Origin of the sequence: Thiobacillus denitrificans ATCC 25259 (assembly GCF_000012745.1) — a bacterium.
In the GTDB taxonomy this organism is placed as follows: domain Bacteria; phylum Pseudomonadota; class Gammaproteobacteria; order Burkholderiales; family Thiobacillaceae; genus Thiobacillus; species Thiobacillus denitrificans_B.
Map to the genome: position 1 here is coordinate 1,529,225 of NC_007404.1, position 222,911 is coordinate 1,752,135.

A 222,911-nucleotide genomic window follows, 5' to 3' on the forward strand; every position below is an offset into this window, starting at 1 on the left:
GCTGCGGCGGGCACGGTCTGGCGCACCGAGGCACGGCGGGCGAACGAAGCCGAATTGCTGTTCGTCGGCGCGCAGTACCGCCAGGCCATCGAGAGCTACTACACGCTCGACCCGGGCCTGCCGCGGCTGCCGCAAAGCGTCGCCGACCTGCTCGAGGACCGGCGCCGGCCCGAGCCGGTACGCCATCTGCGGCGGGCCTACCGCGATCCGATCACCGGCAGGGAAATGCAGTCCATCGTGGCGGAGGGCGAAGGCATCGTCGGCATGATGAGCGCAGCGCCCGGCCGTCCACTCAAGCAGGCGGGCTTCCCGCCCGAAGAGCAGGACTTCAGCGATGCCGAAAGCTACGCCGAGTGGCGCTTCGTCTTCGTCCCGCCGACCGCGCCGCGTGCCGACGGCGCATTCCCCGACGCGGCGGGCGCGCCCGGCCCGGCGCTGGACGGCTCAGGGCGCATGGACGCCCCCATCGAGCCCGGATACCCGCGATGAAACGCAGCCCCTTCCTGCAGCCGCTTTCCCGCGAACACCATGCCGCGCTCGTGCTGGCGCGCGCCTGCGAGCGGGCAGGCCGTTCGGGAAACGCCGACGACGTCGCCGCGACCTGTGCGCGTGCCATGCGCGAATACGCGGCACAGATCGAAGCCCATTTCGATCTCGAGGAGCGGCACCTGCTGCCGCTGTTGCAGAGCGACGCGGGGCAAGCGCTGGTGCGACGCACGCTCGCCGAGCACCGTGCGCTGCGCACTTTGCTCGACGGCTTGCGGCAGAACGACGCCGCGGCGCTCGCCCGTTTCGGCGACACGCTGGCGGCCCATGTGCGCTTCGAGGAGCGCGAACTCTTCCCGGCCATCGAAGCCGTGATGTAAGGCGTTCAACCGAAGCCGACGGCCGGCTTGGGGCTCGCGCGGCGCTTGCCTATAGTGAGTCTTTTCATCCAGGACCACGGAGACCCACATATGGCCAGAAGGACCAGCACCTCGACCCCCCGCACCCAGCCCTCGGAGGCGGTGCGCGGCTGGGATATGCCCAACGACGAACGTGAACGCATGATCCGCGAGGCGGCCTATTACCGCTATGTGCGCCGCGGCTACAGCGATGGACAGGACCTCGACGACTGGCTCGCCGCCGAGGCCGCGCTCTTCGCCGGCGAATGGGAACTCGCGGTCGACAAGCAGGGCCGCGACCTGCCGGCGGCGGACGAGGAGCCCGAAATCCAGCAACAAAGCGCGCGCAGCGCCGGCAAGGACGACGCGGTCAAGCGCGCGATCAGGAAAAGCCCGCGACGCGCGATTCCGCAGATCGAAGGCATCGATCCGGCGGAAGCGCCGGCGCGCGAATAAACCCGGAAATAAACGCCGCGGCGCCGGCTTGCGCCCGGCAGTGGCTCAGCTGATCGGCACCGAGCGCGCCTGTTCGCCGGGCAGCTTGGGCAGGCGCACGGTCAGAACGCCGTTGCTGTAGCTCGCCTCTGCCTTGTCGCTGTCGACGTTGCGCGGCAGGGGAACGCTGCGGTGAAACACGCCGTAGGCCCGCTCCATGACGTGATAGGTGCTGTCGTGGGCCTCGCGTGCGAAGTGTTTCTCGCCGGACAGCCTCAGCGTGTTGCCCTCGATCGTGATCGTGCACTCTTCCTTCTTCATGCCCGGCACTTCGAGGCGCACGAGCACGTCCTTCTCGGTTTCCTCGACTTCGCCCGCGAGCAGCGCCCAATGCGGAAAATCAAGGGGCCCGCCCTGTTCGGCCTCGTCCTTGTCCTTGTCGCGCGCAAAGTGCGTCAGCGCGTTGCCGCTGCTGCTGAGCAGTTCCCGCCAGCCTTCGGCGAGGCTTTCCCATGCGCGGTTGAGTTCGCGTCCGATGTTCTTTCCGGCTTGTTTCAGCGTGTGCAACATGACAGTGTCCTTTCGTCGTAGAGCTGTTTCAGATTAGTCGAGCCGTCGCCAAAAGGTGCGGCGCTGCTGGGACACCGCGCGTCGGCTCGCGTTCACCCGCGCGGTCCCCGCACCCCGCGCAGCGCCGTGTTCTATACCCATAGGGCGCCCCCTGACGCCGCCTATGCCCACGCACAACGCCGATATCGCCGCGGTCTTTTCCGAAATCGCCGACCGCCTTGAAATCCAGGGCGCCAACCCGTTTCGCATCCGCGCCTACCGCAACGCGGCGTTGACGCTCGGCGAGCTCGCGCAGGACGCGCGCGGCATGCTCGCCAAAGGCGAGGACTTGCGGCACATCCCCGGCATCGGCGACGACCTGGCGAGCAAGATCAGCGAAATCGTCGACACGGGCCGCTGCGATCTGCTCGAACGCCTGCGGCGCGACCTGCCGCCGGCCGTCACCGAGTTGCTGCGCATTCCCGGTCTCGGTCCGCGCCGGGTCCGCGCGCTCTATCACGATCTGCAGGTACAGACCGTCGAGCAGCTCTACCGCGCGGCGCGCGACGGCCGCATCCGCGCGTTGCCCGGTTTCGGCGAAAAAACCGAGCTTCACATCATCGAGGCGATCGAGGCACACGCGAGCAAGACGCAGCGCTTCAAGCTCGCCGTCGCCGCCCAGTATGCCGACGCGCTCAGCGCATTCCTGCAGACCCAGCCCGGGGTAACAAAGGTCGCGGTCGCCGGCAGCTTCCGGCGCATGCGCGAGACCGTCGGCGACCTCGACATCGTCGCGACGGCTGCCGCCGACAGCCCCGTGATCGCGCGGCTGACCGGCTACGACGAGGTCGCGACCGTCCTCGGGGCAGGCAGCACCCGCGCAAGCGTCGTCCTCAAGAGCGGCCTGCAGGTCGATCTGCGCGTCGTCGCCGAGCAGGCGTTCGGCGCGGCGCTGCACTATTTCACCGGATCCAAGGCCCACAACATCGCGCTCCGGCGGATCGCGCAAAGGCGCGGCCTCAAGATCAACGAGTACGGCGTGTTCCGCGACAGCGAGCGCATCGCCGGCGAGGACGAGAGCTCGGTCTACCGCAGCGTCGACCTGCCCTGGATTCCGCCCGAACTGCGCGAGGACCGCGGCGAAATCGAGGCCGCGCGCGCCGGCCATCTGCCGCGGCTGGTCGAGCGCGCCGACCTGCGCGGCGACCTCCACGCGCACACCACGGCGACCGACGGCCACGACAGCCTGCGCGAGATGGCGCGCGCAGCCCAGGCGATCGGCCTCGAGTATCTCGCGATCACCGAACACTCACGCCGTCTCGCGGTGGCACGCGGACTCGACCCGCTCCGACTCGCGCGGCAATGCGACGCGATCGACCGGCTCAACGCCGAACTCGACAGCTTCACCTTGCTGAAGGGCATCGAGGTCGACATCCTCGAAAACGGCGATCTCGACCTCCCCGACGACGTGCTCGGCCGCCTCGACCTGGTCGTCGGCGCGGTGCACAGCCGATTCGACCTCTCGCGCGCACGGCAGACGCGCCGCATCCTGCGCGCGATGGAACACCCGCACTTCACGCTGCTCGCGCATCCCACCGGGCGCCGGCTCGAGCACCGCGAGCCCTACGACGTCGACATGCTGCGCATCATCCGCGAGGCGAAAAGCCGCGGCTGCTTTCTCGAACTCAACGCCCATCCCGAACGCCTCGACCTGCTCGACACCCACTGCCACATGGCGAAGGAGGAAGGCGTGCTCGTGAGCGTCAACTCGGACGCGCACAGCCGCTTCGACTTCGCGAACCTCAGTTACGGGATAGGGCAGGCGCGCCGCGGCTGGCTCGAGAAGGACGACGTCCTCAACACCCGACCGCTCGCGGCGCTGAGACCGCTGCTGAAGCGCACGATGTAAGCCGGCGCCTGCGCGGCTTTTCGGCCGCCACTGACGCAGAGCGGCGTCAGCCGGCTCGCAGCCCCGGCAGCGCGCGTGTCACTCCGCCTCGGGCCCGCCGGGCGGCAGCTGGTGGTGACCGACGCTCACGCGCTTGGCCTGCGGGCCTTCGGCTGCCGACATGTCCTCGATGAACTTGACCGCGTCGCCCTCGCCGAGCTGCTCGAGCCTGACATTCACGAGGTTGGCGGCACTGAAATACCGCTCCTCGCCGTCCGGGCGGCGCACAAAACCGTAGCCCTCGTCGGGATAGAGACGGACGACCTCGCCGATGAACTCCCGGTCGTGGGTCTTGGTCTCACGGCGCAACCGCCGCGAATAGTCGTCGAGCTGGCGCCGCGCGGCGTCGAACGCGTCACGCAGCGCGACATAGACGTCTTCGTGCGCATCGCGGTTGACGACGATCTCGCTTCCCGGCACGCCGATATCGATCCGCAACTTGAATACCTTGCCCTGATGCTTGTGCTGGTGCGGCACTTCGAGCACCACGCGGCAGGACATGATCGGCTGGAAAAACGTCTCGAGCTTGTCGGCCTTCTCGCGGATGTGCGCCTCGAGCGCTTCGGAGGGCTCGATGTCGCGGAATGTGATCTGCAGCGGTGTCTTCATCGTCTCGTCCTTGCTTTGAGATTCGGAGATGGCGCGCGATGGCCCCTCGTCCCGGCCGGGCGGTGCTCAGGCCGGAGGGGTTCGGCTCAATGGAGTTCCTCGTCCTCGTCGTGGTGGAAGACGAGATCCTCGAGCGCGACGGCGGTCGGCTCCCCGACCGGCTGCTCACGGACCGGATGCTCCGCGATCACGACGGCCTGAAACATCCATTGCTCCTTCTCGAGCCAGCAGTAGCCGAACTGCCCGTTGTGCAAGCACTCCCTCGATTGCATGTCGTCTGCCCGCCTTTCGTCTCGAACGCGTGCTTCCAGTCTGGCACAGATTTTTCGCTCTGCCCCGGCGGGCAGCGACGGGGACGGCTGCTATAAAAAAAACGCGTAGCGCGTTTCCATCCTGCTCACCGTTTCTGGAACAGCCATGATTCCCAATTCCATCGATGTCTCGAGCCGCGTCAGCCCCAGGCTGACCGCCCTTCTGCTTAGCCGGATCAACGACCCCGACACCGAACAGCCGGTGACCCTGATCGCGGTGCGGCGCTTCCTGGCCGACCTGCTGCCGCGGGACTTCCGCGAGGCCGAACGGCTGCATCGCTTCGACGTCAGCGAATCGCTGCTCGACGAGCTCGACGCGCTGATCGAGGAATTCGACCAGAATGCGCTCGCCCTCGATTTCGCCCAGGCGTCGGCGAGCGAGGCCTTGTCGCGCGTGATCGAGGCCATGCTCGACGACGAAAACAACGAGAATCCGCCGACGCTGAGCCAGGTGCGCGCCGCCCTGCTCGACGGTCTCGGCGCGCGGCTCATCGGCGAAGGCGTGCTCGACGACGATGAGGACGACACGCTGCTTGCCGAAATCGACGCGCTGATCGAGCAGTTCGGCGAGAACACTTCCGCCGAGGAGTGCCTGCGCTATGAATGAGCACGGCGCGGGGGGACTTCCGTGCTGAGAAACACGCGGACCCGCCGCGCGCTCGCGGTGGCGCTGATCGTCGCCGGCGGGGCGCTGCTCTACCTCGCCCCCGAGGCCTGGGCCGGCGGCGTCGTGGTGCTCGCGCTCGGCGTGCTGCTCGAACTCGCCGGCGTCGTGCTCGAGCGCCGCAGCTGAGGCACGGCAGCCGTGGATTCATCGTCCTAGTATGAAAGCACACCCTTGCGCCGCCTGCGTCAGGGGCAGATTCATGCCCTGCGGCGTGCGCGGCCGCCTGCCCAGCCGGTTCTTCGACCTGAAAGGAGCCCCCCGATGAAAACCTTCAACGGTTTCACCCCTGTCCGCCATGACCGTCTGATCGAGGAAGCCCGAATCGATCCCTACCGCGCGACCCGCAAGCCGCCCGAGCCGACCGTGTGCCCGCAATGCAGCGCGGTATTCCACGAGGGCCGCTGGCAGTGGATCGCCAAGCCGGCGAATGCGCACGAGGAATTGTGCCCCGCGTGCCGGCGCATCGCCGAGGAACTCCCGGCCGGTTTCGTTTCTATCGGCGGGCCCTTCTTCCAGCAGAACCGCGACGAACTGATGAACCTGATCCGCAACGAAGAAGAGCGCGCCAAGGCCGAGCACCCGTTGAAGCGCATCATGAAGATCGAGGACGACGCCGACGGCATCCTCGTGACGACGACCGAGATCCATCTCGCCCGCGGCATCGGCGAGGCGCTTCACCACGCCTACCAGGGCGAACTCGAATTCCATTACAACGAAAACGAAAACCTGCTGCGCGTCGTGTGGGAACGTTAGGGCACCCGACTCTCTCTTCCTTTGGCGGCCCATGCGCGCGATGCCGCCCCGGGCCTGCCGCAGCGCGGCACCCCGCACGGCGCGCTTGCGAGCGCCGCGTCCATTCAACACGAGGCAAGGATCCGTCCGATGCACCCGATCACCTTCCGCCTGCCGATCAAGATCCTGCCGCAGCCGGACGAGACGACCTGCGGGCCGACCTGCCTGCATGCCGTCTACCGTTACTGGGGCGACGACGTCCCGCTTTCGGCGGTGATCGACCGCACGCACCGCCTCGAACACGGCGGCACCTTCGCGATTTTTCTGGCCTGCGACGCGCTGCGCCACGGCTATGAAGCGACGATCTACACCTACAACCTCACGGTCTTCGACCCGAGCTGGTTCAAACCCGGCGTCGACATCGCCGAGCGGCTTGCGCGCCAGCGCGAGCTCAAGCACGACACGCGGCTCCAGCACGTCACCGAGGGCTACCTCGAATTCCTCAGACTGGGCGGCAAGCTGCGCCTGACCGACCTGTCGCGACCGCTGATCAAGGGCCTCCTGCGGCGCAATCTGCCGATCATCACCGGGCTCAGTTCGACCTACCTCTACCGTGCGATGCGCGAACACGGCCCCGACGACCAGCCTGACGATCTGCGCGGCCTGCCGTCCGGCCATTTCGTCGTGATCGCCGGCTACGACCGCGAGCGCCATACCCTGCTCGTCGCCGACCCTTACTCGCGCCACCCCTACACGCCGTCGCACGAGTATTGGGTCAGCATCGACCGCGTCATCGGCGCGGTGCTGCTCGGCATCGTCACCCACGATGCCAACCTGCTGTTCATCTATCCGCCGCGCGCGTTGCCGCGGGCCTGAACGTGCGCGTCCTCATCGTCGTCGACGACCCGCCCGACTGGCCCCTCGACATCCCCGGCATCGGGGTCGTCGCGGCCGAGGCCTATCTGACCGACCCGACCTACGGCGACGACCGCTCGGTCAAGGTCTTCAACCTCTGCCGCTCCTACCGCTACCAGAGCACGGGCTACTACGTCTCGCTGCTCGCCGAAGCGCGCGGGCACCGCCCGCTGCCCCGGGTCGGCACGATCGAGGACCTCGCCTCGCCGAAGCTGTTGCCGCTCCTGGTCGGCGACCTCGACGCGCTGGTGCAGACCGCGCTGGCCCCGATCAAGTCGCAGAGCTTCGAGCTCAGCATCTATTTCGGCCGCAACGTCGCGAGCCGTTACGACGCCTTGAGCCAGCAGCTGTTCGCCCGCCTGCAGGCACCGCTGCTGCGTGCATATTTCGAGCGCCGCAACGGCGACTGGCGGCTCGCGGAGGTGCAGGCCATCGCGGCGAGCGAAATCCCGGTCCCGCACCGCGAGTTCGTCGTCGAGGCGGCGACGGCCCATTTCACCGGCCATCGCCGCATCACGCGCAAGCGCGCGGCGCCGCGCTTCAATCTCGCGATCCTGCACGACCCGGCCAATCCCGAGCCGCCGTCCAACGCGCGGGCGATGCGCCGCTTCGAGAAGGCTGCCGAAGAGCTAGGCCTCCAGGTCGCCTTGATCACACGCAACGACCTCGAGCGCCTGCCCCGCTTCGACGCCCTCTTCATCCGCGACACGACCTATCCCAACCATTACACCTACAGCTTTTCGCGTCGGGCCGCCGCCGAGGGCCTGGTCGTGATCGACGACCCCGACTCGATCCTCAAATGCAACAACAAGGTCTATCTCGCCGAACTGCACGTCCGCCACCACATTCCCGCGCCGCGAACGCTGGTCGTGCACCAGGGCAACATCGGCGCGATCGTCGCGACTCTCGGGCTGCCGTGCGTGCTCAAGCAGCCCGACAGTTCCGGATCGCTCGGCGTCGACCGGGTCGACACCGAGCCCGAGCTGCTCGCCAAGGTGAGGACAATGCTGCGCAAGTCCGAACTCGTCGTCGCCCAGGAATGGCTGCCGACGGCCTTCGACTGGCGGATCGGCGTCCTCGACCACCGCCCGCTCTACGTCTGCAAATACTTCATGGCGCCCGGCCACTGGCAGATCGTCAAGCGCGAGCCCGGCCGCAAGGGCTACCAGGAAGGCCGCGTCAAGGCGGTCGCGGTCGCCGAGGTGCCGGAGGAAGTGATCAAGATCGCGCTGCAGACGGCCGACCTCATCGGGGACGGGCTCTACGGCGTCGACGTCAAGGTCGTCGGCAATCGCTGCTACGTCATCGAGGTCAACGACAACCCCAACATCGACGCCGGCAACGAAGACGGCGTGCTGAAGGACGCGCTCTACCGCGAAATCATGGGCTCCTTCGTGCGTCGCCTCGAGGCCCGCAAGCTGGGTCATCCCCAATGAATCCGCCTGCGCTCGACGCCTTTGCGGGTTACGGCGTCGAGCTCGAATACATGGTCGTCGCGCGCGACACGCTCGCCGTGCTGCCGATCGCCGACCGTCTGCTCGCGAGCGCCGCCGGCCGCGCGGCCAGCGCGGTCGTGCGCGGCGGTTTCGGCTGGTGCAACGAAATCGTCCTGCATCTGGTCGAGATCAAGAATCAGGCGCCCGCCCCGGCGCTCGCGCCGCTCGCCGCCGGCTTTCAGGCCGAGGTCGCCGCGATCGGGCAATTTCTGCAGCCGCTCGGCGCGCGCCTCATGCCGACCGGTATGCATCCGTGGATGGACCCGCGGCGCGAAACCCGCCTCTGGGCGGACGATCCGGCCGGCATCTACCGCGCCTACGACCGCATCTTCGACTGCCACAGCCACGGCCAGGCCAACCTGCAGAGCATGCAGCTCAACCTGCCCTTCGCCGACGACACGCAATTCGCCCGCCTGCACGCCGCGATCCGGCTCGTCCTTCCGATCCTGCCCGCGATCGCCGCGAGCTCGCCCCTGGCCGATGGCCGTCCGGCCGCCCACCTCGACGCGCGCATGGCCGCCTACGCCGGCGCCGTCGCGCGGGTTCCCGCCGTGATCGGCGAACTCGTGCCCGACACGGCCACCGGCCGCGCCGACTATGTCGAACAGGTGCTCGCGCCGATGTACCGCGCGATCGCGCCGCTCGACCCGGACGGTGTGCTGCAGCACGAATGGCTCAACGCGCGCGGCGCAATTCCGCGCTTTGAACGCGACGCGATCGAAATCCGCGTGGTCGACATGCAGGAATGCCCCGCGGCCGACCTCGCGATCGCCGCGGCGACCGCGGCGGCGGTGCGCGCGCTCTACGACGCGACCTGGTCGTCGCTGTCCGAACAACAGGCGATCGCGACCCCCGTCCTCACGCGGCTGATGCACGCCTGCGTGCGGTACGGCGACGCGGCACTGATCGACGACGGGCCCTATCTGCGGCTGCTCGGACTACCTGCCCACCCCGTCGCGGCGGCCGAGGTCTGGCAGCACCTGATCGAAACCACCGGCGTCGGTCGCGCCGCGCCCTGGCGCGAGCCGCTGCAATGCATGCAGCAGCAGGGACCGCTCGCGCGCCGGATCTTGCGCGCCCTCGGGGCCGATGCGACGCGGCAGCGCCAGCATGCGGTCTACGAAGCGCTCTGCGATTGCCTCGATGCCGGGCGGATGTTCACGCCGTGACGATGCCCGGGAGACCCGCGCTCCTGATCAGTTGCGAACATGGCGGCAGGCGCATTCCACCGCCCTACCGCAGCCTGTTTGCCGGCCACGACGCGCTGCTGCGCAGCCATCGCGGCCACGATCCCGGCGCGCTTGCCCTCGCACGTGAGATGGCCGCAGCTTTCGGCGCGCCACTTATCCAGTCGACGGTCAGTCGCCTGCTCGTCGACCTCAACCGCTCGCCCGGCCATCCCCGCCTGTATTCGCCGATGACCCGCGGGCTACCCGCCGCCGCGCGGCGCGAAGTCTTCGCACGCTATTACTTGCCTTATCGCGCGCGTATCGAAGCCTACGTGGCGCGCGTGATCGAAAACGGCGAGCGTCTCGTCCACATCGCGTCGCATAGCTTCACGCCGGTGCTCGACGGCGAGGTGCGCCATGCCGATGTCGGCCTGCTCTACGACCCGTGGCGTCCCGGCGAGGTCGCACTGTGCCGCGGCTGGCAGCGCGCCATCGAGGCCCGCGCGCCAGCTTGGAAGGTGCGCCGCAACTACCCCTATACCGGCAGCTCCGACGGCCTGACCGCTTACCTGCGCAAGCGGTTCGGACCCGCGCAGTACGTGGGCGTCGAACTCGAAGTCAACCAGAAATACGTTTTCGCGCGTGGCCGCGCGTGGCGCGCGCTGCGCGAAACCCTGATCGAGACCCTCGGCGACGCGCTCTGAAGCGGCGCTCGCGTTCGGAGCCGTCCGCCGCCTACAATCAGAAACGTCAACAACCCAGCCCGCGCCCGGTGACGAATCTTCCGATCTCGACTCGACTGCTGTTGAGCTACCTCCTCGTCGCCGTGCTGCCGCTTGCCGGCCTCGCGGCGTTCTATCTCGCCTCGTTCGAGGCCTCGCTGACGCAAACCGTGCTCGCGAACATGGCGAGCGTCGCCGACAAGAAAGCCGCGCAGATCGACAGCTACCTGCGCGAGCGCTCGGAGGACGTCGCCCAGCTCGCCCTGCGCCCCGCGGTCCGCAACGGGTTGCTCGAACTCACGCGCGCGTTTCGCGCGGGCGGCCCCGCTGCGCCGGCCTATCTCGACGCCACGCTTCAACTGCGGCGGGCGCTCGAAGATGGCGGAGCCGCGTCGGGTTTCTACGACCTGCTGCTGGTCGACGCCGAAGGCAACGTGCTGTTCACGCTCAAGCGCGAGCCCGACCTGCTCTCGAATTTGCGCCACGGCCCCTACCGCGACACCGAACTCGCAGCGGGATACGCGCGCGCGATGCGGAGCGGCAAGCCGCTGCTCACGCGCTTTGCGCCCTACGCGCCATCCGACAACCGCCCGACGGCGTTTTACGTGACGCCCCTGCGCATCGACGGCGAGGTCCACGGCGCGCTCGCCTTGCAGCTCGACGTGCAGCGCCTCATGACGGTCACGGTCGACCGCATCGGCCTCGGACGCACTGGCGAAACGGTTCTGGCGCAACGCGACGGGGACGAGGCGTATTACACCGGCCCGCTGCGCCACGTGCGTGACGCCGCCTACCGCTATCGCGTGCCGCTCAAGCAGGGGGCTGCCCCGATGATCGCGGCGCTCGCCGGCAGGAATGGCGACGGGGTCGTGCGCGACTACGCCGGGATCGAGACGGTCGCGGCGTGGCGTCATCTTCCGGCCCTGGACTGGGGCATGGTCGTGAAAATCGACGCCGACGAGGCGCTCGCGCCCGCGCACCATTTGCGCCAGCTGACCTACGTGGCGCTCGCGCTGTTTCTACTGCTCTCGGCTGCAACCGCCTTTTTGCTCGGCCGCCGCTTCGCCCGCCCGATTCGCGCGATGACGCGCGTCGCGGACCAGATCGCCGCCGGCGATCTGCGTCAGCGCGTGCCGCAGGACGGAGGCGACGAACTCGGACGTCTGGCCGCTGCATTCAATCGCATGGCCGACACGCTGGCGGCGTCCTATGACAACCTCGAAGCCGAGGTGGAAAAACGCTCGCGCGAATTGCGCGAACTTTCCGCGCTGCAGGGCGCGATCCTCGAGCACGCGGGGGCGCTGGTCGTGGTCCTCGACCGCGAGGGCCGCATCCGCCGCTTCAACCGTGCGTGCGAGGCTTTGACGCAGTATTCGTTTTCCGAGGTCGAAGGCCGCCAGGTATGGGATTTCATCCCGCCCGAGGAACGACGGATCGTGCAGGACGAGGCGTTTGCGGTCCTCTTCAACGATCCGGAGCAGTCCCGGAGCACGCTCACCAATCACTGGGTCGCGCGCGACGGAGGTCGCCGTCTGATCGAATGGTCCAATTCCGTGTTGCACGACGCGCAGGGCAAAGTCGAATTCGTCGTCGCCGTGGGCAACGACGTCACCGATAAAATGCGGGCCGAAGCCGCGCTCAAGGAAAGCGAGAGCCGGCTCAAAGAGGCGCAGCGTATCGCCCAGGTCGGCAGCTGGGCGCTCGATCTCGTCACGGGTAAATTGATCTGGTCGGACGAGATGTTTCGCATTTTCGAAACCGACGAGGCGGCGTTCGGCCAGTCGTACGAGGCCTTCCTCGATGCACTCCATCCGGAAGACCGGGAGCACGTGAACAAGGCCTACATGCATTCGGTCACCAACCACACGCCCTATGACCTCGTCCACCGGCTTCTTCTGCCGGACGGCCGGGTCAAATGGCTGCATGGGCGCGGCGAGACACGCTACGGCAAGAACGGCGATCCGATCGCTTCCTGCGGTACCGTGCAGGACATCACGGCCCGCAAGAAGCAGGAAGACGCGCTGCGGCTCTACGCGAGCATTTTCGAGCACAGCGGCGAAGCGATCCTGATCGCCGACCAGGCGCGCCACATCATCGCGGTGAACCCTGCGTTCACCAACCTGACGGGCTATGCGCTCGACGACATCCGCGGCGAGGAACCGACCATTCTTGCCGGGGGGCAAGCGTCCGAAGAGAGCTATCGCAGCACCTGGGCGTCGCTCGAGCAAACTGGCTATTGGCAGGGCGAAATCATCGACCGCCGCAAGGACGGGACGCTCTATCCGAAGTGGATGGCGGTATCGGTCGTGCGCGATGCGGACGGCGTCCTCACCCATTACGTCGCGAGTTTCACCGACATCACCGAGCGCAAGCTCGCAGAGGCACAGATCAAACATCTCGCCTATCACGACCCGCTCACCGGGCTCAGCAACCGCTTCAGCCTTCAGACGCAACTCGACCAGACCCTCGCGCTGGCGCGTCGCGAACAGCGCACCCTGGCGGTCGTCTTCCTCGACCTCGACCGCTTCAAGTCGATCAACGATAGCCTCGGTCACGCGCTCGGCGACCAGTTGCTCGTCGAGGTCGCCCGTCGTCTGCGCGACAACGTACGCGACAGCGACATCGTCGCACGCCTCGGCGGCGACGAGTTCGTCGTCGTGCTGACCGAAGTGGGCGACGCAGCAGGCGCGGCGCGCGTGGCCGACAAGCTGCTGGGCGCGCTGGTTCCGCGCTACCGGATCGGCGGGCACGCGCTGCACACCACCGCGAGCATCGGGATCTCGCTCTATCCGCACGACGGCGACGACGCTGACGCTTTGATGAAGAACGCCGATACCGCGATGTATCACGCCAAATCGCAAGGTCGCGACAACGTGCAGTTCTTTACGCCCGAGATGAATCAGTCGGTGCTCAAACGCCTGCAGTTCGACCACGATCTTCGGGTGGCCGTCGAAGCAGGCCAGTTCGAATTGCATTACCAGCCGCAGATCAACAGCACGAGCGGCCGGGTCGTGAAGGTCGAAGCGCTGGTTCGCTGGCAGCACCCGCGCGAGGGCTTGGTGTCGCCGGCAGAATTCATTCCGATCGCCGAGGAGACAGGACTGATTCTGCCGCTTGGTGAGTGGGTGCTCAACGAGGCCTGTCGCCAACTCAGGCTCTGGCGCGACGCGGGTATCACCGACCTGACCGTCGCGGTCAATCTTTCGGCGCATCAGTTGCACTCGCCCGCCCTGATTCCCATGGTCGCGCGCACACTCGGCAACCACGGACTCGAGGGCGCCGACCTCTGTCTCGAAATCACCGAGTCGGTCGCCATGCGCGACACGACGGCAAGCATCGCGCAACTCCAGGCGCTGCGCGACCTCGGCATTCATCTGTCAATCGACGACTTCGGCACAGGCTACTCGTCGTTGAGTTACCTCAAGCTGCTGCCGATAGACACGCTGAAACTCGATCAGTCCTTCGTGTGCGAGATCGAGTTCAACCCCAGCGACGTCGCGATCTGTGCGGCGACGATCGCGCTCGCGCACAGTCTCGGTCTCGAGGTCGTCGCCGAAGGTATCGAGACCGAGACCCAGCGCAGGCTGCTCGCCTCGCATCGCTGCGACTTCATGCAGGGCTATCTGTTCAGCGCGCCGCTGCCGGCAGAGCGCGCGCTTGCCTACATACGCGAGCAGCAGGCCGCGTGAGGGGCGGCATGCCGACACGAAGCGGCGACAGGCGCGGTCGCCATCCGGACCCCCAGTTGCTATCCTCAGTTCAGGAGTGCCCGCCACGCCTCAAGGAGGATCGATGACCGCCCTCACCAAGCCGCAGCTCGACCAGCTCACCGACCAGCTTCGCGCCAACCGGCAGGCGCTGCGCCAGGAAGTGCGCGAGGAACTCGAAAATTCGGGGGAGCAGCACCGTATCGCGATCCTCAACGCCGAACCCGGCGACAAGCAGGCCAACGAGGACGTCTACGTCGCCGTCCGCGACGCCTTCGACGCGGCCAAGCGGCGCCTCGAGGACTACGCGCGCCAGCTGTGAGCGCGCGCTGCGGCAGGGCGCGATGACCGCCGCACTCGATACGCCGGCGCCGGGCACGGCGCTGATTCGCGCCCTCCACGATCCGGCCTGCTACGACCATCCCATCGCGCCGGTCCGCGTGATCGAAACCCACATCTCGTGGGTTTTGCTCACCGGCGACTACGCCTACAAAATCAAGAAACCGCTCGACCTCGGTTTCCTCGACTTCAGCACGGTCTCGGCGCGCCTGCATGCGTGCTGTGACGAAGTGCGCCTCAATCGCCGGCTCACGCCGGACATCTACCTCGACGTCGTCGCGATCAGCGGCACGCCCGCCGATCCGCGCATCAACGGCAGCGGCGAAGCCTTCGAGTTCGCGGTGAAGATGCGGCAGTTCGACGCCGACGCGACGCTCGACCGGCTCGACGCCGCGGGCCGGCTGACCGCCGGGCACGTCGACGCGATCGCGACGACGCTTGCGCGCTTTCATCTCGAAGACGCTGCGCGCGCCGGTGCCGACAGCGCATGGGGCGAGCCTGAGGGGGTCTGGGCGCCGATGGCGCAGAACTTTGCCCAGCTCGCGCCGCGGCTCACCGACGCGGACGAACGGGCGCTGCTCGACCGGCTGCAGGATTGGAGCGAAGCCGAGCATCGGCGTCTCGTGCCACTGCTCGCCGCGCGCAAACGCGAGGGCTTCGTGCGCGAATGCCACGGCGACCTCCATCTCGGCAACCTCGCCTGGGTCGACGACGGCCTGCTGGCCTTCGATTGTCTCGAGTTCGACGCGGAACTGCGCTGGATCGACATCCAGTCCGAGATCGCGTTCTGCTACATGGACCTGCTGCAGCGCGGCCATGCCGAATGGGGGTGGCGCTTCGTCAACCGCTGGCTCGAGGAGACCGGCGACTACGCCGGCCTCGCGCTGCTGCGCTTCTATGCGGTCTATCGCGCACTCGTGCGTGCCAAGGTCGCCGCCGTCGACGGCGCGCAACACGACGACGCGGCAGCACACCCCCGGCGGCAGGTGCGAACCCTGCTCGATCTGGCGCAGACGCTCGTCGAATCGCCTGCGCCGCGACTCGACATCACCCACGGCCCCTCGGGCGCCGGCAAGACGACCGTCACCGACCGCCTGATGCAGGCACCGGGCGCGATCCGTCTGCGCTCCGACGTCGAGCGCAAGCGGCTTGCCGGCCTGCCGGCGCTCGCCCGCAGCGGGGCCGGCGTCGGCGAGGCGCTTTACGCCGAAGACGCGACGCGCGCGACCTATGCGCGGCTCGCCACGCTCGCCGCCGACCTGCTCGATGGCGGCTGGCCCGTGGTCGTCGACGCTACCTTCGGCGCGCGCTGGCAGCGCGACCTTTTGCGCACCGTGGCCGAGTCTCGCGGCGTCGCGTTCCGCATCCTCGACTTCAAGCTCCCGCCTGCCGTCCTGCGCGAGCGCGTCGAAGCGCGTGCACGCGCGCTCACCGACGCATCCGAAGCCGACCTCGGCGTGCTGGCCCGCCAACTCGAAAGCGCCGAACCGCTCGCCGCCGACGAGCAGGCGCTGGCCGTGGACGCGGCGTCCTGAGCCGCCGCGGACCGGGCACCCGCTTCTCCACGATTCGAAAATCGCCGGCGCCGGGGCCGGCCTCACATTGGCGATTCGCGCGGACCGTCTACCATTCGAACAGACATCCGCTTTGCGAGGAACCCATGTCGAGAACGACGGAATTGATGAAGTTTCCCGGCGTGAGCGCCGCCACGCTGTTTTCCCGAAAGGGCTACCCGGATGAATTCGCCGGCCTGAGCGAAGCGGCGGCCACCGAAATGGCGACGCTCTGCGCCGCGATCACGATGACCGTGGAAATGCAGGGCCGGATGCTCGCACGCATGAGCGACCGTCCGGGCTGGGAGAACTGCTGCGGGTGGATGATGTGGGGACCGGAACAATCGGTGTTCGCCGTGCGCGACAGCGCCTGCATCGCACGCGCCGCCGAGGTGCCGTTCAAGCGTCTGATCGATGCCATGGAATCCCTGGCGGCCGAGCAGATCATCCAGCCCTCACTCTAGGAGACACTCATGCCGGTGCTGCAAGAACTCATGGATTTACCGGGCGTCTACGGCGCGATCGAATTCTCGTGCACGGGCGAACTGGGTGAAACCCGGGGCGAGATCGAGCCCGACTTCGCCCGCATCCTCGCGCAGATGTGCGCCGCGAACATGGCGATCTACCGGATGCAGGCGACCGGCTGGACGCAGCTGACCGGCCAGGGCGGCTTCCTCCCCGAACGCGGCTTCGCCTTGATGACGCTCGACCACGTGCTCATGGGCAGGGACGGCCAGGCCGTGCTCGCCCATCGTGCGCAATTCGACTATGACCTCGCCTACCGTCGTTTCAACGCAGCGATCGAAGCAAATCCCTGAGAGGAGGCCGTCCATGATTGAGCTGGAGCGTCTCGTGCTGCTTCCCGGCGTCGTCGCGGCATTGCGCTTCAACGACGACGGAACACCGGCCGAAGCGGTCGGCGACCTCGACCAGATCGACGTCGAGCTGGCCGCCGAACTCTGTTACGCCAACGGCCGTTTCATGCATCACAACAGCGACATGCTGATGACGTTTTCCGGCAAGGACGGATGGGCGCCGCGCGGCTGGGTCATGAACGGCGAGTTGCTGTCGGTCTGTGGCGCCGGCGACCTTGCATGCTTCGTTCGCAACGACGAGGCGGCTGTCAACGACCTGCTCCACCTCATCGCCGAGGTCTAGGCCCCACTCGGCCTGAGCCTCTCTGCTCGCACCGATCCAACGCGCCCTGCGCGCGCCTTCGGATCCGTCGCGTCTTCGCGCACGGCCGGTCGGCTGCGCGCCTCGTCCCGATCTGCCTTCCCCGTCACTCCGTGTTGCGCCTTGCCGCGGCTTCCGTCCGCGGCGTAACGACCTTCGACTCACGCTGGCGCCGACCACGATCCTCGACCAATCTGGCGAGTCCTTTGGCGTTGGCGGACCGATATAGGAAACTGTCGGCCCCGCAGGCCCCTCCGGAGAACTGCCTCGGGCGCCGATTCCACCTCGAATCCACCTGACGGAAAGCACGTAAATGTTTGATCTTCTGGAAAACTTTGGCAAATCATTCATCGCCTCGTCGTGGCTGCCGCAAGTCTTGCTCGTGACCGGCGCCGTCGTCACGGTCAACGTCGTCGCCTACACCGTTCTCCACTACCTCGAAAAAGCCGCGCGCCGGACCGCCGCGGTGTGGGACGACGCCCTGATTCAGGCGGCGCGCCGGCCGGCGACGCTGGCGCTCTGGGTGATCGGCGCGTATTACGCGGCCCGCGTCATCTACGCGCACCAGGAGCGCAGCTTCCCCGACGGCCTCACGCTCGCGCGCGACAGCGTCGTCATCGCCGCCTTCGCCTGGTTCCTGCTGCGCCTGATCGGCAACGCGGCGCGCGGCATGCGGGCACGCGCGCTCGAACCGGGGTGCAAGGTCGATCTGACGACCGTCGACGCGCTGTCGAAGCTCGGACGCATCAGCATCGTCGTTCTTGCCGGTCTCGTCGTCGCGCAAACCCTCGGGTTCAGCGTCTCGGGCGTGCTCGCCTTCGGCGGCATAGGCGGCATCGCGGTCGGTTTCGCTGCCAAGGACATGCTCGCCAACTTCTTCGGCGGGCTGACGATCTACCTCGACCGCCCCTTCGTCGTCGGCGAATGGATCCGCTCGCCGGACAAGGAGATCGAAGGCACCGTCGAATACATCGGCTGGCGTCACACGCGGGTGCGTGCGTTCAACAAGAATCCGATCTATGTGCCGAACGCGCTGTTCACCAACATCGTCGTCGAAAACCCGACCCGCATGACCAATCGGCGCATCAAGGAAACGATCGGCATCCGCTATCAGGATTTCGACAAGATGGCGGCGATCGTCGCCGAGGTGAAAGCCATGCTGCAGGCGCATCCCGAAATCGACAGCGAGACGACGCTGATCGTCAGCTTCAACGCCTTCGCCGCGTCGTCGCTCGATTTCTTCGTCTACACCTTCACGCGCACTGTCGAGTGGATTCACTTCCACGAGGTCAAGCAGGACGTGCTGCTGAAAATCGGCGCGATCATCAGCGCCCACGGCGCCGAGATCGCCTATCCCACGCGCAGCCTGCACATCGAATCGACCCTCGATCCGGCCTCGTCCGAGCCGCGAGCGCCCACAGCCGACGCGGCCTGAGCGCTGGCCGCCTTGCCGAATAACGGCCCGAGGCGGCATAATGGCGGTCTTCAGTCAGTCCCTTCCGTGCCCGCACGGGCATCCGTCGGTTCTCCTCACTGGCTTTCCACCGCGCGTCAGCGCGGCCGCACCACCGGCACCGCGAACTTTCGCACCTGCCCGGGCAGCGTCTCGCGCCGCCCTTCACGAGGAACACGCAATGGCAAAAGAAGAAGTTATCGAAATGGAAGGCGTCGTCAACGAGGTCCTGCCGCAGACCCGCTTCCGCGTCACGCTCGACAATGGCTTCGAGATCACGGCCTATGCCTCCGGCAAGATGCGCAAGCACCGCATCCGCATTCTCGCGGGCGACAAGGTCACGGTCGAGATGTCCCCCTACGACCTGACCAAGGGCAGGATCAACTTCCGCCACAAGGACGCCCATCAGGCGCCGAGACCCACGGTCGCCCGCCGCTACAACTAAGTCCCTTCGGAACCCGCTTCCGGGCTCACCAGCGGAGTTCGAGGCGGCCGTCCGGTCCCGGTTCCACGCGGGTGCCGAGCATCCGCCCCTCGCGATCCAGGCGCCCGCGCAACCACGCCGCGTCGTCGGCCGCAGCGAAGCCAAGCCGGAAGCGCCGGATCTGCATCGGCGTCATTTCCAGTCCCCGCAGACGGCCGCTCGCCCCGTCGATCTCGAGAAAGTACATCAGGCACAGGTCGCTGCGATACGCGGCGTGGTTCGTGATGCCCTCGTAGTCGTTGAGAAAGTCGCCGCACCCATAGAGGATCGGCCGCTCCCGATGGACCTCGATGCCGATCGGGTGGTGCGACGAGTGTCCGTGAACGACGTCGACGCTACAACGCTCGATGAGCCCGCGCGCAAAGGCACGATGCGCGGCCGGTATGCCGTAGCCCCAGTTTCCGCCCCAATGGATCGACGCCACGACGATGTCGCCCGGCTGTTTGACGGCCGCAACGTCCGCCGCGATTCCGCGCAGCGTCGCGGCCGAGAGATCGGGCAGCAGGTTCACGCCCGGCGCGTCCGCCGCGGCAGCCCACGCGGCCGGGACCCCGCTGCTCGAGAGGCCGCAGGAAAACACCAGCAACCGGCCGCCCCCCGGGCAAGGCAGCAGCGCGGGCGCCGCCGCTTCGGCGAGGTCGTGCCCTGCCCCGCAGGTCGCGAGCCCGGCACCATGCAGCGCGTCGAGCGTGTCGACCAGGCCGCTCACGCCCCAATCGAGGACGTGGTTGTTGGCAAGCGCGCAGCCGTCGATGCCGGCGGCCGTGAGACAACCCGCGTTGCCGGGGTGCATGCGGTAATGAATGCCTTTGCCGTGCTGCCAGTCGTCGCTTGCGGTGACAGCGGTCTCGAGGTTGACGAAGCGAAGGTCGGGCGCCACGCGGGCCCATTCGGCGAGCGCGTCGCCCCAGACGTAGTCGAATCCGACCGGCCGCGGAATCGGGCCGTGGGCTCGCTCGGCCAGCCGCACGTAATCCTTTGCCGACGTCGCGTAGCCTTCGTGCAGGGCCGGGTCGCCCGGATGCGGCAGCACCTGGTCGATGCCGCGCGCGGTCATCACGTCGCCGCAGAGAAAAAGGATCATGCGTCGCCTCCCCTGAATGCTACGCCACGGTGAACGCCCGCCGACCAGCCTGCCCCTCTGTCCACCGATGGACATCTCCGAGCCCTGCGCTTTCGGTCCACGACCCCTCCCCTCGCGCGCCCGCTCTCAGCTTGGCATACGATGAAAGTACCGCCAGTCTCCCGTCGGAAAAAGCCATGGGACGCGAAGAACTCTGCCTGTTCAGCCTCAACGCGAGCCGCGGCCTCGGCGAGCGCATTGCCGCCCGGCTCGGCCAGCCGCTGGCCGAGCACGAGGAGCGTGAGTTCGAGGACGGCGAACACAAGGCACGCCCGCTCGAGAGCGTGCGCGGCCGCGACGTCTACGTCGTGCAGTCGCTCCATGGCGAACCGGGTTCTAGCGCCAACGACAAGCTGATTCGGCTGCTGTTCTTCATCGCGACGCTCAAGGACGCCTCGGCCGCACGCGTCACGGCGGTCGTCCCCTACCTCGCCTACGCGCGCAAGGACCGTCGCAGCAAACCGCGTGATCCGGTCGGCAGCCGCTACGTCGCGCAGCTGTTCGAGAGCCTCGGAACCGACCGCATCGTGAGTCTCGACGTCCACAATCTCGCCGCCTACCAGAACGCGTTCCGCATCCCGGTCGAACATCTCGAAGCGCGGCCGCTCTTCGTCGCGCATTTCGCCCCGGCGTTCGCAAACGACGACGTCGTGGTGGTCTCGCCCGACGTCGGCGGCGCCAAGCGCGCCGAGGCCCTGCGCGCCTCCCTTTCACGCCGCATCGGGCGTCCCGCAGGCATGGCGTTCATCGAAAAATACCGCAGCGGCGGCATCGTCTCGGGGGAAGCCGTCGTCGGCGACGTCGACGGCAAGCACGTCCTCATCGTCGACGACCTCGTCAGCAGCGGCACCACGCTCGCCCGCGCGGCCGCCGCCTGCCGTAGCCGCGGCGCCACACGCGTCCTCGCCGTCGCGACGCACGGCGTGTTCGGCGGCGATGCCGTGCGCACCCTCGGTGACAGTGCGCTCGACGCGCTCGTCGTCACCGACAGCATCCCCACCTCGCACCTGCCGCCGCCACTGGGCGAGCGCGTCGAAATCCTCGACATCGCGCCGCTCTTCGCCGAGGCGATCCGGCGGCTGCACGAAGCACGCTCGCTCGGCGATCTGCTCGGCGATTAGCGCAGCGTCGCCCTGGCGATGTGGCGCTCGGCCAGTTCGAGATAGTCGTGCGCGAGGGCCGGCCATCTCGCGGGCGGATGGCGGCCGTCATCGTCCTTGAGATGCCAGACCGCGAGCTTGGCGCGCAGCATCGCACGGCAGCTCTGGTAGAAGTGCAGCAAGGGCGCCGGCCACGTATCGCCGCTCGCTTCGGCGTAGCCGATCAACAGCCACGGGCCGATTTCCGCCATGCCGAGACGCTCGCATTCGAGCGCGAGATAACCGAGTTCGTCGAGCGGGTCGAGAATCCGGAAGTCGCGCTTGAACTCGACGCAATCGATGACGACGGGATCGGCAAGCAGGCACACGTGTTCGGGCCGCAGGTCGCCGTGGCCCTCGACGATGCGGCCGCGCGCGACGCGTTCGTCGAGCAGCGCGGCTTCGCGGCGCACGAATTCGGCCTGCGCGTCGGCCACACCCACCGCACGCGCGTGGGGCACGCCGAAGTCGACGTCACCCAGTTCGTGCAGCGGCTCGGCGATCTGCTGCGCCAGCCGCGCCCGATAGCGCGCTGCGCCCATCGGTTCGGGGACGATGCCGGCATAGAAGGCCGCAAGCAGGCGCGCCAGCTGCCGCATCTGCGCCTCGCTCACCGCCCGCTCGCGTATCAGGCTGTCGAGCATGCGGGAAGCGGGCAGCCGTCGCATCTTGACGAGCCACTCCACAGTCTCTCCCTCGCCGCCGAGGCCGAGCCCGCCCTCGCGGTGCCAGACCAGCGGCAGCACGCCGAGGTAGACCGAAGCCGCGAGCCGCCGGTTGAGCCGCACCTCCTCGTCGCAGTCGCGGCGTCGTGCCTCGAGGGTGCTGAAGTCGAGATAGCTGCAACGCACCGGCTTCTTCAGCTTGTAGGCGAAACTGTCGGTCAGAAAGACCCAGGAAACATGCGTTTCCACCGTGACGACCCGCCGCGTCGGCGCCGGGTAATGCGCGGCGTCGCGCAGGAAGCCGACCTTGTCGGCGAACGATGGCAGCGGCCTGTGCGCGGAAACGAGCATGATCTAGTAGCCGGCCCCGGGCGGCCGCGGGTCCCGCCGGAACCGCCGCCCGCGCCGCGAAAAAAATGCCATGCGTTCAACGGCCTGCGCCGAATGCTTGATTCCGTAGGTGAAGAACATCCTCATCGCCTGCGCCCTCGCGAAAAGAACGAAACTGCCGACGCGCGGCGGCAGTCTACTATTCCATCATTGCAGTTCGCGGGAGAAATGCCATGCGCGGCCAAAGCTATCGCCGAGCGGCCTACCTCATCGTCGCGTCCGGGACTGTGCTCGCCCTGGCCGCGGCACTCGTCCCCTTTTATGACGTCGGTTACCAGCTCAAGGGCCTGCCGCTGGCCGCGGTGCTGACGCCCTTCCTGCTTTACGGCGGACTTGTCGCGGCGCTGCGCGGGCCCTGGCTGCTGGCGTCGGGGCTCGTCATCCTCGGCGTCTCGCTCGTCGTCGTCGGCAGCGAACGCTTCCTCGACTACGACGGCTATCGCAGCGGCCTCGTCTACTGGCTGCCTGCGGCGACGGCCGTGGTCGTGCTGGTCGCGGCCTACCTGTTCGGTCGCGCTCGCCCGGGCGAGGAAACGGGCGCCCGCCCGCAGTTCACCGGCGAGGCCGTGTGACGGGCGCGCCGCACCGGCCCGCACTGCCCCGCTCGCGCTGAACGCCGGCGAGGAACGTTTTTCGACATGGACGCGAGGCGCGCGGCGGCACCCGACCCGGATTTCGTACTACCCGATTACGCCGGCGGGGGTCTGGTCAACCTCATGAGTTCGATCACGACGGCGCTCGCGGATGGCAGCCCCTACCCGACACTCACGGCGCTGCCGCCCGAGACGCTCGCCGCCGCCCGGCACGTGCTGATGCTCGTGGTCGACGGGCTGGGCAGCGCCTTTCTGGCGCGCCAGGGCGGGCCGCTGCGGCGCTGCATGCGCGCCGAGCTCACGTCGGTCTTTCCGTCAACGACGGCGAGCGCGATTCCGACCTTCCTGACCGGGCTCGCGCCGCAGCAACACGGACTGACCGGCTGGCACATGTACTTCCGCGAGATCGGCGCGGTCGTCGCGCCACTTCCGTTCCGTCTGCGCACCGGACGCCAGGCGCTGCGCGATGCGGGCGTCTCGCCGGGTTCGCTGTTCGGACTCACGCCGCTGTTCGCCCGGCTGACGCGCGCGAGCCACGTCGTCAGCCCGGAGAACATCGTGCATTCCGACTTCAACGTGGCGCTCGCGGGGCCGGCGCAGCGCTACGGCTACGACAGCCTCGAGGAGATGTTTGCGGTGCTGGCCGACCTGCTGCGCCGGCCCACGCCGAGCTACATCCACGCCTACTGGCCGCGGCTCGACAGCCTCGCGCACGAACACGGCGTCGACAGCGCCGAAGTCGTCGACGCCTTCAATGCGCTCAATGCGTCGTTCACGCGCCTGATCGAGTCCGCGCGCGACTGCGTCATCGTGGTCACCGCCGACCACGGCTTCATCGATTCACCACCCGGGGAAACGATCGATCTCGACGATCACCCCGCGCTGCGCGCGACGCTGCTCTTGCCGCTATGCGGCGAAGCCCGCGCCGCCTACGCCTACGTGCGCGCCGGGCGCGAGGCCGAATTCGAGGCCTATCTCGCGGCGGAACTCGCCGACCGGGTGCGCGTGTACCGGAGCGCGTCGCTCGTCCACGACGGCTGGTTCGGCCCCGGCGAAGCCCATCCCGCGCTCGGCGACCGCATCGGCGACTACCTCCTGCTGCCGCGCGGGCGCGCGATCCTGCGCGACTGGCTGCTCGGCGAAGTGCGCCATGCCCATCTCGGCGTGCACGGCGGCGCGTCGGCGGCAGAAATGCGGGTCCCGCTCGTGGTTGTGGTGCGCGACTGACTACCAGGGCATTTCGCTGCCGTCGAAACGGAAGAAACGCGCGTTCATCGACGGGTCGAATTTCTCGACCAGACGGCGCATGCCGCGAACGCTCTGTTCGGGCGTATACGGCGCGTCGCGGCCGCCCATGCGCGTTTTGACCCAGCCCGGATGCAGCAGCAGGAGGCCGATGCCGCGCGGCTCGAGTGCCGGCGCGATGCCCTTCATCGCGGCGTTCAAGGCCGCCTTGCTCGAGCGGTAGGCGTAGCTGCCCGGCGCGCTGATGTCGGTGATCGATCCCATGTGGCTCGTGGTCACGACGACGAGCTTCTTCTCGCTGCGCGCGACCTGCGCGGCGAACGCCTCGCTGACGCGAACGGCACCGAGCGTGTTGACGGCGAAGCTGCGCAACCAGACTTCGTAGTCGATGCCGCCGAAGTCGCCAAGGAACTTGTCGAGGTAGACGCCCGCGTTGTTGAGCAGCACGTCGATGCACGCCTCTTCGAGATCGAGTTGCAGCGTGCGCAGTTGCTCGGCATCGGTCACGTCGAGCCGGTGCACGCTGACATCGCGATGCTGCGCCGCGAGCGCCGTCAGTTCGCGCGCCTCTTCCGGGCGGCGGCAGGTCGCGCACACGCCCCAGCCGTCTTCGGCATACTGCCGCGCCCATTCGAGCCCGAGGCCCCGGCTCGCGCCGGTGATCAGGACGGTCTGGCGGGGTCGCATCGTCGTGGTCTCGCTGTCATGGAATCTTTATAGACCGCGGATAGACAACCGCGCGCGAAGCCGCGTCGGGCTTCACTTTGCGCGAGGCATCGTCTTAACTGAGTTCTACGATTGCATCCGAGGACACGCGCATGAAGGAAATCCTGCCCGGCGTCTTCCACTGGAAGACCTTCCACAAGGGCATACAGGCCTACGTCCATTCCTATTACGTCAACGCGACCGAACCGGCCTTCGTGATCGATCCGCGGCTTCCCGCACAGGGGCTCGACTGGTTCGCACTGCACGGCGTACCCGGCCACGCCTACCTGACGAACCGTCACCACTATCGCCACAGCGGGCGCTTCGCCGCACGCCTCGGCACCCGCGTGTGGTGCCACAAGGACGGACTGCACGAATTCACGGCGGGCGAAAAGGTCAGCGGATTCGCCCACGGCAGCGAGCTTCCGGGCGGCGTCATGGCGCTCAAGGTCGGTGCCCTGTGCCCCGAGGAGACCGCGTTCTACCTGCCGCTCCACGGCGGCATGATGAGCGTCGGCGACGCGGTCGTGCGCCAGCGCGGCAAGCTCAGCTTCGTTCCCGATGCCTACATGGGCGACAGCCCGAAAACAGTCAAGCGCGGCCTGCGCAAGGCGTTTCAGGAGCACCTGCGCGAACGCGAATTCGACAACCTGCTGTTCGCCCACGGCGCGCCGTGGATCGGCGGCGCGAAGGCCGCGCTCGGCGCGTTTCTGCGCGATGCGGAACCGTAGCGCCGGCGCGCGGTCGCTAGCGAAGAACCGCGCGCGTCCGGGCGTGGGTGTGCAGAACCGTAGAACGGGAGGAGCATGGGCGAGGCGATCAGCAACCCCGCGGACGACGTAGCCGATTCGGCCACGACCAAGCCCCTCGTCCTGCTGACGGGCGCGACCGGCTTTCTCGGCCGCGCGCTCAGCGCCGCGCTGTCAGCCGCGGGCTATACGCTCGTCTGCCTCGACCGCACGCCCAAGCAACTCGCCCACGCCGAAAGCCTGCGCTGCGATCTGACTTCGGACGAGAGCGTCGACGCCGCGCTGCGCGAGGTGAAGCAACGTCATGGCACGCGCATCGCCGCAGTCGTCCATCTGGCCGGTTATTACGACTTCAGCGGCGAGGCCAACCCGCTCTATCGCGCGGTCAACGTCGACGGCACGCGCCGCCTGCTGAAGGCGCTGCAGGCATTCGAGGTCGAACAATTCGTCTACGCCTCGACGATGCTCGTGCACGCGCCGACCACGCCGGGGGTGCCGATCGACGAATCGTCGCCGCTCGCGCCGCGCTGGGCCTATCCGCAATCGAAGCTCGAGACCGAAGCCGTCGTCGCCGAGGCGCACGGCGCGATTCCCTACGTGCTGCTGCGCATCGCCGGCGTCTACACGTCGGCGGTCCAGCCGCCGACGCTGGCCCACCAGATCCGCTGGATCTACGAGCGCAAGCTCGAGGCCCGCCTCTTCCCCGGCGAGACCTCGCACGGTCAGTCGTTCATCCACATCGATGATCTTTGCGACGCGCTGGTGCGCGTGGTGCAGCGCCGGACCAGCTTGCCGCCCGACCTCGCGCTGCTGGTCGGCGAGCCCGTTCCGCTGAGCTACGACGCGACGCAAAACCGGCTCGGCACGCTGATCCACGGCGAACACTGGGAGACCGAGACCCTGCCCAAGCCTTTGGCCAAGGCCGGCGCCATGCTGCAGCGCACGCTCGAGACCGTCGTTCCCGACTCGGTCGACCGCGGCGAGAAGCCCTTCGTCAAACCCTTCATGGTCGAACTCGCCGACGACCATTACGAACTCGACGTCTCGCGCGCGCACGCGCTGCTCGGGTGGACGCCGCGCCACAGCCTGCGCGACGAGCTGCCCGGCATCGTTGCCGCGCTCAAGGCCGATCCACTCGACTGGTACCGCGCCAACAAGATCCCGCCGCCCGAGTGGCTCGAGACCCTGACCGAGCATCCCGACGACGCGCACGCCTTGCTCGAGAACGCCGAGACGACGGCGCGAGGCCAGCACGCGCAGTATCTCTGGGCGCATTTTCTCAACATCGGCCTCGGCCTGTGGCTGATGTCGAGCCCGCCGATCCTCGGCTATCCGGATCAGGCGATGACGCTGAACGACGTCATCAGCGGCGCGCTCGTCCTCATCTTCGGCACGCTTTCGCTGTCGCGGCACTTCGCCTGGGCACGGGTCGTCACCGCGAGCGTCGGCGTATGGCTCTTGTTCGCGCCGCTCGTGTTCTGGGCGCCGACGGCCGCGGGATATCTCAACGACACGCTCGTCGGCGCGCTCGTGATCGGCTTTTCGATGCTGGTCCCGCCGACGCCGGGCGTCGGCGTCGCGGCGCGGACGACCGGGCCCGATGTGCCGCCCGGATGGGACTACACGCCCTCGGGCTGGACCCAGCGCATTCCGATCATCGCGCTCGCCTTCGTCGGCCTCGCGATCTCGCGCTATCTCGCGGCCTACCAGCTCGGCCATACCGAAAGCGCCTGGGACCCCTTCTTCGGCGAGGGCACCGAGCGCATCATCACCTCCGAGGTGTCGCAGGCCTGGCCGGTGCCCGACGCCGGCCTCGGCGCGACGACCTACATGCTCGAAATCCTCACCGGCATCATCGGCGGGCGCGCACGCTGGCGCACCATGCCCTGGCTCGTCGTCCTGTTCGGCGTCATGATCGTGCCGCTCGGCGCGATCAGCCTGTTCTTCATCATCATCCAGCCCATCGTCATCGGCACCTGGTGCACGCTGTGCCTCGTCGCCGCCGCGGCCATGCTGCTGCAGATTCCGTATTCGCTCGACGAACTCGTCGCCAGCGGCCAGTTTCTGCTCGACCGCCGGCGCCAGGGCAAGTCGCTGATCCTCGCTTTTTTCCGCGGCGACACGATGGAAGGCGGTGCGCGCACGCCCGGCGACGACTTCGAGCGCCCGGCGCGCGAGGTGCTCCGCGACATGCTCGGCGGCGGCGTCAACGCGCCGTGGACCCTGCTCGCGAGCGCAGCGCTCGGCATCTGGATGATGTGTACGCGGCTCGTCTTCGACACCGCGGGCGCGCAGGCCGACAGCGACCACCTGCTCGGCGCACTCGTCATCACGGCATCGATCAGCGCGCTCGCCGAAGCCGCACGCCCGCTTCGCTTCGTCAATGCACTGCTCGGCATCGCGCTGATGTTCGCCCCCTTCATGTTCGACGGCGGCAGTCTCGTCGCCGACGCGGCCGGCATCCTTGCCGGCCTGTTGCTGATCGCGCTCAGCATGCCGCGCGGTCGTATCGACAACCACTACGGGGCGTGGAGCCGCTATCTGCTCTGAGCGGCCACGGCCATCACGGGTAAAGCGGCGCGCAGTGACAGGAGGTGCGATGGGTTCCGAGACCGACCACGACAACTTCGACGCGGTGATCGTCGGCGCCGGACAAGCCGCGGCGCCGCTCGCCGTCGCGCTCGGCGCCGCCGGCTGGAGGACCGCCGTCGTCGAGCGCCGGCACGTCGGCGGCTCGTGCATCAACTTCGGCTGCACGCCGACCAAAGCGATGGCTGCAAGCGCACGCGTCGCCGCCCTCGCGCGCCGGGCGGCCGAATTCGGCCTGCGGGCTGGCACGGTCGAGGTCGATTTTCCGGCCGTAATGCAACGCGCGCGTGCGATCGTCGCGCGTTTCCGTCGTCGCCTCGAGGCCTCGCTCGCAGGCGCCGACAATGTCGAACTGATCTTCGGTGACGCCATCTTCCAGGACGCCCGCACGCTCATCGTGCGGCGCCCGGACGGCGAATCGCGCACGCTCGCGGCAGCGCACGTCTTCATCAACACCGGCACCCGCGCGGCGCTGCCGCCGATACCCGGCCTCGAGCGGCTGCCGCTGCTGCACGACGACGCGCTGCTCGCGCTCGAGACGCTGCCGCCGCATCTGCTCGTCATCGGCGGCGGTTACGTCGGGCTCGAATTCGCGCAGATGTTCCGCCGCTTCGGCAGCGAGGTCAGCCTCATCCAGCGCGACGAACAACTCGCGCCACGTGAAGACCCCGACGTCGCCGAGGCGCTGCGCGAAATGCTCGTGGAAGACGGCGTCAAGGTGTACCTCGAGGCGAAAATCCTCGACGCCGACCGGGGGCGCAGCAGCGACGGCGACAGCATCGCGCTCAACCTCAAGACGCCTACCGGCCCGTTGCGCCTGCTCGGCTCGCACCTTCTCGTCGCCACCGGCCGCAGGCCCAATAGCGACGACCTCGATCTCGCCGCCGCCGGCGTGGAGACCGGTGCCGACGGCTACATCCGCGTGAACGATCGGCTTGAAACCAGTGCCGCCGGCATCTATGCGCTGGGCGACGTCAAGGGCGGACCCGCTTTTACCCACATCGCCTACGACGACGCGCGCGTGCTGAAGACCAATCTGCTCGGCGACGGCGGCGCGAGCGTCGCGGACCGGCCCGTTCCCTACACGGTATTCACCGATCCGCAACTCGGACGCATCGGTCTTAGCGAGCGTGAGGCCCGGCAGAGCGGGCGCCGCGTATTGCGCGCGCACCTGCAGATGGCCCAGGTCGCGCGCGCGATCGAGACGGGCGAGGCCCGCGGCTTCGTCAAGGCGCTCATCGATGCCGACAGCGGAGAGATCCTGGGGGCGGCCGCGCTCGGGGCCGACGGCGGCGAACTGATGGCGATGCTGCAACTCGCGATGATGGGCCGCATTCCCTACTCCCGCCTGCACGACGCGGTGTTCGCCCACCCGACGCTCGCCGAATCGCTCAACGCCCTCTTCGCCGCACCGCAGCCGCTACCGCGTTAGGTTTCACGCTGTGTTTCGCGCACGACCGGTTCGCTCGCGCACCGTTCCGCCTCGCCCCCGCCATCCCCTCTCGCCTGCGCACTCGGGCGGTCGAATGGCTCCGGCATCGCGATCACCGCCCTGAGCGGATAGTGGTCGGACGCCATGCGCGCCGGCTTGCGCCGGTGCGCGCGCAGATCGACCAGCGCGCTGTGCGGCCGCACCCAGACGCGGTCGAGCGCGAACATCGGCAACAAGGTCGGAAACGTGCGTTGCCAGGGCGGCGGCCCGAGCAGGCCGTGCATCCAGCGCAGCGGCCGGCTCAGCGGCAGCCATTCGTTGATGTCGCCGAGCGCGACGACGGGCTGGCCGGGCTCGACCGGATGCAGGAGCTTGAGCAGCAGCTTGACCTGGTAGCGCCGCTCGGCCGGACGCAGGCCGAGGTGGGTGACGATGACGCGCACGCGATGGCCGTGGACGTCGAGGTCGACGTCGAGCGCGCCGCGCGGTTCGCGGCTGCGGAACGAAAGGTCGTGCCGGCGAACCGCGAGGATCGGCCGCCGCGTCAGCAGGGCGTTGCCGTAATCGCCGTCGTGGCGCAGGATCGTCGGCCCGGCGAGCGCCTGCATGCCGGTCGCCTCTGCGAGATATTCGAGTTGTTTCGAGTCGGCGTGCGGCCCGGCCCGTGAATCGACTTCCTGCAGGCCGATCGCGTCGCAGTCGAGGTCGCGGATCACCGTTGCGATGCGTGCGGCATCACGGCGGCGGTCGACGCCGACGCACTGGTGAATGTTGTAGGAAGCCACCGAGAAGCTGTGACCCTTGCGGCTAACCCACATCGGCGTCCGCTTTCCCGTCGGCGGCGAGTTGCCTGCGCAACCACTTGCGCAGGACGAAGAAGGCCACGAGCGCGGCCGCGACGACGATGCCGACCAGCGCGTAGTTGATGCTCGACGGATCGCGCAGCGCACTGTGCAGCTGCCCGCCGAAGATCGTCGCGACGAGCGCACCCGGCAGTATGCCGAGTGCGGTGCCGATGAAGTAATGGTCGACGCGGATGCGCGCCGCGCCCGCCACCATGTTGACGACGATGAACGGGGCGATCGGCACGAGCCGCACCGCGACGACCGAAAGCAGGCCGCGCCGCCGCAGTTCGCGCGACAGGCGGTTGAGCCGCGCGCCGGCGACGCGCCGTACCGTGTCGCGGCTCAGTGCGCGCCCGCCGTAATACGTCACCATCGCCGCGGTCAGCATCCCGGCCATCGCATAGGCGAAGCCCTGCAAGGGGCCATAGGCCAGCACCGCGGCGAGCGTGATCAACGGCCGCGGAAACATCGTGAACGTCGCCAGCGTGTAGGCGCCGATCACGATCAAGGGGCCGGCCGGCTCGGCCGCCAGCAGGTCGGCCCAGCCGGCGACGGCAGTCGGCGTGACGTATTCGGACAGCGGGGTCCAGCGCCAGAGCGCAAACAGGCCGCCGAAAACCACGAGCACCACGAGCACGCCGAGCAGCGGCCGCCCGCGTTTTTCGTCGACCGGGGCGTCAGGAGAGAACTGGCTGATCAGCTCTTCCGGAGCGACCGGTCGCTCGAGATCGGCAAGTTCGGCGAGCGGCGCGAGCGAACTGGACCAGACGTCGGAGCTCAAGGGCAGCAGGCGCCGCTCGCCGTGTGCCAGCGCGTCGACGGCCTTGGCCGCGGTCGCTTCGCGCTCGAACGCGGCGGCGACCTCGCGCGGGCTGACGTCGAGATGTTCGGCGAGCAGCCGGTCGCGGAACGCGGCGATCGCCGCACGCACATTCGCATTGCCCTCGGCCTCGATCGCGAGATCGCATTCGGTGTCGAAACCCATCGAGCGATTGTTGAGATTCGCCGAGCCGACGCGCACGATCTCATCGTCGACGATACACAGCTTGGCATGCACGTTGATGCTGCGCTCGCCGAGGCCCGGCACGTCGGGATAGTAGACGTGCAGCCGGCCATGGTGGTCGGCGCGGCGCAGGCGTTCGAGCAGCTGGCTGCGCAGCGTGCCCATCGTCGGCCCTTCGAGCCAGCCGTCGGACGAGCGCCGCAGCACGATCACGATTTCCGGGCAGTCTTCGCAGCGCAGCCGTTCCTCGAGCCAGGCGCCGACGCGCAGCGACGTGAAATACTGGTTCTCGATGTAGATCAGCTTTTTCGCCGCGTCGAGCATGTCGAGATACAGCGCCTCGACCTCGCGCACCTCGGGCAGGCCGTCGTACTCGGGTTCGGTGCGCGCGATCCCGACGTGCACGTCGACGAGCTCGGGCGCGAGTTCCGCCGGCCACGGATCACCTTCGCCGGGGTGGGCATGAAGCCGCTCGCCGGTTCCGCGCAGCCAGCGCGTGCGAGCGAGATCGCCGAGCGCAGCGGCTGCGTCGCCGTCGACCGCGATCATCACGTCGTGCACCGGGCCGTAGGCGGCGTCGCCGCGCATGCGGCGCGGGTCGTCGGCGCGGTGCTCGGGCGTGTCCCAGCGGTCCGCCGCGAGATCGATGCCGCCGACGAAGGCGACCGCGTCGTCGATCACGACGATCTTCTGATGATGCGATCCGCCGACCGGGAAATGGCTGTCGAAATGAAAATGGATGTGATGACGCGGCTGCCAGCCGAGTCCGAAGAGCGGCGGCGCCTCGCGGTCGACCGCGTAGATCATCGGAAAATCCCAGTCGAGGATGTGGACCTGCAGCGCGTGATTGCGCTTGACGAGAAAATCCAGGAAGTCGCCGAGCACCGGCGGCACGCCGCGTGGCGCGTCGTCGTGCCACAGGCGCGTGCGGCTGTTGAAATCCCAGCCGACGATCAGGATCGAGCGCTGCGCGCGCAACGCAGCACGGCCGAACGCGTCGAAGTAGGCCGCGCCGTCGACGAGGAAGGCGACTCGGTTCGCATGTTCGTAACGCCAGCAGTTTTTTCCTTCGACTAGCCTGCCCATTGCCCGGGTGCGCGCCACGCACGCATCCTCCCCTCCTTATGAACTTTGTCGATTCACTATAGCTAGCGAGAACGTCTTTCTGCGCCAAGGTTCCCGGACGCGCGCGGCCGCGGGCGTCAAAAAAGCGAAAGCTCGCGCAGGTTGACGCCCTGGCGCAGCAGCTCGCGCTGCACCTCGGCCGGGTCGACGCTGCGTGTCGACGTCTTGCCGCGCGCCGCGAGCGCGGCGCAGGCGCCGGCCGCCTGCCCGGTCGCCATGCAGACGACCATCACGCGGTAGGACGAGTGCGCCTCGCTGTCGCCCGAAATGCAGCGCCCGGCGGTCAGCACGTTGTCGAGCCCCTGCGGCAGCAGGCAGCGCAGCGGAATGTCGTAGGCCTCGTTCGGCGGCAGGCGCTTCAACACCGTGCCCGTGCCGGTCGCGTTGTGAATGTCGATCGGATAGGTGCTGCGCGCGATGACGTCGCCGAACTTGCGTGCCGTGAGCACGTCGTCGGCGCTCAGGCGATAGTCGCCGCGTATTCGCCGCGTCTCGCGCACGCCGATCTGGACGCCGCTTTGCACCGCGTACGACTCCTCGAACCCCGGCACGTACTTGCGCAGGAATGCGGCGACCTGTCGCATCTGCCCGCGGCTCACCCATTCCGCGTAGCTGAGGTCGAAGGGGTCGCTGCCGAGCAGCCTTCGGTCATGGGCCGTGACGCGCGTGCTGTTGACGCTGACTTCATGCAGATGCGGGGTCGCGAACAGCAGGATGTCTTCACGCGGCAGGTCGAGGTCGCCCGCCGCGGTCGCACGTGCGACGAGATCCCACAAGCCGTGCACGCCGCGCCATTGATCGGGGTGCGCGGCGACATAGGTCTCGAAGCCGACGCGCTCGAAATCGGCGACGCGAAACATCAGCGTCATCGGCTGCACCATGCCGTCGGCCTCGCGCCCGATCTCGTAAGGCGCGCCGGCCGCCACCGCGATGTCGCCGTCCCCGGTTGCGTCGACGATCATGCGCGCGCGCACGACCTGCGGGCCGCCCTTGGTTTCGAACACGACCCCGCCGCAGCGTCCCTCGCCGAGCACGCCCGACGCGAAGGCGTGGAAGAGGAAGGACACGCCGGCCTCGTCGAGCAGTTCGAGCGCAGTGAGCTTGAACAGCTCGGGGTCGAAGGGCACCGTGTAGCCGGTGCTCAGATCCGGCGGCACCGCGCCGCCGTGGGCGAGCAGGCGCGCGATGAACTGTCGTACCGCGCCGGCGATGACCGGCGTTCCCGGGCCGTGGTCGGTCGGCAGGAGCGTATGCGCGCCGGATTGCTCGATCTGCGGTCGGCTCGTGTGGAAGGACATCAGCGGCATCACGAGCGCCGCGGTCGCGTTGCCGCCGAGAAATCCGTAGCGCTCGACCAGCACGGTGCGCGCGCCGGCCGCCGCCGCGCCGAGCGCGGCGCCGATGCCGGCCGGGCCGCCGCCGACGACGAGCACGTCGCAATCGGCGGCCACCTGCGCGCTGCGCGGCGGCAGGGTCACGGTGAGCGCCTGCTCCGGGCGATGCAACACGGGCATTGCGAGGCTCCTTTCAGTCTTCCCCGCGCAGTACGCGAAGCATGAGTTCGTGGGTCTGGCGCGCCGCGCCCTGCAGCGTGGGCAGCGCGCGGTCGATCTGCCGGATCAGCGCGCGGCGGCGGTCCCACGAGCGGTCGATGTGCGCGATCAGGCGCCCCGCGTTGACGAGTTGCAGCGGCGGCGCGCCGACACCGATGCGGTCGATGAAACCGCCGACCTTGGCGGCATAGGGCAGCGCGACGAAGGGCACCCGCTGCAGCGCCGAGAAAATCATGAAGTGCAGCCGCATGCCGACGGCGAACGAAAAGCGCCCGATCAGCGTCATCAGCTGGCCCGGGGTGTACTCGCCTTTCAGCACCGAGGCGCGCTGCGGGCGCAGCATGCGCGCGACGACCGCGTGGCTGTGCTGCATGTCGAGCACGCCGCGCTCCATCGGCACGAACACGACTTCGGCGCCGTAGCGGTCGACCATGAAGTCGGCCGCGTTGGCGAGGAGCTGGTGGTAGATGTCCTCGCTGAGGTCGGGTGCGGCCGCGCCCGGTTCGCGCACCGACATGCCGACGACCGGCCCCTTCCACTCAACTGCCTCGCGCGGCAACGCGCTGCGCGGCAGCGGCTCGGGCCGCAGCAGCAAGGCCGGGTCGGCCGTGACGATGATTTCGCGGCGCACCCCTGCCGCCTCGAGCACCTGGCGCGCCGATGCCTCGCGCACCGTCACGATCTTCGCGTCCTCGAGACATTCGCGCACGGCCTCGAGCGTCGCCCTGTCCTCGAGCGGACCCGCACCGATCGCGTAGACCATGAACGGCACGCCGACCTCGCGCGCGATCATCGCCTCGCGCAGAAACACGCGCGCCTCGGAATCGAACAGGATGCCGCCGCCCCCGACGAGCAGCAGGTCGAGCGGTTCGATGAAAGGCAGCAACTCGGCGCGCGAGGCGTCCCGCGTCGACACGGTCCTGTCGACGGCGTGACGCGCCCGGGTGTCCGCGGCGTCGCGCGAAAACACGGTGATCTCGGCTTTGACCGAGGCGCGAATCTGCTGAACGATGCTCTGCAGAATCGCCTCGTCGCCGAGGTTCATGCCGCCGTAGGAGCCGACGATGCCGATGCGGAAGACCTGCTTGCGGGCTGTCATGCGCGTCCGGCTCACTTCGGCGCCGGCCTGTCCCACGGCGGACGTTTGATCATCCAGCGTGCGAACAGAAAGGCCGGCACGAAAACGAGCGCGAGAAAAACGCTCGCCCACCCCGCGCTGTCGAGCACGTCGCCGCGGCCGAGTGCGACGAGCAGCCGGGAAAAGCCGAAGAAGAGCGCCGAACTGACGAGAAAGAACAGCAGCACGAACAGCATCGTCGCGGCAAGGGTCTTCGCACGCGGGTGCTTGGCACGCCGCACGTAGGGAACCGCGAGGGCGAGCAGGACGAGCCAGACGATCAAGGCGAGCACATCGGTCATGGAAGCTGGCCGGCCCCGGGCGGGGCCGGCTTCAATTCGCGGCGGCTAGGCCGCCTCGGGTGGAAGCAGCGAGAGAACCGGTGCGGGGCTGACGACGTGGAGCTGGTAGCCGGCGTCGGCAAGGGGCTCAATGAGCTCCGCGAGCGCGTCGAGCCCGGCGAGCGTCGCGAGCATTTCGGCCAGTTCGCGACCGCCCCGCTGATCGACGATCTCCGCCACACCGGTGTCCGGCCCAGGGTGGAGCCGCCTGAACAGGGCGTGATGCAGGCTCTGCGGCAAGGTAATTTCGACCTTGCCGCCCTGCTTCACGGCGTCGAGAACCGGTCCGACGGTCTCGCGCCCCGCCCAGGCCAGCCTCAATGCGTCCGGATGGTGGCCGCCTCTGTCGATCTGCAAAGCACGTCTCCTTTTATTGCCTGTTGGGTGTCGCCCGGCGGGCGTGAGTGGCGGGCGCGGTGCGCCGCCAACTGTTTTATAGAACATCCAGCGCGCCGGCCTGCGCGGCTTTTCAGCTTGTGAAACTACGTACGACCCAGACCGCGCCGGCGATGACGACCAGGCAGAGCAGGCAGGCGAGCAGAATTCTTGCGGACTTCGGCATCGACACGCACCCCGTTTATCACTCTAGGCAGGCCGGGGGGCGGGGCAAGCGTGGCGCACGAAAACGCCTATTTTTAGAAGGTCGTCCAGCGAAGGAGAATCGAGATGGCAGTCGTCAACATCGGCCACTATTACGCGGAATGGATGCCGTCGGGGTCGCCCGAAAAATCCGGCCGCGGCCGCATCATCCTGCGCAGCGCAACCCGCATCAGCGACCTCTTCCGCCTGACCAACCTCGGCTCGGAGGACTACCGCAACCTGCTGCACATGCTGCAGACCGAAAAGCCGGTCTTCTGGGGCAGCGAGGCCGGCTGGCTGCGGACAGCCCATCCGCAGATGCACGACGCCGAGCCGGTCGGCGGCTTCGAGATGGATGAATAGCGGTTCGCAGGTCCCGCGCGCGTCCGCGGCGGGGCCCTACTTCAGCACGCGCTCCCACTGCTCGATCGGAATCGGCTCGCAGAACAGGAAGCCCTGGTAGCCGAGGCATTTTCCGGCGAGGAAGTCCCGCTGCGCGTGGGTCTCGACGCCCTCGGCGATGACGTTCAGGCCGAGCGAACGGCTCATCGCCATGATCGCCTGGACGATCGCGGCGTCGTTCGAATCGTCGACGACGTCGCGGACGAAGGACTGGTCGATCTTGACCTGATCGAGCGGCAGGCGCTTGAGGTAGGACAAGGACGAGTAGCCGGTGCCGAAGTCGTCGAGGCAGAAGCTCACGCCGAGCGCGTTCAGTTCCTCCATGCGACTGACCACGGTCTCGATTTTCTCGAGCACGACGCTCTCGGTCAGCTCGAGCTGGAGCCGGGTCGGGTCTACGCCGCTGCGCGCGAGGCTGTCCTGCACCGTCGCGACGAAATCGGGCTCGTGGAACTGCCGCGCGCTGACGTTCACGGCGATCTTGAGATGCGCCGCGCGCGGGTCGCTCTCCCAGGCCTTGAGCTGCGCGCAGGCCACGTCGAGTACCCACTTGCCGATCGGCAGAATGAGGCCGGTTTCCTCCGCGAGCGGGATGAACTCGAGCGGTGAAATCGCTTCGTTGCCCTGCGGGCGCCAGCGCAACAGGGCTTCGGCGCCGATCACGCGCTCGCGCTGGTCGACCTGGGGCTGGTAGTAGACATGGAATTCATCGCGCTCCAAGGCCTGGCGCAGCGCCGCTTCCATCGCCATGCGCGTATCGATCGCCGCCTGCATCGCCGGGTTGAAGAAGCGCACGAGGTTACGCCCGGCGTCCTTGGCCTGGTAGAGCGCGACGTCGGCCTGCTTCAGCAACATGTCGGCGGTGGCGTCGTGCCCGCAGAAGAGCGTGAGTCCGACGCTCGTCGTGCTGTGGAAGCGCGAGCCGTTGCCGCTGAGCGAATACGGCTGGTTGAGCGCCGCGCGGACCTTCTCGGCGATCGCTTCGGCCTGGGTGACGGCCTGGTCCTCGTCGCTGCCGAAGCCTTCGAGCACGACGACGAACTCGTCGCCGCCGAGCCGGCAGACGGTGTCGTTCTGCCGCACGCTCGCGGTCAGGCGACGGGCCACGTCGATCAGCAGGCGGTCGCCCACGTCGTGGCCTTGCGTGTCGTTGAGCGTCTTGAAGCGGTCGAGGTCGAGGATCATCAGCGCGCCATACTCGCGGGTGCGTTCGCTCGAAAGCCGCGCCTGGTTCAGGCGGTCGAGCAGCAGCCGGCGGTTGGGCAGGCCGGTCAGCGAATCGAAGTAGGCTAGGCTGCGGATCTGCGCTTCGACCTCCTTGCGCTCGGTGACGTCGCGCACGAGGCTCAGCACGTATTCCCGGCCGCCGTAGACGAAATAATTGACGCTGACCTCGACCGGGAAAGTCCTGCCGCTGCGCGTCTTGTAGTGGCCTTCGATTGTCATCGAATTAAGCACCTTGATCTGCTCCCAGAGCGCGCGCCACTGGCCGCGTCCGGTCAGGTCGCGGTCGATGTCGGTGACCTTGAGCCGTAGCAGTTCCTCGGGCGTCCACCCGAGCGAGCGGCAGGCCTCGTCGTTCACATAGTGAAACTGCGCGTTCTCGTCGGCGAGCAGGGCCGCTTCCTTGACGTGGTTGAGCGCGAAATTCACGAGGGCAAGCTGCTCGCTCGCGCGCTGCCGTTCGGTGACGTCGCGCGCGATGCCGAGGATGCCGAGCACCCTGCGGTCGCGGTCGCGCAGCGTGGTCTTCACCGACTCGATCTGGACGTCGCGCCCGTCCACCGCCTGGAGTGCGTGCATGCTCGTGAGCGGGTGGTCCGCCAGCATGGCCTGGGCGTCCTCGTTGCGGAACTTGCGCGCGAGTTCGGGGCCGACGATGTCGAAGTCGGTCTTGCCGCGCATTTCGGCCTCGGTTCTGCCGGTGAAGCGTTCGAAGGCCGGATTGCACATCTGGTAGACGCCGTCGGCGTCCTTGAGCCAGACGAGGTCGGGCAGCGTATGCAGGATCAGGTTCTTCTGCCGCTCGCTTTCCTCGAGGTTGCGGGTGACGATCTTGAGCTGGGCGTGTTCGCGCAGCAGCATGCCCTGCCTGAGCATCGCGAGGACGATGACGGTCAGCGACGCGATGGTGACGGCCGTGCGCGACGTAGCGGAGACGTCGGTGCGGTCGCCCAGCAACACCACCGCCGAGCCCGCAAGGACGACCGTCGCGAGGGGGAGCACGCGCACGATCGCCTGACTCCAGCGCTCCCAGTGCAGGTTCGGCGACGCGCCGACCTGCCAGTAAAGCGTGGCGACGCCCATTCCAAGCGCCGTCAGTGAGAACACGGCGTCGACCCTGATGTTGGCGACGGTTTCGCCGCGCAGCGCCCAGGTATTCCAAATCATCCAGACGGTCGCGCTGCCGACGAGCGACAGCAGGAACAGCCAGTAGCTCCACGAGAAGCGGAGGCGCAGCGTCGGCTCGGCGACCAGTCCGATCGACGCGGCGGCGATCAGGCTCGCGGGATACGCGAGCATCACCGCGACGCTGAGCAGCTTGATCTGGCCGCCGGCCGGCAGATAGAGCACGAGCACCAGCAGCGTGACGCCGATCGCGAGGCCGATCGAATCGAGCAGGAGCGTCTTGCGCTCCGCGGCGTCGCCGACGCGGAAGGCTTCGAACATGAGCCCCGTCGCGACCAGGGGGCCGAGCAGCAGATAGAAGAAATCGGAGGGGGATGGGAAGTCGGCGTAGCCTAGCAAGGCCTGCGCGTCCCAGACGAGCTGGCCGATCGCGTAGGCCGTCAGGCCCGCCGCGATCCAGCGCAGGCCGCGCGCGCTTTCCGGAGAACGCGGCGACCCCGCCGCGAAGCAGGCGAGCACCGCGGCGGTGATGGTGCTCGCGGTCCAGTGCAGATTGTCGAAAAACCGCGCCAGGCCCGTGTCCTGCACCAGGCTCGCACCGGCCATCCCACCTAAAACAGTCGCTACACCAACAAACAGCGCAACGCGCGCCGGCCAACCGAGTCTCGTCCGGCTGTCTTGATTCATCAAATCGAAATCCTCAAATAGCACTTCACTCGCGCAGGAGGCTGTCGCCGCCCGCGTTCACAACTCATTGTGAAGTCAGATTCCGCAATGCTTGTTGATATCGCTGTAGGTCCTGCCGGACTCGCTTCCAGGCGGCCGGCAAGCGCAAGATTAAATGAAAAACCCGTTTTTGCGCATGGGAAAGACCTACCCCCGCGATAAAAATCCGCCTATTTTCAGGTCAGCAGCCATTACGGCCGCGGATCGTGTCTGCCGCGGCCGAGCAGGCAACCGATGCAGCGCGCGCACTGCCGCCCCGCCCGACGCGCTGCCCACCCTGAGGAGGCTCAAATGGCCGAGGCCGACGACGAAACGCCGCCCACCGCGGCCCCCTTCGTGCCGAAGACGCGCTCGATCGACGCGCTGCGTCGCGCCGCGCGCGGCTGCCGGGGCTGTGCCCTCTACAGGAATGCGACGCAGACGGTTTTCGGCGAAGGCGCGAGCCATGCGCGCGTGCTGCTTGTCGGCGAGCAGCCCGGCAACGACGAAGACCTCGAAGGCCGCCCCTTCGTTGGCTCCGCCGGGCGCGTGCTCGACGAAGGCCTTGCGGCAGCCGGGATCGACCGCGCGGCGACCTACGTCACCAACGTCGTCAAGCATTTCAAGTGGGAGCCGAGCGGCAAGCGGCGCATGCACAGCAAACCTAACCTGCGCGAGATCGACGCGTGTTTTCCGTGGCTCGAGCGGGAAATCGCGCTGCTGCGCCCGCACCTCATCGTCTGCCTCGGCGCGACCGCGGCGCAAGCCCTGCTCGGGCGCGACTTCCGCGTCACGCGCCAGCGCGGCCAGCTCGTCGCGTCCCCGCTCGCGCCCCACGTCGTCGCGACGATCCATCCCTCGGCCATCCTGCGCCAGCGCAGCCACGAAGACCGGCAGCGGGAGATGGACGCATTCATCGCCGACCTCAGGATCGCGGCCGGCCTGATCGCGCCGGGCAAATGAATCCAGCCGGCTATAGTGACTGAGCAATCCCGGCTCGAGGGCAAACCATGAAACAAGGCAGGCATTTCTCGATGATCCGCGGCTTCCACCTCGCGGACTGGCTCACGCTCGGCAACGCCGGCTGCGGCGTCGCCGCGGTATTCGCCGTGATGAGCCATCTTCAGGCTAGCGCGCCGCAACAATTGCTGCTCGCCGCCGCGCTCGTAGTGGTCGCCTTCGTGCTCGACGTCTTCGATGGCCGCGTCGCGCGCTGGCGGCAGCGGAGCTCACTGCTCGGCCGCGAACTCGACTCGCTCGCCGACATCATCTCCTTCGGCGTCGCGCCGGCGGCGATCGCCTACGGGATCGGCATGAACGGCTTATGGGACCGCCTCGTGCTGATCTATTTCGTCGCCTGCGGCGTGAGCCGCCTCGCCCGCTTCAACATCACCGCGGACGCCCTGGCGCAGGGCGGCGACAAAGTGAAGTACTTCGAGGGCACGCCGATCCCGACGTCGCTGCTGCTCGTTTTCGTGATGGCCGCCGCGGTCTGGACCGGCGCGACCGGCGAGCGCCTGTGGCTCGGCGTCGTCGGCCTCGGCCCGGGGGACCTTCACCCGCTCGTGCTGATGTTCGCGCTGTCGGGCTCGCTGATGATCAGCCGGACCCTGCACATTCCGAAATTCTGAAGCCGGGCTCGCGCCCAAGGGGCTACCGCGCCGACGGAAACCGTCGCCCCGCGGCCACGGCCAGCAGCGTCAACCCGGCGCCTCGCGCGAAGCGGAGCCGCCGCGGTAGGGCTGGCCGCGGTTAGAGGCTCCTGCCGCTGCGGATCACGCCGACCGCGATACCCTCGATGACGAGCTCCTGGCGCTTGAGGTCGACGACGATCGGTTCGAAGTCGGCGTTCTCGGGCAGGAGCTGCACGGTATGGCCGCGTTTCTGGAAGCGCTTGACCGTGACCTCATCACCGATGCGTGCGACGACGACCTGCCCGGCCCGCGCCTCGGCGCTGCGGTGCACGGCGAGCAGGTCGCCGTCGAGGATGCCGATGTCCTTCATGCTCTGACCGCGCACCTTGAGCAGGTAGTCCGCGCGCGGGCTGAACAGCGCGGTGTCGACCTGGACATGCCGCTCGATGTTTTCCTGCGCGAGGATCGGACTGCCCGCCGCGACCTGGCCGACGACCGCAAGGCCGCCGCCGCCCGGCAGGCGGATGCCGCGCGAGGCCCCCGACACGAGTTCCAGCGCGCCCTTCTTCGCCAGCGTCTTGAGATGCTGCTCGGCCGCGTTCGGCGAACTGAAGCCGAAGTGCTGCGCGATCTCGGCGCGCGTCGGCGGCGAGCCGGTGGTGTCGATCCACTCGCGGATGAGGTTCAGGATTTCTTCCTGGCGCGGGGTCAGGTCTCGCATGGGGCTTCCTCCGGATACTGTATGCATGTACAGTACGTTACTGTATGTCCGTACAGTATAAGTACCCAACCCGAAAAACGCCAAGGCACGGTGGCCCGGCTGCCGTGCATCGCAGGAGACCCGCATGATGAAACTCGGAAAGATCAGCCCCCTCGCCTTCAGCCGCATGAAGCAGCGCGGCATTTCGATCGCTGCCCTGAACGACCTCCTCGCCCACGGTCAGGTCGAAAAGCAGCTCGACGGCGCGCAAGTGGTCTACCTCGACAGCCCCAGCCCCGGGCCTTCTTGCGCCGGCCGCCCGCAGCCCCGGCTGTACGCGGTGGTCGACGCGTCAGGCGACGTGCTGACGGTGGAACGCCGGGTACGGCTCAGGAACTGAAAGCGGCGGCCGGCTTATTGCGCCGGCCGCTCGGAAGCGAGATAGGCGATGACGTCCTGGACCTCGGTCTCGCTCAAGCGGAAACGGTGCACCCGCACCGACTTGCCGGCAAGAAAGGTCGGCAGCTCGGTCAGCGGCGTCTGCATCGCCGCCGCGCCGTCGCGGTGACAACGGCTGCACTGGGTCTGGAATAACGCGCTGCCGCGGGCAGCGTCTTGCGCGAGCGCGGGGAGTGTCAGGCCCGTACCGAGCATCAGGAGCAAAAAGCGTAACTTCATCGTCGTCCTCATCAGCGGGGTGGTTCCGATCGGCGTGGCGACTTCGCGCCGGTGCCCGGGCATGAGCGCTGTTTAACCATGGCGTGAACTCGGGGCTTCGCTACCGGACGCGAGGTGCCCATGCAGCCTCCGGCATGCGGCATCGACGGTTACTATAAGGCCTTTGCTTCGAAGCACGCGCCTCGTGCTGGCCCAACGTCGATGAACATTCCGGCGAACGCATTCTCCGTTCAGTTTCCCGCAGCCATCGCAGCCTCGGGCGAAGCCGCCGCTGCGAACCTGCTCGGCTGCATCGCGCGCCATCAGGACCGGATTCCTGACCTCGCCGATCTCGGCAGGCGATTGTGCGAACGCGTCGCACCGCCCGGCCTTGCCGCCCCGCGTGCGCCGACGGACGAGCGAGGCTCCCCGCTCGACGCGCTCATCGCGCTCCATGAAGAGTGCGCCGCGCTGCTGGAACAGGCGATGTGGTCCGGATCAGGGGATTTCCATGCCCTGCTCACCGACTATCAGGCGCTGTTCCGCGAACAGGAAGCGCTGCGCCGACTGCGCGGCGACGTCCGCCACCACTTCATCCTCGGCATTCCGGTTGCGGATCGCCCGCTGCATCTCAAGGCCTGCCTCGAGAGCATTTACCAGGTCTGCGCCGTGTTCGACTACGGCGGTCATGAATCCGGCAGCTGGGACACGGTCCAGGTCGTCGTCAGCGAAGACAGCCGCGACGAAGCCAACGTGCGCCGGCATATCGAACTGGTCGAGGAATACCGGCAAAAAGGCCTGCGCGTCGTGCACTTCGGGCTGGCGGAACAGTACGAGCTGCTGCACGCGCTGCCTTCGCAGCAGCGCGAGCGCCTGGGCACGCTCCTCACCACCCAGCCGCGGGATCGCTTCTACCTCAAGGGCCAGGCCGCCAACCGCAACCTCAGCTACCTCAAGTTCCTGCAGCTCACCGAAGACACGCGCAATACGCTCTACTACCTGATCGACAGCGACCAGTCGCTGTGCGTGAACCGGCAGACCGCCGCCGGCGAGGAAGCCGTCTACGCGCTGCCTTACTTCCACGCCATCGACAGGATCTTCCACGACACCGACACCGTGATGCTCACCGGCAAGATGGTCGGCGACCCGCCCGTGTCGCCCGCGGTGATGGCGGCGAATTTTCTCGACGACGTGACCGCCTTCTTCGCCCGGCTCGCCACGCTGCATGCCGAGCAGGCCTGCCAGTTCCACGCCCTGCCAAAAGAGCCGGTGGGCGACGCCGCCTATCACGACATGGCGAAGCTTTTCGGATTCGAGAACCAGCCGGCGACCTTTCCCTATGCCTGCCGCCTCGCCGGCGAACACGACCACGTCGCCTGCCTGAACGATTTCGCGCAGCGGCTCAATGCCTTCTTCTTCGGCGAGCACCTCACCCGCAAGACCGGCTTCGCCTACGGCAGCGGCTACACGGCGCTCGCCCCGGCGCGCACGGTCTACCCCGGCAACTACATCGTCAACTACGCCGGGCTCAAATACGTCATCCCCTTCGGCCACCTGCGGCTGCGCATGTCGGGCCCCACCGCCGGGCGGCTCATCGCGGCCGAAATCGGCCACCGCTTCGCCTCGTTCAACATGCCCAACCTGCACCGCCGCACCACCGAGACCGGGCCGGGCGACGACTTCCGCCCCGGCGTCGAAGCGGACGCCGCCCGCGTCGACGTTTCCAACGAATTCGAGCGCCAGTTCTTCGGCGACCTGATGCTGTTTTCCACCGAAGCGCTGGTCAAAGAGACTGACGTGACCCGGCCCTTCGCGCAGGACGCGATCGAAGCCGTCGTCGCACAAAAAGAGGTCGAACTGCTCGCGCTATACCAGCAGAAGCACGACGCGATCGGTGAAAGGAACCGGCAGTTGAGCGCGCTCGTCTTCGACGTCGGCCACTGGTGGCTACGGGCCAGCGAACAGGCGCCCGGCCTCGCCCCTGCGCTGCGGCAGGTACGCGCCTTCATCGACAACATCGACCGCAACTTCGGCGAGGAGGCGCAGGCCTGGCGCCAGATCCAGTCCGCCGAGCATCGCGCGGCACGCAAACGGCAGATCGTCGAAGCCTTGATGAACTACCGCGCCGAGCGGGACGCCTGGGACAGCCTCTTCTAGTTCAGAATCGAATCCGCCGCGCCGGAAACAATCTGTTCCCGACATTCCCGATATGCCGTCTGCGCGGCGCTGAGCGCATCTTCCGGAACCGCGACGTGCGAGTAATCCACCCGGGTGCGGTCGATGCGCCCGCCATGAATCCGCGCCGACGAATCCCCCCTGCCCGCCTTGCCCGTCTGGCTGAAGGTCTGGTAGCGCTCGCTCAGCGGCGAATCGAGTTCGAGCCAGTGTGACAGCCGGGGCAGCAGCCGCTCCGGCGCGGCCTGCAACAGCTCCGCATCGAAGTAGCAATAGCCCCGCTCGGCCGTGCCGCAAAAGTCGGCGAGCGCCTTGAGCCGCGCGACGTAGTAGTTCGCCGCCTCTAAAGGCGATGCATAAAGGTCCGGGTCGGGCTTCTGCCGGAATAGATGCACGATGCTCCCGATCGTACGCGCCGGCTCCGCCAGGGAAACCAGGATCTTGAGTTCGGCCGGAGCCAGCCGCTCGGGCTTCAGCACATAGTCGTTATGCAACAGCTTGTCGAACAGATAGCGGCTGTCTGGCTTGAGCACATCGCCCTGTCGGAACAGCTCGAGTTGCCTGTCCACCGCCAAGGCATCCTCATAGCTGATGTGCATTTCGTAGTAGCCATTGATCTGCGGATGCGAGCCGAGAATGTGCCCCGCCAAACTGGTGAAGGCGCGCATGTGGCTCAGGAGGAAGATGCGGGCGTAGGGATCGGACACAGCGCTCATCGAATAAGACTTTATTGTTCAACCCATCGATCTAGCTTGCCTTGCGGCAAACACACAACTCCTCTTCCCTCCACCTAACCGGGCGACGGGTATTGGAGTGAGAATAGCGCCTTGGGCTTGGAGCAGGTAAATCACTTCCGGCCTAATTTATCTGTTGGTCCAAAGCCTGCAAGGTGGCAAAGACCTCCGGCCAGAACCGATCGAATACCACCCAATTGCGATATTTCTTATTCCACCAACCGCGCCCGCGGCAAGCACCCTCGACAATCCCGCGGACACGCGGGTCAAACGAATGCCAGACCGATACATTTCTAATTGGCAGTTTGCGGGCGACGACGGGGGTGCCACGAATATTGAACTGCCATATCGGTGGCGCTGATGCGATGTCGATTTGCTTCGCTGTAGCGGGTTCTGGAACTGGCAGGTTGATCCAACGCCGGCGATGCAGATCAACCATCACTGCATAACGCAGCGCCGCCCAATCCAAATGCTGCGACATCGCATTGCCAAGATCGATTTCCACCGCAGGCAGGCCAAGGCGTCGGGTTTTCTCGGCCTTGTCCTGATCCACCCGATGGTGCACTGCAATCTCGATGACCATATCTACGAAACCCTGGCCGTAGGCATCGGCAACGATTTCCGTAGCCAGCTCGCCACTTCCAAGCCGGTGTTCCAGGGACACCGACTCGAAACAAACCTCGCTGCCGAGGTGTAAGCCGATTCCCTCAAGCTGAGGCGGCAAGGCCACGCGCTTTTCCTGTTGAATAATTTCCTTGGCGGCCTTGTGTAACGCAGTTTCGGTACACCCCAACCCCTCGATAGCCAAGTAATGAGAAAAATGATGCTGGCGCACATCGCCGTGCCGCCCCAGGAGCTTTCCCCCGCACTTCAGGCAGACGCACCCGCACCCCAGGCCATTCGCTACTTCGTCGATATGCACCGTGCGCCCATCGGCCGCCCGCGCAAAAGTCATGGTTTCGGATTCGTGTGGCATGATCAAAACTCCGTTTTAATAAAAAGACAGAGCCCAATCTGGACCACCGCATGCTCGTAAAACAGCCCGAAACCGTCGACGAACCCGCCTCGACGGTTGCTCATGAAACCAAACCGCTCGATGGGACGCCGAGCGCCCAAGCCGTTGCCCACTGCCTGCGCGACTACGTCGCCGCCCATGACGACGGCAGCAAGGCGTTTCGATTGCTGGCAGCCCTGGCCAAAGAGACGCTGGATCAACTGAAAAAAAACGGGGGTGGGAAGATCGGGACCAAGGCCATCTATCTGGCCGCGCAGATCGACACCGAAACCGACAAGGCCACCCGCTGGGTCAGCGAGGCGTGGAAAGCGTGGGAAGGAAAACGGGATGAACGCTTAAGCGGTCTGCAAGACTTCGCCGCAAACTACGGCCTCAACGTCTATCCCTGGCCGGAAAAGAGAGGGGATGGCAAAGGCGGCGCGGGCCGCTCATCCCTTTACGCAGTCGAAGTCCGGCCGCTGGTCAGGGGGCCAGCCTTGGCTACACCGAACGCCGACATCCACTACATCCGCGAAACGACCCCCAAGCCCGTCTGGTGGGCGCGCCGGTTCTTTTCCGGGGAATTCCACCTGACGGGCTGGCGAAAGGCCCTCTTCGTGACCCCGGCTATCGTTTCCCTGATTTTCGCGGTCGTAGTCATCCTCGCCGTGTGGTTAACCCTGTCCCATCAGCAAGCGATTCCAACCAATCGTATTCTGGTTCTGGTTACCTCCGCCGCCCTGATCGGCGTGGTTGCCTGGCGGATGGTCATGGCCGTAGGCCGGCTGGGTGACAAGCGCATCACCATGGCGCCGGATATCCTGATTGGCTTTCATGAATACGGTGTTCAACTTGAACTCACCAGACTCGACACCGCTCCCTGCTCTGCCAGCCGGCTAGGCCTAGTGCGCTATGCCGCAACCTGCCCTGTCTGCAATGCAAAGGTTCAAGTGGAAAGTGGCGGGCGGGAATTCCATGGGCGGCTTGTGGGACGGTGCCAGGAAAGCCCGGACGAACATGTATTCAGCTTTGACCGGGTTACGCGGACAGGTACAAACCTACGATTTGAGTATCGCGTCTGACCTTTCCACGACTCCTAGAGTTAAGCTTATAGCCACCCTTGAGCGTCTAGCCGACTCCATGCAGCCCGCACATGCGCAGGCTGCATGATCCTTGCCTTGCGCTCATTCCAGGCATGTACGGCGCTGACTACCTGATCGAATGAATGCGCGGTCGGTTCATGGGTTGCAACCCAATGAACCGTAGCCAGTAATTCCATTCCGTATGGCGTCTGAAAACCCTCGATCAGATTCGCGACACGCTCAACGTGCCGGGCCAAAGCAGCGTGCCCGCTTGCACTGACGTACTGCTCTGCCTCGGCAAGTGCGTCTTCCAGCGGTTCGATTTCAGCATCCACAACGCCATCGCCAAGGCCACGTATGAAGTGGCCCTCCATCCGGTTCAGCGCGTGGCGCAGTTGATCGGAATAGGGTCCATATTGATTCTTGACGAATGACAGACTGAGGCTCTCGCCAGCCTCTTGCAGGAAGTAAGCAAGCTTCTGCACTTCGATACGAGACAAACCGTATTCCAGAGAACGATAGGTATCGAGTACCTTGAGGATAGCTGCGCGACCCGCCGTCATCTTTGGACGTGAGGTTTTCACTTCCATGCTCTTCGGATCAGGCGCGCCAGCAGGCGCGAATAGTCGCACTTCCACGTCTGGCAGAACGGCAAATGCCTGTTCGATAAGCGGGCGCACTTCATCCCATTCCAGCCCGCCGTTGCCGCAACCAAGCGGTGGAATGGCAATGGAGCGAATGCCAAGCCGTTTGACTTGTGCAACCAGATCAACCAGCCCATCACGAATGAACTCAACTCGTGACTTGCCGCGCCAATGGTCCTTGGTTGGGAAGTTGATGATGTAGTTGGGTTTGACCAAGCCGCCGGAGTCGAAGACAAACATGGTTCCCGGACGAACTTGTTTGGCTTTGCACGCCGCTTCGTAGGCGCTGTAATTCGCCGGCCACTTGTTCTTGAACTGGAGCGCAATGCCTTTGCCCATCACGCCAACACAATTCACCGTGTTGACGATGGCATCCACATCGTCCTGCCGTAACAAATCGCCCTGTTTAATCGTGATTGTCACGTCTATTGCCCCAGAAAATACCACTCGGGTTTAACCACCACCGGCAATTTTACGCCTGCCTGATCCAGAATCGCACGTACCACGTCGGCGTGGCCTCGATCGATCGCGCCGATGCGCGTAAATCTGACCAAGGGCACCATGCCTTTGACCAGAAACTCGGCCTGCCGCCGCTCCATTCGGTCGCTATAACGTGCATGGTCCAGTTTGCTCTGCCAATACTTGCAGTAGCCATCCAGGGCGGGCGACTCGCAGATCAAATCCCAAGCCACTTTGTCGAGGTTGGCCAAGCCCGTATACGGTGTGCTCCAGGCCAGCGTTGCATTGAGGTCATAGAACACAAAGTCTTCCCCCGCTGCCGTCACATGTTCCACCGTCGTTTCAAAATGGGCAATATCCGCCTGCCGCCAGTCACATCCAGCGACACGCCCGCCGTTGATGGCTAAAAGCATGGGCGAACGCGGCGCGAAATAGAACGGCACAAAGTCGTGAACCAGCCCGCCCGGCGGGTTAGGCACTGACTTGATGGAGCGGGCACCCTGCGCACCTTGATGGGCGATATTCTGGTAAGCAATGCCATTCGTTGCGCCCTGATTCTTGGACAGCAACGCGCCTGCCGCACAAATTGCCGGCAAATTGGCAATTGCCGTGATGTGAAACAGGCGGACAGGATTTGGCACCGCCATGGCGCTTAGCCCACGCTCACCGGCACCAGCACCATGGTGTCGTTGCCGAAGATATCAATCACCTTTACGGCCACGGTATAGCGGCCAGCCTGGGTGTAGGTGTGCGGCGCGGAAATCATTTCCAGGTCGCGACTCTTGCGGGTGCGGAAGCTCTGCCACTCGTTTTCAAAGATGTAGCCGCCGGTCCAGCGTTCCTCGAACTCCGGCAGGGTCAACTCGCCCTGCGGCGGCTCGAAGCCGGGAAGGCTGCCGTCAATGCCTGCGCCCTTGGCGACCTTGATGATTTCCTTGCGGCTCATGTAGTCGAAGTCCACCGCCCAGTAGTCCACCCAGTCGGTCCAGTTCTTGGTAAGAATCTCGCGGGTGACGACGCCGTCCTTGTCCTTGCTCAACTTGATAAGCTGGCCTTGTTCGCAAACAACCTGGCTCTTGCCATTTTTCAGGCTAGCGGCAGCGGCCTCGGCCGCGCCCTGGGTGTAGTAGACGGAAAAATCCGTCAGCTCGATCTGCAGCGTGAACTTGTCTTTCTTGGCGTAGCGCGGCGTGGCCTCGACGAAGCTGATATCGAAGAACACCACCTGGCCTTTTTCGACCGCGCGCTTGTCGAACACTTCGGGCGGAATCTGCTTTGGCACCAGGTCGATACCCTTCTGCTTGGCCTCCTCCAGCACTGCCGGGAACAGGCCCATCTCGAACTCGAAGGCGAGCATGTCCACGCGCGAGGCGCCGCGCTTGCGACACTCGGTGATGACTTCCTCCACGAACAGCCGGCCCACGGGCAGGTTGATGGGGCCGATCACGACCAGCCGCCCCGCGTTCTTGCCATGGAAGAAGCTTTCGCCCTCCAGCGGCTGGGCCTTGTAGGCGCGCAGGATGAGATCACGGAACTCGCGCTCTTTTTGTGCCAGTAGCTGTTCCTTCTGATGGCCGTTCAAGCGCCCACCAACATTGAGATAAGCCTGGCGCTCATACCGACCCAGGTTCAACACCTCGAAGGCGCGGAACGGCTTGCCGGAGTCCTTCAGTTGCCGCTGCACCCCAATCATGCGCTTGCGCGTGGTGTGAACACCAAACTTGCCGAGATCGGTTGCTATCCACTTGCGGCCTAGCTTTTCTGCCACTGCAGCGGTCGTACCACTGCCACAAAAAAAGTCCGCCACCAAATCACCTTCGTTGCTACTGGCTTTGATAATACGTTCGAGCAGAGCTTCTGGTTTTTGGGTGGGGTAGTCTAGTCTCTCCGACGAAGTTGGACTGATGCGGTTCACTTCGTCCCATAAATCGACTACCGGCGTGCCTTCCGCATCTTTGAGGAATTTCTTACGACTAAGACTCTTCCCGGTTGAAGAAAGTACGATCTCACCCTGCTCATAAAGCTTGGTCATTGTTTCAAATGAATACCGCCAATAGCCCTTAACGCCCAGAAAATCGTAATAAGGGTTACCTTTTGCCGCCCCGCCAGGGCCATCGACTGGCATCAGACGATACCGCTCGCCAGTCTTTTCTTCCGTGTATTTGTAATCCCTAGCGAGCACGTCATCCGTGTAGGGTTTGTGTTGTGGATTCCATATCCCTTTTTCGCTCTTCCGGAAAAGAAGAATTGTCTCGGTAGTCCTTCCAAAATGGGACGCCCCCTGGCCAGTATCTCCGTGTGCATGAGAGCGCTTCCACGTAATCTCATTGACGATGTTCGCTGATCCAAACACCTCCTCACAAGCAAGCCTGACATAGTGAGCAACAGTCTTTCCCATGTGTACATATATTGAGCCATCGTCCGCCAGCAAATCCCGCATCAAAATCAAGCGCTCATAGACCATCGAGATAAAGGAATCCGCCCCGCGCCCCCAAGTGTCGCGGTAGGCTATCTGTTCCAGCAGGTTGGGCTCCTTGTGGAAGGTCTCGCCGCCGATCTCGATGTCCATAGAGAAATCGGCTCCCACATCGAAGGGCGGGTCGATGTAAATCAGCTTCAAGCCACCTGCATCCTCGATCTGCTGGCGTAGCGCGCCGCTCTTAAGCGATGAAAGAATTAGTTTGTTATCACCCCAGATGAGCTTGTTGGTCCAGCCCTTAAGCTGGCGGCCGCGGGTGTCGAACAGGTCCATGGTACCGAGTTCCGGTTTTTCCAGACGCGGCTCGTCCACATGCTCCAGCGACTGAAATGGCAGCACGGTGGTGCAGACCTCGCGGCTCTTGCCGTTCCACACCAGTTCCACTTCGCGCTTGTCCTCGAACAGGATGAAGCGGTATTTCTCGGGCAAGGCTTTGCCTTCCTGAATCAACTGTATGAGATCGCGCTTTTCGGCGTCCGTCAGGTCGTAGGCTTCCTTGGGCTGGCGGGCCATGTTCAGATCTCCTGAAATTCGGTAAAGCTCGCGGCGAGCGCGGCGAAGGTCTTAGGCGGGTTGCGCTCATAGCCTTGTTGGTCCACGTATACGAAGCGGTAGGCCGCCCCCCCCTCGGCCTGGCTGGCCTGGGTTGCATCCGCACACCACTGGCGCAGGCGGGCCATCTTTTGCGGCAGGTCAAGTTCGGCGCGCCCCTTGGTTTCGATGATCCAGACCGTGCCGTCGGCGGTTTTCAGCAGGAAGTCCGGCACGTAATTCGATAAATCGCCGTCGGCCTTGACGTAATCGATCTTGAACCCGACGGCGAGGTAGTTCTTGGCGAAGGCGACAACATCCGGTGCGTCGTCGAGAAAGCTGGCGAAGGCCATTTCGAATCCGCCCGCATGCGGCTCGCCGACGATCTTGCTGAATACCGATTTCTTCGGGGCGAAATAGGGGCGGTTTTCGGTACGGAAGGGGCGCGTGTCGCGCAGGCGGATGCGATCTTCAATACGGCAGGTGCCGGTGTCCTGGACCGTAAGCGTGTTGATGGCTTTTTTGAATGCGTCGAACAACACTTTCCCGGCATCGGGCTCGGAGAGATTGCGCAGCACCACCGGATCATCGAGGCTTACCGGAGAGTCGGCGAACAGGTGCTCGGCCATGAAGGTCTTGACCTTGGGATAGAGCACGTCGTAACCGCCGACGAGGCGCAGTTCCTTGAGTAGTTGGCGGGCAAAGAAACCGACCACTGATCGGTAATCGGCCGGCCCGGCACCGTCGAGCAGGATGGTGTGGTGGATTTCGGCATCCAGCATGGTTTTGAAGACGATCTCGCGGGTTTCCTCGGGGGTGAAATCCTTGAGCTTCAGCTTGGCGTTGCCCAGCCTGGCCGGATCGAGCGCGTCGATATCCTGGTATTCGCGGTTGAAGCGACGGGTCAGCCGAGGGAGTTCGATATCCAGCGCGTCCAGATCCTTGTCGGCGTTTTGCGCCTCCACCTCGACGACCAGCGAATCCTGCCGCTTGGTTCCGCCGCCCATGGGGCGATATTCGAGCTGGACGCCTTCGCTCTGGATGGATTCGACGAATTCCATGAAGGTGGGCGTGCCCATGACCGAAACGGTTTCGGGCGTGTCGGAGCCGAAATACATGCGGCGCAAGCCGCGGCCCAGAGTTTGCTCGGGCAGGATGTTGCTTTGCGCCGCGTAGGCGCGCAGGCCGACGATGGTGGTGACGTTGCGCACGTCCCAGCCTTCCTTGAGCATCAGCACGGAAACAATGGCTTTATAGGGGCTGGCCCAGGAGTCGATTTCGTTGGACTGCTTGCGTAGGCGCTCCAGTTCTTCCTTGTTCTTGCCCGTGGCGGATTCGGAAATCTCGCCGTTGTTCTTGGTGTGGATGACGAGCACAGCGCCTTGCAGTTCGGGGCAGGTTTTTTCCAGCCAGGCGCCGACTTCGTCGCAGTTCTTGGTGTCGTCCACCATGACGAACATCACCGCCTTCTTGCCCAGCGCCTCGTGTTCGGCATAGCTCTTGCGCCATTCCTCGATGCCGAGGTTCAGGTAATCGGCGTAGTGCTCGGTGAAGATCGCGCTTTTGTGCTCCTGCAGGCGGGCACGGCTTGCCGGATCGGGCAGCACCGGGTGCTTCACCACATTCTGGTGGATGGCCTCGACCAGCGGATAGTCCGAAACGGTCTGCACGAAAATCGCACCGTTATTGTGCTTGGGCGTGGCCGTTACGTCCACTTGCAGCGCCAGACGGCCGTCCTTCTGCAGCATCCTGTGATGAATGTCCTGGATGCTTTTGAACCAGGCAAGGCGATCATCGTGGATGTGATGCGCCTCATCGTTGAACACGGCCAATTCATCCAGTTCGCGAACGATTTCACCCAGGTCAGCCCTGCTATCCGTGGTCTTTCCGGAGGGCTTGGAGCCAAAGGGCGACAGGAAATAATCGCGCAGGTCATCGTCTTCCAGCGTTGGTTCGCGAATGTCGCTGAGATAGACCCGATGAATGTTGGTCAGGAACAGATTGCCCGTATCGCGTTGGACGCGTACGTCATCCTGAATATGCAGCGTCATCTGGAAATCGTCGCGCCAGTTTTGGCCCTCGAAACCATTGTCCGGAAGAATGGGATCGTTGAAGAAGATGCGCAGCCCATCGAAATCCGCACGCAAACGATCCAGCACAATGATGTTGGGTGCGATCAGCAGAAAATTTCGTGAAAGCGGCGAATCTGCTTCGTAGAGCTTGTGGAAGTAGCTCCAGGCCATGAGCAGGGAGAGCACCTTGGTCTTGCCTGCGCCGGTGGCCATTTTGACGACATACCGGGGCCAGTCCTCCGGGAACATTCCGGAGGATGCAGCACCCGACGCATCGAAGCGCAACAAATCGAACTTGTCCCGCACCTTCCGCACGTCGTGCAGCCAGATCACGGTTTCCACGGCTTCGCGCTGTGCGAAGTAATAGCGGTACGGCGATAGGCTACCGTCTGCCTGTTCGAGCAAGTGCCCGGTTCCAAACCACCAGTTCAGTAACGCGCGGGAAGTGCCAGATGCGCCAGCATAGTTTGCGTCTCTCCACGCCTTGATTTCTTCACGAATCTTGGCAACCAAGGGAGGCAATAGCTTTTCGTAAGCTGTGCTGCGCAACTCTTCGGCGGCAGGAAACCACCGCTGGTCGGGCAGCAACTCGTCATAGGGCGACTCAGGCAATTCAGGATGGAGGGCCATATATCAATAGAACGAGAATGTTCCTTGTGCTTGTTATCAGGCGAATCTTCGCACATCGGCGCACCTCTCGGCCGCAGCGTGTGTGGCTCTACCGGCTGGTACGACTCACCCATACAACTCATCGGGCTGCCGATATCGAGCAGCATGGATTTCGTTCTCGGTGATTTGTAGGTGAGTGATGCGGTAGCTGTAGATCAAGCGATGGCCCGCTGGCCCTGGAGCTTCGCGGCCGCCGCTGCCCTGCCCAGCCTGCATATGCAGCTGCTCCTATGCAACCGCTTCATAGACCAATGGCTTTCAGGAACTGCTCGGCTGTAACGACGAGGCATTTCAACTCCGCGGCCAGGCTCAGCGGATCCTGGTCGCCGCTGAGGAGGGAGTCGGCCTTGCCGGAGATAGTGAGTTGCAGGAACGGCTGGTCGAAGGGATCGCGGCAGTCGGGCGTAATGGTCGTTGGATTGCGTCACCGCGAGTACCCCGAATGCTTGAGCCGTTGTCGCGCGCCCACCGGCGCCTTCACAACACCCGATTCACCTCGAACACCGCATCGATGCCCTCCCCGTTCCAGTTGTATTCCAGATACGCCGCGTGCAGGCAGTTTTTGACGATGCCGGTGCGCAGCGCCGCGAGGCATCCGCCGCCGGAGTGGCGGACCGATGGGTAGACGATGCCGAGCGCGCCTGCTGCGCGCAGGCTGCGGCCGATGGCTTGGGGGTAGCTGTAGTCGTCGGGGGCGACGATGCGCGGGTCGCTCTTACTGGCGACGCGCAGGTCGGCCGCTTCGCCGCGGGCTTGCACGCTGTAGAGCCGCATCTGCAATCGCATCGGCGGCTCGCGCGTGGCCTGCATGAAGCGAGCCGAATGGTAGCGTGTCTCGGCGATCGCGGTGTCGCGCTTGCGGGCGCAGTAGAAGACGCCGTAGCTGCCGTCGCTGAAGCGGCTGCCCTGCGGGTTGAGGTGGGTGAACGCGGCCATGATGCAGGTGCTGCCGGGGCCGAAGAGGCGTTCTTCGGGCGGGACGAGGCTGATGTCGCCGACCTCGTCGCGCAGGCGGTCGTTGGTCATGGCTTCGAGCGCGTAGAGCGCGTCGAAATCGTCGGGGCTGGCGACGCGCTCGAACAGGCCGACGGCGGGAAAGCGGCTCGGGATAACGCGCCAGGCCCGCGGCCAGTTGAGCCGCGTGGTCGGGTAGTTCAAGCCCAGCCGCCGCGTTGCGCGTCGAGGTACTGGCGCACCGCGACGAGATCGGCGACGTTGCCGCCGAGCATGCGGTCGAGCGCGCTCTTGCCGCCGAAGAGCGGCGCGCTGTTGGGTTTTTTGACCCAGGCGTCGGCGGCGGCGGTGTCGGGCAGCAGGATCTGCAGCGCCTTGTAGATACCGAGCAGATACGACAGGCGCTCGAGCGTGTCGCGCCTGAGGTCGGCCGACTCGGGGGCGGATTTCCACTTGAAGAAGGTCGAGCGGCCCGGCGATCCGAGGAGCACCATCTGTGCCTCGGTGTTGAGCGCCCAGTCGCGCGCGATGTTGAAGAAGGCGCGCAGGCCGGCGGCCGAAAGGTCACGCCCGACAGGCTTGTGCGCAGGTTTGACGGCGTTGGCGGCGTGCTGCATCGCGGCCCCTCCAGGATCAGAATGAACTTCGATTGAAATATAGTCCATTTGTGGACTTGCGGCAAATTCGGGGCGGGGTTGTGGGAGGCGTACGGTCCCGGCCGTTTTACAGTGCTTTCGGGCGGTGGGAGCCGCTGAGCCGGAGGCCACAGCAGCTTCAGCCCGCCCAGAGCGCGTCGAGGTCCTTGATCCCCCACTTGGCCGGGTCTTCGTGGCCGAGGATTTTTTCGTTCGCGCCGGGTCGCGAGAGGTCGACGACTTCGGGAACGATGTAAGTCTGCGATCGGGTCGAGAAGAAGGCCTTGACCCGCGGCACCAGCAGCGACTTGTCGGTCTGCTCGATCACCACGCCGAGCCGTCCGGAATCGAGCTTCACGAGCGAGCCGATCGGATAGATGCCGACGCATTTGATGAAGGCCTGGAACACGCGCGCGTCGAAGTGGCCGCGGCTCCACTCGGTCATCTTGCGTACCGACTCGGCGGGGCACCAGCCGGCCTTGTATGGGCGGTTGGAAGTGATCGCGTCGTAGACGTCGCAGACCGCACCCATTTTGGCGAAGAGGCTGATCGCGTCGGCGCCGAGGCCGTCGGGATAGCCGCTGCCGTCGACCTTTTCGTGGTGGTGGAGGCAGACGTCGAGCACGATGTCGCTGGCCTGCTGGCATTCGCCCAACATGCGGTGACCTTCGACCGGATGCCGCTGGATGATCCGGAATTCGTCGTCGGAAAGTCTGCCCGGCTTGTTCAGGACCTCGCCCGGCATACGCGCCTTGCCGAGGTCGTGCAGCAGGCCGGCCATCCCCGCCTCGCGCACGTCGCGGGCGTCGAGGCCGAGTCGCCGCGCGAGCGAGACCATCAGCGCGCACACGGCGACGCAATGCATGTAGGTGTAGTCGTCCGCGCGCTTGAGCCGCGCGAGGCTGATGAGCGCCCCGGGGTTGCGCATCACCGACAGCGAAATCTCCTCGACCAGCTCGCCGGCGTTCTCGGTGCTGACGGCCTTGCCCATACGCGCTTCCTGGAACATGGAAAACATGGCGTTTCTGGCCTTGGCGCAAAGCGTCGCGGCACGTCGCAGCTCTTCGCTCATCGACGCGCGTGTGGACGGCTCGGTGTGCTGCGCGGCCCCGGCCGCCATCAGCGTTTCGGTGACCGAGGGATCGACCGCTTCCCGAATCGCGCCCGGAACGTCGAGGCCCTTGGCGGTGTCGATCCAGACCTCGGCGATGCCGCAGTCGAGTATGCGTCGGATGTCCTCGGGGTCGGTCAGGGTGAAGCGGGCTCGCCAGAACGGGTGTGCCATCCACGCGCCGCACAATTCATGCAGGTGCATGCCGGGGCGCAGCTCGGCGGCCTTGATTTTTTTTAGCATTGTCACGACGGATCTTATTGGTATCGTCGCGGCATTTTACGGCAGGCCGCGGCGCCGTCTACCCCTACTTTTCCGCCTCGTCGTCGAGCTCTCGCAGATGCGCGAGCTTCTCGGCGATCTTGCCTTCGAGCCCGCGCGGGGTCGGTTCGTAGAACTGCTGTTCCGCGATGTCGTCGGGGAAGTAGCGCTCGCCGGCGGCGTAGGCTTCGGGCTCGTCGTGAGCGTAGCGATAGGCGCGCCCGTAGCCGAGTTCCTTCATGAGCTTGGTCGGCGCGTTGCGCAGGTGGATCGGCACGTCGTTCGACGGGTTGGCCTCCACGAACGCGCGCGCGGCGTTGTAGGCGACGTAGGCGGCGTTGCTCTTGGGTGCGCAGGCCAGATAGAGGCAGGCCTCGGCGAGCGCGAGTTCGCCTTCGGGCGAGCCGAGGCGTTCGTAGGTTTCGACCGCGTCGAGCGCCAGTCTCAAGGCGCGCGGATCGGCCAGCCCGATGTCCTCGCTCGCCATGCGCACGAGTCGCCGGCCGAGGTAGCGCGGGTCGGCGCCGCCGTCGAGCATGCGCACGAGCCAGTAGAGCGACGCGTCGGGGTCAGAGCCGCGCACGCTCTTGTGCAGCGCCGAAATCTGGTCGTAGAAGGCTTCGCCGCCTTTGTCGAAGCGGCGCAGCGACTGCGCGAGCGCGTTCTCGACGAAGGCCGCGTCGGCTTCTTCGACCTGCGCGGTGCGCGCGGCGGTGTCGAGTTGCTCGAGCAGGTTGAGCAATTTGCGCGCGTCGCCGTCGGCGTAGGCGGCCAGCAGCTTGTCGACGCCGTCGGCGAGCTTGAGCGACGGCAGTTCCTGCAGCGCGCGCTGCATGAGGCGGCCGAGCTCGTCGGGCGTGAGCGATTTCAGCACGTAGACCTGGGCGCGCGACAAGAGCGCGCCGACGACCTCGAACGAGGGGTTCTCGGTGGTCGCGCCGATGAAGGTGAAAAGGCCCGATTCGACGTGCGGCAGGAAGGCGTCCTGCTGCGACTTGTTGAAGCGGTGGACCTCGTCGACGAAGAGTATCGTCGCACGGCCGAGCTTCTGGTTCATGCGCGCGCGTTCGACCGCCTCGCGGATGTCCTTCACGCCGGAGAGCACGGCCGAGATCGCGATGAAATCGGCGCCGAAGGCCTGCGCAGTGAGCCGGGCGAGCGTGGTCTTGCCGACGCCGGGCGGCCCCCAGAGGATCATCGAATGCAGCTTGCCCGAGTCGAACGCGAGCCTGAGCGGCTTGCCGGGGCCGAGCAGGTGACTCTGCCCGACGACGTCGTCGAGCGTGCGCGGGCGCAGGCGCTCGGCGAGCGGCGCGTGCGGGTCAGGCGCAGGCGCGGCGGCGGGTTCGGTCGAGAAGAGGTCCTGGGGGCACATGGTGGTTGGGCGCGAGGCTTATTGTGCCGCGATTTCAGGCGTCGGGCATGGCGTGAACGTCAGCAGCGCCCGCCTGTCACTCGCCGATAACGTCGGCCCCCTTCGGCGGCGTGAAGACGAAGCGCGACGGCGCGATGCGCGGGTTGCGCGCGAAGTTCGAAAGCTTGAGCGTGGTGCGCTGGCCGAAGGTGTCGAAGAGTTCCATCTGCACGAGCACGTCGCCCTTAAAGCCCATGCGGATGCGCTCGAAGCTCGTGTCACGGCTTTTTGGCGTCGCTTCGAGCCATTCGAGGCCGCCCGATTCGCCGGCGTTCTTCAGGCTGAAGTATTTTTCGATCGCGTCGTCGCCGGCCAGGAGCGCGGCCGGCGTGCCGGCGATGACTTCGCCGAGCGGCTTGACCGTGACCTGGTCGAGGTCGGCGTCATAAAGCCAGAGCTTGGCGCCGTCGCCGACGATGACCTGCTCGTAGGGCGCGCGGTAATCCCAGCGGAACTTGCCGGGACGCGCGAACGCCATTTTTCCGCTCGCCTCCTGGGTCACGCGGTTGTTGCGGTCGGCGACGGTCTGGGTGAAGTCGGCCTCGGCCGTTTTGGCGCCGGCGATGAACGCCTTCAGACGCTCGACGCCGCCGGCGTGGGCGGCGTGGGTCAGGACAAGCGCAAACAGCAGGAAAAGTGGACGCATGGCTTTTCGGTTCCGGAAATAAAAAGTGCGCCACGCGGGCGCACTAGGCAGACCTTGCGGGACTGCGAAAGTTTACTGCTGCTTTGCGGTCTTGCTGCCGAAAGACTTGTACCACGGGCACCAGCCGACGATCGCGGTGGCCAGCAGAAACAGGCCGCCATAGCCGGCCGCCAGCGTCGGGCCGAGCGGCGTCATCGCCCAGTACAACAGGGCAAATGCAATCGCCGCGCGGGCAAGACGTTCGTGGATTCCGATATTGCTCATCTTCGTTCTCCTTTGGTATTGGCAAATATCCGCTCGCACCCGAGGGCCGTGACAACTGGCAAAGAGCGCCCTTCCCCGATCAGCCGATCCATGCGTTCCCTTACTTATCAACGGCACGATCGGCGGTGCCGGATGTTGATGATGCGTGATCAGCGGGTGGAACAGCGGGTTCGGTCGGGCCCGTTCCGGATCGTCGACCGTCCCCAGGTAACGGCAGTCGAGGGGGCTTCTTTAACCTCCATTCGCAAACCACGCCGTTTGTCAATGCGCTTTTCGTGCCAGGATTGGATTTTTTTGACGCGCCGGCCGGCAGGTCTTCGAAGCGCCCGCAAAAAAAAGTGCGCCTCAAGGGCGCACTTTTTTGATCTCGAAAGGCCGGGTTCTACTTCGTCTTGCAGGTCGAGATGCCGAACGGCATGTAGGCCGGGCAACGCGCGAAGATTGCCGTGAGAATCAGGATGAAGCCCACGAGACCCGCCGGAACCATCCAGCTGTCCGCGCCGGGAAGGTTGGACATCGCGTAATAAATCAGTCCGGCGCCGACCACCGCACGGATGATGCGGTCGGTGCCGCCCATGTTTTTAGCCATCGTCAATTCCTCTCTTCAATATATTGTTGTCGTTCCGGGGCGCGCTGGCCCCGGGCGTGAGATGGCCGTACTCAGCTGGCTGTGTTACATGATCAGCGGCACGATCAAGAGCGCTACGATGTTGATGATCTTGATCAGCGGGTTGACGGCCGGACCGGCGGTGTCCTTGTACGGATCGCCGACGGTATCCCCAGTAACGGCAGCTTTATGCGCTTCTGAACCCTTGCCGCCGTGGTTGCCCTCCTCGATGTACTTCTTGGCGTTGTCCCAGGCGCCGCCGCCGGTGGTCATCGAAATCGCGACGAAGATGCCGGTGATGATCGTGCCCACGAGCACGCCGCCCAGGGCCTGCGGGCCGAGGGCGAGGCCGACGATGATAGGCACCGCGACCGGCAGCAGCGACGGGACGATCATTTCCTTGATCGCGGCTTTGGTCAGCATGTCGACGCAAGTGCCGTATTCCGGCTTGCCCGTGCCTTCCATGATGCCGGGGATGCTCTTGAACTGGCGACGCACCTCGACGACGACCGAACCGGCCGCACGACCGACCGCTTCCATGCCCATGGCGCCGAAGAGATAAGGAACCATGCCGCCGATGAAGAGGCCGATGATGACCATGTGGTTCGACAGGTCGAAGCTCAGCGCCGGGCCGCCGTGGGTGGACAGGGCGTGGGTGTAGTCGGCGAAGAGCACGAGCGCGGCAAGGCCGGCCGAGCCGATCGCGTAGCCCTTGGTCACCGCCTTGGTCGTGTTGCCGACGGCGTCGAGCGGGTCGGTGATGTCGCGGATGCTGTCGGGCAGGCCTGCCATTTCGGCGATGCCGCCGGCGTTGTCGGTGATCGGGCCGTAGGCGTCGAGGGCGACGATGATGCCGGCCATCGACAGCATCGAGGTCGCAGCGATCGCAATCCCGTAGAGGCCCGCGAGTTCATAGGCGCCCCAGATCGCGGCGCAGACGGCGAGCACCGGCGCTGCGGTCGACTTCATCGACACGCCGAGGCCGGCGATCACGTTGGTGCCGTGGCCGGTCGTCGAGGCCTGCGCGATGTGGCGGACCGGGCTGAATTCGGTCGCCGTGTAGTACTCGGTGATCCACACCATCGCCGCGGTCAGCGCGAGGCCGATCAGCGAGGCGAAGTAGAGGTTCAGCGAGGTCACGAGTTCGCCGCCGATCGTCACGCCCTCGCCCATCATCCAGGTCGTGATCGGATAGAAGGCGATCGCGGCGAGCACGCCGGAGACGATCAGGCCGCGATACAGGGCGTTCATGATCTTGCCGCCTTCACGCGCCTTGACGAAGAAGGTGCCGATGACCGAAGCGATGATCGAGAAGCCGCCGAGCACGAGCGGATAGATCACGGCTTCGGGCGAGCCGGTGATCAACAGGCCGCCGAGCAGCATCGTCGCGATGATCGTCACGGCGTAGGTCTCGAACAGGTCGGCCGCCATGCCGGCGCAGTCGCCGACGTTGTCGCCGACGTTGTCAGCGATCACGGCCGGGTTGCGCGGGTCGTCTTCGGGGATGCCCGCTTCGACCTTGCCGACGAGGTCCGCGCCGACGTCGGCGCCCTTGGTGAAGATGCCGCCGCCGAGACGCGCGAAGATCGAGATCAGCGAACCGCCGAACGCGAGGCCGACGAGCGCGTGCGTCGCAGCCTCGGTGCTTTCGCCGAGCACCAGCGTCAGCACGGCGTAGTAGCCGGCGACGCCCAAGAGGCCGAGGCCGACGACCAGCAGGCCGGTGATGGCGCCGCCCTTGAACGCGACGTTGAGCGCGGCGTTGAGGCCGTTGGTGGCGGCCTGCGCGGTGCGCACGTTGGCACGCACCGAGACGTTCATGCCGATGTAGCCGGTCAGGCCCGAGAGCACGGCGCCGAGCGCGAAGCCGACCGCGGTCTGCCAGCCGAGCGACAGGAAGATGGCGATCAGCAGGATCACGCCGACGATCCCGATCGTCGTGTATTGCCGATTCAGATAGGCGGAGGCACCCTCCTGCACCGCCGCCGCGATCTCACGCATCCTGTCGTTGCCGCTCGGGAGCGCCAGGATCCATTTGATCGATATGATCCCGTAGAGCAGGGCAAGCCCTGCCGCCACGAGAGCGAACAGCAAGCCTTCATTCATTATCCGTTCTCCTCAAAAAACAAAAAAAAACGGCAGCTTTCGCTACCGTCGGTTACTGATCCCTGCCCATCGCGAGCCCGCCTTCGAAACGCGTGCCCGGCTCGAACCCGAAAATCCGGTTGAGCTCTAAATCGAGGATGAGTTGATCGACCGCCGCTTGCCCATGCTCGCGCTGCACTTCCGACAAAATCAGCTTGGCCGAATTGCCGTTGTAAAAGCCGCCAAAGTCCGCCTGGACCTTGAGCAGTTGCCGCGCGCGGTCGAGCGTCATCTTCTGATGTCTCCCTGCTCCCCTCGAAGCTTCTAGAGCTTGAATTCCGCCAGCTTCTTGGCCACCGCGACGTTCTTGAGCGTCACGTAGACCGGCAAGCCGTCCTTGTACTTCGGATAGTCCTCGCCCTGGATGAGCGGCGTGAGGTAACGCTTGCACTTGTCGGTGATGCCGAAGCCGTCCTTGGTGATGAAGTCGCGCGGCATGAATTTCTCGACGTTGGCGACATCCTTGAGATCGGCTACGCCGATCTTGTATTTGTAGGGCTTGTCGGAGAGCCGGTCGACGGTCGGCATGACCGAGTTGTGGCCGCGGATCGCGAGTTCGACGGCTTTCTTGCCGAGCTCATAGGCCTGCTTGACGTCCGTTTTCGAGGCGATGTGGCGCGCGGCGCGCTGCAGGTAATCGGCGACGGCCCAGTGGAACTTGTGGCCGAGCGCATCCTTGATCATGTTGGCGACGACCGGCGCCGCGCCGCCGAGCTGGGCGTGGCCGAAGGCGTCGCGCGTGCCCTGTTCGGCGAGGAACTTGCCATCCGGGTAGTGGCAGCCTTCGGACACGACGACGGTGCAGAAGCCGAATTCCTTGACCTTCTTGTCGACGAGCGCGAGGAATTTCTTCTGATCGAATTCGATTTCGGGGAACAGGATCACGACCGGAATGCCGTGGTCCTCGACGAGACCGCCCGCTGCCGCGATCCAGCCGGCGTGGCGGCCCATGACCTCGATCACGAAGACCTTGGTCGAGGTCTTGGCCATCGAGCGCACGTCGTAGCTCGCTTCGAGCGTCGACACGGCGATGTATTTGGCGACCGAGCCGAAGCCCGGGCAGCAGTCGGTGATCGGCAGGTCGTTGTCGACGGTCTTCGGCACGTGGATCGCCTGGATCGGATAGCCCATCGCTTCGGACAGCTGGCTGACCTTGAAGCAGGTATCCGCCGAATCGCCGCCGCCGTTATAGAAGAAGTAGCCGATGTTGTGCGCCTTGAACACCTCGATCAGGCGTTCGTATTCGCGCTTGTTGGCTTCGAGCGACTTGAGCTTGAAGCGGCACGAGCCGAAGGCGCCCGACGGCGTCGAGCGCAGCGCCGCGATCGCGGCGTCGGATTCCTTGCTGGTGTCGATGAGGTCTTCGGTCAGCGCGCCGATGATGCCGTTGCGGCCGGCGTAGACCTTGCCAATCTTGTCCTTGTTCTTGCGCGCGGTCTCGATCACGCCGCAGGCCGACGCGTTGATGACGGCGGTGACGCCGCCGGACTGCGCGTAGAAGGCGTTCATTTTTTTCGCCATGGTGGTGCTATCTCCTGATTGTTTCCGTATTCGTTCGCAAACAAAAAGCCAGCGGGTTTCCCGGCTGGCTTTGCTCTGTCAACTGTTTCCGGCGGTCTCGCCGTCGGCCAGACGCTTGGCCTCCTCGTCGGCCTGCATTTTCAAGAGCGTCGTGACGCAGTCGCCGATATCGTCGTATTCCTCGCGTCCCGTGCTGAAGCGGTCGCGAATGCGATAGAAGAACATGCTGCGATAGCGCGAATCGCCGGTTTTCGAGAGCACGAAGTGACAGCCATGCTCGTTCCAGTACAGGCCCGGGCACAGCGTCAGTTCACGGTCGTCGATGTGCAGCCGGATCTCGGTTTCGACGTCCTGCAGTTCGACCTCCCGGCCATAGCGCTCCTTGACCGCGCTGGACACGATCCAGCGCTCGGTCTCGGTCATCGGGGCGATCGCGTGCGGCATCGTCGTTGCGGCCCGTCTTCGATTCCGCGCGGGCTCAGCCGAGGGCGGCGAAGATCGAATCGCGGATCTGCTCGACCTTGCCGACGCCCGAAATCTTGACGTACTTGGGCGCGCCGGCTTCGCCGCGTGCTGCCCAGTCGCCGTAGTACTTCACGAGCGGCTCGGTCTGTGCGTGGTAGACGTCGAGGCGTTTCTTGACGGTCTCTTCCTGGTCGTCGTCGCGCTGGATCAGGTCCTCGCCGGTCACGTCGTCCTTGCCGGCGACCTTGGGCGGGTTGAACACGACGTGGTAGGTGCGGCCGGACGCGACGTGGACGCGGCGGCCCGACATGCGCTTGATGATTTCCTCGTCGGCGACGTCGATCTCGACGACGTAGTCGATCGGCACGCCGGCAGCCTTCATCGCCTCGGCTTGCGGGATCGTGCGCGGGAAGCCGTCGAACAGGTAACCGTTCTTGCAGTCGGCCTCCTGCAGGCGCGCCTTGACCATGCCGATGATGATGTCGTCGGAGACGAGGCCGCCGGCGTCCATGATCGCCTTGGCCTTCATGCCGAGTTCGGTGCCCGCCTTGATCTGCGCACGCAGCATGTCGCCGGTGGAGATTTGCGGAATGCCGTATTTTTCCTTGATGTAATTGGCCTGGGTGCCTTTGCCGGCGCCAGGGCCGCCCAACAGAATCAGACGCATCGCGAGTCTCCCCTAAATTGATATGAATGTCCCAAAGCGCGCTAGCCTAAGGCAAGCGCGCGGGGAGCAACACTTAAAAAATTTTATTGCCGGATTCAAGAGGCTGTTAAACAGCCGCGAACAGCGCCCTGACGCGCGCCAGGTCGTCCGCCGTGTCGACGCCGGGGGCCGGCGCGGTCGGCGTGACGCCGAGACTGATGCGGTAGCCGTGCCACAGCACGCGCAATTGCTCGAGCATCTCGCAGCGTTCGAGCGGCGAACTCGCGAGGCTCGCGTAGGTGCGCAGAAAACCCGCGCGATAGGCATAGAGACCGATGTGACGTAGCGCGCCGATTTCGTGCGGCATCGGCTGCTCGGCCGCGAAGGCGTCGCGTGGCCAGGGGATCGGCGCGCGGCTGAAGTAGACCGCGTAGCCGGCTTCGTCGGCGACGACCTTGACGACGTTCGGATTGACGAAGTCGGCGTGGTCGTGGATCGGGTGTGCCAGGGTCGCCATCACGGCGTCGGTGTGCACGACAAGCTGGCGCGCGGCCTCGCGTATCAGCGCCGGATCGATCAGCGGCTCGTCGCCCTGCACATTGACCACGAGCGTGTCATCCGGCCAGCCGAGCGTTTCGGCGACTTCGACCAGACGTTCGGTGCCCGACTGATGATCGGGCGAGGTCAGCAGCGCCTGATGGCCAGCCGCTTCGACCGCCGCCTGCACCCGGGCGTCGTCGGTCGCGACGACGACCGACTCGGCGCCGGCCTGCAGGGCGCGGTCGAGCACGTGCAGCACCATCGGCCTGCCGCCGATGTCGGCGAGCGGCTTGCCCGGCAGGCGGCTCGACCCGTAGCGCGCGGGAATGACGACGCGAAAGTGCATGGCCGCCTTAGGCCTGACCGTGAACTTCGTCGGGGCCGACGGCGCGCGCCTCCTCAGGCAGCATCACCGGAATGTCGTCACGCACGGGATAGGCGAGGCGGCACGCCGGGCAGACGAGCTCGTGCGCCGATTTTTTCCACTCGAGCTGGCCTTTGCAGACGGGGCAGACGAGGATTTCAAGTAATTTGGGGTTCATTGATCGCGGTCCTGAAAAATGCAGGCACGCCAGCCTGAGCCGGCTGCCGTGACTTGCTCTGATAAAGGTGGATGTCGGCAACCGACAGCAGGGTCAAGAGGTCGTGGCCGTCCTGCGGCGCCTGGGCGACGCCGAGGCTCGCCGCCAGCGGCAGGGCATTGCTCCTGCTCCAGGCGTCGATGCGGGCGTCGATCTGCTCGAAGATCTTCGCTACGGCCGCGGCGTCGCGCGGCGGCAGGATCGCGACGAACTCGTCGCCGCCCCAGCGTCCGCACACGCCCTCCTCGGCGCATTCGGCAAAGATCTGCGCGAACTGCGCGAGCACGCGGTCGCCCGCGCCGTGCCCGTAAAGGTCGTTGACCGACTTGAACTGATCGAGGTCGGCGAACAACACCGTCGCGGGCTGCGCGTTGCCGGCACCGCCGAGCAGGCGGTCGGCGGCGGCGAGCAGTCCGTGGCGGTTCAGCAAGCCGGTCAAGGCATCGACGCGGCTGCACCGGTCGAGCTCGCGGCGTTGCCCCTCGAGGCGGCCCGTCAGGATGTAGGCGTACAGCGCGAGTGTCACCCAGAAGATGCCGTAGAACACGTCGCCGGCCGTAACGACGAAGCCGCCAAAGCGGTAGCGTAGCGCGAACGCGAACGCCATGCAGACGAACGAGGCGCCGAGCACTTCGGCGAAGACGCGCATGCCGTAGCGCATGCCGTTGCCGAGCAGAACCATCAGATAGACCAGCGCCGACGGCGGGATGAGATTGGGGTCGTGGACGACGCAGACCGTGACGATCGCGAGGTCGGCGCTCATCGCGCTGCGTATCTTCAGCAGCGTGAGACCTTGCAGCGCCTGACGAAAGAGCCAGCTGTTGATAACGAAATACGCGCCGAGTGCGAGCAGCAACTGCTCGATGTCGAGAAACCCGGACGGCAGGGTTTCGACGGTCGAGAAGTAGACGACCGAAAGCGAAAAAAACAGATATCGGGTGAAATACTGGATGACGATTTCGCCGCGGTCGGGGGCCCAGAACGCGCCATCCTCCTCGTCGGTTTTCCGGCGGCAGGCGCGTTCGCCCCGGTCCGAATGGTGCATTGCCATGCTGCCTCCTCCCTGCCCAGTTCCGGCTCTTTCAGGATCCGAGCCGTGTCCGCAACCACTCGACGAACCCCGCCTCGGGGACCACTTCGAGGTCGACCGCCCACCAGTCCGGGCCGGCGAAGTCGGCGCATTTTACCGCGTCTTTTTCGGTCATCAGTACGGCGCCGCCCGCCGGCAGGTCGTCGGGGCGAAACGCGTGATGGTCGGGGAAGGCGCGAGGCCGATGCCGCACGCCGTGGGCCTCGAGCATGGCAAAAAACCCTTCGGGCCGGCCGATTCCGGTCGCGGCGAGCCACTCGCGCTGCGCCAGCGCACGCAGCGGCTTTCTTTCCTCCGGAGCGCGCAGGCGCCGGGCGTCGCCCGCGCGGTAGTCGGCGCGCCAGGTCTTGAGGCCGAGATAGGTGCGCCAGGCGCCGCCACCGCGGACGACCTGGACGACGCCGTCGACCTCGTGCAGACGCCTGAACGGCTCGCGCAAGGGCCCGGCCGGTAGCGGCCAGCCGTTGCCGAAGCCAGTCGCAGCGTCGAGCACCGCGAGCTCCAGGGCGCGTCCGAGGCGGTAATGCTGCAGGCCATCGTCGGAGACGATGATGTCGACCTCGGGGTGGCGTGCCCGCAGGACCCGGGCCGCGGCCGGACGATCGCGCCCGACCACGACCGGCGCACCGGTCTTGCGGTGGATCAGGAGCGGCTCGTCGCCGACTTCGGCCGCCGTGCTCTCGGCGCCGAGCTCGACGCAGCGGCGCGCCTTGCCGCCGTATCCGCGGCTGACCACGCCCGGGCGGTGCCCCTGCTCGCGCAACCAGTTCGTCAGCCAGATCACGAGCGGGGTCTTGCCGCTGCCGCCGGCCGTGATGTTACCGACGACGATGACCGGGATCCCGACGTCGACACGCGTTAGCCAGCCGCGCCGGAAGGCCAGCCGACGCACGGTGACGAGGCTCGCGAAGAACCACGCGACGGGCAGCAGCAATAAGGTGAGCGGGCCCGTGTGCGTCCACAGGCGGGGAAGCGAAAGCACGCGAGACGCCCTAGCCGCGCTCACGGGGGGGCGAACACGGTGGCCAGCGGTTTCCGGGCGCGGACGAAGTCGGCTGCGTCACGCTGGATACCGGCGCCTCGGTCAGGGCGCGGTCTGCGTCGCGAAGGTGATTCGGCCGAGGCCGACGCGGCGCGCCGCTTCCATGACGTTGACTACGGACTGGTGCGCGGCGCGGGCATCGGCGTTGATCACGACCACCGGATCGTTCTGACCGGCCGCCGCCTTTTTCAGCGCGGCGGCGATCCCGTCGACCGAGGGGTCGCCCAGCGCCGCGTCGTCGATCTGGTAACGGCCGCTTTCGGCGACCGCGACCTCGATCTGCTTGGGCTGCGTCGGCGTCTGCGCCGCGCCGCTGGTCGGCAGGTTGATCTTGAGTTCGGCGAAGCGCGCGTAGGTCGTCGTAACGGCCAGAAAAATGACGACGACGAGCAGGATGTCGATGAACGGGATCAGATTGATTTCCGGGTAATCCTCGCGGCGGCCCTTTCTGAAATTCATGCTGCGCTTACTTTCGGTCACCGTGGACGATTTCCACGAGCTTGATCGCCTGCTGCTCCATGTCGACGACGAGCGACTCGACGCGCGAGCGGAAATAGCGGTAGAAGATCATCGCCGGGATGGCGACGATCAGGCCGAAGGCCGTGTTGTACAGCGCGATCGAAATGCCATGGGCGAGCTGCCCGGGATTCGCGGCACCGCCGGTCTGCGCGCCGAAGATCTCGATCATGCCGATCACCGTGCCGAGCAGCCCGAGCAAGGGCGCCATGCTCGCGATCGTGCCGAGCGAGGTCAGGAAACGGTCGAGGTCGTGGGTCACGGCGCGGCCCGCCTCCTCGATTGACTCTTTCATGATTTCGCGGGAGTTGTTGGCGTTCCTCAGGGCGGTCGCGAAGATACGGCCGAGCGGCGAATTGTCGGCCAGGTGGCTGACGAGCTCGGTCGAAACGCCGCGTTCCTGGTACACCTTGATGGTCTCCAGCAACAGGCCCGCGGGCGCGACTTCCCGGGTGCGCAGGCTGTAGGCGCGTTCGATGATGATGGCCACGGCGATTACCGACGCCAGAATCAACGGCCAGACCGGCCAGCCGGCCGCCTCGATGATGGCAAGCACTGAATCCCACTCCACGATAACAAGACCAGCCGAAATGTAGCGCCCGTGCGCGGGTTTGGGCAAGCACCAATTTGGCCAGGAGTGAGTTACGGCGACCCCAGACAGTTCTCCACAATTGATGGGGATAAGTCTGTGCGAAACTTGCCTCGGTGTGTCCCAAACGCCCGCCCGCAAAGGGGAAAGCGTCGCGGCCCAAAAAGTAACCAAATCTCTTAACTATTAAAAATCATAGACTTACAAAAATCAAACTTCCGTCAATAGGGTTATCAGTATTTTTTTATGCCCGCTGTCTCGCCTGTGCATGAAGCGGGCGCCGCCGCAAGCCTGATATCCTGCGGGCATGGACTGGAGCGAAGACCCTGGGATGCCGCCGCCCGCGCCGCCGGTGCTGAGCGTGAGCGAACTCAACCGCATGGCCCGGCGCGCGCTTGAAAGCCAACTGCCGCTTTTGTGGGTCGAGGGCGAAGTCTCGAACTTCATGCGTGCGGCGTCGGGTCACTGGTACTTTTCGCTCAAGGACGCGACCGCGCAGGTGCGCTGCGTCATGTTCCGCGGCCGCAACCAGTTCGCCGAGTTCACGCCGGCGAATGGCGACCACGTCGAGATCCGCGCGCTCCCCTCGCTCTACGAAGCACGCGGCGAGTTCCAGCTCGGTGCCGAGTCGATCCGCCGCGCCGGCGCGGGGCGGCTCTACGAAGCCTTTGTCCGGCTCAAAGCCAAGCTCGAAGGCGAAGGCCTGTTCGACCCGGCGAAAAAGCGTGCGCTTCCGCGTTTCCCGCGCTGTCTCGGCGTCGTCACTTCGCCGCAGGCAGCCGCCTTGCGTGACGTCCTGACCGCGCTCGGCCGTCGCATGCCGGGCCTACCGGTGATTCTCTACCCCACGCCCGTGCAAGGCAGCGGCGCAGGCGCCCAGATCGCGGCGGCGATCCGCGCCGCCGGGACACGTGCCGAATGCGACGTACTGTTGGTCTGCCGCGGCGGCGGCGCGCTCGAAGACCTGTGGGCATTCAACGATGAGGCGGTGGCGCGGGCGATTGCAGCGAGTCCGATACCGGTCGTCAGCGGCGTCGGCCACGAAACCGATTTCACGCTCGCGGATTTTGCCGCCGATCTGCGGGCGCCGACGCCGACCGCGGCCGCCGAGCTGGCAAGCCCGGTCGCCGAGGAGATGCTGCGCGCGCTCGAGCGCCACGCCCGCCTGTTGCGTCAGCACCACGCCCGGCGCCAGCAGGCCGACATGCAGCGGCTCGACTATCTGGCACGGCGCTTGATACATCCTGCCCAACAGCTAAGGCGCCGCCAGCTCGGCATCGCCCAACTCGCGCAGCGTCTGCACGGCGCCGTGCGGGCGCGCCTGACGCGTGAGCAGCTCCGGATCGCACAGCTCGGCGAGCGGCGCACGAGCCCGCGCCACGCGCTCCAGCGCCAGCAGCAGGTCCTCGAATCTCTCGGCGCGCGCGCGGCGCGTGCGGCCGAGAGCGCGCGCATCGGGCGGGGGCTGACGCTCGCCCGGCTCGCGAGCAGCCTCGCGCACCTGAACCCCGACAACGTGCTCGCGCGCGGCTACAGCATCGTCCAGCAGGAAAACGGCGCGGTTGTCCACGACGCCGCGACGCTGCGCGCCGGTGACGGGCTCGAGATCCGTTTCCATCGCGGCGCGGCGCACGCGCGGGTCGAGTCGGCGCAGCCCGAATAGGCGACTCAGGCGCCGAGGTGGGCAGCGACGAGAGCTGCGGCCCGGGACTCGAGGTCGTCCGCCAGGCAGTCGAGCGTCACCGCCCCCGGCCATGAACGCAGCCAGGTCAATTGGCGCTTGGCGAGTTGGCGGGTCGCGGCGACACCTTGTTCGCGCAAGGCCTCCAGATCAATGTCGCCGTCGAGATACGCCCACGCTTGGCGATAGCCCACGGCACGCATCGCGGGCATGGTCGAGTCGAGCACGTGATTGCGGCGAAGCATTTCCACTTCGTCGACAAGGCCGGCCTCGAGCATGGCGTCGAAGCGCTCGCCAATGCGCCGGTGCAGCGCGGCGCGGTCGGACGGGACCAGGGCCAGTTGCAGCACGTCGTAGGGCAATGCGCGGGGGGTTTGGGCGAGCTGCGCCGACATCGGTCGTCCGGTCAGCTCGACGATCTCGAGCGCCCGCCCGATGCGCTGGGAATCGTTGGGGGCAAGGCGCGCCGCGGTCGCCGGGTCGAGCGCGGCGAGTTCGGCGTGGAGCGCCGGCCAGCCGCGTTCGGCGGCATCCTGCTCGAGCCGCTTGCGGAGCGCGGCATCGGCGCGCGGCAGGTCGTCGAGTCCCTGCAGCAGGGCACGGAAGTACAGCATCGTGCCGCCGACGAGCAGCGGCACCCGGCCCCGCGCGGTGATCGCCGCCATCCGCGCGCGCGCGTCGTCGCAGAACGCCGCCGCCGAATACGTTTCGTTCGGCTCACGGATATCGAGCAGATGATGCGGTGCGCGCGCGAGCGTCGCCGCGTCGGGCTTCGCCGTGCCGACGTCCATGCCCCGGTAGACCAGGGCCGAATCGACGCTGATGATTTCGAACGGAAACCGTGAACGGAGACTGACCGCCAGCGCCGTCTTGCCGGAAGCGGTCGGTCCCATGAGGAAAACGGCAGGAGGAAGGCCGAGTGTGGACATCCCGGGATTATCGCGCAGCCGTCCGCGCCGCGCGCAGGTCTTTCGGGAGCGAATTACGGTCTAGAGTTGGAAGGAAAGCGCCGCCCCGTCTCAAGAGCACGCGCTGTCTACGGAGGCCCGAATGCCATGAACCTAGACGAACTCCAGGCTGTCGCCCGAGCCATTGTCGCCCCGCAGAAAGGCGTGCTCGCAGCGGACGAAAGCGGGCCCACGATCAAGAAGCGTTTCGACACCATCGCGGTCGAATCGACCGAGAAAAGCCGGCGCCGCTATCGCGAAATTATGTTCACGGCGGAAAGCATCGAACGCTACATCGGCGGCGTCATTCTGTACGACGAAACCCTGCGCCAGAGCACGCGCGACGGCACGCCTTTCCCGCAGCTGCTGGCCGGACGCGGCATCATCCCGGGCATCAAGGTCGACCAGGGCGCGAAGCCGCTCGCCCTGTGTCCGGGCGAGAAAGTGACCGAGGGCCTCGACGGCCTGCGCGAGCGTCTCGTCGAATACCACGGGCTCGGGGCGCAGTTCGCCAAGTGGCGCGCGGTCATCGACATCGACGCCCATGACCTCCCCTCCCCGTTCGGCATCCACGCCAACGCCCATGCGCTCGCACGCTACGCGGCGCTCTGCCAGGAAGTGGGGCTCGTCCCGATCGTCGAGCCCGAAGTGCTGATGGACGGCGCGCACGACGTCGAGCGTTGCGAAGCCGTCACGGCTCGCGCGCTGGAGGCTGTCTTCGCCGAACTCGACGCCCACGGCGTGGGCCTCGAAGGCGTGCTACTCAAGCCCAACATGGTCGTGGCCGGCAAGAAATCCACCCGTCAGGCGGGTGTGCAGGAAGTCGCCGAAGCGACCCTGCGCTGCCTGCGGCGCCACGTACCCGCGGCGGTGCCCGGGATCGTCTTCCTGTCGGGCGGCCAGAGCGCCGAGGAAGCGACCGCCCACCTCAGCGCGATGAACGCGATGGGCCCCCATCCTTGGCAGGTCAGTTTCTCTTACGGCCGCGCCCTGCAGGCGCCGGTCCTTGCGGCGTGGCGCGGACACGAAGCCAACGCCGCCGCGGCCCAGGCCGCGCTACTCGAACGCGCGCGACTCAACGGCCTCGCGCGCGACGGCGCCTACGGGCCCGAAATGGAAAGCGCAGGATGAGCGCGCCCGCCGGCCCGAGCGGCGGTGTCCGGCACTTGGCGGCCTTCGCAGCGACATTTGCAGCCCTCGCCGTGGCGGACGCACAGGCTGCAGGCCCAGGCATCTGGGCGATCGGCGTCATGGCCCACGACCGCGGCTTTGCGAGCGACGATCACGAGAATGGCGTCGACCTCAACCTCGAAGTGCAGTTCGCGCCGCTCGCCTTTCCCGGGTCGCCGCGTCCTCATCTGGGCGCGACGCTCAATTTCACCGGCGACACCAGCGTCGCCTACGCCGGGCTCGGCTTCCGCGTCTGGCACGCTGCACGTTGGTTCGCCGACGCAAATATAGGCGCGGTCGTGCACGACGGCCCGCTCCACAAGGACCCCGCGCGCTGCGAGCAATTCAGCGATTGCGGCTTCGGCACCCGCTTCCTGCCGCGGCTCGGCGCGGAGATCGGGTACCGGGTCAGCCCGCGCGCATCGATCGGCCTGTTCTACGACCACATGTCGCACAAGTGGGTCGTCGAAGGCGAAAACGAAGGGCTCGACCATATCGGCGTGCGCTATCTGCACGCGTTCTGACACCTCGGGGCAAAAAAAAACGGCGGGATTACCCGCCGTCCTGCTGCGTACGCGATGCCCGTCAGGCTGCCGCGTACTGTTCCTTCGCCTGGCGCGCTGCCGTGATCTCCTCAGGCGCGTAAGCCTTGCCCGACCACAGCATCTCGTACGCGATCTCCTCGTTGCCGTTCTCGCACAGTTCAAGCGCTTTCTCGAAGAGGGGCTGGAAGGTCTCGGAACGGTGCGACTTTTCGTGGCTGTCGAAGTCCGTCCAGAAGGTCACGATCAGCGCTTCCTTGCCTTTCATCGGGCTTTCGACGGGCTTGCCGATCGTCGAGCCTTCGTTCGACACCTGGCCCGAGTTCAGCGCGACGAAGCCGCCAACGAAACCCGTGTCCGAGTGATAGGTCTTGACGTTCTCGCACAGGAAGGCCACGCGCTCCTGCAGGTCGTCGACGCTGTATTCGGGCTTGAGAACGACCCGGTTGATCGTGACGATGCCGTCGCTGGGGAAGTTGGCGATCAGTCCACTCATGATTCTCTCTCCTTGAAGTGTTGAACTACGGTGTCAGTCTAGATACTTGAGTATATTAGTCAACAATTAAATTCTAATGCTTCGGGCGAGATGGATAAGCGCATCTAATACATTGATAAGCGGATCAAATGTAGCGCTTCTGCTCGCTACGGCGGCCGGGCTTCTTCTTCATGATGACGACGCCCTTGGCGACGTCGAGATCGTCGACCGGAATGTTCTCGTAGAGCGGATTGACGGGTTTCAGCATCCAGCCGTCGTCGCGCTTCACGATCTGGCGGAAGATGTATTCGTCGTTGACGTAGGCCACGACATAGGAGCCGTCCTTGACGAGCCCGGATGGCTCGACGACGATGATTTCCCCTTCCTCGAACTCCGGCATCATCGAATCCCCAAGCACCATCAGCGCGTAGGGCTCGGAGCCTGCGCACTTGCTCGCCTCGTTGATGTCCTGAATCGGGATGGTTTTGCGCTCGCTCGGCTCGCTCATGAGGAATCCTTGTTTAATACCCGACTAATATGGTCGGGATTATAGCAAAACGCTCGGCCGCTCAGCGTCCGCGCATGAACATCGCGTCGAGTTCGTCGAGCCTGAGCTGGAACCAGGTCGGCCGCCCGTGATTGCACTGCCCGGCACGCTCGGTCGCTTCCATTTCACGCAGCAGCGCGTTCATTTCCGGCACGCTGAGCGTGCGGTGGGCGCGCACGGCGCCGTGGCACGCCAGCGTCGCCAACAGCTCGTTGCGGCGCTCGGCGAGGAGCCGGGCGACGCCGAACTCGGCGATTTCGGCGAGAATCGCTCGCGTCAGCTCGACGGGATCGGCGTTCTTGAGCAGCGACGGCACCGCGCGCACCGCGACCGAATTGGGCGAAGTGATCGACAGCTCGAAGCCGATCTCGCGGAGTTGGTCGAGATGCGGGGCGATTTCCGCGACCTCGCGCGGGTCAGCCGTGAGCGCGACCGGGATCAGCAGGGCCTGCGCCGGCACCGCGCGGCGGTCGAGCGCGGTCTTGAGTTTTTCGTAAACGACGCGTTCGTGCGCCGCGTGCATGTCGACGAGCACGAGGCCGTGCGCGTTCTGGGCGAGCACGTAGACGCCATGCAATTGGCCGAGCGCGTAGCCGAGCGGCGGCACCGCGGAGGAGTCGCTCGCGAAAGCGCGCGGGGGGCCGGCGCGGCCTGCCAGCCCTGCCGCAGATGCCTGAGGTACGTGCCGGGCTTCGTCCCCCTCGCCCGGCGCCATCGCGGCGAAGGGCGCATAAAACGCCATCGCCTCCTCGACCTGCAGCGACATCGCAGCCTGCCGCGGCTGCAGGAAGGTAGGGGGCCGCGCGTCAGGCCCGGATGGCGGTGCCGCTGGGGCTACCGGCGCCGCGAGCAGGCGCTCGACGGCATGATAGAGAAACTGGTGCACGCCGCGGCTGTCGCGGAAACGGATCTCGGTTTTGGCGGGGTGCACATTGACGTCGACGTGCTCTGGCGGCAACTCGACGAACAGGCAATATGCCGGGTTGAGCTGATGGTGGAGCACGTCGCGATAGGCTTCGCGCAGCGCGTGCACGATCAGCTTGTCGCGGACGTAACGTCCGTTGACGAAGACGTGCTGGGCGTCGCGGCTCGCCGTCGCCGCGACCGGGCGGACGACCCACCCGCTCAGGCGCAGCGCGCCGGCAGCGGCGTCGACGGCGATGGCGTGCTGCTCGAACACCTCGCCGAGCACGTGACGCACGCGGGCGGCGGCGGCTTCGGCCTTCAGACGCAGTTGCGCGCGCCCGTTGTGCACGAGCGTGAACGCGACCTGCGGCCAGGCCAGTGCGAGGCGCCTCACGGTTTCGGCGCAGTGGGCATACTCGGTCGCTTCTGTCTTGAGGAATTTGCGCCGCGCCGGCGTGTTGAAGAACATATCCTCGATGTCGATCGTCGTCCCGCCGCTGCGCGCTGCGGGTGACGAAGGCTGCAACGGTCCGCCGTCGACGTGGATCGTCCAGGCGTGGTCGCTCCCGGCGTGACGGCTGGTCAGGCGAACGCGCGCGACCGACGCGATCGACGCCAGCGCCTCGCCGCGAAAGCCGAGGCTGGCGACCTGCTCGAGGTCCGCCAGCGTCGCGATCTTGCTCGTCGCGTGCCGCGTCAGGGCCAATGCCAGTTCGTCGCGCGGGATGCCGACGCCGTCGTCGCTGACCCGGATGCGCTTGACGCCGCCCTGCTCGAGTTCGACGTCGATCGCGGTCGCACCGGCGTCGAGGCTGTTCTCGAGGATTTCCTTGAGCGCCGCGGCCGGACGCTCGACGACCTCGCCCGCCGCGATCTGGGAAATCAGCACATCCGACAGAACCTGAATGCTCACGACCTGGCTTCGAAGGGGATGCCGCGGCGCGCGGCCATCGCACGCCCGAGCCGCTCGAGCGCATCGGCCCCGAGATGGGCACGAGCGAGCGGCAGCACACGCGCGTTCTCGAATTCGAGATGGGCGCGATGCGACGCGACGAAAGCTTGGGTCAGGGCAGGGTCGAGCCCGGCCGCGGCACCTCCTGCGATCTGTTCGAGTTGCTGTCGGAGGCGGCGCCATAGCTGCGCCTGCGCGTCGTGCTCGTGTGCGAGGAGTTCAGTCAGCTCGCAGGCGCCCGGCGCACCTGCCTGCTCGAGCAGCGGCAAGAGATTGCGCTCCTCGTCGTCGTGGTGATGCATGCCGGCGGTATCGAAATACGTCAGGATCGCGCGCGCCGCCTGTCGCGCCTCGGCGTCGGCGCCGTGCTCGAGCAGGTGTGCGCGAAGCCTGTCGAGGGTCGCGCATTGCTTGAGGATGCGCGCATGGCAGGCCTCCAGCACCTCAAGCGGCCGATCGAATCCCGGGGCCGCCGCGCCGAGCAGGCTCGCGGTCATGGATTGCGCGTCAGCCGCGACGGCCCGGTCAGCGGGTGTCTGGCGAAATAATCCTTGACGCCGACGACGATCGCATCGACCAGCTTGTCCTGGTAGGCCGCGTCGTTGAGGCGCTTTTCTTCTTCGGGATTGGAAATGAACGCGGTCTCGATCAGGATTGACGGGATGTCGGGCGCCTTCAACACGGCGAACCCTGCCTGTTCGACCTGCGCCTTGTGCAAGGTGTTGACGCCGCCGATTTCCTTGAGCACGGCGTGGCCAAGCTTGAGACTGTCGTTGATCGTCGCAGTCTGCGACAGGTCGAGCAGCGTACGCTTGAGGAACGGATCCTTGACGTCGATGTTGATGCCACCGATCAGGTCGGCCTCGTTTTCCTTCCTGGCGAGCCAGCGCGCCGCGACCGAGGTCGCCCCGTTCTCGGACAGCGCGAACACCGACGACCCGCGGGCGTGCGGCTTGATGAAGGCGTCGGCGTGGATCGACAGAAAGAGGTCGGCCTTGAACGAGCGCGCCTTGGTCACGCGCTGTCCGAGCGGCACGAAATAATCGCCGTCGCGGGTCAGCACCGCGTGCATGTTTTCCTGGGCGTCGATCTTCTGCTTGAGCTTCTTCGCCAGCGCGAGCGTGATGTCTTTCTCCCGTGAGCCGGCGGCGCCGAGTGCGCCGGGGTCCTCGCCGCCGTGGCCCGCGTCGATCGCGACCGTGATCAGCCGCACGTACTGCCCGGCCGCTTCGGGCTTGGCCGCCTTCTGCGGCGTGCGGCCTTCGGGATGGAGCGCCGCCGGGCTGACGGCCGCAGCGCGCGCCTCGGCCGGGTACAGGTCGATCACGAGCCGATGGCCATACTCCCCGAGGGGGGGCAATTGGAAGATCGAGGGCCGGACCGCGGCCTTGAGTTCGAGCACCAGACGCATCACACCGGGCCGGTTCACGCCGCTGCGGATCGCGCCGACGTAAGGATCGTCAGCGCTCAGCTGCGTCATCAGCGCGTCGAGCGCCGGACCGGCCTCGACGCCCTCGAGATCGATCACGAGCCGGTCGGGCTTGGCAAGGGTGAAATAGGTATGGACGACGGGCGCCTGCGCTTCGAGGGTGACGCGGGTGTAGTCCGGGGAGGGCCAGACCCGACTCGCAGAAAGTTGGAGCGCCTGCGCCCAGCCCGGCAACAACACGGCACACAGCAGGAAGATTCTTAACACGGCGCGCAGCACCTCTCCAGATATCGACCCCCCAACGCGCTCGCGGCCACGCATTCGATTTCGCGCGTCTCGTCCAAGATCGCCAGACGCAGGATCACGTCGGGCGCCGGCAGCCAGCCTGCCGCTTTCTCGGGCCACTCGATCACGCTGACCGCGCCTGCGGCAACGTCGCGAAACCCGGCGTCGAGCCATTCGCGGGGGTCGTGCATACGATATAGATCAAAATGATACAGATTAAACGCGGGAAGATTGTAGGTTTCAACGAGCGTGTAGGTCGGGCTTTTCACCCTGCCCAGGTAGCCGAGCCCGCGCAACATGCCCCGCACCAGCGTCGTCTTGCCCGCACCGAGGTCGCCTTCCAGATAGAAGGTCATGCCGGGCGTCAGGCCGGCCGAAAGCCGCGCGCCGAACGCAAGCGTGGCGGCCTCGTCGGCAAGGTGGCAACGCGGCGACGCGGTATCATCCGGGGCATGCATGAGCAGGATTCACCTCGCGATTTCGGCCGCCTCGCCGCGCAGATCAAGCAATGGGGACGCGAACTCGGTTTTGCAGCTATCGGCATTACCGACGCCGACTTGAGCGCCGCCGAAGCGGGCCTGCACACGTGGCTGGACAAGGGCTTTCATGGCGAGATGGATTATATGGCGGCGCACGGCACGAAGCGCAGCCGCCCAGCCGAACTTGTTCCGGGCACGCTGCGCATCATCAGCGCACGGCTCGATTACTTTCCACCCGACGCGGTCGACCCGGACACGATCCTCGCCACACCCGACGCGGCCTACGTCTCGCGCTACGCGCTCGGCCGCGACTACCACAAGGTCCTGCGCCAACGCCTGCAGACGCTGGCCGAGCGCATCGGCGCCGCCGCCGGCGAACATCATTTCCGCGTCTTCAGCGACAGCGCGCCCGTGATGGAGGTGGAACTCGCGACCCGGGCGGGTCTGGGCTGGCGCGGCAAACATACGCTACTGCTCAACCGCCATCACGGCTCGTGGTTCTTTCTCGGCGAGATCTATAGCGACCTGCCGCTGCCCGTCGACGCGCCGGAAGCCGAGCATTGCGGGACCTGCCACGCCTGCCTCGACGCCTGCCCGACGCAGGCCATCGTCGCGCCCTACTCGGTCGACGCGCGCCGCTGCATCTCCTATCTGACGATCGAGCTCAAGGGCAGCATTCCGCTCGAATTGCGATCGCTCATCGGCAATCGCATCTACGGCTGCGACGACTGCCAGCTCGTGTGTCCCTGGAACCGCTTCGCCGGCACCGCGGCAGTCCCGGACTTCGCGGTGAGAAACGGCCTCGACAGCGCCCAACTCGTCGACCTCTTCGCCTGGAGCGAGGCCGACTTCAACGACCGCCTGGCGGGTTCGCCGATCCGTCGCATCGGCCATGAGCGCTGGTTGCGCAATATCGCCGTCGCGCTCGGCAACGCGCGGCCTGCCCCCGCAATCGAAGCCGCGCTCGGCACACGCCTCGATCACCCGTCGGCGATGGTACGCGAGCATGTCGCCTGGGCCCTCGCGCGCCAGCAGGAACGCTAGGCGCCGCGCAATTCGGCGCGGGCGTGTCGCACCACCGAGGCGCCTGAGCTCAGGGCCAGCCCGGCCAGCACCACGGCAACCCCGATGTCGGGCCAGCCGTGGGCCGTCACCCATACGCCGCCGGCCGCGCCGATGACCGCGAGATTGCCGAGCGCGTCGTTGCGTGAGCACAGCCACACCGAGCGGGCCTGCGCGTCGCCGCGGCGGTGCGCGTACAGCAGCGCGGCGACGCCGACGTTCACGGCCAGCGCCAACAGGCTCACCCAGCCCATGATGACCGGCTCGGGCACGACGCCCGCTGACCACTGCCAGGCCGACTTGCCGAGCACGAAGACGCCGTAGCCGATCATCAGCCAACCCTTCCATAGCGCGGTGCGCGAGCGCCAGACGGGTGCGAGTCCGAGCACGAAGAGCGCGACGCCGTAGTTACCGGCGTCGCCGAGGAAATCGACCGCGTCGGCTAGCAGCGAGACCGACTGCGCAGAGAAGCTCGCGCCCAGCTCGACCACGAACATCAGGACGTTCAGCACGAGCGCAAGCCACAACGCCCGCCGGTAACCCGGATCGGGCGCGGGCGCCTCGCACACCGAATCGCAGCCGCACCCGCTCATGTGCGCCGTACCCCGCGCCGCCGGGCAGGCCGCGGCGAGTAGAATGCCGTCTTTCTCATCGCGCCATCCTGCCACTCATGTCCACGAATGCACACTCCCCCATCGGCGTATTCGACTCCGGCATCGGCGGGCTGACGGTCGTGCGCGCGCTCATGGAGCGGCTTCCCTACGAGAACATCGTCTATTTCGGCGACACCGCGCGCGTGCCCTACGGCGTGAAATCGGTCGAGACGATCGCCCACTTCACGACGCAGATCGCGCAGTTCCTGCTGGAAAAGGACGTCAAGCTGCTCGTCATCGCGTGTAACACGATGGCTGCCGTCGCCGCGCAGGTCGTCAAGGACCTGTCGCCGGTGCCCGTCCTCGACGTGATCGACGCCGGCGCGGCCTCGGCACGCGGTGGAAAAAAGATCGGCGTCATCGGCACGCCGACGACGATCAACAGCAACGCTTACGCGCGCGCCATCCACGACTACGCGCCCGACTCGCGCATCCATTCACAGGCCTGCCCGCTGTTCGTTCCGCTGGTCGAGGAAGGCTGGCTCGACAACGAGGTGACGCGCCTGACCGCGCAGGATTACATGAAGCCGCTCCTGGCCGAGCACATCGACACGCTCGTGCTCGGCTGCACCCATTACCCGCTGCTCAAACCCTTGCTGCGCGAAGTGGTGGGCGACGGTGTCGCGCTCGTCGATTCCGCGGAAGCGATGGCCGAGCAGGTCGCGGCTGTTCTCGCCGAGAAAAGTCTCGCCAATCCCGGGCCGGCGCAACCGCGCTACGACTTCTACGTCACCGACGTGCCGCTGCGCTTCCAGACGATAGGCGAACGCTTTCTCGGGCGCACGCTCAACAACGTGCACCTCGTGAAGTGGTGAACGCCACGCGCTGAGATGATCCGGGTCAACGCCGAGATCGAACTCGACGAGCGCGAAATCCAGGAGGATTTCGTGCGCGCCTCCGGCCCGGGCGGACAAAACGTCAACAAGGTGTCGAGCGCGGTGCAGCTGCGCTTCGACGTCGCGCATTCGCCCTCGCTGCCGCAGCCTGTGCGCGACCGGCTGCTGGTGCTAGCCGGGCGTCGCGTGACCCAGGACGGCGTGCTGATCATCGAGGCCGAGCGCTACCGCAGCCAGCGGCGCAACCGTGACGACGCGCTCGAGAGACTGCTCGCGCTGATCCGCGAAGCCTGCGAGGTCGAGACGCCGCGTCGTCCGACCCGCCCGACCCTCGCGTCGCAGAAGCGCCGTCTCGAAGGCAAGCAGCGGCGAGGCGAAACCAAGAAGCTCCGCACGCTGAAACCCGGCAGCGAGAGCTGAACGTGCGGGCGCCGACTCAGGTCGGCGTCACCTGCGCGACGCGTCGAAGCGCAGCCGACAATGGGTCTCGCGCGTCAGCGCGACGCAGACGACCGCACCGAGCGCGCTGACGGCGAGCCACAGAAAAGCGGCGTGATAGGCCGCGGCGTCGTAGACGCGCGCACCGGCGAGCCCGCCGCCCGCCCAGTGCCGGTCGAGAATCCAGCCGACGCCGCTCTGCTGGATCGCGGCAAAACCCAGAACCGACATGTTGACGACGCCACCGACGGTGCCGGCGGCACCGGGGTGGTTGACCTCGCGCGCGAAGGCGAAGCCGATGATGAGGCCGCCGGCCGAGAAGCCGATGACGGCGAAGAACAGGTAGAGGCCAGCCGCCGGCCCCTGCGGAAGAAACAGAAAGCCGAGCCAGCCGCCGGCGTGAACGATCGCCGCGCCGAGATAGGGCAGCTTGCGGCGCTGCAGGCGGTCGGACAGGCTGCCAAGCAGCAGTCCGCCGAACGCGAAGCCGAGCAGCATCGTCGTCGTGAAGCCCGCGGCCTCGCTGCGCGTCATGCCGTGGATCTGCACCAGATAGGGCACGCCCCAGAGACCCGCGAAGGTCAACACAGGCGCGGCGATCATCCCGCCGGCGAAGAAGAGCAGCCAGGTGTCGCGCTCCGAGAGCACGAGCCGCAGGCTGCGCAGCGGCGCCATTCCACCGCCGCTCAAGGCCTCGGGATGGGCATAAGTCGCAAAGCTCCGCTCGCCCGGATCGTCTCGCACCCAGAGCCAGACCGCGGCGGCGAGCAACAGGGTGCCGCCCGCGCTGACGAGCATGGCGTTGCGCCAGCCGATGCCTGCGACGGCTTCCGATAGCGGCACGCCGGCGAGCACGCCGCCGAGGTTGCCGATCAGCAGCGCGACCCCCGTCACCGTCGCGAAGCGATTGGCCGGGAACCAGTGGCCGGCGAGTTTCATGCACGCGACGAAGGCCACGGCCACCGATGCGCCGACGAGCCCGCGGCCGAGCGCCGCGAGCCAGAGGCTGTCGGCACGCGCGAACACGACGATGCCGAGCGCTGCGGCGAGCGCCGCCGCGGCGCCGGTCCGCCGCGGCCCCACGGCATCGGCGAGCAGGCCGCTCGGGATCTGCATCGCGGCGTAGGTATAGAAGTAGATTGCGGAGAGGTTGCCGAGCAGGGTGGCGGCGATGCTGAAATCGCGCATCAGTTCGTCGACCATCACGGCCGGCGCGACGCGCTGGAAATAGCCGACGAAATAGAGGCTCGCGAGCAGGCCCCAGGTCAGCCAGGCGAGTGCGGCCGGCGGCGGACGACGCAATTCAGCGCCCATGCGCGATGCGCGTGCCGCCGCTCAGCCGAAGGTCAGTCCCATCGACTCGCGCACGTCGCGCATCGTGTCGCGCGCGAGTTCCTGTGCCTTCTCGCTACCGTCGGCGAGGATGTTGCGCACCTGGTCGGGGTTGTCCTCGTAGTACTGCGCCCGCTCGCGAATCGGCACAAGCTCGGCGAGCACGCCATCGATCACGGGCTGCTTGCATTCGATGCAGCCGATACCGGCGCTGGTGCAACCGGCCGTCACCCACTGGCGCACGTTGTCGTCGGAATACACGAGATGGAACTGCCACACCGGGCAGTTCAGCGGATTGCCCGCGTCAGTGCGGCGGACCCGCGCCGGATCGGTCGGCATGGTGCGGATCTTCTTCGCCACAACGTCTGGGTCTTCGCGCAGTGCGATCGTGTTGCCGTAGGACTTCGACATCTTCTGCCCGTCGAGACCCGGCATTTTCGATGCTTCGGTGAGCAGGGATTCGGGCTCGGCGAGGATCATCTTGCCCGAGCCCTCGAGATAGCCGAAAAGCCGCTCGCGGTCGTTCATCGACAGGTTCTGCGCGTCGTTCAACAGGGCCCGTGCCGACTCCAGCGCCTCCTGGTCGCCCTTCTCCTGATATGCGGTGCGGCATTCCTCGTAGACACGCGCCTTCTTCGACCCGAGTTTCTTGACCGCGGACCGCGCCTTGTCCTCGAACCCCGGCTCGCGACCATAGAGGTGGTTGAAACGACGGCAGATCTCGCGCGTGAACTCGATGTGCGGCACCTGATCCTCGCCGACCGGCACGAGGTTGGCGCGGTAGATCAGGATGTCGGCGCTCTGCAGCAGCGGATAGCCGAGGAAGCCGTAGGTCGAAAGATCCTTCTCGCTGAGTTTTTCCTGCTGGTCCTTGTAGGTCGGCACGCGTTCGAGCCAGCCGAGCGGCGTCATCATCGACAGCAGCAGATGCAGTTCCGCGTGTTCGAGCACGCGCGATTGCACGAAGAGCGTGGCCTGCGCAGGATCGATGCCGGCCGCGAGCCAGTCGACGACCATGTCGCGCACGTTCTGGTCGATCGCCTGCGGCGCGTCGTAGTGGGTCGTCAGCGCATGCCAGTCGGCGACGAAGAACAGGCACTGGTACTCGTTCTGCAGGCGCAGCCAGTTCTTGAGCACGCCGTGATAGTGGCCGAGATGCAGACGCCCGGTGGGGCGCATGCCGGAAAGAACGCGATCGGAATACATGGTTTTGGCTTGAGCGCTAGAAAAGGAAAGTCAGGCGAGCACGACCTGGATGAGGCCGACGAGCTGCGCCGGGTCGAGGCCGGTCAACAGCGCGGCCAGGCCGACGAACAGGCTGATGAGCGGCCACAGGACGAAGCCGAGGATGCCGGTGAACAGGAGCCCGAGCAGAATGAAGAAGCCGTAGGGTTCGATGCGCGCGAACTGCATGGCCTGCTTGACGGGCAGGAGACTCACGGCGATGCGGCCGCCGTCGAGCGGCGGCAGCGGCAGAAGATTGAGCGCCATGAGAATGACGTTGATGAATACGCCGGAGGCGCCCATCAGCATCAGTGGCGCGCTGACGAAGCCGTTGCCGAGCGCATGGCCGAGCTGGATCATCAGCGCCCAGAACAGCGCCATGAAGAAATTGACCCCCGGCCCCGCCAGGGCGACCCACAGCATGTCCTGCTTCGGCCGCCGCAGCTGCGCGAAGTTGACCGGCACCGGCTTGGCCCAACCGAACAGGATCGCCCCGCCGCCGAGCAGCTTGCTCATGACCAGAATGACGAGCGGCACCAGGATGGTCCCGACCGGGTCGATGTGCTTGAGCGGATTGAGCGTGATGCGGCCGGCGGCGGCTGCGGTCATGTCACCGAAATAACGCGCGACGTAGCCGTGCGCCGCCTCGTGCAGCGTGATCGCAAAAATCACCGGCAGCGCGAACACCGCGATTTTCTGGATGAGCGTGAGTTCCATGGGCTCAGGCTTCGAAGGCCGAAGCCTCGCCCTTGCCATAGCGCACGACGGCCGGCGTCTCGGCCGTCAGGTCGACGACCGTCGTCGGCGTCAGGCCGCAGGCGCCGCCGTCGATGACCAGATCGACCTGATGCTCGAGGCGCTCGCGGATTTCCCAGGGCTCGGTCAAGGGCACGTCCTCGCCGTACAGCAGCAGCGTCGATGACAGGATCGGCTCGCCGAGCCCTTCGAGCAACGCCTGGACGAGCGGATGCGCAGGCACCCGGAGGCCGATCGTGTCGTGCCTCTTGTGCAGCAGCCGGCGCGGCACCTCGCGCGTGCCGCGCAGGATGAAGGTATAGGGGCCGGGGGTGTGGGCCTTGAGCAGGCGGAACTGCGCGTTGTCGACCTGGGCGTAGCGGCCGAGTTCGGACAGGTCGCGACACACGAGCGTGAGGTCGTGCCCGGTGTCGAGCCCGCGCACCGACAGCAGCCGCATCGCCGCCTCCTTGTCGCCGATGTGACAGCCGAGCGCGTAGCAGGAATCGGTGGGATAGACGATGACGCCGCCGCGCTTGAGGATGTCGACCGTCTGCTGGATCAGGCGCGGCTGCGGATTCTCGGCATGAACATTGAAGTATTGCGCCATTCGGATCTCAGGCCAGGGAAGGGGAAAGAAGCGCGGCGAGTTCGGGCCAGTCCTGCCAGATCGGCTTGCAGTAATGCGGCAGATGCGGCAGGCGTCCGATGTCGACGCCCTCGCCCGGCGCGTGAAAGTCGGCGCCGCGCGAGGCGCGGAGCCCGAACGCACGCGCGAGATCGGCGTACTTGCCGTATTCGGAAGGATGGTGGCTGCCCGTCACGACCTCGATCCCGGTCCCGCCGAGCGCACGGAAGGCGTCGAGCAACAGGTGAAGCTCGCGCACATTGAAGGGATAGCGGCCGGGGTGGGCGAGGACCGCGCTGCCGCCGCTGGCGCGGATCCAGCCGACCGCGGTCTCGAGCGTCGTCCACTGGTGCTCGACGTAACCGGGGTTGCCGCGCGTGAGGAAATGGCGAAACACCGCGCGCACGTCGGGCGCATGTCCGGCGGCGACAAGCCAGCGCGCGAAGTGCGTGCGGCCGATCATCTGCTTGTTCGCGGCGTAGCCGTAGGCGCCCTCGTAGGCGCCGTGGATGCCCGAGCGCGCGAGGTCGTCGCTCATGCGGCGGGCGCGTTCGAGGCGACCGTGCCGGATCTCCTGCAGCCCTGCCGCAAGCACGGCATTGCGCGGGTCGACGCGCAGGCCGACGACGTGGACGGTCTGCCCGCCCCAGCTCACGGAAATCTCGACGCCGGCGACCAGCGCGACGCCGACGGCTGCCGCCGCGCTGCGCGCCGCGTCGATTCCGCTCACGTCGTCATGATCGGTCAGCGCCAGCACGTCGACGCCGTTCGCGGCCGCGCGCGCGACGACTTCGGCCGGCGACAACAGGCCGTCGGACACGTCGGAGTGGCAATGCAGATCGATATTGAGCATCGGGAACGGGATCAGGCGACCAGGCCCAAAAGCGCTTGGTCAGAAGGGGGGAATCATAGCAAAATAAGCCTCCGCCCGAACCCGGCCGGGCGGCGCGCCACCCCGGCTCCACAAGACCAATGAAGAAACTGCTATTCGACCTCTTTCCCGTCATCGTCTTTTTCGTCGCCTACAAAATCGGTGACGCGAACGCCGAAGCGACGCGCGCCTTCCTCGGCGGACTCGGGCTGCCGCAACCGACGGGCGGCGATCAGAAACCGGGAATCTACCTCGCCACGCTGGTCGCGATCGTCGCGAGCTTCGGTCAGATCGGCTGGGTCAAGCTGCGCGGAGGCAAGGTCGAGACCATGCTCTGGGTCAGTCTCGGCATCATCGTCGTCTTCGGTGGCGCCACGCTCTGGCTGCACGACGAAAGCTTCATCAAGTGGAAGCCGACGGTGCTGTACTGGATCTTCGCGGGCACCATTTTCGGCGCGGCGCTCTTCGGCCGCAACGTCATCAAAAGCCTGATGGCGACGCAGATGGAACTTCCTGACCCGGTATGGAGTCGGTTGAACGCGAGCTGGGGAGGATTCTTCGCGTTCATGGGGGTGGCAAACCTGCTGGTCGCGTTCAATTTCTCGACCGACGCCTGGGTCAACTTCAAGCTGTTCGGAAGCCTGGGGCTGATGCTGGTATTCGTGATCGGTCAAAGCGTCATGCTGACGCGCTACCTCGATAAAGCCCCGCTGGATAAGGAAGAAAAGCCATAATGTTTTACGCGATAGTCGGACAGGACGCGGAAGGGAGTCTCACCAAGCGCGCGGCCGCCCGCCCCGCTCACCTTGAGCGCCTGCAGCGTTTGCAGGACGAAGGCCGCCTGCTGCTCGCCGGCCCCTTCCCTGCGATCGATGCCCTCGACCCCGGCGCGGCCGGCTTCTCCGGCAGCCTCATCGTCGCCGAGTTCGGCACGCTCGACGACGCGCAGGCCTGGGCGAGCGCCGACCCGTACGTCGCGGCGGGCGTCTACAGCGAGGTCAGCGTCAAGCCCTTCAAGAAAGTCCTGCCGGCATGAGTACCGCCGACCTGATCCGCCAGCGGCTCGCGGCGCTGGAGCCCGAAACCTACACGCTGGACGATGAAAGCGCGCAGCACAAAGGCCACGCCGGCGCGGCCTCTGGCGGCGGGCACTTTCGCCTCACCATCGTATCGCCGCGATTCCGCAATCTTTCCACGCTCGCCCGTCACCGCCTCGTCTACGACGCCATGGGCGAACTGATGCAGCGAGAGATTCACGCGCTGTCCGTCACGGCCCTCACCCCTGAAGAACTCTGAAAAGGAACCCGAATGCGTATTGCGCTCCTCCCTACCCTGATTCTGCTCGCGTTTTCACCGCTGGCCCATTCCCAGACGCCCACGCCGACGATGCCTCCTGCCGCCGCTCCGGCCGCGGATCCGAGCAAACCGCTCGCCACGGTCAACGGCAAGGAAATCCCTGCGCTCTATGGCGAACTGGTCAAGCGTGAAATGGCCCAGGGCCAGCCCGACTCGCCCGAGCTCGACGCGCGCGTCCGCGAGTCGCTGATCAACCTCGAACTGCTGTCCCGCGCGGCGACCGATAAGGGACTCGACAAGGACCCGCGCCTCGCCGCGGCCCTCGATATCCGCCGCAAGGATCAGCTGGCGAAAGCCTATCTCGAGGACTACATCAAGGCCCACCCGGTCACCGACGCCGAGGTCCAGGCCGCCTACGACAAGGCGAAGGCAGGGCCGATCGAGCCGGAATACCGCGCGCGCCACATCCTCGTGAGCACCGAGGCCGAGGCGAAGAAGGTCATCGCCGATCTCGGCAAGAAAGCCAAGTTCGAGACCCTTGCCAAGAAGATGTCGAAAGACCCGGGCTCGGCGAAGAACGGCGGCGCGCTCGACTGGGCCGATCGCCGCGCGTTCGTCCCGGAATTTTCCGAGGCTCTCGCCAGTCTGAAGAAGGGCGAGACCACCCAGACCCCGGTGAAGACGCAGTTCGGCTACCACGTGATCCGCCTCGACGACACGCGCCAGCCGAAACTGCCTGAACTCAACGCGGTCCGCGACGAGATCGTCAAGCAGCTGCAGCAACAACGCGTGCGCGATGCCGTGACGGCCGCGCGTGCGAACGCCAAAGTCGAGTAATCGCTACTAATATTAAGCAGGGCCTCGCCCGCCCTGCCTTTTCCTACAGGGAGCCGCACATGGCCAAAGAACACAATCATCTGCAAGACGTTTTTCTCAACACCCTGCGCAAGGAACGCATCCCGGTCTCGGTGTTCCTCGTCAACGGGATCAAGCTGATGGGGCGGATCGAGTCTTTCGATCAGTTCGTCGTGCTGCTCAAGGGCCAGGACCAGGCCGCACAGATGATTTTCAAGCACGCCATCTCGACGATTTCGCCGTCGCGCGAAGTCGTGCTGCCGCAGCGCGACGCCGAAGCCTGAGGGTCTACTCGACGTGGGCGGCGAGCAACGCCGTCGCCGCATGGGCATCGACCAGCGCCACCGCGCCGCCGCGATACGCCTGCTTGTGCCGGGCCGGAATCGAAGCGAGCGCGCTCTCATCCTCCAGATACACGACAGCATAGGCCTCGGGGTGCGCCGCGAGCCAGCGCGCCGTTTCGGGGCCGCGCAGCTGGACCAGCGGCGCCTCGAGCCGCCCGAGAAACTGATACTGGGCGTGATAGGTCGCGAGATTCGCGACCGGACGCCCCTCCCGCTGCACCGCGGCGATCGCCTGCGCGAGCGGCTTGACGTCGTAGCGCGCGCCGAGCGCCGGTCCCACCACCAGCTGAACCAGGGCCAGCGTCGTCGCGCCGAGCACGGCGAGGTTCGGCACCGCGGGCACACCCCGGCGGCCGGCGAACCACGCAGCGATAGCCACGACGACAAGCGTCACGCCGGGCCACACCGGCGGCGGCGCGAGAACCTGGTCGCGCACCGCGGGGATCTGCCCGCTCGCGGCCGCAACGAGCGCGACGCCGAGCAGGGCGGCAAGCAGGGCCGGCAGCGCGACGCCGCGTGCCGGATGCGCGGACAATAGCCGCACGGCGAACAGCGCGAACGGCGGGAACAAGGGCACGAGGTAGTGGGGTTGCTTGCCGCTGATGAAGGAAAACGCGATGAACACGGGCAGCATCCACGCCAGGCAGAAGCGCAGCCCGCGATCGAGGCCGGCGCGTCGGTGCCGCGCGAGCGCCCGCCACCACGCGGACCAGACGAACCACGGAAAGAGCAGGACGGGCAATAGCGGCAAATACCACCACACCGGGCGCCGATGCGCGAACGATTCGACCATGCGGTCGGCCGTCTGCCCCCAGAAGATCGCATTGCGATAGGCTTCGCCGCCGGCGAATCCCGCGGGGATCGCCCAGCCCAGCGCGAGCAGCGCGCCGAGCAGCACTGCGAGCCCGACGCCGCCAAACCAGCGATGCCATTTGAGACCGGGGTTCCACCACGGCGCGAGCACTGCGACCGGCAGCACGTCGAGCAGGATGACCGGGCCCTTGCTCAGTACGCCCATTCCGATCGCGATCCCCAGCAGCACGAAACCGCGACGCTTGCCCTCGGCCGCGGTCAGCACGCCGTGCGCGCCAAGCAGCGCCCAGCATGCGAGCATCACGTCGAACATCAGCGTCGTCGAAAAGACGATCCACCAGAGCGCGCTGACGAGGACCAGCGTCGCCTCGCCGCCGAGGCCCGCGTGTCCCGGCCACAGGCGGCGTGCAAGCCGATAGGTCAGCAGCAGGGCCAGTGCAGAAAAGAGCGGCATGACCAGACGCGGCCACCAGTCGTTGACCCCGAACATGGCCCACCCCGCGTGGATCATCCAGAACATCAGCGGCGGCTTGTGGCTGTAGGGCTCGCCGTTCTTGAACGGGACCAGGAAATCGCCGCGCAGCCACATCTCCCAGGCCGCGCTGACGTAGCGTGTCTCGTCGATCGGCGTGAGCGGCCGCGTCATCAGCGCGACCATCGTCAGGCCCGCCAGTAGCAGCAGGCTCAGCAGCAGATAACCGCGCCCCCCCGGTTCGCAACTACGTGACATCGTGCCCCCGCCGGGGTTCGAGCGCCGCGTCGATTTCCTGGTCGAGGCCGGGTCCGCGCCGAAAATGCTGGTAGAGATACACACCGAGTCCGCTTGAAACCACGAACAAACCGATCGCCAGAATCAATTTGGTCATCGGGGCGATATGGACGCCGCTGCCGACGAGCGCAAACACCAAGGTCTGCGGGACATAGCCGAGCAGCGTGCCGGCAAAGAAAGGCGTCGGTCGAATGCTCGAGATACCGGCGGCGAGATTGGTCAGCAAATTGCTCCCGACCGGGAGCAGGCGAATCAGCACAGTCATCGAGAACGGGTGATCGCGAATGAAGCCGTCGAAACGGCGCGCCCGCGCGCCCAGCCGCGCGCGCACGAAATCCTTGCCGAAGAAGCGCGCATACGCGAAGCTCACTGCGCAGCCGAGGAGCGCGGCCAGTGCACCGAGCAGCGTACCGAGCGCGATGTTGAAGGCGTAGCCGCCGAGAAAGGCGATGACCTGCCGCGGCAGTCCGATGGCCGTGAACAGCGCCCCCATCAGCAAGAACATCAGCGCGCCCTCGACGCCGTGGCCGCGCACCCGCGCGTCGATCCAGGCTTCGTTGACGCTGTTGCCGAGGTCGCTGGCGTTGAACAGGTAACCGAGGAGCGCGAGGCTCAGAATCAAGCCCAGACCCTTGACGACGACGCGCGCATTCATGGCGGACGCGGCCGGTCAGCGATCGGAGTCTGGCTCGATCAGCGGCAGCCGCACGCGGCGCTGCAGCCAGGCAACGCCGAACAGGTCGACGATTCCCACCCAAAGCCGGTTGTGCACGCCGTACTTGGAAGTGCCCCGCTCGCGCGGGCGATGGCGGACCGGCACCGACAGCACGGCGCCGCCGTTACGCATCACGAGCGCTGGCAGAAAGCGGTGCATGTGGTCGAAATTGGGCAGCTGCAGGAAGGTCTCGCGCGCGAACACCTTGAGCCCGCACCCCGTGTCGGGGGTGGCGTCGCGCAGCAGGCGCGAGCGCACGGCGTTCGCGACCTTCGACGAGAGCCGGCGGAGCGCCGTGTCGCGGCGTTTGGAACGCCAGCCGGCGATCAGCTCCAGATTGGCGGGCTGTGTCGGGTCGCCGAGCGTCTCGAGCAAGACCGGGATGTCGGCCGGATCATTCTGGCCGTCGCCGTCGAGCGTCGCGATCCATTCGTAGCGTGCCGACACGACCCCGGTTGTCACCGCACGGCTCTGGCCGCATGATGCGCGATGGCGGATCACCCGCAACATCGGAAATTCGGTCTTCAGTGCTTCGAGTCGGGCCTGGGTCGCGTCGGTACTGCCATCGTTGACGTAGATGATCTCGAAGGTCGCGCTGCCGGTCAGCGCTGCGGCGATCTCGCGTACCAGCGGCTCGACGTTGTCCTGCTCGTTCTTGACGGGTACGACCACGGAAAGCCTGCCGTGGTAGGCATGTTTCGGCATTACTCGTTGTGTGGTCGTTATATGTTGGCGGAGAGGGGGGGATTCGAACCCCCGTCAGGATATTATCCTGAACACGCTTTCCAGGCGTGCGACTTAAACCACTCATCCACCTCTCCGAGAGCCGCGCATCATACCGGAAGCGCACCCCCCGGGCAAACCGCGCCGCGCGGACGCGAGAAAAACCCGCGCCGGCCTCTTGAAGCCTTGGCGTTCGTCCCCATCTGCCCTCGAGGACCACGAGGAGCAAGCATGCAGGACGAATTCAAGACCGATACCCCACGCACCGAAGCCGGGTCTGAGAAGGAAACCATGCCGAGCATGGAAGAGCTGCTCAAGGCAGCCGAACTCGCCGCGGCCGAACACCACGACGCCTGGCTGCGCGCCAAGGCAGAGACCGAGAACATGCGGCGCCGCGCGGCGGAAGACGTCGACAAGGCCCGCAAATTCGCCGTCGAGAGCTTCGCCGGCGAACTCCTGGCGGTGAAGGACAGCCTCGAAGCCGCGCTCGCCGCCGAGTCGCCGAGCGTGGACAACCTGAAGGACGGCGTGACGCTGACGCTGAAGCAACTGAGTGCAGTCTTCGGCAAGTTCAACCTCCACGACATCGAGCCGCTGGGCGAAAAATTCGACCCCCACCTGCATCAGGCGATCCAGGTCGTCGAGTCGGAGCAGCCGGCGAACACCGTGGTGACGGTGCTGCAGAAGGGCTACCGGCTCCATGACCGCACGCTGCGGCCGGCGCTGGTCATGGTCGCCAAGGGGAAGGACTGAACGCGGAGCCTTGAAATGGGCGCGCTGCGCCCCATATTCGGATCAAATTGAATCTCTTTTAGAAGGAAAAAATCATGGGACGCATCATTGGTATTGACCTCGGCACCACCAACTCCTGCGTGGCGGTCATGGAAAACGGCTCGCCGAAGGTGATCGAGAACGCCGAAGGCGCGCGCACGACCCCGTCGATCGTGGCCTACGCCGAGGACGGCGAAATCCTGGTCGGCGCGCCAGCCAAACGCCAGGCCGTCACCAACCCCAAGAACACGATCTTCGCGGTCAAGCGTCTGATCGGCCGCCGCTTCGAAGAGAAAGAAGTGCAGAAGGACATCGGCCTGATGCCCTACAAGATCGTCAAGGCCGACAACGGCGACGCCTGGGTCGAGGTGCGCGACAAGAAAATGGCTGCCCAGCAGGTGTCGGCAGAGATCCTGCGCAAGATGAAGAAGACGGCCGAGGATTACCTCGGCGAGGAAGTCACAGAAGCCGTGATCACGGTGCCGGCCTACTTCAACGACAGCCAGCGCCAGGCGACCAAGGACGCGGGCCGCATCGCCGGGCTCGAGGTCAAGCGCATCATCAACGAGCCGACCGCGGCCGCGCTCGCCTTCGGCATGGACAAGAAGGAAGGCGACCGCAAGATCGCGGTGTACGACCTCGGCGGCGGCACCTTCGACATCTCGATCATCGAGATCGCGGAAATGGATGGCGAGCACCAGTTCGAGGTGCTCTCCACGAACGGCGACACCTTCCTCGGCGGCGAGGACTTCGACCAGCGCCTGATCGACTACATCGCGGAAGAATTCAAGAAGGAGCAGGGCGTCGACCTGAAGAAGGACGTGCTCGCGCTGCAGCGCCTCAAGGAAGCCGCGGAAAAAGCCAAGATCGAGCTCTCGTCGGGCCAGCAGACCGAAGTCAACCTGCCCTACATCACGGCGGACGCGTCGGGGCCCAAGCACCTCGCGGTAAAGATCACGCGCGCCAAGTTCGAGAGCCTGGTCGAGGAACTGATCACGCGCACGATCGAGCCGTGCAAGCTGGCGCTCAAGGACGCCGGGCTCACGACTTCGCAGATCGACGACGTCATCCTGGTCGGCGGCCAGACCCGCATGCCCAAGGTGATGGACGCGGTCAAGGATTTCTTCGGCAAGGAGCCGCGTCGTGACGTCAACCCGGACGAGGCCGTCGCCGTCGGCGCCGCGATTCAGGGCGGCGTGCTGCAGGGCGAGGTCAAGGACGTGCTGCTGCTCGACGTGACCCCGCTGTCGCTCGGCATCGAAACCCTCGGCGGCGTGATGACCAAGCTGATCCCGAAGAACACGACGATCCCGACCAAGGCTTCGCAGGTGTTCTCGACCGCCGACGACAACCAGAGCGCGGTGACCGTGCACGTGCTGCAGGGCGAGCGCGAGATGGCGTCAGGCAACAAGAGCCTCGGCCAGTTCAACCTGTCCGACATTCCGCCCGCGCCGCGCGGCATGCCGCAGATCGAGGTCACCTTCGACATCGACGCCAACGGCATCTTGCACGTCTCGGCCAAGGACAAGGCGACCGGCAAGGAGAACAAGATCCGCATCCAGGCGAGCTCGGGCCTCTCCGAGGAGGAGATCCAGCGCATGGTCAAGGACGCCGAGGCCAACGCCGCCGAGGACCACAAGGCCTTCGAACTGGCGGGCGCGCGCAACGCGGCCGACGCGATGATCCATTCAGTGAAGAAGTCGCTCGCCGAGTACGGCGACAAGGTATCGGCCGACGAGAAGGCGACGATCGAGTCTGCCCTCAAGGAAGCCGAGGACGCGGTGCGCGAAGGCGACAAGGAAACGATCGAAACCAAGACCAACGCGCTCGCGACCGCAAGCCACAAGCTCGCCGAACAGATGTATCAGGCCGAACAGGCCAAGGCGCAGCCGGCCGGTGAGACGGGCAACCAGAGCACCGGTCCCGGTAACGACGACGTCGTCGACGCCGAGTTCGAAGAGGTGAAGGACAAGTAAGGGGTCGAGGGTCAGGATTCAGGGATCAGGGGAAGTCGCGCAGCGCGCGACTTTTCCTTTTCCGCTGGCCTGCCCCACCCTGCCCCCTGAATCCTGAATCCTGACCCCTGACATGTCTAAACGCGACTACTACGAAGTCCTCGGCGTCGCCAAGAACGCCTCCGACGAAGAAATCAAGAAGGCCTACCGCAAGCTGGCCATGAAACACCATCCCGATCGCAACCCGGGCGACCATGCGGCAGAGGATAAATTCAAGGAAGCCAAGCAGGCCTACGAAATCCTGTCCGATTCCGACAAGCGCGCGGCCTACGACCAGTTCGGCCACGCCGGCGTCGACCCGCAGTCCGGAATGGGCGGTGGAGGCTTCGGCGGCGGCGGATTCTCGGACGCCTTCTCGGACATCTTCGGCGACATCTTCGGCGGGGGCGGCGGCAACCGCCGCGACCGCGTCTACCGCGGCGCCGACCTGCGCTACAACCTCGAGATCGGACTCGAGGAGGCAGCGCGCGGCACCGAAACCAAGATCCGCATTCCGACGCTCGAGGAATGCGGCACCTGCCACGGCAGCGGCGCCAAGCCCGGTACCCAGCCGACGACCTGCAGCGCCTGCGGCGGGCATGGCCAGGTACGCGTGCAGCAGGGCTTCTTCTCGGTGCAGCAGACCTGCCCGCGCTGCGGCGGAACCGGCAAGATGGTGTCCGACCCCTGCCCGAGCTGCCACGGCGAAGGCCGGGTCAAGAAGCACAAGACGCTGTCGGTCAAGATTCCGGCCGGCGTCGACAGCGGTGACCGCATCCGCCTCGCTGGCGAAGGCGAAGCCGGGGTCAACGGTGGGCCCTCGGGCGATCTCTACGTCGTGATCCACCTCAAGGATCACCCGGTATTCAAGCGCGACGGCGACGACCTGCACTGCGAAATGCCGATCAGCTTCGCCACCGCGGCACTCGGCGGCGAGGTCGAAATCCCCACGCTCGACGGTCACGCCAAAATCAAGATCCCGGCCGAAACCCAGTCCGGCAAGGTGTTCCGCCTGCGCGGCAAGGGCATCAAAGGCGTGCGCAGCCACGCCCCGGGCGACCTGCTGTGCCACATGCTCGTCGAAACGCCGGTGAACCTGTCCGAGCGCCAACGCGAACTGCTGCGCGAATTCGAGGCGCTGAGCCCGGGACGCAACAACAACCCGCGCGCCCAGTCCTTCATGGACAAGGTGAAATCCTTCTTCGGAACCTAGGTGCCGCGCCGGGGCGGCTCAGGCCGGCCGCGCCGAAGCGAACAGCCGGAAGAAGTTCTCGCTGGTCGCCGCGCCGACGGCCTCGACCGGGATACCGCGCACGCGCGCGATTTCCTCGGCGACGTGCTTGACGAAGCCGGGCTCGTTGGTCTTGCCGCGATGCGGCACCGGCGCGAGATAGGGCGAATCGGTCTCGATCAGCATGCGCTCGAGCGGGATCGCGGCGGCCACCTCGCGCAGCGCGGCCGCGTTCTTGAACGTGACGATGCCCGAGAACGAGATGTAGAAGCCGAGATCGACCGCCGCTTCCGCAACCGCGAGGCTCTCGGTAAAGCAGTGCATCACGCCACCCGCCTCCCCCGCGTTTTCCTCGCGCATGATCTGCAGGGTGTCGTCGGCCGCGGAACGCGTGTGGATCACGAGGGGTTTGCGACACTGACGTGCGGCCCGGATATGGGTGCGGAAGCGTTCACGCTGCCACTCGAGATCGCCGGTCAGGCGAAAATAGTCGAGTCCGGTCTCGCCGATTGCGACGACCTTGGCGTGGTCGGCGAGCGCGACGAGTCCCTCGACGCTCGGCTCGGTGCAGTCCTCGTGATCCGGGTGCACGCCGACCGAGGCGTAGACGTTCGGATGCGCCTCGGCGAGGGCCAGTATTTTCGGGAATTTCTCGAGCTCGACGCCGATGCACAAGGCATGGCTCACGGCGTTCTGTGCCATCAGGTCGAACACCTCGGGCAGCCTGCCGGCGAGCTCGGGAAAATTGATGTGGCAGTGCGAGTCGATGTACATGCGGTGGGTGAGCACCGCGGGTCGGCGCTACATGGTGTGGGTGGGACGCACCGATTTTAACGAACCGCCGAGCAAACCTTCAATCTTGTTCTGCGCCGCCTTGCCGCTTTCGTTGAACGCGAACTGGACCCCGACGCCCTGGGTGCGGCTGCCGTGTGCGCCGGCCGGCGTCACCCAGACGACCTTGCCGGAGACCGGCAGCTTGGTCGGGTCGTCCATCAGGGTGAGGAGCATGAAGATCTCCTCGCCCATCTTGTACTGCTTGTTCGTCGGGATGAACAGGCCGCCGCCCTTGATGAACGGCATGTACGCGGCAAACAGCGCGGACTTCTCCTTGATCGACAGCGACAGCACACCGGGGCGGACCGGCGCTGTAACCTCGTTGACTGCTGCGTTCATGATCGACTCTCTTAATCAAAGACATGCCGGTATTCGACCAGCCAGGCCTGCAATTGCAGACTGCGGTTGAGCGGGTGGGCCAGCGTCCTGCCCTCGTCGGCCTGTGTCTTTGCCAGCGCGAGGAGCTTTCCCAGGTCGGCTTCACGGCCGAGCGTTGCCAGTACGTCGATAAAATCCTGGTTGAACTGCACGCTGCCCCCCAGACGCACAGCCAGTAGGTCACCTAGCCATTTGTACGCGACATCGTGCCAGGTCTGCGGCGCAACGGCCTTCCAGCGCTCGCCGAGGGTGACCGGGTCGAGCGCTTGGGGACGCGCAAGTCCTTCGAGCACCCCGCGGCGCTCGTCGAGCACCTCGCCTTCGCACCATCCCAGCGCGGCGAGCGGCGTGCCGCCCGCCAAGGCCAGCAGCGTCGGCGCGTCGTCCACGCCCTGCTCGCCGAGCCACGCCGTCGCCTGCGCCAAAGCCGGCAGTCCGACATCGAGCCGCGTACACCGACTGCGTATGGTCGGCAGCAGGCGCCGCGGTTGATCCGCCACCAGCACGAACACCGTATTTAACGGCGGTTCCTCGAGCACCTTTAACAGCGCGTTCGCCGCTGCCAGATTGAGACTGTCGGCGGGATCGACCAGAACCACGCGATAGCCGGCGCGATAGGTGGAAAGCTGGACGAAGTCGACCGCGTCGCGCGCCTGGTCGACCTCGATCGCGGTCGCCAGACGCGTTTCGCCCTCCTTGCTCGTCTTTTCCTGCAGACCCACCCGCCGGAAGTCGGGGTGGGCGCCGGTCTCGAACCAGTGGCAGGCCGGGCAGACGCCGCACGCCGAGCCGTCGGGTCTAGGCGCCTCGCAGAGCAAGGCGCGCGCCCACTCGAGCGCAAGCGCGCTTTTGCCGACGCCGCGCGGACCGGCGAGAAGCAGCGCTTGCGCAGGGCGGGACCGCGTCGCGAGCAGGCGCTGCCAGACCGGTTCGAGCCAGGGATAGGCCACGCTCACGTCAAGTCCTGCAGCAGCCGCGCGATTTCGGCCTGCACGGCGTCGATCGTCTGCCGCGCGTCGAGCACGTGGATGCGATGCGGCTCCGCACGCGCACGCACGAGATAGGCGTCGCGCACGCGCGCGAAGAAGCTGCCGGCCTCCTGCTCGAAGCGGTCGGCCGCGCGCACGCTCGAGCGTCGTTCCTCGGCGACCGCGGGGGGCACGTCGAAGAGCAGCGTGAGGTCGGGCGCGAAGCCGCGCTGCACCCAGTCTTCGAGCGCCGCGATGCGTTCGGCCGCGATGCGCCGCCCGCCGCACTGGTAGGCGTAGCTCGCATCGGTGAAGCGGTCGGAGACGACCCAGGCGCCGCGCGCCAACGCAGGCAGGATCAGTTCGGCCAAGTGCTGCTGCCGCGCCGCGAACATCAGCAGCAGCTCGGTGTCGGCCGCCATCTCGCGATGCAGCAGCAGTTCGCGCAGCGTCTCGCCGAGCGCGGTTCCGCCCGGCTCGCGCGTCACGATCACCTCCCTGCCCTGCCCGCGCAACCACTCGGCGACGAAGCCCACGTGGGTGCTCTTGCCGGCGCCGTCGACGCCCTCGAGGGTGATGAATTTTCCGGGAAGGCTCATTTCTGGTAGCGGCGGACGGCGCGGTTGTGTGCCGCGAGGTCGCTCGAAAAGACGTGGGTGCCGTCGCCGCGCGAGACGAAATAGAGCGCATCGGTCTGCGCCGGGTTCAACGCCGCGCGGATCGCCTCCGCGCTCGGCATCGCGATCGGTGTGGGCGGCAGCCCGGTTCGGGTATAGGTGTTGTACGGCGTGTCGGCAAGAAGATCGACTTTGCGCAAATTGCCGTCGAAGCGTTCGCCTAGACCGTAAATCACGGTCGGATCGGTTTGCAGCCGCATGCCGAGCTTGAGCCGGTTGAGGAACACGCCCGCGATCATCGGGCGCTCGAACGCGGCGCCGGTTTCCTTCTCCACGATCGACGCCATGATCAGGGCCTCATAGGGGGTTTCGTAGGGTAGCCCCGGCGCGCGCGCCTGCCATGCGCTCGTGAGTTTTTCACGCTGCAGGCGATATGCGCGGCGCAGCACGTTGAGATCGGACGTGTGCGGCGCGTAGAAATAGGTGTCGGGAAAGAACAGGCCCTCGGGGTATGCCTCGCTCGCGCCGATTGCGCGCAACACCTGTGTGTCGCTCATGCCTGCGCTCTCGTTCTTCAGGAGCGGTTGCGACGCGAGCACCGTCCGTATTTCGCGCCAGCTCCGTCCCTCGATGAACTGCACCATCGCCTGCGAGACGTCGCCGCGCTCGATCTTGCCGTAGAGCTCGATCGGTGTGAGCGGCTTGTCCAGCGTGTAGACGCCGACCTTGAGCGTCCCGGCCTTGCCGAGCACGCGACCGAGCAGCCAGAACACCCGCGCGTCGCCGACGACGCCTTCCCGTTCGAGCATCACGCTCAGGCTCTTGAGGTGCATGCCGGGCGCGACGTTGACCGTTTTCGGCAAGGGCGTTATGACGAGCGGCCGCGTCGCATACCAGGCAAGCCCCGCCGCGAGCAGCACTGCCGCCAGCGTGCCGAATCCGAGCAAGCGTTTAAACCAGATCTTCATAGAGCGCAGCATTCAAAGTGTCGGTCCAGCCAGCAGGCATCCAGGTCTTGTCGCCGAGGCGCGCGACCCGGCGCACGCCGATCAGGCTGTTGCAGATCATGACTTCGTCGGCAGCGAGTATAGCGGCTGAAGGCAGCCGCTCGACGCGGGCGCGCAAACCCCGCCGAGCTGCCGCCCGCAGCACGCGCGCCCGCGCGACACCGGCGACGCCGCATGTGCCGAGATCCGGCGTGAACAGCTCGCCCGCGCTGACCCAGAAGACGTTGGTCATGACACCGCCGATGATCGCGCCGGCGTCGTCACAGAGCAGCCCCTCGAAGATGTCCGGGTCGTCCCACTCGGCGCGCGCGAGCACGTTTTCCAGGCGGTTCAGATGTTTGATGCCGGCGAGCTGCGGCTGGCGCGAAAGCCGCAGGCTGCACCAGCGGACGCGCACGTCGACGGGCGCGCCGGGGGCGGCATGCGGCGGCAGACGCGCCGACATCACGATCCGCGTCGCGACCCCTCGCGCCGGCAGATAGCCGCGTGTTCCGCTGCCGCGCGTGACGATGATCTTCACGACGCCGCTCCCGGCGAGGGCGATCCGGCGAATGTCCTCGCGCAGCATGTCCTCGGCCGGGCAATCGAGCGCGAGTGCCGCGCAGTCCGCGCGCAGCTTCGCGTAGTGGTCCGCCCACCACAGCGGCTCGCCGGCTTCGGTGCGCAGGGTGCGGAACACGCCGTCGCCGTACGCGAGTCCGCGGTCATGCGCGTCGACGCAGGCGTTTGCCTCGCCGTTGACGAGGATCACGCGGCCTCCAGCGCGCGCAAGAGGCCCCGCGCTTTCGCACGGGTTTCCTCGAGTTCTCGCGGCGCGGCCGAGTCGGCGACGATGCCGGCGCCCGCGCGAAAAGTCAGTGAACGGCCCTGCAGCAGGAAGCTGCGGATCAGGATATTGAGATCGAAGCTGCCGTCGAGGTTGATGTAGCCCACGCTGCCGGTATAACTGCGGCGCGGCGTGCGCTCGAGTTCGTGGATGATCTGCATCGTCCTGACCTTCGGGCAGCCGGTGATCGTACCGCCGGGAAACACCGCGCGCAGCACGTCGAGCACGCGCAGGCCCCGGCGCAGGTTTCCACGCACGGTCGATTCGATGTGGTGGACGTGGCGGTAACTGGCAAGCTCCATCAGTGCCGCCACCTCGACGCTGCCCGGCTCGCACACCCGCCCGAGGTCGTTGCGCTCGAGGTCGACCAGCATCACATGCTCGGCGCGTTCCTTGGGATGGGCTTCGAGCCGTGCGCGCAGTGCGGCGTCTTCGTCGGCATCGTCGCTGCGCGGGTGGGTGCCGGCGATCGGCCGCGTTTCGAGAACGCCGTCGCGCAGCCTCACCAGCCGCTCGGGCGAGGAACTGACGATCGCCCATGGGCCCATCTGCAACAGGGCGGAAAACGGCGCCGGGTTGCGCGCCATGAGCTGCGCGAACAGCGACGCAGGTGTCGGCGCGATGGCAAATTCGGCGCGCCAGCCGCGCGAGAGATTGACCTGGAATACGTCGCCTGCACGTATGTATTCCTGGATGCGCAAGACGCCCCCGAGGAATGCCGCCGGATCGTCCTCGTCCAGCGCCGTCAGCGCGGGCAAGGTCGGAAGGGGCGGCAGGTCGCGCGCGAGATCCGCAGCGAGCAGTTCGACCAGCGCGCCCTGCCCGGCTTCGCCGACGATGACGCAGCGTCCGCTGCCGCGGTTGACGAGCACCGCCGCAGGGATACGCACAAGCCATGCGACGGGAAAATCGTCATTCGCGGGAAGACCGACGCTCGTCTCGAAAAGTCCGGCAAGTTCGTAAGCGAAGCCGGCGAGCCAGCCGCCGGTGAACGGCAAGCTGTCGCCGCTTCCGTCAGACGCGCGCGGCCGGATCTGCATCGCTGGGTGCGCGGCGAGCGCGTCGACCCCGTCACGGGCGGAAAAGGCCACGACCTCACGCGGGAACGCGAAGAGCACGTCCCACCCCGCATCTCCGCTGCTGACGAGCAGCCCGGGGTAGCGCTCGGGCCAAGCGGCCTGAACGCGGATCAGGTCAGGGGTATGAGGCCACTCACGAATCTCGGGCGCATTGAAGCGAGAGGGGGACATTCGGTTTCCGGGTCAGGCGGGGCGCCGACGTGGCGCCCGCGCCTGGCTGCCCCGATCTGCTGTCACGTTTTCGCGTCGCCGGGAGGCAGGCTCAAACGCGCTTGAAGACCAGCGAGCCGTTGGTGCCGCCGAACCCGAAGTTGTTCTTGAGCGCCGCGTCGATCTTCATGTCGCGGGCCGTGTTCGCGCAGTAGTCGAGATCGCACTCGGGGTCCTGCGAGAAAATGTTGATCGTCGGCGGCGAGACCTGGTGATGCACCGCGAGCACGCTGAATACCGACTCGACCCCGCCGGCGCCGCCGAGCAGATGGCCGGTCATCGACTTGGTCGAGTTGACCACGGCCTTGTACGCGGCGTCGCCCAGCGCGAGTTTGATCGCCTCGGTTTCGTTCTTGTCGCCGAGCGGCGTCGAGGTGCCGTGCGCGTTGATGTACTGGATCTGATCGGGGTTGAGCCCGGCGTCGCGCATCGCGTTCACCATCGAGCGCCGCGGGCCGTCCGTGCTCGGTGCGGTCATGTGGTAGGCGTCGCCGCTCATGCCGAAGCCGGCGACTTCGGAGTAGATTTTTGCCCCGCGCGCCTTGGCGTGTTCGTATTCCTCGAGCACGAGTACGCCCGCACCCTCGCCGAGCACGAAGCCGTCGCGATCCTTGTCCCACGGCCGACTCGCCGTCGCGGGATCGTCGTTGCGCGTCGACAGCGCGCGCGCCGCCGCGAAACCGCCGACGCCGAGCGGCGACGTCGCACATTCCGCACCGCCCGCGATCATCACGTCGGTGTCGCCGGCCTGGATCATGCGGGCCGACAGGCCGACGGCGTGCAAGCCCGTCGTGCACGCCGTCACGACCGCGAGGTTGGGGCCGTTGATGCCGTATAGGATCGACAGGTTGCCCGAAATCATGTTGATGATGGAACCGGGGATAAAAAAGGGCGAAATCTTCCGCGGACCCGATTCCATCAGGAGACCGTGCGTCTCCTCGATCAGCGGCAAGCCGCCGATTCCGGAGCCGATGTTGATACCGATACGATCGGAATTGGCTTCGGTGACTTCGATGCCCGAATCACGAATCGCCTGGATCCCGGCCGCCATGCCGAACTGGATGAAGACATCCATACGGCGCGCATCCTTCGGATTGAGGTATTGTGCGACATCAAAATTCCGTACCTCACCCGCCATCTGCGAAGCGAAGGGCGTGGGATCGAAACGGGTGATCCGGGAGATGCCCGGGCGCCCCGCGACAAGGTTGTCCCAGGCTTCCGGGATGGTGTTTCCGACTGGAGAAACGATCCCCAGCCCGGTGACGACGACACGACGTTTGGACAAAAGTCAGTCCTTCTTTACCGATTCGGCACGCCGGAATGGGGACGCGGACTCTGGCGCAGTCTCCCGTTCCGACACGAGCACTGCATGTGCCGGATCAATGACGTTGAAAAAAGTGCGCTGCTGACACGGCTCGCGACCAGAGGGGGCCGAGCGGCTCGTCGCCGTCCGTGCCGCGAAGCGGGCGCCGGATTGCCTGGCGATCAGTTCGAGTGGCTGTTGACGTAGTCGATGGCCTGCTGGACGGTGGTGATTTTCTCGGCGTCTTCGTCGGGAATTTCGCAACCGAATTCTTCTTCCAGCGCCATCACCAGCTCGACGGTGTCGAGCGAGTCGGCGCCAAGGTCGCCAACGAAGGAGGACTCGCTCTTGATGTCCGCCTCGTTCACGCCCAACTGCTCGGCGACGACTTTAATTACACGCTGTACGTTATCCATTCCTCATCCTCTCTTGAAATAAGGCCCCGAATGAAATCGAAGCCCGGAAAATTAACCCCGCGATTTTACCAAACTTTGCGCGGGGATCACGCCATGTACATACCGCCGTTGACGTGCAAGGTCGTGCCCGAAATATAGCCCGCCGCGGGCGACGCCAGGAAGGCGACAGCCTGTGCGATATCGTCGGCGGCGCCCAGTCTGCCGAGCGGAATATGCGCAAGCAAGGCCTCGCGTTGGGCGTCGGGCAGTGCACGGGTCATGTCGGTATCGATGAAGCCGGGCGCGACGCAATTGACCGTGATGTTGCGACTGCCGACTTCGCGCGCCAGCGACTTCGTGAAGCCCATGATCCCGGCCTTGGCCGCGCTGTAGTTGGTCTGCCCGGCGTTACCCATCGCCCCGACCACTGACGCGATCGAGATGATGCGGCCGCTGCGCGCCTTCATCATCGCGCGCAGCACGGCGCGCGACAGGCGGAAGACCGAGGTCAGATTGGTCGCCAGGATGTCGTCCCACTCCTCGTCCTTCATGCGCATCAGCAGGTTGTCGCGGGTGATGCCGGCGTTGTTGACGAGCACGCCGATGTCGCCGAACTGCTTGCCGATGGCCGCGATGACGGCATCGACTTCGGCGGCGTCGGTGACGTCGAGCGTCATGCCCGCGCCTTTGACGCCGGCCGCGACGAGGTAGTCGCCGATCGCCTGTGCACCCTTGTCGCTGGTCGCTGTGCCGACCACGGTGGCCCCCGCCTCGCCGAGCGCGAGCGCGATCGCCTGACCGATGCCCCGGCTCGCGCCGGTGACCAGCGCGACCCGGCCTTGCAGATTCGCACGCTGTGCGAAGCGTCCCTCCTCCATCCTTTTCTCCTTAGTTGAGTGCGGCCTGCAGGCTCGCTTCGTCGACGAGCGCGAGCGCGGCGAGGCTGTCGTCGATACGTTTGTTGAGCCCGGCCAGCACCTTGCCGGGGCCGCATTCAATGACGCGCTCGACACCCGCCGCCTTGAGCGCCCGCACGGTTTCGACCCACCGGACCGGCGTATGCAGTTGCTTGGCGAGGGCGGCGCGGATCGCCGCCGCCTCGTCATGGGATTGCACGTCGGTATTGTGAAGCACCGGAATACGCGGCGCGGAAATCGCCACGTTCTCAAGGTAGGCCAGCAGCTTCTCGGCTGCCGGGCGCATCAGGGAAGAGTGCGACGGCACGCTGACCGGCAGCGGCAAGGCCCGCTTCGCGCCCCGCTCCTTGGCGAGCGCCATTGCACGCTCGACCGCGCCCTTGTTGCCGGCGATGACGACCTGTCCGGGCGAATTGAGATTCACCGCCTCGACCACTTCCCCCGCCGCCGCATCGGCGCACACCGCACGCACGGCATCATCGTCCAGACCGAGAATCGCGGCCATCGCGCCGACGCCTTCGGGCACGGCGGACTGCATGGCCTCGGCACGAAAGCGCACGAGCTTGATCGCGTCGACGAAACTCAAGGCGTCGGCAGCGACCAGCGCCGCGTATTCGCCGAGACTGTGCCCTGCGAGCACCACCGGCTTCGCCCCGCCCTGGGTCTGCCACGCCCGCCAGGCGGCGACGTCCGCTGCCAACATCGCGGGCTGGGTGTTCACGGTCTGGTTCAGAAGCTCGGCCGGCCCCTCGGTCACGAGTGCCCAAAGGTCCTGGCCCAACGCGTCGGAGGCCTCGGCGAAGGTGGCACGTATGTCGGCGCGCGCGCCCCAGCCCTGCATCATGCCGACCGACTGCGAGCCCTGTCCGGGAAACACGAATGCAAGCTTCATTGTTGTATCCATGAGTATTCAGTGAAGGTGGATACCCGCACGGCGGATGCCATGCCGGCGCGTAAAACACAAGCGGGTTTCACTGTGCGACCCTCTAGCGCGGCGGAGTCACTGCAGCGCCCCGGCACCAGCGGGAATTCGGAACATGACGTCGACACGCTGCGTTCGGTGGCCGTGCCATCAATACCTAAGCAGCGCCGAGCCCCAGGTGAACCCCCCGCCGAACGCCTCCATGAGCACGATCTGGCCGCGCTTGATACGGCCGTCCCGCACGGCGGCGTCGAACGCGAGCGGCACCGACGCGGCCGAGGTGTTGCCGTGTCCGGCGACCGTCGTCACGACGTTGTCCATGCTCATGCCGAGCTTCTTCGCGGTCGCCGAGATGATGCGGATGTTGGCCTGATGCGGCACCAGCCAATCGATGTCGGTCTTGGCGAGGCCGTTCGCCTCGAGCGTCTCGTCAACAATGCGATCGAGCGTGTTGACAGCCATCTTGAACACCGCGTTGCCCTCCATGCGCATGAGCGCGGGTGTTTTCGAGCCGCTCGAAGGGCCGGTCGTCGTGCGCAGCAATTCCTTGTGCCGGCCATCGGCGTGGATATGCGTCGCGATGATCCCCGGCTCGGACGATGCTCCGACGACGACGGCGCCTGCGCCGTCCCCCCACAGAATACAGTTGCTGCGGTCGTTCCAGTCGGTGATGCGCGACAAGGTCTCCGCGCCGACCACGAGCACATGCTTCGCCGCGCCGCCCTTGATGAACTGGTCGGCCACCGAGAGCGCGTAGACGAAGCCGCTGCAGACGGCCTGTAGATCGAAGGCCGGCTTGCCGTTGGTCATGCCGAGCTTGGACTGCACGATGCAGGCCGTGCTTGGAAAGACCAGATCCGGCGTCGTCGTCGCGACCAGCAGGAGGTCGATGTCGTCGGCCGCGAGATTCGCCGCCTCGAGTGCCGCGCGGGCTGCCGCAGTCGCGAGGTCGCTCGTGAATTCGCCGTCGGCCGCGATGTGCCGTTCGCGGATGCCGGTGCGGTCGACGATCCACTGGTCGTTGGTGTCGACGAGCTTCTCAAGGTCGGCGTTGGTCAAGATGCGCGCCGGCAGGTAACCGCCGGTGCCGAGAATGCGGGAATAGGTCAAGCGGCCACCCGTTGCAGGAGTTGGATCTGATCCGTGATGCGTTTCAGCACGTTGTTGCGGACCTCGTCGCCGGCGGTTTCGATCGCATGCTCGAAGGCGTAGCGGTCGGCCGAACCATGGCTTTTCACCACCACGCCTTTGAGGCCCAGGAGCGTGGCGCCGTTGTAACGGCGCGGGTCGAGCCGGCGCTTGAAGGCTTTCAGCACGGGCAAGGCGATCAGCCCGGCGATACGGGTGAGCCAGTTGCGCTTGAATTCCGCCTTGAGCACGGTCGAAATCATCTTGGCCAGCCCTTCCGACGCTTTCAACGTGACGTTGCCGACAAAGCCGTCGCAGACGACGACGTCGGTCGTTCCCTTGAAGATGTCGTTGCCTTCGACGTTGCCGTAGAAGTTCAGGTGACTGTCGCGCAGCAGTTCCGCCGCACGCTTCACCATCTCGTTGCCCTTGATGTCTTCCTCGCCGACGTTGAGCAGCCCGACGCTCGGATTCTGCTTGTGTTCGACCGCGGAAACGAGCATCGCGCCCATGATGCCGAACTGCAGCAGATGCTCGGCCGTGCAGTCGACGTTGGCGCCCATGTCGAGCACCAGCGCGTGGCCGCTGACCGTCGGCATGACGGCCGCGATGGCTGGCCGATCGATTCCCGGCAGGGTCTTGAGGACGAAGCGCGCGGTCGCCATCAGGGCGCCGGTATTTCCGGCCGACACGCAGGCGTCGGCCTCGCCGGACTTGACGAGATCGATGGCGACGCGCATCGAGGAATCCTTCTTGCCGCGCAGCGCGAGCGCCGGCGCCTCGTCCATCGCGACGACCTGGCTGGCGTGGCGCACGATGAGCCGCGGCCCCGGGCCGGACCGGTGCGCCCGGAGTTCGGCCGCGATAATGTCCTGCGGGCCGACCAGGATGACGTTGAGGTCGGGATGACGCGCAAGACAACGGATCGCCGCCGGGACCGTGACATGGGGACCGTGGTCGCCCCCCATGACGTCGATGGCGACTGTGATGTTTCTCATACAGCCGAAAGCGTGGGCTGGAACGATACGCCGGGCGGGCGCCCGGCGAGCGATTGAATTATTCGCCCTTGGCCTTGACGACCTTGCGGCCGCGGTAGAAGCCGTTGGGGCTGATGTGGTGACGCAGATGCGCTTCACCGGTCGTCGGCTCGACGGCCAGTGCGGGGTTGGTCAGAAAGTCGTGCGAACGGTGCATGCCGCGCTTGGACGGGGACTTCTTGTTCTGTTGGACTGCCATTTCTTACTCCTTAAAAATTGTGCGCCCCTCAGACGGGGCATTCACCTTCCGCGTGCATCGCCGCCAACGGCAGGCTCAACAGCACTTCATCCTCAAGCAAACCGACGAGATCGAGTGTCTCGCCGACCAAAATCGCATCACTGCCGGGCAGCGCATCCAGCCGCTCGAGCTCGCTCTCGTTGCGCGCCAGGTGAACGACGCGATCGATGTCGACCTCATGCCGCATGCCGTTGAGACAGCGTTGACAGGTCAACTCGACCTCGCCGCGTACCGTCAACTGCAGCGACAGGCCGCCGCGTGCGTCGCTTCGCCCGGCCACTCGACAGGACAACTCACCTTGCGTAAATTCGTGGGCAAGGCGCGGAAACGCCGAGACGTCCGACCGCGCTTCCCAGGACCGGGACTCCCTGCAAAAACGCCGGGGATCGATTTCAACAGGCTGCAGCATTTGAAGGTCGACCACCTGATCCCGTCGCCTTACCCCGCGACCCGGTTAAACATTAGCCCGCAATGATATGATTTCGCGTTATTTTTGTCAAAGAAACGGTGACCATGATTAGGAAAATACTGGTCGCCAACCGCGGCGAGATCGCGGTGCGTATCGTCCGTGCCTGCGCCGAACTGGGAATCAAGTCGGTCGCGATCTACACCGACGCCGACCGCCACGCACTCCACGTGAAGAAGGCCGACGAAGCCTATCACGTCGGCAAGGATCCAATTCTCGGCTATCTCAATGCCCATACGCTGGTGAACCTCGCCGCCGCGTCGGGCTGCGACGCGCTGCACCCTGGCTACGGTTTCCTCTCCGAGAATCCCGATCTCGCGACGATTTGCGCGCGCCGCGGCATCCGTTTCATCGGCCCCTCGCCCGACGTCATCCGCCGCATGGGCGACAAGATCCAGGCGCGCAACGCGATGCTCGCGGCCGGCATCCCGGTCGTGCCCGGCTCCGACCACAATCTCGAAAGTGTCGACGAGGCGCGCGCGCTCGCGAACCAAATCGGCTACCCGGTGATGCTGAAGGCGACCAATGGCGGCGGCGGCCGTGGCATCCGCCGGTGCGACAGTGAGGACGAGCTACTGAAGAACTACGACCGCGTCGTGTCGGAAGCGAGCAAGGCCTTCGGCAAGCCCGAAGTCTTCGTCGAGAAATGCGTCGTGCACCCCAAGCACATCGAGGTGCAGATCCTCGGCGACACTCAGGGCAACATCATTCATCTGTTCGAGCGTGACTGCTCGATCCAGCGCCGCAACCAGAAGCTGATCGAGATCGCGCCGAGCCCGCAGCTCACCGAGGCGCAGCGGCAGTACATCGGCAAGCTGGCGGTGCGCGCCGCAAAGGCGGTGGGCTACGTGAACGCAGGCACCGTCGAATTCCTGCTCGACCAGGACAACCAGTTCTACTTCATGGAAATGAACACGCGGCTGCAGGTCGAGCACCCGATCACCGAGACGATCACCGGTGTCGACATCGTGCAGGAACAGATCCGCATCGCAGACGGGCAGCCGCTGCAGTACAAGCAGGAAGACATCAAGCACCGCGGCTTCGCGATCGAATTCCGCGTCAACGCCGAAGACCCGAAGAACGAATTCCTGCCGAGCCTCGGCCGCATCACGCGTTATTATTCGCCGGGCGGTCCGGGCGTGCGCGTCGACGCGGCGATCTACACCGATTACGTGATCCCTCCCTACTTCGACTCGATGTGCGCGAAGCTCACAGTGTGGAACCTCTCGTGGGAGTCGACGATCGAGCGCGGCCGTCGTGCGCTCGCCGACATGCTCGTGTATGGCGTGAAGACGACGATTCCCTACTATCAGGAAATCCTCAAGAACCCCGAGTTCCGCAGCGGTCGTTTCAACACCGGCTTCGTCGAGACGCACCCCGAACTCACGCAGTACGTCGAAAAGAAACCGCCGGAAGTGATGGCCGCAGCCATCGCCGCCGCCATCGCCGCCCACCAGGGCTTGTAGGAAGGCCCTCAAGACATGAACAAAGTATTCGTCACCGATCTCGTCCTGCGCGACGGCCACCAGTCGCTCATCGCCACCCGCATGCGCACCGAGGACATGCTGCCGATCTGCGGCAAGCTCGACCAGGTCGGCTTCTGGTCGCTCGAAGCCTGGGGTGGAGCAACCTTCGACGCCTGCGTGCGCTTCCTGCGCGAAGACCCGTGGGAGCGCCTGCGCAAGCTGCGTAAAGCGCTGCCCAACACACCGATCCAGATGCTACTGCGCGGGCAGAACCTGCTCGGCTACCGCAACTATTCGGACGACGTCGTGCGCGCGTTCGTTCAGAAATCTGCCGACAACGGGGTCGACGTGTTCCGCGTGTTCGACGCGATGAACGACGTACGCAACCTGCGCGTCTCGATCGAAGCCGTCAAAGCGGCCGGCAAGCACGCCGAAGGCGCGATCAGCTACACCACGAGCCCGGTGCACGACATCCCGCACTTCGTCACCCTCGCGCGCGGCCTCGCCGAGATGGGCTGCGACACGATCGCGATCAAGGACATGGCGGGCTTGCTCACGCCTTACACCGCGTACGACCTCGTGTGCGCGATCCGCGAAGCGACGCACCTGCCGATCCACACGCACAGCCACGCGACGTCGGGCCTCGCACACATGACGCACCTCAAGGCGGTCGAGGCCGGCGCGACCATCATCGACACCAGCGTCGGGGCGTTTGCCGAAGGCGCGAGTCACCCGACGACGCAAAGCCTCGTCGCCGCGCTCGCCGGCACCGCTTACGACACCGGACTGTCGTTGCCGCTGATCGAGGAGATCTCGGCCTACTTTAAGGACGTGCGCAAGAAATACTGGCAGTTCGAATCCGCCTTCACCGGCACCGACACCCGCGTCCTGATCAACCAGGTGCCGGGGGGAATGATCTCCAACCTCGCCAACCAGCTCAAGGAACAGGGCGCGCTCGACAAGATGGACGCCGTGCTCGAGGAGATTCCGCGGGTACGCGAGGACCTTGGCTACCCGCCGCTGGTGACGCCTACCTCGCAGATCGTCGGCACGCAGGCGGCGCTCAACGTCCTCACCGGCGCACGCTACAAGTCGGTCACGAACGAGGTGAAGCTCTATCTTCAGGGGCGCTACGGACGCGCTCCCGGGCATGTCAACGAGGAAGTGCGCAAAATGGCCATCGGCGACCTCGACGTCACGACCGGCCGTCCGGCCGACCTGCTCGGCGACGAGCTCGACAAGCTGCGCGGCGAAATCGAGGGCCTGGCCAAGTCGGACGAGGACGTGCTGACCTACGCGATGTTCCCCGAGATCGGCAAGACCTGGCTGCAGGAGCGCGCGGCCGGAAGCCTGAAGCCCGAGCCGCTGCTGCCGCCGGGCGCGACCGAACAGGCGAGCACGACCCGCTACGCCGCCGACGAATTCAAGGTCACGCTGCACGGCGAGACCTACCACATCAAGCTCTCGGGAAGCGGTCGCAGCGAGGCCGCGCAGCGGCCCTACTTCGTATCGATCGACGGGGTCTCCGAGGAAGTTCTGGTCGAGCCCTTGAACGAGGTCCCCCTGTCGGGCGGCGCCGACACGCCGCGCAAATTGCCGGCCGAAGCGGCGTCCGCGCCGGGGGAAAAACCGCGCGCGCGCCATCCCGGTCACGTCACGGCGGCGATGCCGGGCAACGTCGTCGACGTTCTCGTCAGCGTCGGCCAGACCGTCCAGGCCGGCGACGGCGTGCTCGTGATCGAAGCGATGAAGATGGAAAGCGAAGTCCAGGCGCCGATCGCCGGTGTCGTCATCAACCTGTTCGCCAAGAAAGGCGACGCGGTGACGCCCGACATGGCGCTCGTCGAGATCCAGCCCGCATGACGCGCACGAGCCCCACGCTCGTCCTCGCCTCGACCTCGCGCTACCGGCGCGAACTGTTGGCGCGGCTCCGCCTGCCCTTCGAGGTGCTCGCGCCGAACGTCGACGAGACGCCGCTACCCGGCGAAACGCGCTCGGCGACCGCACTGCGGCTGTCGGTGCTCAAGGCGCAGGCCGCCGCAATGACCCATCGCGATGCGCTGGTCATCGGCTCCGACCAGGTCCTGATGCTCGGCACCGAACAGCTCGGCAAGCCGGGCGACCATGAGCGCGCCTTCGCCCAGCTCAAGAAGATGCAGGGTCGCGCAATGGTCTTCCACACCGCGCTCACGCTGCTCAACAGTCGCACGGGCTCGGTGCAGACGCGCGACGTGCCGACGGTCGTGCACATTCGCCCGCTCACCGACGCCCAGATCGAGGCCTACCTAAAAAAGGAGCAGCCCTACGATTGCGCGGGCTCGGCGAAGAGCGAGGCGCTCGGGATCGCGCTCATGGAGCGCATGGAGAGTCCCGACCCCACGGCATTGATCGGCCTGCCGCTGATGGCGCTGACCGAGATGCTCGCCCAGGAAGGCGTCGACGTTCTCACCTGGCCGGCGACGTAGTCCGCGTGGCCACGCTGTACCTGATCCCAGTGCCGCTCGGGCCGGTCAGCCCCGAGTCCTGTCTTCCCGCCGACACGCTCGCGGTCGCCCGCCGCCTCGAGCATTTCGTCGTCGAGCGCGCCAAGACCGCACGCGCGCACCTGAAGGCGATGGACCATCCGCTACCTCTGCAGTCGCTGCATCTCAGCGAACTCAACGAGCACACGCCGGCCGACGCCATTGGCGCCCTGCTCGCGCCGCTGCAAGCCGGGCACGATCTCGGTCTGCTCTCGGAAGCGGGCTGCCCCGCTGTCGCCGACCCGGGCGCGGCCCTTGTGCTGGCGGCGCATCGCGCGGGGTTCCGGGTCGTGCCGCTCGTCGGACCTTCGTCGATTCTGCTCGCGCTAATGGCGTCGGGCCTCGGCGGTCAACGCTTCGCCTTCCACGGCTATCTGCCCGCGAAAGAACCCGAGCGCGTGCAAAGGATTCGCGAACTCGAAAAAGCTGCGCGCCGCGACCGCGCTACCCAGCTCTTCATCGAAACGCCTTACCGCAGCGCCGCGCTGCTGGACGCGCTCGCCGCCACACTCGCACCCGACACGCTCATCAGCGTCGGCGCCGACCTGAGCCTGCCGTCTCAATTGATCAGAACGCTTGACGCCAAATCCTGGCGCGGCCGGAGCGGCGAGTTCCGCGATCGCCTGGTCGTCTTCGCCGTCGCGGCGTGATTGCCACGCGGCTGAGGCGCGGGGCGGGTTATAGCCGACGCGAGCCGCAGTGTCGAAGTCCTGTGAACACGGCGAGAAGCAGCGACCGCTACCGATCAACCCGCTGAAATGTGACCGGCGCGCCGGCCGAACCAAGGGCCCGTCTTCTAGGCGTCTTCCGCCAGGACCAGTCGGTCGAGCCGCAGCGTGAGCGCCTCGCCGCCGTCGGTCTCGGCGCGCAGCCATTCGGCGCCCTCGCGCGTATAGACGTCGAGAGGCCGCAGGCGCTGTTTTTGCCCATCGATCTTGACCTCGAGCCATTGCCCGGTGAGCGCGGCGAACTCGAGACGCTCGTGTTGCGCGCAGGGAATGGGCGCGTAAGGCGTCTCGCTCACCGCAACTGCACGCCCGCGCGATCCGTCAACCCCATCGCTTTGGCCATCGTCGCGCCGAGGCGGCCCGCGAGGCGCTCGGCGAGGCTCTCCTCCTTCGTGAAGTCGACGATGTCCTCGGCCTTGATGACGTCGCGTGCGACCGTATCGAGGCTGCCGATTTCGTCAGCGAGCCCCAGCTGGATGCTGCGCTCGCCGCTCCAGACCAGACCGGTGAACATGTCGGGCGTCTCCTTCAGGCGCTTGCCGCGGCCCTCGCGTACGGTGGCGATGAACTGGCCGTGGATCTCCTCCAGCATCTGCTTGGCGTAGGCCTGCTGCTCGGGGTTGACGGGCGAGAACGGATCGAGGAAGCCCTTGTTTTCACCAGCGGTCAGCAGGCGGCGCTCGACGCCGAGTTTCTGCATCGTCTCGGTGAAGCCGAAGCCATCCATCAACACGCCGATCGAGCCGACGATGCTCGCCTTGTCGACGAAGATCTTGTCGGCGCCGACTGCGACGTAGTAGCCGCCGGACGCGCAGATGTCGTCGACCACCGCATAAAGCGGCACCTGCGGGTGGAGCTTGCGCAGGCGCCGGATCTCGTCGTAGATCTGGCCGGCCTGCACGGGGCTGCCGCCTGGGCTGTTGATCCGCAGCACCACGCCCTTGGTCTTCTTGTCCTCGAAGGCGCTCTGCAGGCTCGTGATCACGGCGTCGGCGCTCGCCTGGTCGGACGCGATCACGCCCTGCAGGTCGACCAACGCCGTGTGTGCCTTGGGGATGCCGACGCCGTCGTCGCCGAACCAGCCGGCCACGAGGAACAGCACGATGAACAGATACAGAAAGCCGAGCGACTTGAAGAGGATGCTCCAGTGGCGGCTGCGGCGTTGCTCCTGCACCGCGGCCAGTGCGAGCTTTTGCAGGACGTCGCGTTCCCAGTTGGGTTGAGGTTCGCTCATTCTTCTTCCATCAGGTAAACATTGCCGTCGCGTTCAACGACGGATAGGGGGATCAGGCCTCGGCCGGCGCAGCGCCCGCCGACACAGCGGCCGTCGCGCGGATGGTAAAGCGCGCCGTGCGTGGCGCAGACCAAGTATAGCCGCGAGTCGTCGAAGAACTGCCCCTCCTGCCAGTCGAGCTCGACCGGTATGTGGCCGCACTGATTGAGAAACGCGTGGGGCTGCCCCTCGAAGCGGACGACGAAGGCGGGCCGGCGAAGGTCACCGCGCTGCACGTCGAAACGGACGCCCTGCCCCGCCTCGGCCAGGTCTTCGGCGCGGCAGATCAGGCGTTCGCGTCGAGCCATGCGTACACCTCGTCGAAACTGTCGAGCAACGCCGCCGGCGCATGCGGGTGGAGGCTCGCGGCCTCGTGCGCGCCGTAGGTCACGCCGAGGCTCGCGACGCCGGCGTTCGCGGCCATCAGGAGGTCGTGGCTCGTGTCGCCGATGACGAGCGTGCGCGCCGGGTCGGCGCCGAGTTCGTCAATCAGTTCGAGGACCATCGCCGGATGCGGCTTCGAGTGCGTCTGGTCGGCGCAGCGCGTCGCGCAGAACCACGGCCGCAGCCCGCTCGTGTCGAGTGCGCGCGAAAGGCCGACGTGGCTCTTGCCGGTCGCAACCGCGAGCTGGAAGCCACTCGAGTGCAGCGCGCGAATGCCGTCGACCACGCCCGGGAACAGCGGGATCGCGGCGTCGCGGCCGAGGTAATGCTTGCGGTAGCGCTCAACCAGACGCGGGTAGTCGTCGGCGGGCAGATCGGGAACGAGCGCCTGCAGCGCCTGAACGAGACCAAGGCCGATGATCTGGCGCGAGGCGTGCTCGGTCGGCGTCGGCAGGCCGATATCGACGCAGGCACGCTGGATCGAATCGACGATCACGCCGGCCGAGTCCATCAAGGTGCCGTCCCAGTCGAAAATCAGCAGGTCAAATTGCTTGGGCATGGTCGAGCGTGTCCAGAAAGGTCGCAAGGTCGGCGGGTAAAGGCGCCTCGATCGTCATGCGCTCGCCCGAGATCGGGTGGGCGAACGCGAGCTTGGCGGCGTGCAGGAACATGCGCTTGAGTCCGCGCTTCGCCAACCGCTTGTTGAGTTCGAAATCGCCGTATTTGTCGTCTCCGGCGATCGGAAAACCGAGGTGCGAGGTATGCACGCGAATCTGATGGGTGCGGCCGGTTTTCAATTCCGCTTCGAGCAGTGTGAACTCGGCGTAGCCCCGCAGGCGGCGGAAGATCGTGTGCGCGGTCTGGCCGGTGTCGCGCACGGTCACGCGCTTCTCGCCTTCCTCGGTGACGCGTTTGTGCAGCGGCAGCTTCACGTGCTGAAGCGGATTGGGCCAGCGCCCGGCGACCAGCGTGAGGTAGCGTTTTTCGATCTTGCCGTCGCGCATGGCCGCGTGCAGCCCAACGAGCGCGCGACGCTTGAGCGCGACGAGCAGCACGCCCGAGGTTTCGCGGTCGAGCCGATGGACGAGCTCCATGTAGCGGCATTCCGGCAGCTCGAGACGTAGCTGCTCGATGACGCCGCGCGAAATGCCGCTGCCGCCGTGGACGGCCATGCCCGCAGGCTTGTTCAACGCGATCAGGGCGTCGTCGCGATAGAGGATCAGCGGCAACAGGCGCAGCCCGCCCTGCGGCAGGTGCGTCGCCGGCGTGATCACCGGCGCGGCCATCCGCACCGGCGGAATCCGCACCTCGTCGCCGACCTTGAGGCGGTAGCCGACGTCGACGCGCCCGCCGTTGATCCGCACCTCGCCGCCGCGCACGAGCTTGTAGATGCGGCTTTTGGGAACGCCTTTGAGGCGCGCCATCAGATAATTGTCGAGTCGCTGGTCGTCGGCGCCCTCGTCAATCTTCAGACGCCGGACCGAATCTTTCTCTAAGTCATTCTTTTTCATATACACTATGGCCGGCTCAGGCCCAGCTTTGCCTGACCGATTGCCGGCTCGATCGCCGGACCGCTTTAAAGAACACGCCGGTTACAACGCTCACCGGCCGCCGCCCGTCGGCCCGTCTGGATTCCCGCCGCCCAGTCCATATGGCTGGCCGATCGGTCGAAACCACCGCCCCGCACAGTCGGCAAAAGCAGCGATGTTATCAACGACGCGACCATAAGCATACGAAATCAGCATTCACGCTCGGCTTCGGCCAGCGGGAATCGGAAAGCCACCCCGGCTTTACGGGGACACTCTCCAGGAACAGGACGTCTCAACTCCATGCCATTTCACTCGACCCCATCGTGATCGCATGAGCCGCCGACCCAAGGCGGCAGTCTGGCCTGTCCCGTATGCACGCGCGCGGGAGTCATATAAATGAAGCGCATGCTTTTCAACGCAACCCAGGCGGAAGAACTCCGGGTTGCCATCGTCGACGGGCAAAAGCTCGTCGACCTTGACATCGAGTCCGCCAGCAAGGAACAACGCAAGGGCAACATCTACAAGGGTGTCGTCACCCGCGTCGAGCCCAGCCTCGAGGCCGCGTTCGTCGACTATGGCTGCGAGCGCCACGGCTTCCTGCCGTTCAAGGAAATCGCCCGCTCGTGTCTGCCCAATGGCGGCCGCGTCCCCGAGAACCTCAAGGAAGGCCAGGAACTGCTGGTCCAGGTCGAGAAGGACGAGCGCGGCAACAAGGGCGCAGCACTGACCACCTACGTCTCGCTCGCCGGCCGCTACGTCGTGCTGATGCCGACCAACCCGCGCGGCGGAGGCGTCTCGCGCCGCATCGAAGGCGAAGAGCGCAACGAACTGCGCGACACGCTGGCGCAGCTCGACATCCCCGAAGGCATGAGCCTGATCGCGCGCACCGCCGGCATCGGTCGGACTGCCGAAGAATTCCAGTGGGACCTGAACTATCTCCTGAGCCTGTGGAAGGCGATCGACGGCGCCTCGACGTCGATGTCGGGCGCCTTCCTGATCTACCAGGAAGGCAGCCTCGTGATCCGCGCGATCCGCGACTACTTCTCGGCCGACATCGGCGAAATCCTGATCGACACCGAAGACATCTACGAGCAGGCGCAGCAGTTCATGGCGCACGTGATGCCGGCCAACGTCAACAAGGTCAAGCTCTACCGCGACGACGTGCCGCTGTTCTCGCGCTTCCAGATCGAGCACCAGATCGAGTCGGCGTTCTCGCGCCAGGTCAACCTGCCGTCGGGCGGCGCGATCGTCATCGACCATACCGAGGCGTTGGTGTCGATCGACGTCAACTCGGCGCGCGCGACCAAGGGCAGCGACGTCGAGCAGACCGCTTACAACACCAACCTCGAAGCGGCCGACGAAGTGGCCCGCCAGATGCGTCTGCGCGATCTCGGTGGCCTGATCGTGATCGATTTCATCGACATGGAGAACCCCAAGCATCAACGCGAGGTCGAGAACCGCCTGCGCGATGCGCTCCATCACGACCGCGCGCGCGTGCAGACCGGCAAGATCTCGCGCTTCGGCCTGCTCGAAATGTCGCGCCAGCGGCTGCAGCCCTCGCTCGGCGAGACCAGCTACAACCCCTGCCCGCGCTGCCACGGCACCGGCCACATCCGCGGCACCGAGTCGTCGGCTTTGCACATCCTGCGCATCCTGCAGGAAGAGGCGATGAAGGAGAACACCGGCGCCGTGCACGTCCAGCTGCCGGTCGACGTCGCGACTTTCCTGCTGAACGAAAAACGGCCCGACATCCACACGGTCGAGTCGCGCCTCAAGGTCAACGTGGTGTTGATCCCCAACATCCACATGGAGACCCCGCACTACACAATCACGCGTCTGCGCCACGACGAACTGAACGTCGCCGGCGCGGCCGAGCCGAGCTACAAGATGGCGCTGGTGCCGGAAACCGAAGCGATCTACCAGACCGCCCAGGCCGCCGCACCTTTACGCCAGGAAGCCGCGGTCAAGTCGATTCCGCCGCCGCAACCGACCGTCGCGCCGCGCCCCGTCGTGCCGGCGAGCGAGCCCGCGCCCGCGGGCCTCTTCGACCGCATCTTCGGCTGGTTCAAGAAACGCGGCGACGAGACGCACGCGCCAGAAGCGGCGCCCGCGGCAGAAGCGGTGCCCGCGATCGTGCGCAGTGAACGTCCGAGCGAGCGCCGCGAGCGTGAACGCAAGCCGGGGCAGCGCCGCGGTCGCGGTGAAGGCCGCGAAGGGCGCGAGGGTCGGAACGGCGAGGGCCGCAATGGCGAAGCACGCCAAGGCGAGTCGCGCCAAACCGAGCCGCGCCAGCCCGAAGTGCGCGAGCCGCGCGCCGAGCAGGCGAAACCGCCGCGCCCGCCGCGTCAACCCAAGCCTCGCCCCGAGGCGGAAGTTGCCCCCCGCGCCGCGACTGCGCCCGTTGCCGAGGAACCCGCCGGCGAGGAAAAGCGCGAGCCGCGCAGCCGTCGTGGCCGCGGTCGTCGCGGTCGTGGCGAAGGCCGCAGCGAAGCAGCGGCGAACGGCAGCGCGACCCCGCGCGCCGTGATCGAAATCGCCGGCTATCGGGCGGTCATCGAACTTGCGCGGCCCGCCCGCCCGGCGCCGGCCGCGGCAGCCCCGGTTGCAGCCGCGGCCGAGCCTGCCGCGGCGCCGGCTCCGTCGCAGCAGGCCCTGCAACTCGATGCGCCTACCCCGGCCACCAAACCGGCCCCGGGTGCGGTGACTGCATCGCCCGCGGAAATTCTCGCCGCGCTCGCAGCCGGCGAAGCCGAACTGCAACAGGTCGAGACCCGCTCGGCGGCCGCCGCTGCGGCGGATGGAAGCGAGCCGAGCCGGCCCCGTCGGCGTCGCCGTCCGTCGGTCAAGGCCGACGCCGAGCCGGTGAGCCTGATGCAGGTCGAGACCAGCGCGCCGATCGAAGTCCCGGTGGACGCTCCTGCGCCGGCCGCGGGGCCTCACCCGACGCGTCGCCGCCCGCGCCCGCAGCCGAGCGCACCGCAGGAACCGCTGGTGCAGGTCGAAACGCAGGCGAAGTAAGTCCGCGCCGCCATGAAAAAGGGCCGCTTCGAGCGGCCCTTTTTTCGTCCAAGCGCTCAGCTTCCCGATCGCATCCTGACCTGGTTTCCGCCCGTGATTTCCCGGATCAGACCCTGCACCGCGTCCTCGATCATGTCGAGGTTTTCCTCGAAGCCCTGCGCGCCGCCGTAATAAGGGTCGACGACGTCGAGGTTGGGCCACTTGCGGCTGAACGACAGCAGGCGGCGGATCTTGCCGTGGTGCTCGGCGGGCGCGCGCTCGATCAGGCGCTCGTAGTTGTCGCGGTCCATCACCAGGATGTAGTCGAAGCGCTCGAAATCGGCGTCCGCCACCTTGCGTCCGCGCAGGTCGCTGATGTCCTCGCCGCGCTGGCGAATCGCCTGCTGTGCGCGTGGGTCGGGCGGCGAACCGACGTGGTAGGCGTGGGTGCCCGCCGAGTCGATCTCGACCCGGCTTTCGAGCCCTGCCTCACGTAGCGCCTTGCGGAACATGCCTTCCGCCATCGGCGAGCGGCAGATATTGCCCATGCAAACAAAAAGAACCCTGACAGCCATGTGTATTTCCGATCAACAAATTTTGAAATCGCGCCGGGACCGGCGCGCAATGAATTCAGTCCAGCGCGCTCTTGAGCTTGTGCCACTGGATCGGCGCAGGCTGCACGTTCTCGACCGCCTCCGCCTGTTTGCGCTTGGCGTATTCCTCCGCGCGCTTAAGGAATTTCTGCAGGTCGGCATTCGCAATGCGCGTCTGTGCCGCCATCTCGTCCTCGGTCAGCGGCGCCTCGATCAACTGCACCTCGATGCGCAGCACCGCGGGATATTTTTCGGTCAACGCCTGCAGGATCGCGTCGAGCTTCTTGCCCGGCAGGCCGTAGCGCAGCTTCTTGGTCAGAAACAGCCGCAGAATCGCGCCGTCGCCCGGATTCGCACGATTGTTGATCACCGCGGCCTCCTTCTGCAGCCAGCCGCGCAGGCGCAGCGGCGTGATCTCGACGCCCGGGTTCAGGATGGCGATGTGGATTTGTCCCGAAGCCATGTGGGACTCCTGTGATGCAAAAGTGGAATTGTGCAGAAGTTTTGCGGGCAGGGCCAACCCGTATGTCGGGTGGGGATGGACGGCTTGCGTGGATGGGCAGGCCCGCACAAAATGCGGACAAAATTAAACAGGGGAGCAAAAATGCTGCGCTTACTTATCATCAGGCTGCGTCGAGAATCATTCTCCGGCTTGAAGCGCGTTAGGCAAAAATGAGCATCAGCCCACTTTGGTCATTGTCGATTTCGTGCCTCGCGTTGGTAATCAGCTTCTCCGGTTTCTATTTCCAGCACCTGAAACGAACGCGGAAAGCTTTCGCATCGGTACTTTGGTGCGAACGAGATGGCGACAAGGTCGTCTTAGAGGCGTCGATAAGCAATCGGGGGAATCGGCCGATTACTGTCTCAAGAATATGGCTACTGTCCCCCTGTAAGGACAACCATAGGGTCCGCTATGAGTGCGAGTGCATCAACCAGGCTTCTCCCCTGAGAGTTCAGCCCATGTCCGGCGAGTTCTTGCAGTTGCCTTTCCCTGCTCCCGATGACTTACGACTTCATGGTCTGTATCCCACGATGGAACACGAATCAGTAACGTATGAGCTGCTGTTCTATGTGACAGACGACCGCGGAATAGAACACTACGCGCAGATGCCCGCGGTTAAGCTGATTCGGAACGGAGGCGGGATAGAGGGTCTGCGAAATTCTGTTCGGCTTGTTCCCGGTACCCGTAATTCGCAGAAGGGTCATAACAAGGCGATGGTAGCGAAATAGATCCGCGCTCCAGCTCGGGATAAACTCCGCCGCTACTCCCGCTCCTCCACCCCGAACAGCAACGCCTTCAGCTCCTTCAACTGATCCCGCAGCACCGCGGCCTTTTCGAACTCGAGGTTCTTCGCCGCGTCCTGCATTTCCTTCTCTATCTTCTTGACTCGCTTGGTCAGGGATTTCTCGTCCATGACCTTGTATTCCGCGGCGGTCTGCGCGGCCTTGAGTTCCTGGCGGCTGGCGTCGGCATCGTAGACGCCGTCGATGATGTCCTTGATGCGCTTGACGACGCCGCGCGGGGTGATGCCGTGTTCGGTATTGAACGCGATCTGCTTGGCGCGCCGGCGCTCGGTCTCGCCGATCGCGCGCTGCATCGAATCGGTGATCCGGTCGGCGTAGAGGATCGCCGTGCCGTTCAGATGGCGCGCGGCGCGGCCGATGGTCTGGATCAGCGAGCGCTCGGAGCGCAGGAAGCCCTCCTTGTCGGCATCCAGAATCGCGACCAGCGACACCTCGGGGATGTCGAGGCCCTCGCGCAGCAGGTTGATGCCGACCAGCACGTCGAACTCGCCGAGCCGCAGGTCGCGGATGATCTCGACGCGCTCAACCGTGTCGATGTCGGAGTGCAGGTAGCGCACCTTGACGCCGTGCTCGGCGAGGTAGTCGGTCAGGTCCTCGGCCATGCGCTTGGTCAGCGTCGTGACGAGGACGCGCTCGCCCACGGCCACGCGTTTCTTGACCTCGCTCATGAGGTCGTCGACCTGGGTCGTGACCGGCCGCACCTCGACGATGGGGTCGATCAACCCGGTCGGGCGCACGAGCTGTTCGACGACCTGCCCCGCGTGTTCGGCTTCGTACTTCGCCGGCGTCGCCGAGACGAACACGGTCTGCGGCATCAGCGCCTCGAATTCCTCGAATTTCAGCGGCCGGTTGTCGAGCGCTGAGGGCAACCGGAAACCGTAGTCGACGAGGTTTTCCTTGCGCGAGCGGTCGCCTTTGTACATGCCGCCGACCTGGGTCACGGTGACGTGCGACTCGTCGATGAACATCAGCGCGTCCTTCGCCAGATAGTCGATCAGGGTCGGCGGCGGCTCGCCGGCCTTGCGGCCCGACAGATGCCGCGAGTAGTTCTCGATGCCCTTGCAGAAGCCGAGTTCGACCATCATCTCGAGGTCGAAACGCGTGCGCTGCTCGAGCCTTTGCGCCTCGACGAGCTTGTTGTTGGCGTAATACCAGTCAAGGCGCTCGCGCAGCTCGACCTTGATCGCCTCGATCGCGCGCAGCGTCGTCTCACGCGGCGTGACGTAGTGGCTCGACGGGAAGACCGTGAAGCGCGAGACCTTCTGCAGGATCTGGCCGGTCAGTGGATCGAAGAGATGCAGCGTCTCGACCACGTCGTCGAAGAGCTCGACGCGGATCGCGGTCTCGGCGTGTTCGGCCGGGAAGATGTCGATCACGTCGCCGCGCACGCGAAAGACGCCGCGCTTGAAGTCGACGTCGTTGCGGTCGTACTGCATCTGCGTCAGGCGCGCGATGACCTCGCGCTGCGTCATTTTGTCGTTCTGCCGCAGGAGCAGGATCATGCTGTGGTAGTCGGACGGGTCGCCGATACCGTAGATCGCCGACACGGTGCAGACGATGACCGTGTCGCGCCGCTCGAGCAGCGATTTGGTCGCCGAGAGCCGCATCTGCTCGATGTGCTCGTTGATGCTCGAGTCCTTTTCGATGAAGAGATCGCGCGCCGGGACGTAGGCCTCGGGCTGGTAGTAGTCGTAGTAGGAGACGAAGTACTCGACCGCGTTCTCCGGAAAGAACTCGCGCATCTCGGCGTAAAGCTGCGCGGCGAGCGTCTTGTTGGGCGCCATGATCAGGGCCGGCCGCCCCGCGCGCGCGATCACGTTCGCCATGGTGTAGGTCTTGCCGGAACCGGTCACCCCGAGCAGGGTCTGGTACGACAGGCCGTCGTCGATCCCCTCGATCAACCGGGCGATCGCCGTCGGCTGGTCGCCGGCCGGGGGAAAGGGCTGAAAAAGACGGAACGGGCTATCGGGAAAGGTGACGAACATCAGGACGAATATTTCATGAGTTGGCGTGCCTCAGGATGGCAGGCGCGCTGCGCCCGGGCGCTTGCGAATCCGGCGAGCGCGCCGGACGGCGCTTTTCGTTCGGCATCGGAACTTTTCCCGGTCGCGCGCGCAGAAAGACTGCGCCGTTCCTGCAAAAATTCCCTATAAAACAAAACTTCCGACGCGATCCTCACTTGAAACATTCGGGTTAAAATCGCGCGGCAAAAAACTCACTGATAGTAGCACCCGTTTCGTCGCGGGCGCCCCCAAGGAACCATTGTGGAACTCTCCCGCCGCGTACAGGCCATCAAGCCCTCCCCGACGCTCGCCGTCACCGCCCGCGCCGCCGCCCTCAAGGCCACCGGTCGCGACATCATCGGCCTCGGCGCCGGCGAGCCCGACTTCGATACGCCGCAACACATCAAGGACGCGGCGATCAAGGCGATCGACGGCGGCTTCACCAAGTACACGGCGGTCGACGGCACGCCGAGCCTGAAGGCGGCGATCATCGCCAAGTTCAAGCGCGACAACGGCCTCGACTACACGCCGAAGCAGATCCTCGTCTCATGCGGCGGCAAGCAGAGCTTCTTCAACCTCGTCCAGGCCGTGATCGACCCCGACGACGAGGTCATCATTCCGGCGCCCTACTGGGTGTCCTACCCCGACATCGTGATCCTCGCCGATGGCAAACCTGTCATCGTCGAGGCCGGCATCGAGCAGGGCTTCAAAATCACACCCGCGCAGCTCGAGGCGGCGATCACGCCGAAAACGCGCCTCTTCGTCATCAACAGCCCGTCGAACCCGACCGGCGCGGTCTACTCGAAGGACGAACTCGCCGCGCTCGGCGACGTGTTGCGCCGCCATCCGCGCGTGCTCATCGCCTCGGACGACATGTATGAGCATATCCGCCTCGACGGCGCGCCCTTCGTCAACATCCTCAACGCCTGCCCCGACCTCTACGACCGCACGCTCGTGCTGAACGGCGTGTCGAAGGCCTACTCAATGACCGGCTGGCGGATCGGCTACGCCGCCGGCCCCGAAGCGATCCTGCGCGCGATGACCAACGTGCAGTCGCAATCGACCTCGAACCCGACCTCGATCTCACAGGTCGCCGCCGAAGCGGCGCTCAACGGCGACCAGGGCTGCATCACGCCGATGCTCGACGCGTTCAAGGCACGTCACCGCTTCGTCGTCGACGCGCTCAACGCGATTCCCGGCTTCAAGTGCGTCGATAGCGGCGGCGCGTTCTACGCCTTCCCCGACGTGCGGCCGGCGATCCAGGCGCTGCTCGCGCGCGACGTGATCGAGCAAGGCACCGACATCGCCTTCTCCGAATACCTGCTTGAGTCGGCCGACGTCGCAGTGGTTCCCGGCTCGGCCTTCGGCGCCGAGGGCTACATCCGCCTGTCGTTCGCGACCTCGCAGGCCAACCTCGACAAGGCGCTCAAGCGGATCGCCCAGGCGATCGCCGGCTGAGCGCTGGCCCGGCGCGCGCGCTGAAGGTAGGCTAGCGCCATGCGCCTGCCCGCCCTGCCCCCCGTCCGCGGCCCGCTCTCGCGGATCGTCCAGCTCGGCTACACGACGGCGCGCCTGTTCACGCAGAACGGGCTGCAAAACCACGCCGCGGCCACCGCCTTCTATTTCCTGCTCTCGGCGACTCCGCTGCTGCTGCTGCTCAGCTATGGGCTGACCCTGCTCGGCCAGATCGCCGAGAATTCGGTTCCCGCGACGATCCTGCTCGCCGCGCTCTACGAGCAGATGCGACTCGACAGCCTGACCGAGCTGGGCTTCATTCCGAGCCAGACCGAACTCACCGCCGGCAGCGTCGGCCTCGTCACGCTGCTGCTGTCGTCCCGCGGCCTCGTCAACACGATGCAGGGCGCGTTCCGCATCATCTTCCCGGCGCGCGAGAAACGCAGCTTCGTCGGCTCGTGGATCCTGCCGCTCGTCGTCCTGCCGCTCCTGTTCGCGCTAATGGGTGTCGCCGCGCTCGCCCAGGTGACGCTGACGTTTCTCGGGCAAAACGACTTCATCGGCACCGGCAACGCGCGCGTGTTGCAGGTGCTCAATTCGCTGTTCGGCTTCGCCATGGTCTGGGCGCTGCTCTTCACCGCCTACTGGCGGCTGCCGCGCCGCCACCCGCCCGCACGCGTCGCCGCGGTGTTCGCGCTCGGCGCCATCGCCAGCCTTGGTCTCCTGCTTGTCCTGTTCGGCGCCTTCTTCGAACTCGAAAACTACCTGAGCCTCTACGGCGCGCTCGGCGGCGTCGTCTTCGTCCTGATCGGCGCCTACTTCGCGTTTCTGCTACTGTATTTCTGGGCCCAGGCCCTGTACGCCTACGGCAAGGCCGACATCATCGCGCTCGAAAAACTGTTCCTGAGCCATAGCGGCGACGGCGATCCGCTCGAGCGCTACGTCTTCGCCGACAGCCATCCGCTGATGGAAAAATACGGCCAGATCCATCCCGCCGGGCACGCCCTGATCGAGGAAGGCGACACCTCGCACACCGCGTATTTCCTGTGCTCGGGGCACGCCGCCGTGTACAAGAAAACCGAAGCAGGCCGCCGCCGCCTCAACGAGCTGCAGCAGGGCCAGCTCTTCGGCGAAATGGCCTACCTGCTCAACGAGCCGCGCACCGCGTCGGTCGTCACCGAAAGCGAAGTCACCGTGCTCGCGCTGCCGCCGCAAATTCTCGAAGAGCTCATGCAGCACTCCGCCCTGCTCTCGCGCCGCATCATCGCGACGCTATGTCTGCGGCTCGAACGGATGAACGCCGAACGGGCGGCGTAGGGCAACGCGCACGGCGTGGCTGCCGCTCCGTGTCCTTGCCGCGGGCTTCACCGTCAGGCGGTGAGTCGTGCTGCAGAGCATCCGTTTTTGCACTCAAGATGATGGATAAGGGTTGACCGAAAAGTCCGCCCTCTCTAGAATGCGCGCTTCCCATTCCCCGATAGCTCAGTCGGTAGAGCGACGGACTGTTAATCCGCAGGTCCCTGGTTCGAGCCCAGGTCGGGGAGCCATATTTCACAAGGCCCACAGCGATGTGGGCCTTGTCGTTTCCGCTCCCTGGGCCAAATCTTGGCCAAATCAGGCCAAGCCGTTTCCTTTTTGGAAGGATTGAAACGGCATTACCTATACGTCGGGTCACTAACTTGAAAGTCGACCCGAAATGCCCAACATCCGCCGCAAAAATGGCCAGTTCCAGGTTCGCCTGACGGTCAAGGGAAAGTCCATCTCCGCCACCTTCCCGACCCGGGAAGCCGCCACGGCCTGGGCCGTCGCCACCCGCCAGGAATTGCTCCTCGGCAAACACGCTGACGTCGAACGCGCGCGCCGCCATACCTTCGGCCAGCTGCTCGACCGCTATTCGGAAAAAATCACGCCGACGAAGCGCGGACAACGCCAGGAGATGCAGCGCATCCGCATGCTGCGCGCGCATCCTATCGCCGCGCGCATCGCCGGCGAGCTGACCTCGATGGACTTCGCGGACCTGCGCGACGAGCTGAGCCCCGGCCGCAAGCCGAACACCGTCAGGCTCTATCTGAGTCTGTGCCAGCATGTGTACCGCATCGCCATCTCCGAGTGGGGATTCTCGACAATGAGCAACCCGCTCGCCGGCTTGCGCAAGCCCGAGGTCGACAATGCGCGCGATCGGCGGGTCAGCGCCGCGGAACTCGACCTCATCGTCGCCGCCATCCAGGATTTGCGCGCCCCCTGGTTCCCGTGGCTGTTCTTCTTCGTCATCCTCTGCCCGCAGCGCCGCGGGGAGATTCTGAGCACGCGATGGTCGGACGTGGATTTTGACTTGCGTCGCTTGCGCATCGGCCTCGGAAAAGACGGCAAGCCGCGCTACGCCCCGCTCGCGCCCGATGCCATCACCCTGCTCGAACATCTGCCCCGCTCCGAGGACGGCCGGCTGTTTCCGCTCTCGGCCAACGCCGTGAACATGTGCTGGAAGGGCATCCTCAAAAAAACCGGCATCAAGGACCTGCACTGGCATGACCTGCGGCACGAGGGTACGTCGCGCTACGCGCTGATTCTCGGAAAAGACATTTTTAAGCTCAAGGTCGTGAGCGGCCACAAGGACATCCGCTCGCTCGACAGATACGTGAACCACAAGGCGGAGGATGTGGCGTTTGAGCTCGCTGGCGGCAAGCCGCCTGCCCCGCCGCGGCTGCCGCTCGACGAAGTGCTGTACGCAGGAACACGCCCACCCGGGGGGAGCCCGAACACCGTCCCCGTCCCTGTGCCTTCCGAGCAGAAGACCGCGAAAGTCATCCCATTCAGGACCTCGGCGCGGGGACGACACGGATGACAGCGGCGCTCACCGCTTACGCGAAAAAGACAGTCGCCGCGGCCCCCGGCATCCACATTCGATTCTGCACAGAACCCTCCTGCCCGTTCGCGACGGGCTTCGGGCTTGCGTGTGATTCTGGTGCATCGAGGGTCTGGCCGGCGATCGGTTGTTTTGGAATTGCATTCGCTATACAGGTTGTTACCCATCACAAGCGGTACCTGCGCATGATGACGCATATTCAGGGATGGTCAGCCGCTTTCGACTATGGTGCCTCGCTCAAGGACCTCACGGCAGCCTTGGAAGGCTGTAACGCCTTCAAGGAGGATGTCCGAGCGTACAAGCTGTTGTTCCCGGCTTAATTGGGAGGCTAGCCTTAGGCCCCTAGTTCTAGGGCCTGCGTATCAACACGCCAAGTGAACGGCTGGTTGCATGGAATGGGCGAGCAATGAGTGTCCACTTAAACTGGACAAATTCGTCGCAGCACCACAGGGGCATATTTTCATCGTGCTTACGGTCTCGGTGGGGCCCGCTCTGATCGCCCCTCAAGAAAGACGACTGGCTCTGCCTCGGCCAGTCATGGGACACCCTTCGCGTCAGCAGCGCTTCGTCAGTCACCGCCGACCTCGCCCAGTTGGCGCAGCCATGCCTCAACAACCTGTCTGTGCCAGTAAACGCGCCGGCCTATCCTGAAATGCTGCGGCAGTTTGTTCTTGGCCAGGTAGTCGTCCAGGGTGCGCCGACTGACGCGCAGGACGGCCATCATGTCTTCGGTGGTGAGGATGTGTTCGACGAGGTCCATACCGGTTCCTTCGTAATTGGATACCCCGTATAGCGATCGCGAGTTCAACGTATCCGACGCGAATCCTGATTTTCGCGGGTGCGGATTTGGCCGCGGTCACAGCAAGCCGTTTTGTGTGCGGAAATTTTGGGCCAAATCTGGGCCAAATTTGTTCTACATGCACTTGCATGTAGTTGCGAGTCGTGTATAATAAGTAACTGTTTTTAAGGGATCTTTGTGAAACCCTAACCCGACGTGCCTGGGACCAAATGAGCTGTTAATCCGCAGGTCCCTGGTTCGAGCCCAGGTCGGGGAGCCAGATACAGAAAGGCCCGCAGCGATGCGGGCCTTTTCATTTTCGGCAGACCACGTTCCGGCCAGTGGTTCATTCGTTAAGCCGCTCAGCCCGAGCCTTAACCTCCCCGCAGGACCATTCCGACCCCCCAAGCGGCATCCACCTACAGGACGCCGATGATCTTTCCGCTCAAAACCGCGGCTTGATTTGGATAAGCTCAAGGAACGGTGCGGGCGCCGCGGCGTCGCGCTGTCGATCGAATCCGTTCCACTGTAGCCACCCTTTCACGAGGAGAACCAATGAACAACATCATCTACATCGTGGGTCTGATCGTAGTTGTTATCGCGATTCTGTCGTTCCTCGGGCTCGGCTGACTGGGCGCGCCGCCAGGCACCGTACTGGCGGCGCGCGCGTCCGCCTCGGGGTGCCTGAAACGACGAACGTCGGCTACTCAGCAATCGTTGGGGTTTCCGCGGGCTTGGTCGGCAGGCCCTGCAGGATGTTGCCGGGAACGGGGCGCGAGAAGAAGGTCCGGCCCACGAGACCGAGCGAGAACGGCTCGCTGCGGTTCCACGGCAGCAGCGACACGCAGCGCGCCATCGTGCAGTAGCCCAAAATGAGCTGCGCCCAGGTGCCGATCGTCGGGACCCAGTAAAGCCACTGCATCGGTTCGGGGAGCGAGACCAGCAGCAGCATCAGGTACCAGAACCTGACCTGGACCGGGAAGGCGGCGACGCTGCCCTCGCGCAGCGTGAAGTGCACGAGTTGGACGATGGTCAGGCCGATCGCGAGCACGAACGCGCTTTCGTAGCCGGCGACACCGGCGGTAAGCAGGCAGGCGGTGACGAGCCAGTACCACCAGCTCAGTTCCTTGTAGTCGATCATGAACATGTTGTCTCTCCTTTGATCTGTCAGGCGCGCACTATAAACCAAGCACGTCCCGCCGGCTGCGCCGCGGCCGGCGAAATTCTGTTTTAGATCAGTACGTTCAAAACCGGTATGCCGAGATGGCGGGTCGCGCCGTCAAGGAGTCATGTGCGTCACCTCGACGCAAAAATGGCGTGCACCGGGTTTCCGGCGCGCCCCCTTTTTTCGGCGCGGGTTAAAGACCGCTTATTTCCGGATGCAGGCCTCGCCGACCAGCGTGAAGGTGTTCAGGTTCTTGTTCGGGCAGGCGCTGACGGTGCCCTCGGCGGTGACGGCCAGCGAACCGCCGCGGAAGATGCCGATCCCCTTCTGGACCTCGCTGATCGTCTCGTCGACGCTGAACGCACACGGCGCACCGGTGTCGTCGACGGCGAGCACGCCGGTGATCTGGACCTGGTCGTTCTGGGTGACGAAGGCATTTCGAAGATCGAACACGGCCGTGTGCGAGTGTGTGCTGGTGCCGGTTTCGGGGTCGCTCGACAGGGTTCGCCCGATCAGGGCACCGCAGTCGTTGAAGGCCTCGCGCCCGCTTGCGGATTCGATCAGCGTCAGGCAAATCTGCCCGACCTGCTTCGTGGGGGTGACGTTGATCGTCGTCACGTTGCCGTTCACGTTCACGTGCCGGAGCCCTGGCCCGCATTGCAGGGCGGCGAACGACTGCAGCGGAAACAGGGTCAGGGTGGCCAGGGTCATCAGACTGCGTTTAAACATTGTGTTGCTCCTCCGTTGTGGTTGCGGGTTTGGTGTTATGACGCCGGAGCGACGCGTCGCGCGTCTATCCGGCGGGTTGGATTGGCGACCTTAGGGGAAACGCCCGGGCGCGGATATACAACTTTAGTCGTAGCCCCGCCCGCGAACCGCGGTCCGGCGAAGGGCCGGCGCCTGGCGCGAATCCACGGCGCCCTCACGCCCAGTACTTCGCCTTGTCGGGGAGCACCCAGCGCACGCCGCCGCGCGGGTCTTCCTTGTCGCCGCGATAGCGCGGGATGACGTGGATGTGGAGGTGGGGCACGCTCTGCCCGCCCGCGGGGCCGTGGTTGATGCCGAAGTTGTAGCCGTCGGGCGCGTGGTGCCGGTCGAGGATGGCCTTCGCGTGCTCCATCATCGTCAACAGCGCCAGACGTTCGGCGTCGCTGGCCTCGAACAGCGTCGCAAAATGCCGGCGCGGGATGATCACGGTGTGGCCGGGCGAGACCGGAAAGCCGTCGCGGTACGCGACCGTCAACGCGTCTTCGGCGACGATGCGGTGCGGCTCGAGCTGGCAGAAGGGACAGGGTTTGGCTGGGGTCGTCACGGTCATGCCTGGGATGTCGATGTCTCGTTGCACCGGCCTCCACGGGGATCGCGTAGGCCGGAGGGCGGCTGCAAGGCCTTGCGCGAGTGTAACCGGTTCACCTCGGCGCGGCACGCCACGACGCGAGGGCGTAGACTCGGATCGCGTGGCATCCGGCATCGCGGCGGTCGCGCGCTTTGCAACGGAAGGGTCAAACGGCGTGAACGAATCCTTCCACCTCTACTCTGGAAGTCATGACCCGGCGACCGACCGCCGCGCAAGCGAGTGCGCGCCGCCGCCGGGTAGCACGACCGTGTAACCCAACCGTTCGAACCCGTATACAAGGAGGCGCCGCCCGTGAGCACACTGTTTTCGCCCTTCCGACTCGGCACGCGCGTGCTGAAGAACCGCATCGTCGTCTCGCCGATGTGCCAATACTCGGCCGAGGACGGCTGCGCGACCGACTGGCACATGATCCATCTGGGCCATCTCGCACTGTCCGGCGCGGGGCTGCTGTTCGTCGAGGCGACGGCGGTCTCGCCCGAAGGCCGCATCGCGGCGTCCGATCTCGGCCTGTGGTCGGACGACAACGAGGCGGCGCTGCGCCGCGTCGTCGACGCGATCCGCCGCTACGCGCCACCGCTGGCACTCGGCATCCAGCTCGCCCACGCGGGTCGCAAGGCGTCGACCGACGTGCCCTGGGCGGGCGGACACTTCATCCTGCCCGAACAGGGCGGCTGGCAGACGCTCGCGCCGTCCGCCCTCGCCTACGCGCCCGGCGACGCTGCCCCCCGCGCGCTCGACACAGCAGGCCTCGAGCGGGTACGCGGAGAATTCGTCACCGCCGCCCAGCGCGCCGAGCGACTCGGTTTCGACGTGATCGAACTGCACGCGGCGCACGGTTACCTGCTGCATGAATTCCTCTCGCCGCTGTCGAACGTGCGCGACGACCGTTACGGCGGCAGCCTCGAAAACCGCATGCGCTTCCCGCTCGAGGTGTTCGACGCCATGCGCGCGGCGCTTCACGCAGACGTCCCGCTCGGCGTGCGGATTTCCGCCACCGACTGGGTCGAAGGCGGCTGGGACATCGCGCAAAGCCTCGCCTTCGCCGAAGCGTTGCGGCGCCGCGGCTGCGCCTTCATCGACGTTTCGAGCGGCGGCCTGTCGCCGGCGCAGCAGATCCCGGTCGCGCCGGGTTACCAGCTGCCTTTCGCGGCGCAGATCCGCGGCGAGACCGGCATGCCGACCATGGCCGTCGGCCTGATCACCGACCCTCACCAGGCCGAGAACATCGTCGCCGGCGGCCACGCCGACCTGGTCGCGCTCGCCCGCGGCATGCTGTACGACCCGCGCTGGCCGTGGCACGCGGCGGCCGAACTCGGCGCGCGCGCCGACGCGCCCAAGCAATACTGGGCGGCGCCGCCGCACGGACACGGAACCCTGTTCAAGCGTGACAAGGACGCCGAATGACTGCGGTCGGCGAAGCGCCGCAGGGACGCGCGCCGACGCCGGGGCACGGGTGGTCGTTCGAAGCGGGGGTGCCGCGGTGCTTCCCGGCTTGCCGCGCGCTGCATCGCGCCAAACACGAGCGCGGCGGCACCTGACCCTGCGCACATGAGCGCCGTCCTCGCCCCCGCCTCGCCGTGGGCTCCGCTGCGCAATCGCGTCTTCCGCATGATGTGGATCGCATCGCTCGCGTCGAACATCGGCACCTGGATGCACGAGGTCGGCGCGGGCTGGCTCATGACCTCGCTCGCGCCCGACCCGCTCATGGTCGCGCTCGTACAGGCGGCGGCGACGGCACCGGTATTCCTGCTCGCGCTGCCGGCCGGCGCGCTCGCCGACATCGTCGACCGCCGCCGCTACCTGATCGTCTCGCAGCTGTGGATGCTCGTGGCGGCGACGCTGCTCGGCGTGTTCACGCTCGCGGGGGCCACCAACGCCGCGCTGCTGTTGCTCTTCACCTTCGCGCTCGGCGTCGGCCGGGCGATGATGATGCCGGCCTGGGGCGCGGTCGTACCCGAGCTCGTGCCGCGATCCGAACTTGCGTCGGCGATCGCGCTGAACTCGATGGGCATGAACGCAGCGCGTTCGATGGGCCCCGCGCTCGCCGGCCTGATCGTCGCGTCGGCCGGACCCGGCGCGGTGTTCATGCTCAATGCGCTGTCGTTCCTCGCCGTCATCGCCGCCTTGAAGACCTGGCAGCGCGCGCCGCAGCCGAGCGAATTGCCGGCCGAGCGTCTGCTCGGCGCCGTGCGCGCGGGCCTGCGCTACGCCCGCCACTCGCCCGAACTGCGCGCCGTGCTCGTGCGCGAAGCGGCCTTCTTCGTGTTCGCGAGCGCCGCCTGGGCCTTGTTGCCGCTCATCGTCAGGCAGGAGCTGCAGGCCGGCCCGCGCACCTACGGGCTCTTTCTCGCCTGCATGGGCGTCGGCGCGGTCACCGGCGCGCTGCTGCTGCCGCGACTCCACGCGCGCGCCTCGCGTGACCGCGTCGTCGCCGGCGCGACTGTGCTGCACGCGCTTGCCCTGCTCGCGCTCGCCCACAGCGGCAGCCTCGTCGCCGCGGGCGCGGCGATGGTGCTGATCGGCATCGCCTGGATCAGCGTCGTCTCCTCGCTCATGACCGCGGCGCAGACCGCCCTGCCACGCTGGGTGCGCGCGCGCGGACTCGCGCTTTTCTGGGTGTTTTTCACGGGCGGGATGGCCGCCGGCAGCACGCTCTGGGGTCAGGTCGCCTCGTCGACGGACATTCCGACCGCGCTCACGGCGGCGGCCATCGGCGCGCTCGCCGGCATCGTGCTCACGCGTCGATACCACATTGGCCGCCACGATGTCGCCGACCTCTCGCCCTCGCAGCACTGGCCGAACCCGACCGGCCACGACGACGTCGGCCGCGACCGCGGGCCGGTCATGGTGACCGTCGAGTACCGGATCGATCCCGCGCGCGCGACCGAATTCACCCGGCTCCTCCAGCGCGTGCGCCGCATTCGCCGGCGCGACGGCGCGTTCATGTGGGAACTCTTCAGCGACGTCGCCGAGCCGGGGCGCATGCTCGAATGTTTCATGGTCGAATCCTGGCTCGAGCACCTGCGCCAGCACGAGCGCGTCACCGTCGCCGACCGCGAATTGCTCGAAGCGGCGCGCGCCTTCCACCTCGGCGACGCGCCGCCGGTCGTCACGCATCTCGTCGCCGAGACGCGCTGACGCCGTGGTGCCGATTCACGAGCTCCTCAACCGCCTGCGCTGGGACCCGGCGTTCGCCCGAGGCGGCTTCGTCCTCGGCTACTACGATCGCGTCGCCGACCGCGTGGTCCACGTGCCCGCAAGCAGGATCACGACCATGCCCGGCGAGCATTTCAGCTTTCAGGTCAGCGACGCCGACGGCCACACCCGCGATATCCCCTTCCATCGCGTGCGCGAGGTCTACAAGGACGGCGCGCTGATCTGGCACCGCAAGCCTTGAAGGCCGCTGCGGCCTAAGATGAAGGTCTCGACAAGGAGGGGAACGCCATGCTGTTCGCCAATCGCCACCAAGCCGCCGAGCGTCTTGCCCACGCGCTCGCCGCCTACAAGGGCAAGAATCCGCTAATCCTCGCGATTCCGCGCGGCGCGGTGCCGATGGGGCAAACACTTGCTCAGGAATTGCGCGGCGAACTCGACGTCGTGCTCGTGCGCAAGCTGCGCGCGCCGTTCAATCCGGAATTCGCACTCGGCTCGATCGACGAGTCGGGCTGGGCATATGTCGCCGACCATGCGGAATCCGCAGGCGGCACGGCCGCGTATCTCGAACAGGAAAAGCAGGCGCAGCTCGCGACGATCCGCGCGCGGCGCGCGCAATACACCCCGCTTCGCGCACCGATCGACCCGGCCGGGCGCATCGTGATCGTCGTCGACGACGGGCTGGCGACCGGCGCGACGATGATTTCCGCACTGCACGCACTACGCGCGAGAAAGCCCGCCCACCTGGTTTGCGCCGTGCCGGTCGCGCCCGCGGACACGGTCGAGAAGATCCGCGCCTACGCCGACGAGGTGGTCTGCCTTTCGACGCCCGAATTCTTCCGGGCCGTAGGGCAGTTCTACGCGGATTTTCCACAGGTCGACGACGAGGAGGTCATCGAAATCCTGCGTGAGGCCGGCGCACACCGGGCCGCCTAGCCCTCAGCGCGGCTTCACCCGCACGCCGTCCTCGATCGTCTCGTCGGGATGCGCGACGATGCGGTCGCCTGCCGCAACGCCCGCCAACACCTCGGTCGCGAGCCCGGCGCGCTGGCCGACTTCGACCGGCGCGACGCGCACGCGGCGGCCGTCGACGACGAAGACCGCCCAGCCCTGCCCCTGTCTGAAAAGCGCGCTCGTCGGCACCTGCAGCACGTTCTCGCCTTCCCACAACACGAAGCGCGCCTCGACGCGGTAGCCGTCGCCGAGCCGGTTCCACGCCTCGCGCGGCGCGCTGAAGTCGACGATGACGCGGACGCGCTGCTCCTCGACGCCGAGTGCCGAAATCTTCGTGAACCCGCTCGGTTCGACGACGCGCACGCGGCCGGCGACCGAACGCTCGCCGCCCCAGCGGTCGAGGATCACTTTCGACCCCGGCGCGAGCTTCACAGCGTGGTTGGAGAGCACCTCGACCTCGACTTCGAGACTGTCGGGGTCGCCGACTTCGAGCAGCGGCGCACCGGCCGCGACCGCGCCCTCGCTTTCATGAACGAGCTTGAGCACGCGTGCGGCGACCGGCGCGCGCACCTCGAGCGCCTCGGCGGTGCCGCCCTGCAAACGGGCGCTGCTCGCGAGCGCCGCACGCGCCGTTTCGAGCTCGAAACGCGCGACCCGCACGTTGTGCTCGGCCGCGCGGGCTGCCGCCCGGGCCTGGGACTCCGCCGTGCGGGTGTTGTCGAGTGCCTGTTCGGAAACGAAATCGGATCGACGCAGCGTTTCGGCGCGCGCGCGTTCCTGCTGCGCGAGCTGCGCCGAGGCCGCTGCCGCGCGCGCGTTTTCCTCGGCGGCGGCGAGCGCCGCGCGGGCCGCGCTCGCCCGCGCCTGGGCTTCGGCACGCGTGCGCGGGTCGAGCGCGACCGAGCGTGCCGGGTCGATCACGGCGAGCACCTGGCCGCGCGCAACCGCGTCGCCGGCGTCGAGGCCGATCCGCCGCAGATAGCCCGCGACCGGCGCCGAAACCAGGTAGCGCTCGCGCACGCGGGTCTTGCCCTCCTCTTCGACCGTGACGGCGAGCGGCCCGCGTGTGACCTCGGCGAGGTCGACCGGCACCGCACGCGGCGCGAAGCCGAGCGCGAGGCCGCCGAGCACGAGGGCTGCCGTCACCGCCATTCCGATTTTTGCGCGCAGTCGCATGGTGTCCGATCTATTCGCGTGTCTTGAGCACCGCGACGAGGTCGAGCCGGCCGAGGCGATGCCACAGCAGCAGGCCCGACAGCAGCGCCGAGACGATCACGACGCTTGCCCCCATCGCGTAATTTTCCGGGGTCAGGATGAGCGGAAGCCGGTACAACTCGCTCTGGAAGGCGACCACGAGGATGCCGACCAGCGCGATGCCGACCACGAAACCGACCGGTATCGCGGCGAGCGTGAGCAGCGCCAGTTCGCCGAGCAGGATATAGGCGATTTCTCCGCGGGTGAAGCCCAGCACGCGCAGACTCGCGAGCTCGCGGCCGCGCTCCGAGAGCCCGATGCGCGCGCTGTTGTAGACGACGCCGAAACCGATCGCGGCAGCGAGCAGCGTCGCGACGAGGTTGTAGAACAGGATGAACTCGCCGATCGTCGCGTAGAAGCTCTGGACCGCGGCCTTGTTGGCGACCATGCCGAGCACACGCGGCCGCTCGTGCAGCCGCGCGTAAAGCTCCGTCTCGGCGCCGGGCCGCACCGCAAGATAGGCGCCCGAGACCGTGTTGCCCTCGCGCATCAGTTCGTTGAGTGAGGCCTGCTGCATGTACGCCGATACGCCCAGAAACTGCTTGGTGACGCCGAGCACGGGGACCTGGCGCACGGGGCGGCTGCCTTCGAGCACCTCGACGGTCAGTAGGTCGCCGGGCCTGACGTGCAGAATCTCGTTCGCCAGATGATCGGTGAGGACGACGCCGCCCGGCGGCACCGCGACCGGCTCGAGCTTGCTGTTGAGCGAGCGGTGCAGCTGGCCCTCGGGCTCGATGCCGAAGATCGACGCACGATGCCGGTATTGCCCGAAGCGCAGGATCGCCGGCACGTTGCGATAGCCCTCGACGTGCTCGACGCCGGGCAGCGCGGCGAGCTCGTGCAGTGCGCGCCCCGAAGTCGGTTCGATGAACGCGAGGCCGAGGTCCTCGCGCGCGGCCTGGCGGAACTGCACGTCGACCATGAAATCGATCGCGCCCTTCTGGTAGTTGCCGACCATCATGAGGCCGCAGGCGCAGGCGATGCCGAGCACGGTCAGCAGCGACTTCAGCGGGTGCCGGCCGACGTGGCGCAGGATCATGCGCGAAGGCGCCGCGAGCCAGCGCTGCAGGCCGAGGCGCTCGGCCAGTGTCGTGCGATACGCCATCGGCATTTCGGGGCGCATGCCCTCGGCCGCCGGCAGCCGCACGGCGCGCACGACCGAGACCAGGGTGCCGCTCACGGCGGCGAACGCGGCGACGAGAAAGGCGATCAGTGCGATGCCGGGACCCAGCCGGTAGTCGAGATAGGGAAAGCGGAACGTCGTCTCGGTGTAGACGTGGGAGAGGCCCTGGCCGAACCACGCGCCGAGCGCGAGCCCGGCGGCCACCCCGAGCGCCGACATCACGAGCACGAGCTTGACGTAGTGCGCACCGATCGCCGCGTAGCTGTAGCCGAAGGCCTCGAGCACCGCGATCTGCTCGCGCTGCAGCGCGATCAGCCGGCTCAGCACGATGTTGAGCAGGAAGGCGGCGACGCCCAGGAAGATCGCCGGAAAGACGACCGCCATCGTCCTCAGCTGCTTCAGTTCTTCCGACAAAAAGCGGTTGGAAAACTGGTCCTCGCGGCCGTAGGCACCGGTGCCGCCGTAGCTCGCGAGCACCGCGTCGGCGCGGTCGATCACGTCCTGTTCGTTGGCATCGCGCGCGAGCGTGAGGCTCGCGTGGTTGAAGCCGCCCTCCATGTCGTAGGCGGCGGCGAGCGCGCTGCGCCCCATCCAGAGCACGCCGTAGCGCTTGAAGTCGGGGAACATTGCACCCGGCGCGATCTGGTAGACATACTCGGGCGACACCGCGACGCCGACGACCGTCAGCCGTTTGCGCTTGCCGTTGATGATCGCGGCCAGCGTGTCGCCGGGCTGGAAGCCGTGGGCGTCGGCGAAGGTGTCGGAGAGCACGACCTCGTCGCTGCTCCAGGGCTGGACGCTGCGGCCGCGCTTGAAGTGCAGGCGGTTGAGTTGCGCCGCGCCGACCTCGGGGCCGACGTCAGGCAGCGACAGCAGCTGGCCGGTGATCGGGTCCGAGAAGCCTTCGACCTCGAGCTTCACGCCCGCGCGCACGCGCGTCTCGACGCGCTCGACACCCGGTATCGCGGCGAGCCGTTCGACGACCGGCTCCGGCGCGCGCTTGAGGCCGACGAAGACATCGGCGAAGCGGTATTCGGCGTAGAAGCGGTCGCGCGTCGTGACCAGCGAATCGTAGGTCGAGAGCGACATCACCATGGTCGCGACGCCGCCCATGATCACCGCGGCGATCGCGAGCACCTGGCCGCGCAGGTGCCAGAGGTCGCGGAAGAGCTTGCGGTCGAGCGCTTTCATCGCCAGTTTCGCTACCAGGAAAGCTCGCGCGCCGCCTTCTTCACGGCGTTGCTGCGGATGTCGACAATGTGGCCGTCGGAGAGCCGGATCACGCGGTCGGCCATGTCGGCGATGCCGGCGTTGTGGGTGATGAGCACGGTCAGCGTGCCAAGTTCGCGGTTCACCTTTTCGAGCACTTCGAGCACGACGACACCGGTTGCCGAGTCGAGCGCGCCGGTCGGCTCGTCGCACAGCAGAACGGCCGGATTCTTCGCGATGGCGCGCGCGATCGCGACGCGTTGCTGTTCGCCACCCGAGAGCTGCGCCGGAAAGTGGTCGAGCCGGTTGCCGAGCCCGACGAGCGCGAGCGCGTCTTCGGGGCGCATCGGCGACGGCGAGATCTCGGTCACCGCGGCGACGTTCTCGCGCGCCGTCAGGCTCGGAATCAGGTTGTAGAACTGGAAGACGAAGCCGACATGCTCGCGGCGAAATCGCGTGAGGTCGGCTTCGGACGCACCGGTCAGCTTGTGGTCGAGGTAATAGACCTCGCCGCCGCTCGGCACGTCGAGCCCGCCGAGAATGTTGAGGAGCGTCGACTTGCCGCTGCCCGACGGGCCCAGCAGCACGACGAGTTCGCCGCGCTCCAGCGTGAGATCGATGCCGCGCAGCGCCTGCACCTCGACCTCGCCCATGTGATAGACCTTGGTCAGCCCGCGGGCGACGAAGACAGCGTTGGCGGAGGGGGGAGCGGCGGACATGCGCCGATCATGCCACGCCGCCCGCGCCTCGGCCAACGCGGGTCACCGGTCCGTTTCAGGCGTCGCGTGTCGGCAGGTATTCGGCGAACCAGCCGGCGGCGTGCTCGGCCACCGCCTCGAGCGTGCCGGGTTCCTCGAACAAATGGGTCGCCCCTGGCACGATGACGAATTCCTTCTTGCAGCACAGGCGATCGAAGGCGTACTGATTGAGATCGATCACGCCGTCGTCGTAGCCGCCGACCAGCAGCAGCGTCGGTGCGCTGACCTTGCGCAGCGCGTCTTCACTCGCGAGATCCGGGCGCCCGCCGCGCGAGACGACCGCTCGCGCCGACGCACCGAGCGCCGCAGCGGCCTCGAGCGCGGCGGCCGCCCCGGTGCTCGCGCCGAAAAAGCCCAGCGGCAGGCTGCGGGTCGCGTCATTTGTCGCGGCCCAGCGCGCCGCGTCGAGCAGCCGCCCGGTCAAGAGCGCGATATCGAAGCGCTGCGCATAGTCGCGGTCCTCCTCGGGCGTCAGCAAGTCCATCAGCAGCGTGCCGACGCCGGCGTCGCGCAGGACGCGGGCGACGTAGTTGTTGCGCGGAGAATGGCGCGACGAGCCGCTGCCGTGGGCGAAGAGCACGAGGCCCGCGGCCGCATCGGGAATCTCGAGCATGCCCTCGACGGTCGCGCCGCCGGCCGGGATATGAACGAGCGTCGCCGTGCTCATGTCCGCTGCTCGCGGTGCACGGAGACCGGAATGCGCCGGTTGCCGAAGGGGTGGATGAAGGCGCCGAAGCGGCCGGCGATCGCCGCACCGCACTGCGTGCAGTGGCCGTCTTCGCTGAGCCGATAGTCGTCGATGCGGTACCAGTCGCGCACGATCAGCGCCGCGTGACACGACGGGCAGAAGGTCGTGCCGCCCGTCGTGTCGTGGACGTTGCCGGTATAGACGTAATGGAGGCCCGCCTTCAGCGCGATGTCGCGGGCGCGGGTCAGTGTCGCGGGCGGCGTCGGGGGCACGTCGCGCATTTTCCAGTCGGGATGGAAGGCCGAGAAATGCAGCGGCACGTCGGGGCCGAGTTCGCGCATGATCCAGGCGCTCGACGCCTCGATCTCGGCGTCGGAATCGTTCTGCCCGGGGATCAGGAGCGTCGTGATCTCGAACCAGACGTCGGTCTCGCGCTTGAGATAGGTCAGCGTATCGAGCACGGGCTGCAGGCGCGCGCCGGTCAGCTTGACGTAGAAGTCGTCGCTGAATCCCTTGAGATCGACGTTGGCGGCGTCCATCTTGGCGAAGAATTCGCGGCGCGGTTCCTCGGTGATGTAGCCGGCCGTCACGGCGACGGTCTTGAGGCCGCGCGTGTGGCAGGCGTCGGCGACGTCCATCGCGTACTCGGCGAAGATCACCGGATCGTTGTAGGTGAAGGCGACGCTCTTGCAGCCGCTCTGTTCGGCCGCGGCCGCGATTTCGTCGGGCATCGCGCGGTCGACCATGGTGTCGGTCTCGCGCGACTTCGAGATGTCCCAGTTCTGGCAGAACTTGCACGCGAGATTGCAGCCGGCCGTGCCGAACGAAAATACCGAGCTTCCGGGGTAGAAGTGATTGAGCGGCTTCTTCTCGATCGGGTCGACGCAGAATCCCGACGAGCGGCCATAGGTCGTCAAGACCATTCTGCCGCCTTCCATCTTGCGCACGAAGCATAGGCCACGCTGCCCCTCGTGCAGCTTGCAGTAGCGCGGGCAGAGGTCGCACTCGATGCGACCGTCGTCGAGCACGCGCCACCAGCGTGCGGGCGTATGGGACTCAGGAATGCTCATCGGCGCCCCCTTCCTTCCATTTCGTGACGGTATAGCGCGACAGACGCACCTCGTCGGCCCAGAAATCGGACGGCAGGCCCGCCTTGCGCTTGAGCTGGGCGAGAAAGTCGGCCGGTTCCGGCAACTGCTCCCACACCTGGGGCAGGAAGGTGCTGCGGAAATGCCGGTATTCGAAGACGATGCCGTCGACGCCCGGACGCAGCGCGGCGAGCGCGTGTTCCTCGCTCGCGACCGCGAGCGCTTCGGTCGGCGACAGCAGCGAGACCTCGACGCGGATTTCTCCGAATTCCGCGCGCGACAGCGGGCCGAAACGCGGATCGCGGAACGCCGCGGCAAACGCGTTCTCGCGCACGTCGACGGCCAGGGGGCGGTGCGCTTCGAGCGTGCCGATGCAGCCGCGCAGTTCACCCCGGCGCGTCAAGGTGACGAAGCAGGCGCCCGGCTCGTGCAGCCAGGCGTGCGCCGGAGGCGGTGTCGCGGGCTGGCCGAGTTGCGCGGCGATCTCGGCGCGGGCGAGTTGCAGCAGCGTCGGCCCCTTGTCGGGCTCGGACTGCGCGCTGGAATTCCCCCGGGGTCGCGCCGCCGCGTCGTCCTTCACGAAAGCGAAGGCGCCGTAGCCGACGACCCGCTCCGGGTCGCCCGCCGTGTCCGACGAATTGCGCAGGTCGAGTTCGAGCGGCCGCAAGCCGTGGCGCCTGGCCGCGAGCAGCAGGCCGTTGACCGGCGTCGCGCCACAGGCCTGCTCGTGACTCAATTGCGGCTCGAGTGCGAGGATCGCGTCGGCTGCGGCGCGATCGCTCTGGCGGGCGAGCGGCGCCGGCAGGAAATGCGACAGGTCGGACGAGATCACGATCAGCGTCTCGTCTCCGCCCCACAGCGCATCAAGGACTTCGGCCACCTCCTCGGCCCTGGCCTGCCCCACCGCGAGCGGCACCAGGGTGAAGTCTCCGAGCACGCGCTGCAGAAAAGGCAGCTGCACCTCGAGCGAATGCTCCATCTGGTGGGCGGCGTCGCTGCGCGTGACCTGGGGCAGCGCGGCGAGCAGCTCTATGGCCTCGCGGTCGATCGTCACCTCGCCGAGCGGCGTGACGAAGCGCTCGGCCTCGGGCAAGGCGAGGCCGCGAACGAAGACGCGGTGCGCCGGGCCGAGCAGGACTACGCGGCGGATGCGGCCTTTGAGATCGCCGAGGCGCGCGTAGGCCGCAGCCGCAATCGGACCGGAATAGATATAGCCTGCGTGCGGCACGATCACGGCCTTCGGCGTCAGGCGCTCCGCGCCCGCTTCCCCCTCGGCAAGCAGCGCGTCGAGGGTCTGCGTCAGAACGACGGGATCATCGGGGTAGAAAAGCCCCGCGACGGCGGCGGGTCGTACAGTCGGCATCGACGTTCCTCTTGGGTCCAATAGCTCTCTAGATGCGGTGCATGGACGGGATTTTCAAGACACGGTTGTCTGAAAATGCATCTGCTACTATTCCGCGCAAACGACCGGGGTCGTCATCGTTTCAGCATGCGGGGGAGTATGGTTGCATCGAAAGCCGTCGACGAAAGGACACTGTTGAGGGCTCTGCTCCGCGAATCTCCGAGTGAAGTGCTCGTTCTCGATCCCGAAACGCTGCTGATCGTCCAGGCCAACCCGGCCGCGCTGAAGAACCTGCGCTACCGACTCAAGGAAGTCCGAGAACTTTCCCCGCTGCAGTTTCTGACCCCCGACGACGCCCCGGCGTTCCAAGCCTTGCTGAACCAATTGCGCAGCGGCCGGAAACGCAGCGCCAGGATCAAGGCGCGATGCCAGCGCGCCGACGGCACCCGCTATCCGGTCGAGGCCCGCCTGGTCTATTCGAACGAGAACGGTCGCCCATTCTTCCTGTGCGTGGCCGACGACGTCAGCCAGCGCGACGCGACCCGCGCCGCGCTCGCGCATTCGGCCTCCGACATGCAGGCGATCGTCTCGCACATCCCCGGAATGGCCTTTCAGATCGTCCGCCGCCCCGGGGAGGCGCCGGTGCTGCGCTACGTCAGCGAGCAATCACGGCAGTTGCTCGGCGTCCGCGCCTCCGCCCTGTGCGCCGACCCGCAAGCCTTCTTCGCGCTGATCCTCGAGGAAGACCGCCCGGGCTACCTTGAGCGGCTCGCCGAGACCGCGGGCGGCCACTTGAGTTTCAACTGGGAAGGCCGGATCTGGCTGCAAGCCTGGAAGGACGTGAAATGGATCACGATCCGCGTCAGCGAGCGCGTCACCGCGGACTGCACCCTCTGGGACGGGATCATGCTCAACATCACGCGCAGCAAGGAAGCCGAGGCCGAAATCGACCATTCGCGGGCGCGCCTGCGCGCTTTGGCCGCCCACGTCGAATCCGCGAAGGAGCAGGAACGGCTGTACCTCGCGCGCGAGGTCCATGACGACCTTGGCGGCAACCTCACGACCATCAAGATCGGCCTGTCCTGCCTCGCCCGCCAGTTCCCCTCGGAGTCGACGCCGCTGACCGAGCGCGTGCGCTATCTCGACAATCTCGTCGACCAGACCTTCGAGGCGGCTCACCGCATCGCCTCCAACCTGCGGCCGGCGGCACTCGACTTCGGTATCGTACCGGCGATCGACAGCCAGTTGCAGCGCTTCGGGCGCAATACCGAGATCGCCTACGAATTCCGCGCCCCCACGGACGAGATCCCGCTCGATTCGGCCGCTGCGATCGCCGTGTTCCGCATCGTCCAGGAGGGCCTGACCAACGTCGCCAAGCACGCGCGCGCGACACGGGTGCGGCTGGAACTCGTCCGCGATCGCGACACCCTGCATCTCACGCTCACCGACAACGGCCGCGGCCTGCCCGCCGCACCGAACGGCATGGCGCGGCCGGTCTTCGGCATCCTCGGCATGAGCGAGCGCGCCGCGGCCCTCGGCGGGCAGCTCGTCGTGCGGCCGGCGCCGGACCAGGGCACCGAACTGAGCCTGCGCATCCCCTTGTCCGGCCCCGCGGCCGCGGCGGGATGACGCATAATGTGCGCCAACCCCCCGCAGAGCCTTCCCCGTGTCCGCCGCAAAACCTTACCGCATCCTGATCGTCGACGACCACGCCATCGTCCGTGAAGGGCTCAAGCAGATCCTCGCTGAAGTCGATGACGTCAAAGTCGGCGGCGAGGCGGACTGCTCGAGCGGCGCCTTGCGCATGGCGCGTCAGGAAGCCTGGGATCTGGTGCTGATGGACATCTCGATGCCCGATCGCGGCGGGCTCGAAACGCTCGAACTCCTGAAAAAGGAACACCCCGGGATCAAGGTGTTGATGCTGTCGATGCATCGCGAAACGCAATTCGCGGTGCGCGCGCTCAAGTCGGGCGCGGCCGGCTACCTCAACAAGCAGAGCGCGCCGGCCGAGCTGCTCGACGCCATCCGCCTCGTCGCCTCGGGAAAGAAGTACATCAGCTCCGAAGTGGCGCAGGAACTCGCCAGCCAGGTCAGCGGGGAGCGCGACGGCCTGCCGCACGAGAGCCTCTCCAATCGCGAGTACCAGACCCTGTGCATGATCGCCTCCGGCCTCACGGTCAGCGGCATCGCCGACAAGCTCGCGCTTTCGGTCAAGACCGTCAGCATGTATCGCGGCCGGGTCCTGGCCAAGATGCAACTCAAGAACAACGCCGAGCTGACCCATTACGCGATCAAGCACGGCCTGCTCGACTAGCCCCCCCCGCCCCGGGCCAGCCGTTCTGCCGGCTCGCCGCGCCCGAGACCCGGCGTCCACGGAAATACCCGGCTTTTACCGCCCTAATCGGCGCTTAAGCGTACGCCTTCGGGTCTTACCATGCGCAGCATGGAGCAGGTCCCGACCGGGGCGCCTAAAATGGCCGAACCGACAGAAAAACTCAACCTTCCCGATCCGACCGAGGTCGCGCGTGAAACGCTGCGCCGCTTGGCCATGCGACGGATCGCGCCGACGCCCGACAATTACCAGACCCTCTACGAGGAGATCGTCGGGCCGACCGCGAGCGCCGCAGCGGCGGGTACCGCGACAGCGACGAGCGTGCTCGCCGGCCTGGCCATGGACCTCACGCTGCATCACCCGGCCTTGGCGGCTTCGGCCGAGGCGCTGAAGCAGGCGCTGCGCGCGAGCGACTGGGCGCAATGCCGAAAGCAGGTCGGGCAGATCGTCCTGCAGCTGAAGCCGGGCGGGGGAAGCGGCCCGGGCCAGATCGACACCCTGGGCCTGTTGCGCGAGCTGCTCGTCAAGACGCTCGAATTCGGCGTCGCGACGCAGCTTTCACACAACCCGACGCTCTTCGAGAAGACGCAGCGGCTGGCGGCAGCGGTTCGCGAGGCGAACAGCATCGCCGGCCTGCGCGAGGCCGCGTCCGGCCTGAAAAGCATGTGGATCGACGTCGACCTGCATGTCTCGCATACGCACGACCAGCAGGAGACGCTCAGACGCCTCCTCCTGCTGCTGGTGGAAAACATCGGCGAACTGCTCGACGACGACACCTGGCTGCGCGGCCAGCTCGACGTCGTTCAGACCGTGATCACAGGACCGCTCAAGATCCAGGCGCTGCTCGAGGCGGAAAAACGCCTCAAGGAGGTCATCTACAAGCAGAGCCTGGTCAAGCACGGCCTGCGCGAGGCGACCGCGACGCTCAAGGCGACGATGACGAGCTTCGTCAGCCACATGAGCGACGCGGTCGCGGCGAATGACGACTACCAGCAGACCATCGCCGCGCACATCGAACGGATCAGCCGCACCGAAGACGTGCTCGAGCTGAACCGCATTCTTGAAAATCTGCTCGACGAAACGCGCAGCGCCCAGTCCGACAGCCGCCGCGTCCACGCCCAGATGATCGAGGAACGCGACGCCGCCCAGCATGCCGCCAATCACATCAAGCAGCTCGAACTGGAACTCGCCCAGATGAGCGCCCTGGTGCGCGAGGACCCGATGACGCACAGCCTCAACCGGCGCGGGCTCGACGACGAGTTCGCCCGGGAGGCATCGCGCGCCGAGCGATTTAACACGCCTTTCAGCATCGCCGTGCTCGACGTCGACAACTTCAAGGCACTCAACGACCGGCGCGGCCACAACACCGGCGACGAGGCGCTGATCCATCTGGTCAAGGTCGCCAAGGAAGAGCTGCGCCTGAGCGACCACATTGCACGCATCGGCGGCGAAGAATTCCTGATCATCCTGCCCAATACCCCCGTCGCCGAGGCCGTACAGATCGTCACCCGCCTGCAACGCAGCCTGACCAAGAAATATTTCCTCGACAACAACGAGCGCGTGCTGATCACCTTCAGCGCCGGCGTCGCCGAACGTCGCGCCGGCGAGACCCAGGAAGCCCTCATTGCGCGCGCCGACAGCGCCATGTACGAAGCCAAGCACAGCGGCAAGAACCGCGTCTGCGTCGCGCCGGACGCGCTGCCGCAGGCTGCCGGATGACGATATGCAGATTTTTGAGTTGACAGCCTTAACTTTCTCCGACCCCCGACGATTCCTCACACAACGGCGGTTCACACAGCCCCAGCGGGCAGACCAACGTTGACGGCATCAGCCGGAACTTCGACTCACTCAGACCCCCGTTGGGGCACATAAGGAGAAACACTATGGCAGCAGTGATCAATACCAACATCGCGTCGCTCAACGCGCAGCGCAACCTCAATAGCTCCCAGGCATCGCTGGCTACGTCCCTGCAGCGCCTGTCCTCCGGCCTGCGCATCAACAGCGCCAAGGACGACGCGGCCGGTCTGGCGATTTCCGACCGTTTTACCACCCAGATTCGCGGCCTGAACCAGGCAGCCCGTAACGCCAACGACGGCATCTCGCTTGCACAGACAGCTGAAGGTGCCCTGACCGAGACCGGCGCCAACCTGCAGCGTATCCGCGAACTGGCCGTCCAATCCGCCAACTCGACCAACTCGGCCTCCGACCGCAAGGCGCTCAACGCGGAAGTGCAGCAACTGCTCGCGGAAGTGCAGCGCGTCGGTACCACGACAGAGTTCAACGGCCTGAAGCTGCTCGACGGTACCTTCAGCAACGCCCAGTTCCAGGTCGGCGCCAATGCGAACCAGACGATCTCCGTGACCGTTTCCGGCGCGACCACTGACTTGATCGGCGCCTACCAGGCCACCGGCAACGCAGTGACCAGCGCTGCGTTCGATGGCTCGGGCTTCACCATCAACGGCGTCGAAATCGGCGTTTCCGCAGGCACCAGCGCGGCGGGCGTGACCGCGGACAGCGCGACCGCCAAGGCCACTGCCATCAACGCGAAAACCGGCGAAACCGGCGTCACCGCGACTGCGAGCAGCAACGTCACCGGATCGGGCCCCACCGCCCGCTCGGGCCTCGCCAGCGGCGCCTTGCTGATCAACGGGATCGCCGTCGGCGCGATCGCCGCTGACACCAATGCAGTGACGCAGGGGCGCAACGCCGCTACCGCGATTAACGCCGTGTCCAACCAGACCGGTGTCAGCGCGGTTGCCGATGCGACGACCGGCGCACTGACCTTGTCGACGGCCGACGGTCGCAATATCGAGCTGACTTCGTCGCCTGCGACCGCCGCCGGTGCCCAAGCAATCCAGAACGCCACGGGCCTTGACGTATCGGCCGGCAGCAACGCAAGCGGCAACGAAACCGCGACCCTGACCTTTGCCGTTGCGAACGCCAACGCCGCGGGCGGCATCACGACCGCGAACGGCGGCGGCGACACCATCACGATCGGTGAAAGGACTTACCAGTTCACGATCGACGGCGTGGTTGCGGCAGGCAACGTTGCGGTGACACTGGCCGCCGGCGCTGCGGAAACGGTAGCTATCGCCAATCTGAAGACCGCGATCAATGCCGAATATGCGGCTGGCCGTACGGCCGTCCAAGGCGGCGCAACGACAGCGACCAGTCTGGTGGTGACCTCCAGCAAGCTCGGTACCGGAACGCTAGCCATTGCCGAGACCGCAACCAACGCCGCTGCCATCGCGCCGGGCGCAGCCAGCGGCGGCACGGCGGCGGCTGACGGCAGCGGCATGACCACGCGCGGCACGCTGACGCTCAGCTCACCCGAAAGCTTCACGGTCGCTGGCGCCGACGTGGCCTACGGCGGCCTCGGTTCGGTGTCCGCCTCGCTGACCAAGCTGAACACGGTGGACATCAGCACGGTGGCCGGCTCCAACGCCGCGCTTGCGGTCCTCGACGGCGCACTGAGCCAGGTGACGAGCCAGCGTGCCACGCTGGGCGCGGTGCAGAACCGCTTCGCTTCGACCGTCTCGAACCTGCAGACGACTGCGGAAAACCTCAGCGCAGCGCGCAGCCGTATCGTCGATGCGGACTTCGCGGCCGAGACCGCCAACCTGACGCGCGGCCAGATCCTGCAGCAGGCCGGCACGGCAATGCTGGCTCAAGCGAATCAGCTGCCGAACCAAGTGTTGTCGCTGTTGCGGTAAGCAGGGCAACCCCGGCCGGGGTAACCCGGCCGGGGTTTTGAGACAGGAGAAGCGAAATGCTCATCCAAAACGTCAACAATACAAATCAGGCTTTGCAGCCTGCCAGGCTCGCCGGAGACGGCGGGCCTGTTTCCGTTGTTTCCGCCTCAAATGTCCAGGCACCGCCGACTGCAGTACCCAATCTTCAGCGCACCGCGGCCGATCCGGCTGCCGAAGCGCAACCCTCAGCCATGCAGCTGAAAAACGTGGTGGAAGCCATTAACAAGACACTTCAACAGGCGAACAAGAATCTCGAATTCATCGTCGACAGCGAAACGCACGATCCCGTAGTCAAGCTGGTGGATTCGGAAACCGGCGACGTAATTCGGCAATTCCCCACCGAGGAAGCCTTGTCGATCGCCAGAGCGATCGACAGCTTCCAGCAGGGATTGCTGATCAAGCAGAAGGCCTGAGGAAAGCGACCATGGCAACCACAAGTTCGGTTCTTGATATCAGCAGCATCGTCAGTCAGCTGATGGCGGTGGAACGCCGCCCGCTGACCAAGCTCGCAGCCAGGGAAGCTGGCTACCAAGCCAGACTCTCCGCCTACGGCAGCGTCAAGGGCGCCGTCAGCAGCTTCCAGGCTGCGCTTCAGGCGCTGAACAGTCCGAGCAAGTTCCAGTCGGTCACGGCGACCGCCTCGGACAGCGCTGTTTTTTCCGCCTCGGCCACCAGCACCGCGGTGCCGGGCACCTATTCCATCGAGGTGGCCACCCTCGCCCAGCCACAGAAGCTCGTTGCGGCCGGGCAGGCCAGCAGCAGCGCTGCGATCGGTGGGGGAACGGCGACCACGGTCACCTTCGATTTTGGCACCATCAGTGGCGGCACGTTGGCCAACGGGGTCTATAGCGGTGCGAGTTTTGTTTCGAACGGCGACGGGACCAAGAGCATTACCATCGACAGCAGCAACAATTCGCTGCTGGGCATACGCGACGCGATCAACGCCGCGAAAATAGGCGTCGCCGCCACCATCGTCAACGACGGCAGCGGTTCGCCATACCGCCTCGCGCTGGCGGCGGACCACAACGGCGTCGACCAGAGCCTCAAGATTTCGGTGAGCGGCGACGCCGCGATCGACAGTTTGCTCGCACACGACCCGGGCGGCGTGCAGAATCTCACTGAAACAGCGGCCGCGCAGAACGCCAATCTCAAGATCAACGGCGTCACCGTCACCAAGACCTCGAATACGATCTCCGACGCGGTCGAGGGCGTGACGCTGAACCTGAACAAGGTGACCAGCTCGCCTGCAAGCCTGACGGTCGCACGCGACACGAACTCGATCAAGGCTTCGATCAACAGCTTCGTCAAAGCCTACAACGAGCTGTCGGGGACGCTGAAAAACGTTTCGGCCTACGATGCCGCCGCCAAGAAGGGGGCGATCCTGCAAGGCGACGCCACGGTTCGGTCGCTGCAAACGCAACTGCGGGCGATGATCGGTGCACCGGTCGAGGGTGCGCCCGGCGACCTGAAGACCTTGGCCAGTATCGGGATCACCTTCCAGAAGGACGGTACCCTGGGAGTGGACCAGGGCAAGCTCAGCACGGCGATAGCCGATCACTTCGACGAGATCGCATCACTGTTCACCACGGTCGGCAGCAGCACCGACAGCCTGGTGAGCTTCAGCAGCGGCACCCGCAGCACCAAGGCAGGCAGCTACGCACTCGACGTCACGCAGGTTGCGACCCAAGGCAAAACCGTCGGCAAGACGATCTCCGTCCCGCTCGTCATTGCGGCCGGCAGCAACGACACGCTCAACCTCAGTATCGACGGCGTCGGCGCCTCAGTCGAACTTTCACCCGGCACCTACACGACGGCGGGTGCACTGGCGGCCGAACTGCAAACCAAGATCAATGGCGCAGCCGCCTTGTCCGGGGCGGGTGTGTCCGTCGCGGTTTCGGAAAGCGCCGGGAAACTCACTATTACGTCCGTAAAGTACGGTTCGGGTTCGACGGTGCTCATCAGTGGCGGAACCGCCGAGGTGTCGCTGGGTCTAGACGGCGACGCACCTAGCGATGGGGTCGACGTGGCGGGCACGATTGCCGGCGTGACGGCCAGCGGCTCCGGCCAAGTCTTGACCGCGAGCAGCGGCGAGGCCACGGGCCTGGCGATCGTGGTGAACGGGGGGACGCTCGGCAGCCGCGGCAGGCTGCACTACTCCCAAGGCTATGCCGCGACGCTCAACAGCTGGGCAAGCGCGGTCCTGGACAGCGACAGCATCATTTCCGCGCGAACGGACGGCATCGACAGAAGCATCAAGGATGTGGCCAAGCGGCGCTCCGAATTCGAAGCGCGTCTGGTCAACATGGAAAAGCGCTATCGCGCGCAGTTCGTCGCACTCGACTCCATGCTCGCCAGCATGAACAACACCAGCAATTACCTGACCCAGCAACTGGCCAACCTGCCCGGCAACCAGAAATCATAGCGAGGAATCAAGACGTGTACACGAACCCCAGAAGTGCCGCGCGCGCCTACGTCAACGTAGGCTTGGAAACCGGCGTGAGCGTGGCCAGCCCTCACCAACTGATCGTCATGCTCTACGAGGGTGCCGAGTTGTCGATCCGGATGGCGATCAAGCATCTCAACGAAGGTGATATCGCCAAGAAATGCGCTGCCTTGAGCAAGGCGAGCCACATCCTCGTCGATGGCCTGCGTGCTTCGCTCGACCTCAAGCAGGGCGGCGAGATCGCACAGCAACTCGACAGCCTGTACGAATATATGAACCAGCGTCTGATGCTGGCGAACATCAACAACCAGACTGCACCGCTGGAAGAAGTACTGGGCCTGCTACGCGAACTGCACGAAGCCTGGCGCCAGATCGGCGCGCAAGCACCCGCCGCTGCCTCGGCAGCCGGTGGGTCCCGCCCCGCCATGCCGCACATCGCTGCCTGAACCGGAGACTTGCCATGACCAGCAACGAAATGCTCAGCACCTACGAAACCCTCTCCGAGCTCACCGGAACGATGTTGAATGCCGCGCGCGAGGGCGAGTGGGAGCATCTGGCCACGCTCGAGCAGCGCTGTCGCAGTTACGTCGGCACCTTGATGGAGGCGGCGCCGATCCCGCTGAACGCTCAGGAGCAACGGGCCAAGGTCGCGATCATCCGTGCCATCCTGCAGAACGACGCGCAGATCCGCGCGCTCACCGAGCCACGGCTGCACGAGCTGCAACAGCGCCTGCAGGCGACACGTGTGGGACAGCGCGGCATGGCCGCCTACGGAGCGCAGCGGGCCTGACGCCCGCACCCCATGTATCCGGCGCAAGCGCTGTCCCGCGTTGTGGCCGCCCAGCCTGTGCTGGACGCGATCGAGCGCGATCACGGTGCGCCACGGGCGGCGTTCGAGCACCTGACGATCGGGCAGAGCCTGACCGGCCAGGTCAAAAGCCTCGCGAAGGGGGTCGCGCTGGTCGAAATTGCCGGCCAGACCGTCGCCATGCGCCTGCCCCATACCGCGCAGTCAGGCGACACGCTGCGCCTGCGATTCGCCGGACACATGCCACAGGCGGTTTTCCTGCTCGAAGCGCCCGAAACCGCAGCAGCCGGCGACACGCCGCAACTGAGCCCGACGGCGCGCCTGCTGAGCGACCTCGTGCAACGCCTGCCCGAGCGCAACGCGCCGCCCACGCTGACGCCGCCCCTGCCCCTGTTCGAGTGGCCGGGTGCAGCGCCCGCCGAGATGGCGCTCGCGCTGCGTACGGCGCTCGTCCGCAGCGGCCTGTTTTACGAATCGCATCTCGCCGACTGGGCGGTCGGTCTCGACAGCGTCGATGGGCTGATGCAGGAGCCGCAAAACCGCCCCGCTGCCGCCCAACAGGAGCCCCAGCACCGCTCAACTACCGCCGAAACGGCGCGCGCCGCGAGTCCACAGGCGGCGTTGTCCGAACCTGGCGCGAACGGCGAGCAGAAACCGCTCAGTCCCATGCTCGCCTTGCTGTCACAGCAGTTGCAGGTGTTGGAATCGCCGCAGTTCGCGTGGCGCGGCGAGCTGTGGCCGGGGCAGTCGCTGTCCTGGTCGCTGCGTCAGGAAAGCGACCCCGACTCCAAGCACGGTAATACCGGCACCCCGCGCGTCGATGATTCGACGCGGCGCTGGGAATCGCGACTCGATCTGACGCTGCCCCGCCTCGGCAAACTGACCGTGCACATCACGCTCGACGCCCGGGACGCCCGGCAGGCGTTCAGCATCCGGATCACGCCGGAGCGGCCCGCGGTCGAAACGCTGCTTCAGGATAACCAGGCGCGCCTGCTTTCCCAGATGTCCGCGGCCGGCTGTGCGCTTCAAGCTTTTGTGGTGCAACACGATGCCGACGCCTGACACGCAGCCGGCCGCGAGCGGGGATGTCGGCGCGTTATCCGAAGGGGCATCCCTTGGGACAGCGGCTCTACAGTCCCGGCCTACTCCCCGCGCGTGCGCCGCCCTCGCCTACCGCGGCGGGGACGCGGCGCCGCGCGTCGTCGCCAAGGGCCGCGGCATCCTGGCTGACAGCATCATCGAAAAAGCCCGCGCGTCGGGCGTGTACGTCCACGAGTCTCGCGAACTGCTGGCGCTTTTGATGCAGATCGACCTCGACAGCCACATCCCGCCGCAACTGTACATCGCCGTCGCGGAATTGCTGGCGTGGCTCTATCATCTGGAAGAAACCGGCGACCGACGCCTATCGCATCCTCCCACTTGAGCACAATGTCTTCTTCCCCCCCGCAACACGATCTCGGCCACTGCGACGGCGACGACTTCCTCGCGCGTTATACCCTGCATTCACGCGCCGAAATCCTTTTTCAACTGCGTGCGCTCCAGAAGCGCAAGGTTCTCGTGAATCTCGACCTGAGCGAGAGCCGGCAGATCATCGTCACCTCGGTGCTCGCCGTGAACGAAGCCGACAATACGGTGGTTCTCGACAGCGCCCGCGGCGACGCGCTGAACAACGAACTGATGTCCGGCAAGGGGGCCGAGTTCGTCGCCCAGCTCGACGGCGTCTCGATCTCCTTCAGCATCGGCGCGGTGAGCCTGTGCGAGTACGAAAAGCTCCCCGCGCTGCGAATTCCCGTGCCGACCTCGCTGATCCGTCTACAGCGACGCGAACACTTCCGGGTTCCGCTGCCAATCGCCAACCCGGTCAAGTGCATCGTTCCCTCGCCCTGGGAAGAAAGCAAAGAACAGATCACGACGCACCTCGTCGACATCGGCTGCGGCGGCGTCGCGCTGACCGACATCGGCGCCCGCCTCGGCACCGAAAGCGGTCGGCTGCTCCGCGGGTGCCGGCTGCTGCTCCCCGAAACCGACGTGGTCGTCACCACCCTGGAGATCCGCAACTCGGCGCAAATCCGCCTGCAGAACGGCAGCTTCCAGACCCGCCTGGGCTGCAAATTCGTCGACCTGCCCAACGATATGGCCGCGCACCTGCAGCGCTTCGTCATGAATATCGAGCGCGCACGGCGCAACCGCCTGTAATTCCGCGCCACCCGTAAAAACACTCAAGGAGCCGGTCATGCAAACGATCCAGCAAGAGATAGACGAGAGAACCAACCTCACGAGTTCCAATAAACTCGAGCTACTGCTCTTTCGGCTCGGCGACGACGGCGACCGCAGCGAGTTGTTCGGCATCAATGTGTTCAAGATCCGCGAAATCCTGCCGATGCCGACGATCACGGCGGTCGCCGGTTCGCCGCCGCACATGATGGGTGTGGTCGACCTGCGCGGCCAGATCCTGCCGGTGATCGATCTTCCCGCGGTCGCAGGCTGCGTTCCGCGCACCGGCCTCAACATTCTGCTCGTGACCGAATATGCGCGCAGCACCCAGGCGTTCGCCGTCGAAGCGGTCGAAGACATCGTGCGTCTCGACTGGCGCCAGGTGCTGTCGGCCGAGGGCAGCGCCGCTGGCGGCATGGTCACGAGCATCGCACGCCTCGACGGCGACAACAGCCAGCGCCTGGCGCAGGTGCTCGACGTCGAGACCATTCTGCGCAACGTCATGCCAGGGCAAGACAACGACATCGATCCCGCAACGCTCGGCGCGCACGTCGACATGAAACCGGGGACGGTGATTCTCGCTGCCGACGATTCGCTGATCGCGCGGACGATGATCGAGCAGGGGCTCGATGCAATGGGACTGCCCTACATCATGTGCAAGACAGGAAAGGAAGCCTGGGACCAGCTGCAGGCGATCGCGGCAGCCGCGGAGGGCGAAGGCGAGACCGTGGGCGACCGCGTCGCGCTGGTCCTGACCGACCTCGAAATGCCGGAGATGGACGGCTTCACACTGACCCGCAACATCAAGCAGGACAACCGCTTCGCTTCGATCCCCGTGGTTATCCATTCGTCGCTGACGGGGTCGACCAACGAAGCGCATGTCCGCAAGGTCGGCGCCGACGCCTACGTGGCGAAGTTCGTCGCCGAGGATCTGGCCGAGGCCTTGCGCGAGGCCTTGAATCCCGCGCGCTGATCGCCCTGAAAGGCGCGCCGCCGACCGATCCCGGCTTGGCGACGCAAAAGCGCGGCCATGCGGGGTTTTGCGAGGGGTGGCTTGCGGACGCCGGCTTACACGCCCATGTTCATGATTTCCTGATAGGCCGCGACGAGCTTGTTGCGGACCTGCACCGTCTGCTGAAAGGAGATGCTCGATTTCTGCAGCGAAATCATCGCGTCGGACAGGCTGACCGTGCTGTCGCCCATGGCGAAACGCTGCGCCAGCGCGCTCGACTGCTGCTGAACCTCGTTGACCTGGTCGAGCGAGGATTTGAGCAGCGATTCGAAGCTCACGCGGCTGGTCGTCTGTTCGACCGGCGAGGCCGCTCCCGCCCCAGGCGTCGCCTGGGCCGCCGCCGCCCTGAGCTGCGCCACCATCGCCTCGATTCGGCTCGTGTCGATTCCGCCGATGCTCATCCTGACCTCCTTGTTCATCCTGCCGCCTGCATCGGCGGTTTTTTCACGCTCTCACCTTATCAGCGCCCGATCAAGGCATAAGGCCGATAAGCGCCGAAAACGGCCTTCTATTCCGCTGATTGAAAGTGCGGGCCGTGCCGATAATGCGTTCACATAGCGAAATTCCTGGCAGGCGACGCGACGGGCAGCAAACCGGAAAACGCACGCCGCGGGGAACGCAGGACAAGAACACGAGGACAACGAGATGGCGGTAGCAGGTGAAATGGTGGTTCCGGGCAACGTCATGGAATTTACCCGCACGGCCGGCGGGCGAAAAATCCTGTTGATGCTCGGCGTCGCCGCGTCGGTCGCGGTGATGGCTGCGGTCTGGATGTGGGGCCAGCAGCCCGAGTATCGCGTGCTGTTCTCCAACTTCAGCGACCGCGACGGCGGCGCGATCGTCGCCGAGCTGGAAAAAATGAACGTCCCCTACAAATACGCCGAAGGCGGCGGCGCGGTGCTGGTGCCGGCCGACCGCGTGCACGACGCGCGTCTGAAGCTCGCCTCGCAAGGCCTGCCCAAGGGCGGCAACGTCGGGTTCGAGCTGATGGAGAACCAACGGCTCGGCGCCTCGCAATTCGTCGAACAGGTCAATTTCCAGCGCGCGATGGAAGGCGAACTCGCACGATCGATCGAATCGGTCTCGGCCGTGCAGGCCGCGCGCGTGCACCTCGCCCTGCCCAAGGACTCGATTTTCGTTTCCGAGCAGAAACAGCCGACCGCCTCCGTACTGCTCAATCTTCACCCCGGCCGCGCCCTCGATCCGCAGCAGGTCAGCGCGATCGTTCACCTGGTTGCGAGCAGCGTGCCCGAACTCGCGACCAAGAACGTCACCGTCGTCGACCAGAACGGCAATCTGCTGTCCGACGCCGGCAAGGCCCCGCGCGTCAACGGCATGGATCCGAGCCAGATCAAATACGTGCAAGAGCTGCAGCAGGACGTCGTCCAGCGCATCGAATCGATCATCACGCCGATCGTCGGCCCCGGCAACGTGCGCGCCGAAGCGACCGCGGACGTCGATTTTTCGCGCAGCGAGCAGGCCGTCGAATCGTACAAGCCGAACCAGACCCCCGACGCGATGGCGATCCGCAGCCAGCAGACGAGCGAATCGCTCAATGGCTCGGCGAACCCCGCCGGCGTACCCGGCGCGCTGATCAATCAGCCGCCTGCGCCCGCGACCGCACCGATCACAGTGCCCGGCCAGGCGACGCCGGCACCCGCGGCGGCGGCGGCGCAGCCTGCGACGAGCACGCGCAAGGACGCGACGGTCAATTACGAAGTCGACAAGACGATCCAGTACGTCCAGCAGGCGGGCGGCGGCCTCAAGCGGCTGTCGGTCGGGGTCGTCGTCAACTACAAGAAGACCGTCGACAAGGCCGGCAAGGTCGCCATGAAGCCCTTGAGCGAAGCCGAGAAAACCCAGATCACGAATCTGGTCAAGGAAGCGATGGGCTACAACCAGGCGCGCGGCGACACCGTCAACGTCGTCAACAGCCCCTTTGCCAGCGCCCAGGAGGAAGACCTCCCCCAACCGCCGTTCTGGAAGCAGCCGGAGTACGCCGAATACTTCGACATCGCACGCAACGTGGGCAAGTACCTGCTGATGGGCATCGCGCTGCTCCTGCTCTACCTGAAAGTGGCCAAGCCCCTGCTGAAGAAGATGTCCGAGCAGCAGGCGTTGGCCGCGCCCAACCACCCCCTGCACCTGGAGCAACTCGCGACCGACGAGCGCGCCGCCCTTCCCGGCCAGCGCAACTACCAGGAGAACCTGTCGCGCGCGCAGAGGCTCGCCAACGAGGACCCGCGCGTCGTCGCCAACATCGTGAAGACCTGGGTCGCCAACAATGACTGAGCTCAGCGGCATTACCAAGGGCGCAATCCTGATGCTCGCGCTCGGCGAGGAAGGCGCGTCGGAAGTGATGAAATATCTCGGCCCGCGCGAGGTACAGAAACTCGGCGAGGCCATGACGGCGTTGAAGACCATCCCGCAGGAAGAGGTCGAGACGGTGCTGCACCACTTCAATGTCGTCGTCGACCAGAATTCTTCTCTCGGGCTCGACTCCAACGACTACATCCGCACGGTACTCAGGAAGGCGCTCGGCGACGACAAGGCGTCGTCGCTGCTCAATCGCATCCTCGGCGGCGGCGGCGACGCCAGCGGCATCGAAAGCCTGAAGTGGATGGACGCGGAATCGGTCGCCGACCTTATTCACAACGAACATCCCCAGACGATCGCGACGATTCTCGTCCACCTCGAGCGCGACCAGGCCTGCGAGGTGCTGAACTGCTTCACCGAGCGCCTGCGCAACGACGTGCTCCTGCGCATCGCGACCCTCTCCGGGGTACAGCCCACCGCGCTGCGCGAACTCAACGACGTGCTGACCAAACTGCTCTCGGGCAGCGACATTCTCAAGAAACAGCCGATGGGGGGTACGCGCGCGGCCGCCGACATCCTCAACTTCATGAGCGGCGAAAACGAGGCAATCGCGATGGAGTACCTGAAAAGCTACGACCCCGACATGGCGCAGAAGATCATGGACGAGATGTTCGTGTTCGAAAACATCATGGACATCGAGGATCGTGGCGTTCAGCTGCTGCTGCGCGAAGTCCAGTCGGATTCTCTGATCATCGCGCTCAAGGGTGCGTCGGAGGACATGCGCGAAAAGATCTTCAAGAACATGTCGCAGCGCGCCGCCGAAATGATGCGCGAAGACCTCGAATCCAAAGGCCCGGTACGCTTGTCCGAGGTCGAGGCGCAGCAGAAGGAAATCCTGATGATCGTGCGTCGCCTCGCCGACGAAGGTCAGATTTCGCTCGGCATGAAGGGGGAGGAGAAGTATGTCTAGCTGCATCATCTCCGATGTTGCCTGCACGCCCTGGGAGATGGCGAGCTTCGAGAGCACGCCCCACGCCGTGAAGCCCACCGACTACCCGGACGTCAGCTTGCCGACGATCGAGCAGATCAGCGCAATCCAGGAACAGGCGCGCCAGGAAGGCTACCAGGCCGGGCGTGCCGAAGGCTACGCGGCCGGCATGCAGGAAGCGGCGCTGGAAGCGACGCGGCTCGGCGGCATCGCCGAGGCCTTTGCCGGCGAGCTCGCCCGCGCCGACGAAACGATCTCGCAGCAGGTACTCGATCTTTCGCTCGACTTCGCGCGCGCGATCCTGAAAACCGCGCTCACGGTGCAGCCCGAGCTGATCCTCCCGATCGTCAAGGAAGCGGTGCGCTACCTGCCGGGCGTTCAGAAGGCGGCGTTGCTCTACCTTCATCCAGCGGACACGGTCCTGGTCCGGGACAAGATGGGCGACCATCTCGACAAGCTGGGCTGGCTGCTCACGGACGACGCCGAACTCGAGCGCGGCAGCTGCCGCGTCGAAACCGCCAACAACCAGATCGACGCCGCATTGTCCACGCGCTGGCATCGCCTCGCTGCGGCGCTCGGCAAGGATTCGGGCTGGCTCGCCTGACCGACGAAAGATGAACACCCACGTGCACGCCGCCCGCTGGCAAGCCTACCTGCAAGACTGCACCGAACTGCTCGCGATCGCCGAGCCGATGCGGCTGTCCGGGCGGATTACGCGCGTCGCGGGACTCGTGATGGAGGCGGTGGGCTTGAAGCTTCCGGTCGGCAGCGCCTGTACCGTGCCGCTGCCCAACGGCTCGCACCTCGAAGCCGAGGTCGTCGGGTTCGAAGGCGAGCGCTTGTTCCTGATGCCGCAGAGCGACGTCGAGGGCATCGTCCCGGGCGCCCGGGTGTTTCCGGTCGAAGTCATCCCCACTTTGCCTGGCTTGGGCCAGGTCAATCATCCCCGGCGACGCCCGAGCGATCGCACGCGCCACCTGCCCGTGGGCGAGGTCCTGCTGGGCCGCGTGCTCGACAGCAACGGGCGCCCACTCGATGGCCTCGGCTCGGTCCATACCTCGGCGACAGCACCGCTCAACAACCGCGCGGCGAACCCGCTCTCGCGCGCCCCGATCAGCGAGATCCTCGACGTCGGCGTGCGCGCGATCAACAGCATGCTGACGATCGGTCGCGGCCAGCGCATGGGCCTCTTCGCCGGCTCGGGCGTCGGCAAGAGCGTGCTACTCGGCATGATGGCGCGCTACACCAGCGCCGACGTGATCGTCGTCGGCCTGATCGGCGAACGCGGCCGCGAAGTAAAGGAATTCATCGAGCAAATCCTCGGCGAAGAAGGCCTGGCCCGCGCGGTCGTCGTCGCCGCCCCGGCCGACACGCCGCCGCTCATGCGTCTGCAAGGGGCGGCCTACGCCACGGCGATCGCCGAGCATTTCCGCGACGAGGGCAAGAACGTCTTGCTGATCATGGATTCGCTGACGAGATATGCCATGGCGCAGCGCGAAATCGCGCTCGCGATCGGCGAGCCGCCGGCGACAAAGGGCTATCCGCCGTCGGTTTTCGCCAAGCTGCCGGCGCTGGTCGAACGCGCCGGCAACGGCAAGCCGGGCGGCGGGTCGATCACTGCCTTTTACACCGTGCTCACCGAGGGCGACGACCAGCAGGACCCGATCGCCGACTCGGCGCGCGCGATCCTCGACGGCCATATCGTGCTGTCGCGCGACCTCGCCGAAAGCGGCCACTACCCGGCGATCGACATCGAGCAATCGATCAGCCGCGCGATGCACGGCATCACGAGCGCGGCGCACCAGCAGATGGCGCGCCGCCTGAAGAAGCTCTATTCGCGTTACGCGCGCAGCCGCGACCTGATCAACGTCGGCGCCTATGCCCCCGGGACCGATCCGCTGCTCGACGAGGCGATCCGCCTGCAGGAGGGCATCGAGGCCTTCCTCCAGCAGAACATCCCCGAACGCGCGGGCGTCGAGGAGAGCCTGGCCGCGTTGTCCACCCTCTTCCCGTCCACCTGAACCGGAACACATCGCTGAATGGCCGCACCCTCCGCACTCGATACGCTGATCGACCTCGCCATCAAGGAAACCGACGAGGCAGCCAAACGGCTCGCCGCCGCGCTGCGCGCGGGCGAAGAGGCAAGCGAGAAACTCGCCTTGCTGACGCAGTACCGCGACGACTACAGCATGCGCTGTCAGGCCGACCTCGCCGGCGGCCTCAGCACGACCCAGCTTCACAACTACCAGGTCTTCATGCAGAAGCTCGATTACGCCATCTCAGGGCAGCAGAAGGTCGTCGACGCCGTCCAGGCGCAGATCGCGGCCGCACGCACCGCCTGGCAGGCCTGTGAACAGAAGAAGATGTCCTTCGTCACGCTGGCCGGCCGCGCGAAGAAGGAAGAGACGCGCCGCGAACTGTGGCGCGACCAGAAGCAGAACGACGAGCATGCGGCGCGCCGCGCGCTCGTCAAGCGAACCCCCACGTGAACCCGAACAGGAAGCAGCGATGAACGCGACCCCCATGAACCTCAACCCCGGCAACGCCGTGCAAGGCCAGGCGCCGGGCGCCAAGCAGGGCGACGCGCACGCCGCCGAGGTGCCGTTCAGCCGCGTACTGTCGGGAGAAATCGCGCGCACGGCGCGGGGCGGCGCCGAGGAGACTCCCGCCTCCGCATCGCCCGCTGCGGACCTCGCCGGCGCTGCGCTCGCCGCCGGCCTGGGCGCCGAGGCCGATCGGGCGCTCCCCACCGCCAAACCGGACGCCGCCGCCGACACGCTCGTGCCGCTGACCGACACCCTGCTCGGCCTCGCGATCACGCCCGATGCGCTCGCCCGGACCGCGCCGGTCGCGGTCGAGACGCCCGGCACCGCAGCGCGCACCGCTTCTGCCGATGGCAAGCCGATCGACCTACTGGGTCGGGGCGCCGCCGCCGGTGCCAGGAAGGACGCCGCGAGCCTGCCGGCCGCAGCCCCCGATGTTGCGGAGGCCGCCGGGTCCGAAGCCGCAGCGACGTTCGCCGAGCGCCTGGCCGTCGCACGCCAGGGTGACCCGGCGGGCGCGAGCGAGCGCGTCGCGGAACTCATGAGCCAGCCGGGCCTGCGCGCCGTGGCCGCACCGCCCGCGGAGGCGACCGCCGTGCACGAGGCCGGTGGCAAGCACCTCGCGCCGAGCGTAGGCACGGCCGCCTGGGGTCAGGCGCTCGGCGAAAAACTGGTGTGGATGGCGTCGGGCAACCAGCAGACGGCGTCGCTCACGCTCAACCCGCCGAACCTCGGTCCGTTGCAGATCGTCGTCAACGTCTCCAACGACCAGGCCACGGCGAACTTCTTCGCGGCGCAGCCTGAAGTGCGACAGGCGCTCGAATCGGCCTTCCCGCGCTTGCGCGAGATGATGAGCGAAGCCGGGATCCAGCTCGGGCAGGCCACGGTGAGCGCCGAAACGCCGCAGCAGCAGAGCCACCCGTCCGACAGCCAGGGGCATCGCGCGGCGGCAGGATTCGCGCGGGGCGCGGACGACGGCGTCGATCTCGCGGCAGGTCTTGCGACACCCGCCCGCAGCGGCCGCGGGCTCGTCGACACCTTCGCCTGAGCGCGGCGCAACGAAGGATATGGCGCGGTTTTCGCCCTCTTTTCAGGGCATCGACCGCGCGCGTTTCTCCCAATAATGGCAAGCATCCCCACCCTGTCCATGTAGAGGAACCGTATCGATGGCCGAACCTGCCGAAAGCGCCGAAACCCCAGCACCCAAGAAATCGAAGAAGAAACTGTTCGTGCTCGTCGGCGCGCTCGTCATCCTGCTCGGTGCGGGCGGCGCGGGCGCCTGGTATTTCACGCGCGACACCGGTGCCGGCAAGCCCGAAGCCGCCGCGCCCAAGGTCCCGGTCTTTCTCGCGCTCGACACCTTCACCGTCAACCTGCAGGACGGCGAGCAGTATCTGCAGCTCGACATCACGCTCCAGGTCGCCGACCAGGCGCAGATCGACGCGATCAAGCTGCATATGCCGCGTGTGCGCAGCCGGCTGCTGAGCCTGCTGTCGAGCAAGCACCCGGACGAGCTGATGAGCCCCGAAGACAAGAAAAAGCTGACCGCCGAAATCTTGGCGCAGGTCAAGCAGCCCTTCGAGCCGAAGGGCAAGCCGCAGCAGATCGAGGACGTCCTGTTCACCTCCTTCGTCATCCAGTAAAACCGTCATGGCCGACAATTTTCTCTCGCAGGATGAAGTCGACGCGCTGCTGAAGGGCGTGTCGGGCGAAGTCGACGACGCGCCCCAGGAGGCGGTCGACACGGGAGGCCCTCGGCCATACAACCTGGCGACGCAGGAACGCATCGTCCGCGGCCGCATGCCGACGCTCGAGATCATCAACGAGCGCTTCGCCCGGCTGCTGCGCATCGGCCTTTACAACTTCCTGCGCCGCGGCGTGGAAATCTCGGTCGGCCCGGTGCGCGTCTCGAAGTACAGCGAGTTCATCCGCAACCTGGTCGTGCCGACCAACCTCAACCTCGTGCAGTTCAAGCCGCTGCGCGGCACCGCGTTGATGATCTTCAACCCCGACCTCGTCTTCCTCATGGTCGACAACCTCTTCGGCGGCGACGGGCGTTTCCATACCCGGGTCGAGGGCCGCGACTTCACGCAGACCGAGCACCGCATCATCCAGCGCATCCTCAACATCGTGTTCGAGGCCTACGGAAAATCCTGGGAGCCGGTCTACCCGATCGAATTCGAGTTCATCCGTTCGGAAATGAACACCCAGTTCGCGAACATCGCGACGCCCAACGAAGTCGTCGTCGCCGTGACCTTCGCGATCGAGCTCGGTCAGATCAGCGGCGAAATGCACTTCTGCATGCCGTATTCGATGATCGAGCCGATCAAGGATCTGCTGACCAGCAGCCTGCAGGCCGAAAACCTCGAAGTCGACAAACGCTGGATCCGCCTCATGCGCCAGCAGATCCAGCTCGCCGAGGTCGAGATCGTCGCCGACCTCGGAACCGCCGAAGTCAGCCTGCGCGACATCGTCAACCTGAAGGTCGGCGACGTCATTCCGCTCGACATTCCGCCGACGATCGAGGCCAAGGTCGACGGCGTCCCGGTCATGGAATGCGCATACGGAAAATTCAACGGCCAGTACACCCTGCGCGTCGAAAAGCTGTTGTCGACCAGCGCGGTCGAACCGAAAACAGGAGAGCAGCATGTCTGAAGACACCACGCAAACGATCGCCGAGGACGATTGGGCCGCGGCCATGGCCGAGCAGGCCGCGCCGGCCGCCGCCCCCGCCCCCGAGATCTTCAAGGAATTCTCGGGAAGCGCGTCGAGCACGGGCCTCGCCAACGACATCGATTTCATCCTCGACATCCCGGTCCTGCTGACCGTCGAACTCGGCCGCACCAAGATCGCGATCAAGAATCTGCTGCAGCTCGCGCAGGGCTCGGTGGTCGAGCTCGACGGCCTGGCTGGCGAGCCGATGGACGTGCTGGTCAACGGCTGCCTGATCGCCCAGGGCGAGGTGGTCGTCGTCAACGACAAATTCGGCGTGCGGCTGACCGACATCATCACGCCGGCCGAACGCATCCGGAAGCTCAACAAGTGACCCATTTCCGCTACGTCGCGTCGCTGCCGCTCTGCGCGCCCGCGCTCGCGCGCGCAGCCGACGCCCCGGTATCGGCCGCCGGCAGCCTTTTGCAGGTCTTCGTCGGCCTCGTCGCCGTCCTGCTGCTGATCGCGGCGACCGCCTGGGTCGCCAAGCGCTTCGGCGTCGCGCGGCCCGGCGCGTCGAGCCTGCTGCAGATCGTGAGCAGCGCCTCGGTCGGTGCACGCGAGCGCGTCGTCGTCGTCGAGGTCGGAGAAACCTGGCTTGTCGTCGGCGTCGCGCCGGGCAGCGTCAACGCGCTCGCCACACTACCGAAGGGCACCGTGCCGCCGCAGGCCGGCTCGGGGATCGGACTCGGCTCCCCCTTCGCCGCCCGCCTGCAACAGCTCATCGAAAAATCTCCCTACGGGGACAAGCGTCGTGAAAAGTAAATTATTTCACCGCGTCGCGCAGGCGCTCGTCATGCTGGCCGCGCTCGCCCTTCCGACGTTCGCGCTCGCCCAGAGCGCCGGCCTGCCGGCGTTCACGAGCACGCCGTCGGGCGGCGGCGGCCAGACCTACACGCTCAGCCTGCAGACGCTGCTGCTGCTGACGTCGCTCTCCTTCCTGCCCGCGGCCCTGCTGATGATGACGAGCTTCACGCGCATCATCATCGTGCTGTCGCTGCTGCGCCACGCGCTCGGCACACAGTCGTCGCCGCCGAATCAGGTGCTCATCGGACTCGCGCTGTTCCTAACGCTGTTCGTGATGGGGCCGACCTTCGACAAGATCTACGTCGAGGCATATCAGCCGCTGGCGGAAAACCGCATCCAGATGCAGGAGGCGCTCGACAAGGGCGCCGTGCCGCTACGCGCCTTCATGCTCAAGCAGACGCGCGAGAGCGACCTCGCGCTGTTCGTTAAGATGTCGCGCAGCCCGGCGCCGAAGACGGCCGCCGACATTCCGATGCGCGTGCTGATTCCGGCCTACATCACGAGCGAACTCAAGACCGCGTTCCAGATCGGCTTCGCGGTGTTCATCCCCTTTCTGATCATCGACATGGTCGTCGCCAGCATCCTCATGGCGATGGGCATGATGATGGTCTCGCCCGCGATCGTCGCGCTGCCGTTCAAGATCATCCTGTTCGTGCTCGTGGACGGCTGGAACCTGCTGCTCGGCTCGCTCGCACAAAGCTTTTACTAGGAAATCGCAATGACGCCCGAAAGCGTAATGACCATCGGCCGCACCGCACTCGAAATGACGATCCTGGTCTCGGCGCCGGTGCTGCTCGTCACGCTCGTCGTCGGCCTGGTCGTGAGCGTGTTCCAGGCCGCGACGCAGATCAACGACGCGAGCCTGTCGTTCATCCCCAAGGTGCTCGCCGTGCTCGCGACCTTCGCGCTCGCCGGGCCGTGGATGCTGACCGTAATGACCGACTACATGCGCCGCGTGCTGACCGAACTGCCCGGCGTCGTCGGCTGACGGCGGCGGGCGAAGCTGCCTTGTTCAGCGGCTCGACCCGGGCGGTGCGCGACGCCGTCGAAACGGCGGCGGCAGACGCCCGGCGGCGCGCGCGGCCGAGGCGCCCGGGTTTGGCTCGCCTTCTCCCGCCCTCGCCGCCGCATGTCGCCACCGCAGGCGCGCCGCGATGATCAGCCTTACCGACGCGCAGCTCAACGTCTGGCTGATCAGTTTCATCTGGCCGCTCACGCGCATACTCGGCCTCGTCATGGTGGCGCCGGTGTTTGGCCACCGCGCCGTTCCGGGCCGGGTCAAGATCGGCCTCGGCATCTTCATCGCGCTGATCGCGGCGCCTACACTGCCGCCGATGCCTGCGGTCGGGCTAGGTTCCTGGCACGGCCTGTTCATCCTGGTCCAGCAGTTTCTGATCGGCGTCGCCATCGGCTTCATCATGCGCATCGTGTTCGCGGCCGTCGAAGCCGCTGGCGAAATCATCGGCCTGCAGATGGGTCTCGGCTTCGCGTCGTTCTTCGATCCGCAAAGCGCAGGCCAGACCCTCGTGCTCGCGCGCTTCTTCAACATGCTCGCCGTGCTGCTGATGCTTGCGGTCAACGCACATCTACTGCTCCTCGGCGTCCTCGTCGAGAGCTTCCAGATCCTGCCGATCAGCCACGAGCCGCTCGCCGCGGCGGGATTCCGCAACGTCGCGGCGTTCGGTACGACGATCTTCTCGCTCGGCCTGCAACTCGCGCTGCCGCTGATCGCGATCCTGCTAATGACCAACCTCACGCTGGGCATCCTCACCCGCTCCGCGCCGCAACTCAACATCTTCGCGATCGGTTTTCCGATCACGCTGGGCGTCGGCCTGATCATGCTCGACGTGACCCTGCCCTACTTCGCGCCGCAGTTCGAACAGCTGATCGCGAGCGGGCTGGACGCCGCGACGAGCGTCGTCCGCACCCTGCGTCCTCACTAGGCGCCACGGAAAAGGGTTGAAACAAGGGTGTAGCGAGACACGCGAGGCAAGCCTCGCGCCGAAGGACGGCTCAGAAGCCGAGGCTGTCGAGAAGGTCGTCGACCTGGCTCTGATCGGCGACGACGTCGCTCTTGTGCGGGTTGATCTGCGGCCCGTTGAGAAGCCCGCTGCCGACGCTGACTTCGCGCTTCACTTCCGCCGGGGAATAATCGAGCAGCAGCTGCACCAGTTGCTGCTCGAGGCCGTGCGCGAGTTCGGTCACCTTGCGGATCACCTGGCCGGTGAGGTCCTGGAAATCCTGGGCCATCATGATGTCGAGCAATTGCTGCTTGGTCGAGCTCGTGTCGTTGCGCATGTCGATCAGGCACTGCATGGTCAGCGTCGCCATGTCACGGTAGCCGCTCTCGGAAAAAGGCGCGGCGAGCGTGGCACGCCAGCCCCTGAGCACCTCGTCGGCGCCGGCGTCGATGCGCTCCTGCATCGGAATCGCGGCATCGGTGGCATTGAGCACGCGCTGGGCAGCCTGCTCGGTCATGCGGGCGACGTAGTTGAGACGCTCGCGCACATCGGGGATATCGTTGGTCGCCTTTTCCACGACCTTGTCGAGCCCGAGTTCGCGCAGGCTCTCGTGCAAGGTGCGCGTGATCTGGCCGACCCGCGCCAGCATCTCGTCGTGCTCGCGGTTTTCTCTTTCCGCCGGCGGTAGCGCGACGGCGCTCCCCGGCGGGGCCTCCAGATCGGTGCCGACGAATCGCGTATCCACGTCAGGCGCCTTTTTCGAGTTTTTCGAATATCTTGGTGAGTTTTTCGTCGAGCGTCGCGGCCGTGAAGGGTTTGACGACGTAGCCGTTGGCGCCGGCCTGAGCCGCCGCGATGATGTTCTCCTTTTTCGCCTCGGCCGTGACCATCAGCACCGGCAGTTTGGACAAGGCCGCGTCGGCACGGATGTTCTGCAGCATCGTCAGGCCGTCCATATTGGGCATGTTCCAGTCGGACACGACGAAGTCGAAGCTGCCGGCACGCAACTTGGCGAGGCCGTCGGCGCCGTCCTCGGCCTCCTCGACGTTGGAATATCCCAGCTCCTTGAGCAGGTTGCGCACGATGCGTCGCATCGTGGAAAAGTCGTCAACAACCAAGAATTTGGTGTTCGGGTCGGCCATGCAGTACTCCGTCAGTGAGGCTTATCGTGTTTATAAATAATCGGCACGAGCATAGCAAACTTAAGCCGCTCCGTGCCGCAAAGCGCGCCGCGACGCGGTTTATACGCGCATCGCGCGTTCGCCGTGGGCTGCGAAAAATTCGAGCACGCGGCGCGGCAATTCATGTAGAGGGGCAACCTCGTGCGTCGCGCCAACCGCAATGGCTTCCTTGGGCATGCCGAACACCACGCACGAGGCCTCGTCCTGCGCCAGGTTGTAACCGCCCGCCTTTTTCATCTCGAGCATGCCGGCGGCACCATCCTTGCCCATGCCGGTCAGGATCACGCCGACCGCGTTCTTGCCGGCCGTAAGTGCGGCCGAGTTGAAGAGTACGTCGACCGAGGGACGGTGGCGATTGACCGGCGGACCCTGGTCGAGCTTGGTCATGTAGTTGGCGCCGCTTCTGACGAGCAGCAGATGCGAGTGTCCGGGCGCGAGGTAGGCATGCCCGGGCAGCACACGCTCGCCGCCCTCCGCTTCCTTGACCGAGATCTTGCACAACTTGTCGAGCCGGTTGGCGAAGGAGCGGGTAAAGCCTTCCGGCATGTGCTGCGTGATCAGAACACCCGGGCTGTCGGGCGGAAGCTGCATGAGGAAGTCCTTGATCGCTTCGGTGCCGCCGGTCGAGGCGCCGATGATGATGAGCTTCTCGCTGCTGGTGAGCGGATTGCGCACGGCGGCCAGCGTCGTTCCGCTTTGCCCGCCCTGCGCGTGCGGTGTCCGCGGCTTGATGCGCGCGCGCGCGGCGATACGGATCTTGTCGGCAATGAGATCGGTGTACTCGAGCATGCCGCTCTGGATCGACATCTTGGGCTTGGTGACGAAGTCGACCGCACCAAGTTCGAGCGCCCGCATCGTGATTTCCGAACCCCGTTCGGTCAGCGACGACACCATGACGACCGGCATCGGGCGCAGGCGCATGAGCTTTTCGAGGAACTCGAGGCCATCCATCTTGGGCATCTCGACGTCGAGCGTAAGCACATCGGGATTGGTTTGCTTGATGAGTTCGCGCGCGGCGATCGGGTCGGGCGCGACGCCGACGACCTCCATGTCCGGCTGACTGTTGATAATTTCGCGCATCACCCCGCGGATCAGCGCGGAGTCGTCGACGATCAGTACCTTGATTTTCATTTTTCGTTCCTGCACAGCCGCGGTCGGTCAGAACAGATCGACCTCGCCCGCGACGACGTTGCTCTTGAGGCGGCTCGCGTAATCCTGTTCGCGTTTCACCAGCGTGTAGTTGTTGAGTTGTTTCAGCTTCTTGACCAGCACCCTGCCGGTCCGGGGGAAGAAATAGACCTTGCGCGGATGCACGTCGTTGAGGTCTTCCGCCACGACGCGGATGTTCTCGGCGCGCAGGAAATCGCGCACGAACTGGGCATTACGCTCGCCGACGTTCATGGTCGTGAAACCGCGCAGCACGTTGCCGCCGCCGAATACCTTGGCCTCGAGATTTTCGCGGCGTGCGCCGGCCTTGAGCAGCTGGTTGATCAGCACCTCCATCGCGTAGGCGCCATAGCGCATCGATGCCGAAAGCGGGTTGCCCGGATCGCCGCCGCCGTCGGGCAGCATGAAATGATTCATGCCGCCGATGCCGGAGACGCGGTCTCGGATGCAGGCCGCGACGCAGGAGCCGAGCACCGTGACGATGAGCATGGGCTTGGCCGTGAAGTAGTACTCGCCCGGCAATATCTTGGCCGTCTCGCAGTCGAAATTGCGGTCGTAGTACAGGTTGGTCGCCAGCTGCTCCTCGATCGCCGAGTTCATGCAGGCGTCCCTGTACGGCGATGGCGCGGGTCGAGTTCGTAGACGGTCTTGCCGCGAAGCTTGAACGCGTCGCAGGCGTAGAGAAAGTTCTCGGAATGGCCGGCGAACAACAGGCCATCGGGCTTCATCAAGGGAACGAAGCGCGTGAGGATTTTGCTCTGCGTCGGTTTGTCGAAATAAATCATCACGTTGCGGCAAAAGATCGCGTCGAACGGCCCGTTGATCGGCCACGTGCTGGCGAGGAGGTTGAGCGGTTTGAACGTCACGAGCTGGCGCAGTTCCGGCCGCACGCGCACGAAGCCGGCGCGCTCGCCGACGCCGCGCTGAAAAAAGCGCTTGACCCGGTCGCGGGCCAGCTTGCTGACACGCTCTTCCGGATAGACGCCGGCGGCGGCGGTGGCGAGCACGTTGGTATCGATGTCGGTCGCGACGATCGTCACGGGAGGCGTGAAGCTGTCGTAGACCTCGCACGCGGTCATGGCGAGCGAATACGGCTCCTCGCCCGTCGAACTGGCGGAGCACCAGATCGATGCCGGGCCTTTGAGCTTGCGCAGGTGCTCGGCGAGGATCGGAAAGTGATGCTCTTCGCGAAAGAACGCGGTCAGATTGGTCGTAAGCGCGTTGGTGAACGCCTCCCACTCCTCGCCGTCACATCCGGCTTCGAGACGGTCGAGATATTCCGAGAACGAATTGAGCCCCTTGGCCCGCAGGCGCCGGGCGAGCCGGCTGTAGACCATCTCCTGCTTGCTTTCGGCGAGCGCGATGCCGGCTTGCCGGTAGATCAGCGCTCGTACGCGTGCAAAGTCGCGTGCGGTGAATTCGAATACCTTGACGTTATCGGCTTGGCGTTTGGGTTGGGCGGTCATGTACGGGTAAAGCGATCAGCGCCACCGAAGATGGAACGGGAATTGCGTGGGGCGGAGGGGACAACGGCCCGGTCGGGCCGCGCCCTCCGCGGGTCGCGGCCAGGGCTCGACTCGCTACGCCGCTTGCATTGCGCCGCTCGCTCCGCCCGAAAGCGCCGTGTTCGTTCCGGATGCGAGGGCACGGCCTGCGCCGGGGCGGCGTCCCGCGTCCCGGCCGCTCACGAGTTTGAACGTGTCGACGATGGCCGCGAGTTTGACCGCCTGATCCTGCAGGGTCTCGGACGCGGCCGCGACCTGTTCGACCAGCGCCGCGTTCTGCTGGGTGAGTTCGTCCATCTGCGCCACGGCCTGGTTGACCTGCTCGATCCCGGTACTCTGCTCCTGGCTCGCACTCGCCGTGCCGGCAATGATGTCGGCGACCAGTTGCACCGAGGTCACGATGTCGTCCATCGCGTCGCCCGCCTCGTCGACGAGCTTCCTGCCGGCGTCGACCTGGGCGACCGAGTCGTTGATCAAGGTCTTGATCTCCTTGGCCGCACCCGCGCTGCGCTGCGCCAGGTTGCGCACCTCGGTCGCGACGACGGCGAAGCCTCGTCCCTGCTCGCCCGCGCGCGCTGCTTCGACGGCTGCGTTCAAGGCGAGGATGTTGGTCTGGAAGGCGATCCCATCGATGACGCCAATGATGTCGGAGATCTTGCGCGAGCTTTCCTTGATCGAGCCCATGGTGGTGATCACCTTGCCGACAACCTCGCCGCCGTTTGCCGCGATCTGTGCGGTAGAGGTGACGAGCTGGCTCGCGTGACGCGTCCCCTCGGCGTTCTGCTTGACCGTGCCGGTCAGCTCCTCGAGCGAGCTTGCGGTCTCCTCGAGACTCGACGCCTGCGATTCGGTCCGCGCCGACAGATCCGCGTTGCCTTTGGCGATTTCGGCCGCGCCGTTGCCGACGAGGTCTGTGCTCTGCTTGATCTGGCCGATCAGGAGCTTCATGTTGATCTGCAGCACGCGCAGCGACTGCATCAGTCTGACGAGTTCGTCAGCCCCCCCCGCGACGATGCGGCCGGTGAGGTCGCCCGCGCTCATGCGCTCGATGTCGGCGCGAACGCGGTCGAGCGGTATGACGACGCTGCGATACGACAGGACTGCGAACAAGGCGGCGAGCGGCACGCCGAGCCCTGCGATCCCCATCAGCCAGCCTGTGAACTGGCCGTTGGTCTCGGTCGTCGCAAGCCATGCCAGGACCGCCATCACCACGAAAATGAGCGCCATCGACGACGAAGCGATCGCAAGCAGGGTCTTGAGCGCCGGCGCACGGCGCGCGAAGCAGCGGTCGAGCGACGAGCACTTGATCGCCTTGCCCTCGACGATCCCAAGGCCCTTGTCGCCCGCCTTCACAGCGCGATACACCCGCTCGGCTTCCTTGACCTGCTCACGGTCCGGCTTGCTGCGGATCGAAGCATAGCCGACGGTCTTTCCATTCTCGATGAGCGGTGCCACATCGGCATCGACCCAGTAGTAGTCGCCGTTCTTGCAGCGATTCTTGACCAGGCCGCTCCACACCTTGCCGCTCTGGAGCGTCCGCCAGAGGTCGGCGAAAGCCTCCTCGGGCATGTCGGGGTGACGCACGATGTTCTGCGGCGCGCCGATCAGTTCGGCTTCGCTGAAGCCGCTGACGTCGACGAAATCCTGGTTGACGTAGGTGATGTTGCCGCGCAGGTCCGTTTTCGACACCACGGTTTCGGTATCTTTCAGGACGTATTCGACGTTGGTTACGGGTTGATTGGATCGCATCGTTTTCTTTCTTCCGCAGGGGAGAGTTAACGCTTATTTTTTGATTGATCTGCGACCCGCTCGCGACTGAGCGATCGCTTGCCCTCACTCTCCATATCGGCGGACGCAGCGCGGTTCTGAAGCGCCGGCGAATGAAATCTTGAAACGAAACTGCACGGGTGGCGGGCTTCGACGCCGGCTCTGCGTCAGCGTCCAAAACGTGTTCGAGGTCGTTGACCGGGCAGGTCGAGGTGCCCAGCGCGGACCCGTGCTACGTCATAGCGGAGGGCTCGCACGGGGCACCCGCCACGTCAGACGACGGGCGCCGGGTTCTAAAGGCCGTGGCTCAGAACTCTTCCCAATCGCCGCCGTCGTTGCCTTGGGCGGCTGCCAGCTTCTTCGGGCGTGCGGCCGGCACGGAGGCAGGACGCGGACGGGTCGGCAACGGGGCGACGCGCGGGGCCGACACCGGAACTTCCCGGCGCTGCGCGTATGCACCGTCGAGTCTGAACACGCTGACCGCGTCGGCGAGCTTGGCCGCCTGCTCCTGCAGGCTCTCGGCGGCAGCGGCCGCCTCTTCGACCAAGGCCGCGTTCTGCTGGGTCATCTCGTCCATCTGGCCGACGGCCTGGTTGACCTGCTCGATCCCGGCGCTCTGCTCCTGGCTCGCGGCGGCGATCTCGCTCATGATGTCGGTGACGCGTTTGACCGAGCTGACGATCTCGTCCATGGTCTTGCCGGCTTCGTCGACGAGCTTGCTGCCGGCGTCGACCTTGCCGACGGAGTCTTCGATCAGGGACTTGATTTCCTTGGCGGCACCGGCGCTGCGCTGGGCAAGATTCCTGACTTCGCTGGCGACGACGGCGAAGCCCCTGCCCTGCTCGCCGGCACGCGCCGCTTCGACGGCGGCGTTGAGCGCAAGGATGTTGGTCTGGAAGGCGATGCCGTCGATGACGCCGATGATGTCGGAGATCTTCCGCGAGCTGTCCTTGATGGAGGCCATGGTGTCGACGACCTGGCCGACGACTTCGCCACCCTTGACGGCGACGTCGGCGGTGGAGACGACGAGCTGGTTGGCCTGGCGGGCGTTCTCGGCGTTCTGCCGTACGGTGCTGGTCAGTTCTTCCATCGAGCTCGCGGTCTCTTCGAGGCTCGAGGCCTGCGATTCGGTGCGCGAGGAGAGGTCGGCGTTGCCCGAGGCGATCTCGCGCGAGGCGACGGCGATGGTGTCGGCCGCTTGACGAATGCTGCCGACCGTCACCGTCAGATTTTCGCGCATGCCGTTGATGGCATATAGCAGGCTCGAGTTATCGCCTTTGTCCAGGGTGATCGACCGCGAAAAATTACCCTCGGAGATCGCCTGCGCCATTTCGACGGCGTAGACCGGTTCGCCACCGAGCTGTTTCATGATGTGGCGGACCAGCCAGACAACGATGACGCTTGCGACACCGAGCGCCAACACTACCAGAACGAGCGTGATCGTAAGCATGCGCTGACTGAAGGCGTTCACTTCCGCCTTGGTCTGCTCGACCGCGGCGTTCTTCGCCTTGTTGAGGTCCATGAGGCGAACACGGATGTTGCGCCATACCGGTGTCTCTTCCTCACGGATCGTTGTCATCGCTGCCGCCTGGTCGGCGGCGGCAAGGGACACGATCTTGGCCTGAAGGGGGATCTGCTGTTCGCGGAAGGCGACAACTTCTTGAAGAACTTTAAGATCGGCTGGGGAAGCGGCAGCGAGCACCAAGGCCTCATCGCTCGTTTTCTTGAATCCCGCCGCAGAGTCTTCAAGGTTTTTGTAGGCCGCCTGGTTGGACGGGTCCATCACGATATTGCGCAGCGCCTGGCCCATCTGCAGCCCGTGCGCGTACAAGTTTGTCACGGCGCGCGACAGCGCGAGATCCTGTTCCACAAAGCGGTCGAATCTGTCCTTGTTTCCTTGCATTCCGATCAGTGCGACGCTGATCGCGACGCCGAAGAGCAGGAAAACCAACCCCATGCTTAAAACGATTTTTGACTTCAGCTTCATTTCTATCGAACCCCTGATTCATTCATTGATTAATGACAGTCGCCCTGGATCGCACCGAGCTGCTGTCCATCGGGCCGGGAATACGGAAGCGGCTTCACTTCGCGGAGGCCACCCCGTGCGGCCTCCCGCCGGAGATGAACAGCGATACCGCAGCAACCCGTAGCCCGTCGTCATTGAGAGATACACCTCAGTAGTAGAAATCGGCGCGATTCCGTCTGCCTTGATACCCCACGGCAGGTCATTCGCACCATCGATCCGTAGTCCGTTCGTCGGATGCCTCGGCCCACGAGACGGTCAGAACTCTTCCCACTCGCCGCCGCTTGAACCCTGGATAGCCGCGAGCTTCTTCGTGCGCACCACGGGTGCCGCGGCCGTATGGGTCCGGGCCGGCAGCGCCGCGATCCGCTCGTTCGATGTCAGCTGTTCCGGGCGCTGCGTGTTGACGCCGGCGAGCCTGAACACGCTCACCGCCTCAGCCAGATTGGCCGCCTGGTCCTGCATGGAAGACGCCGCCGCTGCCGCCTCCTCCACCAGGGCGGCATTCTGCTGCGTCACTTCGTCCATCTGGGCGATGGCCTGGTTGACCTGTTCGATGCCGGCGCTCTGTTCCTGGCTGGCCGCCGTGATCTCGCCCATGATGTCGGTCACGCGCTTCACGCTGGCCACGATCTCGTCCATGGTGGCGCCCGCCTGACCGACCAGTTTGCTGCCTATGTCGGCCTTCTCCACCGAATCGCCTATCAGGGTTTTGATTTCCTTGGCCGCACCCGCACTGCGCTGCGCGAGGCTGCGTACCTCGCTGGCAACCACCGCGAAGCCCCGCCCCTGTTCGCCCGCTCGCGCCGCTTCCACCGCCGCATTGAGCGCCAGAATGTTGGTCTGAAACGCGATGCCGTCGATCACGGCGATGATGTCGACGATTTTCCTTGAAGACTCGTTGATCGAGCCCATGGTGTCGACCACTTGCGCGACGACCGCTCCGCCCTTGACCGCCACTTCGCTGGCCGAGACCGCCATCTGATTCGCCTGGCGCGCATGGTCCGCGTTCTGCTTCACCGTCGAGGTGAGCTGTTCCATCGAGGAAGCGGTCTCTTCCAGAGAACTTGCCTGTTCTTCCGTCCGGCTCGACAGATCCAGGTTCCCCGTCGCAATCTCGCTCGAGGCGGTGGCGATGGCGTCGGTGCCGAGGCGTACCTGGCCGACAATCTTCACCAGACTGTCATTCATGTCCTTCAGCGCCTGCAGCAATCGGCCCGTTTCATCCTTGCCTTCCACCTCGATGCGGCTCGTCAGGTCGCCGGCGGCCACCGTCTGCGCAACCTTCACCGCCTGGTTCATCGGGCGCGTGATCGAGCGCGTGATCCAGAACGCGAAGCCGATTCCCATCATGAGCGCCACGATGCTCAAACCGATCAACAGCATCCGGCCGCTTTCATACTGCCGATGGATATTCCCTGCGGTCGCATCGATAGCCTGCTTCTGATAGCGCGCAAGGTCGTGCAGGCTCTCCAGATACGCATCCAGCCTGGGCTTCATGTCTTCATCGACGAACTTCTTTGCGCCCAGAACATTCCCGGCCGCTTTTTCCTTGAGCGCGGCGTCGCGCGCCGCGAGGTAAGCGCTACGCTTGTCCGCGATGGCCGCGAACAGGGCCCTGGATTCCGCGTCCGTGAGCAGCGACTCGAGCTGTTTCTGCAATGCGATGCCGCCCTTGCTGGCCGCGGCACTCGCGTCCACGAAAAATTTTTCGGTTTCCGGATTATTGGTCTTGGCCGCCGCGAGGGCTCTTACCGCATTGGCATTGATGATGCTTTCCCACTCATTGATGATGCGCGCCTTGTGCATTTCATTCTTGACCAGCGAGTCGGTCATCATTCCGACCGTCTGCAGGCGCCAGACGCCAATCACCGCCACCACGACCAACAGCAGCAGGACACTCGCAAAACCCAGCCCGAGCCGAGCGCCGATCTTCAAATTCGTAATTTTCACAATTCCAGTTCCAAAGTTAACCCGTCATGAAAGGGCAACGTTCGAATAATTCGGTTATCCGCTGAAAACCGGCGAATACCGGCAATTACTATTGCGCCCCTCGTCTGCAATGAATTCATTGAATCGAACAAACATTTCCCGAAACTCCATGTCGCTCTTCTCCAAATCAGCCGGATGGCACGATGCGGAGGCGCAAACAGGACCTGCGCAAGGGCGGCCCGGGGCCGCCCCTGACGGGGGATGACGCCTACTTCGTCACCGACCCCAAGGGTTGCATTTCGCGCAGGCCATGCTCTGCTGCCGGCAGCGGATTGACGAGCCGGATACGATTCAGCGGCAGGTTTTCAGGGGTGACCGTTTTGCCTGGCAAGGATTCGATATAGCGCTTCACCACATCGGTGCCATCGAGTGTGCTGCCATCCTCGTCCTTCAGCACGGTGATGTTTTTGGCCGGGACGCGGTTGATCAGATTCGGCACCAGATCGTAATAGTAGCCGGCGACCGTGTAGCGGGCCTGCGGCTCCAGCGGCTGGCCGTTGACGCGGATGTTTGAGACGCGATTCCCCTGGGGCGCCTTCGGATCGAAGTCCGCGGTCAGCCCGCTGTAGCCCGCAGTCCAGCCGTTGACCCAGGTGTTCGTACGCCCTGCCTCTTCCTGCGGCGCGCCCTCCAGGGTCTTCTTGATCTGCGCGCCGGTCAGTTCACCCTTGGCGATCTGCGGTCCGACCGGCATGAAGTGATAGAGGTCTTCAAGCTTGATCGGTCCGGCTCCCACCGTGGTGCCATAACGGAAACCGGTGATGCCGCCGAGCTGCGCGCCCGTCATCACGCGAAACGCGTCGGTCAGGAAATCGTGGGAGCTGCCTTCGGTCACGGCCGGCATCGCCTCATCGCTGAAATTGCTGCGATACAGGGGGACCTTGGTCTGGCCGATCACCGTATCGATCGGATAACGAAGGAACGAGCCGTTGAACGGATTCTTGATCTTTCCAGCTTGGAACTGCGGTCCGGTCACGTAGGGCCGACGCACCGACTGCACGGCCGCGGCGATCGCGGGGTCGGGCTGGAACCGGTCCGTGATGCGATGAGAGACGTATTGCTTGTCGATGACCCGACCCTCTTTCACACGGATGCTCAATTCGCCCACGACCTGGCCGTCCATGCCCTGCTCGACCAGCAGCGTGCCGTGTTTCGACACGACGGGTTTGACCGTGATCTCGTGCTTGTCGGACGACAGAATGACGTCGACGCCCGGAATCCGGTCGGCCAGGGTCAAATTGCCGTGCAGGCCCAGCTCGGAAATGACCACGACCAGATCGACGTCCTGCTCGCGCAGCAGCTTGACGTATTTTTCATACTCCGCTGCACCATTGGTGAACTTCAAACCCTTCGTGATGTTGGGGTCGCCCGCTTGGGGTCCGCGGTCGGAGGTGAATCCCAGAATCCCGATGCGCAGACCGTTGACGGTCTTGATCGTGTAGGGCGCCGCCACGTGCTGTCCGTTCCGCGCTTCGGCGCCGGGGTAGTTGTCGTAGTAGAGATTCGAAATGACCGGGTTCCAGTTGGCCATGGCCGGACGACCGACGAAATACTCGATGAACTTGTCCGCGCCATAGACGAAGTCCCAGTTGCCCGGCGCATAGGCATCGATGCCGAACAGGTTCAGGACATTGATCATCGCCTCGCCCTGGGTGAACAGCGCCTCGGCGCCGCCGTGCAGCGTGTCGCCGGTATTCACCAGCAGCGTCTGCTCCGGTTTGGCCCGGCGGATGTCCTTGATCAACGTAGCGATGCGCGCCACGCCGCCCTCGCTCTGGCCGTTGCCGTCGCTGCGCACATTCGGATGCGGGATCAGATGGCCATGGAGATCCCCCATGTGGATGAGAGTGACCTCGCCAGTGCCGCTTCCTGCGTGCGCCAGTGAAAAAGGCGATAGCGCCGCACATACCGCCACCGCCAGCCGTGTAGACCTGAATTTCACAAAATTCCTTTCGAACTGAATGGGATGCCCGTCAGGGTGGGCATCGGGACCCTGCCCCGCACAGCCGGATTGTGGATCCGGCATGATTCATCGATAGCGTGTCTTCAGAGGCAAACGACTAGAACTCTTCCCAATCGCCGCCGTCGTTGCCTTGGGCGGCTGCCAGCTTCTTCGGGCGTGCGGCCGGCACGGAGGCAGGACGCGGACGGGTCGGCAACGGGGCGACGCGCGGGGCCGACACCGGAACTTCCCGGCGCTGCGCGTATGCACCGTCGAGTCTGAACACGCTGACCGCGTCGGCGAGCTTGGCCGCCTGCTCCTGCAGGCTCTCGGCGGCAGCGGCCGCCTCTTCGACCAAGGCCGCGTTCTGCTGGGTCATCTCGTCCATCTGGCCGACGGCCTGGTTGACCTGCTCGATCCCGGCGCTCTGCTCCTGGCTCGCGGCGGCGATCTCGCTCATGATGTCGGTGACGCGTTTGACCGAGCTGACGATCTCGTCCATGGTCTTGCCGGCTTCGTCGACGAGCTTGCTGCCGGCGTCGACCTTGCCGACGGAGTCTTCGATCAGGGACTTGATTTCCTTGGCGGCACCGGCGCTGCGCTGGGCAAGATTCCTGACTTCGCTGGCGACGACGGCGAAGCCCCTGCCCTGCTCGCCGGCACGCGCCGCTTCGACGGCGGCGTTGAGCGCAAGGATGTTGGTCTGGAAGGCGATGCCGTCGATGACGCCGATGATGTCGGAGATCTTCCGCGAGCTGTCCTTGATGGAGGCCATGGTGTCGACGACCTGGCCGACGACTTCGCCACCCTTGACGGCGACGTCGGCGGTGGAGACGACGAGCTGGTTGGCCTGGCGGGCGTTCTCGGCGTTCTGCCGTACGGTGCTGGTCAGTTCTTCCATCGAGCTCGCGGTCTCTTCGAGGCTCGAGGCCTGCGATTCGGTGCGCGAGGAGAGGTCGGCGTTGCCCGAGGCGATCTCGCGCGAGGCGACGGCGATGGTGTCGGTGCCGTGGCGGACTTGGCCGACGATATCCGCGAGGCTCACGTTCATGTCCTTCAGGGCCTGCATCAACTGGCCGGTTTCGTCCTGGCTCTGCACTTCGATTTTCTGCGTGAGGTCGCCCGCTGCGACGCTTTCCGCAATGCGCACCGCTTGGTTCAAAGGACGCGTGATCGCGCGTACTAGCCACACGCCAGTCAAGCCGGCGAGTAGCACGCCGGCGACGATCGCGAATACCGAAATATTGCGCACCATGACGAAGCGCGACTGTGCGGCCGCAAACTCCGACTGGGCGAGCTTGAGCTGAGACGCGATGAGGGCTTCCGCGTTGGCCCGCACGGCCGGGTAGGTCTCTCTCATCGGCCCCTGCAGAATTTCGCCGGCTTGCTGAAAGTCGTGCGCGCTCAACGCGGCAAGCACGGGAACCACGCCCTCGCGCCCATACTTCTGTCGGCTCGCGCTGAATGCGTCCGCGAGCGCCTTTTCTTCGGAGCTCAGGTGCGAGGCGAGGAAGGTCTTCCAGATGCCGTCGATTTCCGTGATTGTGTTTTTGATGTCGTTGACGCGTTGGTCAACGACCGCGGAATCGTCCGGGAATGCCGAGAGCTGGCCGGCGACGGCCTCGCCGACGATGATCTGGCTGCCGTTCATCAGCGCGTTGATGCGCTCCAGGTGCCCCAGCCCGACAACCCTGTCTTCATAGACGGTTTTAAGCGACCCATTCGTGGCGCTGAGGCTGACAAGGCCAAGCCCTCCAATGGCGGTCAGCAGAATGGATAAAAAACCGATCACGAAGACCAGCCGTGACTTGATGCTCAGGTTCGCTAACATTTCCATAGCCTTTCTGAAAAACGACTCCCGGACCGAGGCTTTTGGGCTCTACTTATTTTTATTTGCGTGCTTCATATTTCCAGCTTCAGGCTGCCAATTTGTCGATCAGGCCCATTTCGGAGCTCGACATGAGCTTGTCGATATCGACCAGGATCAGCATGCGGTCGTCGAGCGTGCCGAGACCGATCAGATAGTCGGTATCGAAAGTCGTCCCGATTTCCGGAGCAGGCTTGACCTGCTCGGGCGCCAGCGTCATGACGTCCGAAACGCTGTCGACCACCATGCCGACGACGCGGCCACCGATGTTCAGGATGATCACGACCGTGAACTGGTCGTAGGTGGGCTCGCCGAGGTTGAACTTGATCCGCATGTCGACGACCGGGACGATCGTTCCGCGCAGGTTGACGACCCCCTTGATGAAGGCCGGCGCATTGGCGATGCGCGTAACCGGCTCGTAGCCGCGGATCTCCTGCACACGCAGGATGTCGATGCCGTATTCCTCACGCCCGAGCGTGAAGGCGAGATATTCGTTGCCGTCACCTTCCGCTTCGGTCGGCGCGCTGGACGGGGTTTGCATCGGGAGAGTCATGGATTGCATCCTTCTGGAGTATCAGGAATAAATGGGATCCGCGTTGAGCTGGTGGCTGGAACGCAGCAGCGCAGAGACGTCGAGGATCAGCGAAACACCGCCGTCGCCAAGGATGGTGGCGCCGGAAATGCCCGCCACCCTGCGGAAGTTCGATTCGAGGTTCTTGACCACGACCTGCTGCTGGCCGACCAAGCTGTCGACGAGCAGCGCCGCTTTCTTGCCTTCGGATTCGAGAATGACGATGATGCCGCGCGCGGCGTCGTCGAAGCTCGGCTCGATCGCGAAGATCTGGTAGAGCGGAATCAGCGGCAGATACTCTTCGCGCACCTTGACGACCTTGCCCTGGCCGGCGATTTCCTTCACGTCGGCGGCCGCCGGCTGAAGGGACTCGATGACGTAGCCGAGCGGCAGGATATAGACCTCGTCGCCGACCTTCACCGACATGCCATCGAGGATCGCGAGCGTGAGCGGCAACGAAATCGCGATCGTCGTGCCGGTACCGGGCACCGACTGGATTTCGACGTTGCCGCCCATCGCCGTGATATTGCGCTTGACGACGTCCATGCCGACGCCGCGTCCCGAGACGTCGGTCACGAATTCGGCCGTGGAAAATCCGGGGGCAAAAATGAGCTGCCAGACTTCGCTGTCGGGCATCGCGTCGGACACCGGAATACCTTGCTGCCGGGCCTTGGCGAGTATCTTTTCGCGATTGAGGCCGCCGCCGTCGTCGGTCACCTCGATGACGATGTTGCCGCCTTGATGGGCCGCCGACAGGGTCAGCTTGCCGCTTTCGTTCTTGCCGCTCGCGCGCCGTTTTTCGGGCATCTCGATGCCGTGGTCGACGCTATTGCGGACGAGATGGGTCAGCGGGTCGACGATGCGCTCGATCAGGCCCTTGTCGAGTTCGGTCGCGGCGCCGCGCGTGGCGAACTCGACCTTCTTGCCGAGCTTGGCCGCCAGGTCGCGCACCATGCGCGGGAAGCGCGAGAACACATAGTCCATCGGCATCATGCGGATCGACATCACCGCTTCCTGCAGGTCCCGGGTGTTACGGGCGAGCTGGCTCGCGCTGTTGAGCAGTCGCTCGTGGACGATGGGATCGAGCGCGTTGATGCGCTGCTCGATCATGGCCTGGGTGATGACGAGTTCGCCGACCAGGTTGATCAGCTGGTCGACTTTTTCGACGCCAACGCGGATCGATGAAGATTCGGCGCTGACGCCCTCCTTGTCGGTCGCGCGCCGAGCGGGAGTTCTGGCCTCACCAGCCTCCACACTGGCAGACGACGCAGCGGCAGACCCCGGCGCCACCGCGGGCGCCTCGGTCTTGGCCTCTTCGAAAATTCCGTAGCCCGGATCGGCGTCGGCCGTCGCCGCAGCAGCAGGCGCAGCCGGCGCGGGCTCGCTGCTGCCATGGGTGATCTTGAGATCGTCCGGGTCGAGCACGAAGGAACAGATCGCGACGATGCTGTCGACGCCTTCGCTCGTGACGAGGGTAAAGGCGACCCGCTTGTCGGCCAGCGTCTCCTGCGTGACGGTGCCGAGCAGGCCGAGTTCGACGGCGAGCGCGTCGACGTCGCGCTGCGGCACCTCGGGCATTTCGATCCGGAAACGGTAGTTTCCGTCGGCGTCCGCCACAGGCGCGGCGGACGGCGGGGGGACCTCCGCAGGCGGCTGCGCCACCGTCTCGATCACCGGCACCTCGGCAAGAATCCCCTGGGACAGGGCCTTCAGCCGCTGGCAAACCGAATCGACCGACGACTGGTCGACGCCCGCGCCGTGGTGATGGCCTTCCATCTGCATCGCGAGGATGTCTTTCGCCACCAGAAAGGCGTCGACGTGCTCTCCGGTCAGCGCCATTTCGCCCTTGCGAATGCGGTCGAGCAGGGACTCGAGCATGTGGGTGACTTCGGTGATGTCGGTGAAGCCGAAGGTCGCGGCGCCGCCCTTGATCGAATGCGCGGCGCGGAAGATCGCGTTGAGGTCCTCGCTGTCGGGTGCCGCCACGTCCAGAGCCAGCAGCAGCTTCTCCATTTCGGCGAGGAGCTCGTCGGCCTCGTCGAAAAAGACCTGGTAGAACTGGCTCATATCAATAGTCATCTGGGACTCCGTCTTTCGTTCTCTCGAGGGCTGCGCGTTCGTCGCGTCAGCCGATCAGTTTCTTCACCACTTCGGTCAGGCGCGCCGGATCGAAGGGCTTGACCAGCCAGCCGTTCGCGCCCGCGGCACGCCCCATCGCCTTGATGTCGTCGCCCGATTCGGTCGTCAGCATCAGGATCGGCACGCTCTTGTAGTTCGCCATGCCGCGTAGCGCCTTGATCAGGGTCAGGCCGTCCATGCCGGGCATGTTCTGGTCGGTGAGGACCAGGTCGACCTTCTGCTGCTTCGCCTTCTTCAGGCCGTCCTCGCCGTCGACGGCCTCGATCACGCCGTAGCCGGCCGCCTTCAGACTGAAGGACAGCATCTGACGCAGCGACCCCGAGTCGTCTACTGCAAGTATTGTTTTCATCCTTATTGCTCCTGCTGCGTTCTTTGCCGCGCATGCGCGACGGTTCATAAGCTCAAAAAAGGTCGATGTCGCCGCTTTCCATGTGGCGCTGTTTTACGCTGCTCCGGGTCACGCGGGGCAGTTCGGTGCCGTGGACGCCGACCCGTTCGCTGATGCTGTCGAGCAAGGCCAGCATCTCTTCGCTGCCGCTCTCGGGCAACGCCGTGCTTCCGTCGGCGCCCAGCGCGCCGAACACGTCACGCAGCCCGGCGAGATGCTGCACCATGCGTCCGATGAGCTGGCTCGTCATGTCCTGGAACTGCAGCCCGGTCACTGCCGCGCCGACGTGCTGGCTGATTTCATCGCGCAGCGCTTCGAGCCGTGCCGCCTGCTCAGGGCCGGCTACGCCCGAGGCGAGCACGCCATTGAGCGCTTCCTGCTGCAGCCCGATCGTCTGGTGAATCGCCATGAAGCTCGCGCACAGCTTTTTGATCGCCTCGTTGAGCAGCGCGTCGACCTGCACCAGATCGCGCTCGACCTCGGCGAGATGCTGGTCGCCGTGCAGCGAGACGCCCGCGAGCAGCCGCACGAGCTGGGCTTTCGTCGCGTCGTTCGACAGGGAATCGGGAGGGCGCACGGGGCGTTTCAGATGAAGTTGAACAAGGACAGGCCGGAGGTCTTGACGAACGATTTCTGCGCGGCTTCGAGCGTAAGTTGCTGCTTCGACAGTTCGGTGAGTGCCTGCGTGTAATCGAGGTCCTGGAGGCCCGAGAGGATTTCGCTGTACTGGAGATGGCGGTCTTCGCCTGCGCTGTCGAGCGCGTCGATCTCCTGCAGACGCGATCCGACCGAGGCGCGCACGGTCAGCACGTTGTCGAGCGCGAGGTCGATCTTGCCGTTGGCCGTTTCGAGTCCCGCGGTGAGGCCTGCCGTACCGGGGGTCTCGAGCACGGCAATGAGGTCGTTCAAGGTCTGGAAGACATCCTGACCGCCGCCCTGGAATATGGCCTGCCCGGAGTGCGACACGGCGAGCTGGCGGGTCGTGTCGACCTGCATCAGCCGTTGCCCGGCGTCGCCGTTGTAGGTGACGGCATTGCCCGCATTTTTGCTGAAGGGCGGGGTCGCGGTCTGAAAGCCCGAGAACAGGTAGTTGCCCTGCGCGTCACGGCTGTTGGCCATTCCGAGCAACTGCTCGAAGCGCCCCCGGAGCTCGGTCGCCATGTAGCCGCGTTCCATGTCGCCGAGCGTCCCGTTGCCCGCGGCGACGATCGTCGTCTTCACGTCCTGGAGCAGTTCGGTCACGCCCGTGAGCGAGCCTTCGACCGCGGCGAGCGAACTTTTCGCATAGTCGCGGTTGACACCGTACTGGCTGTTCATCGACTGCGACTGCGTGACTTCGAGCGCACGCGCCGCGGCGACCGGATCGTCGGCCGGCGTGAGCACGCGGCGGCCGGTTGAAATCTGCTGCTGGGTCTTGACCATGTCCGACTGCAGTTCGCTCAGACGGGCGGCGCCGGCTTCGAACAGGGTTTGGGTGCTGATGCGCATGGTGAAGTCCTCTTACCTGCCGATCGTGAGCAGCGCGTCGAACATTTCGCTCGCGACCTGCATGACCTTGGCCGCGGCCTGATAGGCCTGCTGGTAGCGCAGCAGGTTCGTCGCCTCTTCGTCGAGGTTGACGCCGGACTCGTTCTGCAGCGCGGTCGTCGATTCCGACAGCAGCTTGCCCGCGGCGCTGCTCGTCACTTCGAGCTCGCGGGTCTTGTTGCCGATCTGGCTAACGAATTGCGAATACGCGCCCTGGTAGCTGATCGTGCCGTTGCCGAGCGTGTTCGCGCTCTGCAGGCCACCGAGCAGCAGCGCGTTGCGGTTGTCCCCGACGCCGTTGGTGTTCGGCTCCACGGTGAAGCTGTCGTTGTCGGCGGGCGTGCCGCTGAGCGTGAAACTGATGCCGCCGAAGCTGATTGTCGCGCCCGGCGCATAGGTGGTAGAAAAACCTGCACCATCGCTGAGGGTGTTGGTGAGAGCGTCGTAGGTCAGCGTCACCGGCGCACCGAGCGGCATGGCCGGATAGGTCGAATCGACCGTACCTGCGCTGATTGCCCCCGATCCGGTATTGGTGTTTGCAGCCGCAGTACGAATCGGCGCCGCGGCGGCGATCTTGGCGGGGTCGGTGATGGCGACGGCGAACTGGCTCGCCCCGGCGACAGTCGGCCGGATCAGGAAACTGTCTCCCGCCGCCGCCGTACCGCTCAAGCTCAAGGTGACGCCGTCGACGGTCTGTCCGTCGACGACGGTCCAGCTCGCCCGGTCGGACACGCGCGTCAGCGTGTAACTGCTGCCGTCGTATTGCAGGCGGTAGTCGCTCGTCGTCAGCGCGCCGACGTCGCTGATGCTTGCCGCGACCGCGGCGGTGCTCGTGCTGGCGTTGTTTGTGTTCGCGGTGACGACGGGACCGGCCGTTGTGAAGAATTCGCCGCCTGCCGCGCCGTTGAGGTCGATGCCCAACCGATGTTGCGCGTTGAAGCTGCTCGCGAGCCCGATCGCGACCCGCCCGAGCGCGTTTTGTGCGGGCTCGAGCGTCCGGGTACGAAATTCCACCAACCCGCCGAGCTTGCCACCAACCAGACCCGACTCGCCGACGATCGAGACGCTGCCGTCGCTGGCCTGATAGGCGACCTCGATGCGCTCGGGATTGGTCGGCGACGCCATCGTGCTCAGGCGCGACGTCGTGCCGCCCACGACGAGCGGCTGGCCGTTGCCGATGAACACGTTGTAGGCACCGTCGCCCTGCTTGACGACGGTCGCCTTGATTTCCTTGTTGAGGTCGAGGATCAGCTGGTCGCGCTGGTCGAGCAGGTCGTTGGCGGGCTGGCCGCTCGCACGCTGGGCCTTTCCGATTGCGTCGTTGAGCCGTGCGATCTGCTCGGCGTAGGTGTTGATGACGTCGACGCTCGACACGATCTGGCTGTTGACGCCCTGCTCGATCTCGTCGAGCCGGCCCGCCAGACTGTTGAAGCGCGACGCCAGCGCCTCGGCCGAGGACAGCGCGGCCTGGCGCGAAGGCATCGCCCCAGGGTTGGCGGCCAGCTCCTGGATGCCGCTGAAGAAATCCTGCAACGACGGCGACAAGCCCGACGCGGGATCGGCCAGCAGGTTGTCGATCTGCTTGATCTGCGCGTAATAGCTGTCGAGCCCGCTTTTCGACGCCTGCGCGGTCTGGACCTGCACGCCGAGGTATTCGTTGTAGACGCGCTTGACCGTCTCGATCTGCGTGCCCTGCCCCATGAAGCCGAAACCGAAATTCTGCGGCAGCGCAGCGCCCTGCACGACGACCTGGCGGCTGTAACCTGGCGTCGACGCGTTGGCGATGTTATGGCCGGTCGTACTCAGGCCCGCCTGTGCGGCGGCGAGCGCGCTCTGTCCAATGCCGAGAATGCTGGTAGCCATCTATAGGGTTGCGAAAGGGTTGGGGAAAACGATACGAATCCACTCGATAGCTGAATCGGTTGCCGGGGCTGTTTCTTGAGTCACGCGGTGTCGAGCATCCGGATCACGCCCACGAGCTTGCTCGCGTAGGCGGGGTCGGTCGCATAGCCTGCCTGCTGCAGGCCGTGGGCAAAGCCCGCTGCGTCGTGCCCGGACGCGACGACGTCGGCGTAGCGCGCGTTGTTGCGCAGCAGCCGCGCGTAGTCGCGGAAGGAATCGGCGTAGGAGTCGTAGGCGCGGAAGCGCTCGACCTGCTTCTGCGGCCGGCCGTCGACGTACTCGGTCGTGACGACGTCGACGCTGCGGCCGGTCCAGCCGGGGCCCGCCTTGATGCCGAAGAGGTTGTGGCTGTTGCGGCCGTCGGCGCCGCGGATTTCGCTACGACCCCAGCCGGTCTCGAGCGCGGCCTGGCCGAGCATGAAGCGCGCGGGAATGCCGCTGCTGGCACTCGCGGCTTCGGCGTGGGGCGCCAGGCGCTGCACGAAGGCCTGCACGTGCGCCGGCGCATCCCCGCCCCGGGTCAGGCCGGGCGCTTGCTGCGGCGGTGCCGGCGCAGGAACCGGCGCGAGCGCGGGCCCCGGCTCGCTGAGGCCGCCGGCGGGGCCGGGCGCCTGGGCAGCAAGCGCCGTCGAAAGCTGGCGCACCATGACGTCGGCGAGACCGATGCCGCGGCTCGCCAGATTCTGCGTCAGCTGCTGGTCGAGCATGGAGGTGTACATGCGCGTCTGTTCGCTGTCGAACATGCCGTCCTGCGGCGTCGCCTCGCGCATGCTCTTCATCAGCATGTTCATGAAGACCGCCTCGAACTGGCGCGCGGCGGCCTTCAGCGCTTCGGGCGACGACTGTCTGGCGTCGAGCTTGAGCTGGTTGACGCCCTGGACGTCGAGCGCGAACTTCGAGGAAAGGTCGGCGCCGCCGATGCTCACTCAGATCACCTCGAGTTCGGCACGCAGCGCGCCCGAAGCCTTTAGGGCCTGCAGGATCGCGAGCAGGTCCTGCGGCGTCGCGCCGATCGAATTGAGCGCCTTGACCACGTCGGCGAGCGACGCACCGCCCTTCAGCATCATGACTTCGCCGGGCTGCTGGCGAATCTCGATCTGCGACTCCGCCGCGACGACGGTTTCGCCGCGACCAAACGGCGCGGGCTGGCTGATCACGGGTGCGGTGCTGATCACCACCGACAGATTGCCGTGCGAGACCGCGCTCGGGTCGAGCGTGACCGTCTGGTTCATGACGACCGAACCGGTGCGCGCGTTGATGATGACCTTAGCCATCGCCTGGCCCGGGCTGACCTCGAGGCCCTCGATCGCGCCGAGAAAGGCGACGCGTTCACTCGCGCCGAGCGGCGTCTTGACGGCGACCACGCGCGCGTTGAGGGCACGCGCGGTGTCCGCGCCGAAGCGCGCGTTGACCACGTCGACGACGCGACTGGCGGTCGTGAAGTCGCTCTGCCGCAGTTCGAGGTTGATGCTGCCGGATTCGCCGAGCGCGGTGGCGACCGTGCGCTCGACCGTCGCCCCGGCCGGTATGCGGCCGACGCTCAAATGGTTGACCTGGACCTTGCTGCCGTTCGCGGACGCGCCCGCGCCGCTGACGACGAGGCTGCCCTGCGCCATCGCGTAGACCAGACCATCGGCGCCTTTGAGCGGCGCCATCACGAGCGTGCCGCCGCGCAGGCTCTTGGCGTTGCCGATCGACGAGACGGTGACGTCGATAGCCTGTCCGGCCTGGGCGAAGGGCGGCAGATCGGCGGTCACCATCACGGCGGCGACGTTCTTCAACTGCATGTTGATGCCAGGCGGCAGGTTGACGCCCATCTGCGTCAGCATGTTGGCGATGCTCTGCGTCGTGAAAGGCGTCTGCGTGGTCTGGTCGCCCGTGCCGTCGAGGCCGACGACGAGGCCGTAGCCGAAGAGCTGGTTGGCGCGCACGCCCTGGATCGCGGCGATGTCCTTGATGCGCTCGGCATGAGCGGCGCCAGAGAGCACCAGCGCGGCCAACACGAAGAAATGCGGCAGCTTCATGCGGTCCCCTTAAAGCGGAATGAAACTGAGGAAGAAGCGCCCGAGCCAGTTCATGACCTCGGCCTTGTCGAATTTGGCGCTGCTGCGGTATTCGATGCGCGCGTCGGCGACCTTGGCCGACGAGACCGTGTTGCCAGCCTGGATCGTGTCGGGCTGCACGACGCCCGACAGGCGGATGTACTCGGTGCCCTTGTCGAGCCCGATCTGCTTTTCGCCGGCGACGACGAGGTTACCGTTCGGCAGGACCTCGATCACGGTCACCGTGACGTTGCCGCTGAAGGTGTTGCTCGAGTCGAGCGCCGACTCGTCTTCATACTCGGCCGACGCTTCGGCGTTGATGCCAAGGCCCTGGAACATCTTGAGCGGAAGCTTGGCGACGCCACCGACCGACGCGTCGACCGCACTGGTCTTCGACGCGCTCGACGAGGCCTCCTTGCCGGCCCGGGTGCGCTCGTTGATGACGATCGTGAGCACGTCGCCGACGTGACGGGCACGCCGGTCCTCGAACAGCGGCCGATAGGTCGCTGCCTGGTAGATCGCGCCGTTGGTCGCTGGCACCGCGGCAGGTGCCTGCGGCCGCGCGGTCGTCGGCCGCTCGACGATGGTCGACGGCGTCGTGCCGCAGGCCGCGAGGCCGAGCAGCAGTCCGAGCATTGCGATTGCGCGCGTCGTCTTCATGGCGTGACTCAGAGCTGGGTCAGACGCTGCAGCATCTGGTCGGAAGTCTGGATCGCCTTGCTGTTGATTTCATAGGCGCGCTGCGTCTGGATCATGTTGACGAGCTCCTCGACGACGTTGACGTTCGACGTCTCGACGTAGCCCTGATTGAGCAGTCCGGCGCCGTTGCTGCCGGGCGCACTCGAACTGGGAGTGCCCGAGGCGGCGGTCTCCGCGTACAGGTTTTCGCCCAGGCTCTGCAGGCCGGCCGGGTTGACGAACATCGCGAGCTGCAGCGTGCCTATCGTGACCGGGGTCGCCGAACCCGGTTGCGTCACCGAGACGGTGCCGTCGCGGCCGATCGTCAGCGTCTGGGTATCAGCAGGAATCGTGATCGCGGGCTGCACCGCATAGCCGCTCGCCGTGACGAGCTGACCGTTGGCGTCGGCCATGAAGGAGCCGTCCCGCGTGTAGGACGTGGTGCCGTCCGGCATCAGGACCTGGAAGAAACCGTTGCCCTGGATCGCGACGTCCTTGGCGTTGCCGGTCTGCTGCAGGTTGCCCTGGGTGAAGATGCGCTCGGTCGCGACCGGCTTCACGCCCGTGCCGATCTGCAGGCCCGACGGCAGCTGGGTCTGCTCGGACGATTGCGCGCCGGGCTGGCGGATCGTCTGGTAGAGCAGGTCCTCGAACACGGCGCGCGCGCGCTTGAAGCCGCTCGTGCTGACGTTGGCGAGGTTGTTGGAAATCACGTCCATCTGCGTCTGTTGCGCATCCAGACCGGTCTTGGCAATCCATAGCGAGCGAATCATCTCGGCTCCTTCAATTGGTCGAAAGGCGTTGCCGCCGGGCTCAGCTCATGCTCAGCAGCTGGGCTGCCTTGCTGTCGTTGTTCTCGGCGTGCTGCAAGAGCTTCATGTGCATGTCGAACTGGCGCGCAAGCGAAATCATGTTGACCATCTCGTCGACGACGTTGACGTTGGACGACTCGAGCGCCCCGCCGATCAACGCGACTTTCGGATCGACGTCGGCCGCGCCGCCGTCCTTGAGGCGGAACAGGCCGTCGTCACCGCGCACGAGATCGCCTGCCGGCGGGTTCACGAGCTTCATGCGCCCGATCGACGTCAGGCCTGTCGCCGCCGAGCCGTCGGGCACGAGCGAAATCGTGCCGTCCTTGCCGACCGCGACGTTACGGCCTGGCGGGATCGAGAGCGGTCCGCCGTCGCCCATCACCTGAAGCCCGTCGCGCGTCAGCAGCACGCCGTTCTCGTCGAGCTTGAGGCTGCCGTTGCGCGTGTAGGCCTCGCTGCCATCGGGGGCCTGCACCGCGATCCAGCCGTCGCCCTGCACGGCCATGTCGAGTTCGCGCCCGGTGTGCTGGATCGCGCCGGAGCGGAAGTCGCTGCCCGTGGTCGAGTCGACGACGAAGGCCCGCGTCGGCAGGATCGCGCCCTGCACCGGCACCGCGCGGAACTGGTCGATCTGTGCGCGAAAGCCCGTCGTCGTCGCGTTCGCGAGGTTGTGCGAAGTCGTCGCCTGCTGCTCGAGCGCGTGCTTGGCGCCGGTCATGGCGGTGTAGATCAGACGGTCCATACGGTCCCCCTAGTGCGGCACGTGGTTAACGCAGATTCACCAGCGTCTGCAGCACGGCGTCCTGCGACTTGATCGTCTGTGCGTTCGCCTGGTAGACGCGCTGCGCCGTGATCATGTTGACGAGTTCGGCGGTCAGGTCGACGTTCGAATCCTCGACCGCCGAGGACTGCAGCACGCCGAGCCCGCCGGAGTCGGGCGTGCCGACCAGCGGCGTGCCCGAGGTCGCGGTCTCGGTCCACAGGTTGTTGCCCATCTGCTGCAGGCCGTTCGGGTTCGCGAAATTCGCGAGCACGACCTGGCCGAGCACGGCCGACTGGCCGTTGGTGTAGCGGCCGAGGATCGTGCCGTCGGCGCCGATGTTGAAGCCGGCCAGGCGGCCCGAGGTGTAGCCGTCCTGGTTGAGCGTGTTGACGCTGAAGGCCGAACCGAACTGCGTCGTGCCGGTGAAGTCGAACGCGGCCGTGATCGGATTGGCGCCGGTCGTCACCGGCGCGGTCACGGTGAACTGGCCACCCCCGGTCAGTGCGCCGCTGCCGTTGAACGTGAGCGTACTCACGGGCGTGCCGGCGGCCGGAATCGGCGTCCCGTCGCTAGCCGCATAGACGTTCCAGGTGCCCGCAGCCGTCTTGACGTAATAGGTCTGCAGCGTGTGCTGATTGCCGAGGCTGTCGTAGACCGAGGCTGCGGTCGAGCTGTGGTAGGTGGTCGGATCGTTCATGTCGAACGAGGCCGCTGGCAGCGCCGTTCCGGTCGAGTCTAGGTTCAGCACGGCATTGACTTCGCTGGTGGCCTGTGGCGTGAGGTCGGCCGTGTTGATCGCGAGCGGCGCCGGGGCGCCGGTCGAGAGGACACCCGAGGCGTTCGCCGTGTAGCCGGTGAGCTTGCCGCCGGTCGGATTGACGATGTAGCCGTTCTTGTCGAGCTGGAACTGGCCGTTGCGCTGGTAGGCGATCTCGCCGCCGTTGTCCATGCGGAAAAAGCCACCGCCGTTAATCGCCATGTCGAGCGGATTGTTGGTCGAGGTGATGTTGCCCTGCGTGAACTGCTGAGCGACCTGCGCGACCTTGACGCCGATGCCGATGCTCGAGCCGCCCGCGCCGGTCAGCGAGTTGGCGTAGACGTCGGCAAACTGTGCCTGCGACTGCTTGAAGCCGACCGTGCTGGCGTTGGAGACGTTGTTGCCGATGACGTCCAGATTTTTGGCGGCGGCGTTGAGGCCGCTCAAACCCTGCTGAAAACTCATGTTGTGCTCCTTGTTGTGGTGACCGGCAGCCTGCTGCCGCCTTGCGGGATCAGAAGATCTCTCGAATGTCGGCGTAGCCGACGCTGCCGTTTCCTGCCAGATTGAGTTGCACGCCCTCGCTGTTCTGCGACACGCTGTTCACCAGGCCGACGTTGAGCGCGATGCTGCTCTGCGCCTGACCGCCTTGCACGGCGCTGACCTTGAAGCTGTAGGCGCCGGCCGGTGCGACGGCGCCGCTGCCCGTCAACCCGTCCCAGGCGACGACGTTGACACCCGCATCGCGCGGGCCGAGGTCGACGCTGCGAACAAGGTTGCCGCCCGCATCATGGATGTCGAGCGTGACCTTGTCGGCCGGTCGCGTCAGTTCGAATCCCATGAGGTTCTCGAGCTGGCCCGGACCGACCGCATTGCCCGGCACGAGCACGGCGTGACCGATCAGGTTGGCCGCCTGCGACATCTGGCTCGCGCCCATGCTCGATGCCAGCGCTTCGAGGCTCTTGTTCATGTTCTCGATGCCCTCGACCGTCGACAGCTGCGCCATCTGGCTCGTGACCTCGGCGTTGTCGAGCGGATTGAGCGGATCCTGGTTCTTCATCTGCGCGACCAGGAGACTCAGGAAGCGGTCCTGCGTGTCGCTCGACCCGCTTTTTGAAGTCTTGGCCGCTTCGGCGCCGAACAGGCTGCCGACCGAGCTCGCGTCTTGTACCGTACTCATGGTGTGTCCTCGTGAGGGTTTCAGGCGGGTCAGCTGCCCAGGTTCAGCGTCTTCAGCAACAGCGTCTTGGTGGTGTTCATCATCTCGACGTTGGACTGGTAGGAGCGCGACGCCGAAATCATGTTGACCATTTCCTCGACGACGTTGACGTTGGGCATCGTGACGTAGCCCTTGTCGTCGGCGAGCGGGTTCTTCGGGTCGTAGACCGTTTTCATCGGCGACGGATCGTCGATGACGGCGGCGACGTTGACCCCGGTCGCGCCGTTATCGCCAACCGGTGCCGCGGCGAACACGACCTGTTTGGCCTTGTAGGGCTGGCCGTTCGCGCTGGTCGCGCTGTCGGCGTTGGCGAGATTGCTGGCGACGGTGTTGAGCCGCTGCGACTGGGCGTTCATCGCCGAGCCGGCGACGTTGAAGATGTTGAAGAGGGACATGACGCCTCCTTATCCCTGGATCGCGGCCAGAAGGCCCTTGATCTGCTGGTTGAGCCGGGTCAGGTTGAACTCGTACTGGATCGCGTTTTCGGCGAACGCCGCACGCTCGGCGTCGACGTCGACCGTGTTGCCGTCGACGCTGCCCTGCGCCGGGGTACGATATAGCAGCCCCGCGTCGGAGCCGCCGGCCTTGCCTGCCAGGTGACCCGGCGCCGTCGTCGCGAGCGCCGTACCGCCCGTCTGCGTACCCTGCAGCGCACCTTGCAGCGCAGTCTTGAAATCGAGGTCGCGCGCCTTGTAATGCGGCGTGTCGGCGTTGGCGATATTGGACGCCAATACCTGCTGGCGCTGGTCGCGGACGCGCAGCGCCTGGGTATGGAAATTCAACATCTCGTCGAGCCGGTTCAGCATGGTCGTCCCCTCATCCGGGCCGCAGGCCCTTTTACGATGACTGCATCCTAGACACGCCCCTGTCCATCCAATCTAACGATAAGCGGCAAAAAGGCCCCTCATTTCCCCCCTTGCGAAACGGCCTGGCTTCCTAGAATGCTCGGTGTGGAAAGCCGAGGAGGCATCGAGATGGCGAGCGCATCATCTTCCGTGGGCAAATGGCTGCGCGCGACCGCGGCGGCCGTCGCGGCGTGCGGGCTCGCCGGCAACGCGAACGCTGCGGCGCAGCAGGACCCGGCGGCCGTGCAGGCCCAGGCCGAACGTTTTCTGAAAATGCAGAGCAGCGGCCTGCCCGGGACGCTGACCGTCGAGGTCAAGCCGCCGCGTGCGGCCCTACCCGCGTGCGCGAGCCTCGAGGCGTTTCAAACGGCCGGGGCCCGCAGCATCGGTCGCACGACCGTCGGCGTGCGCTGCCTCGCGCCGCAAAGCTGGACGGTCTACCTGGGGGCCGACGTGCGGCTGATCGCGGCCTATGCCGTGACGCGCCACCCGGTGCCCGCCAACCACGTGCTGACCGAAGCCGATCTCACGCTTCGCGAAGGCAATCTCGGCAACCTGCCGACCGACGTCGCGCGCGACGTGGGCGCGCTGCTCGGCTACCGCACGGTATCGGGCCTCGCTGCCGGCGCGCCCTTGCGCGCCGCGCTCTTGCGCGCGCCGCTCGCCGTGCAACAAGGCCAGACGACGCGCCTCGTGCTCAACGGACCGGGGTTTTCCGTGCAAACCGAAGGCCAGGCGCTCGCCAACGCCGGGCGCGGCGAGCGCGTGCGCGTGAAGACCCGCTCGGGGCAGGTCGTCAGTGGCGTCGCACAGGACGGCCAGCAGGTCGTCGTCGCGTTTTGAAGGCGCGAATCATGGCTACAGGATTTCGCGATATCGACGTTACTGAGAGTGTTTCGGACGCGCTGCCCGCGCCGTTCGTCAACCACAGGAATTCGCCATGAAAATCGATCCCGGCGCGCAGCCGATCCCGCTACCCTCCATCGACAACCGACCAGCTCAGGCACGGGCCAACGGACACGCGTCAACCGCCCCGCAAACCGACGTCACGCTGAGCCCGCAGGCGACGCAGTTGAAGCAGCTCGAAAGCCAGCTCGCGGCGATCCCGGTCGTCGACCGCGCCCGCGTCGACAGCATCAAGCAAGCCATTGCATCGGGCCAGTACACCATCGATACCGCAAACATCGCCGAAGGCCTGCTCGATTCCGTCAAGGAGATGCTCCGTGCCGCCAAGTGAGTCTTCGCTGTCCGCCGGCCTCAAGGCGGAAGTCGCCGCTTGGCAGGCCCTGCTAAACGTTCTGGCGGAGGAGGAACGCGCGCTGGTCGACGGCGAAGCCGATCACCTCGCGCAGTTGAACGCGTCCAAGCTGAGTCAGTTGCAGAATCTCGGCAAACTCGCCAGCGCGCGCCAAGCCGATCTGCTCGCCGCCGGCTGCACCGCCGACCGCGCCGGAATGGACAGCTGGCTCGCGCAACATGGCGACCCCGAATCACGGGACCGCTGGCAGGAACTGTGCGACCTGGAAGGACAGGCCCGGGCGATGAACGAGCGCATCGGCGCGCTGATCGATCTGCGACTCGCCTCCACTCGCCAGGCACTCAACGTGCTGGTTCACGCCGCGACCCATCAGAATGGGCTTTACGACCAGGCGGGACTCGCGGTTGCCGCGCGCACGGGAAAACCGCTCACCGCCGCCTGATCCGCTGCGGCAACGCCACGGCCCAGTTTCGCTTCAGGCCGTCTTTCTGTTGCCGGCAAACCGCGCCGGCGCGATTCCTCGCATCAACTCGGCTTCCAAAGGCAGCGGCTGGCCGGTGATCAGGTCGGCAAGCGCCTCCCCGAGCAGCCCCGCCCAGACGACGCCGCGCGAGGCGTAACCCGCCGCCACATACAACCCCGGTTGTCCATCGACTGCCCCGACGAGCGGCAGGCGATCCGGCAGGGTCGCGCGCAGCGAGGCGCGGCCGCTCACCTCATTCGACACGAATCGCTGAGTAGCGCCGGGCAGAATGGCCTCGAGGCGCGCGAGATTGGCGACGTCGCTCGCCGCGCGCGGCGCGGTGTCGTCGTCGTTCTCCTTGTACCCTTCAGGATGTTCGTAAGTCGCGCCGACCAGCGGCCCGGCGGCCCCCGGCGCGACGTAGCCTTCGCGCGCGATCACACGGGCGATTTCCGGCAGGCTGCCCGCCGGCAGTTGCGTGACCTGCCCGCGCACAGTGTGGAGCGGCCAGGCTTGACCGAGGGCGAGACGCGACGCGTCGCGTGCGTTGGCGAGCACGACCGCGTCGGCTTCGGCTAGCGCGTGGCCTTCGCGATCCAGGATCTGCCAGCCGTTCGAGACCGCTTGGAGACGCCCGACCGCCCGATTGGTCTGCAAGCCGATGCCGGGGTGGTCGAGCCAGGCGCGGCACAGGCTTCCGGGCACGACCCAGCCCGCCGCCGAGTAGAACGTGCCGGGCGCGGCGACGGACCAGTGCGCGAGTTCGCGCGCCTCGCCCAAGTCCACCCAGCGCGCGTAATCGGCCGGGAGGGCAATCTCGGCCAAGGCCTGCTGCTGCTTCGCGGCGGTCGCCGCGTCGCGCGCGAGGTGCAGGACGCCGCAACGCGCCCATTGCACGCACTCGCCGAGCGCGGCCCACGCGCGCAGATCGTGAAGGAAAGCCGCCCGTGTGAGGCGCGTCGCGCGGTTGTCGTCGCGCGAAATCAGCGGCCGGAACACTGCGACCGGATTGCCCGAAGCCCCCTCGGCCGGCGCGGTTGCGCGCTCGAGCAGCGTTACCGACACGCCGCGGTCGACCAGCGCGCGCGCTGCCGCCGCGCCCGCGACGCCGCCGCCGATGACCGCGACATGCCGGGGGGCAGCGGACACCTCCGCGCGTGATCGGCCTGCGAAACGCGCGCTCATGCAATGACGCTTGCGGCCGTAGCCGCGACGTTTTTCGCAGGCGAAGCCGGCTTGGGTCAGCCCCTGTAACACCGGCGCCGCGACGGTGTAGGTCGCGGCCGTTGCCCCCGGGTTCGCGAGCCACGCCAGGGTTTCAAATAATTGGGGTTGCCACAGATCCGTGTTGCGGTCGGGGGCGAAGCCGTCGAGATAGAACGCGTCCACGCGCGCCTCGACCTCGTGCAGGCATTCCGCCGCCTCGCCGAGCATCAGCGTGAGCTGCACGCGGCCGCCGTCGAGCGCGACGCGGTGGAATCCCGGCAGAAGCATGGGCCAATTGCCGCGCAGCACCTCGGACAGCTCAGCGAATTCGGGCCATTGCGCGTGAATGCGGGCGAGGTCGGCCGCCTGGAACGGGTGTTTTTCGACCGACAGGAAATGCAGCCGCGACGGCCGGGCGGGGTCGTCACGCCACGCCGCCCAGGTCGCGAGAAAATTCAGCCCGGTGCCGAAACCGGTCTCGAGCACGACGAAGCTGTCGCGGCCGGCCCAGGCGGCGGGCAGGCCGCAGCCGGCAAGAAAGACATGGCGGGCCTGGCCGGGGCCGCCGTCGGCAGAATGGTAAACGTCGCCGTAGGCCGCGGAATACGGGACGCCGTCGCGGAATTCGAGTCGGGCGGGGACGATGGTTCTGAGCATGGGCCGCAATGTTACATCGGCGCGTCCGCTCCTTTTCCCCCGGGTGACTCCCGGTGGCGCGGCCATATCGCACGACCCATCGAACTGAGTTTGGGGGAATCTGCGCGGCTATGACTCAGGGCCGGTTGCCCTAGTCCTACAAGAGGTCGCGCGCTCGGCCTATACGCTTGCGCGCGTGCCGCGGATACAGTCTGAACTGCGCCGCAAGGCAAGCTGCGTGGCCGGAGCACCAGAATCCGCGCAGAAGGGAATCGTCACGGTGTCACTTTTTTAAGGAGCCTTCCCATGAATGGAACCCGTATCGCAACGATCGCCTTTGCCGCCAGCCTCGCGCTCTTTGCTGCCGGCTGCGATCGCAACAACGAAGCTACCGAGAACGACGCCGTCGACGTCGGCGAAGCAGAAACCCCCGCTTCGAGCGGCTCAGCCGGCAGCGTCGGGAGCACCTTGGGCGACACGGCCGACCGGGCCGGCCAGGCGATTGACGACGCGGCCGTCACGACCGCGGTCAAAGGGAAATATCTTGCCGACGATACGCTCAAAGGCCTCGATATTTCGGTCGATACCGAGCAAGGAACCGTCACGTTGACCGGGGCGGTGCAGGACGACGCGGCGAAGCAACGCGCGACCGAGATCGCACAGGGCGTCGACGGCGTCGTCAACGTGGACAACCAGCTTACGATCCAGGGGAGCGACGATCAGGCGGCCACCGACCGCTGAGCTTGGGACGGCGGTCGTACGCGAGTCGCCGGCGGCACTCCCCAGTGAACACCTCGGGGCGTGCTAGTCGCCCAATCGGTCGGGAAGGAGTTCGTTGCTGCCGTCGAGGTCGCCGAGTTCGTCGTAGCGAAGCGGCCTCCCCCGTGGCTGCAGAAACTCCCCGCCCGTCACCTCGGCCAGGATCACCACGTGATCGCCGGCCGGCAGCTTGCTGATCACCCGGCAGTCGAAGTAGGACAAGCCTTCGTCGAGCACAGGCGCGCCCGATACCGAGTCGTGCCATGCGACGCCGGCGAGCTTGTCGTCGTCCTTCGCGCTGAGATTGCCGAAACGATCGGCGAGCGCCGCTTGATCGCTCTGCAGCACCGTCACCGCAAAGATGCCGCCCGCGATCAGCAGCGGGTAGGACGCGTTGCCCGGATTGACGGCAAGCGCGAGCATCGGCGGCTGCAGCGACACCTGCATGACCGACGACGCCGTGAAGGCGTTATACCGTCCGTCGTCGACGACGCCGACGACGTAGACACCCTGGGTGAGCGTCATGAACAGGCGTTTGACAGGATTCTCAAGGCTCACGGCCGCTCCCCCGCTGGATGGAAAACTCACGCCGCATCGGCGTTCGCCGGACCGCGGGTTCACGCCGCGCGCGACGTCGAACGGCAATCAAAGCGCGTGTAGCGAGAGTGTGACGGACATGCGCGGGGGAGCGCATCGGCAGCGACCGAAAGCGGCGTAGGACGATTCTTTGGTGAGCGAGCAGCATGCCCGGAACCCGCCAGCGCTTGCTCGGGCCTGCCCGGGATCCGCTTACCGCGGTGGCGCCGAATTCAGGCCTCGTAGCCCTCGCGATGGGTCGCGTTGATCGTGCGCAGCAGTTCGCGGAACGGGATCGCGCGCTCGTGCTTCTTGAAAAGCGGCATGAAGGCGAGATCCTCGCCGCCGCCGACGCCGGCGTACCGTCCCGAGACCATGGCCTCGTGCAGGTCGCGCAGCATACGGTCGAGGTCGTCGAGGTAAGGCGTATAGGTCGAGGCCTCGTCGTCGTCGTGCTCGAGGCAGGCGCGCAATTCATCGACCTCGTACACCGCTTCGTGGACGAGATCGATGAGTTCGTTGAGCGTGTGAGCTTTCTTCATGTTCGTCGCAGTCGAGACAAAACCCGAGCATAGCGCGAGGGAGCGCACCTGGCGACCCGTCGCGGGCGCTGCGCCCGGCGGTTCGAGTAAAACAAAAACAGGGGCCGAGGCCCCTGTTGCGTCGTGCCGGCGCGGTTCAGCGCTTGACCGGCTTGGCGGCGATCTCTTCGAGCTTGCGTGCCTTGATAACCTGCCCGTTCAGCGCGGCGTCCTTGGCGCTGCCGCCGTAGGCGACGACCATGAGCTGGCTGTAATACATGACGGGAATGTCGAACTTGGTGCCGTAACGCTTGTTGATCTGGCCCTGATAGATTTCGACGTTGGCCTGGCACAGCGGGCACGGCGTGACGATCATCTCGGCGCCGTGGTCGTAGGCCGACTCGACGATGTCCTTGATCTGCGCCTGCGCCTTTTCGGGCTCCGAGAACGCGAGCGCGCCGCCGCAGCAGGTCACCTTCTGCTCGTATTCCGGGATCGATTCGGCACCGACCATCTCGATCATCTCGTCGAGATACTTCGGGTTCTCGAACGACTCGCCGGCCACGCCGAACGGACGGTTGGTCTGACAGCCGACGTAGCCCGCGATCTTCACGCCCTCGAGCGGGCGCACGACGTGCTTCTTCATCTCGTCGAAGCCGAGATCCTCGATCAGCACTTCGACCATGTGGCGGATCTCGGGCATTTCGTTGATCGTCAGGCCGGCCTCCTTCAAAGCCTCGCGCGTATCGGCCATCAGCGTGTCGGAATGGGTCAGGCGCTCGCGGGTCTCGCGCGCGCCGAGCCAGCACGCGGCACAGGTCGCGACCATTTCCTGTCCGGGAAGGTTTTTCTCGGACAGCGCGAAGTTGCGCGCATTGAGCACGTGGCGCGGCAATTCGCCGGCCTCGGCATAACCGATCGACGCGCCGCAGCAATTCCAGTCGGGGATCTCGGTCAGCTTGACGTCGAGCGTCTTGCACATCGACTCGACCGAGGTCAGGTAGTTGGATGCGGACGCGCCCTTCTGCGACGAGCAACCGGGGTAAAACGCGTATTCATGTTTCGCCATTTGTCTATCTCTCCTCAGCCTGCCATCTTCGCGGCCTTGCGCGTCCGCTCGATTTCGTAGGCCTTGTTCAGCATCGCCTGGATGCCCTTCTGGTCACGGCACTTGTGGCCGCCGAACAATTCCATCACGTTGAGGCGACCGGCCTTGACCAGGCCCAACGCGACGGACTGCATCGCCATGCCGTTCTTGATGCCCTGGACGAAGCCGTCCTTGAAATACAGGCCCATCGACAGCTTGAGCTCGTTGACGCGTCCGGTCTTGGTCGCGTTCTTCCAGAACAGGCCGCTGAAGAAGCGCGTCGGCTGCATCTTCGGCGCCATACCGAGGCGATGCGCGTACTCGGCGATGCCGTGCATGATGTGGGTGATCGGCAGCTTGCGCGGGCAGCGCACGATGCAGTTGTAGCAGGACGTGCAGTTCCACATCGAGGTCGTCGTCAGCACTTCCTCGCGGCGGCCGGCGCGGATCATCATGAAGAGTTCCTGCGGCGGATGCTCCCAGGCGCTCTGGAAGTTGGTCGGACAGGAACCCGAGCAGACGCCGCATTGCATGCACATCTTGACCCAGTCGCCCATCTCGACCTGTTCTTCGATTTCCTTGAGGAAATTGTTGCGGTACCTCTCCGCCATTGCGGTGTTCGCGCTCATGCATTCACTCCGGTCTGATGCCTCGTCAAAAATGGCCGATGCATTTTAGAATCCCTTGAACGGGCTGGGGCCGACGGCAACCAGCTCTTCCGCGTACTTGTTGATCATCTCGGGCACGCGTTCGATGTCGGTGATCGCCACCTCGAGATCGCGCACGCGCTCCGACTCCAGGTTGAGCGTCTTCAGCGTGTCGTCGATCTTGGACATGCGCACGCGGCCCAGCTCCGAGCCTTTGACGAAGTGGCACTGGTACTCGTCGCCGGACTTGCAGCCCATCATCATGACGCCGTCGTAGCCCGCGTTGAGCGCGTCGGTCACCCAGATCGTGTTGACCGAACCGAGACAGCGGATCGGGATGATGCGCACGAAGGCCGAGTACTCGTTGCGGTTCATGCCGGCCATGTCGAGCGCGGGGTAGGCGTCGTTCTCGCAGGCGAGGATCAGGATGCGCGGCTTCTCGCTGAATTCGTCGGGAATGTCGACGGCCTTGATCTGCGCGCCGACCGTGTTGACCGAGTAGTTCTCGAACGAAATCACGCGCACCGGGCACGCGCCCATGCAGGTACCGCACCGGCGGCAGCGCGATTCGTTGAAGACCGGGAAGCGCTTCTCGTCCTCGTCGATCGCACCGAACGGACATTCGACCGTACAGCGCTTGCACTGCGTGCAGCCTTCGAGACGCACCTTCGGGAAGGAAAGATCGCCCGAGCGCGGATGCGCCGCGCGGCCCAGTTCGGCATTTTCCAGCGCCTGGATCGCCTTCAGCGCGGCGCCGGTCGCGTCCTCGCGGGCCTGCGTCATGTCCATCGGACGACGCACCGGGCCGGCCGTGTAGATGCCCGTGCGGCGCGTTTCGTAAGGGAAGCAGATGAAGTGCGAGTCGGTGAAGCCCTGCTTCAGCTGCGGCACGTCCGGGCCCTGACGATAGGTCAGGTTGAGGATCGAGATCGGCTTGACTTCGACCGTCGCGCCGGACTGCTGTCCACCTTCCTGGCCCTCGACCTGCGGTTTGGTCAGGGCGTCGATGTTGACGCCCGAGTTCGCGACCTGGCCGGTTGCCAGCACGACGAGGTCGACGTCGCCCATTGTCGCCTTGCTGTCGTCGAGGATCAGATCGTGGAAGGTCACGGTGAGGCTGTCGCCGCCGGGGACGACTTCCGAGACCTTGCCCTTGGTGAAGATGACGCCCTTCTCCTGCGCGCTGCGGTAGAAGTCTTCGCCGTTGCCGGGCGTGCGCAGGTCGGTATAGATGATCGTCGTGTCGACCGCCGGGTTGGCGTCCTTGAAGTACATCGCCTGCTTGATGCTGGCGTTGCAGCAGAAGCCCGAACAGTAGGACAGGTGCTGACCCGTCGGATCGCGCTGACCGGCACACTGCACGAACACGACCGACTTGACGGGCTGACCGTCGGAAGGCCGGCGAATCACGCCGTCGCCCGCGGCCGCAGCATTCGCCAGGGCCTCGAGCCCCGCCTGGTCGACGACGTTCGGCGACTTGCCCGCGCCGAGCTCGGGCAGCTTGTTCATGTCGTACAGCGTGAAGCCGGTCGCCTGCACGATCGCGCCGATGTCCTCGGTGTGCGTCGCGCCGGACTCGGTCGCGATCTCGACGACGAAGCGTCCGGGCGCGCCGTCGGTCTTCGCGATGCTCGCGTTCAGATACAGCTTGATGTTGCTGTCGCCGAGGACCTGCGAGACGAGGTCGGCGACGCCCGTGTCCATCGGCGTTTTGTAGGGCTCGTGCACAGGCACGCGCTTGTAAAGCTTGCCGCCCCAGCCGCCCAGCGCGCCGGATTTTTCGACGAGCACGACCGGGTAGCCGGTCTTGGACGCCTCGATCGCGGTCGTCATGCCGGTCACGCCGCCGCCGACGACGAGCAGCGTCTTGCTGCTCCCGGTGTTGGGGTTGCCCGCCGGCGCGGCCATCGCCTTGACTTCGGCACAGCCCATGCGGACGTAGTCCTCGGCCATCTCCTGCGTCGTCTCGCGCGCCTCGTCGGTGTCGGGGCGGATCCAGATCACGCCCTCGCGCAGGTTGGCGCGTGCGACGGCGTTTTCGGGAAAATAGAACGCCTCGGTCTTGGCGCGCCGCGAGCACGCGCCGATCATGATGTGGGTCACGCCCTCGTTGGCGATGTCGTTCTTGATCATCGCGACGCCGTCGGCGTTGCACAGGAAATCGTGCGACTTGGCGAGAGGGACCTTGCCGTCCTTCTGCGCGATCTTCACGAGCGCGTCGGTGTCGAGGCGCTCGCCGAGTCCGCAGCCCTTGCAGATGTACGCTGCGACTTTGATGTCAGCCATTTCTTAAGCCTCCGCCTTTGCTACTTTGTTGACCACCTGGATGGCGCGCAATGCCGCGGCCGTCGCCGACTGCACCGCCCGGTTGACGTCGAGCGCGTTCGACGCGCACCCGGCGCCGAACACCGCGCCATTGGCCGGATCCGCCTCGATGAAGCCGCTCGAGTCCGCGACGATGTGGCCCGGAATGTTGATGCCTTTGACCGACGGCTCCATGCCGACGGCGAGGACCACCAGATCGTGGGTCGTGGTGTAACGCTTGTAGCCTTCGGTATTGACGCCCCAGCAGATCGGATTGCCCTGTTCGTCCTCGGTGATCTTGGCGACCTTGGATTTGACGAAGGTGACCGATGGATCGGCCTGGACTTTCTGGTAGAAATCCTCGAAGCGGTCGATCGCCCGGATGTCGATGTAGTAGATCGTCGACTTGCCGTCCTGGGGATACGCTTCGCGCACGTAGTGCGTCTGCTTAAGCGACGCCATGCAGCAGATGCGTGAACAGTGCCGGAGATGGTTTTCGTCGCGCGACCCGGCGCACTGGATGAAGGCGATGTTCTTCGCTTCCTTGCCGTCCGACGGACGCAGGATCTTGCCGCCGGTCGGGCCGTGGATGTCGGCGAGGCGCTCGAACTCGACACTGGTGATGACGTTCTTGAAGCGGTCGTAGCCGTAAGGCTGGATCTTCGCCGCGTCGTAGGGCTGCCAACCGGTCGCCCAGACCACCGCGCCGGCCTTGACCTGGATCGTCTCTTCCTTCATGTCGAGGTCGACCGCGCCGTATTTGCAGGCCGCCTTGGCACGCTCGGCGTCGGCCGTGCCGATGATCGCCGGATCGATCACGTAGCGTTGCGGATAGGCCATCGCGTTCGGCAGATATGCCGCCTTGTGCTGGCCGAGGTTGTAGTTGAACGGATCGTCGACCAGGGTTTCGACGGCGCGGCCGCATTCGCCGCAGGCGGTGCAATTTTCGTTGACGTAGCGCGGCTTGACCTTGACCGAGACGGTGTAGTTGCCGGTGCTGCCCTCGATGCCGGTTACCTCGGCGAGCGTCATGACACGCACGCGCGGATTGTTCTTCAGGCGGCGCGTATTGATTTCCAGGCCGCACACGGGATGGCAAAGCTTGGGAAAGTAGCGATACAACTGGGACGTCCGTCCGCCCAACGCAGGGTTTTTCTCAATCAGCACAACGTTTTTGCCGGTTTCGGCCGCTTCGAGCGCGGCGGTCATGCCGGAAATCCCGCCGCCCACCACGAGGATCGTCTCGTTGGTCGCAACATGCTCCGTCATTGGTTTCTCCCACCCAGTGGATGCAAAGCCGTTCGAAAATACCTGGGACCAAGGCTTTGAATCATTCCCAGATAGCCGGTTTTTAAGCCGAATTCAGTGTCCGAAATGGTACTCCGAAGGCCGTCCCGGCCGCCACGGCCAAGCCGTTAATTTCAATCGAAGTTTTCTATGTGCGAATAAGGGGAAATATTTACAAAGCGGCGGCTCGAGCGGCCGCCGGACCGGCCTCCAGGGCAGAGTGTCGCTGCCGGCGGTTGGTCAGCGCTGGCGCACCGCGTGTCATGACACATTCGAAAACCGGCCTGACAGATGCGTCAGTGTCCGTCTAGGGCCCCGAAGACATTGTTCTTATGAATCAATTGCTTTTCCGGATGGCACGGAAGCTGCTGCAGGCAAACAGCGTACCCGGCCATCCGGCGTACGTCCGCAAGTGTTGCAAGGAGACCCGCATGACCAGAAGTTTGACGTTCACGACGGCGGCCGTACTGCTGAGTTTCAGCATGGCGACGGTCGCCGACGAGGCCGAGGCGGAACCCTCGCCACCGGCCGTCAGCACCGCCCCCCAAGCACCCCCGAAAACGCAGGAGGAAACCACCGCCGCGCAAGGCGCACCAGCGAAACCCGCAGAAGAACCCGCGTGCGATCAATAGCACTGCACACCGATACCAATTCAGGAGACACCCCAATGAAGCTTCGCCCCCTACTCGTTGCGTCCGCCCTTTTCACCGCAGTCGCCCTGTCGGCGCCGGCCGTCGCACTCGACGTCAAGATCACGGCCGATCTACCTTCCGTCGACGTCATGCACGGCGGGCAAAAGGTCACGATCATGCGTAACCAGGACGAGAAGAACACGATCAATCCCGACTTTGCGAAAACCTCGCGCAAGTGCCCGCCATTCTGCATCCAGCCCGGCCAGCTCGCGCCCGGCGTCGACACGATCGGCGAAGTCGAGCTCATCCACTACATCAAGAAGATGAGCGACGGCGACAAGAGCATCATGGTCGTCGACTCGCGTACCCCGGACTGGGTCGAGAAGGGAACGATCCCCGGCGCCGTCAACATCCCCTGGGACAAGCTGAATATCGGGAAATCCGACCCGATGACGGTCCAGGACATCCTCGAAAAGCATTTCGGCGTGCGCAACCAGGACGGCTTCTACATGTTCGATAACGCCAAGACCGTCGTGATGTTCTGCAACGGCCCGTGGTGCGGCCAGTCGCCGACGAACATCAAGGGACTGCTCAAGATCGGCTACCCGGCCGACAAGATCAAGTGGTATCGCGGCGGGATGCAGGACTGGGAGGTGCTGGGACTGACGACGGTCAAGCCGGTCAACTAGCGGAAGACGACGACCGCGGCAACGCAAAAACGGGGCATCGCGCCCCGTTTTCTTTTGCTAGGCGGCCGGATGCCTGTCCGACATGCAGCGCCGGCTATACATGCGGCGTCACCGGCGGGAGCACCGACGCGGGCGCCGCCTCGACCGTCACGATCTCGAACTGCATCGCCAGAAGGTCGGCCATGATGTAGGTCGGCGGCGCGCCGACCCCACCGACCGTGCCCGGGTTGACGAGCCAGGTCGATCCGCCCTTGACGTTCGCCACCTGCGAGACGCTTGACTTGTGATCGTGACCGCAGCAGACGAGGTCGTAGTCGCCCGTGCAGGCGAGCGCGTGGGCGTAGTGCGGATAGTGGACCAGGAAGAGATCGCGGTCGGCCAGCGTGAACGCCGCGTCCTGGCCATGGTAGCGGATGACGCTGTTGGGCTCGGCGGCGAGCCGGCTCATGTTGTAGAGGTCGCCGGTGTTGTTGCCGTGGATGACGTGCACCGGCAGTTCGTATTTCTGTAGCACGCGCAACGTGGTCGGCGCGACCACGTCGCCGCAGTGCAGCACCGCTTCCGCGCCATGGGCCTTGGCGTGCTCGACCGCAGCACCGAGCAGGCGGCGGTTGTCGTGGGAGTCGGAGAGGATGCAGACCTTCATGGGGGTCAGGGGTCAGGGGTCAGGGGCTAGGGGCTAGGATTTGGGGGCTACGGATTTTGGGCGGCTTTCGCCGCGCCTTATGAATTCATGGAAATGCGGCGAAGCACAAGATCCCCTAATTCCTAGATCCTATCCCCTATCCCCTATCCCCTAGAACGCGGGTTTGTCCGCCGCGTTCCGGTAGCGCTCGACGCCGGCGAGAATCTCGGCGCGCGCATCGTCGACGCCGGTCCAGCCTTCGACCTTGACCCACTTGCCGTCTTCGAGGTCCTTGTAGTGCTCGAAGAAATGGGCGATCTGCTTCAGCAGCAGCGGCTGGAGGTCTTCCGGCCTGTTGACACCCTTGTACAGCCCGCACAGCTTCTCCACCGGGACCGCCAGCAGCTTGGCGTCGACGCCGGCTTCGTCGGTCATCTTCAGCATGCCGATCGGGCGGCAGCGCACGACCACGCCGGTGATCAGCGGAATCGGCGTGATGACGAGGACGTCGACCGGATCGCCGTCCTCCGACAGGGTGTGCGGGATGTAGCCGTAGTTGCAGGGGTAGTGCATGGCCGTCGACATGAAGCGATCGACGAACATCGCGCCGGATTCCTTGTCGACTTCGTACTTGATGGGTTCGCCGTGGGCGGGGATCTCGACGATGACGTTGAAATCGTCCGGAAGGTTGCGGCCGGAGCTAACGCGATCGAGGCTCATGGGGGTCTCAGTAGGAAAAACGGAAAGCCGCGCATTATACCCCCGCGCTGCTACCGGCTGCGATCGAATCACCGGACCGTTGCGACGCGCTGCGGCGGAAAGCGGTGCGGACAACAGGAAAGCTCTCGCCCGCGGATACTGAGGCGCGGTGGCTCAGGGGGTCAACTGCCCGTAGGCCGCAACCGCCAGACGCTGCATGGTCTGACGGCCGATCTGGCCTGACAGCGCATAACCGAACTCGCCGTCGATCCAGTAGAACACGTCGACGCCTTTTTCGACGGCATGACGGAAGGCCGTAGGCCCGGGGGCGTCAGCGGCCGCGCGGCGCACATACAGGGTCACCCGGCGTCCCAGACCGTCCTCGTACATGAACTGCGCGACGGGCCCGGTGTCGCCCGAGAGCAGCCGTCCGCCGAGCAGACTGAAACCTTGCGCGCTGAAGTCCGGCGCCTGCAGGGGCGTTCCGACCCGCTTGGATAGCCACGCGACCAGATGCGCGCCCTGCGCAGCGTCGACTTCCACCGGATGGCGCGTTTCCGGGCTGAACACGGCGTGGGCGATGGCCGCGTCGCGGGCCAGATACGCCGGCGCCCGGGTCGGCTGGCCTTGGCCGGCCACACCGAATGCGTAGCCGACGAGGCCGGCTGCGAGCAGGGCCAGCGACGCGGCCACGGCGCGGGCAGGCGCAGCGAACGCCGGCCGCCGCGTGGCACGCACCAGGTTCAGCGGCAGGGGCTCGTTGAGCACGGAGTCGAATGCGTCGTGCATCATCCTGCTCTGCGCGGTCCATGCCGCGACCCGCGCCGCGTCGGCCGGATGCGCGGCAAGCCACGCCTCGACCTCGAGACGGCGCGCCTCGTCCAGCGCGCCGTCCACATAGGCATGAAGTTCGTCTTCACGCACGTTTTCGTTCATTTCACGGCTTTCAGATTGACGACGGGTTCGCCCGTGAGCATCCGGCGCATGCGTTCGCGCGCCCGCGCCAGACGTGACATCACGGTACCGGTCGGCACCCCGATCACCCGGGCGGCTTCAGCGTAGCTGAACTGTTCGAGTCCGACGAGAAGCAGGACCGCACGCTGTTCTTCGGGAAGCTTCGCCAGCGCATCTCGGATGTCGCGCGCGGTCAGCGCCTCCATCTGCCCGCCGCTGACCGGCTTGTCCGGCAGATCCTCGATCGCCGGGCCCGGTGGCCGAAGGCTGCGCGCCTGGTTTACGTAAAGATTGTGCATCACGGTAAACAACCACGCGCGCAGGTCGGTGCCGGGCTTCCACAGATCGAGCTTGACCAGCGCACGTTCCATCGTGTCCTGCACGAGGTCGTCGGCGCGACTGGCGTCGCCCGTCAACGCCCGCGCGTACCGGCGGAGACGGGGCAAGTGCTCGATCAGGTCGGAACGGGCACGCACTCAGGGTTTGACGGCATGCCAGACGTTGTTGACCCCGTCGCCGGTCGTGTCGCCCGGCTTGACGTCCTTGCTCCACAGGTAAAGCGGCTTGCCCTTATAGGCCCACTGCTTCGAGCCGTCGTCGCGGCTGATGATCGCGTAGTCGCCACTTGCGCGATCGGACGCGCCGGCCGCCAGCGGGGGCCATTTTTCAGCACAGCCGCCGTTGCACATGCTCTTGCCCGAGCCGGCCGTGTCCTTGTCGAATGCATACAGCGTCATGCCGGCCGGGTCGGTGAGGACGCCGCTCTGGCTCTTGACGGGCGGCGCAGCATACGGGCTGGCACAGGCGACCAGCATGCCTAGCGCAGCGAGGGAGACAGCAAACGAGGTGTTCATGGCATATCCTTTCTTGGAGTGGAAGAACTGGATGCAAGTCAGCCTTGCATCGACGTGAACACCTTGAGGGCGGAGTTTATTCCCGTCGGGACCCAGCCTGCCTAGGGACCGCGGAGCCGGAGCGCGTCCGGTCGCGCATCTGCGCGTGCGGGCCCTTACCAGTCGCGCCTGGCCCCAAGACCGGAAGCCCTGCCGCCTCGGAGCATCGAAAAGCACCTCCGTTGAACTTCCCCGGATTGCCCCAAACTCTTGGGAAGCGCGTCAGTCCTAATTTCCGCGATAATTGCCAACTTTTTCCATGGCGCTTCTGTTCCACGACCCTGCGCTCGCCGTCCGCAGAGCATCCGGCCTCGCCGGCGCGGCCGACGCCCTGTACCTGGCGGAGGCGGCGCGCAGCGTCGCGCCGCTCGTCATCGTGTGTGCAAGCGCCTGGGACGCGAACCGGCTGACCGAGGAACTGCGCTGGTTCGACCCCGCGCTGCGGGTATGCGCCTTCCCCGACTGGGAGACGCTGCCCTACGACAATTTCTCGCCCCACCCCGACCTGCTCTCGGAGCGGCTCGCGACGCTCTATCAGATTTCGCGCGGCGAGTTCGACCTTGCAGTCGTCGCGCTGTCGACGGCCTTGCACCGGCTGGCGCCGCCGTCTTTTCTCGCCGCCCACACCTTTTTCCTCAAGCAGAAGGACCGCCTCGATGAAGCGGCCTTCCGCGCGCAGATGACGCTCGGCGGCTACAGCAACGTGAACCAGGTGTTCGCGCCGGGCGAATTCTCGGTCCGCGGCGGACTGATCGACCTCTTCCCGATGGGCAGCGCGGTGCCCTACCGCATCGACCTCTTCGACAACGAGATCGAAACCCTGCGCGCGTTCGACGTCGACACCCAGCGCAGCATCTACCCGGTGAACGAGGTGCGCCTCTTGCCGGCGCGCGAATTTCCGCTCGACGAGGCCGGCGTCACGCGCTTCCGGCAGAATTTCCGCGAACGCTTCGAAGGCGACCCCTCGAAGTCCAAGCTGTACCAGGACGTCAGCAACGGCCTCGCGCCGGCCGGCATCGAATACTACTTGCCGCTGTTTTTCGACGCGACCGCGACCCTCTTCGACTACCTGCCGCAGCCCACGCGGCTGGTCGCCCACGGCGCGCTCGACGCGGCCGGTCAGGCGTTCTGGAGCGAGGCGCAAGGTCGCCATCGCCTGCTCGCAGGCGACAAGGACAGGCCGCTGCTGCCGCCTGCCGATCTGTTCCTTGCGACCGACGCCTTCTTCAGCCGCGCGAAAAGCTACGAACGGTTCGACGTCGCGCAGGCCGGCGATGGCCTGGCACGTCCGCTTCCCCCGATCTCGGTCGACCGCCGCGAGGCACATCCGGTCGCCAAGCTGCGCAGCTTCATCGACGGCTTCCGCGGCAAGACGCTGATCGTCGCGCCGTCGGCCGGACGACGCGAAACCCTGCACGAATACCTCGCCGAGCACGGTCTCGACGCCACGCCCTGCGACGGATGGGCCGGCTGCGAGGCTGGGCGCGAAAGGATTCTGCTGACCCATGGCCCGCTTGCCGAAGGCTTCGTGACGCACGATGAGGCGCTCGCCGTCATCACCGAAACCGAGCTCTACGCGATCCCGCCGAAGACCCGCCGCGCCCGCGAAGCGCGGGCCACGCAGATCGACAGCCTGTTGCGCGACCTGTCGGAACTGAAGCCCGGCGATCCTGTCGTCCACGCGCAGTACGGTGTCGGCCAGTACCTCGGCCTGGCGACCATGGACCTCGGCGACGGCGACACCGAGTTCCTGCAGCTCGAATACGCCAAGGGCGACAAGCTCTACGTCCCGGTCGCCAACCTGCATCTGATCTCGCGCTATTCCGGTGCGAGCGAAGGCGAGGTCCCGCTCCACAGGCTCGGCACCGACCAGTGGGAGAAGGCTCGCCGCCGCGCCATGCAGGCTGCGCGCGACACCGCCGCCGAGCTGCTGAATCTGTACGCCCTGCGCGCCGCGCGCGAAGGCCACGCGTTCAGTTTTTCGCTGCACGACTACGAGGCCTTCGCCGAGGGCTTCGGCTACGAGGAGACCCCCGACCAGGCCGCGGCGATCGCGGCCGTGATGGCCGACATGCAGTCGGGCAAGCCGATGGACCGCCTCGTGTGCGGCGACGTCGGCTTCGGCAAGACCGAGGTTGCGTTGCGCGCCGCGTTCATGGCCGTGATGGGCGGCTACCAGGTCGCGGTGCTGGTGCCGACCACACTGCTGGCGGAGCAACACTTCAACAACTTCTCGGACCGCTTCTCGCAATGGCCTGTGAAGCTCGCCGAGCTGTCACGTTTCCGCACCGCAAAGGAACAGGCGGCAGCACTTGAGGCGCTGAAGGACGGCAGGATCGACATCGTCATCGGCACCCACAGGCTGATCCAGAAGGACGTCAAGTTCGCCCGTCTGGGCCTCGTCATTCTCGACGAGGAACATCGCTTCGGCGTGCGGCAGAAGGAGCAGCTGAAGGCGCTGCGCGCCGAGGTCGACGTGCTGACGCTCACCGCGACGCCGATCCCGCGCACGCTCGCGATGTCGCTCGAGGGCATTCGCGACTTCTCGGTCATTGCAACGGCGCCGCAGAAGCGGCTCGCGGTCAAGACTTTCGTCCGGTCCTTCTCCGGCGGGCTGATCCGGGAGGCCGTGCTGCGCGAACTCAAGCGCGGCGGCCAGGTGTACTTCCTGCACAACGAGGTTAGCACCATCCAGAACATGCGCGAGCGGCTCGAGAAACTGCTGCCCGAGGCGCGCATCCGCGTCGGCCACGGCCAGATGAGCGAGCGCGAACTCGAGCAGGTGATGCGCGACTTCTACCAGCAGCGCTACGACATCCTCTTGTGCACGACGATCATCGAGACTGGCATCGACATCCCGACCGCGAACACCATTCTCATCAATCGCGCCGACAAGTTCGGCCTCGCCCAGCTGCATCAATTGCGCGGGCGCGTCGGGCGCTCGCACCACCAGGCCTTCGCCTATCTGCTCGTCGAAGAGGACCGCACGCTGACGCCGCAGGCGAAAAAGCGGCTCGAGGCGATCCAGCTCATGGAAGAACTCGGCTCGGGCTTCCACCTCGCCCGCCATGACCTCGAGATCCGCGGCGCCGGCGAGGTGCTGGGCGAGAAGCAGAGCGGCGAGATCCTCGAGGTCGGCTTCTCGCTGTACAACGACATGCTGGCCGGCGCGGTGGCGAGCCTGAAGGCCGGCAAGGAGCCCGACATGAGCCAGCCGCTCGACGTGGTCTCCGAAATCAACCTGCACCTGCCGGCGCTGCTGCCCGCCGACTACTGCCCGGACGTCCACGAGCGGCTGGTGTTGTACAAACGGCTGGCGAGCTGCCAGACCCCGGACGATCTGACGGCGATGCAGGAGGAACTGGTCGACCGCTTCGGCGAACTGCCGGACACGACACGCGCCCTGCTCGCGGTGCATCGCCTGCGCATGGCGACCCGCGCCTACGGCATCGCCCGCCTGGACGTTTCCGGAGAGGGGATGAGCGTGCAATTCGTCCCCAGCCCGCCCGTCGATCCGGGTAGAATCATCGCTCTGATCCAGGGCAAGGCCGGCTACAAGCTCGCCGGTCCGGACCGGCTGAAGCTGAGCGTGAGCCTGCCTGACCTTGCCAGGCGGGTCGGCGCGGTCAACGCCTTCCTCGCCGCGCTCGGCCCGCCCGTGGGCGACTCCCTTTCATCCGCAACCCATCATTCCTCATGAGCCTGATCCAACCCTTCGCCGCCCTCCGTCCCGCCCCCGGTCGCGCCAACGACGTCGTCGCCCCGCCCTACGACGTGCTCTCGACCGAGGAGGCGCGCCAGCGCGCGAGCGGTCGCCCATGGAGCTTCCTGCATATTTCCAAGCCGGAAATCGACCTCGCGCCGGGCACCGATCCCTACGCGCCCGAGGTCTACGCCAAGGGTGCGGAGAACCTGCGCGCGATGATCGCCGCTGGTGTGCTGGCGCGGGATCCGGCGCCCTGCTACTACGCCTACCGTATCGTGATGGGCACGCACAGCCAGACCGGGCTCGTCGCCGCCGCCTCGGTCGCCGATTACAATACCAACCGCATCCGCAAGCACGAGTTCACCCGCCCCGACAAGGAAGATGACCGCGTGCGCCAGATCGATGCGCTCGATGCGCAGACCGGGCCGGTGCTGCTGGCCTACCCGGAGGCATCCGAGGTCGACGCCATCCTCGCCGCCGCAGCGGCCGGCACGCCCGACTCCGACGCCGAACTCGACGGCGTCCGCCACACCCTCTGGGCGATCCGCGACACGACCGCGCAGGCGCGCCTCACCACCGCGTTCGACGCCATGCGCGCGCTCTACATCGCCGATGGCCATCACCGCTCGGCCTCGGCCTCGCGCATCGCCGCCGCGCGCCGCGCTGCCAACCCCGGCCACAGCGGCACCGAGCCCTACAACTTCTTCCTGTCGGTGATCTTCCCCGCGCATGAGATGCGGATCATGGACTACAACCGCGTCATCGCCGACCTCAACGGCCTTTCCGCCGACGCCTTCCTGGCGACGATCGCCGGTGCCTTCGACGTCGAACCGGCCGCCGCCGCGGTGACGCCCGAGCGCCCGGGCGAATTCGGTCTCTACCTCGCGGGCAAGTGGTATCGCCTCGCCATCCGTCCCGAACTCGTGCCGGCCGACCCGGTCGGACGCCTCGACGTCAGCCTGCTGCAGAACAACCTGATCGCGCCCGTCCTCGGCATCGTCGATCCGCGGCGCGACAAGCGCATCGACTTCGTCGGCGGCATCCGCGGCCTGGCCGAACTGGAAAAGCGCGTCGACAGCGGCGACATGGCGCTTGCGTTCTCGCTGCATCCCACACGCATGGAAGACTTGATGGCCGTCGCCGACGCCAACGAAGTCATGCCGCCGAAGTCGACCTGGTTCGAACCCAAGCTCGCCGATGGTATGGCCTCGCATGTGCTAGGGTGAACTTCGGCTAAGGTTTTCGGCCCAAATGCCGTATCCACAGCTAAGTTGCATTCATTCCGGAAAAACAGCTCACAGGATCCCCGCTCGTGAAAATCGACAAGCGCATCACTCCTCCCGCCGCCGCCAAGGTCTCGTCCACCAAGGGCAAGGGCGCAGGCAAGACCCCGTCGGCGCCAGCGGGAGGCGGCGACTCGCTCACGCTGACCGAATCGAGCAGCCGCATTCGTTCGCTCGAATCGCAGCTCGCCTCGGTCGACGTGACCGACGCCGGTAAGGTCGAGTCGGTGAAAGCCGCGCTCGCGAACGGCACGTTTGCCGTCGACGCCGAAGTCGTCGCCGACCGCCTGATCGATCACACCAAGGAGACCTTGCGCAAGCGCCCGCGCAAGAAATAACGCCATTTTCCGGCACGCCCCCGCCCGCGACGCTCGCGGGCTTTTCTTTTTCCGCTGGCATAAAATCCCCGTTCTGCAATGAACCGAGGAGCCGGCATGAACGAGATCGTCCTACCCGTAAACGGAATGACCTGCGGCGGCTGTGTCAGCAGTGTGCAAAAGGTGCTGTCCGCGCTGCCCGGGGTGGCGAGTGTGGAAGTGAGCTTGACGCCCGGCCAGGCGCGCGTCGTCTACGACGCCGCCAAAGTGGATCGCGCTGCCATGGCCCAGGCGGTCGTCGACGCCGGTTTCAGCGTCGGCGAGTGAGGCGCGGTCCCACTCAATCCCGCGCGCACAAGGTGTCGATCGGCTCAGGGCGGCGCACGGCGCTGCCCTGTGCGTAATCGACGCCGATCTCGCGCAACAGACTCAGAATCTCCTCCGACTCGACGTATTCTGCGACCGTCTGCAGCCCCATCTGGTGGCCGATGCGGTGGATCGCTTCGACCATCGAGCGGTCGATCGCGTTGGTCGCGATGTCACGCACGAAGGCACCATCGATCTTGAGGTAGTCGACGCGCAGGTTTTTAAGGTAGGTGAACGACGACAGGCCGCTGCCGAAGTCGTCGAGCGCGAAGCTGCAGCCGAAGCCACGCATCGCGTCGATGAAACCATTGACGACGCCGAGGTTGCCGATCGCAGCGGTTTCGGTGATTTCGAAGCACAGGTGCGGGCCCAGTTCCGGATTCTGCTGCAGTTGCGCGAGCAGTGTCTTGCGGAAGGTGGGGTCCTTCAGCGATGCGCCCGACAGGTTCACCGCAAACAGGCAATGCACCTCGCAGGTCGATTTGAGGTAGCGCTTGCACAGCCGTAGCGTCTCCTCGACCACCCAGGCGTCGAGCGCCGGCATGATCGAGTAGCGTTCCGCCGCAGGAATGAAGGCCATCGGCAGGATCTCGCCGCCGTCGTCGTCGATCATTCGCAACAACAGCTCGACGTGGCGCGTGCCCGGCTCGGGTGCTGCGTCGGTGCGGCGGATTTCCTGCCAGGAGAGGCTCAGGCGATTTTCCTCGAGCGCGCGCTGGATGCGCGTGACCCACTGCATCTCGCCGCGATGGCGGACCAGGTCTGAGTCGCGGCTCTCGTAAAGGTGGATCTGATTGCGCCCGCGATCCTTCGCCACGTAGCACGCGGCGTCGGCCGCCGACATGAGGCCGGCGGCAGTGCCACTGTCGGCGTCGATCGCGACCATGCCGACGCTCATGCCGACCGCAAAGATGCGGTCGCCCCATTTGAAGCGGAAGCGCTGCACCTCAGAGCGGAATGCGTCGGCGACTTCGAGCGCGTCGTCGATGCTGCAGTTTTCCAGCAGGAGCGCGAATTCGTCGCCGCCGAGACGCGCGAGCGTGTCACGCTCCCGCAGCTTGCCCTTGAGCAGCAGGGCGAGTTGGCGCAACAGTTCGTCGCCGGCGGCGTGGCCGCACGAGTCGTTGATCACCTTGAACTGGTCGAGGTCCATGTAGCACAGTGCGTGTTCCCGTCCCTGTTCCAGCGCCGACATGCGCGCGCGTTCGAGCCGCTGCTCGAACTCGCGGCGATTGATCAAGCCGGTCAGCGCGTCGTGGCTCGCCTGATAGACCAGGCGCGCGGTGGCCTGATCGATCTTGGCCTGCATCTGGCCGTGCATCGCCTGCAGGTGGGCCGCCATGTTGTTGACGCCGCGTTGCAGGACGCCGAGTTCGGCCTGCCCGCTCTGGACGACGCGCTCGTCGAGGTGCCCCTCGCCGATCCGGCTCACGGTGTGCGTGAGCGCGAGGATCGGCCGCGTGATCTGCCGTCCGATGCGCCACGCGAGATAGAAGCTGACGCTGAGGCCGGCGAGCAGGATCAGCAGACTGCGTACGATCGCATCGCGTTGACTCTTGACCGTCGCGCTCCGCGATACCTCGAGACCGACCCAGCCGAGCAGCCGCGTCGGACGGGTCGCAGCGCCCGCCCGTCCGCCGACCGAACTGAAGTCGTCGACCGCAACCTCGGTCCGCGTGATCGGCGCGTAGTAGACGAGGCGATCCGGGTATTCGATCTGCTGGATATGGTCCGTGGACAAGTGGCGGCGCGACGGGTCATCCCAGTTGCCCAGCCCGACCTGTGCCAGCCACTGGCCGTCATCGGCGAACACCGCGACCCCCCGCACGTCGGGTTCGACCGCAGCTTTTTCGAGCAGCGTCTGCAGCACGTCGATGTTGCCCGACGCCACGCCGTATTCGGCCGCCGGCGCAAGCTGCCGGGCGATGGCGACCGCACGCGTGCGCAGCGACTGATCGAGGTCGTCGATTTTTCCGCTGATGAGCTGGAACAGCAGAAGAACGCCGATGATCGCCACCGGCACGAGCGTCAGGCCGATCACGCGCCCGCGTATCCCGAGTGCGAGCGCCATCAGATTTCCTCTCCCAGACGCTTTTCCAGCTCGTTTTCCTGCGGCAGGACGAAACCGAGCGAACGGGCGACTTGGCGGTTGATCGAAACGCTGAAATAAGCGGGATACGTCGATTCGGGAAGTTGCGAAGACGTGGTCTCGATCACGCGCCGCACCGATTCCGCGGCCTGGCGGCCGATTTGCGCCGGGCTCGAGTGCAGCGACAAGAGGGCGCCGGCGCGCGTCAGCGAGCGCGAATAGCCGAGCACCGGGTCGCGGTAGCGATACGAGGTCAGCAGCAGGCTTTGCGCAGTGTTGCGGTTGATGACCCCGGGGTCCGGGATCGCGAGCAGCAATTCGGCCTCGGACAGGACCGCCTCGAGCTGCGCGATCTGGCGGTCCGCTCCGCTCAGCAGGCCGTACACCAGGCTGATTCCCTGCGCCCGCAGGGCGTCCGCGAGTTCGCCCAGGACCTGGCGCTGATTCGTGCTCAACAGCACGCCGACGCGTGTCATCTCGGGAAAGGCCAGACGGATCAGTTGGGCCTGGCGCTGGAACGGCTGGTCGAGATAGATGGCCGATACTGCGCGCTTGCCTTCCCCAGCGAGCTCCGCGCGGCCGCTCTCGAGGTACCACGCACGCGGCACCAGAACCGCGAGCACCGGATTGCGCACCGGCTGCGTCGCGAGCGATTCGGCCGCACGCACGCCGACCGTGACGACGAGGCGCGCGCCATCCAGCGCCGAGGCGCTGAGGCCGTCGGCGTAAGCCCTGCCCGTCTCATGCCGCCCGTGATCCAGATAGCCGCGGATGATCTGATAGACCTCCTGATACGGCGCCGAGTCGTCGCTCAATACGACGACGACGCGCGCCGCGGCGGCGGGGCTCGAAAACGCCACGAGCCAGGCGCAAGCGAGCATCGGCAGGATACGGCTAGCGATCGCCCGCCCGCGGGCCCACGCGCGCGTCAAGGCGCCTCTACGCCCCACAGGCATTCGCCCTTGCTCTCCTTCGCGATCGCCGCGAGCAGCGCCGCATGCGCTGCCTCCTCCTCCGCGTCCGCCGGCAACAAAATCGCTGCCGGCCGCGGCCGGTCCGCCGCACGGCCGCTCTCCGAACGCGGTATTTCCAGTCCGATCGAAAGGCTTTCCTGGCCGCGGGTCAGCGCCAGATAGACCGCGGCCAGCAACTCGCAGTCGAGCAGCGCGCCGTGCAGCGTGCGCGCGGTATTGTCGACGGCGTAGCGTTTGCAAAGTGCGTCGAGGTTATTGCGCTGGCCGGGGTGCAGCGCCTTGGCCATCGCCAGCGTGTCGGTCACCCCGCCGCAGCAGGTCGCCAGGAGCGGCATGCCGAGCAGGCGCAACTCCATGTTGAGAAAGCCAACGTCGAACGGTGCGTTGTGGATGATCAGCTCGGCGCCGTCGATGAAATCGACGAACTCGCGCGCGATATCGCCGAAACGCGGCTTGTCCTGCAGAAACTCCGGCGTGATGCCGTGCACCTGCATGGCTCCGGCGTCGATGTCACGGTCCGGATTGACGTAGCGATGGAGGTGATTGCCGGTCAGCCGGCGGTTGACCATTTCCACCGCCGCGACTTCGATGATGCGATGGCCCTGGGCCGGGTCGAGCCCGGTCGTTTCCGTATCGAGGATGATTTGACGCATGTCTTTCGATCAATATTGCCGAGCCTGCAAGACGCCCTGATTGGCCAGTACGTCGGCGCGTTCGTTCTCGGGATGACCGGCGTGGCCGCGCACCCACTTCCATACGATGCGATGCTGCTGGCTCAGTGCATCGAGCTGTTGCCAGAGGTCCTGATTCTTGACCGGCTTGCCGTCGGCCGTCCGCCAGTTGCGCCGTTTCCACCCGGGCAGCCATTCGCTGACCCCTTTCTGCACGTACTGCGAGTCGGTGTGGACCTCGACCGTCGAAGGCCGCTTGAGCAGCTCGAGCGCGCGGATGACCGCGGTCATCTCCATGCGGTTATTGGTCGTGTTCGGCTCGCCGCCGCTTATCTCCTTGCGGTGGCCGCCCGCGACGAGAAGCGCGCCCCAGCCGCCTGCGCCGGGATTGCCCTTGCAGGCACCGTCGCTATATATATAAATGATGTCAGCGGTCACGATGTATTCGGTAGTGTTTGAGATTGATCACCTTGGCCGCGGGCGAGAGCAGGCGCCGTGCCACGGGCGTCGACCACTGCGGCTGGATGATGTTCATTCCGACGACGCGCTTGACGGCCTGCAGGAAATAGACCCCGCCTCCCATCGCCCACCAGCGGTCGCCGGCCGGCTCCATGAAGCGAAGCCGACGCAGCCAGTTTTCGCGGTTGATCGGTGGACGATAGCAGCACATGCTGCCGCCCGCCACCTCGAGGCCGAGCAGAACCATCCAGTCCTTGACGCGCGAGATGTTGAGAAAGTTGCCGTTCCACGGGTAGCCACGCTCGCCGCCCTGGGCGATGCGGGCGAGCCCCCACAGGCTGCGCGGGTTGAAGCCGGCCAGCACGAGGCGACCTTCGGGGCGCAGCACTCGTTCGGCTTCGCGCAGGACCTGATGGGGGTTCGCGCTGAATTCGAGGACATGCGGCAACAGCAGCAGATCGAGCGACTGGCTCTGGAACGGCAGGAACATCGGGTCGGCGCGGACCTGGCTCGGCGGCTCGACCGCGCAGTTCACACGTAGCGGAATGCGGCTGTTGCGCAGGAAATCGATGTTCGGCAGGCCGACTTGAACTGCGTGGAAGCCGAATACGTCCGAGACGGCGTCGTCGAAGTAGCGCTGCTCGCGGAAGAGCAGATGCTGTCCCAACGGCGTGTCGAACCATCCGGCGTTCAGCTTGGATAACATAGCCCTTCCTCCTGTCTCTTGCAGTCCATCATGTTGACGCTGATTCCCCTGCCCGCGTTCGAGGACAACTACATCTGGGTGTGGCACGACGCGAAATACGCGGTCGCGGTCGACCCCGGTGACCCTGCCGTGCTTTCGACCTATCTCGACAGCCGCGGACTCGCCCTCGCCGCGGTGCTCGTGACCCACCATCACCGCGACCATACTGGCGGCAACACCTGGCTGCGTCAACGCTATAACTGTGCCATCTACGCGCCCGACAACCCCCGTATCCCGGCGGTCAGTCATGTCGTGCGCGGCGGCGATTCGGTGGCGGTTCCCGAACTCGGCCTCGCGCTCGCCGTGCTCGCGACGCCCGGCCATACGCTCGACCACGTCAGCTACGTCGGCAACGGGCATCTCTTCTGCGGTGATACGCTCTTCGGCTGCGGTTGCGGCAAGCTGTTCGAGGGCGACGCAGCGATGATGTCGGCGAGTCTCGATGCGCTCGCCGCCTTGCCGCCCACAACGCGCGTCTGCTGCGCGCACGAATATACCCTCAGCAACATCGACTTTGCCAAAACCATCGACGGCGCGAACCCCGCCCTGCTCGAACGCGAGCGCATCGACCGCGCCGCACGCGCCCAAAACCGGCCGACCCTGCCGTCGACGCTCGCGCTCGAACGCACGACGAACCCGTTTTTGCGCTTCCACGACGCCGACATGCGCGCTTTCGCGGTCGGCGAACTCGGCAGCCCGGATCCGGGTCCCGCCACGGTCTTCGGCGCGATCCGTGCGGCCAAGGACCGGTGGGACGGTTGACTGCCCGGCGGACGCCCCTTAGGATGGAGCCTGCTTGAGTACGGGAGACCCACGTGCCCGGAATCAAATTCACCCGTATCGGTGCAGCGCGCCTCCCTCTCGGCCGGCTCGGATTGGCGGCCCTGATGTTCTGGGCAAGCCATCACAGCCTGGCGACGGAACCCCGACAAGGCATCCACACACTCGAATGGAACGGCGGCAGTGATAACGTGCCCGCTGCCGACGAGGTGCCCGCGATCGCCCTTGAAGCTGGCACGCGCGACGTCTGGCAGCGTGTCCGCGACGGTTTCCGCATCGACGACCAGGCGGCGCCGAACCCGCTCATCGCTGTTCACGAATCCTGGTACGCAGCCCGGCCCGAACACGTGCGTCGCGTCGTCGAGCGCGCGCGCCGCTATCTTTTCTATATCGTCGAAGAGGTCGAGCGGCGCGGCATGCCGATGGAAATCGCGCTGCTGCCCATGATCGAGAGCGCGTTCGACCCCGGCGCGCTCTCGCCCTCCGCGGCGTCCGGAATCTGGCAGTTCATTCCTTCCACCGGACGTCTGTACGGCCTCAGGCAGGACAAATGGTACGACGGCCGCCTCGATTTCACCGCCGCGACCGGGGCCGCACTGGACTACCTCGGCAAGCTCTATCTCGACTTCGGTGACTGGCAACTCGCGCTCGCGGCGTACAACTGCGGCGAAGGCTGCGTCGGTCGCGCGATCCAGCGGAACGTCCAGCAAGGCCTTCCAACCGACTACGCAAGCCTCGCGCTGCCGAACGAGACGCGTCACTACGTCCCCAAGCTGCTCGCGATCCGCAACCTGGTGCGCAATCCCGAGCAATACGGCATGACGATAGACGGGCTTCCAAACGAGCCTTATTTCAACCTGGTGAGCGTGAGCGCCAGCATGGATCTGCATTCGGCCGCGCGGCTGGCGGGCATGACCATCGAGGAGTTCGTCGCGCTCAACGCGGCCTTTCCGCGCAAGCTGATCCGCTCCGACACGCCGGTCAGCCTGCTCGTTCCGGTCGACCGCGCCGACCGTTTCCAGCGCAATCTGGATGCCGGCGACTGGGACAGTTGGCAACCCTACGCCGCACGCAAGGGCGAGCGGCCCGAGGAGATCGCGCGCCGCTTCAAGGTCAGCGTGGCACGACTCGCCGAACACAACCAGTTCAAGCTCAGACGCGGCAGGCTGGCACGCGCACAGACCGTGCTGGTGCCGGTCAAACGTCGTGACACCGGTATCGCCGCGAACCAGTCGGGCAGTCGTCGTCCTGCGCCGACCGAACACGAAGTCAAGGCTGGCGAGACGCTCTACGGCGTCGCGCGGCGCTACGGCTTGAGCGCCCGCGAATTGGCGGACGCCAATCCGGGGGTCGGGGCAAGACTCAGGCCGGGGCAGGTCCTGCAACTGGCAATCCCGGTTTCTTCGCCGCGCGAGACGGCCCCATTGCGACCGCGCAAGACGGGCGCTCGGGGTGCCGCCCTGCCGTCACACTACGCCCCGAACCGCGGCGACACGCTTCTCACGATCGCCCGCCGCTTCGATATCAGCATGGTCAGGTGACGCGAGGGTTCGCGTCGCTCCTCGATTCTCGGGGCTGACCGTTCCGGCGCGTTCCGTCCGATCCAGGCCGCGGCTAAACCACCTATCCCGGACCCGCCCCGCTATCGCATCACTCGGGGGCCGGCGGCTCGTCCGTCTTGTCGGACATGATCAGTGCGACGCCCAGCGCCGCGAGCACCATCCATATTACGGCGGCCCAGATCCCGAGGGCGTCCGACAACGGCCCCATGAAAAACATCATCAGCATGGCGACGGCGAGCACACCGTTGCCGAGCCAGAAATTGCGGTGTCTAGTGTTCAAGTGCGCCTCCTTCCGGCGTTTTCATCCGAGCCTGCCCGCCACCCAGTGACACCGCACCCAATGCCCGTCCCCGGCTCGCGTCTGTTCCGGGTAATCGCGCCGGCACAGGTCGCCCGCGCGCGGGCAGCGCGGGTGAAAGTGGCAGCCCGGCGGCGGCGCGAGCGGCGACGGCTGGTCACCGCCCACATGTAGCGTCGCCAGCCCGCTTGCGCCATCGATGCGCGGGATGGCGCTGACGAGCGCCTGGGTGTACGGGTGGCGCGGCGCGCGCAGCACCTCGGCGGCGGGCCCCTGCTCGACGATGCGGCCGAGATACATCACGGCCACCTCGTGCGCGAGATATTCGACGACGCCGAGGTTGTGGGTGATGAAGAGGTAGGCGAGCCCCAGGCTTTCCTGCAGATCTTTGAGCAGATTGAGTATCTGGGCCTGGACCGAGACGTCGAGTGCGCTCGTCGGCTCGTCGCAGATCAACAGTCGCGGCGAGACGGCGAGCGCGCGCGCGATCGCAATCCGCTGGCGTTGCCCGCCAGAGAAGGCGTGCGGATAGCGGCCGCCGGCATCATCAGGCAACCCGACTTGGCGCAGCACGGCTGCCACCGCTTCGCGCCGCCCGCGCTCCGCCCCAACGCGCAGGGCATCCATGCCTTCGAGCACGATTTCCTCGACGCGCATGCGCGGGTTTAGCGAGCTGTAGGGGTCCTGGAAGACCATTTGCGCCTGGCGCCGCAGCGTGCGCGCGTTGGCCGGCGTAATCGGCTCGCCGCCGAGCAGGACACGCCCCCCGGTCGGCTCGAT

The 222,911-nt window shown here is 65.9% G+C and carries 227 protein-coding genes and 2 tRNA genes (2 of these 229 running past the window's edge); 95 read left to right on the plus strand and 134 right to left on the minus strand.

Features of this window, described 5'->3' with window-relative positions; translation table 11 throughout:
- The 3 genes from TBD_RS07200 to TBD_RS07210 form a co-directional block, all read left to right on the plus strand.
- Positions 1-489, plus strand: the 3' portion of a protein-coding gene (locus TBD_RS07200) for a type II secretion system protein (RefSeq protein ID WP_011311954.1). It extends 81 nt beyond the left edge of the window; 489 of the gene's 570 nt are visible here — the last part of the coding sequence; its start codon lies beyond the left edge, outside the window; its stop codon occupies positions 487-489.
- A complete protein-coding gene (locus tag TBD_RS07205) occupies positions 486-866 on the plus strand; it encodes a hemerythrin domain-containing protein (protein WP_011311955.1) in 381 nt (126 codons plus the stop codon). Before TBD_RS07200 ends, TBD_RS07205 begins: the two co-directional genes overlap by 4 nt.
- Before the next feature lie 90 nt (positions 867-956).
- The gene (locus TBD_RS07210) at positions 957-1,340 is read left to right on the plus strand and encodes a DUF2934 domain-containing protein (protein ID WP_011311956.1); all 384 of its coding nucleotides are present in this window, start codon (positions 957-959) and stop codon (positions 1,338-1,340) included.
- A 45-nt stretch (positions 1,341-1,385) separates the two neighbouring features.
- On the opposite strand, the gene TBD_RS07215 is transcribed toward TBD_RS07210, so the two are convergent.
- Positions 1,386-1,889: an Hsp20/alpha crystallin family protein gene (locus TBD_RS07215; protein ID WP_011311957.1), complete on the minus strand. Its 504-nt coding sequence runs from the start codon at positions 1,887-1,889 to the stop codon at positions 1,386-1,388.
- Positions 1,890-2,052: 163 nt separating this feature from the next.
- Between TBD_RS07215 and polX the strand changes: the two genes are divergently transcribed.
- Positions 2,053-3,777 (plus strand): DNA polymerase/3'-5' exonuclease PolX, encoded by a 1,725-nt coding sequence (polX, locus tag TBD_RS07220; protein WP_011311958.1) that lies wholly within the window; start codon positions 2,053-2,055, stop codon positions 3,775-3,777.
- 78 nt (positions 3,778-3,855) lie between these two features.
- Here polX and hpf read toward each other — a convergent pair whose 3' ends face one another.
- The gene (hpf, locus tag TBD_RS07225) at positions 3,856-4,425 is read right to left on the minus strand and encodes a ribosome hibernation-promoting factor, HPF/YfiA family (RefSeq protein WP_011311959.1); all 570 of its coding nucleotides are present in this window, start codon (positions 4,423-4,425) and stop codon (positions 3,856-3,858) included.
- Positions 4,426-4,511: 86 nt separating this feature from the next.
- Positions 4,512-4,697, minus strand: a complete 186-nt coding sequence (locus tag TBD_RS07230) for a hypothetical protein (RefSeq protein WP_011311960.1) — start codon at positions 4,695-4,697, stop codon at positions 4,512-4,514.
- Positions 4,698-4,842: 145 nt separating this feature from the next.
- Here TBD_RS07230 and TBD_RS07235 point away from each other — a divergent pair, with 145 nt between their 5' ends.
- From TBD_RS07235 to infA, 15 genes are all read left to right on the plus strand, one after another.
- The gene (locus TBD_RS07235) at positions 4,843-5,343 is read left to right on the plus strand and encodes a hypothetical protein (RefSeq protein ID WP_011311961.1); all 501 of its coding nucleotides are present in this window, start codon (positions 4,843-4,845) and stop codon (positions 5,341-5,343) included.
- Positions 5,344-5,364: 21 nt separating this feature from the next.
- Complete coding sequence (locus TBD_RS14990; protein ID WP_011311962.1) at positions 5,365-5,529, plus strand: hypothetical protein; 165 nt, start codon at positions 5,365-5,367, stop codon at positions 5,527-5,529.
- Between the two features lie 135 nt (positions 5,530-5,664).
- On the plus strand, positions 5,665-6,156 hold the full coding sequence (locus TBD_RS07240) for a BCAM0308 family protein (RefSeq protein WP_011311963.1): 492 nt from the start codon (positions 5,665-5,667) through the stop codon (positions 6,154-6,156).
- 129 nt (positions 6,157-6,285) lie between these two features.
- Positions 6,286-7,011, plus strand: coding sequence for a hypothetical protein (locus tag TBD_RS07245; RefSeq protein WP_011311964.1), 726 nt, complete (start codon positions 6,286-6,288; stop codon positions 7,009-7,011).
- A gap of 2 nt (positions 7,012-7,013) precedes the next feature.
- On the plus strand, positions 7,014-8,486 hold the full coding sequence (locus TBD_RS07250; RefSeq protein WP_011311965.1) for a RimK family alpha-L-glutamate ligase: 1,473 nt from the start codon (positions 7,014-7,016) through the stop codon (positions 8,484-8,486).
- Entirely contained in the window at positions 8,483-9,715 is a 1,233-nt protein-coding gene (locus TBD_RS07255) for a glutamate-cysteine ligase family protein (RefSeq protein WP_011311966.1), read from the plus strand. Before TBD_RS07250 ends, TBD_RS07255 begins: the two co-directional genes overlap by 4 nt.
- Positions 9,716-9,717: 2 nt before the next feature.
- The gene (locus tag TBD_RS07260) at positions 9,718-10,419 is read left to right on the plus strand and encodes an N-formylglutamate amidohydrolase (RefSeq protein ID WP_041432504.1); all 702 of its coding nucleotides are present in this window, start codon (positions 9,718-9,720) and stop codon (positions 10,417-10,419) included.
- Between the two features lie 101 nt (positions 10,420-10,520).
- Positions 10,521-14,126, plus strand: coding sequence for a bifunctional diguanylate cyclase/phosphodiesterase (locus TBD_RS07265; RefSeq protein ID WP_238376434.1), 3,606 nt, complete (start codon positions 10,521-10,523; stop codon positions 14,124-14,126).
- A 103-nt stretch (positions 14,127-14,229) separates the two neighbouring features.
- Positions 14,230-14,466: a hypothetical protein gene (locus TBD_RS15115; RefSeq protein ID WP_011311969.1), complete on the plus strand. Its 237-nt coding sequence runs from the start codon at positions 14,230-14,232 to the stop codon at positions 14,464-14,466.
- A gap of 22 nt (positions 14,467-14,488) precedes the next feature.
- Positions 14,489-16,018, plus strand: coding sequence for an AAA family ATPase (locus TBD_RS07275; protein WP_011311970.1), 1,530 nt, complete (start codon positions 14,489-14,491; stop codon positions 16,016-16,018).
- A gap of 125 nt (positions 16,019-16,143) precedes the next feature.
- Complete coding sequence (locus TBD_RS07280) at positions 16,144-16,500, plus strand: DUF2173 family protein (RefSeq protein WP_011311971.1); 357 nt, start codon at positions 16,144-16,146, stop codon at positions 16,498-16,500.
- A 9-nt stretch (positions 16,501-16,509) separates the two neighbouring features.
- Positions 16,510-16,854, plus strand: a complete 345-nt coding sequence (locus TBD_RS07285) for a DUF2173 family protein (RefSeq protein ID WP_011311972.1) — start codon at positions 16,510-16,512, stop codon at positions 16,852-16,854.
- A gap of 13 nt (positions 16,855-16,867) precedes the next feature.
- Positions 16,868-17,194, plus strand: coding sequence for a DUF2173 family protein (locus TBD_RS07290; protein ID WP_011311973.1), 327 nt, complete (start codon positions 16,868-16,870; stop codon positions 17,192-17,194).
- A 331-nt stretch (positions 17,195-17,525) separates the two neighbouring features.
- A complete protein-coding gene (locus TBD_RS07295; RefSeq protein WP_011311974.1) occupies positions 17,526-18,647 on the plus strand; it encodes a mechanosensitive ion channel family protein in 1,122 nt (373 codons plus the stop codon).
- Positions 18,648-18,846: 199 nt separating this feature from the next.
- Positions 18,847-19,110 (plus strand): translation initiation factor IF-1, encoded by a 264-nt coding sequence (infA, locus tag TBD_RS07300; protein ID WP_011311975.1) that lies wholly within the window; start codon positions 18,847-18,849, stop codon positions 19,108-19,110.
- A gap of 25 nt (positions 19,111-19,135) precedes the next feature.
- Here infA and TBD_RS07305 read toward each other — a convergent pair whose 3' ends face one another.
- Entirely contained in the window at positions 19,136-20,233 is a 1,098-nt protein-coding gene (locus TBD_RS07305; protein WP_148203028.1) for a CapA family protein, read from the minus strand.
- Between the two features lie 176 nt (positions 20,234-20,409).
- Between TBD_RS07305 and TBD_RS07310 the strand changes: the two genes are divergently transcribed.
- Positions 20,410-21,393: a ribose-phosphate diphosphokinase gene (locus TBD_RS07310; protein ID WP_011311977.1), complete on the plus strand. Its 984-nt coding sequence runs from the start codon at positions 20,410-20,412 to the stop codon at positions 21,391-21,393.
- Here TBD_RS07310 and TBD_RS07315 read toward each other — a convergent pair.
- On the minus strand, positions 21,390-22,427 hold the full coding sequence (locus TBD_RS07315; RefSeq protein WP_011311978.1) for a hypothetical protein: 1,038 nt from the start codon (positions 22,425-22,427) through the stop codon (positions 21,390-21,392). The two genes, TBD_RS07310 and TBD_RS07315, sit on opposite strands and share 4 nt — an antisense overlap.
- Before the next feature lie 212 nt (positions 22,428-22,639).
- On the opposite strand from TBD_RS07315, the gene TBD_RS07320 reads away from it, so the two are divergent.
- Together TBD_RS07320 and TBD_RS07325 are read left to right on the plus strand one after the other, a co-directional pair.
- The gene (locus TBD_RS07320; RefSeq protein WP_011311979.1) at positions 22,640-23,038 is read left to right on the plus strand and encodes a hypothetical protein; all 399 of its coding nucleotides are present in this window, start codon (positions 22,640-22,642) and stop codon (positions 23,036-23,038) included.
- 66 nt (positions 23,039-23,104) lie between these two features.
- On the plus strand, positions 23,105-24,286 hold the full coding sequence (locus TBD_RS07325; RefSeq protein WP_011311980.1) for an alkaline phosphatase family protein: 1,182 nt from the start codon (positions 23,105-23,107) through the stop codon (positions 24,284-24,286).
- Here TBD_RS07325 and TBD_RS07330 read toward each other — a convergent pair whose 3' ends face one another.
- Positions 24,287-24,991, minus strand: coding sequence for an SDR family oxidoreductase (locus TBD_RS07330; RefSeq protein WP_011311981.1), 705 nt, complete (start codon positions 24,989-24,991; stop codon positions 24,287-24,289).
- A gap of 131 nt (positions 24,992-25,122) precedes the next feature.
- Between TBD_RS07330 and TBD_RS07335 the strand changes: the two genes are divergently transcribed.
- From TBD_RS07335 to TBD_RS07345, 3 genes are all read left to right on the plus strand, one after another.
- Complete coding sequence (locus TBD_RS07335) at positions 25,123-25,740, plus strand: hypothetical protein (RefSeq protein ID WP_011311982.1); 618 nt, start codon at positions 25,123-25,125, stop codon at positions 25,738-25,740.
- 75 nt (positions 25,741-25,815) lie between these two features.
- Positions 25,816-28,308 carry an NAD-dependent epimerase/dehydratase family protein gene (locus TBD_RS07340; protein WP_011311983.1) on the plus strand — a complete coding sequence of 831 codons (2,493 nt, stop codon included), beginning with the start codon at positions 25,816-25,818 and terminating at the stop codon, positions 28,306-28,308.
- Positions 28,309-28,357: 49 nt separating this feature from the next.
- Positions 28,358-29,779, plus strand: a complete 1,422-nt coding sequence (locus tag TBD_RS07345) for a mercuric reductase (RefSeq protein WP_011311984.1) — start codon at positions 28,358-28,360, stop codon at positions 29,777-29,779.
- On the opposite strand, the gene TBD_RS07350 is transcribed toward TBD_RS07345, so the two are convergent.
- From TBD_RS07350 to TBD_RS07375, 6 genes are all read right to left on the minus strand, one after another.
- Positions 29,776-30,597, minus strand: a complete 822-nt coding sequence (locus tag TBD_RS07350) for an endonuclease/exonuclease/phosphatase family protein (protein ID WP_011311985.1) — start codon at positions 30,595-30,597, stop codon at positions 29,776-29,778. The genes TBD_RS07345 and TBD_RS07350 overlap by 4 nt on opposite strands.
- On the minus strand, positions 30,587-32,731 hold the full coding sequence (locus tag TBD_RS07355; RefSeq protein WP_011311986.1) for a VTT domain-containing protein: 2,145 nt from the start codon (positions 32,729-32,731) through the stop codon (positions 30,587-30,589). Before TBD_RS07355 ends, TBD_RS07350 begins: the two co-directional genes overlap by 11 nt.
- A gap of 98 nt (positions 32,732-32,829) precedes the next feature.
- Positions 32,830-34,266 carry an FAD-dependent oxidoreductase gene (locus TBD_RS07360; RefSeq protein WP_011311987.1) on the minus strand — a complete coding sequence of 479 codons (1,437 nt, stop codon included), beginning with the start codon at positions 34,264-34,266 and terminating at the stop codon, positions 32,830-32,832.
- A 13-nt stretch (positions 34,267-34,279) separates the two neighbouring features.
- Positions 34,280-35,404, minus strand: coding sequence for a polysaccharide pyruvyl transferase family protein (locus tag TBD_RS07365; protein WP_011311988.1), 1,125 nt, complete (start codon positions 35,402-35,404; stop codon positions 34,280-34,282).
- Positions 35,405-35,415: 11 nt separating this feature from the next.
- Entirely contained in the window at positions 35,416-35,724 is a 309-nt protein-coding gene (locus TBD_RS07370) for a hypothetical protein (protein ID WP_011311989.1), read from the minus strand.
- Positions 35,725-35,769: 45 nt separating this feature from the next.
- Positions 35,770-36,120, minus strand: coding sequence for a hypothetical protein (locus TBD_RS07375; protein ID WP_041432511.1), 351 nt, complete (start codon positions 36,118-36,120; stop codon positions 35,770-35,772).
- Between the two features lie 309 nt (positions 36,121-36,429).
- On the opposite strand from TBD_RS07375, the gene TBD_RS07380 reads away from it, so the two are divergent.
- Entirely contained in the window at positions 36,430-36,705 is a 276-nt protein-coding gene (locus TBD_RS07380) for a hypothetical protein (RefSeq protein WP_011311991.1), read from the plus strand.
- Between the two features lie 36 nt (positions 36,706-36,741).
- Here TBD_RS07380 and TBD_RS07385 read toward each other — a convergent pair whose 3' ends face one another.
- Positions 36,742-39,699 (minus strand): putative bifunctional diguanylate cyclase/phosphodiesterase, encoded by a 2,958-nt coding sequence (locus TBD_RS07385; RefSeq protein ID WP_049750230.1) that lies wholly within the window; start codon positions 39,697-39,699, stop codon positions 36,742-36,744.
- A gap of 411 nt (positions 39,700-40,110) precedes the next feature.
- Here TBD_RS07385 and TBD_RS07390 point away from each other — a divergent pair, with 411 nt between their 5' ends.
- Complete coding sequence (locus TBD_RS07390; RefSeq protein ID WP_041432515.1) at positions 40,111-40,761, plus strand: UdgX family uracil-DNA binding protein; 651 nt, start codon at positions 40,111-40,113, stop codon at positions 40,759-40,761.
- A gap of 47 nt (positions 40,762-40,808) precedes the next feature.
- Positions 40,809-41,429 carry a CDP-alcohol phosphatidyltransferase family protein gene (locus TBD_RS07395; RefSeq protein ID WP_011311994.1) on the plus strand — a complete coding sequence of 207 codons (621 nt, stop codon included), beginning with the start codon at positions 40,809-40,811 and terminating at the stop codon, positions 41,427-41,429.
- A gap of 121 nt (positions 41,430-41,550) precedes the next feature.
- Here the strand turns inward: TBD_RS07395 and lexA are convergent, their stop codons facing one another.
- Complete coding sequence (gene lexA, locus TBD_RS07400) at positions 41,551-42,153, minus strand: transcriptional repressor LexA (protein WP_041432518.1); 603 nt, start codon at positions 42,151-42,153, stop codon at positions 41,551-41,553.
- A gap of 124 nt (positions 42,154-42,277) precedes the next feature.
- Between lexA and TBD_RS07405 the strand changes: the two genes are divergently transcribed.
- The gene (locus TBD_RS07405) at positions 42,278-42,532 is read left to right on the plus strand and encodes a hypothetical protein (protein WP_041432520.1); all 255 of its coding nucleotides are present in this window, start codon (positions 42,278-42,280) and stop codon (positions 42,530-42,532) included.
- A 14-nt stretch (positions 42,533-42,546) separates the two neighbouring features.
- Here the strand turns inward: TBD_RS07405 and TBD_RS07410 are convergent, their stop codons facing one another.
- Complete coding sequence (locus TBD_RS07410; RefSeq protein ID WP_011311996.1) at positions 42,547-42,810, minus strand: c-type cytochrome; 264 nt, start codon at positions 42,808-42,810, stop codon at positions 42,547-42,549.
- A 201-nt stretch (positions 42,811-43,011) separates the two neighbouring features.
- Between TBD_RS07410 and TBD_RS07415 the strand changes: the two genes are divergently transcribed.
- Positions 43,012-44,946, plus strand: coding sequence for a hypothetical protein (locus TBD_RS07415; RefSeq protein WP_238376435.1), 1,935 nt, complete (start codon positions 43,012-43,014; stop codon positions 44,944-44,946).
- On the opposite strand, the gene TBD_RS07420 is transcribed toward TBD_RS07415, so the two are convergent.
- Positions 44,943-45,680, minus strand: coding sequence for a hypothetical protein (locus tag TBD_RS07420; protein ID WP_011311998.1), 738 nt, complete (start codon positions 45,678-45,680; stop codon positions 44,943-44,945). The genes TBD_RS07415 and TBD_RS07420 overlap by 4 nt on opposite strands.
- Before the next feature lie 142 nt (positions 45,681-45,822).
- Complete coding sequence (locus tag TBD_RS07425) at positions 45,823-46,674, minus strand: hypothetical protein (RefSeq protein ID WP_041432525.1); 852 nt, start codon at positions 46,672-46,674, stop codon at positions 45,823-45,825.
- Between the two features lie 50 nt (positions 46,675-46,724).
- Here TBD_RS07425 and TBD_RS14275 point away from each other — a divergent pair, with 50 nt between their 5' ends.
- On the plus strand, positions 46,725-47,774 hold the full coding sequence (locus TBD_RS14275; protein WP_011312000.1) for a hypothetical protein: 1,050 nt from the start codon (positions 46,725-46,727) through the stop codon (positions 47,772-47,774).
- 26 nt (positions 47,775-47,800) lie between these two features.
- Here the strand turns inward: TBD_RS14275 and darG are convergent, their stop codons facing one another.
- The 22 genes from darG to TBD_RS07540 form a co-directional block, all read right to left on the minus strand.
- The gene (gene darG, locus TBD_RS07435) at positions 47,801-48,841 is read right to left on the minus strand and encodes a type II toxin-antitoxin system antitoxin DNA ADP-ribosyl glycohydrolase DarG (protein ID WP_041432527.1); all 1,041 of its coding nucleotides are present in this window, start codon (positions 48,839-48,841) and stop codon (positions 47,801-47,803) included.
- 2 nt (positions 48,842-48,843) lie between these two features.
- Positions 48,844-49,524: a type II toxin-antitoxin system toxin DNA ADP-ribosyl transferase DarT gene (gene darT / locus TBD_RS07440; RefSeq protein ID WP_011312002.1), complete on the minus strand. Its 681-nt coding sequence runs from the start codon at positions 49,522-49,524 to the stop codon at positions 48,844-48,846.
- A 5-nt stretch (positions 49,525-49,529) separates the two neighbouring features.
- The gene (locus tag TBD_RS07445; RefSeq protein ID WP_011312003.1) at positions 49,530-51,869 is read right to left on the minus strand and encodes a DNA methyltransferase; all 2,340 of its coding nucleotides are present in this window, start codon (positions 51,867-51,869) and stop codon (positions 49,530-49,532) included.
- Between the two features lie 2 nt (positions 51,870-51,871).
- Positions 51,872-54,589, minus strand: a complete 2,718-nt coding sequence (locus TBD_RS07450; protein ID WP_011312004.1) for a DEAD/DEAH box helicase — start codon at positions 54,587-54,589, stop codon at positions 51,872-51,874.
- Between the two features lie 516 nt (positions 54,590-55,105).
- On the minus strand, positions 55,106-55,786 hold the full coding sequence (locus TBD_RS07455; protein WP_011312005.1) for an RES family NAD+ phosphorylase: 681 nt from the start codon (positions 55,784-55,786) through the stop codon (positions 55,106-55,108).
- Positions 55,783-56,199, minus strand: coding sequence for an MbcA/ParS/Xre antitoxin family protein (locus TBD_RS07460; RefSeq protein ID WP_041432530.1), 417 nt, complete (start codon positions 56,197-56,199; stop codon positions 55,783-55,785). The genes TBD_RS07455 and TBD_RS07460 overlap by 4 nt, the downstream gene beginning before the upstream one ends.
- 157 nt (positions 56,200-56,356) lie before the next feature.
- Positions 56,357-57,571: an HD-GYP domain-containing protein gene (locus TBD_RS07465; RefSeq protein WP_011312007.1), complete on the minus strand. Its 1,215-nt coding sequence runs from the start codon at positions 57,569-57,571 to the stop codon at positions 56,357-56,359.
- Between the two features lie 64 nt (positions 57,572-57,635).
- The gene (locus tag TBD_RS07470) at positions 57,636-58,964 is read right to left on the minus strand and encodes a replication-associated recombination protein A (RefSeq protein ID WP_011312008.1); all 1,329 of its coding nucleotides are present in this window, start codon (positions 58,962-58,964) and stop codon (positions 57,636-57,638) included.
- A 76-nt stretch (positions 58,965-59,040) separates the two neighbouring features.
- A complete protein-coding gene (lolA, locus tag TBD_RS07475) occupies positions 59,041-59,649 on the minus strand; it encodes an outer membrane lipoprotein chaperone LolA (RefSeq protein ID WP_011312009.1) in 609 nt (202 codons plus the stop codon).
- Positions 59,650-59,721: 72 nt separating this feature from the next.
- The gene (locus TBD_RS07480) at positions 59,722-59,913 is read right to left on the minus strand and encodes a YgaP family membrane protein (RefSeq protein WP_011312010.1); all 192 of its coding nucleotides are present in this window, start codon (positions 59,911-59,913) and stop codon (positions 59,722-59,724) included.
- A 382-nt stretch (positions 59,914-60,295) separates the two neighbouring features.
- Positions 60,296-60,502 (minus strand): YgaP family membrane protein, encoded by a 207-nt coding sequence (locus TBD_RS07485; RefSeq protein ID WP_011312011.1) that lies wholly within the window; start codon positions 60,500-60,502, stop codon positions 60,296-60,298.
- Between the two features lie 84 nt (positions 60,503-60,586).
- Complete coding sequence (locus TBD_RS07490; protein ID WP_011312012.1) at positions 60,587-62,626, minus strand: sodium-translocating pyrophosphatase; 2,040 nt, start codon at positions 62,624-62,626, stop codon at positions 60,587-60,589.
- Positions 62,627-62,678: 52 nt separating this feature from the next.
- Positions 62,679-62,897, minus strand: a complete 219-nt coding sequence (locus TBD_RS07495) for a hypothetical protein (protein ID WP_011312013.1) — start codon at positions 62,895-62,897, stop codon at positions 62,679-62,681.
- A gap of 32 nt (positions 62,898-62,929) precedes the next feature.
- Positions 62,930-64,186, minus strand: coding sequence for a 6-phosphofructokinase (locus tag TBD_RS07500; RefSeq protein ID WP_011312014.1), 1,257 nt, complete (start codon positions 64,184-64,186; stop codon positions 62,930-62,932).
- 78 nt (positions 64,187-64,264) lie between these two features.
- Positions 64,265-64,630, minus strand: a complete 366-nt coding sequence (locus tag TBD_RS07505) for a hypothetical protein (RefSeq protein ID WP_011312015.1) — start codon at positions 64,628-64,630, stop codon at positions 64,265-64,267.
- 34 nt (positions 64,631-64,664) lie between these two features.
- A complete protein-coding gene (adk, locus tag TBD_RS07510) occupies positions 64,665-65,318 on the minus strand; it encodes an adenylate kinase (protein ID WP_011312016.1) in 654 nt (217 codons plus the stop codon).
- Between the two features lie 106 nt (positions 65,319-65,424).
- Complete coding sequence (gene kdsB / locus TBD_RS07515; RefSeq protein WP_011312017.1) at positions 65,425-66,183, minus strand: 3-deoxy-manno-octulosonate cytidylyltransferase; 759 nt, start codon at positions 66,181-66,183, stop codon at positions 65,425-65,427.
- A gap of 7 nt (positions 66,184-66,190) precedes the next feature.
- A complete protein-coding gene (locus TBD_RS14570; RefSeq protein ID WP_011312018.1) occupies positions 66,191-66,379 on the minus strand; it encodes a Trm112 family protein in 189 nt (62 codons plus the stop codon).
- Positions 66,360-67,469 carry a GGDEF domain-containing protein gene (locus TBD_RS07525; RefSeq protein ID WP_011312019.1) on the minus strand — a complete coding sequence of 370 codons (1,110 nt, stop codon included), beginning with the start codon at positions 67,467-67,469 and terminating at the stop codon, positions 66,360-66,362. The genes TBD_RS14570 and TBD_RS07525 overlap by 20 nt, the downstream gene beginning before the upstream one ends.
- A 31-nt stretch (positions 67,470-67,500) precedes the next feature.
- Complete coding sequence (lpxK, locus tag TBD_RS07530; protein ID WP_011312020.1) at positions 67,501-68,490, minus strand: tetraacyldisaccharide 4'-kinase; 990 nt, start codon at positions 68,488-68,490, stop codon at positions 67,501-67,503.
- 102 nt (positions 68,491-68,592) lie between these two features.
- The gene (locus tag TBD_RS07535) at positions 68,593-69,009 is read right to left on the minus strand and encodes an ExbD/TolR family protein (protein WP_011312021.1); all 417 of its coding nucleotides are present in this window, start codon (positions 69,007-69,009) and stop codon (positions 68,593-68,595) included.
- Positions 69,010-69,016: 7 nt separating this feature from the next.
- Positions 69,017-69,622 carry a MotA/TolQ/ExbB proton channel family protein gene (locus tag TBD_RS07540; protein ID WP_011312022.1) on the minus strand — a complete coding sequence of 202 codons (606 nt, stop codon included), beginning with the start codon at positions 69,620-69,622 and terminating at the stop codon, positions 69,017-69,019.
- Positions 69,623-69,962: 340 nt separating this feature from the next.
- On the opposite strand from TBD_RS07540, the gene xseA reads away from it, so the two are divergent.
- Entirely contained in the window at positions 69,963-71,318 is a 1,356-nt protein-coding gene (gene xseA / locus TBD_RS07545) for an exodeoxyribonuclease VII large subunit (protein ID WP_011312023.1), read from the plus strand.
- Positions 71,319-71,323: 5 nt separating this feature from the next.
- Here xseA and miaA read toward each other — a convergent pair whose 3' ends face one another.
- Complete coding sequence (gene miaA / locus TBD_RS07550; protein WP_011312024.1) at positions 71,324-72,265, minus strand: tRNA (adenosine(37)-N6)-dimethylallyltransferase MiaA; 942 nt, start codon at positions 72,263-72,265, stop codon at positions 71,324-71,326.
- A gap of 126 nt (positions 72,266-72,391) precedes the next feature.
- On the opposite strand from miaA, the gene TBD_RS07555 reads away from it, so the two are divergent.
- Positions 72,392-73,414 (plus strand): class I fructose-bisphosphate aldolase, encoded by a 1,023-nt coding sequence (locus tag TBD_RS07555; protein ID WP_011312025.1) that lies wholly within the window; start codon positions 72,392-72,394, stop codon positions 73,412-73,414.
- Positions 73,411-73,977 carry an acyloxyacyl hydrolase gene (locus TBD_RS07560; protein WP_011312026.1) on the plus strand — a complete coding sequence of 189 codons (567 nt, stop codon included), beginning with the start codon at positions 73,411-73,413 and terminating at the stop codon, positions 73,975-73,977. The genes TBD_RS07555 and TBD_RS07560 overlap by 4 nt, the downstream gene beginning before the upstream one ends.
- Positions 73,978-74,038: 61 nt before the next feature.
- Here the strand turns inward: TBD_RS07560 and TBD_RS07565 are convergent, their stop codons facing one another.
- The 6 genes from TBD_RS07565 to tsaE all read right to left on the minus strand — a co-directional run bounded on the left by TBD_RS07565 (position 74,039) and on the right by tsaE (position 79,047).
- Entirely contained in the window at positions 74,039-74,491 is a 453-nt protein-coding gene (locus tag TBD_RS07565; protein ID WP_011312027.1) for a hypothetical protein, read from the minus strand.
- 124 nt (positions 74,492-74,615) lie between these two features.
- Positions 74,616-74,978 carry a S24 family peptidase gene (locus TBD_RS07570; protein WP_011312028.1) on the minus strand — a complete coding sequence of 121 codons (363 nt, stop codon included), beginning with the start codon at positions 74,976-74,978 and terminating at the stop codon, positions 74,616-74,618.
- Positions 74,979-75,039: 61 nt separating this feature from the next.
- The gene (mutL, locus tag TBD_RS07575) at positions 75,040-76,836 is read right to left on the minus strand and encodes a DNA mismatch repair endonuclease MutL (protein WP_011312029.1); all 1,797 of its coding nucleotides are present in this window, start codon (positions 76,834-76,836) and stop codon (positions 75,040-75,042) included.
- Entirely contained in the window at positions 76,833-77,372 is a 540-nt protein-coding gene (locus TBD_RS07580; protein ID WP_011312030.1) for a hemerythrin domain-containing protein, read from the minus strand. Before TBD_RS07580 ends, mutL begins: the two co-directional genes overlap by 4 nt.
- Positions 77,369-78,625, minus strand: a complete 1,257-nt coding sequence (locus TBD_RS07585) for an N-acetylmuramoyl-L-alanine amidase (protein ID WP_011312031.1) — start codon at positions 78,623-78,625, stop codon at positions 77,369-77,371. The genes TBD_RS07580 and TBD_RS07585 overlap by 4 nt, the downstream gene beginning before the upstream one ends.
- Complete coding sequence (gene tsaE / locus TBD_RS14575) at positions 78,565-79,047, minus strand: tRNA (adenosine(37)-N6)-threonylcarbamoyltransferase complex ATPase subunit type 1 TsaE (RefSeq protein WP_041432538.1); 483 nt, start codon at positions 79,045-79,047, stop codon at positions 78,565-78,567. The genes TBD_RS07585 and tsaE overlap by 61 nt, the downstream gene beginning before the upstream one ends.
- On the opposite strand from tsaE, the gene queG reads away from it, so the two are divergent.
- Positions 79,042-80,112, plus strand: a complete 1,071-nt coding sequence (queG, locus tag TBD_RS07595) for a tRNA epoxyqueuosine(34) reductase QueG (RefSeq protein WP_041432540.1) — start codon at positions 79,042-79,044, stop codon at positions 80,110-80,112. The two genes, tsaE and queG, sit on opposite strands and share 6 nt — an antisense overlap.
- Here the strand turns inward: queG and TBD_RS07600 are convergent.
- On the minus strand, positions 80,109-80,798 hold the full coding sequence (locus TBD_RS07600) for a cation transporter (RefSeq protein ID WP_425314934.1): 690 nt from the start codon (positions 80,796-80,798) through the stop codon (positions 80,109-80,111). The two genes, queG and TBD_RS07600, sit on opposite strands and share 4 nt — an antisense overlap.
- 2 nt (positions 80,799-80,800) lie before the next feature.
- Between TBD_RS07600 and murI the strand changes: the two genes are divergently transcribed.
- Together murI and arfB are read left to right on the plus strand one after the other, a co-directional pair.
- Positions 80,801-81,598, plus strand: coding sequence for a glutamate racemase (gene murI / locus TBD_RS07605; protein WP_011312034.1), 798 nt, complete (start codon positions 80,801-80,803; stop codon positions 81,596-81,598).
- A gap of 15 nt (positions 81,599-81,613) precedes the next feature.
- The gene (gene arfB / locus TBD_RS07610) at positions 81,614-82,039 is read left to right on the plus strand and encodes an alternative ribosome rescue aminoacyl-tRNA hydrolase ArfB (protein WP_011312035.1); all 426 of its coding nucleotides are present in this window, start codon (positions 81,614-81,616) and stop codon (positions 82,037-82,039) included.
- A 27-nt stretch (positions 82,040-82,066) separates the two neighbouring features.
- On the opposite strand, the gene TBD_RS07615 is transcribed toward arfB, so the two are convergent.
- From TBD_RS07615 to TBD_RS07635, 5 genes are read right to left on the minus strand one after another with little or no spacing between them, the layout of a single operon-like run.
- Positions 82,067-83,371: an MFS transporter gene (locus tag TBD_RS07615; RefSeq protein WP_011312036.1), complete on the minus strand. Its 1,305-nt coding sequence runs from the start codon at positions 83,369-83,371 to the stop codon at positions 82,067-82,069.
- Positions 83,372-83,392: 21 nt separating this feature from the next.
- Positions 83,393-84,595, minus strand: coding sequence for a tryptophan--tRNA ligase (locus tag TBD_RS07620; protein WP_011312037.1), 1,203 nt, complete (start codon positions 84,593-84,595; stop codon positions 83,393-83,395).
- A 30-nt stretch (positions 84,596-84,625) separates the two neighbouring features.
- A complete protein-coding gene (locus tag TBD_RS07625; protein WP_011312038.1) occupies positions 84,626-85,330 on the minus strand; it encodes a site-2 protease family protein in 705 nt (234 codons plus the stop codon).
- 4 nt (positions 85,331-85,334) lie between these two features.
- Positions 85,335-85,958, minus strand: coding sequence for an L-threonylcarbamoyladenylate synthase (locus TBD_RS07630; protein WP_011312039.1), 624 nt, complete (start codon positions 85,956-85,958; stop codon positions 85,335-85,337).
- A 7-nt stretch (positions 85,959-85,965) separates the two neighbouring features.
- Positions 85,966-86,829 (minus strand): 3',5'-nucleoside bisphosphate phosphatase, encoded by an 864-nt coding sequence (locus tag TBD_RS07635; RefSeq protein ID WP_011312040.1) that lies wholly within the window; start codon positions 86,827-86,829, stop codon positions 85,966-85,968.
- A gap of 119 nt (positions 86,830-86,948) precedes the next feature.
- Between TBD_RS07635 and TBD_RS07640 the strand changes: the two genes are divergently transcribed.
- The 5 genes from TBD_RS07640 to hfq are packed head-to-tail and all read left to right on the plus strand — an operon-like array spanning position 86,949 to position 89,282.
- Positions 86,949-87,581, plus strand: coding sequence for a septation protein A (locus TBD_RS07640; protein WP_011312041.1), 633 nt, complete (start codon positions 86,949-86,951; stop codon positions 87,579-87,581).
- Positions 87,581-87,883, plus strand: coding sequence for a YciI family protein (locus TBD_RS07645; RefSeq protein ID WP_011312042.1), 303 nt, complete (start codon positions 87,581-87,583; stop codon positions 87,881-87,883). The genes TBD_RS07640 and TBD_RS07645 overlap by 1 nt, the downstream gene beginning before the upstream one ends.
- Complete coding sequence (locus TBD_RS07650; protein ID WP_011312043.1) at positions 87,880-88,143, plus strand: BolA family protein; 264 nt, start codon at positions 87,880-87,882, stop codon at positions 88,141-88,143. The genes TBD_RS07645 and TBD_RS07650 overlap by 4 nt, the downstream gene beginning before the upstream one ends.
- A 12-nt stretch (positions 88,144-88,155) precedes the next feature.
- Positions 88,156-88,980, plus strand: coding sequence for a peptidylprolyl isomerase (locus TBD_RS07655; RefSeq protein WP_011312044.1), 825 nt, complete (start codon positions 88,156-88,158; stop codon positions 88,978-88,980).
- A 59-nt stretch (positions 88,981-89,039) separates the two neighbouring features.
- Positions 89,040-89,282, plus strand: coding sequence for an RNA chaperone Hfq (gene hfq, locus TBD_RS07660; protein ID WP_011312045.1), 243 nt, complete (start codon positions 89,040-89,042; stop codon positions 89,280-89,282).
- 4 nt (positions 89,283-89,286) lie between these two features.
- Here the strand turns inward: hfq and TBD_RS07665 are convergent, their stop codons facing one another.
- The 4 genes from TBD_RS07665 to TBD_RS07680 all read right to left on the minus strand — a co-directional run bounded on the left by TBD_RS07665 (position 89,287) and on the right by TBD_RS07680 (position 92,460).
- Positions 89,287-90,885 (minus strand): ArnT family glycosyltransferase, encoded by a 1,599-nt coding sequence (locus tag TBD_RS07665; protein WP_011312046.1) that lies wholly within the window; start codon positions 90,883-90,885, stop codon positions 89,287-89,289.
- On the minus strand, positions 90,875-91,579 hold the full coding sequence (locus TBD_RS07670; RefSeq protein ID WP_011312047.1) for a TVP38/TMEM64 family protein: 705 nt from the start codon (positions 91,577-91,579) through the stop codon (positions 90,875-90,877). Before TBD_RS07670 ends, TBD_RS07665 begins: the two co-directional genes overlap by 11 nt.
- A gap of 15 nt (positions 91,580-91,594) precedes the next feature.
- Positions 91,595-92,344: a glycosyltransferase family 2 protein gene (locus TBD_RS07675; RefSeq protein ID WP_011312048.1), complete on the minus strand. Its 750-nt coding sequence runs from the start codon at positions 92,342-92,344 to the stop codon at positions 91,595-91,597.
- A 25-nt stretch (positions 92,345-92,369) separates the two neighbouring features.
- Positions 92,370-92,460: transfer RNA gene (locus TBD_RS07680), tRNA-Ser, on the minus strand.
- A gap of 133 nt (positions 92,461-92,593) precedes the next feature.
- On the opposite strand from TBD_RS07680, the gene grpE reads away from it, so the two are divergent.
- The 3 genes from grpE (at position 92,594) to dnaJ (ending at position 96,340) form a co-directional block, all read left to right on the plus strand.
- Positions 92,594-93,115 (plus strand): nucleotide exchange factor GrpE, encoded by a 522-nt coding sequence (gene grpE, locus TBD_RS07685; RefSeq protein ID WP_011312049.1) that lies wholly within the window; start codon positions 92,594-92,596, stop codon positions 93,113-93,115.
- A 74-nt stretch (positions 93,116-93,189) separates the two neighbouring features.
- On the plus strand, positions 93,190-95,109 hold the full coding sequence (dnaK, locus tag TBD_RS07690) for a molecular chaperone DnaK (protein WP_011312050.1): 1,920 nt from the start codon (positions 93,190-93,192) through the stop codon (positions 95,107-95,109).
- Between the two features lie 112 nt (positions 95,110-95,221).
- The gene (gene dnaJ / locus TBD_RS07695; protein ID WP_011312051.1) at positions 95,222-96,340 is read left to right on the plus strand and encodes a molecular chaperone DnaJ; all 1,119 of its coding nucleotides are present in this window, start codon (positions 95,222-95,224) and stop codon (positions 96,338-96,340) included.
- A gap of 18 nt (positions 96,341-96,358) precedes the next feature.
- Here the strand turns inward: dnaJ and TBD_RS07700 are convergent, their stop codons facing one another.
- The 15 genes from TBD_RS07700 to TBD_RS07770 all read right to left on the minus strand — a co-directional run bounded on the left by TBD_RS07700 (position 96,359) and on the right by TBD_RS07770 (position 108,626).
- Complete coding sequence (locus tag TBD_RS07700) at positions 96,359-97,132, minus strand: TatD family hydrolase (protein WP_041432544.1); 774 nt, start codon at positions 97,130-97,132, stop codon at positions 96,359-96,361.
- 27 nt (positions 97,133-97,159) lie between these two features.
- A complete protein-coding gene (locus TBD_RS07705; RefSeq protein ID WP_011312053.1) occupies positions 97,160-97,531 on the minus strand; it encodes a PilZ domain-containing protein in 372 nt (123 codons plus the stop codon).
- Between the two features lie 11 nt (positions 97,532-97,542).
- Positions 97,543-98,526: a DNA polymerase III subunit delta' gene (holB, locus tag TBD_RS07710; RefSeq protein WP_011312054.1), complete on the minus strand. Its 984-nt coding sequence runs from the start codon at positions 98,524-98,526 to the stop codon at positions 97,543-97,545.
- Complete coding sequence (gene tmk / locus TBD_RS07715) at positions 98,523-99,137, minus strand: dTMP kinase (RefSeq protein WP_011312055.1); 615 nt, start codon at positions 99,135-99,137, stop codon at positions 98,523-98,525. The genes holB and tmk overlap by 4 nt, the downstream gene beginning before the upstream one ends.
- Positions 99,134-100,123 carry an endolytic transglycosylase MltG gene (mltG, locus tag TBD_RS07720; RefSeq protein WP_041432551.1) on the minus strand — a complete coding sequence of 330 codons (990 nt, stop codon included), beginning with the start codon at positions 100,121-100,123 and terminating at the stop codon, positions 99,134-99,136. Before mltG ends, tmk begins: the two co-directional genes overlap by 4 nt.
- The gene (gene pabC / locus TBD_RS07725) at positions 100,107-100,913 is read right to left on the minus strand and encodes an aminodeoxychorismate lyase (RefSeq protein ID WP_011312057.1); all 807 of its coding nucleotides are present in this window, start codon (positions 100,911-100,913) and stop codon (positions 100,107-100,109) included. Before pabC ends, mltG begins: the two co-directional genes overlap by 17 nt.
- Positions 100,910-102,238, minus strand: coding sequence for an aminodeoxychorismate synthase component I (locus tag TBD_RS07730; protein WP_011312058.1), 1,329 nt, complete (start codon positions 102,236-102,238; stop codon positions 100,910-100,912). Before TBD_RS07730 ends, pabC begins: the two co-directional genes overlap by 4 nt.
- A 91-nt stretch (positions 102,239-102,329) precedes the next feature.
- Positions 102,330-103,562, minus strand: coding sequence for a beta-ketoacyl-ACP synthase II (gene fabF, locus TBD_RS07735; protein ID WP_011312059.1), 1,233 nt, complete (start codon positions 103,560-103,562; stop codon positions 102,330-102,332).
- A 200-nt stretch (positions 103,563-103,762) separates the two neighbouring features.
- Positions 103,763-103,996 (minus strand): acyl carrier protein, encoded by a 234-nt coding sequence (acpP, locus tag TBD_RS07740; RefSeq protein WP_011312060.1) that lies wholly within the window; start codon positions 103,994-103,996, stop codon positions 103,763-103,765.
- 86 nt (positions 103,997-104,082) lie between these two features.
- On the minus strand, positions 104,083-104,853 hold the full coding sequence (gene fabG / locus TBD_RS07745) for a 3-oxoacyl-ACP reductase FabG (protein WP_011312061.1): 771 nt from the start codon (positions 104,851-104,853) through the stop codon (positions 104,083-104,085).
- 10 nt (positions 104,854-104,863) lie between these two features.
- Positions 104,864-105,784: an ACP S-malonyltransferase gene (gene fabD / locus TBD_RS07750; protein ID WP_041432552.1), complete on the minus strand. Its 921-nt coding sequence runs from the start codon at positions 105,782-105,784 to the stop codon at positions 104,864-104,866.
- 180 nt (positions 105,785-105,964) lie between these two features.
- Complete coding sequence (locus tag TBD_RS07755; protein ID WP_011312063.1) at positions 105,965-106,924, minus strand: beta-ketoacyl-ACP synthase III; 960 nt, start codon at positions 106,922-106,924, stop codon at positions 105,965-105,967.
- Complete coding sequence (plsX, locus tag TBD_RS07760; RefSeq protein ID WP_011312064.1) at positions 106,921-107,940, minus strand: phosphate acyltransferase PlsX; 1,020 nt, start codon at positions 107,938-107,940, stop codon at positions 106,921-106,923. The genes TBD_RS07755 and plsX overlap by 4 nt, the downstream gene beginning before the upstream one ends.
- Before the next feature lie 58 nt (positions 107,941-107,998).
- A complete protein-coding gene (gene rpmF / locus TBD_RS07765) occupies positions 107,999-108,178 on the minus strand; it encodes a 50S ribosomal protein L32 (RefSeq protein ID WP_011312065.1) in 180 nt (59 codons plus the stop codon).
- A 28-nt stretch (positions 108,179-108,206) separates the two neighbouring features.
- Complete coding sequence (locus tag TBD_RS07770) at positions 108,207-108,626, minus strand: YceD family protein (protein WP_011312066.1); 420 nt, start codon at positions 108,624-108,626, stop codon at positions 108,207-108,209.
- 104 nt (positions 108,627-108,730) lie between these two features.
- Here TBD_RS07770 and TBD_RS07775 point away from each other — a divergent pair, with 104 nt between their 5' ends.
- Genes TBD_RS07775 through TBD_RS07790 form a run of 4 tightly spaced genes read left to right on the plus strand, consistent with a single transcriptional unit; the run spans position 108,731 to position 113,321 of the window.
- Complete coding sequence (locus tag TBD_RS07775) at positions 108,731-110,149, plus strand: acetyl-CoA carboxylase biotin carboxylase subunit (RefSeq protein WP_011312067.1); 1,419 nt, start codon at positions 108,731-108,733, stop codon at positions 110,147-110,149.
- A 15-nt stretch (positions 110,150-110,164) separates the two neighbouring features.
- A complete protein-coding gene (gene oadA / locus TBD_RS07780) occupies positions 110,165-112,012 on the plus strand; it encodes a sodium-extruding oxaloacetate decarboxylase subunit alpha (RefSeq protein WP_011312068.1) in 1,848 nt (615 codons plus the stop codon).
- The gene (locus tag TBD_RS07785) at positions 112,009-112,614 is read left to right on the plus strand and encodes a Maf family nucleotide pyrophosphatase (RefSeq protein WP_011312069.1); all 606 of its coding nucleotides are present in this window, start codon (positions 112,009-112,011) and stop codon (positions 112,612-112,614) included. The genes oadA and TBD_RS07785 overlap by 4 nt, the downstream gene beginning before the upstream one ends.
- Before the next feature lie 5 nt (positions 112,615-112,619).
- Positions 112,620-113,321 (plus strand): SAM-dependent methyltransferase, encoded by a 702-nt coding sequence (locus TBD_RS07790; protein ID WP_011312070.1) that lies wholly within the window; start codon positions 112,620-112,622, stop codon positions 113,319-113,321.
- 146 nt (positions 113,322-113,467) lie between these two features.
- Here the strand turns inward: TBD_RS07790 and TBD_RS07795 are convergent, their stop codons facing one another.
- The 5 genes from TBD_RS07795 to TBD_RS07815 are packed head-to-tail and all read right to left on the minus strand — an operon-like array spanning position 113,468 to position 116,567.
- Complete coding sequence (locus tag TBD_RS07795) at positions 113,468-113,695, minus strand: transcriptional antiterminator, Rof (RefSeq protein ID WP_011312071.1); 228 nt, start codon at positions 113,693-113,695, stop codon at positions 113,468-113,470.
- Positions 113,692-114,633 carry a S49 family peptidase gene (locus TBD_RS07800; RefSeq protein WP_011312072.1) on the minus strand — a complete coding sequence of 314 codons (942 nt, stop codon included), beginning with the start codon at positions 114,631-114,633 and terminating at the stop codon, positions 113,692-113,694. The genes TBD_RS07795 and TBD_RS07800 overlap by 4 nt, the downstream gene beginning before the upstream one ends.
- Positions 114,630-114,980 carry a Rieske (2Fe-2S) protein gene (locus tag TBD_RS07805; RefSeq protein ID WP_011312073.1) on the minus strand — a complete coding sequence of 117 codons (351 nt, stop codon included), beginning with the start codon at positions 114,978-114,980 and terminating at the stop codon, positions 114,630-114,632. The genes TBD_RS07800 and TBD_RS07805 overlap by 4 nt, the downstream gene beginning before the upstream one ends.
- A complete protein-coding gene (locus TBD_RS07810) occupies positions 114,959-115,615 on the minus strand; it encodes an HAD-IA family hydrolase (protein ID WP_011312074.1) in 657 nt (218 codons plus the stop codon). Before TBD_RS07810 ends, TBD_RS07805 begins: the two co-directional genes overlap by 22 nt.
- Positions 115,599-116,567 (minus strand): RluA family pseudouridine synthase, encoded by a 969-nt coding sequence (locus tag TBD_RS07815; protein ID WP_011312075.1) that lies wholly within the window; start codon positions 116,565-116,567, stop codon positions 115,599-115,601. Before TBD_RS07815 ends, TBD_RS07810 begins: the two co-directional genes overlap by 17 nt.
- A gap of 414 nt (positions 116,568-116,981) precedes the next feature.
- Here TBD_RS07815 and TBD_RS07820 point away from each other — a divergent pair, with 414 nt between their 5' ends.
- The gene (locus tag TBD_RS07820) at positions 116,982-119,603 is read left to right on the plus strand and encodes an Rne/Rng family ribonuclease (protein ID WP_011312076.1); all 2,622 of its coding nucleotides are present in this window, start codon (positions 116,982-116,984) and stop codon (positions 119,601-119,603) included.
- A 56-nt stretch (positions 119,604-119,659) separates the two neighbouring features.
- Here the strand turns inward: TBD_RS07820 and TBD_RS07825 are convergent, their stop codons facing one another.
- From TBD_RS07825 to uvrB, 3 genes are all read right to left on the minus strand, one after another.
- Positions 119,660-120,157, minus strand: a complete 498-nt coding sequence (locus TBD_RS07825) for a low molecular weight protein-tyrosine-phosphatase (protein WP_011312077.1) — start codon at positions 120,155-120,157, stop codon at positions 119,660-119,662.
- A gap of 55 nt (positions 120,158-120,212) precedes the next feature.
- On the minus strand, positions 120,213-120,638 hold the full coding sequence (locus tag TBD_RS07830; RefSeq protein ID WP_011312078.1) for a hypothetical protein: 426 nt from the start codon (positions 120,636-120,638) through the stop codon (positions 120,213-120,215).
- Between the two features lie 799 nt (positions 120,639-121,437).
- The gene (gene uvrB / locus TBD_RS07835) at positions 121,438-123,465 is read right to left on the minus strand and encodes an excinuclease ABC subunit UvrB (protein ID WP_011312080.1); all 2,028 of its coding nucleotides are present in this window, start codon (positions 123,463-123,465) and stop codon (positions 121,438-121,440) included.
- Positions 123,466-123,744: 279 nt separating this feature from the next.
- On the opposite strand from uvrB, the gene TBD_RS07840 reads away from it, so the two are divergent.
- The 4 genes from TBD_RS07840 (at position 123,745) to TBD_RS07855 (ending at position 127,780) form a co-directional block, all read left to right on the plus strand.
- Positions 123,745-124,941, plus strand: coding sequence for a pyridoxal phosphate-dependent aminotransferase (locus TBD_RS07840; RefSeq protein WP_011312081.1), 1,197 nt, complete (start codon positions 123,745-123,747; stop codon positions 124,939-124,941).
- A 39-nt stretch (positions 124,942-124,980) separates the two neighbouring features.
- The gene (locus TBD_RS07845; RefSeq protein ID WP_011312082.1) at positions 124,981-126,255 is read left to right on the plus strand and encodes a YhjD/YihY/BrkB family envelope integrity protein; all 1,275 of its coding nucleotides are present in this window, start codon (positions 124,981-124,983) and stop codon (positions 126,253-126,255) included.
- Positions 126,256-126,409: 154 nt separating this feature from the next.
- Positions 126,410-126,485, plus strand: a tRNA-Asn gene (locus tag TBD_RS07850).
- 149 nt (positions 126,486-126,634) lie between these two features.
- Entirely contained in the window at positions 126,635-127,780 is a 1,146-nt protein-coding gene (locus TBD_RS07855) for a tyrosine-type recombinase/integrase (RefSeq protein ID WP_011312083.1), read from the plus strand.
- Between the two features lie 589 nt (positions 127,781-128,369).
- Here TBD_RS07855 and TBD_RS07865 read toward each other — a convergent pair.
- From TBD_RS07865 to TBD_RS07880, 4 genes are all read right to left on the minus strand, one after another.
- Positions 128,370-128,561: a helix-turn-helix transcriptional regulator gene (locus tag TBD_RS07865; protein ID WP_011312085.1), complete on the minus strand. Its 192-nt coding sequence runs from the start codon at positions 128,559-128,561 to the stop codon at positions 128,370-128,372.
- Between the two features lie 721 nt (positions 128,562-129,282).
- A complete protein-coding gene (locus TBD_RS07870; protein ID WP_011312086.1) occupies positions 129,283-129,726 on the minus strand; it encodes a hypothetical protein in 444 nt (147 codons plus the stop codon).
- Positions 129,727-129,948: 222 nt separating this feature from the next.
- Positions 129,949-130,473 (minus strand): hypothetical protein, encoded by a 525-nt coding sequence (locus TBD_RS07875; RefSeq protein ID WP_011312087.1) that lies wholly within the window; start codon positions 130,471-130,473, stop codon positions 129,949-129,951.
- Between the two features lie 193 nt (positions 130,474-130,666).
- Entirely contained in the window at positions 130,667-131,089 is a 423-nt protein-coding gene (locus TBD_RS07880) for an HIT family protein (protein ID WP_337998334.1), read from the minus strand.
- 303 nt (positions 131,090-131,392) lie between these two features.
- Between TBD_RS07880 and TBD_RS07885 the strand changes: the two genes are divergently transcribed.
- From TBD_RS07885 to TBD_RS07900, 4 genes are all read left to right on the plus strand, one after another.
- Positions 131,393-132,505, plus strand: a complete 1,113-nt coding sequence (locus tag TBD_RS07885; RefSeq protein ID WP_011312089.1) for an NADH:flavin oxidoreductase/NADH oxidase — start codon at positions 131,393-131,395, stop codon at positions 132,503-132,505.
- 144 nt (positions 132,506-132,649) lie between these two features.
- A complete protein-coding gene (locus TBD_RS07890) occupies positions 132,650-134,239 on the plus strand; it encodes an MFS transporter (RefSeq protein ID WP_011312090.1) in 1,590 nt (529 codons plus the stop codon).
- A gap of 4 nt (positions 134,240-134,243) precedes the next feature.
- The gene (locus TBD_RS07895; RefSeq protein ID WP_011312091.1) at positions 134,244-134,498 is read left to right on the plus strand and encodes a DUF504 domain-containing protein; all 255 of its coding nucleotides are present in this window, start codon (positions 134,244-134,246) and stop codon (positions 134,496-134,498) included.
- A 47-nt stretch (positions 134,499-134,545) separates the two neighbouring features.
- Positions 134,546-135,190, plus strand: a complete 645-nt coding sequence (locus TBD_RS07900; RefSeq protein ID WP_011312092.1) for a phosphoribosyltransferase — start codon at positions 134,546-134,548, stop codon at positions 135,188-135,190.
- 3 nt (positions 135,191-135,193) lie between these two features.
- On the opposite strand, the gene TBD_RS07905 is transcribed toward TBD_RS07900, so the two are convergent.
- From TBD_RS07905 to amrB, 6 genes are read right to left on the minus strand one after another with little or no spacing between them, the layout of a single operon-like run.
- Complete coding sequence (locus tag TBD_RS07905; protein ID WP_011312093.1) at positions 135,194-136,384, minus strand: efflux RND transporter periplasmic adaptor subunit; 1,191 nt, start codon at positions 136,382-136,384, stop codon at positions 135,194-135,196.
- A gap of 10 nt (positions 136,385-136,394) precedes the next feature.
- Complete coding sequence (locus TBD_RS07910) at positions 136,395-138,776, minus strand: ABC transporter permease (protein WP_011312094.1); 2,382 nt, start codon at positions 138,774-138,776, stop codon at positions 136,395-136,397.
- Positions 138,777-138,787: 11 nt separating this feature from the next.
- A complete protein-coding gene (locus tag TBD_RS07915) occupies positions 138,788-139,513 on the minus strand; it encodes an ABC transporter ATP-binding protein (protein ID WP_011312095.1) in 726 nt (241 codons plus the stop codon).
- Between the two features lie 55 nt (positions 139,514-139,568).
- Positions 139,569-140,219, minus strand: coding sequence for a dienelactone hydrolase family protein (locus TBD_RS07920; RefSeq protein ID WP_011312096.1), 651 nt, complete (start codon positions 140,217-140,219; stop codon positions 139,569-139,571).
- Positions 140,216-141,310, minus strand: coding sequence for an AmmeMemoRadiSam system radical SAM enzyme (gene amrS / locus TBD_RS07925; protein ID WP_011312097.1), 1,095 nt, complete (start codon positions 141,308-141,310; stop codon positions 140,216-140,218). Before amrS ends, TBD_RS07920 begins: the two co-directional genes overlap by 4 nt.
- Positions 141,297-142,691, minus strand: a complete 1,395-nt coding sequence (gene amrB, locus TBD_RS07930; RefSeq protein ID WP_011312098.1) for an AmmeMemoRadiSam system protein B — start codon at positions 142,689-142,691, stop codon at positions 141,297-141,299. Before amrB ends, amrS begins: the two co-directional genes overlap by 14 nt.
- Positions 142,692-142,865: 174 nt before the next feature.
- On the opposite strand from amrB, the gene TBD_RS07935 reads away from it, so the two are divergent.
- The 12 genes from TBD_RS07935 (at position 142,866) to TBD_RS07990 (ending at position 155,192) form a co-directional block, all read left to right on the plus strand.
- Positions 142,866-144,299, plus strand: coding sequence for a PAS domain-containing sensor histidine kinase (locus TBD_RS07935; RefSeq protein WP_238376436.1), 1,434 nt, complete (start codon positions 142,866-142,868; stop codon positions 144,297-144,299).
- A gap of 37 nt (positions 144,300-144,336) precedes the next feature.
- Positions 144,337-144,984 carry a response regulator gene (locus TBD_RS07940; protein WP_011312100.1) on the plus strand — a complete coding sequence of 216 codons (648 nt, stop codon included), beginning with the start codon at positions 144,337-144,339 and terminating at the stop codon, positions 144,982-144,984.
- A 159-nt stretch (positions 144,985-145,143) separates the two neighbouring features.
- Positions 145,144-146,721, plus strand: coding sequence for a GGDEF domain-containing protein (locus tag TBD_RS07945; RefSeq protein ID WP_041432562.1), 1,578 nt, complete (start codon positions 145,144-145,146; stop codon positions 146,719-146,721).
- Positions 146,722-146,885: 164 nt separating this feature from the next.
- Positions 146,886-148,715, plus strand: a complete 1,830-nt coding sequence (locus tag TBD_RS15230; RefSeq protein WP_011312102.1) for a flagellin — start codon at positions 146,886-146,888, stop codon at positions 148,713-148,715.
- A gap of 56 nt (positions 148,716-148,771) precedes the next feature.
- Positions 148,772-149,167, plus strand: a complete 396-nt coding sequence (locus tag TBD_RS14580; protein ID WP_011312103.1) for a flagellar protein FlaG — start codon at positions 148,772-148,774, stop codon at positions 149,165-149,167.
- A gap of 11 nt (positions 149,168-149,178) precedes the next feature.
- Positions 149,179-151,176 (plus strand): flagellar filament capping protein FliD, encoded by a 1,998-nt coding sequence (gene fliD / locus TBD_RS07960; RefSeq protein WP_011312104.1) that lies wholly within the window; start codon positions 149,179-149,181, stop codon positions 151,174-151,176.
- A 14-nt stretch (positions 151,177-151,190) separates the two neighbouring features.
- Positions 151,191-151,643: a flagellar export chaperone FliS gene (fliS, locus tag TBD_RS07965; protein WP_011312105.1), complete on the plus strand. Its 453-nt coding sequence runs from the start codon at positions 151,191-151,193 to the stop codon at positions 151,641-151,643.
- Positions 151,644-151,657: 14 nt separating this feature from the next.
- Positions 151,658-151,987 carry a flagellar protein FliT gene (locus TBD_RS07970; RefSeq protein WP_011312106.1) on the plus strand — a complete coding sequence of 110 codons (330 nt, stop codon included), beginning with the start codon at positions 151,658-151,660 and terminating at the stop codon, positions 151,985-151,987.
- A 12-nt stretch (positions 151,988-151,999) separates the two neighbouring features.
- Positions 152,000-153,067 carry a flagellar hook-length control protein FliK gene (locus tag TBD_RS07975; RefSeq protein WP_011312107.1) on the plus strand — a complete coding sequence of 356 codons (1,068 nt, stop codon included), beginning with the start codon at positions 152,000-152,002 and terminating at the stop codon, positions 153,065-153,067.
- Positions 153,054-153,428: an EscU/YscU/HrcU family type III secretion system export apparatus switch protein gene (locus tag TBD_RS07980; RefSeq protein ID WP_011312108.1), complete on the plus strand. Its 375-nt coding sequence runs from the start codon at positions 153,054-153,056 to the stop codon at positions 153,426-153,428. Before TBD_RS07975 ends, TBD_RS07980 begins: the two co-directional genes overlap by 14 nt.
- Before the next feature lie 5 nt (positions 153,429-153,433).
- Positions 153,434-154,201, plus strand: coding sequence for a flagellar brake protein (locus TBD_RS07985; RefSeq protein WP_011312109.1), 768 nt, complete (start codon positions 153,434-153,436; stop codon positions 154,199-154,201).
- A gap of 37 nt (positions 154,202-154,238) precedes the next feature.
- Complete coding sequence (locus TBD_RS07990) at positions 154,239-155,192, plus strand: chemotaxis protein (protein WP_011312110.1); 954 nt, start codon at positions 154,239-154,241, stop codon at positions 155,190-155,192.
- Positions 155,193-155,287: 95 nt separating this feature from the next.
- On the opposite strand, the gene fliE is transcribed toward TBD_RS07990, so the two are convergent.
- Positions 155,288-155,632 (minus strand): flagellar hook-basal body complex protein FliE, encoded by a 345-nt coding sequence (fliE, locus tag TBD_RS07995; protein ID WP_011312111.1) that lies wholly within the window; start codon positions 155,630-155,632, stop codon positions 155,288-155,290.
- Between the two features lie 244 nt (positions 155,633-155,876).
- Between fliE and fliF the strand changes: the two genes are divergently transcribed.
- The 13 genes from fliF to fliR all read left to right on the plus strand — a co-directional run bounded on the left by fliF (position 155,877) and on the right by fliR (position 166,540).
- A complete protein-coding gene (gene fliF / locus TBD_RS08000) occupies positions 155,877-157,523 on the plus strand; it encodes a flagellar basal-body MS-ring/collar protein FliF (RefSeq protein ID WP_011312112.1) in 1,647 nt (548 codons plus the stop codon).
- The gene (fliG, locus tag TBD_RS08005) at positions 157,516-158,517 is read left to right on the plus strand and encodes a flagellar motor switch protein FliG (RefSeq protein ID WP_011312113.1); all 1,002 of its coding nucleotides are present in this window, start codon (positions 157,516-157,518) and stop codon (positions 158,515-158,517) included. Before fliF ends, fliG begins: the two co-directional genes overlap by 8 nt.
- Positions 158,510-159,139, plus strand: coding sequence for a flagellar assembly protein FliH (locus tag TBD_RS08010; protein WP_011312114.1), 630 nt, complete (start codon positions 158,510-158,512; stop codon positions 159,137-159,139). Before fliG ends, TBD_RS08010 begins: the two co-directional genes overlap by 8 nt.
- Before the next feature lie 10 nt (positions 159,140-159,149).
- The gene (gene fliI, locus TBD_RS08015; protein ID WP_011312115.1) at positions 159,150-160,556 is read left to right on the plus strand and encodes a flagellar protein export ATPase FliI; all 1,407 of its coding nucleotides are present in this window, start codon (positions 159,150-159,152) and stop codon (positions 160,554-160,556) included.
- A gap of 18 nt (positions 160,557-160,574) precedes the next feature.
- Positions 160,575-161,024 (plus strand): flagellar export protein FliJ, encoded by a 450-nt coding sequence (fliJ, locus tag TBD_RS08020; protein WP_011312116.1) that lies wholly within the window; start codon positions 160,575-160,577, stop codon positions 161,022-161,024.
- Positions 161,025-161,043: 19 nt separating this feature from the next.
- Entirely contained in the window at positions 161,044-162,126 is a 1,083-nt protein-coding gene (locus TBD_RS14995) for a flagellar hook-length control protein FliK (RefSeq protein WP_011312117.1), read from the plus strand.
- Between the two features lie 118 nt (positions 162,127-162,244).
- Positions 162,245-162,721: a flagellar basal body-associated protein FliL gene (gene fliL, locus TBD_RS08030; RefSeq protein WP_011312118.1), complete on the plus strand. Its 477-nt coding sequence runs from the start codon at positions 162,245-162,247 to the stop codon at positions 162,719-162,721.
- Between the two features lie 7 nt (positions 162,722-162,728).
- Complete coding sequence (gene fliM, locus TBD_RS08035; RefSeq protein ID WP_011312119.1) at positions 162,729-163,733, plus strand: flagellar motor switch protein FliM; 1,005 nt, start codon at positions 162,729-162,731, stop codon at positions 163,731-163,733.
- Complete coding sequence (gene fliN / locus TBD_RS08040; RefSeq protein ID WP_011312120.1) at positions 163,726-164,124, plus strand: flagellar motor switch protein FliN; 399 nt, start codon at positions 163,726-163,728, stop codon at positions 164,122-164,124. Before fliM ends, fliN begins: the two co-directional genes overlap by 8 nt.
- On the plus strand, positions 164,121-164,555 hold the full coding sequence (gene fliO / locus TBD_RS08045) for a flagellar biosynthetic protein FliO (RefSeq protein WP_011312121.1): 435 nt from the start codon (positions 164,121-164,123) through the stop codon (positions 164,553-164,555). Before fliN ends, fliO begins: the two co-directional genes overlap by 4 nt.
- A 31-nt stretch (positions 164,556-164,586) precedes the next feature.
- On the plus strand, positions 164,587-165,306 hold the full coding sequence (gene fliP / locus TBD_RS08050; RefSeq protein ID WP_049750233.1) for a flagellar type III secretion system pore protein FliP: 720 nt from the start codon (positions 164,587-164,589) through the stop codon (positions 165,304-165,306).
- 9 nt (positions 165,307-165,315) lie between these two features.
- A complete protein-coding gene (gene fliQ, locus TBD_RS08055; protein WP_011312123.1) occupies positions 165,316-165,585 on the plus strand; it encodes a flagellar biosynthesis protein FliQ in 270 nt (89 codons plus the stop codon).
- Between the two features lie 166 nt (positions 165,586-165,751).
- The gene (gene fliR, locus TBD_RS08060) at positions 165,752-166,540 is read left to right on the plus strand and encodes a flagellar biosynthetic protein FliR (protein ID WP_011312124.1); all 789 of its coding nucleotides are present in this window, start codon (positions 165,752-165,754) and stop codon (positions 166,538-166,540) included.
- A gap of 70 nt (positions 166,541-166,610) precedes the next feature.
- Here the strand turns inward: fliR and cheZ are convergent, their stop codons facing one another.
- The 25 genes from cheZ to flgB all read right to left on the minus strand — a co-directional run bounded on the left by cheZ (position 166,611) and on the right by flgB (position 193,606).
- Positions 166,611-167,303: a protein phosphatase CheZ gene (gene cheZ, locus TBD_RS08065; protein ID WP_011312125.1), complete on the minus strand. Its 693-nt coding sequence runs from the start codon at positions 167,301-167,303 to the stop codon at positions 166,611-166,613.
- Between the two features lies 1 nt (position 167,304).
- A complete protein-coding gene (cheY, locus tag TBD_RS08070; protein WP_011312126.1) occupies positions 167,305-167,700 on the minus strand; it encodes a chemotaxis response regulator CheY in 396 nt (131 codons plus the stop codon).
- Between the two features lie 99 nt (positions 167,701-167,799).
- Positions 167,800-168,870 carry a protein-glutamate methylesterase/protein-glutamine glutaminase gene (locus tag TBD_RS08075; RefSeq protein WP_011312127.1) on the minus strand — a complete coding sequence of 357 codons (1,071 nt, stop codon included), beginning with the start codon at positions 168,868-168,870 and terminating at the stop codon, positions 167,800-167,802.
- 27 nt (positions 168,871-168,897) lie between these two features.
- Positions 168,898-169,506: a chemoreceptor glutamine deamidase CheD gene (gene cheD / locus TBD_RS08080; RefSeq protein WP_011312128.1), complete on the minus strand. Its 609-nt coding sequence runs from the start codon at positions 169,504-169,506 to the stop codon at positions 168,898-168,900.
- Entirely contained in the window at positions 169,503-170,372 is an 870-nt protein-coding gene (locus TBD_RS08085; RefSeq protein ID WP_011312129.1) for a CheR family methyltransferase, read from the minus strand. Before TBD_RS08085 ends, cheD begins: the two co-directional genes overlap by 4 nt.
- A gap of 114 nt (positions 170,373-170,486) precedes the next feature.
- Positions 170,487-172,160: a methyl-accepting chemotaxis protein gene (locus TBD_RS08090; protein ID WP_011312130.1), complete on the minus strand. Its 1,674-nt coding sequence runs from the start codon at positions 172,158-172,160 to the stop codon at positions 170,487-170,489.
- A gap of 325 nt (positions 172,161-172,485) precedes the next feature.
- Positions 172,486-174,135, minus strand: coding sequence for a methyl-accepting chemotaxis protein (locus TBD_RS15235; RefSeq protein ID WP_274378357.1), 1,650 nt, complete (start codon positions 174,133-174,135; stop codon positions 172,486-172,488).
- Between the two features lie 324 nt (positions 174,136-174,459).
- Positions 174,460-176,154, minus strand: coding sequence for a methyl-accepting chemotaxis protein (locus tag TBD_RS08100; RefSeq protein WP_041432566.1), 1,695 nt, complete (start codon positions 176,152-176,154; stop codon positions 174,460-174,462).
- Positions 176,155-176,401: 247 nt separating this feature from the next.
- Entirely contained in the window at positions 176,402-178,219 is a 1,818-nt protein-coding gene (locus TBD_RS08105) for a bifunctional metallophosphatase/5'-nucleotidase (protein ID WP_081430006.1), read from the minus strand.
- A gap of 34 nt (positions 178,220-178,253) precedes the next feature.
- On the minus strand, positions 178,254-179,972 hold the full coding sequence (locus tag TBD_RS08110; protein WP_011312134.1) for a methyl-accepting chemotaxis protein: 1,719 nt from the start codon (positions 179,970-179,972) through the stop codon (positions 178,254-178,256).
- A 79-nt stretch (positions 179,973-180,051) separates the two neighbouring features.
- Positions 180,052-180,555, minus strand: a complete 504-nt coding sequence (locus TBD_RS08115; RefSeq protein ID WP_011312135.1) for a chemotaxis protein CheW — start codon at positions 180,553-180,555, stop codon at positions 180,052-180,054.
- A 21-nt stretch (positions 180,556-180,576) separates the two neighbouring features.
- On the minus strand, positions 180,577-182,652 hold the full coding sequence (gene cheA / locus TBD_RS08120; RefSeq protein ID WP_011312136.1) for a chemotaxis protein CheA: 2,076 nt from the start codon (positions 182,650-182,652) through the stop codon (positions 180,577-180,579).
- A gap of 46 nt (positions 182,653-182,698) precedes the next feature.
- A complete protein-coding gene (locus TBD_RS08125; protein WP_011312137.1) occupies positions 182,699-183,061 on the minus strand; it encodes a response regulator in 363 nt (120 codons plus the stop codon).
- Positions 183,062-183,113: 52 nt separating this feature from the next.
- Positions 183,114-183,677, minus strand: coding sequence for a hypothetical protein (locus tag TBD_RS08130; RefSeq protein WP_011312138.1), 564 nt, complete (start codon positions 183,675-183,677; stop codon positions 183,114-183,116).
- A gap of 8 nt (positions 183,678-183,685) precedes the next feature.
- On the minus strand, positions 183,686-184,588 hold the full coding sequence (gene flgL / locus TBD_RS08135; RefSeq protein WP_011312139.1) for a flagellar hook-associated protein FlgL: 903 nt from the start codon (positions 184,586-184,588) through the stop codon (positions 183,686-183,688).
- 12 nt (positions 184,589-184,600) lie between these two features.
- On the minus strand, positions 184,601-186,490 hold the full coding sequence (flgK, locus tag TBD_RS08140; RefSeq protein ID WP_011312140.1) for a flagellar hook-associated protein FlgK: 1,890 nt from the start codon (positions 186,488-186,490) through the stop codon (positions 184,601-184,603).
- An 80-nt stretch (positions 186,491-186,570) separates the two neighbouring features.
- Positions 186,571-187,455: a flagellar assembly peptidoglycan hydrolase FlgJ gene (gene flgJ, locus TBD_RS08145; protein WP_011312141.1), complete on the minus strand. Its 885-nt coding sequence runs from the start codon at positions 187,453-187,455 to the stop codon at positions 186,571-186,573.
- The gene (locus TBD_RS08150) at positions 187,456-188,553 is read right to left on the minus strand and encodes a flagellar basal body P-ring protein FlgI (protein ID WP_011312142.1); all 1,098 of its coding nucleotides are present in this window, start codon (positions 188,551-188,553) and stop codon (positions 187,456-187,458) included.
- 9 nt (positions 188,554-188,562) lie between these two features.
- Entirely contained in the window at positions 188,563-189,231 is a 669-nt protein-coding gene (locus TBD_RS08155) for a flagellar basal body L-ring protein FlgH (RefSeq protein WP_011312143.1), read from the minus strand.
- 8 nt (positions 189,232-189,239) lie between these two features.
- Complete coding sequence (flgG, locus tag TBD_RS08160; RefSeq protein WP_011312144.1) at positions 189,240-190,022, minus strand: flagellar basal-body rod protein FlgG; 783 nt, start codon at positions 190,020-190,022, stop codon at positions 189,240-189,242.
- Positions 190,023-190,062: 40 nt separating this feature from the next.
- Positions 190,063-190,803 (minus strand): flagellar basal-body rod protein FlgF, encoded by a 741-nt coding sequence (gene flgF, locus TBD_RS08165; RefSeq protein ID WP_011312145.1) that lies wholly within the window; start codon positions 190,801-190,803, stop codon positions 190,063-190,065.
- A 25-nt stretch (positions 190,804-190,828) separates the two neighbouring features.
- Positions 190,829-192,046: a flagellar hook protein FlgE gene (gene flgE / locus TBD_RS08170; protein ID WP_011312146.1), complete on the minus strand. Its 1,218-nt coding sequence runs from the start codon at positions 192,044-192,046 to the stop codon at positions 190,829-190,831.
- A gap of 49 nt (positions 192,047-192,095) precedes the next feature.
- Positions 192,096-192,761, minus strand: coding sequence for a flagellar hook assembly protein FlgD (locus tag TBD_RS08175; protein WP_011312147.1), 666 nt, complete (start codon positions 192,759-192,761; stop codon positions 192,096-192,098).
- Positions 192,762-192,790: 29 nt separating this feature from the next.
- On the minus strand, positions 192,791-193,195 hold the full coding sequence (gene flgC / locus TBD_RS08180) for a flagellar basal body rod protein FlgC (protein WP_011312148.1): 405 nt from the start codon (positions 193,193-193,195) through the stop codon (positions 192,791-192,793).
- Between the two features lie 9 nt (positions 193,196-193,204).
- Positions 193,205-193,606, minus strand: coding sequence for a flagellar basal body rod protein FlgB (flgB, locus tag TBD_RS08185; RefSeq protein WP_011312149.1), 402 nt, complete (start codon positions 193,604-193,606; stop codon positions 193,205-193,207).
- Between the two features lie 144 nt (positions 193,607-193,750).
- Here flgB and flgA point away from each other — a divergent pair, with 144 nt between their 5' ends.
- The 3 genes from flgA (at position 193,751) to TBD_RS08200 (ending at position 195,345) form a co-directional block, all read left to right on the plus strand.
- Complete coding sequence (gene flgA, locus TBD_RS08190) at positions 193,751-194,488, plus strand: flagellar basal body P-ring formation chaperone FlgA (protein WP_238376437.1); 738 nt, start codon at positions 193,751-193,753, stop codon at positions 194,486-194,488.
- Positions 194,489-194,585: 97 nt separating this feature from the next.
- A complete protein-coding gene (gene flgM, locus TBD_RS08195; protein WP_011312151.1) occupies positions 194,586-194,882 on the plus strand; it encodes a flagellar biosynthesis anti-sigma factor FlgM in 297 nt (98 codons plus the stop codon).
- Positions 194,869-195,345 (plus strand): flagella synthesis protein FlgN, encoded by a 477-nt coding sequence (locus TBD_RS08200; RefSeq protein WP_011312152.1) that lies wholly within the window; start codon positions 194,869-194,871, stop codon positions 195,343-195,345. Before flgM (TBD_RS08195) ends, TBD_RS08200 begins: the two co-directional genes overlap by 14 nt.
- Before the next feature lie 33 nt (positions 195,346-195,378).
- Here TBD_RS08200 and mnmC read toward each other — a convergent pair whose 3' ends face one another.
- Positions 195,379-197,229, minus strand: a complete 1,851-nt coding sequence (gene mnmC, locus TBD_RS08205) for a bifunctional tRNA (5-methylaminomethyl-2-thiouridine)(34)-methyltransferase MnmD/FAD-dependent 5-carboxymethylaminomethyl-2-thiouridine(34) oxidoreductase MnmC (protein WP_011312153.1) — start codon at positions 197,227-197,229, stop codon at positions 195,379-195,381.
- Positions 197,230-197,514: 285 nt separating this feature from the next.
- On the opposite strand from mnmC, the gene TBD_RS08210 reads away from it, so the two are divergent.
- Positions 197,515-197,949 (plus strand): BON domain-containing protein, encoded by a 435-nt coding sequence (locus TBD_RS08210; protein ID WP_011312154.1) that lies wholly within the window; start codon positions 197,515-197,517, stop codon positions 197,947-197,949.
- 63 nt (positions 197,950-198,012) lie between these two features.
- Here the strand turns inward: TBD_RS08210 and TBD_RS08215 are convergent, their stop codons facing one another.
- The 6 genes from TBD_RS08215 to TBD_RS08240 form a co-directional block, all read right to left on the minus strand.
- Positions 198,013-198,525: a flavin reductase family protein gene (locus TBD_RS08215; RefSeq protein ID WP_011312155.1), complete on the minus strand. Its 513-nt coding sequence runs from the start codon at positions 198,523-198,525 to the stop codon at positions 198,013-198,015.
- A 251-nt stretch (positions 198,526-198,776) separates the two neighbouring features.
- Positions 198,777-199,085 (minus strand): hypothetical protein, encoded by a 309-nt coding sequence (locus TBD_RS08220; RefSeq protein ID WP_011312156.1) that lies wholly within the window; start codon positions 199,083-199,085, stop codon positions 198,777-198,779.
- A 136-nt stretch (positions 199,086-199,221) separates the two neighbouring features.
- Positions 199,222-200,133 carry a CoB--CoM heterodisulfide reductase iron-sulfur subunit B family protein gene (locus TBD_RS08225; protein ID WP_011312157.1) on the minus strand — a complete coding sequence of 304 codons (912 nt, stop codon included), beginning with the start codon at positions 200,131-200,133 and terminating at the stop codon, positions 199,222-199,224.
- A 14-nt stretch (positions 200,134-200,147) separates the two neighbouring features.
- Positions 200,148-200,780 (minus strand): 4Fe-4S dicluster domain-containing protein, encoded by a 633-nt coding sequence (locus TBD_RS08230; RefSeq protein WP_011312158.1) that lies wholly within the window; start codon positions 200,778-200,780, stop codon positions 200,148-200,150.
- A 45-nt stretch (positions 200,781-200,825) separates the two neighbouring features.
- Entirely contained in the window at positions 200,826-203,084 is a 2,259-nt protein-coding gene (locus TBD_RS08235; protein WP_011312159.1) for a hydrogenase iron-sulfur subunit, read from the minus strand.
- A gap of 3 nt (positions 203,085-203,087) precedes the next feature.
- Complete coding sequence (locus tag TBD_RS08240; RefSeq protein ID WP_011312160.1) at positions 203,088-204,371, minus strand: CoB--CoM heterodisulfide reductase iron-sulfur subunit A family protein; 1,284 nt, start codon at positions 204,369-204,371, stop codon at positions 203,088-203,090.
- A gap of 350 nt (positions 204,372-204,721) precedes the next feature.
- Here TBD_RS08240 and TBD_RS08245 point away from each other — a divergent pair, with 350 nt between their 5' ends.
- Entirely contained in the window at positions 204,722-205,021 is a 300-nt protein-coding gene (locus tag TBD_RS08245) for a hypothetical protein (RefSeq protein WP_011312161.1), read from the plus strand.
- A 35-nt stretch (positions 205,022-205,056) separates the two neighbouring features.
- A complete protein-coding gene (locus TBD_RS08250; protein WP_011312162.1) occupies positions 205,057-205,710 on the plus strand; it encodes a rhodanese-like domain-containing protein in 654 nt (217 codons plus the stop codon).
- 94 nt (positions 205,711-205,804) lie between these two features.
- On the opposite strand, the gene TBD_RS08255 is transcribed toward TBD_RS08250, so the two are convergent.
- From TBD_RS08255 to TBD_RS08275, 5 genes are all read right to left on the minus strand, one after another.
- A complete protein-coding gene (locus tag TBD_RS08255; RefSeq protein WP_011312163.1) occupies positions 205,805-206,356 on the minus strand; it encodes a metallophosphoesterase family protein in 552 nt (183 codons plus the stop codon).
- Positions 206,357-206,506: 150 nt separating this feature from the next.
- On the minus strand, positions 206,507-207,055 hold the full coding sequence (gene ppa, locus TBD_RS08260; RefSeq protein WP_041432579.1) for an inorganic diphosphatase: 549 nt from the start codon (positions 207,053-207,055) through the stop codon (positions 206,507-206,509).
- Between the two features lie 153 nt (positions 207,056-207,208).
- Entirely contained in the window at positions 207,209-207,970 is a 762-nt protein-coding gene (locus tag TBD_RS08265) for an anti-sigma factor family protein (RefSeq protein WP_011312165.1), read from the minus strand.
- Positions 207,967-208,464 carry a sigma-70 family RNA polymerase sigma factor gene (locus TBD_RS08270; protein WP_011312166.1) on the minus strand — a complete coding sequence of 166 codons (498 nt, stop codon included), beginning with the start codon at positions 208,462-208,464 and terminating at the stop codon, positions 207,967-207,969. The genes TBD_RS08265 and TBD_RS08270 overlap by 4 nt, the downstream gene beginning before the upstream one ends.
- Positions 208,465-208,842, minus strand: a complete 378-nt coding sequence (locus tag TBD_RS08275; RefSeq protein ID WP_011312167.1) for a COG4315 family predicted lipoprotein — start codon at positions 208,840-208,842, stop codon at positions 208,465-208,467. It lies immediately after the preceding gene.
- A 298-nt stretch (positions 208,843-209,140) separates the two neighbouring features.
- On the opposite strand from TBD_RS08275, the gene mfd reads away from it, so the two are divergent.
- The 4 genes from mfd (at position 209,141) to TBD_RS08295 (ending at position 214,514) form a co-directional block, all read left to right on the plus strand.
- Positions 209,141-212,581, plus strand: coding sequence for a transcription-repair coupling factor (mfd, locus tag TBD_RS08280; RefSeq protein ID WP_011312168.1), 3,441 nt, complete (start codon positions 209,141-209,143; stop codon positions 212,579-212,581).
- Positions 212,578-213,813 (plus strand): DUF1015 domain-containing protein, encoded by a 1,236-nt coding sequence (locus TBD_RS08285; protein ID WP_011312169.1) that lies wholly within the window; start codon positions 212,578-212,580, stop codon positions 213,811-213,813. The genes mfd and TBD_RS08285 overlap by 4 nt, the downstream gene beginning before the upstream one ends.
- An 86-nt stretch (positions 213,814-213,899) precedes the next feature.
- Positions 213,900-214,208 (plus strand): flagellar biosynthesis anti-sigma factor FlgM, encoded by a 309-nt coding sequence (flgM, locus tag TBD_RS08290; protein WP_011312170.1) that lies wholly within the window; start codon positions 213,900-213,902, stop codon positions 214,206-214,208.
- A 96-nt stretch (positions 214,209-214,304) separates the two neighbouring features.
- Positions 214,305-214,514 carry a heavy-metal-associated domain-containing protein gene (locus tag TBD_RS08295; protein ID WP_041432581.1) on the plus strand — a complete coding sequence of 70 codons (210 nt, stop codon included), beginning with the start codon at positions 214,305-214,307 and terminating at the stop codon, positions 214,512-214,514.
- A gap of 13 nt (positions 214,515-214,527) precedes the next feature.
- Here the strand turns inward: TBD_RS08295 and TBD_RS08300 are convergent, their stop codons facing one another.
- From TBD_RS08300 to TBD_RS08320, 5 genes are read right to left on the minus strand one after another with little or no spacing between them, the layout of a single operon-like run.
- Positions 214,528-216,624 carry an EAL domain-containing protein gene (locus tag TBD_RS08300; RefSeq protein WP_011312172.1) on the minus strand — a complete coding sequence of 699 codons (2,097 nt, stop codon included), beginning with the start codon at positions 216,622-216,624 and terminating at the stop codon, positions 214,528-214,530.
- On the minus strand, positions 216,624-217,574 hold the full coding sequence (locus TBD_RS08305) for an ABC transporter substrate-binding protein (RefSeq protein ID WP_238376439.1): 951 nt from the start codon (positions 217,572-217,574) through the stop codon (positions 216,624-216,626). Before TBD_RS08305 ends, TBD_RS08300 begins: the two co-directional genes overlap by 1 nt.
- Positions 217,571-218,269, minus strand: coding sequence for a DNA polymerase III subunit epsilon (dnaQ, locus tag TBD_RS08310; RefSeq protein ID WP_011312174.1), 699 nt, complete (start codon positions 218,267-218,269; stop codon positions 217,571-217,573). The genes TBD_RS08305 and dnaQ overlap by 4 nt, the downstream gene beginning before the upstream one ends.
- A 9-nt stretch (positions 218,270-218,278) precedes the next feature.
- Positions 218,279-218,725 (minus strand): ribonuclease HI, encoded by a 447-nt coding sequence (rnhA, locus tag TBD_RS08315; RefSeq protein WP_011312175.1) that lies wholly within the window; start codon positions 218,723-218,725, stop codon positions 218,279-218,281.
- Positions 218,715-219,452: a class I SAM-dependent methyltransferase gene (locus tag TBD_RS08320; protein WP_011312176.1), complete on the minus strand. Its 738-nt coding sequence runs from the start codon at positions 219,450-219,452 to the stop codon at positions 218,715-218,717. The genes rnhA and TBD_RS08320 overlap by 11 nt, the downstream gene beginning before the upstream one ends.
- Positions 219,453-219,482: 30 nt before the next feature.
- On the opposite strand from TBD_RS08320, the gene gloB reads away from it, so the two are divergent.
- On the plus strand, positions 219,483-220,253 hold the full coding sequence (gene gloB, locus TBD_RS08325) for a hydroxyacylglutathione hydrolase (RefSeq protein WP_011312177.1): 771 nt from the start codon (positions 219,483-219,485) through the stop codon (positions 220,251-220,253).
- A 53-nt stretch (positions 220,254-220,306) separates the two neighbouring features.
- Positions 220,307-221,812, plus strand: a complete 1,506-nt coding sequence (locus tag TBD_RS08330; protein WP_011312178.1) for a transglycosylase SLT domain-containing protein — start codon at positions 220,307-220,309, stop codon at positions 221,810-221,812.
- 109 nt (positions 221,813-221,921) lie between these two features.
- On the opposite strand, the gene TBD_RS08335 is transcribed toward TBD_RS08330, so the two are convergent.
- Positions 221,922-222,113 carry a hypothetical protein gene (locus TBD_RS08335; RefSeq protein ID WP_011312179.1) on the minus strand — a complete coding sequence of 64 codons (192 nt, stop codon included), beginning with the start codon at positions 222,111-222,113 and terminating at the stop codon, positions 221,922-221,924.
- A gap of 21 nt (positions 222,114-222,134) precedes the next feature.
- Positions 222,135-222,911, minus strand: partial view of an ABC transporter ATP-binding protein gene (locus TBD_RS08340; RefSeq protein WP_011312180.1) — the end only. The gene runs 1,203 nt beyond the window's last position; the window shows 777 of its 1,980 coding nt (coding positions 1,204-1,980); its start codon lies off the right edge, out of view; its stop codon occupies positions 222,135-222,137.

Excerpts from the sequence above, each read along its gene's own strand:
- TBD_RS07205 (WP_011311955.1), top strand. The coding sequence starts at position 486 with ATGAAACGCAGCCCCTTCCTGCAGCCGCTTTCCCGCGAACACCATGCC.
- TBD_RS07210 (WP_011311956.1), top strand. The coding sequence starts at position 957 with ATGGCCAGAAGGACCAGCACCTCGACCCCCCGCACCCAGCCCTCGGAG.
- TBD_RS07215 (WP_011311957.1), bottom strand. The coding sequence starts at position 1,889 with ATGTTGCACACGCTGAAACAAGCCGGAAAGAACATCGGACGCGAACTC.
- polX (WP_011311958.1), top strand. The coding sequence starts at position 2,053 with ATGCCCACGCACAACGCCGATATCGCCGCGGTCTTTTCCGAAATCGCC.
- hpf (WP_011311959.1), bottom strand. The coding sequence starts at position 4,425 with ATGAAGACACCGCTGCAGATCACATTCCGCGACATCGAGCCCTCCGAA.
- TBD_RS07230 (WP_011311960.1), bottom strand. The coding sequence starts at position 4,697 with ATGCAATCGAGGGAGTGCTTGCACAACGGGCAGTTCGGCTACTGCTGG.
- TBD_RS07235 (WP_011311961.1), top strand. The coding sequence starts at position 4,843 with ATGATTCCCAATTCCATCGATGTCTCGAGCCGCGTCAGCCCCAGGCTG.
- TBD_RS07240 (WP_011311963.1), top strand. The coding sequence starts at position 5,665 with ATGAAAACCTTCAACGGTTTCACCCCTGTCCGCCATGACCGTCTGATC.
- TBD_RS07245 (WP_011311964.1), top strand. The coding sequence starts at position 6,286 with ATGCACCCGATCACCTTCCGCCTGCCGATCAAGATCCTGCCGCAGCCG.
- TBD_RS07255 (WP_011311966.1), top strand. The coding sequence starts at position 8,483 with ATGAATCCGCCTGCGCTCGACGCCTTTGCGGGTTACGGCGTCGAGCTC.
- TBD_RS07260 (WP_041432504.1), top strand. The coding sequence starts at position 9,718 with ATGCCCGGGAGACCCGCGCTCCTGATCAGTTGCGAACATGGCGGCAGG.
- TBD_RS15115 (WP_011311969.1), top strand. The coding sequence starts at position 14,230 with ATGACCGCCCTCACCAAGCCGCAGCTCGACCAGCTCACCGACCAGCTT.
- TBD_RS07275 (WP_011311970.1), top strand. The coding sequence starts at position 14,489 with ATGACCGCCGCACTCGATACGCCGGCGCCGGGCACGGCGCTGATTCGC.
- TBD_RS07280 (WP_011311971.1), top strand. The coding sequence starts at position 16,144 with ATGTCGAGAACGACGGAATTGATGAAGTTTCCCGGCGTGAGCGCCGCC.
- TBD_RS07285 (WP_011311972.1), top strand. The coding sequence starts at position 16,510 with ATGCCGGTGCTGCAAGAACTCATGGATTTACCGGGCGTCTACGGCGCG.
- TBD_RS07290 (WP_011311973.1), top strand. The coding sequence starts at position 16,868 with ATGATTGAGCTGGAGCGTCTCGTGCTGCTTCCCGGCGTCGTCGCGGCA.
- TBD_RS07295 (WP_011311974.1), top strand. The coding sequence starts at position 17,526 with ATGTTTGATCTTCTGGAAAACTTTGGCAAATCATTCATCGCCTCGTCG.
- infA (WP_011311975.1), top strand. The coding sequence starts at position 18,847 with ATGGCAAAAGAAGAAGTTATCGAAATGGAAGGCGTCGTCAACGAGGTC.
- TBD_RS07305 (WP_148203028.1), bottom strand. The coding sequence starts at position 20,233 with ATGATCCTTTTTCTCTGCGGCGACGTGATGACCGCGCGCGGCATCGAC.
- TBD_RS07310 (WP_011311977.1), top strand. The coding sequence starts at position 20,410 with ATGGGACGCGAAGAACTCTGCCTGTTCAGCCTCAACGCGAGCCGCGGC.
- TBD_RS07315 (WP_011311978.1), bottom strand. The coding sequence starts at position 22,427 with ATGCTCGTTTCCGCGCACAGGCCGCTGCCATCGTTCGCCGACAAGGTC.
- TBD_RS07320 (WP_011311979.1), top strand. The coding sequence starts at position 22,640 with ATGCGCGGCCAAAGCTATCGCCGAGCGGCCTACCTCATCGTCGCGTCC.
- TBD_RS07325 (WP_011311980.1), top strand. The coding sequence starts at position 23,105 with ATGGACGCGAGGCGCGCGGCGGCACCCGACCCGGATTTCGTACTACCC.
- TBD_RS07330 (WP_011311981.1), bottom strand. The coding sequence starts at position 24,991 with ATGCGACCCCGCCAGACCGTCCTGATCACCGGCGCGAGCCGGGGCCTC.
- TBD_RS07335 (WP_011311982.1), top strand. The coding sequence starts at position 25,123 with ATGAAGGAAATCCTGCCCGGCGTCTTCCACTGGAAGACCTTCCACAAG.
- TBD_RS07340 (WP_011311983.1), top strand. The coding sequence starts at position 25,816 with ATGGGCGAGGCGATCAGCAACCCCGCGGACGACGTAGCCGATTCGGCC.
- TBD_RS07345 (WP_011311984.1), top strand. The coding sequence starts at position 28,358 with ATGGGTTCCGAGACCGACCACGACAACTTCGACGCGGTGATCGTCGGC.
- TBD_RS07350 (WP_011311985.1), bottom strand. The coding sequence starts at position 30,597 with ATGTGGGTTAGCCGCAAGGGTCACAGCTTCTCGGTGGCTTCCTACAAC.
- TBD_RS07360 (WP_011311987.1), bottom strand. The coding sequence starts at position 34,266 with ATGCCCGTGTTGCATCGCCCGGAGCAGGCGCTCACCGTGACCCTGCCG.
- TBD_RS07365 (WP_011311988.1), bottom strand. The coding sequence starts at position 35,404 with ATGACAGCCCGCAAGCAGGTCTTCCGCATCGGCATCGTCGGCTCCTAC.
- TBD_RS07370 (WP_011311989.1), bottom strand. The coding sequence starts at position 35,724 with ATGACCGATGTGCTCGCCTTGATCGTCTGGCTCGTCCTGCTCGCCCTC.
- TBD_RS07380 (WP_011311991.1), top strand. The coding sequence starts at position 36,430 with ATGGCAGTCGTCAACATCGGCCACTATTACGCGGAATGGATGCCGTCG.
- TBD_RS07385 (WP_049750230.1), bottom strand. The coding sequence starts at position 39,699 with ATGGCCGGTGCGAGCCTGGTGCAGGACACGGGCCTGGCGCGGTTTTTC.
- TBD_RS07390 (WP_041432515.1), top strand. The coding sequence starts at position 40,111 with ATGGCCGAGGCCGACGACGAAACGCCGCCCACCGCGGCCCCCTTCGTG.
- TBD_RS07395 (WP_011311994.1), top strand. The coding sequence starts at position 40,809 with ATGAAACAAGGCAGGCATTTCTCGATGATCCGCGGCTTCCACCTCGCG.
- lexA (WP_041432518.1), bottom strand. The coding sequence starts at position 42,153 with ATGCGAGACCTGACCCCGCGCCAGGAAGAAATCCTGAACCTCATCCGC.
- TBD_RS07405 (WP_041432520.1), top strand. The coding sequence starts at position 42,278 with ATGATGAAACTCGGAAAGATCAGCCCCCTCGCCTTCAGCCGCATGAAG.
- TBD_RS07410 (WP_011311996.1), bottom strand. The coding sequence starts at position 42,810 with ATGAAGTTACGCTTTTTGCTCCTGATGCTCGGTACGGGCCTGACACTC.
- TBD_RS07415 (WP_238376435.1), top strand. The coding sequence starts at position 43,012 with ATGAACATTCCGGCGAACGCATTCTCCGTTCAGTTTCCCGCAGCCATC.
- TBD_RS07420 (WP_011311998.1), bottom strand. The coding sequence starts at position 45,680 with ATGAGCGCTGTGTCCGATCCCTACGCCCGCATCTTCCTCCTGAGCCAC.
- TBD_RS07425 (WP_041432525.1), bottom strand. The coding sequence starts at position 46,674 with ATGCCACACGAATCCGAAACCATGACTTTTGCGCGGGCGGCCGATGGG.
- TBD_RS14275 (WP_011312000.1), top strand. The coding sequence starts at position 46,725 with ATGCTCGTAAAACAGCCCGAAACCGTCGACGAACCCGCCTCGACGGTT.
- darT (WP_011312002.1), bottom strand. The coding sequence starts at position 49,524 with ATGGCGGTGCCAAATCCTGTCCGCCTGTTTCACATCACGGCAATTGCC.
- TBD_RS07445 (WP_011312003.1), bottom strand. The coding sequence starts at position 51,869 with ATGGCCCGCCAGCCCAAGGAAGCCTACGACCTGACGGACGCCGAAAAG.
- TBD_RS07450 (WP_011312004.1), bottom strand. The coding sequence starts at position 54,589 with ATGGCCCTCCATCCTGAATTGCCTGAGTCGCCCTATGACGAGTTGCTG.
- TBD_RS07460 (WP_041432530.1), bottom strand. The coding sequence starts at position 56,199 with ATGCAGCACGCCGCCAACGCCGTCAAACCTGCGCACAAGCCTGTCGGG.
- TBD_RS07465 (WP_011312007.1), bottom strand. The coding sequence starts at position 57,571 with ATGCTAAAAAAAATCAAGGCCGCCGAGCTGCGCCCCGGCATGCACCTG.
- TBD_RS07470 (WP_011312008.1), bottom strand. The coding sequence starts at position 58,964 with ATGTGCCCCCAGGACCTCTTCTCGACCGAACCCGCCGCCGCGCCTGCG.
- lolA (WP_011312009.1), bottom strand. The coding sequence starts at position 59,649 with ATGCGTCCACTTTTCCTGCTGTTTGCGCTTGTCCTGACCCACGCCGCC.
- TBD_RS07480 (WP_011312010.1), bottom strand. The coding sequence starts at position 59,913 with ATGAGCAATATCGGAATCCACGAACGTCTTGCCCGCGCGGCGATTGCA.
- TBD_RS07485 (WP_011312011.1), bottom strand. The coding sequence starts at position 60,502 with ATGGCTAAAAACATGGGCGGCACCGACCGCATCATCCGTGCGGTGGTC.
- TBD_RS07490 (WP_011312012.1), bottom strand. The coding sequence starts at position 62,626 with ATGAATGAAGGCTTGCTGTTCGCTCTCGTGGCGGCAGGGCTTGCCCTG.
- TBD_RS07495 (WP_011312013.1), bottom strand. The coding sequence starts at position 62,897 with ATGACGCTCGACCGCGCGCGGCAACTGCTCAAGGTCCAGGCGGACTTT.
- TBD_RS07500 (WP_011312014.1), bottom strand. The coding sequence starts at position 64,186 with ATGGCGAAAAAAATGAACGCCTTCTACGCGCAGTCCGGCGGCGTCACC.
- TBD_RS07505 (WP_011312015.1), bottom strand. The coding sequence starts at position 64,630 with ATGCCGCACGCGATCGCCCCGATGACCGAGACCGAGCGCTGGATCGTG.
- adk (WP_011312016.1), bottom strand. The coding sequence starts at position 65,318 with ATGCGTCTGATTCTGTTGGGCGGCCCTGGCGCCGGCAAAGGCACCCAG.
- kdsB (WP_011312017.1), bottom strand. The coding sequence starts at position 66,183 with ATGCACTTTCGCGTCGTCATTCCCGCGCGCTACGGGTCGAGCCGCCTG.
- TBD_RS14570 (WP_011312018.1), bottom strand. The coding sequence starts at position 66,379 with ATGAACCCCAAATTACTTGAAATCCTCGTCTGCCCCGTCTGCAAAGGC.
- TBD_RS07525 (WP_011312019.1), bottom strand. The coding sequence starts at position 67,469 with ATGGCAATGCACCATTCGGACCGGGGCGAACGCGCCTGCCGCCGGAAA.
- TBD_RS07535 (WP_011312021.1), bottom strand. The coding sequence starts at position 69,009 with ATGAATTTCAGAAAGGGCCGCCGCGAGGATTACCCGGAAATCAATCTG.
- xseA (WP_011312023.1), top strand. The coding sequence starts at position 69,963 with ATGGACTGGAGCGAAGACCCTGGGATGCCGCCGCCCGCGCCGCCGGTG.
- miaA (WP_011312024.1), bottom strand. The coding sequence starts at position 72,265 with ATGTCCACACTCGGCCTTCCTCCTGCCGTTTTCCTCATGGGACCGACC.
- TBD_RS07555 (WP_011312025.1), top strand. The coding sequence starts at position 72,392 with ATGAACCTAGACGAACTCCAGGCTGTCGCCCGAGCCATTGTCGCCCCG.
- TBD_RS07560 (WP_011312026.1), top strand. The coding sequence starts at position 73,411 with ATGAGCGCGCCCGCCGGCCCGAGCGGCGGTGTCCGGCACTTGGCGGCC.
- TBD_RS07565 (WP_011312027.1), bottom strand. The coding sequence starts at position 74,491 with ATGAGTGGACTGATCGCCAACTTCCCCAGCGACGGCATCGTCACGATC.
- TBD_RS07570 (WP_011312028.1), bottom strand. The coding sequence starts at position 74,978 with ATGAGCGAGCCGAGCGAGCGCAAAACCATCCCGATTCAGGACATCAAC.
- TBD_RS07580 (WP_011312030.1), bottom strand. The coding sequence starts at position 77,372 with ATGACCGCGAGCCTGCTCGGCGCGGCGGCCCCGGGATTCGATCGGCCG.
- TBD_RS07585 (WP_011312031.1), bottom strand. The coding sequence starts at position 78,625 with ATGCGTGGCCGCGAGCGCGTTGGGGGGTCGATATCTGGAGAGGTGCTG.
- queG (WP_041432540.1), top strand. The coding sequence starts at position 79,042 with ATGCATGAGCAGGATTCACCTCGCGATTTCGGCCGCCTCGCCGCGCAG.
- tsaE (WP_041432538.1), bottom strand. The coding sequence starts at position 79,047 with ATGCATGCCCCGGATGATACCGCGTCGCCGCGTTGCCACCTTGCCGAC.
- murI (WP_011312034.1), top strand. The coding sequence starts at position 80,801 with ATGTCCACGAATGCACACTCCCCCATCGGCGTATTCGACTCCGGCATC.
- arfB (WP_011312035.1), top strand. The coding sequence starts at position 81,614 with ATGATCCGGGTCAACGCCGAGATCGAACTCGACGAGCGCGAAATCCAG.
- TBD_RS07615 (WP_011312036.1), bottom strand. The coding sequence starts at position 83,371 with ATGGGCGCTGAATTGCGTCGTCCGCCGCCGGCCGCACTCGCCTGGCTG.
- TBD_RS07620 (WP_011312037.1), bottom strand. The coding sequence starts at position 84,595 with ATGTATTCCGATCGCGTTCTTTCCGGCATGCGCCCCACCGGGCGTCTG.
- TBD_RS07625 (WP_011312038.1), bottom strand. The coding sequence starts at position 85,330 with ATGGAACTCACGCTCATCCAGAAAATCGCGGTGTTCGCGCTGCCGGTG.
- TBD_RS07630 (WP_011312039.1), bottom strand. The coding sequence starts at position 85,958 with ATGGCGCAATACTTCAATGTTCATGCCGAGAATCCGCAGCCGCGCCTG.
- TBD_RS07635 (WP_011312040.1), bottom strand. The coding sequence starts at position 86,829 with ATGCTCAATATCGATCTGCATTGCCACTCCGACGTGTCCGACGGCCTG.
- TBD_RS07640 (WP_011312041.1), top strand. The coding sequence starts at position 86,949 with ATGAAGAAACTGCTATTCGACCTCTTTCCCGTCATCGTCTTTTTCGTC.
- TBD_RS07645 (WP_011312042.1), top strand. The coding sequence starts at position 87,581 with ATGTTTTACGCGATAGTCGGACAGGACGCGGAAGGGAGTCTCACCAAG.
- TBD_RS07650 (WP_011312043.1), top strand. The coding sequence starts at position 87,880 with ATGAGTACCGCCGACCTGATCCGCCAGCGGCTCGCGGCGCTGGAGCCC.
- TBD_RS07655 (WP_011312044.1), top strand. The coding sequence starts at position 88,156 with ATGCGTATTGCGCTCCTCCCTACCCTGATTCTGCTCGCGTTTTCACCG.
- hfq (WP_011312045.1), top strand. The coding sequence starts at position 89,040 with ATGGCCAAAGAACACAATCATCTGCAAGACGTTTTTCTCAACACCCTG.
- TBD_RS07665 (WP_011312046.1), bottom strand. The coding sequence starts at position 90,885 with ATGTCACGTAGTTGCGAACCGGGGGGGCGCGGTTATCTGCTGCTGAGC.
- TBD_RS07670 (WP_011312047.1), bottom strand. The coding sequence starts at position 91,579 with ATGAATGCGCGCGTCGTCGTCAAGGGTCTGGGCTTGATTCTGAGCCTC.
- TBD_RS07675 (WP_011312048.1), bottom strand. The coding sequence starts at position 92,344 with ATGCCGAAACATGCCTACCACGGCAGGCTTTCCGTGGTCGTACCCGTC.
- grpE (WP_011312049.1), top strand. The coding sequence starts at position 92,594 with ATGCAGGACGAATTCAAGACCGATACCCCACGCACCGAAGCCGGGTCT.
- dnaK (WP_011312050.1), top strand. The coding sequence starts at position 93,190 with ATGGGACGCATCATTGGTATTGACCTCGGCACCACCAACTCCTGCGTG.
- dnaJ (WP_011312051.1), top strand. The coding sequence starts at position 95,222 with ATGTCTAAACGCGACTACTACGAAGTCCTCGGCGTCGCCAAGAACGCC.
- TBD_RS07700 (WP_041432544.1), bottom strand. The coding sequence starts at position 97,132 with ATGTACATCGACTCGCACTGCCACATCAATTTTCCCGAGCTCGCCGGC.
- TBD_RS07705 (WP_011312053.1), bottom strand. The coding sequence starts at position 97,531 with ATGAACGCAGCAGTCAACGAGGTTACAGCGCCGGTCCGCCCCGGTGTG.
- tmk (WP_011312055.1), bottom strand. The coding sequence starts at position 99,137 with ATGAGCCTTCCCGGAAAATTCATCACCCTCGAGGGCGTCGACGGCGCC.
- mltG (WP_041432551.1), bottom strand. The coding sequence starts at position 100,123 with ATGAAGATCTGGTTTAAACGCTTGCTCGGATTCGGCACGCTGGCGGCA.
- TBD_RS07730 (WP_011312058.1), bottom strand. The coding sequence starts at position 102,238 with ATGTCCCCCTCTCGCTTCAATGCGCCCGAGATTCGTGAGTGGCCTCAT.
- acpP (WP_011312060.1), bottom strand. The coding sequence starts at position 103,996 with ATGGATAACGTACAGCGTGTAATTAAAGTCGTCGCCGAGCAGTTGGGC.
- fabG (WP_011312061.1), bottom strand. The coding sequence starts at position 104,853 with ATGGAGGAGGGACGCTTCGCACAGCGTGCGAATCTGCAAGGCCGGGTC.
- fabD (WP_041432552.1), bottom strand. The coding sequence starts at position 105,784 with ATGAAGCTTGCATTCGTGTTTCCCGGACAGGGCTCGCAGTCGGTCGGC.
- plsX (WP_011312064.1), bottom strand. The coding sequence starts at position 107,940 with ATGAGAAACATCACAGTCGCCATCGACGTCATGGGGGGCGACCACGGT.
- rpmF (WP_011312065.1), bottom strand. The coding sequence starts at position 108,178 with ATGGCAGTCCAACAGAACAAGAAGTCCCCGTCCAAGCGCGGCATGCAC.
- TBD_RS07770 (WP_011312066.1), bottom strand. The coding sequence starts at position 108,626 with ATGCTGCAGCCTGTTGAAATCGATCCCCGGCGTTTTTGCAGGGAGTCC.
- TBD_RS07775 (WP_011312067.1), top strand. The coding sequence starts at position 108,731 with ATGATTAGGAAAATACTGGTCGCCAACCGCGGCGAGATCGCGGTGCGT.
- oadA (WP_011312068.1), top strand. The coding sequence starts at position 110,165 with ATGAACAAAGTATTCGTCACCGATCTCGTCCTGCGCGACGGCCACCAG.
- TBD_RS07785 (WP_011312069.1), top strand. The coding sequence starts at position 112,009 with ATGACGCGCACGAGCCCCACGCTCGTCCTCGCCTCGACCTCGCGCTAC.
- TBD_RS07800 (WP_011312072.1), bottom strand. The coding sequence starts at position 114,633 with ATGAGCGAACCTCAACCCAACTGGGAACGCGACGTCCTGCAAAAGCTC.
- TBD_RS07805 (WP_011312073.1), bottom strand. The coding sequence starts at position 114,980 with ATGGCTCGACGCGAACGCCTGATCTGCCGCGCCGAAGACCTGGCCGAG.
- TBD_RS07810 (WP_011312074.1), bottom strand. The coding sequence starts at position 115,615 with ATGCCCAAGCAATTTGACCTGCTGATTTTCGACTGGGACGGCACCTTG.
- TBD_RS07815 (WP_011312075.1), bottom strand. The coding sequence starts at position 116,567 with ATGAAAAAGAATGACTTAGAGAAAGATTCGGTCCGGCGTCTGAAGATT.
- TBD_RS07820 (WP_011312076.1), top strand. The coding sequence starts at position 116,982 with ATGAAGCGCATGCTTTTCAACGCAACCCAGGCGGAAGAACTCCGGGTT.
- TBD_RS07825 (WP_011312077.1), bottom strand. The coding sequence starts at position 120,157 with ATGGCTGTCAGGGTTCTTTTTGTTTGCATGGGCAATATCTGCCGCTCG.
- TBD_RS07830 (WP_011312078.1), bottom strand. The coding sequence starts at position 120,638 with ATGGCTTCGGGACAAATCCACATCGCCATCCTGAACCCGGGCGTCGAG.
- uvrB (WP_011312080.1), bottom strand. The coding sequence starts at position 123,465 with ATGTTCGTCACCTTTCCCGATAGCCCGTTCCGTCTTTTTCAGCCCTTT.
- TBD_RS07845 (WP_011312082.1), top strand. The coding sequence starts at position 124,981 with ATGCGCCTGCCCGCCCTGCCCCCCGTCCGCGGCCCGCTCTCGCGGATC.
- TBD_RS07855 (WP_011312083.1), top strand. The coding sequence starts at position 126,635 with ATGCCCAACATCCGCCGCAAAAATGGCCAGTTCCAGGTTCGCCTGACG.
- TBD_RS07865 (WP_011312085.1), bottom strand. The coding sequence starts at position 128,561 with ATGGACCTCGTCGAACACATCCTCACCACCGAAGACATGATGGCCGTC.
- TBD_RS07870 (WP_011312086.1), bottom strand. The coding sequence starts at position 129,726 with ATGTTCATGATCGACTACAAGGAACTGAGCTGGTGGTACTGGCTCGTC.
- TBD_RS07875 (WP_011312087.1), bottom strand. The coding sequence starts at position 130,473 with ATGTTTAAACGCAGTCTGATGACCCTGGCCACCCTGACCCTGTTTCCG.
- TBD_RS07890 (WP_011312090.1), top strand. The coding sequence starts at position 132,650 with ATGAGCGCCGTCCTCGCCCCCGCCTCGCCGTGGGCTCCGCTGCGCAAT.
- TBD_RS07900 (WP_011312092.1), top strand. The coding sequence starts at position 134,546 with ATGCTGTTCGCCAATCGCCACCAAGCCGCCGAGCGTCTTGCCCACGCG.
- TBD_RS07905 (WP_011312093.1), bottom strand. The coding sequence starts at position 136,384 with ATGCGACTGCGCGCAAAAATCGGAATGGCGGTGACGGCAGCCCTCGTG.
- TBD_RS07910 (WP_011312094.1), bottom strand. The coding sequence starts at position 138,776 with ATGAAAGCGCTCGACCGCAAGCTCTTCCGCGACCTCTGGCACCTGCGC.
- TBD_RS07915 (WP_011312095.1), bottom strand. The coding sequence starts at position 139,513 with ATGTCCGCCGCTCCCCCCTCCGCCAACGCTGTCTTCGTCGCCCGCGGG.
- TBD_RS07920 (WP_011312096.1), bottom strand. The coding sequence starts at position 140,219 with ATGAGCACGGCGACGCTCGTTCATATCCCGGCCGGCGGCGCGACCGTC.
- amrS (WP_011312097.1), bottom strand. The coding sequence starts at position 141,310 with ATGAGCATTCCTGAGTCCCATACGCCCGCACGCTGGTGGCGCGTGCTC.
- amrB (WP_011312098.1), bottom strand. The coding sequence starts at position 142,691 with ATGCCGACTGTACGACCCGCCGCCGTCGCGGGGCTTTTCTACCCCGAT.
- TBD_RS07945 (WP_041432562.1), top strand. The coding sequence starts at position 145,144 with ATGGCCGAACCGACAGAAAAACTCAACCTTCCCGATCCGACCGAGGTC.
- TBD_RS15230 (WP_011312102.1), top strand. The coding sequence starts at position 146,886 with ATGGCAGCAGTGATCAATACCAACATCGCGTCGCTCAACGCGCAGCGC.
- TBD_RS14580 (WP_011312103.1), top strand. The coding sequence starts at position 148,772 with ATGCTCATCCAAAACGTCAACAATACAAATCAGGCTTTGCAGCCTGCC.
- fliD (WP_011312104.1), top strand. The coding sequence starts at position 149,179 with ATGGCAACCACAAGTTCGGTTCTTGATATCAGCAGCATCGTCAGTCAG.
- TBD_RS07970 (WP_011312106.1), top strand. The coding sequence starts at position 151,658 with ATGACCAGCAACGAAATGCTCAGCACCTACGAAACCCTCTCCGAGCTC.
- TBD_RS07975 (WP_011312107.1), top strand. The coding sequence starts at position 152,000 with ATGTATCCGGCGCAAGCGCTGTCCCGCGTTGTGGCCGCCCAGCCTGTG.
- TBD_RS07980 (WP_011312108.1), top strand. The coding sequence starts at position 153,054 with ATGCCGACGCCTGACACGCAGCCGGCCGCGAGCGGGGATGTCGGCGCG.
- TBD_RS07985 (WP_011312109.1), top strand. The coding sequence starts at position 153,434 with ATGTCTTCTTCCCCCCCGCAACACGATCTCGGCCACTGCGACGGCGAC.
- TBD_RS07990 (WP_011312110.1), top strand. The coding sequence starts at position 154,239 with ATGCAAACGATCCAGCAAGAGATAGACGAGAGAACCAACCTCACGAGT.
- fliE (WP_011312111.1), bottom strand. The coding sequence starts at position 155,632 with ATGAGCATCGGCGGAATCGACACGAGCCGAATCGAGGCGATGGTGGCG.
- fliF (WP_011312112.1), top strand. The coding sequence starts at position 155,877 with ATGGCGGTAGCAGGTGAAATGGTGGTTCCGGGCAACGTCATGGAATTT.
- fliG (WP_011312113.1), top strand. The coding sequence starts at position 157,516 with ATGACTGAGCTCAGCGGCATTACCAAGGGCGCAATCCTGATGCTCGCG.
- TBD_RS08010 (WP_011312114.1), top strand. The coding sequence starts at position 158,510 with ATGTCTAGCTGCATCATCTCCGATGTTGCCTGCACGCCCTGGGAGATG.
- fliI (WP_011312115.1), top strand. The coding sequence starts at position 159,150 with ATGAACACCCACGTGCACGCCGCCCGCTGGCAAGCCTACCTGCAAGAC.
- fliJ (WP_011312116.1), top strand. The coding sequence starts at position 160,575 with ATGGCCGCACCCTCCGCACTCGATACGCTGATCGACCTCGCCATCAAG.
- TBD_RS14995 (WP_011312117.1), top strand. The coding sequence starts at position 161,044 with ATGAACGCGACCCCCATGAACCTCAACCCCGGCAACGCCGTGCAAGGC.
- fliL (WP_011312118.1), top strand. The coding sequence starts at position 162,245 with ATGGCCGAACCTGCCGAAAGCGCCGAAACCCCAGCACCCAAGAAATCG.
- fliM (WP_011312119.1), top strand. The coding sequence starts at position 162,729 with ATGGCCGACAATTTTCTCTCGCAGGATGAAGTCGACGCGCTGCTGAAG.
- fliN (WP_011312120.1), top strand. The coding sequence starts at position 163,726 with ATGTCTGAAGACACCACGCAAACGATCGCCGAGGACGATTGGGCCGCG.
- fliP (WP_049750233.1), top strand. The coding sequence starts at position 164,587 with ATGCTGGCCGCGCTCGCCCTTCCGACGTTCGCGCTCGCCCAGAGCGCC.
- fliQ (WP_011312123.1), top strand. The coding sequence starts at position 165,316 with ATGACGCCCGAAAGCGTAATGACCATCGGCCGCACCGCACTCGAAATG.
- fliR (WP_011312124.1), top strand. The coding sequence starts at position 165,752 with ATGATCAGCCTTACCGACGCGCAGCTCAACGTCTGGCTGATCAGTTTC.
- cheY (WP_011312126.1), bottom strand. The coding sequence starts at position 167,700 with ATGGCCGACCCGAACACCAAATTCTTGGTTGTTGACGACTTTTCCACG.
- TBD_RS08075 (WP_011312127.1), bottom strand. The coding sequence starts at position 168,870 with ATGAAAATCAAGGTACTGATCGTCGACGACTCCGCGCTGATCCGCGGG.
- cheD (WP_011312128.1), bottom strand. The coding sequence starts at position 169,506 with ATGAACTCGGCGATCGAGGAGCAGCTGGCGACCAACCTGTACTACGAC.
- TBD_RS08085 (WP_011312129.1), bottom strand. The coding sequence starts at position 170,372 with ATGACCGCCCAACCCAAACGCCAAGCCGATAACGTCAAGGTATTCGAA.
- TBD_RS08090 (WP_011312130.1), bottom strand. The coding sequence starts at position 172,160 with ATGCGATCCAATCAACCCGTAACCAACGTCGAATACGTCCTGAAAGAT.
- TBD_RS15235 (WP_274378357.1), bottom strand. The coding sequence starts at position 174,135 with ATGGGGTTGGTTTTCCTGCTCTTCGGCGTCGCGATCAGCGTCGCACTG.
- TBD_RS08105 (WP_081430006.1), bottom strand. The coding sequence starts at position 178,219 with ATGCCGGATCCACAATCCGGCTGTGCGGGGCAGGGTCCCGATGCCCAC.
- TBD_RS08110 (WP_011312134.1), bottom strand. The coding sequence starts at position 179,972 with ATGGAAATGTTAGCGAACCTGAGCATCAAGTCACGGCTGGTCTTCGTG.
- TBD_RS08115 (WP_011312135.1), bottom strand. The coding sequence starts at position 180,555 with ATGACTCTCCCGATGCAAACCCCGTCCAGCGCGCCGACCGAAGCGGAA.
- cheA (WP_011312136.1), bottom strand. The coding sequence starts at position 182,652 with ATGACTATTGATATGAGCCAGTTCTACCAGGTCTTTTTCGACGAGGCC.
- TBD_RS08125 (WP_011312137.1), bottom strand. The coding sequence starts at position 183,061 with ATGAAAACAATACTTGCAGTAGACGACTCGGGGTCGCTGCGTCAGATG.
- flgL (WP_011312139.1), bottom strand. The coding sequence starts at position 184,588 with ATGCGCATCAGCACCCAAACCCTGTTCGAAGCCGGCGCCGCCCGTCTG.
- flgK (WP_011312140.1), bottom strand. The coding sequence starts at position 186,490 with ATGGCTACCAGCATTCTCGGCATTGGACAGAGCGCGCTCGCCGCCGCA.
- TBD_RS08150 (WP_011312142.1), bottom strand. The coding sequence starts at position 188,553 with ATGAAGCTGCCGCATTTCTTCGTGTTGGCCGCGCTGGTGCTCTCTGGC.
- TBD_RS08155 (WP_011312143.1), bottom strand. The coding sequence starts at position 189,231 with ATGAAGACGACGCGCGCAATCGCAATGCTCGGACTGCTGCTCGGCCTC.
- flgG (WP_011312144.1), bottom strand. The coding sequence starts at position 190,022 with ATGATTCGCTCGCTATGGATTGCCAAGACCGGTCTGGATGCGCAACAG.
- flgF (WP_011312145.1), bottom strand. The coding sequence starts at position 190,803 with ATGGACCGTCTGATCTACACCGCCATGACCGGCGCCAAGCACGCGCTC.
- flgE (WP_011312146.1), bottom strand. The coding sequence starts at position 192,046 with ATGAGTTTTCAGCAGGGTTTGAGCGGCCTCAACGCCGCCGCCAAAAAT.
- TBD_RS08175 (WP_011312147.1), bottom strand. The coding sequence starts at position 192,761 with ATGAGTACGGTACAAGACGCGAGCTCGGTCGGCAGCCTGTTCGGCGCC.
- flgC (WP_011312148.1), bottom strand. The coding sequence starts at position 193,195 with ATGTCCCTCTTCAACATCTTCAACGTCGCCGGCTCGGCGATGAACGCC.
- flgB (WP_011312149.1), bottom strand. The coding sequence starts at position 193,606 with ATGCTGAACCGGCTCGACGAGATGTTGAATTTCCATACCCAGGCGCTG.
- flgM (WP_011312151.1), top strand. The coding sequence starts at position 194,586 with ATGAAAATCGATCCCGGCGCGCAGCCGATCCCGCTACCCTCCATCGAC.
- mnmC (WP_011312153.1), bottom strand. The coding sequence starts at position 197,229 with ATGCTCAGAACCATCGTCCCCGCCCGACTCGAATTCCGCGACGGCGTC.
- TBD_RS08210 (WP_011312154.1), top strand. The coding sequence starts at position 197,515 with ATGAATGGAACCCGTATCGCAACGATCGCCTTTGCCGCCAGCCTCGCG.
- TBD_RS08220 (WP_011312156.1), bottom strand. The coding sequence starts at position 199,085 with ATGAAGAAAGCTCACACGCTCAACGAACTCATCGATCTCGTCCACGAA.
- TBD_RS08225 (WP_011312157.1), bottom strand. The coding sequence starts at position 200,133 with ATGGCGAAACATGAATACGCGTTTTACCCCGGTTGCTCGTCGCAGAAG.
- TBD_RS08230 (WP_011312158.1), bottom strand. The coding sequence starts at position 200,780 with ATGAGCGCGAACACCGCAATGGCGGAGAGGTACCGCAACAATTTCCTC.
- TBD_RS08235 (WP_011312159.1), bottom strand. The coding sequence starts at position 203,084 with ATGGCTGACATCAAAGTCGCAGCGTACATCTGCAAGGGCTGCGGACTC.
- TBD_RS08240 (WP_011312160.1), bottom strand. The coding sequence starts at position 204,371 with ATGACGGAGCATGTTGCGACCAACGAGACGATCCTCGTGGTGGGCGGC.
- TBD_RS08245 (WP_011312161.1), top strand. The coding sequence starts at position 204,722 with ATGAATCAATTGCTTTTCCGGATGGCACGGAAGCTGCTGCAGGCAAAC.
- TBD_RS08250 (WP_011312162.1), top strand. The coding sequence starts at position 205,057 with ATGAAGCTTCGCCCCCTACTCGTTGCGTCCGCCCTTTTCACCGCAGTC.
- TBD_RS08255 (WP_011312163.1), bottom strand. The coding sequence starts at position 206,356 with ATGAAGGTCTGCATCCTCTCCGACTCCCACGACAACCGCCGCCTGCTC.
- ppa (WP_041432579.1), bottom strand. The coding sequence starts at position 207,055 with ATGAGCCTCGATCGCGTTAGCTCCGGCCGCAACCTTCCGGACGATTTC.
- TBD_RS08265 (WP_011312165.1), bottom strand. The coding sequence starts at position 207,970 with ATGAACGAAAACGTGCGTGAAGACGAACTTCATGCCTATGTGGACGGC.
- TBD_RS08275 (WP_011312167.1), bottom strand. The coding sequence starts at position 208,842 with ATGAACACCTCGTTTGCTGTCTCCCTCGCTGCGCTAGGCATGCTGGTC.
- mfd (WP_011312168.1), top strand. The coding sequence starts at position 209,141 with ATGGCGCTTCTGTTCCACGACCCTGCGCTCGCCGTCCGCAGAGCATCC.
- TBD_RS08285 (WP_011312169.1), top strand. The coding sequence starts at position 212,578 with ATGAGCCTGATCCAACCCTTCGCCGCCCTCCGTCCCGCCCCCGGTCGC.
- TBD_RS08295 (WP_041432581.1), top strand. The coding sequence starts at position 214,305 with ATGAACGAGATCGTCCTACCCGTAAACGGAATGACCTGCGGCGGCTGT.
- TBD_RS08300 (WP_011312172.1), bottom strand. The coding sequence starts at position 216,624 with ATGGCGCTCGCACTCGGGATACGCGGGCGCGTGATCGGCCTGACGCTC.
- dnaQ (WP_011312174.1), bottom strand. The coding sequence starts at position 218,269 with ATGCGTCAAATCATCCTCGATACGGAAACGACCGGGCTCGACCCGGCC.
- TBD_RS08320 (WP_011312176.1), bottom strand. The coding sequence starts at position 219,452 with ATGTTATCCAAGCTGAACGCCGGATGGTTCGACACGCCGTTGGGACAG.
- gloB (WP_011312177.1), top strand. The coding sequence starts at position 219,483 with ATGTTGACGCTGATTCCCCTGCCCGCGTTCGAGGACAACTACATCTGG.